Genomic DNA, 229,104 nt, shown 5'->3' with positions numbered 1-229,104 from the left:
AGGCGCCCAACGGGCCCGAGGCCCGACCGGTTTCGCGCCGGCCGCGTCCGCGTCGACCGGCGCGGAGCCGAGCCGACGCGGAGCCGGTCGGCCGGGCGCATGACTAGGAAGCGCCGTCCGCCCCTGCGGGCGGGTCATCGCGGCAGCCGCCACCGCGGCTGCCGGACCGCACGATCCCTGAACCGCACGATCCCTGAACCGCACGATCCCTGAACCGCACGATCCCTGAGAGGCACCGCGTGATCATCGGCGTCGGTATCGACGTGGCGGAGGTCGACCGCTTCGAGGAGTCGCTCAAGCGCACCCCCGGCATGGCCGCCAGGCTCTTCACCCGTTCCGAGCTCTACCTCCCCAGCGGTGAGCGCCGCGGCGTCGCCTCTCTGGCGGCCCGTTTCGCGGCCAAGGAAGCGTTGGCCAAGGCTTTGGGGGCGCCCGTCGGCCTGCGCTGGACCGACGCCGAGGTCGTCACCGAGAACTCCGGCCGCCCCCGGCTGGAGGTCACCGGCACGGTGGCCGACGCCGCCGCCGAACTCGGCGTCCAGGGCTGGCATGTGTCGCTCAGTCACGACGCGGGCGTCGCTTCCGCCGTCGTGATCGCGGAGGGCTGAGGCGCGCCCTACGCTTGAGGGCATGCGCAGAGCCCACGCCGTCGAGGATGTCAGGGCCGCCGAGGCCGAGCTCATGGCCCGGCTGCCGGAAGGCGCGCTGATGCAGCGGGCGGCCGCCGGGCTCGCCGCCACCTGCGCCGACCTGCTCGGCCATGTCTACGGATCGCGCGTCGTCCTGCTCGTCGGCAGCGGCGACAACGGCGGTGACGCCCTGTACGCCGGGGCGCGGCTCGCCCGGCGCGGCGCCGGGGTCACCGCCGTCCTGCTCTCTCCCGAACGGGTCCATGGGCCGGGCCTGGTCGCGCTGCGTGCCGCCGGCGGCCGCGCCACCGGCGACCGGGCCAGCGGGGAGCGCCTGATCCAGCAGGCCGACCTCGTCCTGGACGGCATCGTGGGCATCGGCGGCAAGGGCGGCCTGCGGGAGAACGCCGCCGCTCTAACCCGCGCGGCGCGGGCATGCGGTGTCCTCACGGTCGCCGTCGACCTGCCCAGCGGTATCGACCCCGACACCGGCGAGGTGCGCGGCGCCGCAGTCCGCGCGGACGTCACCGTGACCTTCGGCACCCACAAGCCCGGTCTCCTCATCGATCCCGGTGCGCACCACGCCGGCACGGTCAGGCTCGTCGAGATCGGCATCGGCCCCGGCCCTCCCGCCGTCGAGGCCCTCCAGCACGCCGATGTGGCCGCCCTGCTGCCGGTGCCCGCGCCGGAGAGCGACAAGTACCGGCGAGGAGTCGTCGGCGTCGTGGCCGGCTCCGCCCGCTACCCGGGGGCGGCCGTCCTGGCAGTGGCGGGCGCCCTGCGCGGGGGAGCGGGCGCCGTCCGGTATGTCGGCCCCGCCGCCGACGACGTCGTACGGCGCTTCCCCGAGACGCTCGTGCACACCGGCCCGCCCTCGAAGGCCGGCCGGGTGCAGGCCTGGGTGGTCGGCCCAGGACTCGGCGACACCCCCGAGGCGCACCAGGCGGTTCAGGACGTGCTGCGCTCGGGCGTCCCGGTCCTGGTCGACGCCGACGGCCTCGCCCTGCTCAAGAGCCTGCTCGCCTCCGGCTCCGCCGAGCCCGCCGGGCCCCTCCTGCTGACTCCGCACGCCGGGGAGGCGGCGGTCCTGCTCGACACCTCCCGCGAACTGGTCGAGGCGTCGCGGCTGGAGCATGTGCGGCGCCTGGCCGAGCGGTACCGGGCGACCGCCCTGCTCAAGGGCTCGACGACCCTGGTGGCGCACACCGGTGCCCCCGTGCGGGTCAACTCCACCGGCACCGGCTGGCTGGGCACGGCGGGCAGCGGTGATGTGCTGTCGGGGCTCGCCGGGTCGCTGCTGGCGGGCGGTCTGGAGCCGCGCGACGCCGGTTCCGTCGCCGCCTACCTGCATGGTCTGGCCGGGCGGCTGGCCGCGGGGCCCACGGGCTCGCCGATCACCGCGCCGGACATCGCCGAGGCCCTTCCCGCGGTGTGGATCGACGTCCGGTCGTGAGTCGTCTCCCACCCCGGTCGGCGCTCTTGAGACACTGGCCGGGATGGAAACTGCGATGCGAGTGCAAGCGACGGTCGACCTGGCCGCGGTCCGGGCCAATGTGCGGGCCCTGAGAGCCCGTGCCCGGGGCGCCGCCGTCATGGCCGTGGTCAAGGCCGACGGCTACGGACACGGCGCGCTCGCCTGCGCCCGCGCGGCCAAGCGGGCGGGCGCCGCATGGCTGGCCGCGGCCACCCCGCACGAGGCGCTGGCCCTGCGCGCCGCCGGGCTTCCCGGCCCGGTGCTGTGCTGGCTGTGGACGCCCGGCGACCCCTGGGCCGAGGCGGTCTCGGCGGACATCGACATCTCGGTCAGCGGTGAATGGGCGCTGCGCGAGGCGGTCGCGGCGGCGAGGACGACCGGCCGCACCGCCAGGATCCAGCTCAAGGCCGACACCGGGCTCGGCCGCAACGGCTGCCAGCCCGCCGACTGGGCGGCGCTGGTGTCCGCGGCGCGGGCCGCCGAGGCCGAGGGCCTGGCCGACGTCACCGGTCTGTGGTCGCATTTCGCCTGTGCCGACGAGCCGGGCCACCCGTCGATCGCGACGCAGCTGTCGGCCTTCCACGAGGCGCTGAAGATCGCCGAGGTCGCCGGGATCCGGCCCGAGGTGCGTCACATGGCCAACTCGCCGGCCACCCTGACCCTGCCCGAGTCCCATTTCGACCTCGTCCGCCCTGGGCTGGCGGTCTACGGGCTCTCCCCGGTGCCGCAGGTCGGCGGCCCCGCGGACTTCGGGCTGCGCCCGGCGATGACGCTGTCCGCGCGGCTGGCGGGCGTCAAGCGGGTTCCGGCCGGGCACGGCGTCTCGTACGGCCACACCTACACCACGCCCGGCGAGACCACCCTGGCGCTCGTTCCGGCCGGTTACGGAGACGGCATCCCCCGGCATGCGTCGGGGACCGGCCCGGTGCTCGTCGCGGGCAAGTGGCGCACGGTGGCCGGGCGGGTGGCCATGGACCAGTTCGTGGTGGACCTCGGGGGCGATGCGGCGCACGCCGGTGACGAGGCCGTGCTGTTCGGCCCCGGCGACCGCGGGGAGCCGACCGCCGAGGACTGGGCGGCGGCCTGCGGGAGCATCGTCTACGAGATCGTCACCCGCGTCGGCGCCCGAGTTCCGCGCGTCCACGTCAATGCGGTCGATGAAGTCGATGCGGTCAACGCGGTCGACGAAGTCGATGCTGTCGATGAAGTCGAGGGGGCCGGAGGTGTCGGCGGTGCCTGACGGGGAAGCCGCCCGAACGGCGGAGGCGCTGGTGGAGGCCGCGAAAGCCGCCACGTCGGACGCCGGGCGCTGGGGCCGGGCCGGGAAGAACGCGGGGGTGCTCGGGTTGGCCGTCGGGGTCGTCGCCGCGGGCGCGGCAGCGGGTGTGGCCGTCGAACGGCTGACGGTCGGCCGCACCATCCGCCGCAACGCACAGCTCGCGCTGGACGCCGCGGACCCGTTCGGCGCCCTGCGCGGTGAACCGGGAACGGCCGTGGCCGAGGACGGCACCGAGCTGTACTACGAGATCGACGACGTGGAGCCGGCCGACCCGAAGGTGCCCCAGCAGCGCCGCGGCTGGCGGGTGCGGCGCCGTTCCAAGGGCTCGGCCGCTCGGCCCCCGCTGACCGTGGTGTTCTGCCACGGCTACACGCTCAACCAGGACGCCTTCCACTTCCAGCGCGAACTCCTGCGCGGGCGGGTCAGGGCCGTCTACTGGGACCAGCGCAGCCATGGCCGGTCCGAGCGCGGCAAGGCGCAGTTGGAGGGGGTGCCCGCCACGATCGACCAGCTCGGCCGGGACCTGAAGGCCGTCGTGGACGCCGCCGCGCCGCAGGGACCGCTGGTCCTGGTGGGGCACTCGATGGGCGGGATGACCGTGATGGCGTTCGCCGACCAGTTCCCCGAGACCGTGCGCGAACGGGTGGCGGGGGTCGCCTTCATCGGCACCACCGCGGGCAGTTGGGGCACGGTCACGTTCGGCCTGCCGTCGGTCGGCGCCAAGGCGCTGCACAAGGTGGCACCGGGTGTGCTTCGGGTGCTGGGCCGCCAGGTGGACCTGGTGGAGCGGGGGCGGCGGACGGTCGCCGATGTCCTGGCGGGGCTGATCAAGCGCTACTCGTTCGGCGGACCGGACGTGGACCCGGCGGTGGCGCGTTTCGCCGAGCGGATGATCGAGGCCACACCGATCGACGTGGTCGCGGAGCTCTACCCGGCGATCACCGCCCATGAGAAGACCGAGGCGCTCGACCACATCCGCGGGGTGCCCGCGCTCGTTCTCGCCGGAACCAAGGACCTGCTGACCCCGGCCGAGCACAGCTCCGCCATCGCCGCGAAACTGCCGCTGGCCGACCTGGTCGTCCTGCCCGACACCGGGCACCTGGTCATGCTGGAGCGCCCCGAGGTGGTCAACGCCCACCTGTGCGGCCTGCTCGCCCGGGCGGCGGACGCGGTGGGGGCCTGCCTCCCGGACACCGTGCGCGCCCTCGGCGAGGCCGCCGCGCGAACCGAACCCGCGGTGGGGCTCTAGCATCGGTAGGCATGGAAGACACCGCATTGGAGCCCTGCGCGGGGCCCGTCCCGATGGTCACGGCCACCGTGGCCACCGCCGAGCGGATGCGTGAGCTCGGAAGGGGGCTCGCCGCACTGCTGCGCCCCGGGGACCTGGTGCTGCTCTCGGGCGAGCTGGGCGCGGGCAAGACCACGCTGACCAGGGGGCTCGGCGAGGGCCTGGGGGTGCGGGGGGCGGTCACGTCCCCCACGTTCGTCATCGCGCGGGTGCACCCGTCGACGGTGGGCGGGCCTCCTCTGGTGCACGTCGACGCCTACCGGCTGGGGGGCGGCCTGGACGAGATGGAGGACCTGGACCTCGATGTCTCGCTGCCGGAGTCGGTGGTCGTCGTGGAGTGGGGCGAGGGCAAGGTCGAGGACCTGTCGGAGGAGCGCCTCCAGGTCGTGATCGAGCGGGCCGTCGGGGTGACGGAGCCGGCGGACGGCGACGACGATGTGCGCCGGGTGACGCTGACCGGCGTGGGGCGGCGGTGGGTGGAGCAGGACTTCTCGGGGCTGCTCGAAGGGCACTAGGGACACGTTCCGACGCGGTGTCGGCAAGATGTTGCGCGCGGCACCCCCGGCATGGTCAGATGGAAGTCCTGGTTAGGGGTGCCTAACCATGTCTGCGTCTGCCAGGAGGCGTCATGTCCGCCGAGAGCACACCGGACGCGTCCGGCGCCGAGGCGACCCCGTCGGTGCGAGCACTACTGGCCGCCCGAGCCGCCGCCGAAGCGGTCTCCACCCCACCTCCCGCCCCGGAGGCCCCCGCCGAAGCACCCGCCCAAGCCGCCGACGAAACCGCCGACGAAGCCGCCCACGGCGAAAGCCGGGACGCCGCCTAACCCGTTCGGGGGAATTCCCGCCCGGGCGGACAGGCGGGTGCCAACGCGTCCCCGCCGCGCCCGGCACGCCGAATCCGCCGCCTTGGGCCGCCGCCCCTACGGCACCACCACGACCTTGACGCCGATGCCCGCGAAGCGCCACATCGCTTCGCCGTCCGGCCTGGCCTGTCTGATGCCGCCCGTGCGGCGGGCCTCGGTCCTGGGCGGCTTCGGGTCGCCCACCGCCGCGCTGAAGCCGATCACCGTTTCACCCAGGACGGCGAAGCGCACCACGTGTTCCACCGGGACGCCGTCCGAGCCCACCGCGGTGTTCGAGCGGGTGCGCACCGCGTACTCGCCGGGGATCGGGTCCACCGTGCCCGGCTTCACCCGGAAGGTGCGGGCGACCTCGGCGCCCTCCCTGACCAGCCAGACCCGCCGGGCGGAGATGCCGTACACCACGCGGGGGCCCGTGCCCGAGGCGTCGGGGAGGGCGGGGTGGCTCTCGGCGGGGCGGCCGGGCCGCTTCATGGCCTCCGCGGGCGGAGCGCTCACCGATCCCGGCAGGGCCCCCGCGGACGGCCCCGCCGCGCTGTCCGACGCCTGCGCGGCCAGCACCCACAGGAGGCCGAGCGCCCCCGCCGTGATCCAGCCCACCGCGGCCCCGGAACTCATCCTTGCCACCCCGGGCCTCCCGTTGACCGCCGCCGGATGTTCGGTGCGACAGATGTCGCCTTTGTTCTCAATGCTCCTTATCGTGCCACTCGTCACGCGCCACAGCGGTGAGCGCCGCCATCGGAGAGCCGTAGGCTTGTCGGCGTGCTGCTGCTCGCTTTCGACACCTCCACCCCCGCCGTCACCGCCGCCCTGCACGACGGGGAGGACGTCGTCGCGGAATCGACCGAGGTGGACGCGCGCCGCCACGGCGAGCTGCTCCTGCCCGCCGTCGACCGGGTGCTGGCCGAGGCGGGAACCCGGCTCGACCGGGTGACCGACCTCGTCGTCGGGGTCGGACCCGGCCCCTACACGGGGCTGCGCGTGGGACTGGTGACCGCCCTGTCGTTCGGCGACGCGCTCGGCCTGCCCGTCCACGGCCTGTGCAGCCTCGACGGGATCGCCCATGCCACCGGCCGCGAGGGCCCGTTCACCGTGGCCACCGACGCCCGCCGCAAAGAGGTCTACTGGGCGCGCTACGACAACGCGACGACACGGGTCGGCGAGCCCTGCGTGGACCGGCCGGACGACATCGCCGACCAGGTCGCCGGACTGCCCGCCGCCGGCGCAGGAGCCCTGCTCTACCCCGAGACGTTCCCCGAGGTGATCGAGGGTGCCCCCGAGCACCCGTCGGCCGCCGCCCTCGCCCGCCTGGCCGCCGTGCGGCTGGCGGCGGGTGGGGAGTTGCTGCCCCCGCGCCCGCTCTACCTGCGCCGGCCCGACGCCAAGGTCCCGGCCGGCTACAAGGCGGTCCTGCCGCGGTGACCGCCCCGTCCGCCTCCTCCGCCCCGGCCCAGCCGTCCGGCGCGATCCTGCGTGAGATGCGCTGGTGGGACATAGCGCCCGTGCTGGACCTCGAACACGAGCTGTTCCCCGCGGACGCCTGGTCCAAGGGCATGTTCTGGTCCGAGCTCGCCGAGACCCGGCACCCCCGCGCCACCCGCTACTACGTCGTCGCCGAGCTCGACGGAAGGCTCGTCGGCTACGCGGGCCTGATGGCCGTGGCCGGGGAGGGGGATGTGCAGACCATCGCCGTCGCCCGCGACCAGTGGGGCAGCGGGCTCGGCGCCCGGCTGCTGTCCGACCTGCTCCGCCAGGCCACCGCGTTCGAGTGCGCGGACGTGCTCCTCGAGGTGCGCGTCGACAACACCCGGGCCCAGCGGCTCTACGAGCGGTTCGGCTTCGAGCCCGTCGGCATCCGGCGCGGCTACTACCAGCCCGGTAACGTCGACGCCCTCGTCATGCGCCTGACCGACCCCTCCGCGAGCCCCCCGCACGGCCCCATCGACGGCCCCGCAGAAGGCCCCGTACAAGGCCCCGTACAAGGAACCACTCATGGCTGACGAACCCCTGGTCCTCGGCATCGAGACCTCCTGCGACGAGACCGGCGTGGGCATCGTGCGCGGCCACACCCTGCTCGCGGACGCCATCGCCTCCAGCGTGGACGAGCACGCCCGTTTCGGCGGGGTCGTGCCGGAGGTCGCCAGCCGGGCCCACCTCGAAGCGATGGTGCCCACCATCCAGCGGGCGCTGAAGGACGCCGGGATCAAGGCGTCGGACCTCGACGGGGTGGCGGTCACCGCCGGTCCCGGGCTCGCCGGAGCGCTGCTCGTGGGCGTCGCCGCCGCCAAGGCGTACGCCTACGCGCTGGGCAAGCCGCTCTACGGCGTGAACCACCTCGCCTCCCACATCTGCGTGGACCAGCTCGAGCACGGCGCGCTGCCCGAACCGACGATGGCGCTGCTCGTCTCCGGCGGCCACTCCTCCCTGCTCCTCGCGCCCGACATCACCTCGGACGTGCGCCCGCTGGGGGCCACGATCGACGACGCGGCGGGCGAGGCGTTCGACAAGGTGGCCCGCGTGCTGGGCCTCGGCTTCCCCGGCGGCCCGGCCATCGACCGGCAGGCCCGCGACGGCGACCCCGCCGCCATCGCGTTCCCCCGCGGCCTGACCGGCGGACGGGATCCCCTCTACGACTTCTCGTTCTCGGGGCTGAAGACCGCGGTGGCCCGCTGGGTCGAGGCCAGGCAGCGCGCGGGGGAGGATGTGCCGGTGGCGGATGTCGCCGCGTCGTTCCAGGAGGCCGTGGTCGATGTGCTGACCCGCAAGGCCGTCCGCGCCTGCAAGGACAACGGCGTCGACCATCTGATGATCGGCGGAGGGGTGGCGGCCAACTCCCGCCTGCGGGCCCTCGCCGCACAGCGGTGCGAGGACAGGGGCATCACCCTGCGGGTGCCCCGGCCCAAGCTCTGCACGGACAACGGGGCCATGGTGGCCGCCCTCGGCGCGGAGATGGTCGCCCGCGGCCGTGCCCCCTCGGCGCTCGACCTGCCCGCCGACTCCTCCCTCCCGGTGACGGAGATCTCGGTGCCGGACCCCGCGCACGCGCACGGTGGAAGCGGCCCAAGCGGCCCCGGTCACGTGCCCGGCCACGGGGGCCGCGCCCATGGCACGGGCGGCCACAGCCACGACCATGCGCACGAGCTCAGCGGCGAGAACCTCTACTCATGACCGTCGCCCTGATGTGGGAGGCCCGTGCCGCCGACGGCCGAGGCGCGGACCTCCTGGAGTGGGCGGGGGCCCAGGAACTGCCCGAGCGGCCCCTGCGCTCGGAGCTGTTCACCGCCCCCGGGGACCGCGTGCTCGCCATTACCTGGTGGGACGCGGACTTCGACGCGCCGCTGCCCGAACTCCCCGAGCCCCCGGCCGATCTGCTGGCCCGTCCCCCGCACCGCTGGCGCTTCGCATCGGTCCGCACCGACTGAGGCGAGTCCCCAGCCTCGCTGCCGCACTGGCCCTCGAGCGGGTACTACTACCCGATCACCAGTGGCAGCCATGAGGGGACGGCTGTCTCCCTCGCCAGGTTCTGGTGGGGGGCGCCCCCGGCGCGGCGGCGCCGGCCGGCACCCGCAGCCGGCGCGCAGGCGTCTCGGCCTCCTCGGCCACGGCCACCTACGGCCCGCTGCTGTGGACCGGCGCCACGTCCCTGTCCGGCGCCGACAGGACCTTCCCGCGCCGTGAGGCGGCGGGTCTGAACTTCGTGGCGGCGTTCGGAGGCAACGGCGCGGTCCCGCCCGGCGCGCTCAACGACGCCGGTACGGCCATCAGCGCCAACAGCCGGATGTTCACCTACGTCCCGTACCACAACGGCGACCTGCCCGCTCAGGCCCACTCCGCCGCCCAGCCGGCCCGCGAGCGCCGGGCTCCGAGCCCGGACCCGTCCTCGCAGAGGACGGCCAGCCGCTGACACCGGCTCCCACCCGGTCGGCACCGGCTCCGATGCCGGTGGCGGCTCTCGGGCCCGGTACCGGCCCTCACGTCGCCGGGTGCCCAAGCAGCATGCTCGGGGCCCCGGCGACGCGGGTGAGGAAGACCGTCACCGAGTTGGGCCCCTCCGGCTTCAGCCGTCTGCGCAACTCCTCCGGCTCCACGGCCGAGCCGCGCTTCTTGATCACCACGGTGCCCACCGCCCGCTGCCGCAGCAGGGCCTTGAGCCGCTTGAGGTTGAACGGGAGCACATCGGTGATCTCGTACGCCTGGGCATACGGCGTCGCCACCCGTTCGGGCGCCGTCACATACGCGATGGTGGGGTCGATCAGCGTTCCGCGGACCCGTTGGGCGACCTCCGCCACCAGGTGGGCGCGGATGACCGCGCCGTCCGGCTCGTACAGGTAGCGGTCCACCGGACCCACCGGCGGGTCGGGAAGGCCCGCCCCGGCGAGCGTGTGGCCGTCCGGCAGGAGCGTGGCCCGTACCCCGTCGCCCGCGCCGAACCACAGCACGGCCTCCTTCACATCCCCCCGGTCCGAGACCCACTCCGCCTCGGCGCCCTCGGGGACCGCCTCGTGGGGGATGCCCGGGGCGACCTTCAGCGCGGCGACCCGGGCCTCGCGGGCCGCCTCGACCGCCCAGGACAGCGGCGGCGAGTACGCCTCCGGGTCGAAGACGCGGCCCCTGGCGCCGCGCCGGGCCGGGTCGACGAACACGGCGTCGAATCCCGAGACGTCCACATCGGCGACGTCGGCGCACCGCACCTCGATCCGGTCGGCGAGGCCGAGCGCCCCGGCGTTCGCCCGCGCCACCGCGCAGGTCACCGGGGAGCGGTCCACGGCCAGCACCTCGACACCCGCCCGCGCCAGCCCGATCGCGTCGCCGCCGATTCCGCAGCACAGGTCGGCCAGCCGCCGGACCCCGAGCCCGGCGAAGCGGCCCGCCCGGTACACCGCGACCGACGCCCTGGTGGCCTGCTCGACGCCGTCGGGGGTGAAGTACATCCGCTCGGCCTCCTCGCCGAACTTCGCCTTCGCCCGCTGCCGCAGCCGGGCCTGCGCCAGCGCCGCCGAGACCAGCTCCGGCGGATGGTCGCGCCGCAGCCTCGTGGCCAGCGCCAGCTCCCGCCCCTGCTCGTAGTCGCGCAGCTCGGAGAGAAGCCGCTGGCCTTCGTCCGCCAGCAGCGCGCTGATCGTCGCTTCTTCCACCGCGCCATTGTGCCGAAGGCGCCCCGATGGCCCTGCCGACGGCCGTGCGGTCGCCTCCTGAAGGGGCCCGGTCGCCCCGCCGGGGCGGCCCGCCCGCCCTGGGCCCGCCCCGCCCCGGGGGCGCCTTAGCCCTAGCGGTGGACACATCGGGGCGCCGTCCGGGGAGGGCAAGGGGGAGCAGGCAGCATCCCGTTATGGATCTAATCCGACAATCGGGACGTAGTGCTTGGCGGACAACTCGGAGATCACTCGCCGTCGCCGTCGCGCTCGCCGCGACGTGCGCCTCGCTGCAACTGGCCGGTGTCCAGCGCTCCCGCGACTCCCGGACGGCCGCCTCCGCCGCGTCCGTGCCGGAGGGGATGATCCGGCTGTCGGCGGCGGCCCCTCCGCCCGCCCCGCCCGACGACGGCGCCGCGCCCGCGCGGCCCCCGGTGCCGGCCGGCCCGCACCTGGCCACACCGGCGTTCCTCACCTCGGGCCACTCGGACGTCTCGGCGCCCTCCGCCCCGCTCGGCCCGAACGCGGCGGCCGCTCCCCAGGCGGCGCCCCACGGCCCCCCGCCGTCCGCGGCGTCGAGGGAGCGCACGCTCACCCTGTCGGCCTACGCCCGGCGCCTCACCGCGTTCCGCCACTGGGGCCTGGACAGGCCCGTCCGGCTCGCCCCCTTCCCGCCCGCCGTGAAGCCCGCCGTCGAGAACATCGCGGGCAAGGCCGGCGGCCCGGGGCTGCCCCCGGTGGTCGGGCGCGTCGGGACCAAGGACAGAGTCGTCTTCCTGACCATCGACGACGGGACCGAGAAGGACCGGAAGTTCCTGTCCCTGCTGCGCGACCTCCAGGTGCCGGTCAGTGCCTTCCTCACCCACGACGAGGCCAAGAACGACTACGGCTACTTCCGCCGCCTTCAGCGACTCGGTGACGGAGTCCACAACCACACCATCACGCACCCCGACCTGGAGGAGCTCTCCTACCGCAGGCAGCGCCAGGAGATCTGCCGCCAGCAGGAGAACCTCCGGCGCGAACTCGGAGTCACCCCGCGCCTGTTCCGCCCGCCCTACGGCAACTTCGACCGCAAGACGCTGCGCGCCGCCAAGGCCTGCGGCATCGAGGTCGTCGTGATGTGGGGGCTGGAGGCGTGGGCGGACCGCATCGACTGGCAGGAGGAGAACCGACGGCTGCGTCCGGGTGACATCATCCTCACCCATTTCCGGGGCCCGGCCGAGTGGGACGGGACGATGAACGACATGGCCCGCGTGGTCCTGGGCGCCATCGCCGAGCAGGGATTCGCCGTCGGCAGGCTCGAGGACTACCTGTAGCACCGCTGTACGACTAGCTGCAATTGGCTCGTGATCGCCACGACATTGGCACTCTAGTTGACTGAGTGCTAACGACCGGCCTAGTGTCAGCATTGGCACTCTCACCCCGAGGGTGCCAGCACCAACAAGCGACGGGGCAGGTCCGGCACCCGCGACGACGGGCCTACCAGGTCGCCACCACAGACACACTCCCGTGAGATCTCCGAAGGGGGAGGTCGGATCGTGACGACCGCCAGCACCAAGGTTGCCATCAAGCCGCTCGAGGACCGCATCGTGGTCCAGCCGCTCGACGCCGAGCAGACCACGGCCTCGGGCCTGGTCATTCCGGACACGGCCAAGGAGAAGCCCCAGGAGGGCGTCGTCCTGGCTGTCGGTCCGGGCCGGTTCGAGGACGGCAACCGCCTGCCGCTCGACGTTTCCGTCGGCGACGTTGTCCTGTACAGCAAGTACGGCGGCACCGAGGTGAAGTACCACGGCGAGGAGTACCTCGTCCTCTCGGCTCGCGACGTCCTCGCGATCGTCGAGAAGTAGTCAACCCGCAGCCTGTTGCAACAGCCTGCCGCAACCGCCCCGGAGCCCGAGTCAGCCTGACGGGGCCCGGGGCGGACGCACGCGGGCGACAGTTAGCGCCCGAGAGGACGAAGAAGACCAGTCATGGCGAAGATCCTGAAGTTCGACGAGGACGCCCGTCGCGCGCTTGAGCGCGGCGTCAACAAGCTTGCCGACACCGTGAAGGTGACGATCGGCCCCAAGGGCCGCAATGTCGTCATCGACAAGAAGTTCGGCGCGCCGACCATCACCAACGACGGTGTCACCATCGCCCGTGAGGTGGAGGTCGAGGACCCGTACGAGAACCTGGGTGCCCAGCTCGTCAAGGAGGTGGCCACCAAGACCAACGACATCGCCGGTGACGGAACCACCACCGCCACGGTGCTCGCCCAGGCGCTGGTCCGCGAGGGCCTGCGCAACGTGGCCGCCGGTGCCTCCCCGGCCGCCCTGAAGAAGGGCATCGACGCCGCCGTCGCTGCCGTCTCCTCGGCACTGCTCGAGAGCGCCCGCCCGCTCGAGGGCAAGGAGGACATCGCCGCCGTCGCCGCCCTGTCCGCCCAGGACAAGCAGGTCGGCGAACTCATCGCCGAGGCGATGGACAAGGTCGGCAAGGACGGTGTCATCACCGTCGAGGAGTCCAACACCTTCGGCCTCGAGCTCGAGTTCACCGAGGGCATGTCCTTCGACAAGGGCTACCTGTCGCCCTACTTCGTCACCGACCAGGAGCGTATGGAGGCCGTCCTCGACGACCCGTACATCCTGGTCCACCAGGGCAAGATCTCCTCGATCCAGGACCTGCTGCCGCTGCTGGAGAAGATCATCCAGGCCGGTGGCAGCAAGCCGCTGCTGATCATCGCGGAGGACGTCGAGGGCGAGGCCCTGTCCACGCTGGTCGTCAACAAGATCCGCGGCACCTTCAACGCCGTCGCGGTGAAGGCCCCCGGCTTCGGCGACCGCCGCAAGGCCATGCTCGGCGACATCGCCACCCTCACCGGTGCGACCGTCATCGCCGAGGAGGTCGGCCTCAAGCTCGACCAGTCCGGTCTGGACGTGCTGGGCTCCGCGCGCCGCGTCACGGTCACCAAGGACGACACCACCATCGTCGACGGTGCCGGTGACAAGGCCGAGCTCGCGGGCCGGATCAACCAGATCAAGGCCGAGATCGCCGGCACGGACTCCGACTGGGACCGCGAGAAGCTCCAGGAGCGCCTCGCCAAGCTCGCCGGCGGCGTGTGCGTCATCCGTGTGGGTGCGGCCACCGAGGTGGAGCTCAAGGAGAAGAAGCACCGTCTGGAGGACGCCATCTCCGCGACCCGCGCCGCGGTCGAGGAGGGCATCGTCGCCGGTGGTGGGTCCTCTCTGGTCCACGCCTCCAAGATCCTGGCCGACGGCCTGGGCAAGGAGGGCGACGAGGCCACCGGTGTCGCGGTCGTGCGCCGCGCCGCGGTCGAGCCCCTGCGCTGGATCGCCGAGAACGCGGGCCTCGAGGGCTACGTCATCACCTCCAAGGTGGCCGAGCTCGAGCCGGGCCAGGGCTTCAACGCGGCCACCGGTGAGTACGGCGACCTGATCAAGGCCGGCGTCATCGACCCCGTCAAGGTCACCCGCTCCGCGCTGGAGAACGCCGCGTCCATCGCGTCGCTGCTCCTGACCACCGAGACCCTGGTGGTCGAGAAGCCGGCCGAGGACGAGGGCGACGCCGGTCACGGTCACGGCCACGGCCACTCGCACTGACCCCCGGCGGCCGTCCAGGTCGCCCCGGGTCGTCGCGGCCGTACAGCCGCAGGAGGCCCGGCTCCCCTCGCCGCAGGGGAGCCGGGCCTCTCGCGTGTGTCCAGGCGTCGTGTGTCCGGGGCCTCCCGGGCGCCGCTCGGCGGCGTCGGCCGGGATCGGCCGGGCGGGATCGGCGCCGCCCTTTCGGGGCCTCAGCCCAGCTTCCGTCTGATCCCCGCCTTGGTTCCCTCGGGGAGTGCGTCCGCCTTCAGCAGCTCCGGGAGGAGGTCCCGCTCGCCCATCAGCGCGCGGAATGTCAGCGCGATGGTCACGCCGTGGTCCGGCCGCTCCACCACGGTGATCTCGTCGCCGGCCGCGATCTCACCCGGTTCGACGACCCGCAGATAGGCGCCGGGCAGAGCGCGGTCGGTGAAGCGCTTGGCCCAGCCGGTCTCGTCCATCCAGCCGCGGAACGTCCCGCAGGGGATCCGCGGGGCCGACACCTCCAGCAGCACATCCGCGCCGATCCGCCAGCGCTCGCCCACCAGAGCGCCGTTGACGTCGAGGCCCGTCGTCGTGAGGTTCTCGCCGAACACGCCGCCCGGCAGCGCCCGGTCCAGCTCGCGGGCCCAGTCGTCGAGGTCCTCGCGCGCGTACGCGTAGACCGCCTGGTCGTCGCCGCCGTGGTGCTCCACGTCGTGGACGCGGTCGCCGGCGAGCCCCACCGCGCCCGTACCTCTGGGCCCGGGGGCGCCCACCGCCACCGGGCCCTCGACCGGGCGTTTGTCGATGCCCGTGGTCAGGGTCTTCTTCCACGGGTTCGGACGGGGGTGGCCGATGTTCACGGAGAGAAGAAGCGCCATGGTCGAACGGTAGGCCGAACGGGTGACTGCGGCCATTCGATTTCCATCCGGTGGCCCCTGCACCCAGTGGCCTCTCCACCCGGTGGTCTTCCACCCACCGGCCCTTGCGCCCAGTGGTTCGCACGCCAGAAGAAACGTTTCCGTCGAGACTCCCCGCCTCCTCCTACTGCCTCGTGCTGATCAGCCGGTGCCGGGCCCTGCCCTGAAGCTCCTCGCGCTCGTCCTCCGTGAGCCCGCCCCACACACCGTAGGGCTCTCGGACGGCCAGCGCGTGCGCCGCGCACTGCGCTCGGACCGGGCACCGCATGCAGACCTCCTTGGCCGCCGCCTCACGGGCACTGCGCGCGGCGCCGCGCTCGCCCTCGGGGTGGAAGAAGAGCGCGCTGTCCACACCGCGGCACGCGGCCAGAAGCTGCCAGTCCCACAGGTCCGCGTTGGGACCGGGAAGACGGGAGAAATCTGCCATTGCTCATCCCCTTGGGAGGCGAGTGACCGGTCATTGCAGGGGAGTCGTTATGACTACTGTCAAAGTAGCTGGAAATATGACTCTTCGCGGATGTACCCACCAAGCCCTGCGTTAGCCCAAAAATGGGTCCAAACAGTGCAAAATATGACATCCATCCCGGGTGTCCGCGACATGAGGGTCCAGGGCGTGTCCTGCAAGCGGGTGTACTCGTTGGGTCAGCGGCGAGCCGGTCGACCCCTCCCGGATCAGCCCCGGGCGCGGCGCGCAGGTTCGATCGGCGCGGTGCTACTGATCCGTAGCTGGTCGATCACGTAGAGTATTGGCGACGGCTGCCAAACTCCGTAACTCTTTCGAGTGACCGTCGTTAGGAGTGCGGAGGCGGTTATCGGGCGCCGGGCATCCATCGGGTGCCGGACGCCACCGACCGCATCGATCACGATTCGTACCAGCCTGGAGGCCCAACGTGACGCGGATCTGCGGAGGACGGCCATGACATCCGTCCTCGTCTGCGACGACTCCCCGCTTGCCCGAGAAGCACTCCGCCGCGCGGTCGCCACCGTGCCCGGCGTCGAGAGGGTGACGACTGCCACCAACGGCGAGGAAGTCCTCCGCCGCTGGGGAGCCGACCGCTCCGATCTGATTCTGATGGACGTCCGAATGCCCGGACTCGGCGGAGTCGAGACGGTCCGCCGCCTTCTCTCGGCCGACCCCGGTGCCCGCATCATCATGCTGACCGTCGCCGAGGACCTGGACGGGGTCGCGCTGGCGGTGGCCGCCGGTGCCCGCGGTTACCTGCACAAGGACGCCTCGCGCGCCGAGCTGCGGGCCACCGTGACCCAGGCGCTCGCCGATCCGACCTGGCGGCTCGCTCCCAGGAGACTGCGCTCGGCCGAGATGGGCGCGGCGCCCACGCTGACCGCCCGCGAGATCCAGGTTCTCGAAGGAATGAGCCATGGCCGAAGCAACGCCGAGATCGGCCGCGAGCTCTTCCTCTCCGAGGACACGGTGAAGACGCACGCACGGCGGCTGTTCAAGAAGCTGGGCGCCTCGGACCGCGCGCACGCGGTGGCGCTCGGCTTCCGTTGGGGCCTGGTCCGCTAGGCCGTGTCCGGTCCCCCTGGGGCCCTCCGACCCGGTTCCGGGTGCGGAGGGAAGGTCGCCGCCGCCGCCTCGGGCGGCGGCGATGTCCCGCCGATGCTCACGGTTTCCGCTCGGAGGACGCATGCTTGAGGCATGGGCGTGGACGGGGACCGGATTTCGGGGCGTGAGATGACCGCGGCACAGGCAGCTCAGTCTCATAACGCTTCGGTGCACAAGTACGGACGCGGTGCCGCGGATCGCGGAGCCGCCAGGCACCATGGACCGATGCGCGACGACGAGACCCCGGCTCAGGCCATTGGTGCCCTCGTGCGTCTCGCGGCCGAGGGCGACGAGCGGGCCACGCACGACCTGCTCGCCCATGTGCACCCGTTGGCTCTGCGCTACTGCCGGACGCGGCTGTCCCGGTTGCCGGGCGACGCACGCCACTTCGTGGACGATCTGGCGCAGGAAGTGTGCCTGGCGGTGCTGTGCGCCCTCCCGCGCTACCGCGACCAGGGAAGGCCCTTCGAGGCGTTCGTCTTCGCCATCGCGTCGCACAAGGTCGCCGATCTGCAGCGGGCCGCGATGCGCGGCCCGGGCAGCACGGCGGTCCCGGCGGACGACCTGCCGGAGAAGCCGGACGAGGCCCTCGGTCCCGAGGAGCGCGCGCTGCTCAGCAGTGAGGCGGCCTGGGCCAAGGAACTCCTGGCCTGCCTGCCGGAGCACCAGCGCGAGCTGATCCTGCTGAGGGTGGCGGTCGGGCTGACGGCGGAGGAGACCGGCCAGGTGCTGGGGATGTCCCCCGGCGCCGTACGGGTGGCCCAGCACCGCGCGCTCAGCCGACTGCGGGCGCTCGCCGAGGAGACGGATCAGGCGCAGCACCTCAGCGCGTGAAGCGCCGGCCGTGACTCCTGGGGCGAGACCACTGCCCGACCCTCGACCTCCGACCTCCGACCTCCGACCTCCGTGCTCCTGCGCCGGATTCCGGGCTTTTGTTCGCTTTTGCCGGGGCGGCCCGGGAGGGTGCCGAGCCCCGTTAGCATTAAGGCTCGGGCCGGGCAAGAGTGGTTTCAGAGCTGGGGTAGGTGTCATGACTGTCAACGCCGACGGCGTACCGGAGAAGTTCGCGATGCTGGGGCTCACCTACGACGATGTGCTGCTGCTTCCCGGCGCCTCCGACGTGGTGCCCAACGAGGTCGACACCGCATCCCGGATCTCGCGGAACATCAGGGTGAACATCCCCCTGCTCTCCTCGGCCATGGACACCGTCACCGAGGGCCGGATGGCCATCGCCATGGCCCGCCAGGGCGGCGTCGGCGTGCTCCACCGCAATCTGTCGATCGAGGCCCAGGCCGGGCAGGTCGACATGGTCAAGCGGTCCGAGGCCGGCATGGTCACCAACCCCATCACGATCGGCCCGGACGAGACGCTCGCCGAGGCGGACGCGCTCTGTGCCCGCTTCCGGATCAGCGGAGTGCCGGTGACCGACCCCTCCGGGCGTCTGCTGGGTATCGTCACCAACCGCGACATGGCGTTCGAGGCGGACCGCCGCCGCAAGGTGCGCGAGGTCATGACGCCGATGCCGCTGGTGACCGGGACGGTCGGCATCTCCGGCGCCGAGGCGATGGACCTGCTGCACAAGCACAAGATCGAGAAGCTTCCGCTGGTGGACGGCGAGAGCAAGCTGCGCGGCCTGATCACCGTCAAGGACTTCGTCAAGACCGAGCAGTACCCGAACGCCACGAAGGACGCCGACGGGCGGCTCGTGGTCGGCGCCGCGGTCGGTGTCGGCGACGAGGCCTACACCCGCGCGCAGGCCCTGGTCGAGGCGGGCGCCGACTTCCTGGTCGTGGACAGCGCCCACGGCCACAGCCGGGGCATCCTGGAGATGATCTCCAAGCTCAAGGCCAATCTGAAGGTCGACGTCATCGGCGGCAACGTGGCCACCCGTGACGGCGCCCAGGCGCTGATCGACGCGGGCGCCGACGGCATCAAGGTCGGTGTCGGCCCCGGCTCCATCTGCACCACCCGGGTGGTGGCCGGTGTCGGAGCCCCCCAGGTCACGGCGATCTACGAGGCCTCGCGGGCGGCGGGCCCGGCCGGTGTCCCGCTCATCGGCGACGGCGGCCTGCAGTACTCCGGCGACATCGCCAAGGCCATCGCGGCCGGCGCGGACACCGTGATGCTGGGCAGCCTGCTCGCCGGCTGCGCCGAGAGCCCCGGCGACCTGATCTTCATCAACGGCAAGCAGTTCAAGTCCTACCGCGGCATGGGCTCGCTCGGGGCCATGCAGTCGCGCGGCCAGGCGCGGTCGTTCTCCAAGGACCGCTACTTCCAGGACGACGTCCTGTCCGAGGACAAGCTCGTGCCCGAGGGCATCGAGGGCCAGGTGCCCTACCGCGGCCCGCTGGCCTCCGTCGCCCACCAGCTCATCGGCGGCCTGCGTGCCTCCATGGGCTACGTCGGCTCGGCGACCGTTCCGGAGCTGAAGGAGAAGGGCCGCTTCGTGCGGATCACCGCCGCCGGCCTCAAGGAGAGCCACCCCCACGACATCCAGATGACGGTCGAGGCGCCGAACTACCACGGACGCTGAGGGCTGAGCGGCGAGCTGAGATGCAGCGGAGGCTGGGGGTGTGCCCGAGGGACGAGGGTGTGGGCCCGGCCGCAGTGGAGTCGAGGCGGAGCGCGAGTGTTGGGGCTGAGCGGCGAGCCGAGATGCAGCGGAGGCTGGGGGTGCGCCCGAGGGACGAGGGTGTGGGCCCGGCCGCAGTGGAGTCGAGGCGGAGCGCGAGTGTTGGGGCTGAGCGGCGAGCTGAGATGCAGCGGAGGCTGGGGGTGCGCCCGAGGGACGAGGGTGTGGGCCCGGCCGCAGTGGAGTCGAGGCGGAGCGCGAGTGTTGGGGCTGAGCGGCGAGCTGAGATGCAGCGGAGGCTGGGGGTGCGCCCGAGGGACGAGGGTGTGGGCCCGGCCGCAGTGGAGTCGAGGCGGAGCGCGAGCAGATAGGCGCGGGCCGGTCCCGCAGGGGCCGGGGTGAGACGGGGCGGCTCCTTCGGGGGCGTCTCGGCGATACTGGCACGGGCTCACGTTGTGGTCCCGCGCCAGGCAGAACACGAGAAGGGCAGCAACACGTGACCGAGATCGAGATCGGGCGGGGCAAGCGCGGACGCCGGGCGTACGCGTTCGACGACATCGCCGTGGTGCCGAGCCGCCGGACCCGGGACCCGAAGGACGTCTCCATCGCCTGGCAGATCGACGCCTACCGCTTCGAGCTGCCCTTCCTCGCCGCCCCCATGGACTCCGTGGTCTCGCCCGCGACCGCCATCGCGATCGGCAACCTCGGCGGCCTCGGCGTGCTGAACCTCGAGGGCCTGTGGACCCGCTACGAGGACCCGCAGCCGCTGCTGGACGAGATCGCCGAGCTGGCCGACGAGGCCGAGGCGACCCGCCGCCTCCAGGAGATCTACGCTGCCCCGATCAAGGAGGAGCTGATCGGGCAGCGGATCAAGGAGGTGCGCCAGGCCGGCGTGGTCACCGCCGCGGCCCTCTCCCCGCAGCACACCGCCCAGTTCTCCAAGGCGGTCGTGGACGCGGGCGTGGACATCTTCGTCATCCGCGGCACCACCGTCTCCGCCGAGCACGTCTCGGGCCGTGCCGAACCGCTGAACCTCAAGCAGTTCATCTACGAGCTCGACGTTCCCGTGATCGTCGGCGGCTGCGCCACCTACACCGCCGCCCTGCATCTGATGCGCACCGGTGCCGCGGGTGTCCTCGTGGGCTTCGGCGGCGGTGCCGCCCACACCACCCGCAATGTTCTCGGCATCCAGGTCCCGATGGCCACCGCCGTCGCCGACGTCGCGGCGGCCCGCCGGGACTACATGGACGAGTCCGGCGGCCGCTACGTGCACGTCATCGCCGACGGCGGTGTCGGCTTCAGCGGCGACCTGCCGAAGGCCGTCGCGTGCGGCGCCGACGCCGTCATGATGGGCTCCCCGCTGGCCCGTGCCACGGACTCGCCCGGCCGCGGCCACCACTGGGGCATGGAGGCCGTCCACGAGGAGCTGCCACGCGGCAAGCGGGTGAACCTCGGCCTGGTCGGCACCACCGAGGAGGTCCTGCTCGGCCCGTCGCACACCCCGGACGGCTCCATGAACTTCTTCGGCGCCCTGCGCCGGGCCATGGCCACGACGGGCTACTCGGAGCTGAAGGAGTTCCAGCGCGTCGAGGTGACCGTCGCGCCGGTCCTGAAGGTCTGAGCCGCCTCAAGGCCTGAGCCGCACAGCCGCGCCCGTTCGACGGCTCGCGCCCCCGTCCCCCAGGGCCCCTGGGAACGGGGGCACGGCCGTCTGCGCAACCAGGCCGTCTGCGCAGCCGGACCCTCTGCGCAGCCGGTCCGTCTCTCATCGGTCCGTCGCTCGGCCGGTCCCTCTGTCGGTCGGTTCGTCTCCCGGCCCGTCCGTGTCTACAGCCGGTCCGCCGCCCCCGCCGGGGTGGCGCCCTGGGTGTCGAGCAGCCGCTGTGCCTTCACCGCGAGCCCCTGGAGGTCGTATGTGCGGTGCGGTTGCAGCAGGAGGGTGAGGTCGGCGTCCGCGGCGGCCTCGTAGAGTGAGCAGGCGCGCGGCACCGGGCGGTCCAGGACGTTCCACTGCTGGACGTAGGGGTCGTGGAAGCACAGCTGGGCGCCGAGTTCGAGCAGGCGGGCGGCGACGGCCCGGGCGGGGGAGCGGCGGGTGTCGGCGACGTCCGCCTTGTAGGTCACCCCGAGCAGGAGGATGCGGGCGCCGCGTACGGCCTTGCCGTCCTCGTTGAGGAGGGCCGAGGCGCGGTGGACCACGTAGCGGGGCATCCGGTCGTTGATCTCCCCGGCCAGCTCGGCCATGCGGAAGGGGTAGCCGATGGTGCGGCCCTGGTGCGGCAGGTAGTTGGGGTCCAGCGGGGTGGAGTAGCCGCCGACGCCGGGGCCGGGGCGGAACGCCTGGAAGCCGAAGGGCTTGGTCTCGGCGCAGCGGATGACGTCCCACAGGTCGATGCCGAAGTCGTGGCAGAAGACGGCCATCTCATTGGCGAGGGCGACATTCACATGCCGGTAGTTGCTCTCCAGCAGCTTCACGGTCTCGGCCTCGCGGCAGCCGCGGGCGCGTACGACGCGGTCGGTGAGGCGGTTGTAGAACGCCGCCGCGGCGTCGGTGCACGCTGGGGTGGTGCCGCCGACGACCTTGGGGGTGTTGGCGATGCCGAATTCGCGGTTTCCGGGGTCGACGCGGGTGGGGGAGGCGGCGAGGTGGAAGTCGCGTCCGCAGGTGAGTCCGGAGGTCTCCAGGATGGGCCGGAGGATTTCCTCCGTGGTGCCGGGATATGCGGTCGATTCCAGGATCACCGTGGTGCGCGGGCGCATCTGGGAGGCGATTGCGTGGGCGGCGGCGCGCACGGCGGTCAGGTCGGGAGTGCGGTCCTCGGCGAGCGGTGTGGGCTCGCAGATGACCACGGTCCGTGCGCGGCCGAGTGCGGCGGGATCGCCGGTGGCGCGGAATCCGGAGGCGAGCATGCGGCGGATGTCGGCGGCGGCGAGGTCGTCGACGGGGCTGCGGCCCGAGTTCAGTCCGGCGACGACGAGCTCGTCGGTGTCGTAGCCGATGACGTCGAGTCCGGCGGCGGTGGCGGCCTGGGCGAGCGGGAGTCCGGCGAAATTGAGTCCGATGACCACGAGGTCTGCAGGCATGGGGCGCGTCCTTCCTGCGGAGGGGTGCCGGATAGATAGAATAAGCATCAATACAACTGATATTCCGCATTGAGGGTAATTCGGGCATAAGTGTTCGTCGGATCCGTCATCGCCAGGGAATCAGGGCAGTATCGAATCGGTGCGGCTGTGAACCGAAGCGGCAGTGTCGGAAAGCGTCATGAGACCGGGAGGCCGAGTTGAGGACCGCGAACCTAGGGCCGGCCGAGCGCGGCAGCGCGCTCGCCGCGATGGTGGAGCACGAACTGGACGTACTGGTCGTGGGCGGAGGCATCGTCGGAGCCGGTACCGCGCTCGACGCGGCCACGCGCGGCCTGAGCACCGCGCTGGTGGAGGCACGTGACTGGGCGGCGGGGACGTCGAGCCGATCCAGCAAGCTCATCCACGGCGGACTGCGCTACCTGGAGATGCTCGACTTCGCCCTCGTGAGGGAGGCGCTCAAGGAACGCGGGCTGCTGCTGGAGCGGCTCGCCCCGCACCTCGTCAAGCCGGTGCCCTTCCTGTACCCGCTCCAGCACCACGGCTGGGAGCGTGTCTACGCCGGATCCGGTGTCGCGCTGTACGACGCCATGAGCGTCTCCTCCGGCCACGGCCGGGGCCTGCCGCACCACCGCCATCTGACGCGGACCCAGGCCCTGCAGGTCGCCCCCGCCCTGAGGAAGGACGCCCTCGTCGGCGCCATCCAGTACTACGACGCCCAGGTGGACGACGCCCGCTACGTCACCACCCTGATCAGGACCGCGACCGCCTACGGGGCGCATGTGGCCAACCGGGCTCGGGTCGTCGGCTTCCTGCGCGAGGGAGAGCGTGTCGTCGGTGCCCGGGTGCACGATCTGGAGCAGGGGGGCGAGTTCGAGGTCCGCGCCCGCCAGGTGGTCAACGCCACCGGGGTGTGGACGGACGACACACAGGCCCTTGTGGGCGAGCGCGGCCAGTTCCACGTCCGCGCGTCCAAGGGCATCCACCTCGTCGTGCCGAAGGACCGGATCCACTCCAGCACGGGGCTGATCCTGCGCACCGAGAAGAGCGTGCTGTTCGTGATCCCCTGGGGCCGCCACTGGGTCGTCGGCACGACCGACACCGACTGGGACCTGGACAAGGCGCACCCGGCCGCATCCAGCGCCGACATCGACTACCTCCTCCAGCATGTGAACTCGGTGCTGAACGTGCCCCTGACCCGCGACGACGTGGAGGGCGTCTACGCGGGGCTGCGCCCGCTGCTGGCCGGCGAGTCCGACGCGACGAGCAAGCTGTCGCGCGAGCACACGGTCGCCCACCCCGTCCCCGGCCTGGTGGTCGTGGCGGGCGGCAAGTACACGACCTACCGGGTGATGGCCAAGGACGCGGTCGACGCGGCCGTGCACGGCCTCGACAGCCGTGTGGGCCCCTGCGTCACCGAGACCACCCAACTGGTCGGCGCGGAGGGCTACCCGGCGCTGTGGAACGCCCGCGCCAGGATCGCCGCCGAGTCCGGGCTGCATGTCGCCCGGGTGGAGCACCTGCTCAACCGGTACGGGGCGCTCACCGAGGAAGTGCTGGCCCTCATCTCCGAGGACCCGTCCCTCGGCCGTGCCCTCACCGGCGCCGACGACTACCTGCGCGCCGAGGCCGTCTACGCCGCCGCCTACGAGGGGGCGCGGCATCTGGACGACGTGCTCACCCGGCGGATGCGGATCTCGATCGAGACATTCGACCGCGGGACCCGGTGCGCCAGGGAGGTCGCCGAGCTCATGGCGCCCGTCCTGGGCTGGGACACGGCGCAGATCGAACGCGAGGTCGCGCACTACGAGAAGCGCGTCGAGGCCGAAAGGGAGTCGCAGCGCCAGCCCGACGACCAGACCGCGGACGCCGCGCGGCTCGGTGCCCCGGATATCGTTCCCCTGTAACAGACGGCGGCGCGCGAGGTAAGTGCTCGGGGAAAACAGGGGTCCAGGTGTCCGATCATGAGCGGGTCGTGGCCGGAAGGTACCGGCTGGTCGAACGCATAGGCCGCGGTGGCATGGGCACGGTGTGGCGGGCCGAGGACGAACTCCTCGGCCGCCACGTCGCCGTGAAGAAGCTCCATGTCCCGCCCCACCTGTCGGACGAGGAACGCGGCACCCTGTACGAGCGCACCCGCCGGGAGGCCCGCAGCGCGGCCAGGATCACCCACCCCAACGTCGTCGTGGTCCATGACGTCGTGGAGGACGACGGCCTGCCGTGCATCGTCATGGAGTACGTGCCCTCGCGCACCCTCGGCGACGTGCTCAAGAAGGACGGCCCCATCTCGCAGCGCGAGGCGGCGAGGATCGGCCGGGGCATGGCCGCCGCCCTGCGCGCCGCCCACCGGGCCGGGGTCCTGCACCGGGACGTCAAGCCCGCCAATGTGCTGCTGGGCACCGACAGCTCCCACGGCGGCTCCGGTGAGGACGAACAGGGCCGACCGGACGGCAGGGTCGTGCTCACCGACTTCGGCATCGCCGTGGCCTCGGGGTCGTCGACGCTGACCAGGACCGGGGAGCTGGTCGGTTCCTTCGACTACCTCTCACCGGAGCGCATCAGGGGCGCGGGCCCGGGGACCGCCTCGGACCTGTGGGCCCTGGGTGCGACGCTGTACCAGGCACTGGAGGGCGAGGCGCCGTTCCACCGGGACACCCCGATCGAGACGGCGTACGCCATCGCCGCCGAGCCCTTCCCGCCGCCGCGGCGGGCGGGTGTGCTGACCCCGCTCATCAAGGCGCTCCTGGAGAAGGATCCGGAGCGGCGGATGACGGTCGAGCAGTTGGAGCGGCAGCTCGCAGGCTCGGTCGACACGGTCCTCGTGGGCCACCTGTCCGACACTCCGGCCGCCCCGGTGCCCTTGCCCCACCCGCAAGAACCCCAGCGGCCCCACGCCACCCAGCTCTCCCAGCACACCGGTTCTCCCCCGGACGACTCCGCCGCCACGAGCCGCCACCTCGATCCCCCGCAGGGCCCGCCCTCGCACGGTGAGGGCGACACCGGTTCCCAGACGGTCCTCGCCGGCCGGCTTCGCCGTGGCAGGACCCGGGGCCGGTCGCCCGCCGTGACGGTGGCGGCCGTGCTCCTGGTCACGGTGCTCGCGGGCGGCGGTGCCGCGCTGTGGTCCCAGCGCCACGACTCGGCGAACCAGGCCTCCGGCGGACACTCGTCGAACACGCCCGAGGCGAGTCCCTCCCTGCCTCCCGTGCCGGCTGTCCCCGAGGGTTTCCGGCGCGTCCACGACCGGCTCGGCTTCTCCGTCACCGTTCCGCAATCCTGGCACCGGGTGGAGAGGACGTCCGGCCAGGAGGTGAACTACCTCTCCCCCGACGAGCTGATGGGGCTGAAGTTCAACGTCCTGGACTTCGCGGGCGACAGCAGCATCGAGCACTGGCGCGCCATCGAGCCGGACGTCCAGAAGAAGTCTCCCGGCTACGAGAACCTGCGCATGAACGAGACCAGGTACCAGGGGCGGCCCGCCGCCATCTGGGAGTTCACCTGGCAGGGCGCGCGGCGCAAGTGGCACGCCCAGGACCTCGGATTCACCGCCGAGGGCCAGCGGGGCTACGCGATCTACCTGTCCGCCCCCGACGCGCGGTGGAGGGAGTGCGTGAAGTACTTCCGCACGGCCGCGGACAGCTTCCGGCTGGACGGCTGAGTCGGCCCGTTGCGTGGGTGGGCGACGCTTTTGGGTACAGATGCAAGGGAGTTGAGGCGTCGGGCGCCGCCGCCCGCTCGAAGGCAGGGAAACGGACCGCGGGTTCGTATCGGACAATCGGTGCGACCGTCGGTCGGGATCCAGGGCCGCGCGCAAATGTGTCCGACGGTCAGGGGATGATAGGGGCGGCCACGACCGTGCGGGAGTCTGGCCCACGCAGCATCACATCGATCGATAAGAGAAGGACGTCGATGACCCAGGCGCAGGGCACCACCGGTCGTCTCCTGGCGGACCGCTACCGGCTGGGCGAGGTTCTCGGCCGCGGCGGCATGGGCACCGTGTGGCGGGCATCCGACGAGACGCTCGGCCGGACGGTGGCCGTCAAGGAGCTCCGCTTCCCCGGCAATGTGGACGACGACGAGAAGCGCCGCCTCATCACGCGGACGCTGCGCGAGGCGAAGGCGACCGCCCGCATCCGCAGCACCGGCGCCGTCGTGGTCTTCGACGTGGTCGAGGAGGACGACCGGCCGTGGATCGTCATGGAGCTGGTCGAGAGCCGGTCGCTGTCCGACGTCATCCGTGAGGACGGGCCGCTGACGCCCCGTCGGGCCGCCGAGGTCGGTCTCGCGGTCCTCGATGTGCTGCGCGCCGCCCACCGCGAGGGCATCCTGCACCGCGATGTGAAGCCGTCCAATGTGCTGATCGCCGAGGACGGCAGGGTCGTGCTCACCGACTTCGGCATCGCCCAGATCGACGGCGACCCCTCGGTGACGTCCACCGGCATGCTCGTGGGCGCCCCCTCGTACATCTCGCCGGAGCGGGCCAGGGGCCACAAGCCGGGCCCGGCCAGCGACCTGTGGTCCCTGGGCGCGCTGCTCTACGCTGCCGTCGAGGGCCACCCGCCGTACGACAAGGGCTCGGCGATCGCCACGCTGACCGCGGTCATGACCGAGCCGATCGACACCCCGGTCAACGCGGGCCCGCTCTCCGAGGCGATCTACGGCCTGCTGCGCAAGGACCCCCAGCAGCGGCTGGAGGAGCCCGAGGTGCGCGGGATGCTGCGCCGCGTCGTGCATTCCCCGGAGCCCAAGCCCGAGCCCGCGCCCAAGCCGGCCGTCCCCGACGCCACGGCCGCCCTTCCCCTGCCCAAGCCACGCACCGAGGACTCGGGCGTCCCGGGCGCCGCAGCCCGGCCGGCCGAATCCCGCTCGCCCGAATCCCGCTCGCCCGAATCGCGTGCGGCCGCGCAGCCGACCACCCCTTCGCAGGCCCCGCCCACCGCCTCGTCGACCCCTGCGGCCGCCCAGGTGCGCAGGCCCCTGCTGGAGACCGTGCCGCGCAAGCGGCTCCTGATCCTCATCGCCGCCGCCGTCCTGGCCGTGGCGGCCGTCATCACGGTCGTCGCGCTGGCCTGGGGCGGCGGCGACAAGGGCAGCAAGGGCAAGGGCGGCACGTCCTCCTCCGCGGGCGCCGGTGGCGCCAAGTCGCAGAGCCCCTCCGCCGACCCGAAGAAGAAGGCGGCGGACAAGGACAGCGGCAAGGACACCCGGGCCTCGAAGGACTCCACCACGTCCGACGGCAAGGGCAAGGGGTCCAAGGACGACTCCGGAACGGCGGACGGCAAGGGCAAGGGCGGCACGTCCTCCTCGGGCCAGAACCAGTCCGGCGGCGCACCGGGCGGCTTCCACGTCTACAAGGACGGCGAGGGCTTCTCCATCGCCCTGCCGAACGGCTGGAGCCGCGTCGGCGACAACGGCCACGGCAACGGCTCGAAGTTCCGCGGCAAGGACGGGCGCGAGCTCCTCGTCGACTTCACCCACACCCCCGGCTCCAGCGCCCTGGGCGACTGGCAGCGGGCCTCGCGCGACCCCGCCATCCCCGGCTACCGCGAGATCGCCGTCCACGCCGTGAAGTACCGCGACTACGACGCCGCCGACTGGGAGTTCAACCGCACCACCAACGGCAGGAGGATGCACGTCCTCAACCGCGGGTTCGTGGTCGACAGCGGCCACGCCTACGCCATCATGTTCACCGCTCCCGAGGCCGAGTGGGGCAGCGCGAAGAACAAGAAAACCCTCAAAACGTTCTTCGAATCCTTCGAACCGGCCAAGTAGCTCCCCCCAACCTGCACAGAGCGTACCGATCGCAAAGCGTTCGGTGGCAAGCTGTACCGGGCAGTCGGGGAGGTGCTGTGGACGAATATGCCGGGCGAGTGCTCGTCGAGCGGTACCGGCTGCCCGCCATGCCCGTCGGCGAAGAGCCTTCGCAGCTCCCCGCGTTCGACACCTACAGCGGCCAGGAGGTCCTGGTCCACCAGGTGCCGCTGCCCGAAGTGGTCAGCGCCGAGGTGGCGTTCGCCCCGCCCGGCGAGGAACCGCCGGATGTGCTCGGCCCCGAGGACGACCCGGGGCAGCGGGCGCTGCGGGCCGCCCTGGCCGCCGCCCGAATACCGGACCACCCCGCCCTGGTCCAGGTGTACGACGTCTTCCTCGACGGCGGGAGCCTGTGGGTCGTCACCGAATGGGTGATGGCGCAGCCGCTGTCCGCGATCCTGGCCGAGGAACGCCTCTCGCCCTACCGCGCGGCCGAGATCGGCGCCGATGTCCTCGGGGCGCTGCGGGCCGTGCACACGAGCGCGTGGACCCACCGCAATGTCACCGCCGACACCGTCCTGCTGTGCGACGACGGCCGGGCCATGCTCACGGGGATGGCCGTCGCCGCCGCCGAGGAGGCGCTGGTCGGCAATGACCCCGTGCCCCCGCCGGCCGTCGGGCCGCAGGAGGACGGCTCGCTGCCGCCCCAGGACATGCCGCCCCGCGTCCGCCAGGGCCCGGCCGCCGAAAGGGCGCGCCTGGCGCGGATGGGGGTGATCGGCGCGCGCTCCGAGCGGTGGGCGCCCGAGCAGGCGGGCCCGCTGCCGGGGGTCAACGGCTATGCCCCCGAAGTGGTCGCCGACGGGCCGCCCAGCGACATGTGGGCACTGGGCGTTCTGCTGTTCCGGGCCATTCAGGGGCACCCTCCCTTTCCGGAGGACAGCCCCGTGGATCTGGCCGAGATCGTCCGGACCGAGCCGCCCGCGTTCGCCGAGGAGTGCGGGCCGCTGCGCCCCATCGTCGAGTCGCTGCTGCGCAAGAACCCGCAGGAGCGCCCCGACCCCGAGGACGTGCGCGGCTGGCTGCGCTCACTGATCCGTACCGCGCCCGAGCCCGACCTCGGCCGGGAGACCGTCTCCGTCCCGGCCGACGCGCACAAGATCGTGGAGGTGCGGCGCCGCGGCGAGGTCGCCAAACGCCACCGCAACAGCAAGGCGCTGGTGGCCCACGGCAAGCACGCCCGGGGCAAGCGCAAGCGCTCCGGCCCCCGGCGGCTCGGCCTTCTCCTCGTGGGCCTCGTGGTCCTGCTGGTGGTGGCCGTGCTGGTGATCGCCGCGCTCGTGCTGCCCGGCAGGAACGGGGCGGCCGAGGACGGCTCGAGCGGCCAGGGGGGCACGGGCCCGGCCGGCTCGGCCAGCAGCGCGCCCGCCGCGCCCCCGCCCGACCTGAGCACGGACTTCGGCATCCACAAGGACCCCTCGGGCTTCCAGCTCGCGCTCCACCGGGACATGGAGGTCAAGGGGGCGACGGGCAATGGGCAGGTGTGGTTCGACGACGGCGACGACGTCGAGATGATCGTCGTCCCCGGCCGGGACACCGCCGAGCGCTACGGCAACGACGTGGCGGACTACCAGGTGGGCAGCGAGCCGGAGTTGCGGGTCTACCGCAAGGCGGACTGGTCGGCGGCGGCCGGGCTCACCAGGCTGACGCTCAACGGGAACCCGGCGGTCGAGGGCGAGTTCAGCTGGCGCAAGGGCAACCGCGACTACTACGGCCGCAATCTGGCGATGCTCCAGGACGGCAAGTACCACGTGGTCTTCGTCTACGGCCCCGACCGGGACCGCTCCGACATCTCCCGGTACTTCGAGAAGGCGGCGGAGACCTACAAGTACGGCGAGTGAGCGCCCGCCGGTGGCTCCCGCCGGTCCGTCGCCCGCGCTGCCGCCTCCAGGGCTCCCCGGTGGGTCCCCCGGCGATGGATCCTCGGCCGCCGCCTCACCTGCTGGGCGCTGCCCGTGGGGGCGAAGTGCTCGTCACCGCCATCGCCGTGACGCGGTACACCGCCGCGCTGTGGTTCCTCTCCACCATTCAGGCCCCAGGTCTGTGATCCGGCCGTGTCCCGCCTGCGGCATCATGGGCGCGTGAGCATCGATGGGGGAGAGCTGATCGCCGGCCGTTACCGGCTCACGGCCCGGCTCGGGCGCGGCGGCATGGGCACCGTCTGGCGGGCGCACGACGAGCTGCTCGGCCGGGACGTCGCCGTCAAGGAGGTCGACCTGCCCGACGGCCTGCCCGAGCAGGAACGCCTCCGGTACCGCGAACGCACGCTGCGTGAGGCCCGTTCGGCCGCCAAGGTCAAGCACCCCGGCGTCATCGTCCCCCACGACGTCATCGAGCAGGACGACCGCCCCTGGATCGTCATGGAACTGGTCGACGGGGACTCCCTCGCCGGGCACCTCGCCGGCCGCGGACCGCTGACTCCCGGTGAGACGGCCAGGATCGCCCTGGCGCTGCTCGAAGCCCTCGGCGCGGCCCATGCGATGGGCGTGCTCCACCGTGACGTCAAGCCCGCCAACGTCCTCGTGGAGAACGGGCCCGAGCGGCGCGTGGTGCTCACCGACTTCGGCATCGCCCAGCTCCACGGAAGCTCCACGCTCACCACCGAGGGGGAGTTCGTCGGCTCGCCGGAGTACGCGGCCCCCGAACGGGTGGAGGGCCGCCGGGCGGGACCGGAGTCCGACCTGTGGTCGCTGGGTGTGCTGATGACCGCGGTGCTGGCGGGCAAGTCGCTGTTCCACCGCACCTCGATGAGCGCGGTGCTGCACGCGGTGATGTACGAGGAGCCGGTGCTGCCTCCCGAGGCCGAGCCCCTGGCGCCCGTCATCCGCGGGCTTCTACGGCGTGATCCCACCGACCGGCTGTCCCCGGCGCGGGCGCAGGGGCTCCTGCGGGACTACCTGGCCACGGGCCGTATGGACGCACCCGGGGGCGCCTCGAGGCCGGCGGACGTCCCCGCCGCCGCGACCCCGGCGGCCCCCGCGGACGCCGGGCCGACCGTGCCCACCACCACCCCCGCTCCCACCACCCCCGCTCCCACCACCGAGCGCCGGCCGCGCCGCCGGGCCCTCATCGCCCTGACCGCGGCGGCGGTGGCGGCCACGGGGACGGCGGCCGTGGTCGCGTTCACCTCCGGCGCCGAGCCCGACGTCTCCGCCCACACCCCGAGGACCACTCCGGACCGGGTGGCCAGCGGGCTTCCCGCTCTGCCGGGACCGAGGTCCCCGTCCGGCTCCGCGGCCCGCCCCGGGCGGCTTCCGGCGGACTTCGCGCGGGCCGAGGACCCGGCCGGCTTCTCCCTGGCCGTCCCCCGCGGCTGGCGGCGCAGCGCCGAGGGCGACCGGGTCTTCTACTACTCGGCGGCGAAGACGTTCCGCCTCGGCATCCGCCCCCAGCAGGACCCCGGTCCCGGAGGCGCCCTCGGCGTCATGCAGCGGCAGATCGACAAGGCCCCCGCCGCCTACCCCGGCTACCGCGACGGCACCCTGACGGAGACCGTCCACCACGGCCATCCCGCCGTGCTGTGGGAGTTCCGCTGGAAGGGCTTCGGCGAGGGCGAGCGGCACACCCTGGACATGAGCTGGATCGAGAACGGGCGGATGTACGACCTGTGGGTCTCGTCGCCCGTGGCCGACGAGGCCGAGGGGCGCCGGTACTTCGAGACCACGGAGAAGTCCTTCCAACCGCGTTGACGGCACGGGTGGTGGCCCCCTTGCCCTGGTGACCCGCGTGCCGCACTGGTCGCATGATGGGGGCATGACGACCGATGCGGGGTCCGGGCGGTTGATCGGCGGCCGGTACCGGTTGTGCGAGCGGCTGGGGCACGGCGGGATGGGCACCGTGTGGCTGGCGCACGACGAGGCCACGGGGCGCGACGTCGCCGTCAAGGAGCCCAGGGTGACCGACACGCTCACCCAACGGGAGCGCGAGACGGCCTACTTGCGGATGCGGCGGGAGGCGAGAGCGGCTTCCCGTATCCGGCATCCCGCCGTGGTCGCCATCCAGGAGGTGGTCGTCGAGCTCGGGCGGCCCTGGATCGTCATGGAGTACGTGCACGGGCGCTCCCTGGCCGATCTGCTGGAGATCGAGGGGACGATCCCCCCGCAGGAGGCCGCCCGGATCGCGATGCCGGTGGTCGGGGCGCTCGACGCCGCGCACCGGGCGGGGGTGCTGCACCGGGACGTCAAACCGGGGAACGTCCTGCTGGGCACGGACGGAAGGGTCGTCCTCAGCGACTTCGGGATGGCGATGGTGGAGGGGGAGCGTCCCCTGACCGAGTCCGGCACGATCCTCGGCTCACCCGAGTACCTCGCCCCCGAGCGCGCCTTATGGCGGCCGGCCGGGCCCGAGTCGGACCTGTGGTCGCTGGGGGTGCTGCTCTTCGAAGCGGTCGAGGGCCGCTCGCCGTTCCGCCGCCGCACCACTTTGTCCACGCTCCAGGCGGTGGTCTCCGACTTCCCCCAGATCCCCCGGCGGGCGGGGCCGCTCATCCCGCTCATCATGCGGCTGCTGAGCAAGGAGCCCGCCGAGCGGCCCTCGGTGCGGCACATCGAGCAGGCGCTGCGCGCGGTCGCCGCGGCCGGTCCCATGCCCGCCGAGCCGCCGTCCGTGCCCCCGCCGGCGCGGCCGAACCGGCGTCGTCCCTGGTGGCGTTCGACCCCGCCGTGACCGGAGTGCGGGTGATCGGCCGATCGGCCACCTGCGCCGACCTGCGCACGAGTACCGTGGGAGGGAGGACCCCTGCCCGCCGGTGGAGGGAGCATCTCCATGTCTGTGCACGTGGACGCGGTCGTCATCGGGCTCGGTCCCGGGGGCGAGGAGGTGGCGGGAAGGCTCGCGGACGCGGGGCTCGACGTCGTGGGTGTCGATCACCGGCTCGTCGGCGGGGAGTGTCCCTACTGGGGGTGCATCCCCTCGAAGACCGTGGTGCGCGGCGCCGATCTGGTCGCCGAGGGCCACCGGATCCCGGGCATGGCGGGGACGGCCATGGTCTGCGCCGACTGGCGGCCGGTCGCCCGCAACATCCGGGAGGTCACCGGCGACTGGAACGACAAGGCCGCCGTCGACCGCCTCGTGTCGCGGGGCGGCCGCTTTCTGCGCGGCACGGGCCGGCTGACGGCGCCGGACGAGGTCACCGTCGAGGACCCCGACGGCGGGGAGACGATCCTTCGGGCGAGTCGCGCCATCGTCATCGCCACGGGTACGGAACCGGCCGCCCCGCCGATACCGGGCCTGGCCGGGACGCCGTACTGGACCAACCGCGAGGCGCTGGAGACCGAGGGGGCGCCCACGTCCCTGATCGTTCTCGGCGGGGGAGCGGTGGGCCTCGAACTCGGGCAGGGATTCAGCCGTTTCGGCACAGCCGTGACCGTGGTCGAGGCCGCGCCGAGGCTGGTGCCGATGGAGGAGCCGGAGGCGGACGAACTGCTGATGCGGATCCTGACGGCCGACGGTCTCGCCGTGCACACGGGCGCCAAGGTGGTCGCGGTCCGCCATGACGACGGCGGGTTCACCGCGGAGTGCGAGCGCGGCGAGCGGTTCACCGCCGAGCGCCTGCTCGTCGCCACCGGCCGCCGCTCCAACCTCGGGCGCGTCGGTGTGGGTGTGCTCGGCATCGACCCGGACGCGCGGGTCATGCCCGTCGACGAGCGGATGCGGGTGGTGTCCGCCTCGGGCAGCACCCCGGGCGTCTGGGCACTGGGCGACATCACGGGCAAGGGGGCGTTCACGCATGTCTCGCTGTACCAGGCGGACCTCGTGATCAACGGGGTGCTGGGCCGGGGAGGCCCACCCGCCCGGTACCACGCCCTGCCGAGGGTGACCTTCACCGACCCGGAGATCGGCGCGGTGGGCCTGACCGAGGCGCAGGCCCGCGAGCGGGGCTTGGAGGTACGCGCGGCCCTCACGGACATCGCCCGCAGCACCCGCGGCCGCATCCACCGCACGGGCAACCAGGGCTTCGTCAAACTCGTCGCCGACACCCGTGAAGGAGTGCTGGTCGGCGCCACCTCGGCCGGCCCGACGGGCGGCGAAGTCCTGGGCGCTCTGGCCGTGGCGGTCCACGCGAGAGTCCCCCTGTCCGACCTGACCCAGATGATCTGGGCCTACCCCACCTTCCACCGAGCCATAGGCGAGGCGATCCGGCAGCTGAGCGCCTGACGCCCTGCGGGCCGGGCGCGGCTCCTCATGTCCTTCCACCGGCGCGGAAAATTGTTACCGCTGGGTACACACGGCGGGTCCGCGGGCCTACGCTTCGACGCATGACGGACTCTGTGGACACGGCAAGGACGGCGGCGTCGGCAACCGCGGCGGCTCCCTCGGACGGGAATCCGGTCGCACCCGCGGGCACGCGTACCGCTGCCGACGTGCTCACCCCAGCGGTACTGGCCGAGCTGACCTCCGGGCTCAGCGGCAGTGGCACGGCGACCAACCACTGCCCGTTCACGGGCGAGGTGCTCGCCGAATTGCCGACGTCCTCCGAGGACGACGTCGCGGCGGCCTTCGAGCGGGCGCGGGCGGCCCAGAGCGCGTGGGCGGCCAAGCCCGTACGCGACCGCGCCGCCGTACTGCTGCGCTTCCACGACCTCGTGCTCGGCCGCCAGAGCGAGATCCTCGACCTCATCCAGCTCGAGACCGGCAAGACCCGGATGCACGCCCAGGAGGAGGTGCAGTCGGTCGCCATCGCCGCCCGGCACTACGGCCGCAAGGCCGCCTCCTACCTCAGGCCGCGCCGCCTGACCGGCGCCATTCCGGCACTCACCCAGGCGCTGGTGCTGCGCCGCCCCAAGGGCGTCGTCGGCCAGGTCTCGCCGTGGAACTACCCGTTCGAGCTCTCCGTCGGCGACGCCCTGCCCGCCTTCGCGGCCGGCAACGCCGTCGTCATGAAACCCGACACCCAGACCGCCCTCACCGCCCTGTGGGCCCGGCGCCTGCTGATCGAGGCGGGGCTGCCGGAGGCCGTGTGGCAGATCGTCATCGGCGACGGCCCGGTAGTCGGGCCCGCCGTCGTCGACCGCGGTGACTTCGTCTCGTTCACCGGGTCCACCCGCACCGGCCGCGACGTCGCCCAGCGCGCCGCCGCCCGCCTCGTCGGGGCCTCCCTCGAACTCGGCGGCAAGAACGCCATGCTGGTCCTGCACGACGCCGACCTCGACCGCGCCGCCGAGGGCGCCGTCCGCGCCTGCTTCTCCTCCGCCGGGCAGCTGTGCATCTCCATCGAGCGGCTGTACGTCCACGAGTCCGTCGCCGACGACTTCCTCGACAGGTTCGTCGCCCGCACCCGGGCGCTCAAGCTGGGGACCGCGCTCGCCTACGGCGCCGGGATCGGCTCCCTGGTGTCCGAGCGTCAGCTGGAGACCGTCTCCCGCCATGTGGACGAGGCCCGCTCCAAGGGCGCCACCGTCCTCGCCGGAGGCCGGGCGCGCCCCGACGTCGGCCCGCTGTTCTACGAGCCCACCATCCTCGACGGGGTCCAGCCGCCCATGTCGGTGTGCACGGAGGAGACCTTCGGACCCGTCGTCTCCGTCTACCGGTTCAAGGACGAGAGCGAGGCGGTCGAGCGCGCCAACGGCACGCCGTACGGCCTCAACTCCAGCGTCTGGACGAAGAACGCCCGGCGCGGCCGGGAGATCGCCGCCCGACTGAACACCGGAACGGTCAACGTCAACGAGGGCTACGCGGCCGCCTATGGGAGTGCCGCCGCCCCCATGGGAGGCATGGGCCAGTCCGGGCTCGGCCGCCGCCACGGCTCCGAGGGGATCCTCAAGTACACCGAGGCCCAGACCGTGGCCACGCAGCGCCTGCTGCCCATGGCCCCCTCGTTCGGCATGACCGACGAGAGCTACGCCGCCCTCATGACGAAGGGCCTGCGTGTCATGAAGGCCTTCCGGCTCCGGTAATCCCAGGGGGATCGTTGAGCGGCAGCGGTTACGACTACGACGTCATCGTCATCGGGTCCGGCTTCGGCGGCTGCGTCTCGGCTCTGCGCCTGTCCGAGAAGGGCTACCGGGTCGGCGTGCTCGAGGCGGGGCGGCGGTTCACTGCGCAGACCCTGCCCAAGAACTCCTGGGACGTCCGCAACTACCTGTGGGCACCGGCCCTCGGGCTCTTCGGCATCCAGCGGATCCACCTGCTGCGCGACGTCCTCGTCCTCGCGGGCGCGGGCGTCGGCGGCGGGTCGCTCAACTACGCCAACACCCTCTACGAGCCCCTGGACCCCTTCTTCGACGACCCCCAGTGGGCGGGCATCACCGACTGGAAGGACGAGCTCTCCCCGTACTACGCGCAGGCCAAGCGCATGCTCGGGGTCCGGCTCAACCCGACCGTCACCCCCGCCGATGTGCACCTCAGACGCGCCGCCGAGCGGATGGGCGTCGGCGAGACCTTCCACCTGGCACCGGTCGGGGTCTTCTTCGGAGACGGCAAGGACGCCGACGGCACGGCCGGGGCCGAGCCCGGCGGTGAGGTCGAGGACCCGTACTTCGGCGGCGCGGGCCCCAAGCGGCGGGCCTGCACCGAGTGCGGCGAGTGCATGACCGGCTGCCGCTGGGGCGCGAAGAACACCCTGAACGAGAACTACCTCCACCTCGCGGAGAAGGCGGGGGCCGAGGTCCACCCCATGACCACCGTGACGGGCCTGGCCGAGCACGTGGACGGCGGCTACGCCGTGCGCACGGTCCCGACCGACAAGCCCAGGTCGAAGGCGCGGACCCTGCGTGCCCCGCAGGTCGTCGTGGCCGCGGGGACCTACGGCACGCAGACCCTCCTGCACGCCATGCGCGACTCGGGCCGCCTGCCCCGCCTGTCGGCGCGCCTCGGCGAGCTGACCCGCACCAACTCCGAGGCGCTGGTCGGCTCCCAGACCACCGGCCGCCGCTACAAGCAGCGCCCGGACTTCACCCGCGGTGTCGCCATCACCTCGTCGATCCACCCCAACGCCACCACCCACATCGAGCCGGTCCGCTACGGCAAGGGCTCGAACGCCATGGGCTTCATGTCCACCATCCAGGTGCCGGGCGACGGACGAGGCCCGCGCTGGCTGCGCTTCCTGGCGCTGGCCGCCGCGCACCCCGGTGTCTTCGTCCGCTCGATGTCCAAGCGCCGCTGGTCGGAGCGGACCATCATCGGCCTGGTCATGCAGACACACGACAACTCGCTGACCACGTACCTGAGCCGCAAGGGACTCGGCAAGGGAAGGCTCAGCTCACGGCAGGGCCACGGCACGCCCAACCCGAACTGGATCCCCGAGGCGCAGCAGGCGGCCTCGCTGATCGCCGAGGACATCAACGGCTTCCCCGGCGGCACGGTCGGCGACATCTTCAACATCCCCATGACCGCGCACTTCCTGGGCGGCTGCCCGATCGGCGCGGACGCCGAGCACGGGGTCGTCGACCCCTACCACCGCGTGCACGGGTACCCCGGCATCCATGTGGTGGACGGCTCGGCGGTCTCGGCGAACCTCGGGGTCAACCCCTCGCTGACGATCACGGCGCAGGCCGAGCGCGCGATGTCCTTCTGGCCCAACAACGGCGAGGAGGACCCGCGTCCGCGGCAGGGCGAGGGCTACCGGCGGCTGACCCCGGTGGCCCCGAAGAACCCGGCCGTGCCGCAGGGCGCCTTCGCCGCCCTGCGCTACGACTACGACGCCGACCACAGCGAGAAGTAGCCGACGACAGCGCGAAGCCGCCGACCACGGCGCGAAGCCGCCGACCACGGCGCGAAGCCGCCGTCGGCAGCGCGAAGCCGCCGTCGGCAGCGCCAAGCCGCCGTCGGCGGCCGGACGCAGCCGACTACAGCGCGACGTAGATGTCGAGGCCGCCGCTCTCCACGAAGCCGAGTCCGGCGTAGAGGCGGGCAGCGGCCCGGGTGTCGGGGTTGAGCACGGAGAGCCTGGCCCCGTCGTGGAAGGCCTCGGCCACGAGCACGGAGGTGAGCGCGCTGCCGATCCCGCGGCGGCGCGCCTCCTCGAGCACCCCGACACCGAAGACCGCCACGCTCTCGCCGGTCCGCACCGCCGTGGCGACCCCGATCGGATCGCCGTCGATCTCGGCCAGGACAAGGTGGAAGCGGGGATCGCCGCTGGTCAGCTGGGGCTCGCACCAGGAGCGGGTGCGCTGCGGCGGGTCGCCGAAGGCGGTGGCGTCGACATGGGCGAAGGCCTCCACGTCCTCGGGCCCCGCACGGCGAATCGTTACTGCATCGGTGCGCGGCGCCGGGCGGAACGCCTCGGGAAACAGGCCCATGCAGCGCTGGCGAGTCAGCTTGGTCCCGCCGTGCCGCCACTCCATCCCGGCGGGCACGCGCAGGCCCCACTCGTCGGCGCGCCCCTCGTACCAGGCGCGGACCGCGTCAAGGTCGAAATCCGGCCGCTCGACATCCCCGTTGTTCCACCACCGGGCATCGGGCAGGCCCGAGGCCATGACCCGCACTCCGGGCAGGGTGGCGGCGCCACCGCCGTAGGGCTCACGCAGGGTGCCCTCGGCCTGCCAGGCCGCGGCGAGAGCGGCGTGCACGCCGACAGCGGGGACGCGGCTTGACAACGCGGTATTCGGCATCCCCGCATGATTGCGGGGACGACCACGCAGGGCAATCCTTTTGCCAAGGCTGATACCTGGCCGATGCCGTGCCGATGTCTCTTCGATCCCGAAACAGAAGATGACATTCCGCCAGAGAAAGCGAAGGCCCCGCGCCGGGAATTGAATTCCGGGCGCAGGGCCTCGGCTGTCAGCACACGGCGTCAGGGCAGCGCCGGTGCTGGCGTGCGGCGCCGGGGGGAGCGCCGCTGGCCTGCGGGTCCACGGTCCTCGGGGAACCGCCGCGACGCGGAAAAGCGCGCGGAATTCATCGTCCGACAACCGTATTCGATTACGTTGGGCGGTGGTGCGCTCACGCGAGTGCGGCGCACCAATTGGCCTGTACCAATTGAGGAGTTGGGACTACTGCGGTTATCGTGCTCGACCTCGTTCGGTTGGCGCAACCGTTTCCGCCCAGTCCATAGTGCGCCGCTGCACGTCATCCGTGTTGATCATGAGTACTCTGAGGCATCGCCCACCGCGGAGCGGTCGGTTCCAGGCGTCCCCGGAACCGACCGCCTTCCTCAGTCGTGACCGGGCTGCTGTCCCCTGCTGACCGGTCACATCACCGGAACGAGGTCCCACGACGGGCCGTGAGGCCCGTCTCATCGTTCCGGTGGACTGGCGGTGTCCACGCGTGGTTGCTGTCCCGTCCCCGACGGGATGGCCGCCCCTGGCTGGCACGGACAACGGGTCCAACGACATGGCTCGAAACCGGTCACGCGCCGTACGGGTGAACGTCCCGGCCCCGCAAGGGCGGCCCGGCCCTTCCGCGCCGCCGGTCCCCGCCCCGCGCCGCCGCCGCTCATACCTTTCCGCGGCACAGCTCCAGCAGTGTCATCGCCAGCGTGGTGCCCGGCCTGCCGAGAGCGTCGCTGTAGCGCTGGAGGATCTCCATCTCGCGGTTGAGCGAGAGCCTGCGCCCGCCCGAGGCCAAGCGTGCCCGCTGCACCTCGGCCGAGACGCCGATCCGTGCTTTGATCAACTCGAGGATCTGCCCGTCGAGCCCGTCGATGCGCTCGCGCGCGCCGGCGATGATCGCGGCGGCGGCCTTCTCGTCCATGACCTCGGTGCTGGTTCCGGTGCTCATGCTGCCGTCTCCTGGATGTGTGGTCCCGGCCGGTCCGGAAACGTCAGGCGCCCCGGGCCGAGTGGCCCGGGGCGCCTGATGGGAAGTCTGCGTATCTCCGCTTCACGCACGCTCGCCATGGCAGCCGGACCAGCCGGTGCCATAGGTAAAGTCGAATGTGTCGCGGAACATGCGCTCAGTATGGACCGCCGCTCCGGCCGCTGGCCACTCACCGCCCGGATGCTGAGACGTCTGGCACGTTCACCGGTGGTACCCGGCCGACGGTAGAATTGGCCGCGACCCCCTTGAACATCGCCGGAAGGCCGCCCGTGGCATCAGCGTCCCCGTCAGCCCCCGACACGGTCCTCGTAGTGGACTTCGGGGCCCAGTACGCGCAGCTCATCGCCCGCCGCGTACGCGAAGCCCGGGTGTACAGCGAGATCGTCCCGCACACCATGCCCGTCGAGGAGATCCTGGCCAAGCGGCCCAAGGCGATCATCCTCTCCGGCGGCCCCTCCTCCGTCTACGCCGAGGGCGCCCCGCAGCTCGGGCGGGAGATCTTCGACGCCGGGATCCCGGTCTTCGGCATCTGCTACGGCTTCCAGGCCATGGCGCTCGCCCTGGGCGGCACCGTCGCCAACACCGGCCTGCGCGAGTACGGCCGCACCCCGCTCACCGTGACCAAGCAGGGCTCCACGCTCTTCGAGGGCACCCCGGACGAGCAGTCGGTGTGGATGTCGCACGGCGACGCCTGCTCCGCCGCCCCCGAGGGCTTCACGGTCACCGCGACCACCGAGCGCGCCCCCGTCGCCGCGTTCGAGAACAACGAGGCCAGGCTGTACGGCGTCCAGTACCACCCCGAGGTGCTGCACTCCACGCACGGCCAGCAGCTGCTGGAGCACTTCCTCTACCGCGGAGCCGGGCTCGGTCCCTCCTGGACCACGCACAACGTCGTCGAGGAGTCCGTCGAGGCCATCCGCGCCCAGGTCGGCAGCAAGAGGGTCGTCTGCGGCCTTTCCGGCGGTGTGGACTCCGCCGTCGCCGCCGCCCTCGTGCAGAAGGCCGTCGGCGACCAGCTGACCTGTGTCTTCGTCGACCACGGCCTGCTGCGCAAGGGCGAGGCCGAGCAGGTCGAGAAGGACTTCGTGGCCGCGACCGGCGTCCAGCTGAAGGTCGTGGACGCGCAGGAGCGCTTCCTCGACGCGCTCGCCGGGGCCACCGACCCCGAGGAGAAGCGCAAGATCATCGGCCGTGAGTTCATCCGCGTCTTCGAGCGGGCGGCCGCCGAGGTCGTCGCCGAGGCGGGTGCCCACGGCGAGCAGGTGGAGTTCCTGGTCCAGGGCACGCTCTACCCGGACGTCGTCGAGTCCGGCGGCGGCACCGGCACCGCCAACATCAAGTCCCACCACAATGTGGGCGGCCTCCCCGAGGACCTCCAGTTCCAGCTCGTGGAGCCCCTGCGGCGCCTGTTCAAGGACGAGGTCCGCAAGGTCGGCGAGGAGCTCGGCCTGCCGTCGGAGATCGTCTGGCGTCAGCCGTTCCCCGGCCCCGGCCTCGGCATCCGCATCATCGGCGAGGTCACCGGGGAGCGCCTGGACCTGCTCCGCGAGGCCGACGCCATTGCCCGCGAGGAGCTGACCACCGCGGGCCTGGACCGCGAGATCTGGCAGTGCCCGGTCGTCCTGCTCGCGGATGTGCGCAGCGTGGGTGTCCAGGGCGACGGCCGCACCTACGGCCACCCGGTCGTCCTGCGCCCGGTCTCCTCCGAGGACGCGATGACGGCGGACTGGTCGCGCCTGCCCTACGACGTGCTGGCGAAGATCTCCACCCGCATCACCAACGAGGTGCCGGACGTCAACCGGGTCGTCCTCGACGTGACCAGCAAGCCGCCGGGCACCATCGAGTGGGAGTAGCGGCTCCCCGTCACCTGCGCTCCGCCGTCCGAGAATCGCCGCGCCGCCCCTCCCGCGGGAGGGGCGGCGCGGCGCTGTGCGCACCCGTGACGCCTCTCGCGCACGCGGACCCGGCTATTCGATCTCCACACGGAAGACCGGGAAGCCCGGGGCGATCCGCGCGAGCTGGGCGTCGGAGGCGTCCTTCTTCACGCCCTCGAAGAACTGGCCCACCTCCCAGCCCCACTTGTCCAGATAGGCGCGCAGAACCGGGGTCTTGTCTGCGTCGGGGAGCTCGCTGGCGGTGAACGCCTCGGTGCGGCGGCCCACTCGCAGCTCACCGCTGCCGGCCGCACGCAGATTGCGCACCCACTGGGCCTGCCCTCGGGGGGCCACCAGGTAGTGGGCGCCGCCGTGGGCGAGCAGGTTGACCGGGGTGGTGCGCCATTCGCCGCTCTTGCGGCCCTTCACCGCGAGCACCCTGGAGCCCATGAGGCTGATGCCGAGCTTGGTCAGCCCCGCGACCAGGGGGTTCATGACGTTCCTGGTGAACCGGTCGGGCTCGATGTAACGCATGGCGGGGCTCCTTCGGCACTTTGGAGAGCGGTGCTCTCTCTTGAGATCAGTGTGCTTGTGTGCGCTGTTCACTGTCAAGAGCGGTGCTCTCTATACTCGTGCCATGAATGCGAGCCGCACGGCACGGGAACGGGCGCGGGCCGAACTCACCCGCGAGATCAAGGAGGAGGCGCGACGGCAGCTGGCCGAGCAGGGGGCGCAGAAGCTCTCGCTGCGGGCCGTCGCCCGGGAGCTGGGGATGGTGTCCTCCGCGCTGTACCGGTACTACCCCAGCCGGGACGACCTGCTCACCGCGCTGATCATCGACGCCTACGACGCCCTCGGGGAGACCGCGGAGGCCGCCGCCGCGGCGGCCGAGGAGCCGCGTGCGCGGTGGCGGGCGCTGTGTCACGCCGTACGGGGGTGGGCCGTGGCTCACCCTCATGAATATGCCCTGATCTACGGCTCACCGGTACCGGGCTACCAGGCCCCTCGGGCCACGATCGAGCCCGCCGGCAGGGTCGCTCTGGCACTCGCGGGGGTGGTCCGGGACGCCTCGCCGCCCGACACCGGTGACGAGCTGCCCGAAGGGCTGGCCGCTCAGGCCGGACAGGTCGCGGCGGCCGCCGGGCTGGACATGCCCCTGACCGTGCTCGTCCGTGCTCTGGTGGCCTGGACCCAGCTGTTCGGGATGATCGGTTTCGAGCTGTTCGGCCATCTGGTGGGCTCGGCCGATCCCGCCGACGAGTTCTTCGGCTTCACCGTCGAGCGGATGGCGGACTTCATCGGGCTTCCGGCCCTTCCGGCCTCGCGTACCGTTCGGTAGCTTGCGCGCCATGACCGACACGGACGCCGCCGAGCACCTGACCCCGATACCCACCGAGCAGCTTCGGTTCGAGCTGCCGCCGTCGTTCGACACGGTCGGGGGCGAGCGGCGGCACCGGAAGGAACGGCTGGCCGCGGCGCTGCGGCTGTTCGCCCGGCTGGGGTTCGACGAGGGGGTGGCCGGACACATCACCGTCCGGGACCCGCAGCACCCGGACCACTTCTGGGTCAATCCGTTCGGTGTGCCGTTCCCGCGGGTCAAGGTGAGCGATCTGATCCTCGCCGACTCCGCGGGGCATGTCGTGGAGGGCCGCTACCACGTCAACCAGGCCGCGTTCGTCGTGCACGCCCAGGTCCACGCCGAGCGGCCGGACGTCGTGGCCGTCGCGCACAGCCACACCGTCCACGGCCGGGCGCTGGCCGCGCTGGGTGAGCCCTTGGAGCCGATCACCCAGGACGCCTGCGCGTTCTTCGAGGACCACGAGGTCTACACCGAGTACACCGACGCCATCGTGGACGAGGCGGGGAGTCGGCTGATCGCGAGGGCGCTGGGCCCGGCCAAGGCGATCGTCCTGCGCAACCACGGACTTCTGACCGTCGGGACTTCCGTGGACGCCGCGGCCTGGTGGTTCATCGCGATGGAGCGGGCCTGCCAGGTGCAACTGGCCGCCAAGGCGGCGGGGCGCCCGGTGAGGATCGCCCGCGAGGACGCGCTGCGGACCCGGGAACAGCTCGGCGGGGACCTCGTGGCCTGGATCAACTACCAGCCGATGTTTCTGTCTGTCGCCGCCGCTGAACCAGACCTCTTTCAATAACGTATGACTCTTCAGATTGCCCGGTAGTGCCGGGCTGGGTGTACTGGTCGCGATGCGAACGACCAACGAGCGCGGAGAGGCGGGGACGCCATGTCCCATGCGGCAGCGGAAGACGGCGGCGGCCCGTGGCGGGAGACCGCGTCGCGATACGCGCTCCTGCCCCTGCGGATCTTCCTGGGGATCACCTTCATCTACGCGGGGATGGACAAGCTCACCGACCCCGACTTCCTCGCCGCCTCCGGCGCGGGCTCGATGGCCGATCAGCTCAACGGCATCGACAAGGCGGGTTCGGCCGCGATCCCGGCGATGATCGACCTGGCGCTCAAGGCCCCGGAGGCCTTCGGCACCGCCATCGCGTTCGGTGAACTCGCCGTCGGCCTCGGCGTCCTCTGCGGCCTCCTCACGCGGCTCGCGGCCGTCGGCGGTGCGCTGATCAGCCTCAGCCTGTGGCTGACCGTCAGCTGGCAGGTCGAGCCCTACTACTACGGCAATGACCTCGTCTACCTCATGGCCTGGCTGCCGTTCGTGCTGGCCGGGGCGCCCGTGCTCTCGCTCGACGCCCGGCTGGCCGCCCGCCGCGATCAGGCCGCACGGGGGGTGCTCGCCGGGGCGGGGCGCAGCCGCCGCTCCGTGCTCGACGCGGGCGCCGCGGTGCTCGGGCTCGGCGCCGTCGGGGGCGTCATGGGCGGTGTCGGGCTCTGGCGCGGGCGCAGCGGCGACAGCGGGGCTTCGGCCGCGCCGACCCCGAGCACCAGTCCGAGCGGGAATCCGAGTGGCGCCCCCAGCTCACCCGGGAGAGCGCGTGGCGGCGCCTCCGTCGCGGTCAAGGCGGTGCCTGTGGGCGGCGGGGCGAAGGTCATGGAGTCGTCGGGCTCCGCGGCCTACGTCGTCCAGCCCAAGCAGGGCGAGTTCGCGGCGTTCTCGGCGATCTGCACGCACTCCGGCTGCCCGGTCGACCCGCCCAAGGAGGGCCGGTTCAACTGCCCCTGCCATGGTTCGGTGTTCGACGCGGCCACCGGCGAGGTGCTGAACGGGCCCGCGACCAAGCCGCTGCGCAGGATCGACGTCCGAGAGCAGGGGGGCCGGGTCGAGCTCCAGTAGCGCCGCTCGCGGCGCCGGCGCCCGCTCGCGCCTCCGTGTCTGTCTCCGTCTGTCGTCGGCTCGTGTGTCTCCGGCTCGTGTGCCGTCGGCCCATGTGCCGCGGGCTCATGCGTCGCCGGCGCGTTTGTCTGCGCACCTGCGCCTGCGCGAGCGGGCCGACTCCGTCACACCCGCGGTGATCCCGACCGTCACCAGCCCCACCCCGGTCGTCACCGCGCCGACGACGGAGGGGATGTCCGCCGCGCCCGAGGCATCGAGCAGGTAGAGGACGGCGAGGCCCAGGAAGAGCAGTCCGGCCACCAGCACCGCCGGATCGAACTCATGCCGCTTCATCGATGACCTCCACATGTCCCGCGCCGACCTTCAGGTCGAGCATGAAGGTGCCCGCGATCCGTTCCCTCCGGGGAGCGGTCGGTTCCACGACCGCCCGGCGGCGGCTGTCGACCTCGACGTCGATGTCTCCGCTCTCCCCGCCCGGCAGTTCGATGACGCCCGCGCCGATCTCGGCGGTCACCTCGACCTTCACCGTGTCCGGCACACGGACGACCAGCCGTCCCACTCCCGCCTCCCCGTGTACACGGATGGTGGCGCCCTTCGGGTCGACCCGGCGCAGGTCCAGCGTCGCCTGGCCCGCGCCGATCTCGTAGGAGGAGCGCACGTCTGCGGCGCTCGCGGGCGCCCACCGCACGGTCCGCCAGTCGTGCCCGATGTTCTTCGGCAGCGCCGCCGATACGCCGAGCAGGAACGTGGTGAGGACCGCCAGGAAGATCGTTCCGCCTCGGGCCCTGCCGAACCAGGCGCCCACGAGCAGGCCCAGGGCCAGCACCGCAAGCGCGCAGGCGAAGCCGGTCTCCAGCGCCGTGCCCAGGGGGCGCGACCAGGTCGCCCCCGTCCCGATCACCGCGGCGCACACGGCGAGGCAGAGGACGGTGAACGCCAGGAACGAGCGGGGCTCGCGCGGCTGCGGGGGCGGCATCGGAGCGCGTGGCCCGGCGGTCTCGTCGAAGCTTCCGTCGTCCGGCCCCCACAGGTATCCGGTGTGCCCGGAGCCCGCGCCCTTCCACCACGAGGGGGCGCCCGGCGTCGGCGGCGGCTGGGCGGCCGGGGGCGCGTCCGACACCCCCGTGGCCGACGCGCCCCCCGGCACGGCCGCCGACTCCGCCCCGCGCCTGCGCCGCTGGGACAGGAAGACCGCGCCGAACACCGCGGCGATCACCAGCAGCGGGAACGGGTTGCCGCCGTCGGAGCCGATCGTGGACAGGAAGTAGCCGCTGCCGACCAGCGCGGTCAGCACCGCCGCCATGCCCTGGCCCTCGACCCGGCCGGAGAGCATCCGCTGGGCCTCGTTGCGATGCTCGCCGTGCGCCGGTATGAACAGCCACGCCGCCCCGTACAGCAGCAGCCCGATGCCGCCGGTGACCGCCAGCACGCCGAGCACGATCCGGAAGATCACCGGGTCCAGGTCGAAATAGCGGCCGAGCCCGCCGCACACGCCGCCGACCACGCGGTGCCGCCGGCTGCGGGACAGCGGCACACCGGCCACCGCCGACCCCGCGTCGGGGCGTGCGTCGGCCGGTCCCTCGGGTGCGTCGTGAGGAGCACCGTTCGGGGCGCTGTCTTCCGTCATGCCCTCCATGGTGGCGGTAGTCGTCCCCGGAACCCATCCGCCCTCCCCCTGATCACACCCTGAATCCCGCCCTAGGGTCCCGACCCGGACCGGGCCCCGGGCGCGCGGCCGCGAGCGCGGCCACGGGCGCGGCCGAGGGCTCCGTGGCACGGCGGAGGGGCGGGCACGGCGGTCCCCGCGGTCCTGCAAGCACGGCAAGCGCGGCGGGACACCGCCGCGGGACCGGTTCTCGGGGCAGAGATCCGGGGCGCCCCTGATGCCCCCGGGCGGTCCTTCGTGTGACCATCGGCGGTATGCCCGCCACCAGTCCGCCCTCCACCGCGACCGGCGCGACCGCGTACTCCTCGCACCTCGCCGCGGAAGAACCCCCCGTGCGCAAGCTCTACCGCAGCGCCGAGGGCCGCATGCTCGGCGGTGTCGCCCGCGGGCTGGCCGGGCATCTCGGGCTGCCGGTGGCATGGGTGCGGATCGCGTTCGCCGCCCTGGTGGTGGCCCAGGGGATGGGCGTCGCGCTGTATGCCGCGTTCTGGTTCTTCGTCCCGCTCGGGGTCGGCGGGGTGGAGCTGAAGGACCCCGCGGTCGGGCACGGCAACTGGCGGCTGAGCGGGCGCGGCCACGAACGCAAGAAGCTCCTGGGCCTGCTCGCGTTCGCCCTCGGTGTCGTCGCGGTCATCGACAATATGCGGCTGGGCTCCGTGGGCCGCTATGTGTGGCCGTTCGTGCTCGTCAGCGCGGGAGTCGCCCTGGTGTGGCGGCAGGCCGACAACGCCCGCCGCGCCCGCTGGGTCGAGATGGGCAGGAGCAAGCGCCTGCTGCCCATCGCGCGGGGCGCCGCCGGAGTGGTGCTGGTGAGCGCGGGCGTGACCGGCTTCATCGTCGTCCAGGGCTCGGTGCGGCACATCGGGGCCGTCCTCCAGGCGGCATTGGCGATCATCGTCGGCCTCGCCCTGCTCGCCGGGCCCTACATGGTGCGCATGGCCCAGGACCTGTCCGCCGAGCGCCGCGAACGCATACGCGCCCAGGAGCGCGCCGAGGTGGCCGCCCACGTCCACGACTCCGTCCTGCACACCCTCACCCTGATCCAGCGCAACGCCGACGACCCCCGCGAGGTGACCAGGCTCGCCCGCGCCCAGGAACGCGAGCTTCGGGTGTGGCTGTACCGGCCCGAGGGCGAGAAGGAGGACGAGCCCAGCACGCTCGCCGAGGCGGTGCGCCGCGTGGCCGGCGAGGTCGAGGACGCGCACGGAGTGCCCGTCGAGGTCGTGTGCGTGGGCGACTGCCCGCTCGACGACAGGCTGAACGCCCTGACGCAGGCGGCACGCGAGGCGATGGTGAACGCGGCCAAGTACGGTGGCGGTGCGCCCGTGCAGGTGTACGCGGAGGTCGAGGAGGGCAAGGTCTTCGTCTTCGTGCGCGACCGCGGCCCCGGCTTCGACCTCGACCAGGTACCCGCCGACCGGCTCGGCGTGCGAGGCTCGATCATCGGCAGGATGGAGCGCCACGGCGGCCGGGCGGTGCTGCGCGGCGTGCCGGGCGGGGGTACCGAGGTGGAACTGGAAATGGAGCGTTCGTCATGACGGAAGCGGCAGAGCAGGCCCGGCGGGCAAGGGTCGTCCTCGTCGACGACCACCGGATGTTCCGCACGGGTGTGCAGGCCGAGATCGGTGACGTCGAGCGCACCGGAGTGGACGTCGTCGGTGAGGCGGCCGACGTCGAACAGGCCGTCACCGTCGTGACCGCGACCCGGCCGGACGTCGTCCTGCTCGACGTGCATCTGCCCGGCGGCGGCGGGGTCGAGGTGCTGCGCCGCTGCGCGCCCTTGATGAACGACGCCGAGCAGCCGGTCCGCTTCCTGGCGCTGTCGGTCTCCGACGCTGCCGAGGACGTCATCGGCGTCATCCGCGGCGGCGCCCGCGGCTATGTCACCAAGACCATCACCGGCCCCGACCTCGTGGCCGCGGTCTTCCGGGTCGCCGACGGCGACGCCGTCTTCTCGCCCCGCCTGGCGGGGTTCGTGCTGGACGCCTTCGCGGCCACCGACACCCCGCCCGTGGACGAGGACCTGGACCGGCTCACCCAGCGCGAGCGCGAGGTGCTGCGGCTGATCGCGCGCGGCTACGCGTACAAGGAGATCGCCAAGCAGCTGTTCATCTCCGTGAAGACCGTGGAGAGCCATGTGTCGGCCGTGCTGCGTAAGCTCCAGCTGAGCAATCGCCACGAACTGACCCGATGGGCCACCGCCCGCCGACTCGTCTGAACCACCACCCCCGCTCACCACTTCACGTCGTTCTTCAGCCGCTGAGGATGCCCCCACACCATGCTGTGCCAGCGATGCCACGCTGCCCAGGTAGCCCCCGGCGGCTACTGCCCCTCCTGCGGAGCGCTCTCCGCCTGGGCGCCGCCCCCCGCCCCCTACGCCCCGTACCTGCCGCCCGCGCCCGCTCCGGTGCGCATACCCAGCGGCCTGGCCAACGCCCTCACGGTCCTGCTGGGCCTGAACGCTCTGGCGCAGGCGCTGGCGCTGGGCGCGGCGGCGATCGAGTTCGTGCTCTTCGGGCAGCTCGAGACCGACCCCGGCGGGGTGGACGCCCAGGACGCGCGGGCCGCCGACTCCTTCTACGCCGTCACCGGCGTCGGCGGCCTGCTGCTCCTGCTGGCGACCGGTGTGGTGTTCATCGTCTGGTTCCACCGGGTGCGCAGGAACGCCGCCGCCTTCGTCCCGGTGGGGTGGCACCGCCTCGGACCGGGCTGGACGATAGGGGCCTGGTTCACCCCGGTGGTGAACCTGTGGTTCCCCAAGCAGATCGCCGACGACGTCTGGAGCGCCGGCGACCCCGCCACGGGGGCGGGGCCCTACCGGATGAAGCCGACCAGCGGGCCGCCGCTGGTGCTGTGGTGGTGGCTGGCCTGGGTGGCGGGCAATCTGCTCTCCTGGGTCGCCGTGGCGATCCGCAGCGGCACGTCGGTCACCGACTTCTCCGCCATGCGCTGGTCCTACGGCATCGATATGGCCGGGGCGCTGGTCTCGGTCGCGGCGGCCGTCCTCGCGATCGTCATGGTCCGAAGGATCACCACGATGCAGGGCGTGCGGCACGCGATGCTCAACCAGCCCCCCGCGTACCGCTACTGACGCCGGTCCGCGCCACCGCTCGGCGCGGGGGGCACGGTGCCGGGCGGACGATCGGGCCGGGCTGGCTGGGCCGGGCTGGACGGGCCGGGCCGGGCTGGACGGGGCGGGTCAGACGGGGCGGGCCGCGCCCGCGAACGGCATCTGGTCGATGGGCGCCACCCGGACCGGTGCCCCCGGGTGCGGGGCGTGGATCATCCGCCCGTCGCCGATGTAGAGGCCCACATGGCTGATGCCGGAGTAGAAGAAGACCAGGTCACCGGGGCGCAGGCCCGAGCGGGGGATGCGGTGCCCGGTGTTGATCTGCGTATACGTCGTACGCGGCAGGGAGACCCCGGCGGCGCGCCACGCGGACTGGGTGAGCCCCGAGCAGTCGAAGGCGTTGGGGCCGGTCGCACCCCATACATAGGGCTTGCCGAGCGCGGCGCGGGCGAACGCCACGGCGGCCGCGGCCCGTGACGACGGAGCGGGCAGGTCCATGGCCCGGAACACCGCGTCGCGCGACTGCTCGCCCCGGTCCGTCCGCGCCCTCCGCGGAGCCGTCATGCCGTCGGCTGCCGCGAGCTCGGCGCGCTGAGAGGGGTCGAGGCCGTCCAGCAGCCGCTGCGCCTCGTGGAGCTTCGCGCCGACCGCCCGCCGGTGCTCGGCGACCCTGTCCCGGGCGCCGTCGAGCTCGTCCAGCAGGTCCGCCGCCTCGGCCCGGTCCCGCTCCAGCGCCCGGCGGGCGTGGACGTAGCCGCGCAGGGTCCTCGCCTGCGCCCGTGTGATCCGGTCCACCAGCCCGGCGCGCTCCAGGTACTGGCCGGGATCGGAGGAGAGCGCCAGACGCGCCGACGGGTCGAGCGTCCCTCCCTCGCGGTACTGGGCCGCGGCGATGGCGCCGAGGTGGCGGCGCACGTCGCCCATCCGGTCCGTCCGGCGGGCGATCTCGTCCTGGAGGTCGTTCACCCGGCGCTGGGCGCGGTCGCGCTTCTCCTTGGCCCCGTTGTACTTCTCCGTCATCCGCTCGGCCTGCCGGTACAGGTCCGTGACGCGCTTTCCGGCCTGCTCGGCGGAGGGCCGAGGTGCCGCGCTTCCCGGCTGGCTCAGCACGGTGGCCGTCGCCGCTCCCGCGAGGGCCAGCGTGGCCGCGGTGGTGCGGGAGCCGGAGGCCGTGAGCGGACGTTTGGGCTTCCTGTGGGACGCCACGGGGCCGACAACTCCTTCCTGTCCGGGGGCCGGCGCGGCTCGTACGGGGGAGCGAGCCACGCCGGTTCCACGGGAGCGGCCGGTGCCGTCGTGATCGACGGGCGGGATCGGCCACCTGGGGAGCGACGTTAAACCTGGAGGGATGTGCACTGATGGGGGACGAGCGAAGGTGATCGGATTGGCCCGAAGTATTATGGATTGGGTTGAGATGTCGATCGGCTGATGCGGCGGGGCCGTTCGGCGGCTGACCGAAGCGCCCGATGAGGTGGCCGGGACCCCTGGTGAGTGCTACGGGGGCCGTGATTAAGCTCGCGGCCATGGACACCACGATCAACGTCTTCGTCGCACTCCACATCATCGGCATCGCCGCTCTGCTCGGCGGATTCCTCACCCAGCTCGAGCCGATGGCCGCGGGCGAGGCGCGCATGGTGCCGGCGATGCTGCACGGAGCGCTGACCATGCTGGTGACCGGTGTGATCCTCGTCGGCCTCAACCAGGCCGACGACCAGCACCTGAACAACATCAAGATCGGCATCAAACTGGCCGTGCTGGTGGTCGTCCTGGGGCTGGTCTACGTCAAGCGTGACGACGAGAAGGTGGAGAAGGGGCTGTTCGCGGCCGTGGGCCTGCTGACGACGGCCAACATCTTCATCGCCGTCCTGTGGACGTGACGGAGTCTCAGTTCGGCGTTCCCGCGCAACGGCGTCCCCGCGCAAGCGCCCCCACGCAATGGCGTCTCGCACAAGGGCGTCCCGCACGGCGTCCTACTCGGGGCGGACGGCACCGTAGATCGGCATCTGCGTGATCGGGGCCACCTTCACGAAGTCACCGGGCTTGGGCGCGTGAATCATGCGCCCGGCGCCGATGTAGAGGCCCACGTGGCTGATGTCGTCGAAGAAGAACACCAGATCCCCGGGCCGCAGATCCTGCACCGCGATACGCCGTCCGGCCTTGATCTGCTCCCAGGTGGTGCGCGGCAGCCGTACCCCGGCGGCGCGCCACGCGCCCTGTGTCAGCCCCGAGCAGTCGTACGCCCTGGGCCCGGTCGCGCCCCACACATAGGGCTTGTCGAGCTGCGCCCTGGCGAACGCCACCGCCTTGCGCGCCGCCACAGAGGTGTAGCCGCCCCAGGGGAGGCCGTCGTCGCCGTCGCCCCTCTCCCTTTCCCGCCGGGCGAGTTCGTCGGCCTGCCTGCCCGCTTCCCTGTCGCGCCCGGCCCGCAGGGCCGCCAGCCGCTCGCGCTCCTTCTCGGTGAGGTCGGCGAGCAGGTCGCGTGCCTGCTCCAGCTTGTGCCGGACCGCCTTCCTCTCCTTCTCCAGGTCGTGCTGGGCGTCCGTGAGTTCGGCGAGTCCCTTCGACGCGCGCCTGCGCTGCTCGGCCGAGCGCTTCTGCTTGGCCCGGAAGTCGACGACGGCGTGCTGCTGATTCCTGGTCAGCCGCCCGAGCAGATGGCTCTGGTCGAAGTAGCTCTGCGGACTCAGCGTCAGCAGAAGCGTGCCGGTGTCGGAGAGCCCGCCCGTGCGGTACTGCTCGGAGGCGTACTGCCCGAGCCTGCGGCGTGCCTCGGCCAACGCCTCGGTGTCCCGGTCCACCTGGGCGAGCAGCCGGGCCACGGTGCGGCGCTGTGCGGCGGTCCTCTCCTTGGCGGCGTCGTACCGCTGCGTCGCCGAACCCGCCTGCCGGTACAGCGAGTCCACGCGGGCCATCACCTCCTCGATGGAGGGGGCGTCGGAGGGAGCGGCCTTCGGAGGACGGGGAGTCGGTGCGGCGACCGCCGTCCCGCTCATCAACGCGCAAGCTGTCAACGCGGTGGTGGTGGCACCGGCGACGACGCGGATACCGGGGGAGAGGACCATGCGAGCCCAGGACGCGCGGGGCTTGCGATGTGACACCAAGACCGTCGACTCCTCGAGCGCAGGGGCAATTGGGCCTGTCTGCGGTACTTGGCCCGGTGCTGAAGCGCACGTTACTCAACAGTCACTACGGCTGGGAAGGCTTCCGGTTTACTGTCTGTTCGATATCGCTCTGATGGAGGACACGGGGTGGAGGATGGTTCTGACGAGACGTGCGGCGGGGATCGCGGGCGTGATGGCGCTCATGGCCGTCGTGGTGGTGCAGGCGGATGCCGGGGCGCGGGAGCCCGTTCCACCGCAGCGGCGGGCGAGCCACCCGACGTGGTTCAGCGGGTTCGACGCAGGACCCGAACCGGTGCGCAAGGGCCGTACCATCACCATCGGCGGCACCCTCATGGCGCGTGAGGCCCACACGGTGGTCCTGAAGGGCAAGAAGGTGAAGCTGTACTTCCAGCCCAAGGGCAGTAGCTCCTGGTACTACCTGGGCAACGACGTCACGCACTCCGACGGCCGTTTCTCCGTCGGCGTCCGCGCCACTCGTGACGGAAGCTTCCGCGCCGTCTACGGCGGCTCCTCGGCCTACAGGAAGACCACCAGCCGGGGCGACTACGTAGACGTCCGCTGAGCCGTCCGCCGAGCCGATCCGCCGAGCCGATCCGCCGAGGCGTTCCGCCGAGCCGTTGCGCCGACGGGCGGCGTGCCGGCCTCCCGGACCCTACGGCGAGCCGCCGGCCACCGCGCTCCCGGACTCGGCGCCGACCCGCTCGCCGCGGGCGGGGGTCCGAGCTTTTGCGCGTGCGGTGAACGCGGAGCGCTCTGTCGGTGGGGCCGCCTAGACTCGGGGGCGATGAGCAGCCTCTTCGACGACATCCCGCTCCCCGGCTTCGGACCGCACCCCGCCGAGGAACCCCCGCCGCCCCCGGACGACGACTACGAGCCCCGTGAGGAGCTCCCCGCGGACTTCTTCGGGGACCCCGTGGAGGGCACCGCGGCCGCCCGTGACGCCCACTACCGCAACGGCGCGGCGCGGCCCGTCGTCGACCCCGTGCAGCTGCTCGAGGGGCTGAATCCTCAGCAGCGCGAGGCCGTCGTGCACTCGGGATCGCCTCTCCTGATCGTCGCCGGGGCCGGGTCGGGCAAGACCAGGGTGCTCACCCACCGCGTCGCCCACCTGCTGGCCGCCCGCCATGTCCACCCCGGCCAGATCCTCGCGATCACATTCACGAACAAGGCCGCGGGCGAGATGAAGGAGCGCGTCGAGCAGCTCGTCGGGCCGCGCGCCAAGGCGATGTGGGTCATGACGTTCCACAGCGCCTGCGTGCGGATACTGCGGCGCGAGAGCAAGAAGCTCGGCTTCAGCTCCAGCTTCTCGATCTACGACGCCGCCGACTCCCAGCGGCTGATGGGCCTGGTCTGCCGGGATCTGGACCTCGACCCCAAGCAGTTCCCCCCGAAGTCGTTCACGGCGAAGGTCTCCAACCTCAAGAACGAGCTCATCGACGAGGAGACCTACGCGGCCCAGGCCACCAACCCCACGGAGAAGAAGCTCGCCGAGGCGTACTTCCTCTACCAGCGGCGGCTGCGCGAGGCCAACGCGCTCGACTTCGACGACATCATCATGACCACGGTCAATCTCCTCCAGGCCTTCCCGGATGTGGCCGAGCACTACCGCCGCCGCTTCCGGCACGTCCTGGTCGACGAGTACCAGGACACCAACCACGCTCAGTACACGCTCGTGCGCGAACTGGTGGGCGGAGCCGTGGGGCAGCAGCCCAAGGTCACCGTGGACGGAGAGCCGGTCAACCCCGCCGAGGCGGGCCTCGCCGACGTCCCGCCCGCCGAGCTGTGCGTCGTCGGTGACGCCGACCAGTCGATCTACGCCTTCCGCGGGGCCACGATCCGCAACATCCTCCAGTTCGAGGAGGACTACCCGGACGCCACCACGATCCTTCTGGAGCAGAACTACCGCTCCACCCAGACCATCCTCACCGCGGCCAACGCGGTGATCGAGAAGAACACCAGCCGGCGCCCCAAGAACCTGTGGACCGACGCCGGCGCGGGCTCGGTGATCACCGGCTACGTCGCCGACACCGAGCACGACGAGGCGCAGTTCGTCGCCGAGGAGATCGACCGGCTCACCGACGCGGGAGACTCCCGCCCGGGAGACGTGGCCGTCTTCTACCGCACCAACGCGCAGTCCCGTGTCTTCGAGGAGATCTTCATCCGCGTCGGCCTGCCCTACAAGGTCGTCGGCGGCGTCCGCTTCTACGAGCGCAAGGAGGTCCGGGACGTCCTGGCCTACCTGCGGCTGCTCGCCAACCCCGAGGACACCGTCCCGCTGCGCCGGATCCTCAATGTGCCCAAGCGCGGCATCGGCGACCGCGCCGAGGCGATGATCGACGCGCTCGCGCAGCGGGAGCGGATCACCTTCGCCCAGGCGCTGCGGCGCGTGGACGAGGCCTACGGGATGGCCTCCCGCTCGCTCAACGCGGTCAAGAGGTTCAACGATCTGCTGGAGAGCCTGCGGACCGTCGCCGAGTCGGGGGCCGGTCCCGCGACCGTGCTGGAGGCGGTGCTGGAGCAGACCGGGTATCTCGCGGAACTTCAGGCGTCCACCGACCCGCAGGACGAGACCCGGATCGAGAACCTCCAGGAGCTGGCCGCGGTAGCCCTGGAGTTCGAGCAGGAGCAGCCCGAGGGCACCCTCGCCGACTTCCTCGAGCAGGTGGCCCTGGTCGCCGACTCCGACCAGATCCCGGACGACGAGGAGGGCGGCGGCGTCATAACGCTGATGACGCTCCACACCGCCAAGGGCCTGGAGTTCCCCGTCGTCTTCCTGACCGGCATGGAGGACGGGGTCTTCCCGCACATGCGCGCGCTCGGGCAGACGAAGGAGCTGGAGGAGGAGCGGCGCCTGGCATATGTGGGGATCACCCGTGCCCGTGAGCGGCTCTACCTGTCGAGGGCCACGATGCGCAGTGCCTGGGGCCAGCCGTCGTACAACCCCGCCTCGCGCTTCCTGGAGGAGATCCCCGACAAGCTCATCGAGTGGAAGCGGACCGGTGGCCTGCCCTCGGTGACCCCGGCGGGCTCGTTCCCGGCGTCGGCAGCGAGGGCCAAGGCGGGACCGTCCGGGTTCGCCACGCGCCGGGCGAAGGAGCGCGAGGTCGTGGCGCTCGTCGTCGGGGACCGGGTCACACACGACTCGTTCGGGCTCGGCACCGTCATGGCCGTCAAGGGCAGCGGGGACAACGCCGAGGCGACGGTCGACTTCGGGGACGACAAGCCCAAGCGGCTCCTGCTGCGGTACGCGCCGGTGCAGAAGCTGTGAGCCGTGCGGGAGCTGCCCGCCGGGAAGCAGTTGCGGAGGCAGCCGCGGGGGACTGTTGAGCGGGGCTGCTCAGCGGGGGTCGAGGCCCTTGTTGAGCAGCCACTGCAGGGGGTCGACGGCGGCGCCGCCACCCGGGTGCACCTCGAAATGCAGATGCGGCCCGGTGGAGTTGCCGGAGCTGCCCGAGTAGGCGATGACATCGCCCGCCTTGACCGAACCACCGCGGATCCGGGTGCTGCTGAGGTGGCAGTACCACGTCTCTGTGCCGTCGGGGGCGGTCACTATCGCCATATTGCCGTAGGCGCTGTTCCACTGCGTGCGCACGGTGCCGTCGGTCGCGGCCATCACCGGGGTGCCCATGCTCACCGGGAAGTCGATTCCGGTGTGCAGGGCCATCCAGTTCACACCGGACTGGCCGAACATCGCGCTGAGGCCGTGCCGGGTGACCGGGATGAAGACCTTCGGCCGCATGGCTTCCTTGCGGGCGGCTTCCAGCTCCTTGCGCTTCTTCTCCTGCGCCTGCCGCTCCTTGAGGTCGATGCGCTCCTGGGTGCGGCTGGCCCGGTCGGCGAAGTCGCCCGCGTCCGCGGCCATATTGGTGAGCTGCTGGTCGAGCTTGGTGTTCGTGGTCTTCGTGCTCACCGAAGGGCTGTCGGCCTGCGTCCTGCTGCCCGAGTCCTTGCTGTCCGAGTCGGGGACGACGACGGTCGCGGCGGCCACCGCGGCGACACCCATCACACACGCGGAGGGGACGGCCACGGTGAGCAGGGCGGAGCGCTTGGCGGCCCGGCGGCGGCGGTTGCGGACCGGGGTGTGCGACGAGGACGCGGAGGAGGACGCGGAGGCGGGTGCCGGCTCGTCGTGCTCAGTTCCGTCGCCGCTGTCGTCGAACTCGCTGTCGCCGAACTCGCTACCGCTGAAGCCTCCGCCGTCCGACGCTTCGGGATCCGCCGTGCCGTAGTCGGACGTGCCGTAGTCGGACGTCTCGTAGTCGGACGTCTCGGCGTTCTCGGCGTCGGCCGGGTCCGGGGCGAAGACGAAGTCGAAGTCCGCGTCGTGCCCGTGGGCCTGCTCCTGCTCGGCGTGGTGGGGCTCGGAGTGGTGCTGGGCGTGCGGCTCGAATGAGGCGTGCTGGTGCTGTTCCTGGGCGTACCCCGTGGTGCCGTACTCGGGGTACGGGGTGTACTCGCCCTGCTGGGCGTAGGTGTACTCCGCGGTGCCGTACGTCGTCTCGTAGCCGGTGGCGTAACCCGTGTCGTAGGCGCCGGTGGTGTCGTACCCCAGGGGGACGCCGTAGGCCGAGGTGTCGGTGGCCTCCGTCGGCCAGGTCTGCGCCGTGTAGCCCTCGTACCCCGCCGAATGCCCCTGCTGCGCCCCGTAATCGGCGTGCATGCCGGGCTCGTGGCCGGGCATGCTCTGGTAGGACGGGTCCTCGGTGCCCGGCAGCGCCCCGAAGAGCGGGTCGTCGAGCGCGGTGAAGCCGGTCCGGCCACCCCAGGTGGCGTCGGCGGCACCCTGCTGGCCGTAGGGGGCGTAGTACCCGTACGAGGCATCGGTGGAGGGATCGGTCAGGGCTGACATCCCTGACGGGTGACGGTCGTTCACCACCACTTCTCTTTCGCCTCGACAGCAGGAGAATTAGCGGCGACTGTATCCCTCCGTCGACGGCCGGGACAATCTCCTGCGGACTTCACGCCATCCGGACGTGGGTATTTGGGCGTCTTTCGTGGGACTGATTCCTACCGGACATACACATCCGTTCGAATTAGGTTCGAATTCAAGCGGATTTCATGACCGCTCGATCTATGCCGCGTCGACCGCCCCGTGCGGCGCCTCCTCGCCCAGCAGCGCCTGCCGCACGCCCGCCGCCACCGCCCCGTGCACCGAGAGGGTGAGATGGCCGACGCCGTGCACCAGCACATTGCGGGCGGCCAGGTCCGGGTGCTCGATCTTCGCGGTGTCCACGGGGCTCATCAGCTGGTCCGCGTCGCTCCAGTACGCCACGAAGCGGGTGCGGCAGCCCGGTGCGGGCTCGGCCAGCTCTGCCAGGAGCGCCGAGCCGGGCCGCAGCTGGCGCACCAGTGGGTGCGGATCGAACAGCGGGACCGCCAGCGTTCCGGCGTGCGGAGTGCCGAGGGTGACCAGCGTGCGCACCCGGGCGTCACCGCCGAGCCGCTGGACGTAGTAGCGCGCTATGAGCCCGCCGAGGCTGTGGCCGACGATGTCGACCTCGCTTTCCCCGGTCCGTTCGCACAGCTCCTCCACATGCCGGGCGAGCAGCCGCGCCGCCTTGCGGATGTCGAAGGTGAACGGGGAGTAGTTCAAAGCGTGCACATGCCGCCACCCGTACCGGGCGAGGGAGCGGCGCAGCAGGGCGAAGACCGAGCGGTTGTCGATGAAGCCGTGCAGGAGCAGTACCGGTGCGTGCGGTGGGGCGCCGGCCGCGATGGCGCGGATCCGCTCATGGGCGTGCCGCTGATGGCGCTGCTCGGCGCGCTCCTGCTCCTGCGCGATCCCGGTGGGGTAGAGGAGCAGATGCCCGGCGAGGATCGCGAGCTCGATCGCCAGGATGCGGGCGCGGGCCGCCCGCTGGAGAAGAGGGGTGGGCATGGGGATGGCCATGGAGCACCTCCCGAGGGCACGCCGAGGGACGTCCCTGACCCCCGAGTGCGGCTCCTAGGTACGCGAAGGCCCACGCGCCCCTCGTGGGGGTGTGTGGGCCCAACGCGCTGTGCGAATGTGTCCCAGTGTGTGATTTCCCCCTCCCCGCGCGCCGTGAAACGGCCGCGTGCGGGATGCTGTAGATAACGTTCGTTCACGCCGTGGTGGCGAGTGGCGACCTTGTTCCTTGCATGGAGGCAGCGATGGGAGTGTCCGGTCCGATCCGGGTAGTGGTGGCCAAGCCAGGCTTGGACGGCCACGACCGCGGGGCGAAGGTCATCGCGCGGGCCCTGCGCGACGGCGGCATGGAGGTCATCTACACCGGCCTGCACCAGACCCCCGAGCAGATCGTCGACACGGCGATCCAGGAGGACGCCGACGCGATCGGCCTGTCCGTGCTCTCCGGCGCCCATATGACCCTGTTCGCCAAGGTCGTGGAGCTGCTGCGCGAGCGGGATGCCGAGGACATCAAGGTGTTCGGCGGCGGGATCATCCCGGACGCCGACATCCCCCGGCTCAAGGAGCTCGGCGTCGCCGAGATCTTCACCCCGGGCACGACCACCAACGAAGCCGTCCAATGGGTGCGTGACAACGTGGGCGAGCGGGCCGAGGCCTGAGTTCCCCCGTTCCGGCGCATGCATGCCCTGCCGTCAGCGTTCCCCCGGGCCGGCCTCCAGTTCGGCGAGCATCGCGGCGCGTATGCGCAGGGTGCTCGCCAGCCGCTGGAACACCTCGGACCAGTAGTTCCCGGCGCCGGGGGCGCCGTCCGTCTCCGGTATCGCGGTGAGGGCGTCCACCCGGTCCGCCTGCGCGGGGTCCAGGCACCGCTCGGCGAGCCCCATCACCCCGCTGAAGCTCCAGGGGTAGTTGCCCGCTTCCCTGGCGATGTCCAGGGCGTCCACCACGGCCCGGCCCAGCGGCTCGGACCAGGGCACGGCGCACACACCGAGCAGCTGGAACGCCTCGGACAGCCCATGGGCGCCGATGAACCTGGCGACCCACAGCGCCCGTTCCCCGTGGGGAAGCACCGACAGCAGCTTCGCGGGGTCACCCGCCGTCCCCACCGGGCCGACGACGAAGGCCCCCACCCCGGACGCCGCCTCCGTGGCCGGTCCCTTGCCCTGCGGGTCATGGCCCCTCGGCGGTGCCCCCAGCAGGGCCCTGGCCCACAGGGCGTCGCGCTGCCGGACCGCGGCCCGGCTCCAGGCGGCGTGCAGGTCCCCGCGCCAGTCGTCGGTGACGGCCAGCGCCACGATCTCCTCCGGGGACCGCGAGAATCGCTCCGTCCACAGCGACAGCGGGCTCGCCTCCACCAACTGGCCCAGCCACCAAGCCCGTTCCCCCCGGCCGGTGGGCGGCTTGGGGGCTATGCCGTCGCGCTGCATCTCCGCGTCGCACTCGTAGGGCGCCTCCACGACGATCCGGTGGCCACCGCCCACGGGCTCCAGCGCCACACAGGCACGGGCCCGCGCCGCCATCCGCGCGGCCAGCGCGGAGCCGGGCAGGCAGGACAGCAGCTCCGCGGCGGTCGCCCGCACATTCTTGCTCCGGTCGGCGAGCGCCTCCTCCAGGAACGGCTCGTCGTCCGGGTCGAGTCCCTCGCGCAGCGAGTCCAGGAAGAGCAGCCGGTCCTCGGCCCGCTCGTCCGCCCATGTCGAACGCAGCAGATTCAGCGCGGCCCGCGCGTCACGCGCCCTGAGCCGGGCGATCAGGCCCACCCTCTCGGCGAACAGCCCCTCTTCCCACAGCCTGCGCTCGGCGTCCCCGCTGTTCTCCCCGCCGCCGCCCTCCGGGGAGGCCACCGCGGCCGGTCCCGCCCGCAGGGCGAACTTCCAGTCCGGATTGAGCCCGGCCAGCCACAGCCCGCGCGGTCCGGCCAGCGCGAGCGCGTCACGGCGCAGATCGCTGCGGCCCCGAGCCGCGTCCAGCAGGGCGGGCAGCAACGCCGCCGGTGCCCGGTAGCCGTGGCCGCGGGCGGCGTGCAGCCACTGCGGGAGCAGCTCGCCCAGATTCGGCGCGGAGCCCCGTGAACCTCCCGAGCCCGCCCCCGTGCGGTCCGACAGCAGGAGTGCGAGCCGTCGCCGCGCGGCGGTCGGCAGCGGGGGACGTGGATCCCGCGGCGCCTGCTCGGGAAGGGCCTGCGCCTCGGCGGGCCGCAGCCCGGCACGCCGCCGCACGGTGCCCACCGCGGCCAGGTCGAGCAGGGCGGCGGCCTGGTCGTCCGCGCCCGCCGCGGCCGGCGCGGCGCGCCGCTCGGTGCCCAGCAGGGCGGTGGTGACCAGCTCCTCCCAGGGAGCCTCCAGCCCGTTCACAGCGCCACCCCTTCCATGTCCCCCGTGTCGCCGTCCCCCGTGTCGCCGCCCCACACCGTGCGGGGAGCGAACCCCCGGTGCCCGCACTCACCGAACACGGTGACCGGGCCGCCCCCCGAGACCGCGGCGAGCCGCCACAGCCCCGGTCTCGCGGCGCCGCGCGGATCGACGGGCAGAGCCTCCCGCCCCTGCGCGTCCGCCATCTGCCAGCCGTACGGCCCGGGCACCGGCACGACCCCTTCCAGCACCACCGGCCAGGCGTCGAGCCACGGGTCGTCGCGCAGCGCCTCGCAGTAGGTGTCCAGGGCCTGCCCGACCGATATCCCCGAGGGCGCGGCGGCGGGAGCGGGCCCCTCGTACCGCTCGCCGATCACGGCCCGCAGCGGGCGCGCCGAGGGATGGAAGGCAAGGTCCGCCTCCACGGAGAGCCCGGTGGGCAGCACCAGCTCCGGGGCCCGCCCGGCAGCGCCGAACGAGAGCACCAGCGCGGTCCGCCCCGTCCGCTCCCCGCGCAGCCACACCCTCCGCGTGGTCAGCCGGTCGTCCGTGCTGTCCTCCTGGCCCAGCACCTGCCACAGATCCCGCACCGCGGCCGTGCGCAGCAGCTCCGCGCCGTCCCGGGTGAACCCCACCCGGGACCTGACCGTCGCCGCCAGGGGCTCGGGCAGCCGGTCCAGCCCCAGATACCCCTTGCTCAGCAGATGGAGCAGCCCGTACTCCTCCAGCAGCCGCGACGGCCAGCCCCCTCCCGACGCGGGTATCGCCCCCAGCTCCCTGACCCGCCCCGCCAGGCCGGGCGCCTGCGCGTCGACCATCCGGGCGGCGACCTCGTCCCACCCCTGGTACCCCGCCTGCTCGGCCCCGGCGAGCCCGGCCCGCAACTGGTCCGCGAGCCGCCGCTCGAGCTCGCCCGCCCCCTCGGCGACCCGCTGGGCCCGCCGCTGCGCCCGCCGACGGGCCGCGGCCTCGTCCACCGGCCCCTGGGCCCTGGCGGTCCCCTTCTCGGCCCGGATCCTGCGCGAGTCGGCCCACTGGGTCACCCATTCGGGGGCCTGCTCGCCGGGCACCCCCGCCTCTGCCCCCGCCGACCAGAGGAGGAGCAGTCCGAGAGCGTGCTTGCACGGGAACTTCCGGCTCGGACAGGAGCACTTGTAGGCGGGCGCCGCTATGTCGACGACCGTCTGATACGGCTTGCTCCCGCTGCCCTTGCACAATCCCCAAACGGCCGTCCCCCCGTCGTCGGGCAGGACAGCCGTCCCGGTGCCCGACCATGGCCCTGGCGCCGAGAGCCTGCTCCCGGCCTTCCGTGATGCGGCGTCAGGCGCGAGCGCCAGCACCTGCTCCGCCGTCCAGCGTTCCTCCATGCCACCGACGTTACGGCGGGGGTCCGACAACGCGTCGGGAGCGAGGGGGCGGAATGTGGTCGAGGGCCCGGCTCGTGGAGCGGCGCCGCGCCTCCGCGACCGTGGCGCGCGTGCCGCAGGGCAAGGGCCGGCGGGTTCCCGGGAACCCGCCGGCCCTTGCCCTGCTTGGCTACGGCAGCCCGTGGACGTGCGGGCCGACGTTGTTGGAGAAGCTGTTGCCGTTGCTCTGGTCCCAGTTGGTGGACCAGGTCATCGCACCGCGCAGGGCCGGGTAGGTCCTGCTGGGCTTGAACGACCCGCAGCCGGTGCCCTTGGCGAGGCAGTCGAGGGCGTTGTTCACCACGGTCGGCGAGACGTATCCGCTGCCCGCGGCGCTGGTGGAGGCGGGGACGCCGAGACCGACCTGCGAGGGGTCGAGGCCGCCTTCGAGCTGGATGCAGGCCAGGGCGGTCAGGAAGTCCACGGTGCCCTGCGAGTACACCTTGCCGTCGCAGCCGTTCATCGAACCCGAGTTGTAGAACTGGGTGTTCACCACGGTCAGGATGTCCTTGGTCTTCAGCGCCAGCTGGAAGTACCCGGCCGAGGTGGACTGCATGTCGATGGTCTGCGGCGCCATCGTCAGGACGAAGCCGCTGCCCACCTTGGTCTGGAGCGAGTGCAGCGCCTGGCTCATGTAGGTGGCGTTGATGCCGTTCTCGAGGTCGATGTCGATGCCGTCGAATCCGTACTCCTGGACGGCGGCGTAGGCGCTGTTGGCGAAATTGCCGGCCGACGTCGAGTCGTTGACCGAGACCGTGCCGTTCTGTCCGCCGACGGAGAGGATGACCTTCTTGCCCGCCGCCTGCTTGGCCTTGATGTCGGCGATGAAGTCGGCCTTGGAGTAGCCCAGCCTGCTGGACAGCGTCGGGTCGAGGGTGAACGAGATCCCGCCGGGCTGGCCGGTGGCGTCCGCGAACGAGACGGCGATGATGTCGTACTGGCTCTGGACGTCACGGATGCGCTGGAGAGCGGCGCCGTTGTCGAAGTTCTGCCAGTAGCCGGTCAGGGCGTGCTTCGGGACGCTCCCGCCGCCACCGCCGCCGGAGGCCTTCGTCGTGGCGGAGACCGAGCCGGACTTGGGGGACTCGCCCGCGGCGTTGGTGGCGGTGACCTGGAAGGTGTAGGTCGTCGAGGCGGCCAGGCCCGAGGCGGTGGCCGAGTTGGTGGTGACCGTGTCGACCTTGGAACCGTTGCGGTAGACGTTGTACGCCGTCGCGTTGGAGACGGAGTTCCAGGTCAGGGGCACCGTGGAGGAGGTCGGTGTGCCCGCCGCGAGGCCGGTGGGGGCGGCCGGGACGGTCGGCGGCGTCGGGTCGGATCCGGGACCGGCCAGGACCACGTCGTCGGCGAAGTAGGCGGCCTGGCCGTACCAGCCGTGCAGGTGGACCGTGACGCTCGTGGTGCTCGCGCCGCTGGTGAACGTGGTGGAGAGCTGGTTCCACGAGGAGCTGTTGCTCCAGGTGCTCGGGTCGGCGCCGCCCGTGCCGGTCGCGCCCAGGTAGACGTACGGGCCCTGCACCCACGCGGTCAGCGTGTACTTGGAGTTGGGCTGGACGGTGACCTTCTGCGAGCACTGGGCGTAGTCCTGCCCGGCGGGAGCCCCGGTGAGGGCGAAGCTGCCGCTGTGCTTGGTGGCCGTCTGGGCGCCGGTGCCGCCCGTACATGTCCAGTTGCCGGTGCTGCCGCTTTCGAACCCCGGGTTGAGCAGCAGGTTCTCCGCCGCCGACGCGGTCGCGGTGGGCAGCAGGGTGAGGCCGAGGACGGACAGCGCCATGGCCAGGGCCGATACGAGGAGTTGGGCGAGCCGGTGCCGTCTTCGGGCAGGCGGACATGCCATGTCGACCTCCGAGGGGGGAAAGGTGATTGGTCCAGACCTATCAGAATGTGGACTAGACCAATGGGCATGTCAATACGTCAGGCGTCGCAAATCCGTGGGGCGTCGGGAAGAACACGGATTGTCAGTGCCGTCGTGCAGGGTTGGTTCAGCAGGCGGCCCGAGGGGGTCGGGCCGCCTGACTCAACGACGCTTCCTGGGGGTTCCCATGACAACGACCGGCACGGTCAACGGATCGAACGAGGCGCTGCGCCCGCATGCCGAGGACGCGTTCGCCGAGGAGCTCAAGGCCCTCGCGGCGGCCGACGACCGGCCGCGCCCCACACGCTGGAATCTCTCCCCCTGGGCCGTCGCCACCTACCTGCTCGGCGGCGCACTGCCCGACGGCACGGTCATCACACCCAAGTACGTCGGGCCCCGGCGGATCATCGAGGTCGCCGTCACCACGCTCGCGACGGACCGCGCGCTCCTGCTGCTCGGTGTGCCGGGCACCGCCAAGACCTGGGTCTCCGAGCATCTGGCGGCAGCGGTCAGCGGGGATTCGACCCTGCTGGTGCAGGGCACCGCCGGCACACCGGAGGAGGCCATCCGCTACGGGTGGAACTACGCACAGCTGCTCGCCCACGGGCCCAGCCGCGACGCCCTGGTGCCCAGCCCGGTCATGCGGGCGATGTCCGAGGGGCGGATCGCCCGCGTCGAGGAGCTGACCCGTATCCCGGCCGACGTGCAGGACTCGTTCATCACGATCCTGTCCGAAAAGACGCTCCCGATACCTGAGTTGGGCGAGGAGACCCAGGCGGTGCGCGGGTTCAATGTGATCGCCACCGCCAACGACCGCGACCGCGGGGTCAATGACCTGTCCAGCGCGCTGCGCCGCCGGTTCAACACGGTCGTCCTGCCGCTGCCCGCCACCGTCGAGGAGGAGGTGGACATCGTCTCGCGGCGCGTGGACCAGATCGGGCGCTCGCTGGAACTGCCGGAGGTGCCCGCGGGCGCCGACGAGATCCGCCGGGTCGTCACGGTCTTCCGGGAGTTGCGCGACGGCGTGACCGGGGACGGGCGGACCAAGGTGAAGTCCCCCTCGGGCACCCTCTCGACGGCCGAGGCGATCTCGGTGGTGACCAACGGGCTGGCGCTGGCCGCCCACTTCGGCGACGGAGTGCTGCGGCCGGGCGATGTGGCCTCCGGGATCCTCGGCGCCGTCGTGCGGGACCCCGCCGCCGACAAGGTCGTGTGGCAGGAGTACCTGGAGACCGTCGTGCGCGAGCGCGACGGCTGGAAGGACTTCTACCGCGCCTGCCGCGAGACGACGGCGGGCCGATGAGCGGCGACGATGCGGCCCTGCTCGGCATCCGGCACCACGGGCCCGGCTCCGCCCGGGCGGTGAGGGCCGCGCTCGAGCAGCTCAAGCCCGATGTGGTGCTCGTCGAGGGGCCACCGGAGGCCGACGCGGTGGTGGAGCTCGCGGCCGACGAGCAGATGCGGCCGCCGGTGGCGCTCCTGGCCCATGCCGTGGACGACACCTCCAAGGCGGCCTTCTGGCCGGTGGCGGAGTTCTCTCCCGAGTGGGTCGCGATCCGGCACGCGCTGGAGCGCTCAGTGCCCGTCAGATTCATCGATCTGCCCGCCGCCCACACCTTCGCACTGGCGGCGGCCGAGGAGCACGAGCGCGAATCCGGCGGCGATGCGGGGGGCGAGGCGGCGGGCGCCGAGGGGGAGGGCGCCGAGGGGGAGGGCGGTCAGGAGCACGAGGACGGTACCGCCGATGTGCGCGTGGACCCGATAGGGGTCCTCGCCGAGACCGCCGGCTACGACGACGCCGAGCGGTGGTGGGAGGACGCCGTCGAACACCGCGTGGCCGACGAAGGCGGTGACGCCCTCGCTCCGTTCACCGCGCTGGCGGATGCCATGGGGGCGCTGCGCGAGCGGTACGGCGACGGCGGCCACCGGAACGACCCGCTGCGCGAGGCGCATATGCGGCTGCGGATCCGGGAGGCCAAGCGGGAGTTCGAGCGCGTGGCCGTCGTCTGCGGGGCCTGGCATGTGCCGGCGCTCGCGCGCAGGACCACCGTGACCGCCGACCGCCAGATGCTCAAGGGCCTGCCCAGGACCAAGGTGGAGATCACCTGGGTCCCCTGGACCCATCGGCGCCTGGGCATGCAGAGCGGCTACGGCGCGGGCATCGCCTCGCCCGGCTGGTACCACCACCTGTTCACCGCGCCCGACCGTCCGGTGGCCCGCTGGATGACCAAGGTCGCCGGGCTGCTGAGGGAGGAGGACCACCCGGTCTCCTCCGCCCATGTCATCGAGTCGGTCAGGCTCGCCGAGACGCTCGCGGTCATGCGCGGACGCCCGCTCGCCGGTCTCACCGAGGCCACCGACGCGGTCCGTTCGGTGATGTGCGACGGCTCGGACGTGCCGCTCGCCCTCGTCCGGGACCGGCTGGTCGTCGGCGACGACCTCGGCGAAGTGCCCGACAGCGCGCCCGCCGTCCCCTTGCAGCGCGACCTCGCCCGTACCCAGCGCGCCCTGCGGCTCAAGCCGGAGGCACTGGAGCGGGATCTCGACCTCGATCTGCGCAAGGAGACCGACGCCGCCCGCAGCCGTCTCCTGCACCGGCTCCGGCTCCTGGGCATCGACTGGGGCGAGCAGACCCGCGGCCGCAACAGCACCGGCACCTTCCGCGAGACCTGGCGGCTGCGCTGGGAGCCCGAGTTGGCGGTGCGCGTCGCGGAGGCCGGGGTCTGGGGCACCACCGTGGCCTCCGCCGCCACCGCGAAGGCGCAGGACCGGGCGGTCGAGGCACCCACCCTCGCTGAGGTCACCGCACTGGCCGAGCGCTGCCTGCTCGCCGAGCTCCCCGACGCCCTGCCGGCCGTGATGCGGGTGCTCGCCGACCGCGCCGCCCTCGACGCGGACGTGGGACATCTCGCCCAGGCGCTCCCGGCGCTCGTCCGGTCGGTGCGCTACGGCGATGTGCGCGGCACCGACTCGGTGGCCCTGCGCGAGGTGGCCGAGGGGCTCGCGGTCCGCGTCCGCGTCGGACTGCCGCCCGCCTGCCTGGGGTTGGACGCCGACGGGGCGCGAGAGATGCGGCGGCATCTCGACGCAGCACACCAGGCGACCGGACTGCTGGAGGACCAGCCGATCAAGGACCAGTGGGCGGCCATGCTCACGGGCCTGGCCAACCGCGAGGGCGGCGGTGACTCCAGCCCCGGGGTCTCGGGGCTGCTGCGCGGCCGGGCGGCGCGTCTGCTCCTCGACGACAACCGCCTCGACACCGACGAGGCCGCCCGACTCATGGGACTCGCGTTCTCACCCGGCACCGCGCCCGCCGAGGCGGCGGCATGGATCGAGGGGTTCCTCGCCGGGGGCGGCATGCTCCTCGTTCACGACGAGCGGCTGCTCGGACTGGTCGACGCGTGGCTGACCGGTGTCCCGCCGGAGGCGTTCAACGACGTACTGCCGCTGCTGCGCCGTACCTTCTCCGAGTTCGAGTCGGGGGTCAGGCGCACCGTCGGCGAGCTCGTCCGCCGAGGCGATGCCCCGGCCCCCGCAGTCGGCGCCGGTGCCGCGCCCAGCGGCTTCGCGGCCGTTCCCGACGCGGCCCGGGCCGACGCCGTCCTGCCGGTGCTGAGGCTCCTGCTGGGCCTCGATACGGGCGCTGATCCGGGCCGCGACCCTGGCGGTGCGACTGGCGGTGACATTGGCGGCGGCCCTGGCGGTGACATTGGCGATGACCTTGATGACGACCCGGGCCCTCCGCACCTGCGCGGCCGGTCCCAGCAAGCCCATCGGCCGGAGCAGTCCGAGACCCACGTCCCCGAGGGAGAGCGGCGATGACCACCAGCACGGAAGCTGTCGACGAGCGGCTGCGCCGCTGGCGCATGGTGCTCGGCGGAGGAGAGGGCGACGGCACCGGCTGCTCGCTCGCCGGGCGGGACGCCGCCATGGACCGCACCCTGGCCGCGCTCTACTCGGGAGGCGGACCGGGCGGCCGCAAGGAGCGCGGGGCGGGGCTCGGCGGCTCGGCCCCGCAGGTGGCCCGCTGGCTCGGTGACATCCGTGAGTACTTCCCGAGCAGTGTCGTCCAGCTCATGCAGCGCGACGCCATCGACCGGCTCGGCCTGTCCTCCCTCCTGCTGGAGCCGGAGATGCTGGAGGCGGTCGAGGCGGACGTCCACCTGGTCGGCACGCTCCTGTCCCTGAACAAGGCGATGCCGGAGACGACCAAGGAGACCGCCCGGATGGTGGTCCGCAAGGTCGTCGAGGACCTGGAGAGGCGCCTGGCCACCCGGACGAAGGCCACCGTGACCGGGGCGCTGGACCGCTCGGCGCGGATCAGCCGCCCCCGCCACCGCGACATCGACTGGGACCGCACGATCCGGGCGAATCTGAAGAACTACCTGCCCGAGTACAACACCGTCGTCCCCGAGCGGCTCGTCGGCTACGGCCGGGCCTCGCAGGCGGTGAAGAAGGACGTGGTCCTGTGCATCGACCAGTCCGGTTCGATGGCGGCCTCCGTCGTCTACGCCTCGGTCTTCGGCGCGGTGCTGGCCTCCATGCGCAGCATCGACACCAAGCTCGTGGTCTTCGACACGGCGGTCGTCGACCTCACCGATCAGCTCGACGACCCGGTGGACGTGCTCTTCGGCACCCAGCTCGGCGGCGGCACCGACATCAACCGGGCGCTGGCCTACTGCCAGTCGCTGATCACCCGCCCCGCCGAGACCGTCGTCGTGCTGATCAGCGATCTGTACGAGGGCGGGATACGCAACGAGATGCTGAAGCGGGTCGCCGCGATGAAGGCCGCCGGGGTGCGGTTCGTGGCCCTGCTCGCCCTGTCCGACGAGGGCGCTCCGGCCTACGACCGGGACCATGCGGCAGCCCTCGCGGCGCTGGGCGCTCCGGCCTTCGCCTGCACGCCCGACCTGTTCCCCGACGTCATGGCGGCGGCCATAGAGAAGCGGCCCATACCCGTCCCGGAGGGCTAGCAGCCCTGTGACTGTTCTCACCGCGCCGGTGTGACCTGGAATTTAGGAACCCTCGAGCTGCGGGGATAATCTGCAAGACGGACATGCCGCGTGCTCGGCCTACGTGTGCGCCCTCAGACGTCTCGATCTCGTCACGTACGACCGTGGCGGCACGCCCACGCAACCAACGAACCGCGATCACCACAAAGGGGACGGACGCGCGTGGACCTGTTCGAGTACCAGGCGAGGGATCTCTTCGCCAAGCATGACGTACCGGTGCTGGCCGGTGAAGTCATCGACACGCCCGCGGCGGCGCGCGAGGTCGCGGAGCGGCTCGGCGGCAAGGCCGTCGTCAAGGCCCAGGTGAAGGTCGGCGGCCGCGGCAAGGCCGGCGGTGTGAAGCTGGCCTCCGACCCCGACGACGCCGTGGCCAAGGCCGAGCAGATCCTCGGCATGGACATCAAGGGCCACACGGTCCACAAGGTGATGCTGGCGGAGACCGCGCCGGAGATCGCCGCGGAGTACTACGTCTCCTACCTGCTCGACCGTGCGAACCGCACCTTCCTGGCCATGGCGTCCGTCGAGGGCGGCATGGACATCGAGGAGGTCGCGGCCACCAAGCCCGAGGCCCTCGCCAAGATCCCGGTCGACGCCAACGAGGGCGTCACCCCGGAGAAGGCCCGCGAGATCGTCGAGGCCGCGAAGTTCCCGGCCGACGTGGCCGACCAGATCGCCGACATCCTGGTCACGCTGTGGAAGACCTTCGTCGCCGAGGACGCGCTCCTCGTCGAGGTCAACCCGCTGGCCAAGGTCGCCGACGGCCGGGTCCTGGCGCTGGACGGCAAGGTGTCGCTGGACGCCAACGCCGAGTTCCGCCAGCCGGAGCACGAGGCGCTCGAGGACAAGGACGCGGCCGACCCGCTGGAGGCCGCGGCCAAGGCCAAGGGCCTCAACTACGTCAAGCTCGACGGCGAGGTAGGCATCATCGGCAACGGCGCGGGTCTCGTCATGAGCACCCTCGACGTCGTCGCCTACGCCGGTGAGAAGCACGGCGAGGTCAAGCCCGCCAACTTCCTCGACATCGGCGGCGGAGCCTCCGCCGAGGTGATGGCGAACGGTCTCGAGATCATCCTCGGCGACCCGGCCGTCAAGTCGGTCTTCGTCAACGTCTTCGGCGGCATCACCGCGTGCGACGCGGTCGCCAACGGCATCGTCCAGGCCCTCGAGCTGCTGCACTCGCGCGGCGAGGACGTCACCAAGCCGCTGGTGGTGCGCCTGGACGGCAACAACGCCGAGGAGGGTCGCCGGATCCTCACCGAGGCGAACCACCCGCTGATCCAGCAGGTGGACACGATGGACGGCGCGGCCGAGCGTGCCGCCGAGCTCGCGGCTGCGAAGTAAGGGACGGACCTCAAGACATGGCTATCTTCCTGACCAAGGAGAGCAAGGTCGTCGTCCAGGGGATGACCGGCTCGGAGGGCACGAAGCACACCCGCCGGATGCTGGCCTCCGGGACCAACATCGTCGGTGGCGTGAACCCGCGCAAGGCCGGCACCGCGGTCGACTTCGACGGCACCGAGGTTCCGGTGTTCGGCTCCGTGAAGGAGGCCATCGAGGCCACCGGCGCCGACGTGACCGTGATCTTCGTTCCGCCGAAGTTCGCCAAGGACGCGGTGGTCGAGGCCATCGACGCCGAGATCCCCCTCGCGGTCGTCATCACCGAGGGCATCGCCGTTCACGACACGGCGGCGTTCTGGGCGTACGCGGGCTCCAAGGGCAACAAGACCCGCATCATCGGCCCCAACTGCCCCGGCCTGATCAGCCCCGGCGGCTCCAACGCGGGCATCATCCCGGCGGACATCACCACCTCGGGCCGCATCGGCCTGGTGTCGAAGTCCGGCACGCTGACGTACCAGATGATGTACGAGCTGAGCGACCTCGGCTTCTCGACCGCCATCGGCATCGGCGGCGACCCGATCATCGGCACCACGCACATCGACGCCCTCAAGGCGTTCCAGGAGGACCCGGACACCGACCTCATCGTCATGATCGGTGAGATCGGCGGCGACGCCGAGGAACGGGCCGCGGCCTTCATCAAGGAGAACGTGACCAAGCCGGTCGTCGGCTACGTCGCGGGCTTCACCGCGCCCGAGGGCAAGACCATGGGCCACGCGGGCGCCATCGTCTCCGGCTCGTCCGGCACCGCCCAGGCGAAGAAGGAGGCCCTCGAGGCCGCGGGCGTGAAGGTCGGCAAGACCCCGTCCGAGACCGCGCGCCTGGCGCGTGCGGCCCTCGAAGGCTGAGCGAGTAATAGCCACGCCGAAGGGGCGCCGCGCCGACGGGCACGGCGCCCCTTCGCGTTCCCCGGGCCGCTACCGCAGAAGGGGGCGGGGCGCCGCAGGGTGCCGCGGGTGACCGGTCCGGAGGACGGGGACCCGCACGGTGATGTGGTCCGCGAGCGGGGCGGGTGCCATCACGGGATCGTCGGAGCGGCCGTTGCCGGGCACGGTGCCGTCGAGGAGGGTGCCGGTGGTGCGGCTGGCAGTGGGCAAGGGGCGCTGGACCCGTTCGCGAGGGGTGGAGCCCGGCGAGCCCGGGGTCAAGCTCGGGGTCGGGGTCGAGAGCATGCCCGTGAGGAGGGCGACGATGAGCGAGGCGACGCCGATCGTCCATCGGCGCGCTCTGCGCTCGCCGCGCAAACGCATCCGTTCGGGTGAAACAAGTGGGACCTCCAGGCCCTCGGCGGCCTGTCTCAGGAGGCCGGTGAGCCCGGCTCCGAACTCGGGGTGGTCGGGGTCGCCGCCGACCAGTCCCGGGACGGAGCGGGCGAGCGCGGCGTGGGCGGCGCTCACCCGTCCGGCCATGGCGGGAGTGGTTGCCTGCGCCTCGGCGGCGGCATCCGGCAGGTCGAGTCCGAGGCCGTCGTAGAGCAGGAGCGCCATCCGGTGGTGGGCGGGCAGCCGCCGCACGGCGTCGAGGAAGGGGGTGCGCGGCCGCCGCCGTCGGCCGTGACGCAGCGACGGTGGCCTCCACCAGGGCGAGAGGGCGTACTCGCAGGCAGCGGTGCGCAGCCAGCCCTCGGGCTGGGGGTCCCCGGCCACCTCGGGCCAGCGCTGCCAGGCGAGGCGGAAGGCGTGGTCGACTGCGCGGAGGGCGAGGCGGCGTTCACACGTCAGCAGAAACAGCTGCTGGGTGAGGGCGTGGGCCGTGCGGGCGCAGAGGCGGTCGAACGCCGCGGCATCCGGGTCGGCGGCATCGGGGGCCATGGCCGAGGGCGCAGGGCGCGGTGGAGCGGCTTTGACGAGGTTCACCGGGGGCATGGCGGGGTCCCGGATATTCGTATGAAAAGACGCATGGTGTCATCTTCGGCGACACGACGAACATTCGCTCGCTACCGGGGTGAAACGGATGTTCTTGGCAGCATGGGGCGGCGTGAGCCAACTGATCGGTCGCAGCCCGGTACTGCCCCAGCAGGCACCTCCTCGCCCCGGACCGGCCGGGCGCCGCCTCCCCGCGATCACGGCCGCGCTGTTCGGGGGCGCGCTCGCGGCGGGACTCGGCCTCGGTGTGTTCGCCGTCGTGGTGCTGTTCCTGTGGATCACTTCGCCGTACTCCGACAGCGGCCCGAGCGGCGCCCTGCACATCGCCGCGGACCTGTGGCTGCTGGCACACGGCGGCGACCTGCTGCGCATGGACACCCGCAGCGGCGTCCCGGCCCCGGTGGGCGTCACGCCGCTGTTGCTGGCCGTCCTTCCGCTGTGGCTCCTCAATCGCTCGGGCGCGAACGCGGTGGAGAGCCCGGAGACGGAGGCGCCGGAGAAGGAGCGCCCGGGAACGGACGGCCCGGAGGAGGACGGCCCGGAGGAGGAACGCCCGGAGACGGACAGCGTCGGAACAGACAGCGTCGGAATGGACAGCGGCGGGGCGGACGGCACCGGAACGGACAGCACCGGGGCAGACGGCGCCGGGGTGGACGGCGGCGGGGTAGACGGCGGCGGGGTAGACGGCGTCGGGACGGACAGCGTGGGGACGCACGGTGGCGGGACGGACGGTGGCGGGACAGGCAGCATGAGGACGCACGCCGGCGGGACGGACGGCGTGGGGACGCACGGTGGCGGGACGGACAGCGTGGGGACGCACGGTGGCGGGACGGACAGCGTGGGGACGCACGGTGGCGGGACGGACGGCGGCGGGACGGACAGCGTGGGGACCGACGGCGACCGGGCTCCGGCACCCCGCCCGATCAGTGGGGTGGCGACGATCTTGCTGATGTGCTGCGGATACTGCCTGGTCGCGTTGGCGGCGCTGTTCTACACATCCTCGGGGCCGATCCGCAGCCGTCCCTCGGCCGCGCTCGCGCTGATCCCGCTGCTCGCCCTTCTCGCGGCCGGGTCCGGGGCGTGGACGGCCCTGGGCCGTCCACGCTGGTCCCCTCCTGCGACCCTGTCCCGCGCCATGGGGAAGATCCCGTTGCGCCCGCGGGAGCTTCTGCCGTGGGAGAACGCCGTCCTGGCGCTGCGGGCGACCGCGGTGGGGGCGCTGACGCTCGTCGGCGGCGGAGCGGTGATCACGGCGGCGGCGCTCATCTGGCACACGCCGATGGCCAATGGCTCGTTCGAGACGCTCACCGACGCGCCATCGGGTCGGCTTGCGGTCCTGCTGCTGTCCGCCGCCCTGCTGCCCAATGCCGCGGTGTGGAGCGCCTCGTACGCACTGGGACCGGGCTTCGCGGTGGGAGCGGGCACCGCGGTGGGCGCGGCGGGTGCCCACTACGCGGGGGTGCCGAACTTCCCCCTGCTCGCCGCCCTGCCGGGGCGGGGCAACGAGGACGCGGGGGAGTGGCTGGCGTTCGCCGTGCCATTGGCCGCCGCCGTGGCCGTGGCCGTTGTGGTGGTGAAGGCGACCCGCGACCTGCGCGAGACGGCCGTCGTCACGGCGCTGGCGTCCGTGGGCGTGGGGTTGGTGATGGTCCTGGCCACCCTGCTGGCCTCGGGCCCGATGGGAACCAACCGCCTGAGCGACTTCGGCCCCGCCTGGTGGTCAACGGGCGTTGCCGCCCTCGCGTGGACGGCGTGCCTGGCCATCCCCGCAGCCCTGACCACCCGCTGCTACCACCTCCGCACCACCCCGCCCTCACCCCGGAGCGTCCTGCCATCCCTGCACTCGTTCCTGTCCCGGACGTCCTTGCCCAAGGTCCCGTCCCTGCCGAAGGCGGCGGCCTTGCCGGCTGCCCCACGGAAGACGCTCACTGAGAGCGCACAAGGGCACGAGAGGACGGAGTCCAGCGCGCCGACACCACCGAGCGAGAGCGCGCCGCCGAGCGAGGGGAGGCAGTCGGGCGGCGAGAGCGCGCCGCCGAGCGGGAGCGCGCTGCCCCGTGCGGGGACGCTGCCGGTTGGCGAGAAGTCGCCGCGAAAGAGCGGACTGCCCCGCGCGGGGACGCCGCCAGGCGAGAACGCGCCGCCGAGCGGGAGCGTGCTGCCTCATGTGGGGACGATGGCGGGCGGTGAGAACGCGCCGCTGAGCGAGGGCGCGTTGCCCCGCGAGGGGGCGCAGGCGGGCGGGGAGAAGTCGCCGCTGGGGAAGAGCGGACTGCCCCGTGCGGGGGCGCCGCCAGGCGAGAACGCGCCGCCGAGCGGGAGCGTGCTGCCTCATGTGGGGACGCTGGCGGGCGGGGAGAAGTCGCCGCTGAGCGAGGGCGCGTTGCCCCGCGAGGGGGCGCAGGCGGGCGGCGAGCGTGCGGAGAGGCAGTCGGGCGGTGAGAGCGCGCCGCCGAGTGGGAGCGTGCTGCCTCGTGCGGGGACGCCGGCGGGCGGGGAGGCGCCGTTGGGCCGGACGGTGCCTTCCGGTGAGAAGGCACCGTCCTTGCCGGGCGCTGCCGCGCAGCCGGAGGGTCCGTCCGAGCCCGAGCCGCCCCGGTGCGCTGGCGCTCCCCTCCCTGGAGGCGCGGCCTCCGTGAGAGCTGCCGCAGCGTGGCGGACGCGGCCCTTTGGCGTGCAGCCGCTCGCCGTGCAGCCGCTCGCCGTACACCCGCTTGGCGTGCAGCCGTCGGCTTTGCCGACGGCCGATGGACCGGCCGAGTCCACGACACCCCTGGCCGCAGATGCTGCCGCTCAGGGAAGTGCCACCTCAGCGGGCTGGGCCCGCTCCCTGCTTTCCTCGCTCCGGCGCCGCCGGGACGGCGCGCGGACCGCCGAGGCGCGGCGGGAGGAGAGGTGGGGGGAGCTCAGGGCGGCTTCCGGGGGGCTCATGGCGTCGTTCAGCCCCGTGCCCGAGGACCCGCCCACCCAGCGGCCCGACGTCAGTTCTTGACGCCGACCGTCCGTTCGAGCCAGCTCGGGATCTCCTTGCTGCACGACTGCCGCGCCGCCGAGGTCAGGGAGTCGGACACGCAGGTGAAGTAGTCCCGGTACACCAGCTGCAACGAGAACATGCCGAGCACCAGCAGCACCGAAAGACCGCCCGCCACCAGGCCGCTCATGGCCGTGGCGAACTGCGGTTTGGTCGCCGGAGCCCCGGACCCTCCCGGCTGACCCGGTTGCGCCGACTGGCCCAGTGCTCCCTGCCCTGCCGTCGCTCCCGCGCCCGGCTGACCGGCCGGGTTCGCGGGCTTGGGCTTCGCGCGGAGCGAGCTGATGCCCCAGTACAGCGCCAGCGCCCCGAGCAGCAGCGACAACTGCGGCACGCTGAACACGATGAAGAAGAACGCCCACATGCCGCTCAGCAGGGCGTACCGGGCCCGGCGCTGCGCCGGGTCGGTCACGTCGAAGCGCGGCCCCTGGGTCTGCTGCGGCCCCCGGTCCCCGCCGCCCGGACGGGCGGGCCAGTCACCCTGGTGGTCGGGCCGCCGCGGCGGCCCCCACGGGCCCGGCGGACGGCCCTGATGCCCGCCGCCCTGCTCCCCGCCGCCCTGCTCCCCGCCGTCCTGGCCCTCCTCGGGCCCCTGCCCCGGTCCCTGCCCCGAGTCCGGGCCCGTCTGCGACGGCGGCGGAGTGCGGGGCTGCCAGGGCCGGTCGGGGGTCCCCTCGGGCGGCGGCGCGAAGGGGTTGTCCTGCTGGTCCTGGTTGCGGCCGCTGCTCATGGTGCTTGCGCCAACCCCTTGTCGCTTCGCTGCATCGTTCGGTACTCCGGTCCTTTTCCTGACGCTATCGCGAGAGGCTGGCCACCGCCGGTTCGGGGGCGGCACGGTGTGCCAGTATCGTTGCTGACGGCCGCGTGGCGCCTCAGGTTCCCCAGCGCGCGTCGCTTCCGGCCTTGAAACTCCCGGATCCGCGAGAGAAGAGCCCAGCTGTGGGTGCTTTCCCCCCGTCCACTTCGCCCCCCGCCCGTCTGGTCGTCCTCGTCTCGGGCTCGGGTACCAATCTTCAGGCGCTGCTCGACGCGGCGGAAGACCCCGCGTACGGGGCCGCTGTCGTCGCCGTGGGCGCGGACCGGCCCGGGATCACCGGCCTCGAGCGGGCCGAGCGCGCCGGTGTGCCGACGTTCGTCCGCCGGGTCCAGGACTTCGCGGACCGGGTGGAGTGGGACCGCTCCCTCACCGGGGCCGTCGCCGAGCACCGGCCGGACCTCGTGGTCTCGGCGGGTTTCATGAAGATCGTCGGCAAGGAGTTCCTGGCCCGCTTCGGGGGCCGCGTCGTCAACACCCACCCGGCCCTGCTGCCGAGCTTCCCCGGTGCGCACGGCGTCCGGGACGCGCTGGCCTACGGCGCCAAGGTCACCGGCTGCACCGTCCACTTCGTGGACGACGGGGTCGACACCGGCCCGATCATCGCCCAGCACGTGGTGGACATCCACGAGGACGACACGGAGGAAGCGCTCCACGAGCGCATCAAGACGGTCGAGCGCGAGGCGCTCGTCCACGTCGTGGGCCGCCTGGCCCGCGAGGGTTACCGCATCGAAGGAAGAAGGGTCCTGGTCCCGTGAGTACCGGTACGACGAAGCGGCGGATCCGCCGCGCGCTGGTCAGTGTCTACGACAAGACCGGCCTCGAAGAGCTGGCTCGCGGCTTGCACGAGGCCGGGGTCGAGCTGGTCTCGACGGGCTCCACCGCCGCGAGGATCGCCGCGGCCGGGGTCCCGGTGACCAAGGTCGAGGAGCTCACCGGCTTCCCCGAGTGCCTCGACGGCCGGGTGAAGACCCTGCACCCGAAGGTGCACGCGGGCGTCCTGGCGGACCTGCGCCTGGACTCGCACCGCGAGCAGCTGGTGGAGCTCGGCGTCGAGCCGTTCGAGCTGGTGGTCGTGAACCTCTACCCCTTCCGTGAGACCGTCGCCTCCGGCGCGGCCCCGGACGAGTGCGTGGAGCAGATCGACATCGGCGGCCCGTCCATGGTCCGCGCCGCCGCCAAGAACCACCCCTCGGTCGCCGTCGTCGTCAACCCCGACCGGTACGCGGATGTGCTCGCCGCGCTCCCGCGGGGCGGATTCGATCTGGACGCGCGCAAGCGGCTCGCCGCCGAGGCGTTCCAGCACACCGCGGCCTACGACGTGGCCGTGGCCTCGTGGTTCACCAACGCCTACGCCCCCGAGCCCGGCGACAAGCCCCTGCCTGAGTTCCTGGCCGGTGCCTGGGAGCGGACGAGCGTGCTGCGCTACGGAGAGAACCCGCACCAGGCCGCCGCCCTCTACACCGACGGCACCGGGCAGGGCCTTGCCGGAGCCGAGCAGCTGCACGGCAAGGAGATGTCGTTCAACAACTACGTGGACACCGAGGCCGCGCGCCGCGCCGCCCATGACCACGACGAGCCGTGCGTCGCGATCATCAAGCACGCCAACCCCTGCGGCATCGCCATCGGCGCGGATGTGGCGCAGGCCCACCGCAAGGCGCACGCGTGCGACCCGCTGTCCGCGTTCGGCGGCGTCATCGCCGTCAATCGCCCCGTCTCGGTCGCGATGGCCGAGCAGGTCGCGGAGATCTTCACCGAGGTGATCGCCGCGCCGGCCTACGAGGACGGCGCCGTGGAGGTCCTCTCGCGCAAGAAGAACATCCGGGTGCTGCGCGTGGAGGGCAGCCCGGCCCGCCCGGGCGACATCAAGCCGATCACCGGGGGTGTGCTGCTCCAGGAGACCGACCTGTTCCAGGCCGAGGGCGACAATCCCGCCAACTGGACGCTGGCCACGGGTGAGGCGCTGGACGAGGCCGGACTGCGGGAACTCGCCTTCGCCTGGCGGGCCTGCCGCGCGGTGAAGTCCAACGCCATCCTGCTCGCCTCGGACGGGGCGACGGTCGGTGTGGGCATGGGCCAGGTCAACCGGGTCGACTCGGCGCGGCTCGCGGTACAGCGCGCCGGGGAGCGGGCGAGCGGTTCGTTCGCGGCCTCCGACGCCTTCTTCCCGTTCGCCGACGGACTCCAGGTGCTGCTCGAGGCGGGCGTCAAGGCCGTGGTGCAGCCGGGTGGTTCGGTGCGCGACGAGGAGGTCGTCGCGGCGGCCAAGGCGGCGGGCGCGACGATGTACCTCACCGGAACCCGCCACTTCTTCCACTGAGCGCACAGCGGACGGACGAGGGGTCGGGAACGCGATCCGCGTTCCCGACCCCTCGGCCTGCGTCCTTGACGGCTGCGTCCTTGACGGCTGCGCCGTCATGCCGCTTGCCGCCGCCTCACTGGCTCTTGACGACGACCGTGCCCATGATCTTGTCGGCGAAGGTCTGCTTCTTCGCGTCCCACAGCGGCCACAGGTACCCGATGTAGCAGGGGATGCCGTCGACGATGTGGCACAGGTAGCGGACGAAGGCCATGCCGAAGCCCATCGGACGCCCGTCGACCTCGCGCAGCAGCTGGATGTTGACGGTCTTCATGCCGATCGACTGACCGGTGGTGCCCTTCTGGTGCAGCAGCCACAGCATGACGCCGAAGGAGGCCACGTAGCCGAGCACCGCGAGGGTGGCTCCGGCGCCGCCCTTCACGGCGAGCCCGATGATGATCAGGAGCATCGCCGGAATGCCGCTTATGAGGCCGTCCACGAGCAGGGCGATGAAACGCGAACCCCAGCTCGCGTAGAACTGCTGCACCTGGCCCGCGTGCGGGTAGCCGGGCTGCCCCTGGGGGTAGCCGTACCCGGGCTGCTGCTGCGGGTATCCGTAGGCGGCATTGGGGTCGTAGCCGGGCTGGCCCTGCGGGTAGCCGTACCCCTGCTGGGGCTGTTGCTGCGGGTAGCCGTACCCGGGCTGGCCCTGCGGCTGGCCGTACGGGTCGTTGGGGCCGGGCGGGTAACTCACGTGATTCCTCCGTGCTGGGGTGGGGACAGTTGATGGCGGGCTCGGCCGCCGGACAGAAGCCGGGGCAGTGGTGCGTGATCCCCTGGCGCCGTCGTTCTCGTCGTCGGCGTCATGGCGTCACGGCGCCACGTGCTTTTTGTAGACGACGATCAGAACGATGAAGGACGCCAGGATCGCGGTGCCCAACGCGCCCAGGGCGATTCCGCCGATGCTCTGGTTGCGCCCGGTCCCGGTCCGCTTGGACCTGGCCAGACCCGCGACGCCGAGGCCGATGCTGACCGGACCGAGCACACCGCCGTAGCAGAAGAGGGCGCCGACGATGGAGATGAAACCGAGCACGACGGAGGCGAGGGCGAGCTGATTCGGCTCGCCGGCCGTCGGATGGGGCCCTCCGGGGCCGCCCGGATACCCGTAGCCGGGGCCCGGCCCGTATCCGGACTGCGGGTGGCCGTACTGCGGGGGCTGCTGCGGATACCCGTAGCCGGGCTGCCCGTTCGCATACGGATTCTGCCGGCCGTCGTACGGATCCGGCGTATGGTACGGACTGCTCACGGTCTCCCCCGGGTCGGTCCCGCCACCCCTGCTGCGAGGGGTCCCTTTCGGCGGCTTGTGCGGCCCCATCGTGGTAGTTGTCCCCATCCGCTGTCCAGCGAGCTTCCAGGGCTGTACCGAATCTGCAATGGGAGCCGGACTCTGGGTCAACACGCGGGGACGCTTCACGGTAAATGTCCCGATTGCGCGGTGGCCCCCCGGAATCGGCGCCCGAGTGCTGGGACTGATTGGAACGTTCGCCGCTTCGTCCGGGAGGATGGCCCCATGACCGCCCAGATTCTCGATGGCAAGGCCACCGCCGCAGCGATCAAGTCCGAGCTCGCCTCCCGCGTCGAGGCGCTCAAGGCCAAGGGCATCGCCCCCGGCCTCGGCACCGTCCTGGTGGGCGACGACCCGGGCAGCCGCTCCTACGTCGCGGGCAAGCACCGCGACTGCGCCCAGGTCGGCATCGCCAGCATCCAGCGTGAACTGCCCGCCACGGCCACCCAGGCCGATGTCGAGGCCGTCGTGCGGGAATTGAACGACGACCCCGCCTGCACCGGCTACATCGTGCAGCTGCCCCTGCCGAAGGGGCTCGACACGAACCGTGTCCTGGAGGCCATCGACCCGGCCAAGGACGCGGACGGCCTGCATCCGATGAACCTCGGTCGCCTGGTGCTCAACCAGGAGGCTCCGCTGCCGTGCACCCCGCGCGGCATCATCGACCTGCTGCGCCGCCACGACGTGCAGATCCACGGGGCCCACGTCGTCGTCGTCGGCCGCGGGATCACCGTCGGCCGCTCGATCGGCCTGCTGCTCACCCGCCGCAGCGAGAACGCCACCGTCACCCTGTGCCACACCGGCACCCTCGACCTGTCGGCGCAGCTGCGCCAGGCGGACATCGTCGTCGCGGCGGCCGGCTCCCCGCACCTGATCAGGGCCGAGGACGTCAAGCCCGGCGCGGCGGTGCTGGACGTGGGCGTCAGCCGTGACGCGGAGGGCAAGCTGGTGGGCGACGTCGACCCGGCGGTGCGCGAGGTGGCGGCCTGGATCGCCCCGAACCCCGGTGGTGTCGGGCCGATGACCCGAGCCCTGCTGCTGAGCAACGTCGTCGAGGCGGCCGAGCGGGCGGCCAAGGAGCGCTGAGGTCGGCTGATGGAGGTCGCGGTGGAGAACGGGAAGTCCCGCAGGCGCCCGGTGAAGACCGAGGGCACGCTGCGACCCGAGGGCGGACGCCGGGCGGCGGGCGGCGACGCTCCCGCGCCGGCCCGCCAGTGGCCGGTGCTTCTCGTGCTCGGCGGGATGGCGATCGGCCTGCTTGTCATGATGGCGAGCTTCCGACCCGGTCTGTTGCTCGTGGGCGCGTTCGTGCTGGTCGGCGCCGTGCTGCGGGTGACCCTGCCCAATGTGGGCATGCTCGCCGTCCGCAGCCGCTTCACCGATGTGATCACGCTCGGGGTGCTGGGAACGGGCATCGTGTTCATGACCCTGGTGGCCATGCCGAACCCGGTCCTGGAAGTGCCCTGGCTCTCCGAGGCCCTGCGCTTCGCCGTGCGGTGAGCGGGTCCGTTCGCGAGGCGCGGCGCCGCCGCGCTCCTGCCGCCCGTACGGGCGCCGGTCGGTGACCGGGGCCACACGGGCCGTGCGCATGGCGCCACCGGCCGTCGGATAGCCTGACGGCGTATCTCTCGACACCAAGATATCTACGTTCCGGGGCAAGGGACGCCACCGGGGCGCGGCAAGGGAAGCAACAGGAGAAGGCAATGACTCGCACTCCCGTGAACGTGACCGTCACCGGTGCGGCAGGCCAGATCGGCTACGCGCTGCTGTTCCGCATCGCCTCGGGTCAGCTGCTCGGTCCGGACACCCCGGTCAAGCTGCGCCTGCTGGAGATCCCCCAGGGTCTGAAGGCCGCCGAGGGCACGGCGATGGAGCTCGACGACTGCGCGTTCCCGCTGCTGCGCGGCATCGACATCAGCGACGACCCGAACGTCGGATTCGACGGCGCCAACGTGGCCCTTCTCGTCGGTGCGCGCCCGCGTACCGCGGGGATGGAGCGCGGTGACCTGCTCGAGGCCAACGGCGGCATCTTCGGCCCGCAGGGCAAGGCGATCAACGACCACGCGGCGGACGACATCAAGGTCCTCGTCGTCGGCAACCCGGCGAACACCAACGCCCTCATCGCCCAGAAGCACGCCCCGGACGTCCCGGCCGAGCGCTTCACCGCGATGACCCGCCTCGACCACAACCGCGCCCTGTCGCAGCTGTCGAAGAGGACCGGCGTCCCGGTGTCCGAGATCAGGAAGCTCACGATCTGGGGCAACCACTCCGCGACGCAGTACCCGGACATCTTCCACGCCGAGGTCGCGGGCAAGAACGCCGCCGAGACCGTCAACGACGAGAAGTGGCTGGCCGAGGAGTTCATCCCGACCGTGGCCAAGCGCGGCGCCGCCATCATCGCCGCCCGCGGTGCCTCCTCCGCCGCGTCGGCCGCCAACGCCGCCATCGACCACGTGCACACCTGGGTCAATGGCACCCCCGAGGGCGACTGGACCTCCGCCGGTGTCGTCTCCGACGGCTCCTACGGTGTGCCCGAGGGACTGATCTCCTCGTTTCCGGTGACCGCCGTGGACGGCCGGTTCGAGGTCGTCCAGGGCCTGGAGATCAACGACTTCTCCCGCTCCCGCATCGACGCCTCGGTCAACGAGCTTGTCGAGGAGCGCGACGCGGTCGGCCAGCTCGGCCTCATCTGAGCCGTCCGGCGCGGCCGGAACGACTGAGCCCGCGTCACCGCGGAACACGGTGACACGACGCGGCGCCCGGCGGGGATGAACCCGCCGGGCGCCGCGTACGTATTCAAGGGTGAGGGCGGTTACCGCGAGTCCCCGCGCTCGTCCCCCCGGCGAGCTGTCGCGTGAGCGCCCGCACCGCGGCGGCGGCCTCCCCGTGCGGGCCGCCGCCGAAGGTGATCCTGGACGCGCCCAGCTCCCCCAGGTGTGCGGGGGCCGGGCCGTCCGGGATGCACAGGGCGTTGAGGGGGAACGCCGCCGGGCTCGCCCCGCAGGGGCTGGACTGGTTCCGCCACGAGCCCGCTCCGCAGGGGCTGCCCGCCCTCGTCGTCGGCTGCGGCACCCCCGCCCGACCACGCCTTCTCAGGCGCTGTGGACCTGCTGTGCCCGATCCTGTGACGACTCGTCGGGCGCGGCCGGTTCACCGAAGCGGGCCAGCGCCAGCGCCCCCGCCACGGCGAGGCCGAACCCCGCCACGGCCACGGGCACCATCCCGTCACGGGTGCGGTCACCGAGCGCGATCACCCCGACCAGCGCGGGCCCGACGGTCTCCCCGATGACGAGTCCGGCGGTGGCGGTCGTGACCGAGCCGCGGTGCAGCGCGGAGGTGAGGAAGAGGAACCCGGCCAGCCCGCCGAGCAGGAGCGCGTACAGCGCCGGGTTCGCCAGGACGCCCGGCAGACCGGCGTCGGGGATCAGGCGCACCGAGACGGCCACCACGCCGAAGCCGAGCCCGGCGGCAAGGCCGAGCACCGCCGCCCTGGCCCGGCCCGGAAGCCTGCCGGCCGCGAAACCCAGGCCCAGGATCACCACGGCCGCGCCCAGCACCGCCAGGCGCAGCCCCCTGGTGCCCTCCTTGCCGCCCTCGGGCCCGGAGGCGAGCGCCAGCAGGGCCAGCCCGCCGCACACGGTGGCCACGGCGGCCCACTCCCTGCCCGACAGCCGCACCCGCAGGACTCGGGCCGCGACGACGGCGGTCACCGCCAGGCTCGAGGCGAGGGCGGCGCCCACCACGTACAGCGGGAGCGTGCGCAGGGCGACGAGTTCGGCGCAGAAGCCGAGCCCGTCCAGACCGATCCCGGCGAGGAACGGCCACTGGCGCAGCACCCGCATCAGCAGCCGCGGGTCGACGCCCTCCCCGGACTCGGTCCTGCGGGCGGCGACCGCCTGGAAGACGGAGGCCGCTCCGAAGAAGACCGCCGCGGCGAGCGCGCAGACCAGACCGAGTCCCATGCCGGGACCCTACGCGCTCGTGCCCCGGGACCCCGCGCGGGCCCGGGCGCCGGACCTAGGCGGAGCGCGCCCCCAGCACCTCCCGCAGGTGGCCGAGCCCCCAGTCCAGGTCGTCCTTGCTGATGACCAGCGGCGGGGCGATGCGGATCGTCTGCCCGTGGGTGTCCTTCACCAGCACCCCGCGTTCCATGAGCGCCTGCGAGACCTGGCGGCCCGTGCCGTGGTCGAAGGCGATGTCCACACCCGCCCACAGGCCCCGTCCGCGGATAGCGGTGACCGCGCCCGCGCTCTCGAAGCGGCGCAGCTCCTGGTGCAGGTGGTCGCCGAGCTCGGTGGCGCGGGCCTGGAACTCGCCCGTGCGCAGCATCGCGACGACCTCCAGCGCCACCGCGCAGGCAAGCGGGTTGCCGCCGAACGTCGACCCGTGCTCGCCGGGCTGGAACACCCCGAGCACGGCGGCCGAGGAGACCACCGCGGAGACCGGTACGACCCCGCCGCCCAGCGCCTTGCCGAGGATGTACATGTCGGGCACGACGTCCTCGTGCTCGCAGGCGAACGTCCTGCCCGTCCGGCCCAGTCCCGACTGGATCTCGTCGGCGATGAACAGGGTGTCGCGCTCGGCGGTGATCCGCCGGACCTCCGCGAGGTAGCCCGGCGGCGGCACCAGCACCCCGGCCTCGCCCTGGATCGGCTCCAGCAGGACCGCCACGGTGTCGGCGTCCACGGCCGCGTCCAGGGCCTCGATGTCGCCGTAGGGGACGACCTGGAAGCCCGGGGTGTAGGGGCCGAAGTCGGCCCGGGCCTCGGGGTCGGTGGAGAAGCTGATGATGGTGGTGGTGCGGCCGTGGAAGTTGTCGGCGGCCACGACGATCTTGGCCCGGCCCTCGGGGACGCCCTTGACCTTGTAGCCCCATTTGCGGGCGGTCTTCACGGCCGTCTCCACGGCCTCGGCGCCGGTGTTCATCGGCAGGACCATCTCCATGCCGCACAGTTCGGCGAGCTCCGTGCAGAAGGCCGCGAACCGGTCGTGGTGGAAGGCGCGGGAGGTGAGCGTGACCCGCTCCAGCTGGGCCTTGGCGGCGTCGATCAGGCGGCGGTTGCCGTGCCCGAAGTTCAGCGCCGAGTACCCGGCGAGCATGTCGAGGTAGCGCTTGCCCTCCACATCGGTCATCCAGGCGCCCTCGGCGGTGGCGACCACGACGGGCAGGGGGTGGTAATTGTGCGCGCTGTGCGCTTCCGCGGCGCTGATCAGCTCGGAAGACGTGTTCGCTGCTGCGGTCGTCATTGGGCGCTCCCTTGCGATTCTGCGCTGCTTATGCGCACTCGAAGCCATTTCTATCGCTCGAAGGCAGGTTTGCCTACCGTTCTTCTTGCGTGCTGGAGCGACGCGGCAAACCGGCTAGGGTGAAGGTGCCGCAACTGGCGAGCCGATGGTCCGTTCGGCAAGCGTGGAAGCGACCACGAGGGAGCGGCACGACGGGGAAGTCCCGTGACCACTTCCGTGGTGCCGTCCGCCTGGGCACCCGGGTTCGTGACGCCGGCGCTCGCCGATGGGCGCCGACCGACCCGGGAGGAACTCGTGCAGCATCCCGCCATCACCAGGATCGATCCCGAGCTCGCCCGCCTGATCAAGGCGGAGGAGCAGCTCCAGGCCGACACGCTGCGGCTCATCCCCAGTGAGAACTACGTGTCCACGGCCGTGCTCGAGGCCACCGGCACCGTCCTTCAGAACAAGTACAGCGAGGGCTACCCCGGCAAGCGCTACTACGAGGGCCAGCAGAACATCGACCCCGTCGAGACGCTGGCGATCGAGCGGGCCAAGGCCGTCTTCGGCGCCGACCACGCCAATGTCCAGCCGTACTCGGGCTCGCCGGCCAACCTCGCCGTCTATCTGGCCTTCGCCGAGCCCGGCGACACGGTGCTCGGCATGTCCCTGCCGATGGGCGGGCACCTCACGCACGGCTGGGGCGTCTCCGCGACCGGCAAGTGGTTCCGCGGTGTCCAGTACGGCGTCACCCGCGAGACCGGCCTCGTCGACTTCGACGAGGTCCGCGACCTCGCCCGCAAGGAGCGGCCGAAGCTGATCTTCTGCGGTGGCACGGCGGTGCCGCGCACCATCGACTTCGCGGCGTTCGCGGAGATCGCCCGCGAGGTGGAGGCGGTCCTGGTCGCCGACATCGCGCACATCGCGGGCCTGGTCGCGGGCGGCGCCCACCCGTCGCCGTTCCCGCACGCCGACGTCGTCACCACCACGACCCACAAGACGCTGCGCGGCCCGCGCGGCGCGATGATCCTGAGCGACGAGTCGCACGCCAAGGCCGTCGACAAGGCCGTCTTCCCGGGCCTTCAGGGCGGGCCGCACAACCACACCACGGCCGCGATCGCCGTGGCGCTGCACGAGGCGTCGCAGCTGGAGTTCCGGGCGTACGCCCACCAGATCGTCGCCAACGCCAAGGCGCTCGCCGACGAACTGCTCGGCCGAGGCTTCGACCTCGTCTCGGGCGGCACCGACAACCATCTGGTGCTGATCGACCTGACCGACAAGGACGTCCCCGGCAAGGTCGCCGCCAAGGCACTGGACCGCGCCGGGATCGTCGTGAACTACAACACGGTCCCGTACGACCCTCGCAAGCCGTTCGACCCCTCCGGCATCCGGATCGGCACCCCGTCGCTGACCTCCCGCGGCCTGACCGAGCAGCACATGCCGACCGTGGCGGAATGGATCGACCGGGGGGTCAAGGCCGCCCGCGCGGGCGACGAGGACGCGCTGCACCGCATCCGCACCGAGGTCCGCGACCTGATGTCGGCGTATCCGGCCCCCGGCCTGCCCGTCTGAGCCGTCCGAACCGTCTGCGGTGGGCGGGTCGGGTACCTGAGACAATGGGGCACATGGCCATCGTCGATCGTCCCCGTGTGCTGTCAGGCATCCAGCCCACCGCAGGCTCGTTCCATCTCGGGAACTACCTGGGTGCGGTGCGCCAGTGGGTCGCGCTTCAGCAGACCCATGACGCCTTCTACATGGTTGTCGACCTGCATGCGATCACCGTTCCGCAGGACCCGAAGGAACTGCGGGCCAACACCAGGCTCGCCGCGGCGCAGTTGCTGGCGGCCGGGCTCGACCCCGACCGCTGCACGCTGTTCGTGCAGAGCCACGTTCCCGAGCACGCCCAGCTCGGGTGGGTGATGAACTGCCTGACGGGGTTCGGCGAGGCCTCCCGGATGACCCAGTTCAAGGACAAGTCCTCCAAGCAGGGGACGGACAGCACCACGGTCGGGCTGTTCACCTACCCGATCCTCCAGGTCGCGGACATCCTGCTCTACCAGGCGAACGCGGTGCCGGTCGGCGAGGACCAGCGCCAGCACCTCGAGCTGACCCGGGATCTGGCCAACCGCTTCAACACCCGGTACGCGCCCACCTTCACCGTGCCCGACCCCTACATCGTCAAGGAGACGGCGAAGATCGTCGACCTCCAGGAGCCGACGATCAAGATGAGCAAGTCGGCGTCGTCGCCGAAGGGCATCGTCAACCTGCTGGATGAGCCCAAGGCCTCCGCGAAGAAGATCAAGAGCGCGGTCACCGACGCCGACACCGTGATCCGCTTCGACGAGAAGGAGAAGCCGGGGGTGAGCAACCTGCTCACCATCTACTGCGCGCTCACGGGGACCGGAATCACGGAACTCGAGCAGGCATACGAGGGCAAGGGCTACGGTGCGCTGAAGACGGATCTCGCCGAGAGGTTCGTGGAATGGGTGACCCCCTTCCGTGAGCGGACGCACGAGTACCTCGGCGATCCCGAGACGTTGGACGCGGTTCTGGCGAAGGGGGCGCAGAAGGCTCGGGCGGTCGCCGCGGAGACGCTCGCCGCCGCTTACGAGAACATCGGCCTCCTTCCCGCGAAGCACTGAGAGCCGAAGCGGTGGCCGCCCGCCGGGACGAAAGTCCCGGCGGGCGGCGACTGTGGACCGTATCGGGGCCGATGCCCGGCAAAGACAATGGACGGAATGGAGAGCCGCGTGGGGACCAGCACGATCGGAGTGTCGATCGCGGTCCCGGAGCCTTTCGGCAGCTTGCTGCAGCAGCGCCGAGCGGGTTTCGGTGACCCGCAGGCCCTTGGCATTCCCACGCACGTGACGCTCCTTCCGCCCACCGAGGTCGACCCCGAGGCGCTTCCCGCCATCGAGGACCACCTCGCCGAGGTCGCCGCGAGCGGCCGCCCCTTCGAGCTTCGCCTCGACGGCACCGACACCTTCCGCCCGCTGTCCCCGGTGGTCTACGTCCGTCTGGTGCGCGGCGCCGAGGAGTGCCGCACGCTCCAGGAGCGGGTCCGCTCGGGCCCGTTGGAGCGCGAGCTCCAGTTCCCGTACCACCCGCATGTGACCATCGCCCACGGCATCGCCGAAGAGGCGCTCGACCGTGCCTTCGAGGCACTGGCCGACTTCCGCGCGAGCTGGGTCGCGACCGGCTTCGCCCTCTACGAGCAGGGGGACGACGGGGTGTGGCGGCTGGAGCGCGAGTTCGGCTTCCCGGCCGACCACACGGCCACCGTGCCGCACCAGTCCTCCCACGCGGACCTGCCCACCGGCGCCGCGGACGCCGCTGCCTCCGGCCGCTGAACGGCGCTGCCTGCTGAATGGCGCTGCCTGCTGAACGGTGCCACCACCGGGGGTGAGCAGGGCGTGGAGCGGCCCGGCCGTTCCTCCGTTCGGCGCAGTGCCGCCGCCCGCACGGGCGGGGCAAGGCGTTCTCCCCGGATCGCGGGGTAGACGGGGGCCATGGATTGGTTGACCAGGATTCCATGGGTGGGCCCCGGGATCGCCCGGCTGACGAAGACCCATGCCTGGCGGGCGTGGGACCACTACAGCGAGGCCAGGGGCGACCGGCTGGCGGCTGCCGCGACCTACGCGGGGTTCCTCGCCCTCTTCCCGCTCATCGCCGTCTCCGCGGCGGTCGCCGCGGCCTTTCTCACCAACAGCCAGGTCCACAGGATCGAGAAGAAGGTCGGCGAGCAGTTCGCGTTCCTGTCCGACCAGCTCGATCTCGAGTCCCTGGTGCGCAACGCGGGCACCGTCGGAGTCATCGGTGCGGTGCTCCTGCTGTTCTCCGGACTGGGCTGGGTGGATACCATGCGCGGCTCCATCCGGGGCGTCTGGCGTGTGGAGGACGCCGAGGAGAACGTGTTCGCCAGGAAGGGCAAGGACCTCGCGGTCCTGCTCGGCCTCGGCGCGGTCCTGTGCGTCTCCGTCGGCGCCTCGGCCCTGACCACGGCGCTGATCGGCCATCTCGCCGACTGGCTGGGCCTGAACCACCATGGCGCCGGTGTCGTCCTCCTGCGTGTCCTGGGCACCTGTGTCGCCATCGCGGCGGACTTCCTGCTGGTCGTCTACCTGCTGCGCTGGCTGCCCGGGCTCCACCCCGGCCGCCGCTCCCTCGTGCAGGCCGGGCTGATCGGCGCCGTCGGCTTCGAACTGCTCAAGCTGCTGCTGTCCGGCTACCTCGGGAGCGTGGCGGGCAAGAGCATGTACGGCGCCTTCGGCACGCCCGTGGCCGTGCTGCTGTGGATGAACTTCATGATGCGCCTGCTCCTGCTGTGCGCCGCCTGGACCGCCACCGCGAAGGAGCGGCGGCGGCACGACGAGCGCGAGGTCGAGTGCGTCAGCCCCGATGAGCTCGAGGGACGCACCGAGCGCGACGGGAGCCCCGGCCGGGGCGAAGGGGCTCGGGCGGCCCGCGAGGCCCACGGGACTGAAGCGGCTTCAGGCACTCACGGGGACCATGTGAACGCCGAGAAGGTCAACGGGAGTCGGGGCCGGGTCCGCGGCCACCGGGCCGCTCGCGCTTCCTGACCCCGCCCACCAGGTCCGGCAGCGGCCACCTGCGATGCACCACCAGCACCGCCCCGCCGAGCAGGGCAAGCGTTCCGCCGGCCAGTCCCAGTGCCGTCCACATGCCCGCCGAACCCTGGTTCGACGAGGCGAGGCCCGCCTCAGGACCGCCCGCCGGGGAGCCCTTCTGGTGGGCGCCATGGGGGGCGTTGCCCTTGTCCCCGGGGTTGGCGGGGGACTTGTGGACGGTCTTCGGTGCCACCAGGACGCCGACCGGATCCACCTTGCCCGCCGCCTTGAAGCCCCAGTCGAGAAGGTCGGAGGCCTCCTCGTAGACGTTGTTGCCGCCGGACTCCGGGTGCATCACGGTGACGAGGAGGGTGCGGCCACCGCGTTGCGCGGCGCCGGTGAAGGTGTTTCCGGCGTGCGAGGTGTAGCCGTTCTTGACGCCGATGAGGCCCCTGTACGGGGTCATGCCCCAGGCGCCGGTGAGCAGGCGATTGGTGTTCTGGATGGCGTACATCTCCCGCTTGCGCGCCTTGCCCTTCGCCCCGCCCTTGCCGTTCTTGGCGCGGCTGCCGCCCGGCTTGTCGTCCCCCTTGCCGCCCTTGCCGTCGTCCTTGCCCTTCTTGGTCTTCACCCAGCCGCCGGGGAACTTCGCGGTGGCGGTGCCGCAGTACTCGCGGAAGTCGGGGTTCTGGAGTCCGGCGCGGGCGAAGAGCGTGAGGTCGTAGGCGGAGGAGACCTGGCCGGGGGCGTCGAAGCCGTCCGGGGAGACGACATGGGTGTCGTGGGCCCGCAGGTTCTCGGCCTCGGCCTGCATCTCCTCGACGGTCTTCCTCACGCCGCCGTTCATCGCCGCCAGGACATGCACCGCGTCGTTTCCGGAGGCGAGGAAGACTCCGAGCCACATGTCGTGGACCGTGTAGCTGAAGTCCTCCTTGACGCCGACGAGGCTGCTGCCCGCCTGGACGTCGGCCAGGTCGGCGAGGGTCACCTTGTGCTCGGCGTCGCGGGGGAACTTCGGCAGCACGGTGTCGGCGAACAGCATCTTCAGGGTGCTCGCCGGGGCCAGCCTCCAGTGCGCGTTGTGCGAGGCGAGCACCTCGCCGCTCTCCGCGTCGGCGACGATCCACGACAGCCCCGTCAGGCCCTTGGGGATACGGGGGGCTCCCGGCGCCAGGTGGACCTGGGTGCCCCGCTTGCCCAGCAGGTCGCCGCCGAGGGCGGACATGCGCTTGGGCGGGTTGGGGTGGTCGGACTCGTCATGAGCCGCGGCGGCGCGGCCCGCGGGCGCGAGGAGGGCGGCAGCGGTCAGTGCCGCTGCGGCAGCAGTGTTGGAGAGACGCACGCGGAGACCGTACCTGCCCGAAATGGCAATTCCGGGCTGATAATCGGCGGCATTCGAGTGATGTCTCTCATCGCAACGTAGTGAAACCCAACCGGCCCTGACGCCGTCGCGGACCTGCACCCCGAACGGGGGTCAGGCGGGGTCGGCGGTGGCGTCGCGGCGGGACGCGCGCAGTCCGCGGACGCCGAGGACGCCGATGGCGGTGCCGAGGAGGAACGAGACGATCGCGAGCGTGAGGTGCACCCAGAAGTAACCGGTCGGGTCGCCGTTGTCGAAGGCGAGCCCGCCGGCGTCCTTCCAGAGGTTCTTCACAAAGGTGGTCCAGACGATCCAGCTCCACACGCCGAAGGCGACGAGGAACCAGGACACGGGGCGGCTGAGCTTCATGCCCACCAGTATGCGGGGGCTGCCGGGCGGGTCCGCCTCGGGCCGTCCCGGCGGGACGGGGGCAGGGCCCTGCGGATAGGGTCTGCGCGTGGCGCTCTTGTTGCTGTTCCTGGTCCTCGCGCTCGGGCTCCTCTTCGGGGTCCACTTCTACCTGTGGTGGCGGCTCGTCCGCGACACCACGGCGCGCGGGGGCGTCGCGCGGAAGGCGGGAACCGCGGCCGTGGCCCTCCTCGGCCTCACCACGGTCGCCGCGATCGTGGGCGGCCGAGAGATCCCCCTGGCCGCCGAGCGCTTCCTCGCCTGGCCCGGCTACCTGTGGCTGGCCATGATCCTCTACCTCACCCTCCCCCTCCTCGTGGGAGAGGCGGCCCGCCCCCTCCTGCTACGGGCCCTGCGCCACAGGGCGACACGCGAACGGGGCGCGGGCACGGCCCAGGACGGTCGTCCCCGGCTCTGCGCGGCCGAAGCCGCACACCACCGCGACACCGAAGCCCCTGGGGACGGTCTGGAGGGCGCGGCGGTGGCCGATGCCGCTTCCGCGGCCGAAGCCGCCCGTGCGCGGGGCGGTCAGGTCGGGGCCGCCACGGGCCAGGGCCGTCGGCCCGGTGCCCGCGCGGCGCAAGCCGCCGGGCGTGGCAGCGCGGAAGCCCTCGGGGGCGATCCCGCCACCCAGGACCGGTCGGCCGCGCCGGCCGCCGGTGCCCGCGCGGCCGAACCCGCGCACCACCGCGGTCCCGAAGCCGTCCCGGGCGGCCCGGCGGTGGCGGACGCCTTCGCGGCCCGCCCCTCCACGAGCCCGGCGGGCAGCGCCGGGGAAGCCTCTCGGCGGTTGTTCGTCAGCCGGGGCGTCGCGATTGCCGCGGGGGTCGTGGCCACCGGCACCGTGGGGTACGGGATGCGGACCGCGCTCGGGCCGCCGCGGGTGAAGAGGGTCACCGTGCCGCTTGCCAAGCTCGGGCCGCAGGGGCACGGGTTCCGGATCGCCGTTGTCAGTGACATCCATCTCGGGCCGATCCTCGGCCGGGCGCACACCCAGCGGATCGTGGACACCGTCAACCGCACCCGGCCCGACCTCGTCGCCGTCGTCGGGGACCTCGTGGACGGCAGCGTCCACGACCTCGGCCGGGCCGCCGAACCCCTCGCACGGCTGCGGTCCCGCCATGGAAGCTTCTTCGTCACCGGCAACCACGAATACTTCTCCGGCGCCGCCGAGTGGGTCGACCACGTGCGCTCCCTCGGGGTGCACCCCCTGGAGAACGCCCGCGTCGAGGTCCCCGGCTTCGACCTCGCCGGCGTCAATGACCTCGGCGGCGAGAGCGAAGGCCAGGGACCCGACTTCGGCAAGGCCCTCGGCGACCGCGACCCGGCGCGGGCCTGTGTGCTCCTCGCCCACCAGCCCGTCCAGATCCACGAGGCCGTCCGGCACCACGTCGACCTCCAGCTGTCCGGGCACACCCACGGCGGCCAGATGTGGCCGGGCGACCTGATCGCAGCCCTGCCCAACCCCACCGTCGCGGGCCTGGAGCGCTACGGCGACACCCAGCTCTACGTCACGCGCGGAGCCGGGTTCTGGGGACCGCCGGTGCGCGTCGCCGCGCCCCCGGACATCACCGTCGTCGAGCTCGCCTCGCCGCGCGCCTGAGCCTCCCCGCGCGCCTGAACCTCCCCGCGCGCGGGGGACGGCGACGGCAGCCGCACCTCCACGGCCAGCCCCTCCCCGGGCGCGGTGGACAGCGTCACCCGCCCGCCGTGCGTCTCGACCACCGCCTGCACGATGGACATGCCCAGGCCGCTGCCGCCCGTGAGCCTGGCCCGGTCCGCGTTCGCCCGGAAGAACCGGTCGAAGACCCGTGCCGCGTCCTGCGCCCGCATCCCCGGTCCGGAGTCGGCGATCCTCAGCACCGCCTCGCCCCCGCCGTCGCGGACCTCCACCACCACGGGGCACGTCGCGGGCGTGTGAGTGCGTACGTTCCCCAGCAGATTGGCGACGACCTTGCGCAGTTGCGCCTCCTCGCCCAGCACGTGCACCGCCTCCGGGACCCGCACCTCCACGGGCCGCTCCGGCTGCTGCGCCCGCAGGTCCGCCACCCCGTCGGCGACCAGCGCCGCCAGGTCCACCGGCGCCCTGCGCAGCGCGGGCCGCTGGTCGAGGCGGGCGAGCACGAGCAACTCGTCGACCAGGTGGCCCATGCGCTCGGCCTCGGCGCTCACCCGCCCCAGCGCCCGCTTCTGCTCGTCCTGGTCGAGCATCCCCTTCTCGTACAGCTGGAGGTAGCCCCGGATGGACGCCAGCGGGGTCCGCAACTCGTGGGAGGCGTCGCCGACGAACTGCCGCAGCTGGGCGGTGGCGTGCTCGCGGGTCTGGAAGGCGCCCTCTATCTGATGGAGCATCGTGTTGAGCGCGGTGCTGAGCTGGGCCACCTCCGCGGTCCCGTCGTCCACGCCGACCCGGCGCGACAGATCGCCCTCGGCGATGGCGGAGGCGGTGCGGACCATGTCCTCCAGCGGACGCAGCTTGCGCCGCGAGCCCGCCATGGACAGCGCGGCGAGCAGCCCCAGCAGGGCGGCGCCGGCGGCGACCTCGAGGACGAGCAGCTTGTGGACGGCGTCACGCACGCCGTTGATGCGGATCCCGGACAGGACGACACTGCCGTCGTCGAGCCGGGCCGCCGTCACCCGTACATACCCCTCGGGAAGGCGCACGGTCTCCCCGTCGCCGGAGGCGGCCAGCGCCCCCGGGTCGCGGACCGCCTCGGCGAGATGCCTGCACTCGACGGCGGCCTCGCCCGAGCCCGTCCCGCAGACCGGCGCGACACGCCCGTCCGGATCGAGCACGGCGAGCGGTTCCTGCCCGAACACCGCCCGTGTGGACTTCCCCGAGGAGGCCTTGTCGAGGATCCCGGCGACGGCGCACATGGCCCGGATCGACTCCAGCGTCAGCGGGGTGTGCTGCACCGCGTGGGTCTTGGCCTTCAGCGTGTCGTCGATCTCGCCGAGCAGGAGGCTGTACATCCCCCACAGGCTGCCCGCGCCGGCCAGCACCAGCGCCGCCCCGAGCAGGGCCACATTGGTCAGGGTGAGCCTGCCGCGCAGGGTGTGCGGGCGCGGCAGCTTGAAGCGGGAGGGCCGCGACGGCGCGAAGGGCAGCATCAGCACACGTCGTCCTCGAGCGCCCTCAGCCCGTACCCCACCCCGCGCCGGGTGACGATCAGTGGCGGCCCGAGCCGGTCGAGCTTGCGCCGCAGGTAGCTGATGTAGGTCTCCACCACGGTGGACTCCACTTCGAAGTCGAAGCTCCAGACGTGCTGGAGCAGTTGCTCCTTGGTGACGACACGCTCGGAGTTGAGCATCAGATGGCGCAGCAGGTTGTACTCGGTCGGCGTCAGCTCCACCGGATGCCCGGCCCTGCGCACCGTGTACGTGGCCTCGTCCAGCTCCAGGTCGCCGTGGCGCAGGACCCGCTGAACCGGCGCCGCCCGGCGGGTGCGGCGCAGCACCGAGTGGACCCGGGCGACCACCTCGTCCACATTGAACGGCTTGGTGATGTAGTCGTCGCCGCCGAGGCCGAGCCCCGCCACGATGTCGGCGGGCGCGTCCCGCGCGGTGAGGAAGACCACGGCGAGGTCGTCCCGTTCGGCCCGCAGCCGTCGGCACACCTGCCATCCATTGCCGTCCGGCAGCATCACATCAAGGAGCAGCAGATCCGGACGGTGCTCGCGCGCGAGCTCGACCGCCCGGCTTCCCGTGGCCGCGCACAGCACGGTGAAGCCGTGGAAGCGCAGGGTGATCCCGAGGATGTCGGTGATGCTCGGCTCGTCCTCGACGACGAGCACGGTGGCCGGTCGCGTGCTGCTGTCCATGCGCTCAAGTATCCGTGCGGCCGGGCCCGCGCAACTTGAGAGTTCCCTGTGAGATCCAATAATGGCTTGTCCGCCCGGCCACTCGACATGAAGGCTTGGGGGCCATAACGGGTGGACATCGACAGGAGTTGTGACCGTGGCCTCTTTGGCACGCTGGTGCTACCGGCGCAAATGGGTGGTGATCCTGCTCTGGCTCCTCGCCTTCGTGCTCCTGGGGGCCTCCAGCGGGGCCCTGGGTGACAAGTACGCCAACGTCTTCGATCTGAAGGACACCGACTCCTCCAAGGCGCTCAGGCTCATGGAGGACGCGTTCCCGGACGCCTCGGGCGAGCAGGACACGGTGGTCTGGCGGGTCGACAAGGGCAGCGTGCGCGACACCGCCGTCCAGCAGAAGATGACCGCGACGCTGAAGAACGTCGAGAAGGTCGCCGACGTCGGCGAGATCGCGAGCCCCTACACCAAGGCGGGCGCGCCGCAGATCAGCAAGGACGGCCGGACCGCTTACGCCAGGGTCACCTTCACGAAGATGGGCAACGAGCTCGAGAAGGAGCAGATGCAGGACCTGGTGGACACCGCCAGGGCCGCCGCGGGCGACGGACTGAAGGTCGAGGTCGGGGGCAACGCGGTGCAGCTCGCCGAGGAGCCGCCGCAGCACCTGAGCGAGATGGTCGGCATAGCCGCCGCCGCGATCGTGCTCTTCCTCGCGTTCGGCTCGCTGTTCGGCATGCTCCTGCCGATCGTCACCGCGATCTTCGGCGTCGGTATGGGTGTCTCCTCGATCGTGCTCCTCAGCCACGCCATGGACGTCGCCGATGTCTCCCCGCTGCTGGCCTCGCTGGTCGGCCTCGGTGTCGGCATCGACTACGCCCTGTTCATCGTGACCCGGCACCGCAAGGGCATCCTGCGCGGCCGCACCCCGGAGGACTCCGCCGTGCAGGCGGTCAACACCTCCGGCCGCGCGGTCCTGTTCGCGGGTGGAACGGTCTGCATAGCCCTGCTCGGCATGTTCGCCATGGATCTGACCTTCCTCAACGGAGTCGCGATCGCCGCCGCGCTGACCGTGGTCCTCACCGTGGCCGCCTCGGTCACCCTGCTGCCGGCGATGCTCGGCGTCCTCGGCGTCCGGGTGCTCAGCCGCCGCCAGCGGCGCAAGCTCGCCGCGAACGGTCCGGAGTCCGAGGAGGCGACCGGCGCCGCCGCGCGCTGGTCCACCTTCGTGCAGCGCCACCCGCGGGTGCTGGCGGCCGCGGCGGTCGTGGTCATGCTGGCGCTCGCCGTACCCACGCTCTCGCTGCGCCTCGGCTCCTCGGACCAGGGCAACAACCCCTCGTCCACGACGACCCGCAAGGCCTACGACCTGCTGGGGTCCGGTTTCGGCCCCGGCTTCAACGGGCCCCTCCAGGTGGTCGCCGAGGTCCCGAACGCCGACGCCCGGGCCGCGCTGGACAAGCTGGTCACCGAGGTGACGAAGACCGAGGGCGTCGCCCAGGTCGTGCCCGTCCCGCTCCCGCCGGGCGCGAAGACGGCGATCGTGAACGTGGTGCCCACCACCGACCCGCAGTCCGAGAAGACCTCGAAGCTGGTCGATCGGCTGCGTGACGACGTCATCCCGGCCGCGCAGAAGGGCACCTCGCTCCAGGCGCACGTGGGCGGCCAGACGGCGATCTTCAAGGACTTCGCCACCACCCTCATGGGCAAGCTGCCGCTGTTCATCGGCATCATCGTCGCCCTGGGCTTCGTGCTCCTGCTGATCGCCTTCCGCAGCCTGCTGGTGCCGCTGACCGCGGCGGCCATGAACCTGATCGCGGCCGCGGCCTCGTTCGGTGTGCTGGTGGCGATCTTCCAGTGGGGCTGGGGCGCGGAACTGCTCGGCGCCGGACGGGAGGGCCCCATCGAGGCCTTCCTGCCCGTGATCATGCTGTCCCTTCTGTTCGGCCTGTCGATGGACTACCAGGTGTTCCTGGTCAGCCGGATGCACGAGGAGTGGGTCCACACCCGCGACAACGTCCGCGCCGTGCGGGTGGGCCTGGCCGAGACCACCCGCGTCATCAACTGCGCCGCCGTCATCATGATCTGCGTCTTCGGGGCGTTCCTGCTCAGCGGGCAGCGGGTCATGGCGATGTTCGGCGTGGGCCTGGCCGGCGCGGTCGCGCTGGACGCGTTCATCCTGCGTACGGTCCTCGTCCCCTCGCTCATGCACATGTTCGGCAAGTCCAACTGGTGGCTGCCGACGTGGCTGGACAAGCGCCTGCCGCACTTCGCGGTCGAGCCCGCCGAGGACTCCGCCGCCGACGTGCCCCTGCCCGCGTCCGCCGGGCCGGTGATCAGCGGCACGGTCCGTGACTCCGAGGGCGCCCCGGTCGCGGGAGCGGCCCTGACCCTGGTGTCCTCCGGTGGCCGGCAGCTGGGCAAGGTCGTGGCCGACAAGGCGGGCGGCTATGTGCTGCCCGCCCCGGCCCCGGGCTCGTACGTCCTGGTCGCCACCTCGCCGTCGCTCGGTGCGAAGAGCACCAATGTGTCGGTGGCCGACGGTCCGACCCGCCTGGATCTGGACCTGGACCTGGAGTCCGTCTGATCCGGCGACGCGTCTCGGCCCGGAGGCCTTCGCGATCCGGAGGCATGTGTGATCCGGAAGCCGTTCCGATCGGGCTCCGCCCCGCGTGAAGCGTTCCGGGGGCGGCGCGGTTCGAGTGAACCGCGCCGCCCCCGGCGTCGTTTCCGGTCATGCCCGAGTCGAGTGCGCCATGCTGCCCCCGCGACGCGGAAGCGACCGGCCGGCACGGCAACGGGCAGCACAGAGCGGATAGGGGAACACGATGATCCTGGTGACCGGGGCGACCGGAAACGTCGGCCGTCATGTCGTCCGAGAACTCCTCGAACGCGGCACGCGGGTACGTGTGGTGGCCGAGCACACCGGCGCACTCGAGGGAGTGGACGGGGTCGAGGCCGTCCAGGGCGACCTGACGGACCCGGACACCCAGGCCGCGGTGGTCGAGGGGGCCGAAGCCCTCTTCCTCATGGCGATCCCCGGCACCGCTGAAGGGGTGAGCGCCGCGGCGAAGAGCGCCGGGGTCGAGCGGATCGTCGTCCTCTCCTCCCTCACCGCCGACGAGGACGCCGTCGGGCAGTCCAGCGCGATCGGCGCCTTCCACCGCGGCATCGAGAAGGCGGTGGAGGACTCGGGTGTGCACTGGACGCATCTGCGCCCCAACCTGCTGGCCTCCAACGCCCTGCTGTGGGCGCCCGCGATCCGCGCCGACCGCATGGTGCACTGGCCCTTCGCCCGGGCGGCGACCTCGCCGGTCCACGAGAAGGACATCGCGGCCGTCGCCGTCGAGGCGCTTGTCACCGGCGACCACCTCGACACGGTGTACCCGCTGACCGGTCCGCAGTCGCTGACCCAGGCCGAGCAGGCCCGCCTGATCGGCGAGGCGATCGGCGCGGAGGTCGGCTTCGACGAGCTGCCCGAGGACGTCGCCCGCACGGTGATGACCCGGATGATCCCCGCCGACGCCGTGGACGCGGTGCTGCGCTTCCTCGCCCGGTCGGTCGGGAAGGAGGCCGTGGTCCTGCCCACGGTGGAACAGGTGACGGGCCGCCCCGGCCGTGCCTTCGCGCAGTGGGCGGCCGAGAACGCCGACGCCTTCCGCTGACGAACGGCCCCGGCCCGGGACTTTTCAAGGTCGGCGGGACCGGCGCCTAGAAGGCGTCGGCCGGCACGTAGGACCCCCACACCTCTCGCAGCGCGTCGCACACCTCGCCGACGGTGGCGCGCGCCGCGAGGGCGGCCTTCATCGGGTACAGGACGTTGTCCGTGCCCGCGGCGGCCTTCCTCAGATCCTCGAGCGCCGAGTCCACCGCCCGCTGGTCGCGCTCCGCGCGCAGCTTCGCCAGCCGTTCGGCCTGCCGCGCCTCGATCGACGGATCGACGCGCAGCGGCTCGTACGGCTCCTCCTCGTCGAGGGCGAAGCGGTTGACACCGACGACGACCCGCTCGCCGGAGTCGGTCTCCTGGGCGATGCGGTAGGCGCTGCGCTCGATCTCGTTCTTCTGGTAGCCGTGCTCGATGGCGTTGACCGCGCCACCGAGGTCCTCCACCTTCGCCATCAGCCCGACGGCCGCCGCCTCGACGTCGTCGGTCATCGTCTCGACGACGTACGAGCCCGCGAACGGGTCGGCGGTGGCGGTGACATCGGTCTCGTGGGCCAGCACCTGCTGGGTGCGCAGGGCCAGCCGCGCCGACTTGTCGGTGGGCAGGGCGATGGCCTCGTCGAAGGAGTTGGTGTGCAGGGACTGCGTGCCGCCGAGCACGGCGGCGAGGCCCTGGACGGCGACGCGGACGAGGTTGACCTCGGGCTGCTGGGCGGTCAGCTGCACCCCCGCGGTCTGCGTGTGGAAGCGCAGCATCAGCGACCTGGGGTTCTTCGCGCCGAACTCCTCCTTCATCACCCGCGCCCAGATCCGGCGAGCGGCACGGAACTTGGCGACCTCCTCGAGGATCGTGGTGCGCGAGACGAAGAAGAACGACAGGCGGGGCGCGAAGTCGTCCACGTCCATGCCCGCCGCCACGGCGGTGCGCACGTACTCGATCCCGTTGGCGAGGGTGAACGCGATCTCCTGCGCGGGCGAGGCCCCGGCCTCGGCCATGTGGTAGCCGGAGATCGAGATGGTGTTCCACTTGGGGATCTCGGCCCGGCAGTACTGGAATATGTCCGCGATCAGCCGAAGGCTGGGCCTGGGCGGGAAGATGTACGTGCCGCGGGCGATGTACTCCTTGAGCACGTCGTTCTGGATGGTGCCGGTGAGCCTGTCGGCGGGGACGCCCTGCTCCTGCGCGACGAGCTGGTAGAGCAGCAGGAGGAGCGCCGCCGGGGCGTTGATCGTCATCGATGTGGAGACCCGGTCCAGCGGGATGCCGCCGAAAAGGATCCGCATGTCGTCGACGGAGTCGATGGCGACCCCCACCTTGCCGACCTCGCCGTGGGCGATGGGCGCGTCCGAGTCGTGCCCCATCTGGGTCGGCAGGTCGAAGGCGACCGACAGGCCCATGGTGCCGTCGGCGATCAGCTGCTTGTACCGGGCGTTGGACTCCACCGCCGTGCCGAAGCCCGCGTACTGGCGCATGGTCCAGGGGCGGCCGGTGTACATCGACGGGTGGACGCCCCGCGTGAAGGGGTACTGCCCGGGCTCGCCCAGCTTCTCGTCCGGGTCCCAGCCGGCGAGCGCGTCGGGTCCGTAGACCGGCTCGATGGGCAGTCCTGACTCCGACCGGCGTGTCATGGCTGAGAGGCCTCCGCTCGTCGTGCCGTGCCTGCCTGCGGGTACGGCTGCCTGTCCTGCGCCTGTGGTCGGCCACGGCCCGCGGTGGCGCTCGCGGGGCGTGCGGACCGGGAGGCCGGGACCTTCCTCACAGTGTGACGCGGGTCGGCGAGGCCGTGCTCGACCGGAGGCGATCGACACGCGGCCGTACCGGTCGCGCCCCCTTGGCGCAAGCTCGGGTCTACTGCCCGACCCGGTCGGCGAGCCGGGTGAACGAGGCCCAGGACTGCGTCGGCTTCCCGGGGTCCCACAGGCGCTGGGCGAGCGCGGCCAGCGGCAGGCGGATACCGCGGGCGACCTGGTCCTGGGTCTGCGCCTGCGCCCGGTCGCACCAGACGGCGAGGCGGGCGCCGAGGACCTTGCCGGGCCCCTCGGGGACCGGGCGGGTGCCGCGCAGCACGGTGGGCGACCACTCCCGGTAGATGCGCTCGCCGGTCGGGTAGCGGAAGTCGTTGGGCTGGCCGAGCACGTAGTAGAGGTACTCGTCGTTGAGGTTGACCAGGTCCCGGCCCTCGCGCAGGAAGGCGCCCGGATCGCGCCGGCCCGCCTCCCGGCCGGTCCAGTACTCGATCTGGCGGTCGTCGCGGGCGGAGACCCGGGGGCCGGCGCGGACCCCGTCGTTCCATGCCTTGGGGGTCTTGCCGAGCCTCCTGACGGTGTCCGCGCGGTCGTTGAGCCAGCCGGTGGCGGCGTCCGAGACGGTGGCGCCGGGGCCGAAGCGCGCGCGGGCATGGGCGGCGAGGCCCGGATACCGCAGTTCGGGGTTGCTGCTCATCAGCGCCGCGTACTCGTCGCCGCCGATGTGGAAGTAGCCGCCGGGGAACAGCTTCGCGTACTCGCGGTAGAGGTCGTCGACGATCCTGGCGGCCTCGGGCCTGGAGATGTCCACGGCTCCGCGCACGGGGGTGCCGGAGGCGGTGCGGAGCTGGATCCCGGGGTGGGCCGCGAGCACGGCGCCGAGGTGGCCGGGGCTGTCGATCTCGGGGATGACGGTGACATGGCGGGACGCGGCCAGGGCGACGATCTCGCGGACGTCGGCCTTGCTGAGGTGGTCGCGGGAGACGACCTCGGGGTGGCCGGTGCTCTCGACCCGGAACCCCTGGTCGTCGGAGATGTGCAGATGGAGCTCGTTGAGCTTGAGGTCGCCCAGCTCGCGGACGCGGGCCTCGATCCAGTCCTTGGTGAAGTGCTTGCGCGCGATGTCCAGGGTCAGGCCGCGCTGCGGCCGGTCCGGACGGTCGTCGGCGACCCCGGAAGGGACGTAGCCGCGGGCGCGCACGGACTGGAGCGCGGTCCTGGTGCCGTAGAAGACGCCGGTGTCGGTGCTCGCGGCGATGGCCAGGCGGGTGCCGCGGCTGTCGAGCCGGTAGCCCTCCGGGGCGGGGCCCTTGCCGAGGGCCAGCAGGACATCGCCGGAGTGGGCGTCGTGTGCGGTGCCACGCACTGCGGGAACGTTTCTGTGCAGCTTGCCGCCGAGTTCCTTCGCGAACAGCCGCGCCTCGTCCACGAGTGAGGCGTCCGTCGCGACGACCCGGGTGCCCGAGCGCGGCCACCAGCCCTCGCCCGAGGCGGGGTGGAACGAGCGCACGGCCGGGATCGAGGGCAGCGCGGCCGTGCCCGGAGGCAGGGCAGGAGTGGTCGGGCGCGGCTGCGGGTCCCCGGCGGACGCCGTCGAATGCGTCGGCGAGGAAGCCGCGCCCGTGGAGGCCTTCGGCGAGGACGGCTCCGGCGAGGCGCCGTGCGAGGCGTCGCAGGCGGTGCCGCCCACAGCGAGGACCCCGCACAGCACGACGGCATGCACAGCTTTTCGTCCCATAACTCCGACTTTATGGTAATCAGATAAAGCTACTCGATAGTATGAATGAGGCATCACGGTGATCCGGAAGGGGGCGCTCTGTCAATGCGTTTGCGCCACGCCCACCTGCGGGTGACCCTGGCCCAGCGACGCCCTCACCGGCGCGAAGCGCCGACTACAGTGGCCCCGCCAGAGGCGACAACGCCGCCAACTCACCATCCGGCCCCGGAGGTTCCGCTGCTCAGCGAGTCACCGCAGGCTCCGGCCCCCGCATCCGGGCTCACACGCTTCAACGCCGCTCTGCCGAGCTCCGTCGAGGGCGCCCTGATCGCCTGCTGCGGCAGCAGGCGATGGGCCGCACGGATCGCGCTCCACCGCCCCTACCCCGACGTGGCCTCCCTGCTCGCCGCCGCGAGCGAGGCCTCCTACGACCTGTCGCCCACCGACCTCGCCGAAGCGCTCGCGGACGAGAGCGGTGTGCGGCAGCCGCTGCCCGGCCTTCGCGCTCCCGGCAGCACGGCCGCGCACACCGCGTTGCAGGCGGCGCACGCGGCCTATGAGCGCAAGTTCGGGCATGTCTTCGTCGTCTGCCTGGACGGATGCCGCCCCGAGGAGATGCTCGACCGGGTCCTCAGCGCGGTGCGGACCCGCCTGGACAACGACCCGGAGGAGGAGCGCCTGGTCGCGGCCGAGGAACTGCGCAGGACCGCGCTCGCCCGGCTGGAGCACCTGGTGGCCGACCACACGGAGACGGGCGGCGGCGCGGGGATCCGTCCGGCGCTGCGCGGCTGATCGAGCCGGAATCCCTGGGCCGTCCGGGTACTCTCCGCGTCATGCACGACGCAGAGGACGACGACGTTGAGCGCATCATGGCGCAGTGGCGCCGGGAGCGCCCCGACCTCGACCCCTCGGGCATGGGTGTCTTCGGGCGGATCAGCAGGATCGCCAAGAAGAACGATGATGTGAAGACGGCCGTCTTCGCCGAGTTCGGCATCCAGCGCGGAGAGTTCGACGTCCTTGCCACGCTGCGCCGGGCGGGGGAGCCGTACCGGCTCAACCCCCGGCAGATCTCCGGCTCCCTCATGGTGACCAGCGGTGGCCTGACGCCGCGGCTGACCCGTCTCGAGCAGGCGGGGCTGGTCATGCGTGAGGCCGACCCGGACGACCGGCGCGGCCTGCTGGTGCGGCTCACCCCCGAGGGCCTGGACCTGGTCAACCGGGCGGTGGAGGCCAGCGTCTCCATCGAGCACGAGATGCTGAAGCCCTTCTCCGCCGAGCAGCGCGAGCGCATCGCTGAACTGCTCGGGCTGCTGGACCGCTCGATCTAGTCCTCGATCCCCACAGCGCCGCGATCCACAGCGCGCGATCCACGGCGCCGCGATCCACCGCGCCTCGACCCCCGGCCGTGAGCCTGCGGGCCGCATCGTTCGGCACCCCGGATTCCGCCGCCGAGGGGTGGACGGAGCCGACGCGGCAAGATAGCTTTGAGAAAAGATACTTTTAGCAAAGCTATTGCCATGCAAAGAGCCACCGCCGGGGGACCACCATGCGCACGACCGTCGCGGCCACCGCCGCCGCCCCGCTGATGTGGGGGAGCACCTACGCCGTCACCACCGAGCTCCTCCCCGCCGACCGCCCCTTCCTCCACGGCCTGCTGCGCGCCCTGCCCGCGGGACTGGTCCTGCTCGCCCTCACCCGCGCACTTCCCAGCGGCCGCTGGTGGTGGCGGGCCGCCGTCCTCGGCACCCTCAACATCGGCGCCTTCTTCCCACTGCTGTTCATCGCCGCCACCCGCCTGCCGGGCGGTATCGCCGCGGTGCTCGGCTCCATCGGGCCGCTGCTCGCGATCGGCTTCTCCCGCCTCCTGCTCGGCGAGCGGATCCGCCTGCTCCCCGTGGCCTCCGGGGCCGTCGGAGTGGCGGGCGTCACCCTCATCGTCAGCGGGAGCACCGGCCGGCTCGACCCGGTCGGCGTCGCCGCGGGACTGGCCGCCCCCGGCTCGATGGTCCTGGGCACGGTGATGGCCAAGCGCTGGGGCCGCCCGGAGGGCCTTGCCCCCGGAGCGCTCGGCGGCCTCGCCTTCACCGGCTGGCAGCTCACCGTCGGCGGGCTGATCCTGCTCCCGGTGGCGTTCGCGGCCGAGGGCGTGCCCCCCGCGTTCACCGGCGTGAACGTGATGGGCTACGTCTACCTCGGGGGCTTCGGTACCGCATTGGCCTATTTCCTGTGGTTCCGCGGGATAGAACGGCTGGCCGCCGCGCCAGTGACGTTTCTCTCCCTGCTGAGCCCCGTCTCGGCCATGGCCATCGGCTGGGCGGCGCTCGGCCAGAGCCTGTCCCCGGTGCAGGTCGCCGGAGCGGTGCTGGCTCTCGGCGGCACGGTCGCCGGTCAGCTGATTCCGGGGAGAGCCCGCAACGGCAAGGGAGCCAAGGGAGACAAGGGCTCCGCCGGCGCCCCGACCGGTCCCCTCACCGCCGAGCCCGCCGCTGCCTGCGGCGAGACCCGGGCGGCGTGAGCGGGCCTCGGGGCACGTTAGGCCAGCAGTGCGGGTTTGATCACAGCAGGCCCACCCCGGGACCATGCACCGACACGGCGTCGCTACGATGGCCAGGGCCGGTGGACCGTAACCCGGCCGGGCCCGACCGACAGTGAAGCCGGCAGGCCCTTGTCCCCGCATTCGGAGGGTGTTTCCGTGCCGGCTGGAACGCTGTACCGCGGCCGGGAAGGAATGTGGTCATGGGTGGCTCATCGAGTCACCGGCGTCACCATCTTCTTCTTCCTGTTCGTGCACGTCCTCGACACCGCGCTCGTCCGGGTCTCCCCGGAGGCCTACGACGACGTCGTCGCGACCTACAAAGCCCCGATCGTCTCCCTTCTGGAGTACGGGCTCGTCGCCGCCGTCCTGTTCCACGCGCTCAACGGCCTCCGTGTGATCGCTGTCGACTTCTGGGCCAAGGGCCCCAAGTACCAGCGTCAGATGCTCTGGACCGTCGTCGGCGTCTGGGTCGTCCTGATGGCCGGTGCCGCCTACCCGGTCCTCAACCACGCCGCGCGCGTCCTGTTCGGGAGCTGACGAACATGTCCACCGAGACCTCCCCCACCTCGTCGGTCGAGATGACCTCCTCCAGCGCGGCCCACAGCCCGGACAACCCGGCTCCGGTCATTCAGCCGCCCCGGGCCCGCACCGGGCGCGCCCCGCGCAGCACCCGCACGAACTTCGAGATGTACGGCTGGCTGTTCATGCGCCTGTCCGGCATCGTCCTGGTGGTGCTGGTCCTGGGCCACCTGGTGATCCAGCTCGTCCTCGACGGAGGAGTCTCCCGCATCGGCTTCGCCTTCGTGGCCGGCCGGTGGGCATCCCCGTTCTGGCAGTTCTGGGACCTGCTGATGCTGTGGCTCGCCATGCTCCACGGCGCCAACGGCATGCGCACGATCATCAACGACTACTCGGAGCGGGACAACACCCGGTTCTGGCTCAAGATGGTGCTCTACACCGCCACGGTGTTCACCGTCTTGCTGGGCACGCTGGTGATCTTCACCTTCGACCCGAACATCCGCTAGACCGGGGCCGGACAGGGACGAGACTCATGCAGATTCACAAGTACGACACCGTCATCGTCGGCGCCGGCGGCGCCGGTATGCGCGCGGCCATCGAGTCGACCAAGCGCAGCCGCACCGCCGTACTGACGAAGCTCTACCCCACCCGCTCCCACACCGGCGCCGCCCAGGGCGGCATGGCCGCGGCCCTGGCGAACGTCGAGGAGGACAACTGGGAGTGGCACACCTTCGACACGGTCAAGGGCGGTGACTACCTGGTCGACCAGGACGCCGCCGAGATCCTGGCGAAGGAGGCCATCGACTCGGTCCTCGACCTGGAGAAGATGGGCCTGCCGTTCAACCGCACGCCCGAGGGCCGCATCGACCAGCGCCGCTTCGGCGGGCACACCCGCAACCACGGCGAGGCCGCCGTGCGCCGGTCCTGCTACGCCTCGGACCGCACCGGCCACATGATCCTCCAGACGCTGTACCAGGCCTGCGTCAAGGAGGGTGTGGAGTTCTTCAACGAGTTCTACGTCCTCGACCTGCTCCTCAACGAGGTCGACGGGGTCAAGCGCGCCTCTGGCGTCGTGGCGTACGAACTGGCCACCGGCGAGATCCACGTCTTCCAGGCCAAGGCGATCGTCTTCGCCTCCGGCGGCACCGGCAAGTTCTTCAAGGTGTCCTCGAACGCGCACACCCTCACCGGTGACGGCCAGGCGCTGGTCTACCGGCGCGGCCTGCCGCTGGAGGACATGGAGTTCTTCCAGTTCCACCCGACCGGCATCTGGCGCATGGGCATCCTGCTCACCGAGGGCGCCCGCGGCGAGGGCGGGATCCTGCGCAACAAGGACGGCGAGCGCTTCATGGAGCGCTACGCCCCCACCATCAAGGACCTGGCCCCGCGCGACATGGTCTCCCGCGCGATCTACACCGAGATCCGCGAGGGCCGCGGCTGCGGCCCCGACGGCGACCATGTGATGCTGGACCTGACCCACCTGCCCCCGGAGCAGCTGGACGCCAAGCTCCCGGACATCACCGAGTTCGCGCGCACCTACCTCGGCATCGAGCCCTACACCGACCCGATCCCGATCCAGCCGACCGCGCACTACGCCATGGGCGGCATCCCGACCAACGTCAAGGGCGAGGTGCTGCTGGACAACACCACCGTCATCCCCGGCCTGTACGCGGCCGGCGAGGTCGCGTGCGTGTCCGTCCACGGCGCCAACCGCCTCGGCACCAACTCCCTGCTCGACATCAACGTCTTCGGTCGGCGCGCGGGCATCGCCGCCGCCGAGTACGCCGCCAAGCACGACTACGTCGAGCTGCCGGAGCGGCCGGAGTCCCTGGTCGTGGAGCTGATCGAGGGCCTTCGCGAGGGCGCGGGCACCGAGCGGGCGTCCGACATCCGCGGCGCGCTTCAGCTGACCATGGACACCAACGCCATGGTCTACCGCACCGAGCAGACCCTCAAGCAGGCCGTCGAGGACATCGCCGAGCTCAAGCGCCGCTACAAGAACGTGTCGGTGCAGGACAAGGGCAGGCGGTACAACACCGACCTGCTCGAGGCCGTGGAGCTGGGCAACCTGCTGGACCTCGCCGAGGTCCTGGCCGTGTCCGCGCTGGCGCGCAAGGAGTCCCGCGGCGGTCACTACCGCGAGGACTACCCGACGCGCGACGACGTCAACTTCATGCGGCACACCATGGCGTACCGCGAGGTGGGCGACGACGGCACCGAGTCCATCCGCCTCGACTACAAGCCGGTCGTGCAGACCCGCTACCAGCCGATGGAGCGTAAGTACTGATGAGCACCGCAACGGTCGAGACGCCGCCGCAGGACGCCGTCCCCGCAGCCTCGCACCTGATCACCGTCACCTTCCGCCTGCGCCGGTTCAACCCGGAGGTCTCCGCGGAGGCCGCCTGGGTGGACTATCCGCTGGAGATCGACCCGAAGGAGCGCGTCCTCGACGCCCTCCACAAGATCAAGTGGGAGATCGACGGAACCCTGACGTTCCGCCGGTCCTGCGCCCACGGCATCTGCGGGTCGGACGCGATGCGCATCAACGGCCGCAACCGGCTGGCGTGCAAGACGCTGATCAAGGACATCAACCCCGAGAAGCCGATCACCGTCGAGCCCATAAAGGGCCTCGCGGTGCTCAAGGACCTCGTGGTCGACATGGAGCCGTTCTTCCAGGCGTACCGGGACGTCATGCCGTTCCTGATCACCACGGGCAACGAGCCCACGCGCGAGCGCCTTCAGTCCCCCGAGGACCGCGAGCGCTTCGACGACACCACCAAGTGCATCCTGTGCGCGGCGTGCACCACGTCGTGCCCGGTGTTCTGGAACGACGGGCAGTACTTCGGCCCGGCGGCGATCGTCAACGCGCACCGCTTCATCTTCGACTCGCGTGACGAGGGCGGGGAGCAGCGGCTGGAGATCCTCAACGAGAAGGACGGTGTGTGGCGCTGCCGCACCACGTTCAACTGCACCGACGCGTGCCCGCGCGGCATCGAGGTGACCAAGGCGATCCAGGAGGTCAAGCGGGCGCTGATCACGCGCCGCTTCTGACCCCCCGCGCGCATCTCGGGCACCGAAGCACCGCGCACCGCCGGCGGCCCCGGACCGACGTCTTCCGACTCGGTCCGGGGCCGCGGGCCTCGCTGTTGTGAGGGCGACGCGTTCAGGGTGCCGCAGGGGTGTCCGCGGGCGAGCCCGGGGCGAGGATGTCGAGCTCCTTCATCGCACCCGCCACGATCTCGCGCATCTCGCGCTCGGCGGCCTCGGCGTCGCGGGCGCGGACGGCGTCGGCGACGCGGATGTGCGGGGTGACCGCGGCGGGATCGGGCTCGGTGAACATCACCTGGTGCTCGGTGCGGCCGGTGAGGACCTCGGCCACCACATCGCCGAGGCGCGCGAACATCTCATTGCCCGAGGAATCCAGGACGAGCCGGTGGAAGGCGATGTCGGGCATGAGGTAGTCCCGCGGGGTGCCACCGCGGGCGGCCGAGGCCATCTCCAGGGCCAGGCCGGTCAGCCGGGCGCACTGGTCGGCCGTGGCGGCGGTGGCGGCCAGGCCGGCCGCGACGGGCTCGACGGCCGAGCGCAGCACGGTCAGGGACCGCAGCTGGCGCGGCCGGTCGGGGCCCGCGAGACGCCAGCGGATGACATAGGGGTCGAAGACGTTCCACTGCTCCGGTGGCCGAACGGTCACGCCCACCCGCCGCTTGGACTCCACCAGGCCGATCGACTCGAGCACCCGAACGGCCTCGCGGACGACGGTCCGTGACACCCTGAAGCGCGCTTCCAGCTCGTCGATCCGCAGCACGGTGCCCGTCGGGCTCTCGCCCGAGGTGATGGATGGCCCGAGGCTCGCCAGGACCCGGGCATGCAGTCCGCGGCCGTGGGTATCCATGGCTGTCCCCGTTCTTCCGATCGTCCGGACCAGCCTATGCGGTGCGCCCCCTGCCAAAGTCATATGACTTTTGTTTGCAGTTCTGGAGTAAGTAGTACCTTTCGCGTTCAGTGGTCCCATCGTCAACGAGACAGGACAGCGAAGTGCACACGATCGTCGTCATGGGCGTGTCCGGCACGGGCAAGACAACCGTCGGCCGGCTCCTCGCCGACAGGCTCGGCGTCCCCTACGCCGAGGCGGACGACTTCCACCCCCCGGCCAACATCGCCAAGATGGCCGCCGGCATGCCCCTCGACGACGCCGACCGCGAACCCTGGCTGCGGGCCATAGGGGAGTGGGCGGCGGGCCACCGGGACCGGGGCGGAGTCGTGAGCTGCTCGGCCCTCAAGCGGCGCTACCGCGACCGGCTCAGGGCGGACGACCCGGACCTGTTCTTCCTCCATCTGAGCGGTGAACCCGCGCTGGTCGCCCGGCGACTCGACGAGCGCAAGGGGCACTTCATGCCGAAGGCCATGCTCGACTCCCAGCTCGCGGCTCTCGAGCCGCTGGGCGAGGACGAGGCGGGCATGGCGACGGATGTCACCGCCTCCCCGCAGGACATCACCGAGCGGGCCGTCGCAGCCCTGCGGCGCCGCACTGGACCCGGGCAGTGACGGAGAACGAGATGGGGAACGGCCCGGGCGGGGCCTCCTGTGTCAAGTGTCGTTGGACACCCCTTACGGCGTGGAACGCGTCTGTGCTGGTCACAGCCTTGTCGGAGGTAGCCGGACGTACGTCAGCCCCGGCGTGATGTCCATGCCGGGGCTGTCCGCGGTGCTCGTGCGCCTACGCTGCTGCGATTCGGCGGTCAAGCCATAAGTGCGGCGGGAGTGACGAGCCGGGCGCGCTCGTGGAGCTCCCGCACGGCACGGTTCTTGAGATGCGGCCGGATCAGTTTGAACAGGGCGCGCATGCGCTCATCGGCGCGTCCGGACTGGATGAGCGGATAATCGTCCAACGCCTTGTGCCATGTGGCGCATGCCGCGTCCAAGAGCCCGATATTCAGTTGACGCTCGGCAAGAATGGCGCGCTCCTTGACCCGGGTGCGCCTATAGACGTCATAACGCAGCCTGTCCGACTGCTGCATTGCTTCAACGGCGCCGCGCGTGTCGCCCATTTCAAAGCGTACTTGACTGGTGTGGTAATGCAAGGCTGCCGGGTCATAGGAGCCGAATGCCTTCTCTCGGGACTCCGCCTTTTCCATAGCCACTTCGGCTTCCCGCAAGTATGTAAGTGCCTGGTTCCGGTTACCTGTCTGAGCGGCGGCGTGCGCCTGCTGCCCGGCAAGGAATGCCCGCATGCGCGGCCCGGCTTGCGGAGACGCAGCGGCAGCGGCATCGGCAAGACGCAGAGCCTCACGGCTGTGCCGCAAATCCACAGCCTGAACGCTCATCCCTCGCAGCGTCGTGCAGTACGTCAGGTGATCGTCGGCCGCTCCGGCGAGTTGCAGCGCCTTGAGGTAGTACAGCTGCGCCAAACCGTGCACGCCTTCATCTACGGCCATGTATCCGGTGAGGTAACAGAGGTCAGAGGCGGCCGACATCATCGCTTTGCGTGCCGGTTCGGAGGCTTCGGCTCGCAGGTACGGGGCGACGGTGTTCACCAGGAACGCTGCCGCCATCGGGCGTGCGTGGCGTCCCCCGAATTGGTCGTCAAGTTCCGAGATGCGTTCGGTCATCGCAATGACCATATCGACCTCGGGCATTCCTATGCGCTGCACCTGCCCCGATTGGACGGCTTCCATTCGGCCAACAACGCCTTGCCAACCTGGAATCGTCAGTGCGACAGAGAAAAGGGTGGCGCCTACCACGCTGCGGCGTGAAGGGTCCATATCCTGCCTGCCGAGATCAATTAAACCTTCAACGGTGCCGGGCGTGGCAGCCGAGCCGTCGGCGGGTGATGCGAACCAAGCCTCGGCGTGCGTGATCGGGCGGCCCAGCCTGCGCGCCAGGGCCTCGACGATCAGCGGGCGCACTGCTTCTTTCGGCACGTGCCCCTTGAGCCACTGATGCGCGGACGGCTCGCGGTACGTCAGCGGCGTTCCATGTTCGGTACCGATGCGGTTCACGGCCTGAACGAACTGCCGCAGCGTCCAACCAGTTTCGCGGTACAGCCGCTCAAGGCCCTGGTTCGGCTCCCTGCCCACTGCTCCTCAACTCCCCGCCATGTACGCGCGTTTAAAGCTTTTAAAGACTGCTGCCCTCACAACGGTACCGCCGTCCGTAGTGACGCGGTTGCCTTGAGTGAAGACCTCAGTCTCACGCGGCACAGACACCGCGAGGCTGACGCGGGCAACTCAAGACCCCGGCGACCGTGCGACCGGTCCCGGGGCGTGGCCACCAGCACAAGGAGCTGATGACGGATGGACTGTATCCGGCGAGTCCTCGAGTGGGTCAAGGCGGTGTTAGGCCGACGTTCCCCGGGTCGGCACCGTTGCTGTCCGGCGACTCGGACGGCCCCCGCGACGCCGATGACGTTGCCCCTGGCGTTGCGGGCGCCCGTAGCCGGGCGACCTCCGCGTGTGGTCGGCTCGCCGTTGGACGGTGATGCGCACGCGATGGTGCGTCCGTACCTGCTCGAGCATGAGCGGCGCGAGGAGCAGCGGCGGCGGCGTTGCCGCCGCACGCTGTTGGTCGCGGCCACGTTGGACATGGCGGCTGTGCGGTGACCGGTCCCGACACGGGCCGGTCCCGGGGCGGGGCGTCGAGTATGACGATGCGGGTGTACACCGTGGACCGGTACGGGTTCGTCAGCGGGCCGGTGACGGTCACCGTTGAGCCCCGTGGGCCGCTCTCCCTTCCGCTGCCGAGCACGCACGCCTGGCCTCCGTGCGGGTGTGTGCGGTGTGCCGACCGGCTCAGCCGGGGCGGGCGCCGCAACGACCTCGGCGTGGTGGTGACCGAGCCGTGAGGCAGCGCTTGTTCATCGCATCCCTGATCGCGTTCTGGGTCGCCGTGCCTGGCGTGCTGGTGGCGCCGGCGGTCCGGAACACCCTCGTTCAGCTCCCGCTCCGGCCGTCGATGGAGGGACAGCGGAGGGCCGGAGCGGGTCACCACCGCACAGCACGTACCGTGGGAGGAATCGTGATCGATGAGGGCCGGATGCAGCCCTCCGAAGCGCTGAGGTACTTCGGACAGGTGGCCCGTCATTTCCGCGACCGCGCGCGACTCACGCACGCGGAGTTGGGGGCGAAGGTGGGCTACGTGGGTGCGCTGGTCGGCCATGTGGAGACCGCCAGACGCATTGCCACGGACGACTACGTGCTGCGGCTGGAGGAGGTGCTGGACGCGGGCGGGCTCCTGGCGGCGGCGCTGCCGATGCTCGAGGAGGAACGGCGCAGAGCTGAGTCGAGGCCGGTGTACGTCTTCGTCGTTGAGGCGTCGGCGCAGAGGTTGCCGGGGGCGATGGCGGCGAAGCTGCTCAGGCGGCTGGCGAGGGGCGCGAGCGCGGCCCAGGACGACCGCCGGGCAGACGAGTAGCCCCCCGACGCCGTCCCCGTGCGCTGCCACACTACGCGGGATCCGCGGTGAGCGGCCTGCTCCCCGTCGCCGAACAGGGCTGGATCAGCGCCTCCGGCCGTACTCGTCCCGCCGTCGAGGACCCCGGTCCCGGCTTCCACGCACTGCGCTGAAAATGGGAGTGACGGAGCTCACGGCCTTGATCGTTCCACGTGCTGAGACAACACCGTGATGCCATGACGCCTGTGGCGGGGGGACGTTGTAGGGAATGTGAGTGCGACCCAGGGCACCCAGGGCGCCGAGAAGCGGCCGCCCGTCCCGACACCTCCTCCGGAACAGCGCTTCAGCTGCCTGCCCGGACTGCTTCTCGCCTACTTCATCCTCGCCGTCATCGCGGTCGGCTGCGTTTCCCAGCAGGTACCGCGATGACGGCGCGAGAGCGCCATGCCCCGGGCAGTCACGCCGGGCCTCACCCGAAGGCGGTCCGCTTGATCGCGCGGGCCCGGCGGGCGACCCGCCGGACCGTTGCGTTGCGCGGGATCATCGCCAATTGCGCGGGCACCGCGCCCGGCAGGGCCAGCGCGGTCAGCCGGCGACGCTTGAAGTAGGGCCAGGTCCGTTCCGTCAGGCTGGACTTGAGGTACTCCACCGCGTCGTCGCGCAGGTGCGGGTACGACTGGGACTGCATGCAGTAGCCCACGGCGGTCAGCAGGTCCGGCAGGTCGCCGACGACCGGCTCGGCCGGGTTCTCCAGGTTGCGCAGGAGGGCGTCGACGACCGTCACCGGCACCCGGTTGCTGTTCTGATAGGGCGCCAGGCGCTCCAGAAGCAGATCGGTGCCGACCCTGGCGACGGGCAGCTCGAAGAAGGTGGACGCGGTCAGCAGCGCCGTGGAGAAGCAGCCGACGACCAGGGCGGGCCGCATCCGCTGGTAGAGCACCTCGGCCAGGACCGGGGTGTCGAGCACGGTCAGCTCGACGTCGAGCTCGGCCGCCTCCTTCTCCAGCGCGCGCGAGTAGCGCACGGGAGCGGTGGGGTGGGGCTTGAAGACGACCCGGCGGTGCCCCTCGCCCGCGGCGCCGCGCAGCATCCGCAGGTGCAGATCCTCCTCCTCGTCCGCGGTGAGGATGCCGAGCGCGGACAGGTACTGGCCGAGCAGGAGAGCCGGGGACTCGATCGCAGCAAGCTCCTCGGCGGCCTCGGACAGCTCGTGCAGGACCTTCAGAAACGGTTCGGCGGGCACGATCTGCGGCTCCACCCCGTACTCGGACAGCAGCAGCGGCCGCAGACCCTCGACCAGGTCGAGGTGGAGCAGGCGGCGGATGCGGGTGTGCACGAGGATGTCGAGCTTGTTGCGGGTCGGCCCGTAGCTCATCAGGCCGTCGGCGTAGACCTCGACCGGACTTTCCGCGAAGCACCGCACGAGCGCGAGGGCCGGCTCGACCTGGATGGACTCCACGATCAGCTCGACCGGGCGGTCGCCCAGGCCCCACAGCAGGCGCAGATGACGTTCCCACAGGGGCACGTCGTCGCCGCGCGGCGACCAGTCGCCGGGGTGGAACGGGTCGATGGCCTCGTTCCAGCTCACCACGTCGTCGAACCGGCCGCGCACCACCGCGAAACCGGGCATGTCGGTCAGCGATGGGGTGGTCTCGGGAATGGCCGCGTTGTTGCTCACCACCAGCAGGCGGCGGTCGGCTGGGGTGAAGCGGTCGGCGTCGACGGCGGCGGCGAGCGTGGCCGCGCCGTAGAGCGTCGAGGCGAGGAAGATCTGCGTCTTCTCGGTGGTCCCGGAGGCGTTGTCGGCGGTCATGGTCACGCGGCCGCCTTCACGGGACGGCGGCGCAGGCGGCGCAGGCGGATGCTGCGTTGATGGTCCATGGAGTCCAGGGCTTCGGTGAGGACCTCTTGCGGCATGCGGCGCAGCGCCTGCGCGCTCATCGACTTCAGCCGCCGGGCGACGGCGGGCTCGAAGCGGTCGATGTTGCTGAGGTGGTGGTTGATGATCGCGCAGTAGGTGCGCACGGCCTTGGGCATCAGCCGGTCGGCCTCCGGGTCCTTGGCCACGTCGTCGAGGACCTGGTCGAATGAGCGGATGAACGCCAGCTGCCGCTCGTCGCCGATCTGCGTCAGCGAGGTGGCGACGGCACGCCGGTAGAAGATGCCGAACAGGCCGACGACGGCGAACGACTCGGCCTCGCGGTGCAGCCGCCAGATCCACGGGCGGTCCTCGGCGGTGCGCAGCTCGGCGTGGAAGTCGAGCTTTCCGGCCTCGTGCAGGCGCCGGTGGTAGATCCCGGCCCAGGCGTAGGCGTAGTCGACCGAGGTGGTGCGGTCGGCGGGCAGGATCGCCTCGCGCGGGGACAGCTTCTCGTTGCGCCGGCCGTGCGGAACGCGGTGCAGGGTGCGCTTGCGGCCGGTGCACTGCACATGGTCGGTGCGCACGAAGTCGCAGTCGAGCGTCTCGATGGCGTCGACCAGGTCGGAGAGGTAGCCGGGCCGCAGCCAGTCGTCTCCGTCGAGGAAGGTGATGTAGCGGCCCTGCGCGCTGGCGAGCCCGGTGTTGCGGGCGGCCGCGAGGCCGGCGTTTCGCGGGTGCCGGACGAGGACACTCCCGGGCAGGGTGCGGTGCGCGCGCTCCAGCAGCTCCGGTGTCTCGTCGGCCGAGCAGTCGTCCACAAGGATGAACTCGAAGTCCTTGCGCGCGTTGTCGGCGAGGCTGCGCAGAGTGTCCGGCGCGTACGCCTGGACATTGTAGAAAGGCACGATGACGGAGAGCTTTACCACGGGACTCCTCTTGGTCCGGTCGGACTGGAGGGACGTTAAACGGCCAGCCGTTCTTTTTTCTGGCGGGGTGGGTACATCCCGGTGAACTCCATATGGCGGCGGCGTGAATCCGCCACCAGTTCGATCTTCAAATCACACCGGATAAGGTCGAATGGAAGGCCTCCGACGAGGCACTTCCGCTTATCGCGGTGTGCTGTTCACCGTTTGTACAGATGGCGTTGGGCGTGCCATCGGAATCCATTCCTACAGTCCCCAACGTGCCTGTAAGCCCGGTCAATTCTCAACAACGCAACGAAGTCGTCGTACTTGCCGATTCGGACACCCGATGGAAGTGGGGCTCGCTGATCGCCCAGCAGATCGCCCCTGGAGCAACCCTCCACGGCCGACTGCTGCGTGGACGCGCCACGCCCACCGCGCGCCAGCTCCAGGAAGTGGGTGTCGAACCGGACTCGCTGTACGAGGTGACGGCGGCTCAGTTCTTGAACGAGCAGGTACTGAACGGGCAGGGCACGGGCGAGTCGGTCGTCGGCCGCGGCGTCATCGTCCTCGCGCTCGTCGGCGGAGCCGCGCAGGCCATGCTGCACGGGCTCGCTCACACATGGAACGGCGCCACCCGGCGCCCCGTCGTCGTGACCGGGTACGTCGGCGTCGTCTACGAGAAGCTGACCGACGGCCTCCTGCTGCGCGCGGGAGCCGATGTCGTGCTCGCCAACAGCGCCCATGACGCGGACCGCTTCCGCACCGTGTACGCCGGTGTGGGGGCCGACCCCGACAGCGTCGTCGAGACCGCGCTCCCGTTCCTCGGCGGGGAGCCCTACCGGCCCAGCGACGAACGCCGGTTCACGGTCACCTTCGCCGCCCAGCCCAGCGCCCCCGCCGACCGCCGCGACCGCCTCTACCTGCTGCGCCGGGCCGCCGACCACGCCCGCCGGCACCCCGAGCGCGATGTCCTGGTGAAGCTGCGCAGCAGGCCCGGCGAGCACACCACGCACATCGAGGAGCACCCCTACCAGAAGCTCGTGCGTCGCCTGCCCGAGCAGCCGGACAACCTCCAGCTGGTCTACGGGAACATGGGCGAGGTCCTGGACCGCACCGACCTGTCCGTGACGGTCAGCTCGACCGCCGCCCTGGAGTCGATGCACCGGGGCATCCCCACCGCGATCCTCACCGACCTCGGGGTGCGCGAGGCGCTCGGCAACCACCACTTCATCGGCTCCGGCTGCCTGGCCTCCTGGGACCAGCTCGACGACGGGCACTCGCCGACCGCCGACCCCGGGTGGCTCAGCCGCCAGGGAGTCGCCGTCGAGGGCGACCCCTTCGCCGCCGCCCGTGAGCGTGTGCGCGAGCTGGCCGAGCGGCCCGTCAGCCCACCGCTGCGCACCTGCTACACCCCCGCCACCGCCTCCGGCTACCTGCCCGGGATCCTCGCCCGCCACGGCCTCGACCCCAAGGGCGAACCCCTGCCCGGCGCCGCCGCGGCGGCGGGCCCCGACCGCGACCGCCCCCTGCGCAAGGCGGTACGCGGCAGCGCCCGTTGGGCCTACCGATCCGGCGTCCAGCGCGTGGCGCCGCTGATCAGGCGCCTGGGGGAGCTGTGAGTGGGCGGACCGCGGCTTCGCCGAGTGGGCGGAGAAGCGAACAAAAGGGGAGCTGTGAGCGACGCGCGCAAGGCTGCCCGGCCGCGGGTTTCGGTGCTTGCCGCGGCTTCGCCGAGTGGGCGGAGAAGCGAACAAAAGGGGAGCTGTGACCGCGAATGAAGGAGCAACAATGACCAGGGTCCTGGCCGTCGTCCCCGCCCGCGGCGGGTCCAAGGGCGTCCCCGGCAAGAACGTCCTCCCGGTCGGCGGCACCCCGCTCGTCGTCCGCGCGGTCCGTGAGTGCCTCGCCGCCCGCCGCGCCACCCACGTGGTGGTCTCCACCGACGACGAGGCCATCGCCGAGGCGGGCCTGCGCGCCGGGGCCGAGGTCGTCATGCGGCCCGCCGAGATCGCCGGTGACGGCGCCACCAGCGAGTCCGCGCTCGTGCACGCGATGGACGTGTTCGCGGCCGACCACGGCGCCGACCCGGACGTGGTGCTGCTCGTGCAGTGCACCAGCCCGTTCATCACCGCCGACGACGTGGACGGCGTCATCGCCGCCGTGGTCGACGACGGCGCCGACACCGCCCTGACCGTGGCCCCGTTCCACGGCTTCATCTGGCGCGACGGCGCCGCGGGCGTCAACGGCGTCAACCATGACAAGGCCAGCCGCCCGCGCCGCCAGGACCGTCCGCTGGACCTTCTGGAGACCGGCGCCGCCTACGCGATGCGGGGCGACGGCCTGCGCGAGCACCAGCACCGCTTCTTCGGCCGCACCGCCCTGGTGCACACCGACCCCGCCCGCGTGCTGGAGATCGACGAGCCCGGCGACCTCGCCAGGGCCCGCGCGCTGGCCCCGCTGCTCGACGCCGCCCGCCCCGGCTCCCTGCCGGCGCGCGACGACATCGACGCGGTCGTACTCGACTTCGACGGCACCCAGACCGACGACAGGGTGCTGATCGACTCCGAAGGACGGGAAATGGTCGCGGTCCACCGCGGCGACGGCCTCGGCATCGCGGCCCTGCGCCGCGCGGGACTGCCGGTGCTGATCCTGTCCACGGAGACCAACCCGGTCGTCGCCGCCCGGGCCCGCAAGCTCAAGCTTCCGGTGATCCACGGCGTCGACCGCAAGGACCTCGCGCTCAAGCAGTGGTGCGGGGAAGAGGGCGTAGCCCCGGAACGCGTGCTCTACGTCGGCAACGACGTGAACGACCTTCCGTGCTTCGACCTCGTCGGCTGGCCGGTCGCGGTCGCCAATGCCCACGACGTCGTCCGTGCGGCTGCCCGCTCGGTCACCTCCGCCTCCGGCGGAAACGGCGCGATCCGCGAGATCGCGGCGTGGATTCTCGGAAAGGAACTCTCCTGATGACTTCTTCGAACAACCGCTTGCGCAACATCGGCAACCGTGTGGTGGGTGCGGGACAGCCCGTCTACGTCACCGGTGAGATCGGCATCAACCACAACGGCGACCTGGAGAACGCTTTCGCGCTCATCGACGCCGCCGCCGATGCCGGATGCGACGGGGTCAAGTTCCAGAAGCGCACGCCGGAGATCTGCACCCCGCGCGACCAGTGGGAGATCGAGCGCGACACCCCCTGGGGCCGGATGACCTACATCGACTACCGCCACCGCGTCGAGTTCGACGAAGAGCAGTACGCGGCTATCGACGCCTACTCCAAGAAGCGCGGTATCGACTGGTTCGCCTCCCCGTGGGACGTGCAGAGCGTCGAGTTCCTCGAGGAGTTCGACGTCCCCGCCTACAAGGTCGCCTCGGCCTCGCTGACCGACGACGAGCTGCTGCGCGCCATGCGTGCCACCGGCCGTACCGTCATCCTCTCCACCGGTATGTCGACCCCGCGGCAGATCCGCCACGCGGTCGAGGTCCTGGGCAGCGAGAACATCCTGCTCTGCCACGCCACGAGCACCTACCCGGCCAAGGCCGAGGAGCTCAACCTGCGGATGATCCACACCCTCCAGGCCGAGTACCCGAATGTCCCGATCGGCTACTCCGGCCACGAGACCGGTCTGCAGACCACGCTCGCCGCGGTCGCCCTCGGCGCCACCTTCATCGAGCGCCACATCACCCTCGACCGCGCGATGTGGGGCTCCGACCAGGCCGCGTCCGTCGAGCCCGGCGGCCTGCAGCGCCTCGTCCGCGACATCCGCGTCGTGGAGGAGTCGCTCGGCGACGGTGTGAAGAAGGTCTACGACAGCGAGCTCGGCCCCATGAAGAAGCTGCGCCGCGTCGCCGGTGTGGTGGCCGAGGAGCAGGCACGCGAAAGCGAGAGCGTCCCGGCATGACCGAGACCCTGGCGCTCGTGGAGAGCCCGGTCCAGTTGCTGAACCTCCTGGAGTGGGCGCACAGCCGCCGCGGCATCACGGCCGCGGCGGCGGAGGGCGCGGCCGGTCCCGCGGGGGTGATTCCCGCCCCCCGCAGGCCCGGCGGCGAGCAGGCCCCCGCGGGTCCTCCCCTCGACATCGCGGTGCTCCCGCCCAAGGACACCGTGGGCCACGGCCAGCTGAAGCTGATGGCCGCCCTGGCGAAGAGCGAGGGCCACCACGTGCGCTGGTACGAGGCGCGCACCTCCAGGGCGGCACTCGCGCGCAGCGCGGCGCTGCTCGCCCCCCGGGTCGCCACGGCCAGGAGGCTCGTCCTCGGAGACCCGTTCTCGCGGTTGGTGCAGGCCATACTGCCGCTCGCCCGCTCGGCCCGCGAGGTCACCGTCGTCGACGACGGAACGGCCACCATGGAGTTCGTCTCGCTCCTGTCCGAGGGCCGCCCGCTGGTGCGCTGGCACCGCAGCGGCGGAGCCGCGCTGGGCGCCGCCCAGGCCTCGCGCCGCCTCACCCCGAGCGCCCGCCGGCGCATCGAGCTGTTCAGCTCGATGCCCGTCACCCCGCCGCCCGGTGTGCACTTCTCGGTCAACCGCTTCGAGTGGATCCGCGCCAACTACGGGCCGCCCCGCATCACCGGGGGAGTGGACCTCGTGGGCACCTCGCTGGTCGAGACCGGTGTCGTCGACGAGGAGCGCTATCTCACCGGGGTCGCCGAGCTCGCCCGCTCCCAGCGCGCGACCCGCTACCTGGCGCACCGCAGGGAGAAGGACACGAAGCTGGCCGGGCTCGCCGGGCTGACCGGTCTGGAGATCGTCCGCCCCGAGCTGCCGCTGGAGATCGAGGCCAGGCGCGGCCCCATCGGCTCGACCATCGTCAGCTTCCCGTCGACCGTCGTGCACACCCTGCCGGTCGTGCTCGCCGGCACCGGCATCAACGTGGTCGCCTGCGACGTGGACCCCCGGTGGCTGACCGGAACCGCCTCGCAGCGCGCGCAGGGCTTCCTGCGCAATGTGACCAGCACCGCCCGCGACCTCCACCGGGTCGCCTCCGTGCCCGTTCCGGTGGCGCAGTTGTGACGACCGCTCCCACCACGGCGGCGGGGACGAGCAGGCAAGCCTGCGACGCCCCCGAGGCCACCTCGGCCCAGCTCGCGGCCAGATACGGGCTCACACCGAGCAGCGTGCGCCCGACGCGAAGCGAGTACCTGCGTCTGCTGTGGCAGCGGCGCGACTTCATCACCGCGTACGCCCACGCCCGCATCACCTCGATGTACTCGGGAGCGCGGCTCGGCCAGGTCTGGCACATCCTCACGCCCCTGCTGAGCGTCGGCGTGTACTACCTCGTCTTCGGGATGCTGCTGAAGGCGAAGGGAGGCACCGGGGACAACTACATCGCCTTCCTCAGCGTCGGGATGTTCGTCTTCACGTACACCCGGGAGTCGGTGTCCATGGGCACCAAGTCGATAGCGGACCGGCTCCCGCTCATCCGGGCCCTGCACTTCCCGCGGGCCTCGCTCCCCATCGCGGCGACCATCGTGCAGCTCGAGCAGCTGCTGTTCTCCCTCGCCGTCGTCTTCGCGCTCGTCCTGGGCACGGGGGAGCCGGTCACCCTGCGCTGGCTCTGCCTCGTGCCCGCGCTGGCGCTGCAGACGGTCTTCAACCTGGGCCTGGCGATGTTCATGTCCCGGATCGGGGCCCGGCTGCACGACATGGGCGAGCTGGTGCCGTTCATCCTGCGCACCTGGATGTACAGCTGCGGTGTCTTCTACAGCGTCGAGCACGTCACCCAGCATGCTCCGGCCGTGATACGTCTGATGCTGGAGTGGAACCCGGGGGCCGTGTACATCGAACTGGCCCGATTCGCCCTCATCGACGGCTACCAGCAGATCCCCGCGAACACATGGTTCGCGGCGGGGATCTGGGCGGTCGTCGCCGTCGTCGGCGGCTTCCTGTTCTGCTGGCAGGCCGAGGACCGGTACGGGCGCGGCTGAGCGTGATCAGGCCGTTCTCCAGGCGGTTTCCACCAGTGGGGCGAATGGTGACCCTGCGCAGCGGCGTGGCCTTTGCGGTCACGCCGTCCGTGCGGGCACAGTGGAAGAGGCGCCAGACCTGCGGGAAGTGACGGTCAGCGAAGCCCCACCCCAAGCAGCGAGCCGCAGACACGGCCCCGGGGAAGACGCCGACTCCCAGGATTGGGACCAAGTACCCTTAAGGTCGCCCCATACCCGTCTGTAGGGTTGGATACGCGGCCGCGGGGAACTTTTTCCAGTCCCTACGGTGGAAATTTTTGTCGATCACCCAACTGGAGCGGTCATGCGGCCTAACCTGTCGGGGGTGAGCCAGTCACTTCCCGGTGCGGCCGATCGTCCAGCAGCAAGTGACGACGAGGCCGAAAATTTCCGGGCGCAACTCGAAGCGCCGCCCATGCCCGACGCCGTCCCCGCCGGTGAGCTCCCGGCGGGCCTGAACGCCGAGCTCATCGCGTTCCGCCGGGACCTCCACATGCATCCGGAACTCGGCCGTGAGGAGTTCCGCACGACCGCCGCGGTGAAGACGCGGCTCGAACAGGAGGGGCTCAAGCCCGTCGTCCTGTCCGGCGGAACAGGCTTGCTGTGCGACATCGGCCCGTCCGACGGCGCGCTCTCGCGCATCGCGCTGCGCGCCGACCTCGACGGCCTGCCCATCCCGGACACCAAGACCGTCGATTACCGGTCCACGGTGCCCGGCCGCGCCCACGCCTGCGGCCACGATGTCCACACCGCCGTCGTCCTCGGCACCGGGATCGTCCTCGCCCGCCTCGCCTGCCAGGGCAAGCTCACCCGGCCGGTACGGCTGATCTTCCAGCCCGCCGAGGAGCAGATGCCCGGCGGCGCGCTCGATGTGATCAAGGCGGGCGGCCTCGACGGCGTCGGCCGGATCCTGGCCCTGCACTGCGACCCCAAGGTCGAGGTGGGCCGGATCGGTCTGCGCCAGGGCGCCATCACCTCCGCCTGCGACCGCCTGGTGCTGTCCCTCGACGGCCCCGGCGGGCACACCGCGCGCCCGCATCTGACCACCGACCTGGTCATGGCCGCGGCGAAGGTGGCCACCGAACTTCCCGCCGCGCTGGCCCGACGGGTGGACCCCCGTTCCGGGCTGAGCGTGGTGTGGGGCCGGATCCAGTCCGGCCACGCCTGCAATGTCATCCCCCAGCACGCCGAGCTCGAGGGCACCGTCCGCTGCCTGGAGCTGCCCGCCTGGCGCGAGGCGCCGGACCTCATTCACGAGGTGATCGACCAGATCGCGGCGATGTACCGTGCGAAGTGGGAACTGACCTACCACCGCGGTGTGCCTCCTGTCGTCAACGAGGCCGACTCGGTCGAACTGCTGCGGGACGCCATGACCGCCCGGTTCGGCGCGCACACGGTGGAGGACACCGAGCAGAGCCTCGGCGGCGAGGACTTCTCCTGGTATCTGGAGCAGGTGCCCGGCGCCATGGCCAGGCTCGGGGTCCGCCCCCCCGGTGACACCTCCCGACGGGATCTGCACCAGGGCTCGTTCGACGTGGACGAGGGCGTGATCGCTGTGGGTGTCGACCTGTTCACAGCGGCGGTACTCCTGGGCTGAGGTTCCCTCCCGATCGGGCGATCCTCGATCGGTGGAGAGCGAACATCAGGTTGACGACGATCCGATAACAGCACTGATGTTTGCGGCTACTGGCCCTTTCACTGACATCTACGCGCGTTAAGCTGCGGCACGATCCAGCGCCGGACGGCGCGCTTTGCGAAGGGAACTCCTCTTGCGCCAGGTAACGAAGCTCGCCGCGGTGACCCTCGTAGGGGCTCTCGCCCTCACCGCCACCGCCTGCGGCGGCAGCAGCAGCTCCAGCAAGTCCTCCGGGGACAAGGGCGTCGGCCTCGCCTTCGACGTGGGCGGCCGTGGCGACAACTCGTTCAACGATGCCTCCTACGCCGGCATGCAGAAGGCGATGGACGAGTTCCACATCAAGGGCAAGTCGCTCACCCCGCGTGAGGGCGAGTCCGAGGACGACAAGGTCCAGCGCCTCGTCCAGCTGGCCAAGGAGGGCTACAACCCGGTCGTCGGCGTCGGTGTTGTCTACTCCGGCGCCGTGAAGAAGGTCTCGCAGCAGTTCCCGAAGACCAGCTTCGCCGTCATCGACGCCGCGGACAACAAGGGCCCGAACATCGCCAACCTGGTGTTCACCGAGGAGCAGAGCTCCTACCTGGTCGGTGTCGCCGCAGCTCTGCAGACCAAGACCAACACGGTCGGCTTCATCGGCGGTGTGAAGTTCCCGCTGATCCAGAAGTTCGAGGCCGGGTTCGTGCAGGGTGTCCACGACACCAACCCGAAGGTCAAGGTGCTCGTGAAGTACCTGGCCAGCCCGCCCAACTTCAGCAAGGGCTTCGGCGACCCGACCGAGGGTGCCAACGCCGCCAAGGGCCAGCTCGACTCCAAGGCCGACGTGATCTACTCGGCCGCCGGCGCCTCCGGTGACGGTGCCATCAAGGTCATCTCCCAGTCCGGCAAGACCGCCTGGGCCATCGGTGTCGACAAGGACCAGTACAAGCAGCCGTCCCTGGCGCCGTACAAGAAGATCATCCTGACCTCCGCCATGAAGGACGCCGAGGGCGCGGTCTACAACTTCGTGAAGTCCGTGGTGAAGGACAAGAAGCCGCAGGTCGGCGTGGTTCCGCACAGCCTGTCCGACGGCGGTGTCGACTACGCGAAGTCGAACCCGACGCTCACCGACAACAAGGCCGCCGTCGACAAGATCGAGGCCGCCAAGAAGAAGATCATCAACGGTGAGATCAAGGTGCGGACCACCCCGTAACGCAGGGTCGCTCTCACCTCACGCAAGGGGCCCGGAGAAAGTGGCTTCGGCTCTTCTCCGGGCCTTCTGCGTGCCTGCCGAGGACTGTTAATCTCAGGTCGCTACGCGCGTAGCATCTTCTGTGTCGCGGTAACGTCTCTGGACCCGCACGCCCCCCGCCACCTCCCACTTCCCACCTCCTGGAGAGTGCGCCATCAAAGCCTCCAGCGCCCAGGCCGGCGAACCCCCTGTCGACACCTCTCAGGTAGCCGTCGAGCTGCACGGGATCACCAAGCGCTTCCCCGGCGTCGTCGCCAACCACGACATCGACATCACCGTCCACCGCGGCACGGTGCACGCCATCGTGGGTGAGAACGGTGCCGGCAAGTCGACCCTGATGAAGATCCTCTACGGCATGCAGAAGCCGGACGAGGGCACCATCGTGGTCGACGGCGAGAAGGTCTCGTTCCACACGCCGGGCGACGCCATCGCCCGCGGCATCGGCATGGTGCACCAGCACTTCATGCTCGCCGACAACCTCACCGTTCTCGAGAACACCGTTCTCGGCAGCGAGAAGCTGTACGGCATCGGTGACGCCGCCCGGAAGAAGATCAAGGAGATCTCCGACGCCTACGGGCTCGGCATCCGCCCCGACGTCCTCGTCGAGGACCTCGGAGTCGCCGACCGCCAGCGCGTGGAGATCCTCAAGGTCCTCTTCCGCGGCGCCCGCACGCTCATCCTCGACGAGCCCACCGCGGTCCTGGTCCCGCAGGAGGTGGACGCGCTCTTCGCGAACCTGCGCGAGCTCAAGTCCGAGGGCCTGACCGTCATCTTCATCTCGCACAAGCTGGACGAGGTGCTCTCCGTCGCCGACGAGATCACCGTCATCCGCCGCGGCACCACCGTCACCTCGGTCAAGCCCGCGGACGTCAACGCCCGCCGGCTCGCCGAGTTGATGGTCGGCAGCGAACTGCCCTCGCCGCAGACCCGGGAGTCCACCGTCACGGACGTGCCGATGCTCACGGTGACCGGCCTCAACCTCGCGGCCTTCAGCGGCGAGGAGGAGGGCCGCAAGGTCCTCGACGACATCTCGTTCACCATCCACAAGGGCGAGATCCTCGGTATCGCCGGTGTCGAGGGCAATGGCCAGACCGAGCTCATCGAGGCGCTCATCGGCACCCGCGAGCTCGACTCCGGCACCGTCGTCCTCGGCGACGACGACATCACCGCCTGGGCCACCCGCCGCCGTCGCGAGGGCGGCGTCGGCTACATCCCCGAGGACCGCCACCGCCACGGCCTGCTGCTCGAGGCCCCGCTGTGGGAGAACCGGATCCTCGGCCACGTCGGCGAGCGCCCCAACAGCAAGGGCCCCTGGCTCGACCCCAAGGCCGCCCGCGCCGACACCGAGCGGATCGTCAAGGAGTACGACGTCCGCACGCCCGGTATCGAGGTCACCGCGGCCTCCCTGTCCGGCGGCAACCAGCAGAAGCTGATCGTCGGCCGCGAGATGAGCCACGAACCCCGGCTCCTCATCGCCGCCCACCCCACCCGCGGTGTGGACGTCGGCGCCCAGGCGCAGATCTGGGACCAGATCCGCGAGGCCCGCCACGAGGGCCTGGCGGTCCTGCTGATCTCCGCCGACCTCGACGAGCTGATCGGTCTGTCCGACACCATCCGTGTGATGTACCGCGGCCGCCTGGTCGCGGACGCCGACCCGGCGACCGTCACCTCCGAGGAGCTCGGCAGCGCCATGACCGGCGCCGCCAGGGGCCACCTCGAGCACACAGAGTCCGCCGACGACGCGAGCGGTGAAGAGCCCGACGCGAGCGGCGAAGGGGCGGAAGAGGAACGATGAAGAAGTTCGACAAGGACAGGGTGATCCTGGGGATCGCCGCTCCGGTGCTCGCCGTCGTCTTCGCGATGGTGCTCAGCTCGCTGATCGTGCTGATCTCCGGCAAGAACCCGTTCGACGCCTTCCGGCTGATGTTCGAGTACGCGCAGGGCGCCGACGTCCAGGTGCTCATCCTCAACCGCGCGACGGTGTACTACATCGCCGCCATCGCGGTCGCCATCGGCTTCCGGATGAACCTGTTCAACATCGGTGTGGACGGCCAGTACCGCCTCGCCGCGATGCTCGCCGCGGCGGCCGGTGGCGCGATGCACCTGCCGGGTCCGCTGCACATCCTGATGATCATCATCACCGCGATCGCCGTCGGTGGTGCCTGGGCCGGTGTCGCCGCCCTGCTGAAGGTCAGGCGCGGGGTCAGCGAGGTCGTCTCCACGATCATGCTGAACGCCATCGCGACCAGCCTGATCGCCTACCTGATGCACACCGACATCCTCGGCAGGCAGCCTCCGGGCAGCAACAACGTCACCACCACCCCGCTGGACGACACCGCGTGGTTCCCCGGCATCGGGGTCGACGTCGACGGCCAGCGCATGGAGGTCTACGGCTTCATCTTCGTGGCCGCCGCCCTCGGCGTCGGCTTCCACTACATGCTCAGCCGCACCAAGTTCGGCTTCGACCTGCGGGCCGCCGGTGCCTCCGACTCCGCGGCCGTGGCCAGCGGCGTCAACACCAAGCGCATGGTGCTCATCAGCATGCTGCTCTCCGGGGGCCTCGCGGGTCTGATCGGCCTGCCGCAACTGCTCGGCGAGACGCACTCCTACGGCCTGGTGGACTTCCCGGCCGGTATCGGCTTCACCGGTATCGCGATCGCCCTGCTCGGCCGCAACAGCCCGGTGGGCATCGCCTTCGGCGCCCTGCTGTGGGCGTTCCTCGACCGCTCCGCGCCGAATCTCGACTTCAACGGCTACGAGAAGGAGATCGCGACGATCATGCAGGGCCTGATCGTCATCTCCGTCGTCGTCGCCTACGAACTGGTGCGCCGCTACGGCCTGCGCCGCCAGCAGCAGCAGGTGGGCGAGCAGCTCGCCCAGGCCGCCAGGAAGAACCCCGAAGAGGTGGCAGCGTGAGCGTCCCGTCCACGACATCCAAGCCGGCGGCGTCGCAGCCGAAGAAGACCGCGCCGTCCCGCAGGCTCTCCCCGTCCATGATGATGGTCGTCGCGGCCGCGGGGCTCGCTCTGTACTCGATCGTCCGGATCGCCACCGGCGCCAACGACATCTCCTCCGTCGGCCAGATCGCGGCCGCGCTGTCCCTGGCCGTCCCCATCGGCCTCGCCGGACTCGGCGGCCTGTGGTCCGAGCGCGCGGGCGTGGTCAACATCGGCCTCGAGGGCATGATGATCCTGGGCACCTGGTTCGGTGCCTGGGCCGGCTACCAGTGGGGCCCGTGGACCGGTGTGGTCATGGGCGTCCTCGGCGGCGCCCTCGGCGGCCTGCTGCACGCGATCGTCACCGTGACCTTCGGTGTGAACCACATCGTCTCCGGTGTGGCCGTCAACATCCTGGCCGCCGGTGCCACCCAGTACGCGTCCGCGATCGCCTTCGACGGGGTCAAGGGCGGTACCCCCGTCCAGTCGCCCAACATCGATCCGCTGCCCAGCTGGACCGTTCCGGGGCTGGCGCACTGGCTCGCCGACATCAATGACAGGCACTGGTTCTTCGTCTCGGACCTGGCCGGCGTCCTCGGCGGTCTCGTCACCGACATCTCGGTGCTCACCATCGTGGCCGTCCTGCTCGTTCCGCTGACCTACTGGGTGCTGTGGCGCACACCGTTCGGCCTGCGGCTGCGCTCCTGCGGTGAGGCGCCCATCGCCGCCGAGACGCTCGGTGTGAACGTCTACAAGTACAAGTACATCGCGGTGATCATCTCCGGCGGGCTCGCCGGACTCGGCGGTGTCTTCCTCTCCGAGGTGGCGGGCAACTTCTACCGCGAGGGCCAGACCGGCGGCCGAGGCTACATCGGCCTCGCCGCGATGATCTTCGGCAACTGGCGGCCCGGTGGCCTGGCCGCGGGCGCGGGCCTGTTCGGCTTCACCGACAGCCTCCGGCTGCGCAGCAACGACAACATCCACTCGATGCTCCTCCTGCTCGCGGTGGTGCTGGCGCTGGCCGCGGGCTGGCAGCTGTACCGCAAGCGCTTCATCCACAGCGGTACCGCGCTGGTCGTCGCGGGCCTGTCGGCCCTTTGGTACTACTCCGTCGACGACGTGCCGTCGGAGTTCATCAGCGCGGCGCCGTACCTGACCACCCTGCTGGTGCTGGCGCTGTCCTCGCAGAGGCTGCGCATGCCCAAGGCGGACGGAATTCCCTACAGGCGGGGCGAGGGCAAGTGAACAACCGGTCCATCGACTGGGAGAGTCTGCGGGAGCTGGCGCGGGAGCTCATGTCCCGCGCCTACGCCCCCTACTCCACGTACCCCGTGGGCGCGGCGGCGCTCGTGGACGACGGCCGCACGGTCGCCGGATGCAACGTCGAGAACGCCGCCTACGGTGTGGCCCTGTGCGCCGAGTGCGGCCTGATCTCCTCGCTGTACGCCACCGGCGGCGGGCGCCTGGTCGCGTTCACGTGCGTCGACCACCGCGGGCGCACGATCGTGCCCTGCGGGCGCTGCCGCCAGCTGCTGTGGGAGCACGGCGGCCCCGAGCTGCTGGTCGACACCCCGCACGGCATCCGGGCGTTGAGGGAGATACTCCCCGACGCCTTCAGCGCCGAATATCTTGAGACGTAAGGAACGGTAGCCATGGACGCCATCTCCGTCATCCGCACCAAGCGGGACCGGGGCACGCTGAGCGACGAGCAGATCGACTGGGTGATCGACGCCTACACCCGGGGCGAGGTGGCCGACGAGCAGATGTCCGCGCTCGCCATGGCGATCCTGCTCAACGGCATGAACCGGGACGAGATCGCCCGGTGGACGGCGGCCATGATCGCCTCCGGCGAGCGCATGGACTTCTCCTCGCTGCCGCTGCCGACCGCCGACAAGCACTCGACGGGCGGCGTCGGCGACAAGATCACGCTGCCGCTGGCCCCGCTCGTCGCCGCGTGCGGCGCGGCCGTGCCGCAGCTGTCCGGCCGCGGCCTCGGCCACACCGGAGGCACCCTGGACAAGCTGGAGGCCATCCCCGGCTGGCGGGCGCTGCTGTCCAACCACGAGATGCTGGGGGTTCTGCGGGACGTCGGCGCGGTCATCTGCGCGGCCGGTGACGGCCTCGCCCCGGCCGACAAGAAGCTGTACGCGCTGCGCGATGTCACGGGCACGGTGGAGGCGATCCCGCTGATCGCCAGCTCCATCATGTCGAAGAAGATCGCCGAGGGGACGGGGGCGCTCGTCCTCGACGTCAAGGTCGGCTCGGGCGCGTTCATGAAGAACCTCGACGACGCCCGCGAACTCGCCCGCACTATGGTGGGCCTGGGCACCGACCACGGGGTGAACACCGTGGCCCTCCTGACCGACATGTCCACCCCGCTGGGCCTGACGGCGGGCAACGCGCTCGAGGTCAGGGAATCGGTGGAGGTCCTGGCAGGCGGCGGCCCGGCCGACGTGGTCGAGCTGACCCTGGCCCTGGCCCGCGAGATGCTCGCCGCGGCGGGCGTGCACGGCAAGGACCCGGCCGATGCCCTGCGCGACGGCTCGGCGATGGACCACTGGCGCCGCATGATCGCCGCCCAGGGCGGCGACCCCGACGCGACCCTTCCGGTGGCCCGGGAGACCCACGTGGTCACGGCGGAGGCGGACGGCGTCCTCACGGCCCTGGACGCCTACGCGGTGGGCATCGCGGCCTGGCGCCTGGGCGCGGGCCGCGCCCGCAAGGAGGACCCGGTGCAGGAGGGGGCAGGCGTGGAGATCCACGCGAAGCCCGGCACCGAGATACAGCGGGGCCAGTCCCTGCTGACCCTGCACACGAACACGCCGGAGAAGTTCGACTACGCGCTGCGCGCCCTGGAGGGCGGCGTGGAGATCTCCCCGGCGGGCACGGAGTTCAAGCCCACCCCCATCGTGCTGGAACGCATCGCCTGATCAGGCGCTCCCCCCGAACGAGCGAACGGGACCGGTGGACTCCCACCCGGTCCCGTTCGTCATGCGGGGATCGGTCACCCACCGACCGAGGAGAACACCATCGCACTCGCGGCGGAGCCCGGTCAGGAAGATCTCGGCTGGGACACCTGGGCCGGTTCCGCGCGGGCCGCAGGCCCGTGTCCGAGCGCTGTCGCGCGAAAGACAAGAGCGGCGGCATCGGAGGGAGCCACGCGCGTTACCCCGGTTGCGCCGTCGAGCGCCGGGGGGCGCGGGGGGCGCGTCCACCAGCCGACCGGTGGCGCGGAGGCTACTCAAAAGGCTGGGAGAACGTCCACGCTGCCAGGGCGGCGACACGGCGGCGGACCTCGTCATCCGGTCTCAAGGGCCGCCGCCGCGCGACGCGTTCGGCCTCCATGCGCTGCCACATCAGGTCCGCTGACGGGCTGTTGCGAGGGGGCCTGCGGCGACAGCGTGGCGATTTGCCGCTGTCGGAGGGCAAGCTCTCCCCGGGAGCGCCGCTCGACGGCTCCGCCCGACGGCTCCGCTCGACGGCTCCGCTCGACGGCTCCGCTCGACGGCTCCGCTCGACGGCTCCGCTCGACGGCTCCGCTCGACGGCTCCGCTCGACGGCTCCGCCCGACGGCTCCGCCCGACGGCTCCGCCCGACGGCTCCGCTCGGCGGCGGAGCCGTCACAACGGCGTCGTCGGCCCGCACCTCTTTGCGCGGAGCGGCGGGCATGGCCGCCGCCCGGCGTCCCGGTGGGACCGGTCGCCAAAGCCCCTGCCGTTGCGCCGTTTCGGACTTTCGCGCGGGGGCGCGCGGGTCGGCCGCCGCCCGGCGGCGCAGTCGGCGAGGGACCGTCACGACAGCGGCGCCGGGCCGTCTCGCTACGCCGCTACGCCGCTGCGGCCTCGCGGCGAGCGGAGATCGCCTTCCGGGTCGCGTACAGCGTGATGCCGCCCGCGCCCGTCAGCGCCGCCAGGCCCACCACCACGGTGCCGTTCCAGCCCGCCGCGTGGTAGGCGCTCGCGCCCAGCGTGCCGCCCAGGCTGTTGCCCACGTAGTACGCCGCCAAGTACAGCGCCGAGGCCTGGGCCCGGCCCTTCTTCGCGGTGCGGCTCACCGACGACGACGCCACCGCGTGCCCCGCGAAGAAGCCCGCCGTCACCAGCACCAATCCCAGCAGGATCGCCACCAGGTTGTCCGCGATGCTCAGCAGCAGGCCCGCCACCGCGGTCAGGATGCCCACGTACAGGGCCCCGCGGCGCCCGAGCCGCCCCGCCAGACGCCCGGCCGCCGCCGAGCTGCACGTTCCCACCAGGTACACCAGGAAGATCATCCCGACAACGCTCTCCGGCAGCCCGAAGGGCGCCTCCAGCAGCCGGTACCCCAGCACCGTGTAGACCGCGCCGAAGACCGTCATCAACAGCAGCCCGATCCCGTACAGCCGCCGCAGCAGCGGATCACCGAGGTGCCCACCGACCGTGCGCAGGAGCGCCCCCGGGTTCACCGGCCCCGGCCGGAACTGCGTCGCGGGCGGCACCAGCAGCCGGAACACCACCGCGCACAGCAGCGCCACCACACCGATGGCGGCCAGCGCCGTCCTCCACCCGAACGCCTGCGACAGCGCCCCGGTGGCCACTCGGGAGCTCATCCCGCCGATGCTGTTGCCCGCGACATACAGCCCCATCGCCGACGTCACCGCCTTGGGGTGCATCTCCTCACCCAAGTACGCCATGGCCGTCGCCGGCAGACCCGCCAGCGCCACCCCCTGCACCGCCCTCAGCACGACCAGCGTCGTCAGATCAGGCGCGAACGGCACCGCGAGCGCGATGAGCGACGCCGCGAACACCGACACCGTCATCACCTGGACGCGGCCCCATTTCTCGGACAGCGCGCTGACCGGCAGCACGGCGACGGCCAGGCCGATCGTCGTGGCCGACACGGTCAGGCTCGCCTGGGCAGGGGTGAGGTTCAGCTCGGACGAGATCGCGGGCAGCAGCGCCTGCGTCGCGTAGAGCAGGGCGAACGTCGCCGCCCCCGCCGCGAACAGCGCCAGCATCGCCCGGCGGTAGCCGCCGGTGCCGGGCCGGTGCCGGATGTCGTCGGGATCGGAGAACGCCGAGGAGAGGGCACCCGCGATTCCCGCAGGCGCCCCGGTATCTGCAGTGGGCATGTATCCAAGCTAAGGTGGCGCTCTCATGCGGTCCAATGCGCAAGCACTCCTTCATCGATGCGCCAGCGCATGAGTGCAGCTCACAGCCGCCGCCGCGGCGGCTGAGCAACGGAGAAAGAAATGCATCCTTCGCTTGCCGACCTCGAACCCGACTCCCTCGCGGCCCTGCTCGCCCCGCGCCTGGCCCAGTTCGCCGCCGTGGCACGCAACGAGCACATCTCCCGCGCCGCGGCAATGCTCGGTATGCCGCAGCCCACCCTCAGCCGCTCCATCGCCCGCCTCGAAGCCGACCTCGGCCTCACCCTGCTGGCCCGCCACGGCCGCACCGTCACCCTCACCCGCGCGGGACGCGAACTGCTGGCCTCGGTCGAGCGCGCCCTCGCCGAGCTCGAACGGGGAGCCCAGGCGCTGCGCGCCGACGCCGACCCGGCCACCGGCCTGGTCTCGTTCGGCTTCCTGCACACCCTCGGCCCCGAGACCGTCCCCGGCCTGCTGCACGACTTCCGCGAGGAGAACCCCCGTATCCGCTTCCAGCTCGTCCAGGACCACGGCGCCTCCATGCTCGCCCGGATGCGCGCGGGCGGCCTCGACCTGTGCCTGATCGCCCCGCTCCCGGACGACCCCGACGTGGCCGTGCGCAGACTCGACGAGCAGCGGATGCGGCTCGTCGTCCCCGCCGGCCACCGCCTCGCCGGGCGCAAGAGGGTCCGCCTGGCCGAGGCCGCCGATGATCCGTTCGTCGTGCTGGAGCCGGGCTACGGGCTGCGGCGGATCACCGACGAGCTGTGCGCGCAGGCGGGGTTCGCCCCGAAGATCGCGTTCGAGGGCGAGGAGGCGGAGACGCTGCGCGGTCTCGTCGCCGTGGGGCTCGGGGTGTCGCTGCTGCCGCCGCCGGTCTGGCCGCGCCCCGGTGTGGTGGAGCTCGCCGTCACCGCCCCGCGCGCCGTGCGGGAGATCGGACTGGCCTGGCGTGAGGGGCAGGAGGACACCCCGCCCGTGGCCGCGTTCAAGAAGTTCGTCCTCTCCCGACGCTGCCGACTCCTGCCGAAGGACCCCACCCTCCCGCCGGCGCCCGCGGCCGACACGGACTCGGCGGACGCCGGCCGGACGGACAGGAGCACCCTCACACCCTGATGCTGCGTCCGAATCCCGACGCCAGCGGCATCCGCAGTCCCAGCGGCGGAGGCGCCGCCAGCGCGTCCGTGATCGGCCGCGCGAAGCCGCGGTCGAACAGCGTGCCCATCACGAAGTCCGTGGTGAGCGCGAAGACTTCGGCCCAGTGGTGGTAGAGCGTGTGGCCGTCGGAGTGGACCTCGAACCGGCAGATGTCCGGATTCACCTTCTTCACGCGCTGCGCGAAGCGGTACGACAACTCCGGATCCGCCTCGGCGTCCCTCGTGCCGTGCGCCATGAGCACCCGTCGGCCCACGAGTTGCTTGACCGGCTCCGGCTCCGGCACGACCGGCAGCCAGGAGGACAGCGCCACAACGGAGTTGACCGCGGCGTGCCCGCCGACGCGCAGCGCCGCCCGCGCCCCCATCGACATCCCGACCAGGCACACGGGCACGTCCCCGTAGCGGCGGACCACCTCGTCGGCGGCCCAGGTGGTGTCCTGCACCGGGTGGGCGCTGTCACCGTTCCAGCCGCCGTACCGGTAGCGCACGGTGTGGGTCGTCAGCCCCTCCTCCTTGCCCGCTCTGGCCAGATGCCGGGCGAGCGGCCACAGCGCCGCCGCATGCACACCTGTCGGTCGGCGGGTGCCCCGTACCTCGCCGCCGGGCAGGAGCAGGGCCACCGCTCTCACCGTGCGCCCGTGCCCCGTACCCATCGCCCGGCTCAGACGGGCGCCGCGCGTGCGCGCCCCGGAAACTGCAACCACACGCGATCCCATGGCAGAACTCTCGCAGACATCCACATGGCCTCCGCCAGACCCCGACGGGAAATCGTCCGTCCAAAGCTGACTTCTACGCGCGTAGGCGCTACATTTCTGAGATGCAGAGCCCGAACCCCTTCACGACATCCGCCTCGGCGGCCACGAGCGAGCCCGGCGTGCCCTCTCCGGAGCAGATCCGCCGGGCCCCCAAGGCGCTGCTCCACGACCACCTCGACGGCGGGCTGCGGCCCGCCACCGTCGTCGACCTCGCCCGCGCCGTCGGCTACGAGTCGCTGCCCGAGACCGACCCCGACCGTCTGGGCGTCTGGTTCCGGGAGGCGGCCGACTCCGGCTCCCTCGAGCGCTACCTCGAGACCTTCGCACACACCTGCGCGGTGATGCAGACCCGCGAGGCGCTGGTGCGGGTCGCCGCCGAGTGCGCCGAGGACCTCGCCGCCGACGGGGTCGTGTACGCGGAGGTGCGCTACGCCCCCGAGCAGCACCTCGAGGCCGGGCTCACCCTCGAAGAGGTCGTCGAGGCGGTCAACGAGGGCTTCCGCGAGGGCGAGCGCCGTGCGCTCGCGGGCGGCGACCGCATCAGGGTCGGCGCCCTGCTCACCGCGATGCGCCACGCCGCCCGCTCGCTGGAGATCGCCGAGCTCGCCAACCGCTACCGCGACACCGGCGTGGTCGGCTTCGACATCGCCGGGGCCGAGGCCGGCTTCCCGCCCACCCGCCACCTCGACGCCTTCGAGTACCTCAAGCGGGAGAACAACCACTTCACGATCCACGCGGGCGAGGCCTTCGGCCTGCCGTCGATCTGGCAGGCCCTCCAGTGGTGCGGCGCCGACCGCCTCGGGCACGGTGTGCGCATCATCGACGACATCCAGGTCGCCGAGGACGGCTCCGTGCGCCTGGGCCGCCTGGCCTCCTACGTGCGCGACAAGCGCGTTCCCCTGGAGCTGTGCCCGACCTCGAACCTCCAGACCGGGGCCGCGTCCTCCTACGCCGAGCATCCGATCGGGCTTCTGCGCAGGCTGCACTTCCGGGCCACGGTGAACACCGACAACCGGCTCATGAGCGGCACGAGCATGAGCGCGGAGTTCGAGCACCTGGTCAAGACGTTCCACTACACCCTCGACGACATGCAGTGGTTCACCGTCAATGCGATGAAATCAGCTTTCATTCCTTTCGATGAACGACTCGCCATGATCAATGACGTGATCAAGCCCGGTTACGCGGAGCTGAAGGCCGAGTGGCTGTTCCGGCAGCCGGGCCCAACGCCCGGTCCCGCCAGCGGTTCCGGCGTGCACGAGGGCTGATCCGCGGCCCTCGGCACGCGGCCGGAACCCGTCCGTTCCGGCCGCGTGTCGCCGGTTGCACGCTGAGTGTCCACATGGCTACGTTGCGGTACTCCGCGACCATCCGCGGCTCGGCCGCGGTGGCCCGCGCGCCGCACACCCATGCCAACGATCATGAGGACACAACGCCTATGAACACGCGCACGCTCAAGACCGCCGGGGCCGCCGCGCTCGGGATCGCCTTCGCCGTCGCCGCGGCGGGCACGGCCTCCGCCTCCCCGGTGGACAACCCCGTGGGCGCGCTTCCGGTCGGCACCGCCGCCAAGACCCTCCCCGGCGCGTCGCAGAGCGTCGACGCCACGAAGACGACTCTCGGCACCGCCACCACCATGATCCCGGCCACCACGGCCCGCACCCTCCCGGCGGGTACGCACGGCCTGCCCGGCGGCGGTCTGATCCCGGTGACCGGCAAGGGCAACGCCCTGCCGACCGACGCTGTCACCGGCGCCCTGCCCGGCGGCGGACTCGGCGCCCTCCCCCTGGGCTGAGCCATAGCGCGCGCAACGGAACGGGCCGCACCCCCGTGGTGAGGGTGCGGCCCGATTTCCGTGCGCCGGGGCAACCGGCTCGTCGGTGGCTTGCCAGTGGCTCGTCGAGCCGACCGCTCGTCGAGCCGACCGCTTATCGAGCCGGACGCTCGATCGAGGCCGGTCAGAAGGCGACCTTGCGCTCGCTCCCCTCGCCCGGGAGGAAGACCCACAGCGCCAGGTAGACCAGGAACTGCGGGCCGGGCAGAAGGCAGGAGACGAGGAACAGCACACGCATCGTCGTCGCGGTGGTGCCGAAGCGGTCCGCGAGCGCGGCGCAGACTCCAGCGATCATCCGGCCATGACGGGGGCGGACCAGGGCGGACATGGCTTCTCCTCGGGTTGTCGATGGCCGGTGCGGTGTGCCCGGCTCATGCCTCAACCGTAGGAGCGCGCCGGCGGCGAATCGTCAGCCGTGGAGCGGATTGTCTCCTGCTACCTGCGGGTGGGCGCCGGGTCCGGGGCTCAGGGTCTTCCCTGAACCGCGCCCCCGAGAAACGCCCCCGAGAAACGCCCCCGAGAAACGCCCCCGAGAAGCGCCGCAGAGAAGCGCCGCAGAGAAGCGCCGCAGAGAAACGTCCCCGAGAAGCGCCCCCCCGTTTGAACATCCCCGAGAGGCGTTCCGGGGCGCCCGCGGCCGGGCCGCAGCCGAAACGGCTTCCCTCAGCGGTGCAGATGCGCCGCGACCTCGTACGACACCGTGCCCTGGGCGCTCTGCGCCCGGCGGGCCGCCGTCTGCTGCCGTGGCACGTGGACCCTTCCCCGACGCCGAAGCCTGGCCCGTACCGTCGGAACGACGGCGAGGTGCGCGATCGCCACCCCGGTGGTGTTCAGCAGGATCGAGTCCACGTCGAAGACGCGGCCGGGAACGCCCGACTGCAGGCACTCGAGGACGAACGAGACCGCCGCGCCCAGGAAGACCGTGCGGATCAGCGAAACCAGCGTCGAGACGGCCACCTTCCCCGAGACCATGGGGAGGAGCACCCCGAGCGGTGCCAGCACGATGAGCCCCGAGCCGATCGTGCGCACACCCGCCACGGGGTCGGTGAGCAGGATGCGGTCGATGGTCGCGAACAGTTGCACATTGTTGCCGTACACCCAGGGCACGTACAGCGGGCGCAGGGTGAACCAGGCGACGAACGCGAGATGGGCCACCACCAGCAGGGCGCCGGTCATCCGGACCGCCAGGACGGCTCTTCCGCCGTCCGACGCCGTTTCGTCACTTCCGGTACGTATCCCGGAGCCTGCGCGTTGCACGCCGGGAAGGACGCGGGGCGCGGGGCTGCGGTTCCCTGTGGGCACGGACGGCAACGCTACGGGACAAGGACCCGCACGTCACGTCAAAGCGGAACGCCCGTGTCCGGCTCCGCCCCCGCCTGTGTCAGCAGCGTGCTGGTGCAGGTGAAACGGCGTGGCGGGGCGTCCTCCTTGCCGCCGAGCACCACCGGGCCGCCCGCCAGGAGGTTGGACGAGAAGGTGCACACCAGCTGACCGAGCGCGTAGTCCGGGAGCTGGGCCAGGCGCACACTCAGGCGCAGGGTCCGCTTCGGGTCGTCGTCGCGGCCCTCGGTGAGCGAGAGGGTGTCGGGAACGGCTGTCTGGTAGCCGTCCTCCTTCTCGTCCTTCAGCGGGGCCGACTTCAGCCGGTCCAGCAGCGCGCGCGCCACCGTCGGGTAGTCCCCGCTCAGCCTGTCCTCGCGCACCACCTGGGTGACCTGGGAGTTGCACACCAGGAAGAGCACCGCCCCGTCCATGAGGTAGTCGTGCGCCGGCGACCCCAGGGGGCTCCTGGACGGCGACGGGGACATGGAGGGCTCGGGGCCCGCGCACTTGGACCGCGCCGGAGCCGCCCCCGCGTCCACGGGCACGGTGGTGGCCCGGATGCCGCAGCCGGACAGCAGCAGTGCCGCCACCGCCGCCGCCGTGATCCCCGTGCGCTTCACCGCTGGTCGTTCCTCTCGCCGTTGCCGTGCGCGGTCCCGTTCCCCCGCCCGTGCCCGCTCTCCTGTTCCCGTCCCATGATCGGCAGGCGCAGGGTGAACACGGCGCCGCCCTTCGGGCAGTTGGCGGCGCTGATGACACCGCCGTGGATGTGCGCGTTCTCCATCGCGATCGACAGGCCGAGCCCGCTGCCCTCGGACCGCGCCCGGGAGGCGTCCGCCTTGAAGAAGCGGTCGAACACGTGCGGCAGGACGTCCTCGGGGATGCCGGGGCCGCTGTCGGCCACCTGAACCACCAGGATGCCCTGGGCGCGCCGGAACGCCTCGGAGGTCTCCTCCGGATTGACCCGCTCGGTGCGCACGGTGACCTTGACCGGGGAGCCGCCGTGCTTGAGGGCGTTGCCGATCAGATTCGCCAGGATCACGTCCAGCCTGCGCGGATCGAGGAGGACGACGATGCCGCGGGGTGCGTCGAGGTCCACCGCGTCCAGCCAGGCACGGGCGTCGATGCAGGCGGTGACCATGTCGGCCACGTCCACGTCGTCCAGGACCAGCTTGGCGGTGCCCGCGTCGAAGCGGGTGACCTCCATGAGGTTCTCCACCAGGTCGTTGAGCCGCCGGGTCTCGTTGACCACCAGCCGCACCGCGGGGGCGATCATCGGGTCGAGCGTGTCCGCCTCCTCCTCGAGCACCTCGGTCACGGCGGTCATGGCGGTCAGCGGCGTGCGCAGCTCGTGGGACATGTCGGCGACGAAGCGGCGGCTCGCCGACTCCCGGGCGCTCAGCTCCTCCACGCGTTCCTGGAGGGAGGCCGCGGTGCGGTTGAACGTGCGGGAGAGCTCGGCAAGCTCGTCCGCCCCCGACACCCGCAGCCGGGTGTCCAGCTCTCCCTCGCCGAGCCGCCGGGCGGCCTCGGCGAGCCGCTGCACCGGCCGCAGGACCGTCGAGGAGGCCGCCTGGGCCAGCAGGGCCGCGCCGACCAGCGCGAGGGCGGTGGCGATGCCGAGGGACCAGGCGAGCGAGTCCAGGTCGTCGCGCTCGGCGTTGAGCGACTTGAGCATGTAGGCGGTGGGGCCGCCGCCGATCACGCGGGTGCCGCCGATGAGGTAGGGGCGGCCGTTGCGGATGGTCCGCTGCCAGTAGAGGTGGTAGCGGTACTTGTTGCCCCCCGACAGGGCCCGGGGCTTGCCCACGGCGGCGGCGAGCCGGGCGGGCACCCAGCCCTCGACATTGAACTCGTCGGGGTTGGAGCTCTGGGCGCACTGCTTGCCGTCGGGATCGGTGTCTATCAGGACGATCTCGTAGCCCTGGCTGCTGGAGTGCGCGATCTGCTCGGCGGTCTTCGTCAGCGTCTCGCACGGCGGGTGCAGGGGTATGGAGGCCACATTGCGCTGGAGCGAGTCCCGGAAGTCGTTGAGCGCGGAGACCTGGGCACGCCCGAGCACGGCGTCGCGGTTGAGCCAGTACGCGATGCCGGAGGCGGAGACGGCGGCGGTCAGCGCCACGGCGCCGAAGACCGCGACGAGGCGGATCCGCAGGCTGGTCAGGCGCAGCAGGCGGCTCGGAACGCGGCCGAACCTGCCCTCCCGCTCCTTGCAGGTGTCCGCTCCCGAGCCCTTGTCGCGGGTGTCGGCAACGGTCACTGGGGCGGATCCAGCCGGTACCCGACGCCGCGCACCGTACGGATCAGCGCGGGGGAGGAGGGAATGTCCTCGATCTTGGCGCGCAGGCGCTGAACGCACGCGTCCACCAGCCGGGAGTCGCCGAGGTAGTCGTGCTCCCACACCAACCGCAGCAGCTGCTGGCGGGAGAGTGCCTGGCCGGGTCGGCGGCTCAGCTCGAGCAGCAGGCGCAGCTCCGTCGGCGTGAGCTGGAGGTCCTCTCCGTTCTTCGTCACGGTCATGGCGGAGCGGTCGATGACCACGCTGCCGAACGCGGCCGAGTCGGAGCTGTCCCGCTCCCCGCGCCTGAGCACGGCGCGGATACGCGCGTCGAGCACGCGGGGCTGGACCGGTTTGACGACGTAGTCGTCCGCGCCGGACTCGAGACCGACGACGACGTCGATGTCGTCGTTGCGCGCGGTGAGCAGGATGATCGGGAGCTGGTCGGTGCGGCGGATGCGTCGGCACACCTCGAAGCCGTCGATCCCGGGCAGCATGACGTCGAGCACGATCAGGTCGGGGCGCTGCTCGCGCAGCCGCTCCAGGCCGTCCTCGCCCGTCGCCGCGGCCACCACACGGTGGCCCTGGCGACTCAGGGCGAGTTCGAGGGCAGTGCGGATCGCGTCGTCGTCCTCGATGAGCAACAGGAATGGCACGAGGTCATTCTGTCCCACAGGGGACTGCCGCTTCGACAGTTGGGCACGAGCGGGCCGCGAGGTGGCCCTCACAGCCCGGCAAGTCATGCCAAAGAGGGACGGAATTCCCCGAATTCGGTAGGCGCCACCCCCTGTGACAGTGCTGTGACAGTCGCCGGACAGCGTCATGACCCTGATCCACGAGTCTTATGTGCACGGCGATCGGCAACACAGAGCGAACGCCGGGGCAAGGCTCGTCAGAAAGATCGGCTACGGCTCAACCGAACGGGGGCGCGTCATGAACGCACTGCAGACAGCGGGCACCACGGCAGTCCGTACGACGCACACCGCCCCTCGCGGGAGGGTCGAAGAGGTGTCCGGTGCTGCGGGCGGGCGGGGGTGCGCACGCGGCACCGGACGTGGTCTCACCCACGCACATGTTGTTCCGGGTGGGCAGGCCGCGGGGGCCGGCAGCCGTCGGGGGAGTGCTGCCGGCACCATCGGACGCCCTCGCCACATGGTCGCCATCGGTGGCGAGGTCAGCACCTTCGGTTCCGTGCCAGGGGCCGACGGGGGAGGCAACGGGGGACCCGCGGTCCACGGGGGAAACGAGGACCGCGGTGCCGACGGGGGATCGGCGGCCGCGTACAGGAAGCCCGACGGGGAGCGCTCCAGCACCGCGGAGGCGGACTTCACCGCCTACGTGACGGAGCGCAGGGCGGCCCTGTACGCGACCGCGTACCACCTCACGGGGGACCGCTTCGAGGCCGAGGACCTGCTCCAGAGCGCGCTGTTCAGCACCTACCGCGCCTGGGACCGGATCAGTGACAAGGCGGCCGTCGGCGGCTACCTGCGCCGCACGATGACCAATCTGCACATCTCGGCCTGGCGGCGGCGCAAGCTGAACGAGTACCCGACGGAGGAACTGCCGGAGACGGTGGGCGAAAACGACGCGATGCGCGGCACCGAGCTGCGTGCCGTCCTGTGGCAGGCGCTGGCCAAGCTGCCCGAGCCGCAGCGCACGATGCTCGTCCTGCGGTACTACGAGGGGCGCACCGACCCGGAGATCGCCGACATCCTCGACATCAGCGTCGGCACGGTGAAGAGCAGTATCTGGCGCTCGCTGCGCCGCTTGCGCGAGGACGAGTCGCTGACCTTCGGGGCGGACGAGGCCGAGGCGTTCGGGCAGCTCGTGGCGTAGCCGCCGGGAGTACCCGAGAAGTAGGACGCGCAGGACATCGGACATACGAGACATCGGACATACGAGACATCGGGCACGCAGGACATCGGACACACAGGACAACACAGAGCGCCGCAGAGTGGGAAACGGTTCGGGGGAGCCGCTCCCGGAGGGGCTGCGGTGGAGGCGAGGCCGGGCAGCCGGGGGGTCTGCCCGGCCTCCTTCATGCCCTCGTCCGGTGGTCCTGGCCCCGAGGGCAGGTCCGTTCAGCCGCTGACGGTCTCGGCCGCCGGGCGGGCGGGTACGGACTCCGGCCGCGCGGGCACGGACTCCGGTTGGGCGAGTACGGACTCCGGCCGCGCGGGCACGGACTCCGGTTGGGCGAGTACGGACTCCGGCCGCGGGGGCACGGACTCCGGCCGGGCGGGCACGGACTCCGGGCGGTACAGCGACCACTGCCGCAGTGCCGAGTCGACGCGGCGCAGGGCCTCCTCCTTGCCGCAGGCGTGGGCGCCCAGCGCCACCTGACGGTCCACGATCCGGCCCTCGGCACGCATCAGCATCCAGCCGCGGCGCACGAGGAAGGACGGCGCCTTCCGGCCTTCGCGCAGGTCACGCAGGAGACGCCGCCGGAACGTGGTGGAGGGGCGGCCGCGCAGGCACAGCGCGTCGGCGAGCAGGCCCAACTCCCGGCAGCGGTCGATGATCTCGGCCGCGAAGACGCCCTCGGCGATGAACACCGGCTCCTCGCCCAGTTCGAGGACCGTTCTCCCCGTCACGGCGCTCGAGGAGATGTCGTAGACGGGCACCTCGACCCGGCCCTCGCGGGCCAGCGCGCTCACGGCGGCGACGGCGGCCGCGGCGTTCCACGACCGCGGTGAGTCCCAGTCGGTCCCGCTGCCGTCCGGCATCAGCGGCAGGGTGGGATCGGTGCCCTCTTTGTAGAAGTCGTCCAGCCGCAGCACACGAAGGCCGGTCCGCTCGGCGAGGGAGGACTTCCCACCACCGGAAGGTCCGGTCAACAAAATCACGCGGGCGACTGGGTCAAGGCTCACGGAACACCAGTGTGGGGCATGATCGGCGCTGATCGTCAGCCCCCGGTCAAAAGCGGCCGGGATCACGCGGGTTGAGCCGTTCGAGTGAACACGGACAGTCGCGACTTGGAGCGCTGGGTGACCGGTCACTACGGTTCGTCCGTATACGCTCGCGCACTGCACCGACAGGCAGGTTGATATGCCCTCGCAGCATCGCCGTTCCCGTTCGCCCCTCTCCTCGCGCCCGGTGCTCCGTCTCGCCGTCGCCGTCTCCTCGGCGGGCGCGGCGCTCGCCGCCGGAGTCGGAGCGGCGTCGGCCGCGCCCGCCTCCTCCGCGGGACTTCCGGGACTTCCCGACCCGGGCGGTGTCACCCGGCCCGACGTCGGCGCGGCGCTGACCGGACTTCAGCAGGGCGCTCCCGCGGCCCTGAAGCCGGTCAAGTCGATGAACATCAACCCCCTCGCGCAGACCGGCGTGGACCCGCTGGACAACTCGGTGGGCACCCAGGCAGCCGACTTCGCGCCGGTGAGCACGGCCGCCGCCACCAAGCCGCTGGCCACGCGCAACTCCCTGTCCACGCTTCCGATCGCCGGTCCCGTGGCGGGCGTCCTGCCGGGCTGACACCGCCCCCCGGACCGGACGTCAGGCCGCCGGCTGGGGCCGCTCGCCCGGGTTGCCGGAGACCAGACTCAGCACGAAGTCCTCGTCCTCCGGCCCGAAGGACTCCAACGGGCCCAGCGGCCACGCCGGACGCCCATCCAGCCACGGCACGACCGTGCGTCCGTCGTGGAACTCCCCCCGCAGGTCCGCCGTCCCGACGGCCTCGAACGCTCTCCCGGCCGCCGAGGCCTCGGCGGCGGTGGCGGACGTGGTGGCTTCGGCCGAATCGAGGCAGGCGGCGGACGGCGCGGGCGTTCCCGTCCGCACCGGCACGAGATGGCTCGGCCGGTCGCCCTCGCCGCCCAGCACGGGGAAGACCAGCAGCCACCCCCAGCCGTCCACGGGGTCCGTCAGCAGGACATACCGGACGGGCTGGGCCTCGGGTGAACGCGCCGCCCGTACCAGGGCGTTGGCCGTGCGGCCGGCGGCGACTGCACGCCAGACGACCCTCGTCAGGCAGAGCGCGCACAGCGCCGCGCCGGCGGCGACCCCCCAGGGAAGCCCCTCGTTGCCCAGGGCCGAGGCATGCGAGGGGGAGTCGGTCGCGTACTCGACCTTCAGGGTCTCGCCCCGGTGCGGCCTGTTCCCGGCGTGCGCCACGGCCGTGTGGACGGTGCGGCCGCGCGCGGTGCGGAAGGTGACCGCGACGTTGTCGGGCAGTACCCAGGGCAGCACCACCCCGTCGACCTCCCCGACCCTCGCCCTGGCGACGGCGGTGGGGCCCCGGCCGACGGCGACCGCGTCGGCCCACCAGGGGAAGGTGTTGACGGCGACGAAGGCTAATGCCAGCAGCCCGCCCACCGACAGCCCTCCGCGCAGGGTGAGGCGGCGCAGCGTCCGCACCCGCCACCACGGCGAGGTGCGGATGTCCGCCTCCGGCTCGGAAGGGCCGGTCGCGGGCGGTACGGCGAGACGGCGTGCGGCCTCGGCGAGCGCGCGGTACGCCACTCGGCCCCCGGCCCCTTCGGGCATCGTCCCTCTCCTCCCCGTCCCCGACCTGTCCCGACCTATGAAGACACCTCCCGCGGAAGCCTGGTTGCTCCACGGGAGGTGCCTTCTGCGGGAATCTGGGCGGATGCCGCGCAATCGTCCGCGCGGCCGCCGGTTCGGCCGCCGGTTCGGCCGCCGTTCTGCCGGACGCCGAGGACGCCGAGGACGCCGACCGGTCAGACGCCGATCGGGTGCCAGACCGTCTTGGTCTCCAGGAACGCCAGCAGGCGGTCCGTGCCGGGCTCCGCGGTCCAGTCGGTGGCGGACGGCCGCAGGACCCGTTTGAGGTTGTCGGCGGCGGCGACCTGGAGCCGCGCCGACTCCTCGGCGTCCGCCCCGGCGAGGTCGATCGCGTTGACGTCCATGTGCGCCGCGAGGTGCGGGGCGACCTCGGAGACCTTGCCCGACAGGATGTTGACCACTCCGCCGGGAACGTCGGAGGTGGCCAGCACCTCGCCCAGCGACAGCGCCGGGAGCGGGGACTTCTCCGAGGTGAGGACCACCACGGTGTTGCCGGTGACGATCACCGGGGCGATCACCGAGACCAGCCCGAGGAACGAGGACTCCTGCGGCGCCAGCACGGCGACGACACCGGTCGGCTCGGGCACGGAGAGATTGAAGTACGGGCCCGCGACCGGGTTGGCGGAGCCGGCGATCTGGGCGACCTTGTCGGACCAGCCCGCGTACCAGACCCAGCGGTCGACGGCCGCGTCCACCTGGGCGGCGGCCTTCGACTTGGACAGCCCCTCGCCCGCGGCGACCTCGGCGGTGAACTGGTCCCGGCGGCCCTCCAGCATCTCGGCGACGCGGTAGAGGATCTGACCGCGGTTGTACGCCGTGGTGCCCGACCAGCCGCCGAACGCCTTGCGCGCCGCCACGACGGCGTCACGGGCGTCCTTGCGGGAGGACAGGGGTGCGTTGGCGAGCCAGTTGCCCTTGCTGTCGGTCACCTCGTACACCCGTCCGCTCTCGGACCGGGGGAACTTCCCCCCGACGAACAGCTTGTAGGTCTTGTAGACGTTCAAGCGCTCAGCTTGTTTCATCGGTCGCGCTCACCCTCTCGCTCGCTGCGCTCGTTCGACGGCTCGGCCGCTCCGGCTTTCATCGGTCGCGCTCACTCTCTCGCTCGCTGCGCTCGTTCGACGGCTCGGCCGCTGTGGCGAGGTATGCCTCCAGACCGTGGCGGCCCCCCTCGCGGCCGTAGCCCGACTCCTTGTAGCCGCCGAACGGCGAGGAGGGGTCGAACTTGTTGAACGTGTTGGCCCACACCACGCCCGCGCGCAGCTTGTCGGCCGTCCACAGGATGCGGGAGCCCTTCTCGGTCCAGATGCCCGCCGAGAGCCCGTAGGGGGTGTTGTTGGCCTTCTCGACCGCCTCGGCCGGAGTGCGGAAGGTGAGCACGGACAGCACAGGGCCGAAGATCTCCTCACGGGCGATCCGGTGGGCCTGGGTGACCCCGGTGAACACAGTCGGGCGGAACCAGAAGCCGTTCGACGGCAGTTCGCACTCCGGCGACCAGCGGTCGGCGCCCTCGGCTTCTCCGGCCTCGGTGAGCGCGCGGATGCGGCCGAGCTGTTCGGCGGAGTTGATGGCGCCGATGTCGGTGTTCTTGTCCAGCGGGTCGCCCACGCGGAGGGTGGACATGCGCCTCTTGAGCGAGTCCAGCACCTCGTCGGCCACCGACTCCTGGACCAGCAGGCGCGAGCCCGCGCAGCAGACGTGGCCCTGGTTGAAGAAGATGCCGTTGACGATGCCCTCGACGGCCTGGTCGACGGGGGCGTCGTCGAAGACGATGTTGGCCGCCTTGCCGCCCAGCTCCAGGGACAGCTTCTTCCCGGTGCCCGCGACAGCGCGGGCGATGGCCTTGCCGACCTCGGTGGAGCCGGTGAACGCGACCTTGTCCACACCCGGGTGCGAGACGAGCTCGGCGCCGGTCGAGCCGTCACCGGTCAGGATGTTGACGACTCCCTTGGGCAGCCCGGCCTGGCGGCAGATGTCCGCGAAGAACAGGGCCGACAGCGGGGTGGTCTCGGCGGGCTTGAGCACCACCGTGTTGCCCGTGGCCAGCGCCGGGGCGATCTTCCACGCGAGCATCATCAGCGGGAAGTTCCACGGGATGACCTGACCGGCCGCACCGATCGGCCGGGGGGCCGGGCCGAAGCCCGCGTACTGGAGCTTGTCCGCCCAGCCCGCGTAGTAGAAGAAGTGCGCCGCGGCCGTCGGCAGGTCGAAGTCGCGCGACTCCCGGATCGGCTTGCCGTTGTCGAGCGACTCCAGCACCGCCAGCTCACGCGAGCGCTCCTGGAGGATGCGGGCGATACGGAACAGGTACTTGGCGCGCTCGGAACCCGGCAGCGCCGACCACTTCTCGAAGGCCTTGCGCGCGGCCTTCACCGCCCGGTCCACGTCCTCGGGCCCGGCCTGGGCGACCTCGGAGAGCACCTCCTCCGAGGCGGGGCTGATGGTCTTGAAGACCTTGCCGTCGGCGGCGTCGGTGAACTCGCCGTCGATGTAGAGCCCGTAGGCCGGGGCGATGTCCACCACCGCGCGGGACTCGGGTGCGGGTGCGTACTCGAATGTCTGCTTGTCCATGGCCATGGCGTGTCAGTCCACCGTCACGTAGTCGGGACCGGAGTAGCGGCCGGTGCTCAGCTTGTGCCGCTGCATCAGCAGGTCGTTGAGGAGGCTGGAGGCGCCGAAGCGGAACCAGTCGGCCGACAGCCACCGATCCCCAAGGGTCTCGTTCACCATCACCAGGTACTTGATCGCGTCCTTGGTGGTGCGGATGCCGCCCGCGGGCTTCACTCCCACTTGTACTCCGGTCGTCGCGTGGAAGTCACGCACGGCCTCGAGCATGAGGAGGGTGACCGGCGGGGTGGCGTTGACCGCGACCTTGCCGGTGGAGGTCTTGATGAAGTCGGCACCGGCCAGCATCGCCAGCCAGGAGGCGCGGCGCACATTGTCGTAGGTCGACAGCTCACCGGTCTCGAAGATGACCTTCAGATGGGCGGGCCCGCCGGTCCCGTCCGGGCCGGGCTCGCGGTGGCAGGCCGCCTTGACGGCCTTGATCTCCTCGAAGACCTCGAGGTAGCGGCCGGACAGGAAGGCGCCCCGGTCGATCACCATGTCGATCTCGTCGGCGCCGGCGGCGACGGCCTCGGCCGTGTCCGCGAGCTTCACCGGCATCCCGGCGCGGCCGGAGGGGAAGGCGGTGGCGACGGAGGCGACCTTGATCCCGGAGGCGCCCAGGGCCGCCTTCGCGACGGGGACCATGTCCGGGTAGACACAGATCGCGGCGACCTTGGGGGTCGTGGCGTCGGTCGGGTCCGGGCTGATGCCCTTGGCGCACAGCGCCCGGACCTTGCCAGGGGTGTCCGCGCCTTCGAGCGTTGTCAGGTCGATCATGGAGATCGCCAGGTCGATGGCATAGGCCTTCGCCGTGGTCTTGATCGAACGGGTGCCGAGGGTCGCGGCGCGGGCCTCGATACCGACCGCGTCGACGCCTGGCAGCCCGTGGAGGAAGCGGCGCAGCGCGCTGTCGGAGCCGGTCACGTCGGCCATCTCCGCCAGCCGGACCGCGGCGCCGGAGCTGTATGCGGGAACAGTGGGCATGGTCACCAGCTCAGCATATCTACACGCGTAGCTAATGTCTCCCCCCAGAGTCCCCTGGGACCCCCGGGGGGAACCCGGAACCCGCATCCCATGGTGCCCCGGACCGGTGGTGCCCCGGCCGCCGGGGGCCGGAATCGGGGGAGCCGCAGGCGTCGGGGAGGGCCGGGCCGCCGGGGGCCCGGGAACCCCGCCTCCGGAAGGAGAGGCTTATGACTCGACGAGGCGGGGGTGAAGCGGCGATGGTGTGGTGCCGGCCCGCCCGATCGCCGTCCTGGCAGGATTGCGGCATGGAACGTGTGCTTGGAATCGGTGGGTACTTCATGCGGGCCGCCGACCCGGCGGCCCTGAGCGCCTGGTATCGCGACTGCCTGGGCCTGGACTCCGATGAGCACGGCCTGTGGCGTCAGGGAGCCGGGCCGACGGTGTTCGCGGCATTCGAGTCCGAGACCGACTACTTCGGGTCCCGCGCCCAGCAAAGCATGCTCAACTTCCGGGTCCGCGACCTGGATGCGATGCTCGCGCAATTGCGTGCCAAGGGAGCGGACGTGGCCGAGGAAACGCAGGACATGGAGGGTGTCGGTCGATTCGGCTGGGTCACCGATCCCGAGGGCAATCGGGTCGAGTTGTGGCAGCCCGCCTGACGGCGGCTTCACGCAGGCGGTGACGGGCCGGTGGACCACTGGGTTGTCGAGGTGTGAACCTTGGCCGGGCCCGCGCGGCCGTCGCAGGCGGGGCGGCGCCGCTCGGGGGACGGGAGGACAACGGCGGCTGAACGGCGTGAGGACGTTTCCCGAAAGCGTCTTCACCAAAGCTCCGCACCGCTGTCCTGCGGCCCGGCGGCCTCTACATTTCCCCTGCCGGGGAGCGGGTGGCGCTCGCGGTGTGCGCGCACCGCGGGGGTGCGGATCCGCAGGGGTGGGACATGTACATGATCAGCAGTGATGAAGTGCCCAGAACCAGGTACCGGATCGACCGGCTGCCCAACGGCGCGTACCAGTGGCGGCTGACCGCGCAGAACGGCCGGGTGGTTGCCGTCTCCGCGACCTCCTTCGCCGAGTTCGACGCCTGCCGGGACGCGTTCGCGGGCACCCGCGCCGAGGCCGAGCACCTGACCGTGGCGGTGCTCCACTCCACCGTCCGCGGCGGCGGCTGGGTCTGGGGGGCCCGCGGCAGCCAGGGGCAGTTGAGGGCCGTCTCCTCCCGTGCCTATGAACGGCACTCGACCTGCCGGGCGGCCTTCGAGCGGTTCCAGGTGCTGTTGAGCGAGTTCGACCCGGACTCCATCGTCTGACGGCGCGGGGCCCGACCGGCGTTGCCCCGCGGGCGCGACCGAAGTTGCCCCGCGGGCACACGTCGTTCACCTTCCGGTCGGCGTGCGTAGGTCCACCGCCGCGACTCTGCCCAGGACATCACCGGGTGGGAACCCGCCCGGACATCACCGGAGAGCCCGCGCGCACGGCCGCGCCGATCGGCCGCGCCCGCGGACGTTTCGGCGGGTGCCGTGCCCGGTGCTGCCTGCCGGACATGGGGGAGGGATCCGAGCGTGAGCAGTGTCCGCGACCGTCTGCGCGCGACCTTGTCGCGTGCGCCGGGCGGTGGCACGGCGGTGGCCTCCGGCGTCGGTGAGGTGCCCAGGCGGCTTTACGCCGACTCCGGGCCCGCCGACCGGTTGTTCAGGGGAGGGCTCCGGGCGGGCGGCGCGGCCGTGCTGGCGATCATGTCGCTGGTCGGCGGGTTCCTGCTCTACCGGGCGTGGCAGGCGCTGCGCTCGGCCGGGGCCTCGTTCCTGACCACGGCGGCGTGGGAGCCGGACACCGGGAACTTCGGGATCGCCGCGGTGCTCACCGGGACGGTGCTGATCGCCTCCGTGGCCGTCTGCATCGCCGTGCCGCTGGCGATCGGGACCGCCCTGTACATCGTCGAGTACGCCCCGCCGAGGATCCGCCGGACGCTGGTGAGCCTGGTCGACCTGATGGCGGCCGTGCCCTCGGTGGTCTACGGGCTGTGGGGGCTGTTCTTCCTCCAGGGCAAGGTGATCGGGCTGGCCCGGTGGCTGTCGACGTACTTCGGGTGGCTGCCGCCGTTCAAGGTCGATGGCGCCGACCCCAGGGACCCGCTGGCGACCGAGACGGTCTACACGGCGTCCACGTTCATCGCCGGGATCGTGGTGGCCATGATGGTGGCGCCCATCATCTGCTCGGTGGTGCGGGAGGTCTTCTCGCAGACGCCGGTGGGGGAGCGCGAGGGCGCCTACGCGCTCGGCGCCACGCGGTGGGGCATGGTGCGCTCGGTGGTCCTGCCGTTCGGCAAGGGCGGCATGATCGGCGGCACCATGCTCGGCCTGGGGCGGGCACTCGGGGAGACGATCGGCGTCTACCTGGTGATCTCCCCGGTGTTCGTGATCCAGCCGCACATCCTGCAGAGCGGCACGAGCTCGGTGTCCTCGCTGATCGCGCTGCGCTACGGCGAGGCGAGCAAGTTCGGCATGTCGGCCCTGATGGCGGCGGGCCTCGCGCTCTTCCTGATGACGCTGGTCGTGAACTTCGTCGCGTCCTCCATCGTGGCCCGCAGCCGCTCCGGCGCCACCAGCGACTCATGAACGGGGACACGGGCCGCATGCCCCACCTGACGAAGGACGCCGGCGCGACGCCGGGTCCCGACGCCGCATCGCACCTCGAGGCCTCGGCGCATCCGCAGCGGGCGAGCCGGCTCGGAGCCGTGACCGCGAACGAATCCGCGACGGTCCCGGTGACCAGGGCCGGAGCCGATCCCCAGCCGATGCGGCCCACCACCACCGTTGTGGTGCCCCGCATCGCGCAGGCGCAGGCGCACGCCCAGTCCGCCACGGCTCGGCGGGCCACCTCCACCGTGCGGGCCACCGACGCCTACGCCGTCGTCGGGGCGGGCGTCGCCTCCCTGAGCACCACCGCGTTGCTGTTCACCCAGCTCACCGGGTTCTCCGGGGGGCTCGGGTTCGTCGTCGTGGGCTATGTGCTCTTCCTCGCGTTCTACGCGCTCCTGGTCTCCTTCGACGAGGACGGGCCCGCCGTCCGGGACCGGATCGTCTCCGTCGGGGTGCACAGCATGGCCGCTCTGATGCTCACCGCCCTCGTCTTCGTCGTGGTGTACACCCTCTGGGAGGGGCGCACCGCGCTACCGCATCTGAACTTCTTCACCCAGGACATGGCCAAGGCCGGTCCCCTGGACCCGCTGACCGTCGGCGGCATCCGCCACGCCGTCCTCGGGACGCTCGTCCAGATCGGCCTCGCCCTGCTCATCACCGTGCCCACCGGGCTGGTCTGCGCGGTCTTCCTCAACGAGGTGCCCGGCCGCTACGGCCGCTTCGTGCGCACCATCGTCGAGGCCATGACCGCGCTGCCGTCCATCGTCGCCGGTCTGTTCGTCTTCGCCACCGTCATCCTGGCCATCGGCGTGGACAAGTCCGGCCTGGCCGCATCCCTCGCCATCTCGGTGATGATGCTGCCGATCGTCATCCGGGCCGCCGACGTGGTGATCAGGCTGGTGCCCGGCACGCTGAGGGAGGCCTCCTACGCCCTCGGCGCCCCCCGCTGGCGGGCCGTGTGGCACGTCGTGCTGCCCACCGCCCGCTCGGGTCTGACCACGGCCGTGATCCTGGGCACCGCCCGCGGCGTCGGCGAGACCTCCCCGGTGCTGCTGACCGCCGGGTTCACCGCCGTCACCAATCTCGACCCCGGCTCAGGGCCGATGGTCTCCCTGCCGCTGGCCACCTTCGAGTTCGTCAAGTCGCCCGAGCACACCATGATCGTGCGCGGCTTCGGGACCGCGGCGACGCTCATGGCGCTGGTCCTTCTGCTGTTCATCGTCGCCCGCGTCGTCGGCGGCCGCGGACCGGGCCATGTGACCCGGCGCGGCCGGCGCCGCAGGGCGCTGGCCTCCGCCGAAGACCTTCGCCGCATCGAGTCCCGCCCGCGTCCGGCGGCGGCCGGACGCCCCACCGAGGAATCCACGAGGAGTACGCCGTGACATCCGCACCCCTCCCACCGAGCGGCGCCGCGCCCCGGCGCCGGCGCGCCTTCGGCCGACCGGCATGGGCGCGCGTGCCGGCCCTGGCGGCCGCCCTCGTCCTCGTCCTGACCGCCCTGCTCGGCGGCAACCCCCAGACCGCCTCCGCCGCGACGTACGCCCGTATCTCCGGGGCCGGTTCCACGTGGAGCCAGAACGCGCTCGACCAGTGGCGCCGCAATGTCACCCAGTACGGCATGACCGTCAACTACGCGGGCACCGGCTCCTCCGACGGCCGCGAGCAGTTCCGCAGCGGCACCGTGGACTTCGCCGTCTCCGAGGTGCCCTACGGGCTCACCGAGTTCGGCCGCACCGACTACCCGCCCAAGCGCGGCTACGCGTACATGCCGATCGTCGCGGGCGGCACCTCGTTCATGTACAACCTCAAGATCGGCGGACGGCGCGTCACCAACCTCCGCCTGTCCGGCGACGTCCTCACCAAGATCTTCACGGGAAGGATCACCCGCTGGAACGACCCCGCGGTCAAGGCCGACAACCCCGGACTCGACCTGCCGGCCCGCAAGGTCGTGCCCGTCGTCCGCTCCGACGGCTCCGGCACCACCGCGCAGTTCAGCACGTGGATGTCCAAGGAGCACGGCGCCGCGTGGAACGACTACTGCCGCCGCGCCAACAAGCCCACCCCCTGCGGTGTGACCTCCTACTTCCCCGTCGTGCCCGGCTCCGGCTTCATCGCCCAGTCCGGCTCCCTGGGAGTCTCCGGCTACGTGCGCCAGGGCTACGCCGAGGGCGCCATCACCTACGTCGAGTACTCCTACGCGCTGTCCACCGGCTTCCCCGTCGCCAAGGTGCTCAACAAGAGCAACTACTACGTGGAGCCGACCGCGACCTCCGTCGCCGTGGGGCTGCTCAAGGCACGGATCAACACCGACCAGCACTCGCCGGCCTACCTCACCCAGATCCTCGACGGCGTCTACCACAACCCCGACCGGCGCACCTATCCGCTCTCCAGCTACAGCTACATGATCCTGCCGACCAAGCTGGAGCGGCCGCTCACCAAGGACAAGGGCCGCACCCTCGGGGCCTTCTCCTACTACTTCCTGTGCGAGGGACAGCAGCAGGCGCAGTCGCTCGGGTACTCGCCCCTGCCGATCAACCTGGTCAAGGCCGGGCTCAAGCAGGTGCGCAGGGTGCCGGGTGTGGATGTGCGCAACATCGACATCAAGAGCTGCCACAACCCGACCTTCTCCTCGGACGGCAGCAACACCCTGGCCAAGAACGCCCCCTTTCCCAAGGACTGCGACCGCAAGGGCCCCAAGCAGTGCTCCATGGGCACCGCGGGCGCGCACGGCAAGCCGACCCCGGTGAAGCCGGGAGCGCAGACCTCCGGCGGCGGCACCGCCGGGGCGGGCGGCGCGGCGGGAGCCTCGGGGGCGGGCGGCTCGTCGGGCTCCGCGGGGTCCGACGCAGCGCAGGGCGGCGCCTCGGGGAGCGCGGGAGCGGGCGGCGCCGGGGGCATCGACCCCGACACCGGACAGAACGCCACGGCCGCGGGGGCGACCGGCGGCGAGCAGATCGCGGCCACCAACGTGGAGCTGGGACCCGAGTCGACGTGGAGCATGCGCACCCTGCTGATGCTGCTGTCCGCGGCCCTGCTCATCGGTGTGGTCGTGACCCCGCCGCTGCTGGGCCGGGCCCTGGGCGGCCGGGACGGACGTGACGGCCGCGACAGGAGAGGTGGAGACGGTGCGTAGGCCCCGGCTGATCTGCGCGGTGGCCGCCCTGCTGGCGGCCGTCGGCCTGGTGGTCCTGCCCCCGCCCGGTGGCGCGGGGCAGGCCAGTGCGGCGGGCGGCGGCGAGGACTCGGCCGTGACCGTCACCGGCCGCAAGGGCCGCTACGACGACTTCTCCAAGCTGAAGGTGACGGTCCACCAGACCAGGAACCTGCGGGCCCAGGGCATCCGGATCACCTGGACCGGCGGCCGGCCCACCAGCAGCACCAACTTCGAGCACAACTACCTGCAGATCATGCAGTGCTGGGGCGACAAGGCCTCCGGCCCCGAGCGGGAGCAGTGCCAGTTCGGCGGCTCGGAGATCCACGCGGTCGGCGGCCAGTTCTCCGGCAGCAACCTGGTCGGCATGCCTGCCGGCTCCTCCGAGTACGACCCCAAGGAGAAGAAGTACACGTACGACGACGTCCAGGGCGCGGGCTGGGTGCCGTTCCGCCCGGTGCGCGGCAAGCCCACCACGACGCCGACCGACCAGACGTACTTCACCAAGTTCACCACCAACGAGCAGCCGTACGACCGCACGGGCGCGGACGGCACCGGTGACGCCGTCTTCGAGGCACAGACCGGCGTCGAGTCCCCCCATCTCGGGTGCGGCGAGGCCATGAAGGGCAAGGCGGCCCGCCCGAAGGCCAGGGCGTGCTGGCTGGTGATCGTCCCGCGGGGCGAGCACGAGCCGGGAGGCGGCAGGGGAAGCGACGGCCGTCTCCAGACCTCCCCGCTGTCGGCGTCCAACTGGGCGCAGCGCATGACGGTCAAGCTGGAGTTCCTGCCGATCGGCCGCTACTGCCCCATCGGGCAGGCGGAACGCCCCACCCTCGGCTCCGAGATGGTCTCCGACGCGATGACCTCCTGGCAGCCCGCGCTGTGCACCTCGGGGAGGGTGACCTACGGCTACCAGCAGTCCGGTGACGGCTTCGCGCGCGGGCAGGTGGCCAACCCGCTGCCGGGCTCGCCCGGGCTGGCGTTCACCTCCGCGCCCGTCACCGCGCCCGAGGGCGCCAAGCCGGTGGTGCACGCCCCCGTGGCGGTCTCCGGGCTCGGAGTGGCGTTCTTCATCGAGGACCCCGAGGGCGCACTGGTACGGCGGCTGCGGCTCAACCCCCGGCTGATCGCCAAGCTCCTCACCAGCTCGTACCAGCGGGACGTCCCCGACGGGCTCACCCAGCCCCATATGAAGGGGAACCCGGAAAGCCTGGTCACCGACGCGGAATTCGTGAAACTGAATCCGAAATTCAAGAACTGGTCGCCCAGCTCATTTCCCCAGGGGCTCATCATGCCGCAGGGGGACGCCGACTCCTACCGGCTGCTCTGGCAATGGCTCCAGTCGGACCGGGAGGCCCGTGAATTCCTCGGCGGGAAAAAAGACCCATGGGGGACGAAGCTCAACCCGTTCTTCAAGGAACTGCGCCTCGACCACGACTCGGCGGTCAACACCTTCCCGAAGGCCGACCCGTCCAAGGCCAATGCCACCCCGCCCCCGGACCCGGTGACCTACGGCGTGATCGATCTGCGCCCCTACGTCAACTCGCTCCACGACGGCGCCCTGCACGCCCGCAAGGGCGACTCCGGCCAGCGCAATGTCTGGGACGCCAACAGCACCCCGCCGAAGTTCACCGGCTCGCTCCAGCCCCCGGGCAAGCGGTTCCAGCTCGCCCTCGTGGACGCCGCCTCGGCGGCCCGCTACGGCCTGCCCACCGCGCAGCTGAAGAACGGGGCCGGGCAGTGGGTGGCGCCGACCCCCGCCGCACTGCTGAAGGGCGTGGCCGCCATGAAGCCCGGCGCGGTCCGGGACGTGCTCGAACTCGACCCGGCCAGGACCGCCGAGGGCGCCTACCCGCTCACCGAGATCGCCTACGCGGCCGCATCCACGGGGCTGAGCGCCAAGGCGCGCAAGGACTACGCGAATCTCGTCCGGTACGCGGTCGGACACGGCCAGGTGCCCGGAATCGGTCCGGGGCTGCTGCCGCCCGGATACGCTCCGCTGCCGCAGCGGCTGCGGCGCCAGGCGCTGAGCGCGGCCGCCAGGCTCCAGGCCGGAGTGGCCGACGCGGGCAACAGCGGCGGGGCCTCCGGCGGCACGACCGCCGGGGCGAGCGGGGGCAGCGGCTCGACCGGCGGAGGCTCCGGATCGACCGCGGGAGGCAGCGCGGGAGGGGCGTCCCCCAAGGGCGGCCAGTCCGCCCCGCCGCCCAATGGCGGCGGCAAGTCGCCGGGGCCCGACGGTGTCACCAGGGCGGGCGCCTCCACGCCCCAGCAGGCCCTCGGCGCGGTGCGCTGGGTCCTGCTCGCGGTCCTCGTGCTGGGCGGCGCCGGTGCGCTGCTGGGCCCGCTGCTGATGCGCAGGGGCGCCCTGGAAGCGGTGGGAGCGGCCCTTCGCCGGTGGCGATGAAGGAACAGCCGGTGTCGAAGGAACAGCCGGTGTCGAAGGAACAGCCGGTGTCGAAGGAACAGCCGGTGTCGAAGGGACAGCGGCGTCGAAGGGGCAGCGGTGAGCGAACACCAATGCCGCGCCCCCGCGGGGGAAATTCTTGACGCCTGCCGCAAAAGGCGGCGTTAACCATTCCACCTCGCACAGTTCGCTTGCGACAGGGGCGGGCGCCGGGAATATTTCTGGGTGTCCGGTCGACGGGCCAGGGCGGATTCGGAATCGAGCATTCGGAATCTTCGAGCGCGTCGCCACACATTTGATTCGCGAGCACGGAGGAAAGACAGTGAGCGTGAAATACATTCGTCGGGCGACGATCGCCGTCGCGGGCGCGGCGGTGCTCGGCCTTTCGGCCCTGGGCAGCACGGCCGTGGCCGACCCGGCCCCGGGCGAGTACCGGCAGCTCGCCGGCGTCGGCTCCGACACCACCCAGGACGTGGTCAACGCCCTGGGCAAGCTGAGCGTCGACCCCGACGGGAAGCCCGACAACCAGCTCATCGCCTCCTACAACGCCGTGGGCAGCCCCACCATCAAGACCCGCAAGACCGGCTGCGGCAACATCCCGCGGCCCAACGGCTCCTCGGCCGGCATCACCGCGCTGATCAACGACATCGCGGCGAACACCAAGTGCATCGACTTCGCCCGCTCCTCGCGCGGTCCGAACGACACCACGACCACCGACCTGACCTGGATCCCGTTCGCCAAGGACGGTGTGACCTTCGCGGTGCGCGGCAACAGCGCCCTGCCGAAGAAGCTCTCCAAGGCCACGCTGGTCAAGGTCTACAACTGCGTGACCCGCAAGCTCAACGGCGTCACCGTCAACCCGCTGATCCCGCAGGCCGGCTCGGGCACCCGCTCGTTCTGGCTGAAGGAAATGGGGCTGACCGAGGGCTCCCTGCCGAAGTGCGTGAGCGACCGCAACGGAACCGTCCAGGAGCACGACGGCCGCGCCCTCACCAAGGCCGGCGACATCATGCCGTTCTCCATCCCGCAGTACATCACCCAGACGAACTCGGCGAAGACCCACGTCAAGGACCGCCGCGGCAAGGCCGTGCTCGGGACCCTCAACGGCCACACGCCGGTCTGGAAGGGCTCGCTCAACCTGAAGTTCCCCATCACCCGCGACGTCTACAACGTCGTCAAGACCTCGCGCCTCGCGGTCAAGTCCGTCAAGGCCGGTTTCGTCGGCAAGACCTCGCAGGTCTGCAAGAACGTCACCAGCCCGAAGATCACCATCTTCGGCTTCGGCAAGGCCGCGAACTGCGGCGTCACCATCCTCAAGGGCAAGAGCTGACCTTGCCGCGCGACCACGGATGACCGTCCGGCCGGGCCCCCGCGGGGTGCCCGGCCGGACGCCGTGCCCGCCGCCCCACCACCCCCAAGGAGCGAAACGTGACGGTCCTGTCGCCGCCGCCCGGGACGGCCGCCGGTCCCGGTGCGCCCGCGTCCGACGCGGCGCCCCGAGCCCTCCGGCCGGAACCCGCCGCCGACGCCCGGTTCGCCGTGCCCGGCGCCGCGCTGACGATCCTGGCCGCGCTCCTCCTCGGCTTCGCCGCCAATCTCACCGTCGTCGGCCACCTCAAGCACGCCCGCGACCAGCAGACCGGCTTCGCCGAACTGCGCAAGCAACTCGCGCTCGGCACGGCGCCCGTGGGACAGACCGGAAGCGACGGCCACCTGCTGCGCCCCGGCACCCCCGTCGCCGTGCTGCGCATCCCCGCGCTGGGGCTGCGGGAGGTCGTCTTCGAGGGCACCACGTCGGGGGTCCTGGTCTCCGGCCCCGGCCACCGCAGGGACACCCCGCTGCCGGGGCAGGCCGGGACCAGCGTCGTGATGGGCCGCCAGTGGGGGTACGGCAGTCCGTTCAACCACATCGACCGGCTCCAGACCGGCCTGGAGATCCGGGTGGCGACCGGCCAGGGCAAACACGTCTACCGGGTCACCGCCGTGCGGCGTGCCGGTGACCCGGTGCCGGCCCCGCTCACCGCGGGACACGGCCGCCTCACCCTGATCACCGCCACCGGCGCCCCTTACACACCCTCCGGGGTGCTGCGGGTCGACGCCGACCTGGTGACCCCGGCGCAGCCGAGCCCGGCCCGGCCGCTGGCACCGGGGGCGGTCTCCGAGGCGGAACGCCCGCTGGGCGGGGACGGCTCCGCCTGGCTGCCCATGGCGCTGTGGAGCCAGCTCCTGCTCGCCGCCGTCGCCGCGGTCGTCTGGGCCCGCCGCCGCTGGGGCCAGTGGCAGGCGTGGATCGTCGGCTTCCCGGTGCTGTCCGCACTGGGGATCGCCGTCTGCGGCGCCGCCACCAGGCTGCTGCCCAACCTGCTGTGACCCCGCCGCCGCGGCCCCCCGCACTCCTTTCGAGAAGAGACCAGCCGATGACCAGCGTCACCGAGACCGAGACCACCGCCGTCCTGCCCCCGCCTCACCCGGGGGCACCGTCCGGGGCGCGCCCAGCCACGCTGGAGGCCCGCTCCGTCTCCGCCTGGTTCGGCACCCACCAGGTGCTCGCCCAGGTCTGCCTCACGATGCCGGCGCATCGGGTCACCGCCCTGATCGGCCCCTCCGGCTGCGGCAAGTCCACCTTCCTGCGCGTCCTGAACCGGATGCACGAACTGACCGCGTCCGCCGCCATGGCCGGGGCGGTCCTGCTCGACGGCGAGGACATCTACGACCGGGGGCGGCGCATCACCCACGCCCGGCGGCAGATCGGCATGGTCTTCCAGAAGCCCAACCCGTTCCCGTCGATGTCCATCCACGACAACGTCCTGGCGGGACTGAAGATGAACGGGATCCGTACCTCCCGCGGCGAGCGGGACATGCTCGTCGAGGAGTGCCTGACCAAGGCCGGGCTGTGGAAGGAGGTCCGCGACCGGCTGCGCCAGCCCGGCGGGGCGCTGTCCGGCGGACAGCAGCAGCGTCTGTGCATCGCGAGGTCGCTGGCCGTGCGGCCCAGGGTCCTGCTGATGGACGAGCCCTGCTCGGCGCTGGACCCCACCTCGACCCGGCGGATCGAGCAGACGATCGGTGAGCTCTCCTCCGACGTGACCATCGTGATCGTCACGCACAATATGCAGCAGGCGGCCCGCGTCTCCGACAACTGCGCCTTCTTCCTGGCCGAGCAGGGCACCCCCGGCGGGATCGTGGAGCACGGGCCGACCGAGGCGATGTTCGAACGGCCCCAGGACCCGAGGACCGCCGACTACGTCAACGGGCGCTTCGGCTGAGCGCACCCCGCCGTCCCGCCTCCCCCGTCCCCGCCCCCACCCATCCCGTCCCGCCCCGCCGTACGCACCGTCCCCGCCCCGGCGGGACTCGATGCTGATCCGCAACCGGGCGGCGATCGGCCGACAACCCGCCGTCGGGCACAATCTGGTCCATGACCCCCGGCAACTCCACCGAACGTCCCCAGTACGCGCCCCGCGCCTACCGCTCCGCGTCGGCGATCGTCAGCGGCGTCCTGCTGCTCGCGCTCGCCGCGTGGCTCGTGGGGGACGCGGTGTACCGCGGGGAGGGCCGGGCTCCCTGGCTGGCCCTCGCGGGGCTCCTGCTCGGTGCCCCGCTGGTGATCGCCTTCACCTTCCGGCCGGCCGTGTTCGCGGGGGAGGAGCGGCTGGTGGTGCGCAATCCGTTCCGCACCATCACCCTGCCCTGGTCCGCCGTGGTGGCCGTGCGGGCCGGGTACTCGGCGGAGGTGCTCACCGAGGACGCCGGCAAGTTCCAGCTCTGGGCGATCCCCGTCTCGCTGCGTCAGCGCAAGCGCGCTGCCAGGCGGCAGAGCCGGGTCGCGGCCGAGGACCCGTTCAGCCGCTCCACCGCCTCCGCCCACAGCGCGGACGCCGTCCACAAGCCGGTGCGCGCGTGGTCGGACCAGGCCGTGGACGAATTGAGGGAGTTGGCCGAGCGGAACAAGGAGAACGAGACCGCCTCGGGCGAGGTCTCGGTCCGCTGGGCGTTCGAGGTGCTCGGCCCGGCGCTCGCGGGCGCGGCCGTGCTGGCCGTTCTTCTGCTGATCGGCTGAACCGCTCTTTCCTCCGGGCTGACTGCACCTGGACGAGAGGGGGTCACTCCCTGGGGTGGGCAGGCGCGCGGGCGGACGCGGGTGACCCTAGGGTCGCCAGTGTTGACGCATCGTAACGAGTAGTCGTTGCCCGTGCCGCGTTACCGCGTCTCGCCCGATCTGGAGGACCGCCGTGCTGACCACCACGACCCGAGTCGGGACCGCAGCCGCCGCCACCGCCGTGCTCGTAGGCGCCTTCGTCCTCTCCTCCCGCACCGAGAACCTCGGTCAGTCCGTCCGCCCCGGCATCGTCACCGCCACCTACAAATGCGCCGACCAGGTCGGCGATGTGAAGCTGTCGGCGGCGAAGAAGGGCTCCGACGCGACCGTCGAGGTGCGGCTGCCCGACTTCAAATCCCCCGTGCCGCTGTTCAGCGGTGTCCTGCGCACACGGCTCACCCTCGCCCGCACGGACGGCGGCACGGTGACCTTCGAGGGCGCGGACAACCCCACCATCGCCCGCGGTGAGCCCGTGAGGTCCGGCCCCCTGAAGGGGACGATCAAGGCGGGCGATCTGCTCGACTCGCGGGTGGGGAGGCAGTCGCTGAGCGCCAATGTGCTCGGCTACAAGATCAAGTGCGTGGCGAAGTCGAAGCTGGCGCCGGGACCGCTGGCGTTCTGACGAAAAGAGTGGCCGGTGACCCCCGGCGGAACAGGACGCTGTTGGTACCAACAGCGTCGAACGGCGCCGGGGGCCACGGCGGGCTCGGGGGCTGGTCTCGGGAGGTCGCTCTAGAGGCCCATCGCCGAGGAGAGGTCCGCCGTGATCGCCTCCAGGACCTTCGACGCCTCGGCGCGGGAGGGGGCCAGGGTGCGGGCCGTCGAGACGGGGACCACGACCTCCAGGTAGCACTTCAGCTTCGGCTCCGTACCGCTGGGCCGGACCACCACGCGGGCCGACTCGACCTTGGGGCCGCCGTCGCCGGGGGAGAGGGTGTAGCGAAGTCCGTCCGTGGGCGGGAGACCGCCGGAGCCCCGGGTCAGATCCTCGGCGGAGACGACGCGCAGCGCGGCCAGCTCGGTCGGCGGCTGCTCGCGCAGACGGGCCATCGCCTTGCCGATCGTGGACAGGTCGTCCACCCGGACCGAGAGCTGGTCGGTGGCGTGCAGACCGAACTCCAGCGCTATGTCGTCCAGCAGGTCGCTGAGGGTGCGGCCCTGTCCCTTGAGGACCGCGACGAGCTCGGCGACGAGCAGGGCGGCGCTGATGCCGTCCTTGTCGCGCACGCCCTCGGGGTCGACGCAGTAGCCGAGCGCCTCCTCGTAGCCGTACCGCAGGCCGGGGACGCGGGCGATCCATTTGAACCCCGTCAGCGTCTCGGCGTGCCCGAGCCCGGCCGCCTCGGCGATCCGGCCGAGCAGCGACGACGAGACGATGGTGGTGGCGAAGGTGCCCCGCGCGTGCTTGCCCACCAGGTGCACGGCGAGCAGCACACCGACCTCGTCACCTCGCAGCATCCGCCAGCCGTGCTCCGCGCCCGGGTCGGGGACCGCCACGGCGCAGCGGTCGGCGTCCGGGTCATTGGCGATGACCACATCGGGAGCGGCCGAGGCGGCGGTGCGGAACGCGAGGTCCATCGCGCCCGGCTCCTCGGGGTTCGGAAACGCCACCGTGGGGAAATCCGGGTCCGGCTCGGCCTGCTCGGCCACGACCGTGGGTGCGGGGAAGCCCGCTCGCTCGAACGCGGCGGTGAGCACGTCCCGGCCCACCCCGTGCAACGGGGTGTAGACGACCGAGACGTCTCGCGGGGAGGCGGGGTCCACGACCTGGGCGGCCCGGTCCAAGTAGGCGTCGAGAGCCGCATCGTCCAGCGTCTCCCAGCCCTCGTCCGCCAGCGGGACCTCGTGCAGGGAGCCGATCGCCTCGATCTCGGCGGCGATCTCCGCGTCGGCGGGCGGAACGATCTGCGAGCCGTCGCCGAGGTAGACCTTGTAGCCGTTGTCGCGCGGCGGGTTGTGGCTGGCGGTCACGGTCACCCCGGCCGCGGCGCCGAGGTGGTTGACGGCGTAGGCGAGCACGGGCGTCGGCAGGGCGCGGGGCAGCACGGCCGCGCGCAGGCCCGCCCCCACCATGACGGCTGCGGTGGCCAGGGCGAAGTCGGCCGACTTGTGGCGCGCGTCGTAGCCGACGACCACGAGGGCGTTGCCGTGCCCCTGCTTCCTCAGATACGCGGCGAGGCCGGCCGCGGCGCGGATCACGACGGCGCGGTTCATCCGGTTCGGCCCGGCGCCCAGCTCACCGCGAAGGCCCGCGGTGCCGAACTGGAGGAGCCCCGAGAAGCGGTCGGCGAGCTCCGCCGCCGCCCCGTCGTCCGGGGCGTCGCCCGTCGCCGAGTCGAGCAGAGCGCGCAGCTCCTCGCGGGTGTCGGGATCGGGGTCCTCGGCCAGCCAGGCCTGCGCCCGCTGTGCCAGGTCGGTTCCCACGTCAATTCTCCTGTATATGTCGTCTGCGACCGTATGAGTCGTCCACGGCGATTCGGCGCCGGTCGTACCCTCTCTTTGCCCCGCTCGGGGCGGAAGAGTCCCCGGGCGGGATGGGCCCATCCCTGAGTGGTATCCGGCTCACGCCCCGTTACACCGCACCCGCCCGAGATGCGACCTCGATCACGCCCGCGGCGCCGCGGCGGCCCGGCCTCTCGGTCCCGGATCCGGGACGCGACTCGGGGCCTCCCCCGCGTCCGGGCGCAGGTCCAGGATCCGGCAGCGGGCCACGGATCCGCGGATCGGGCCGCCCGGTCCGCCTCCAGGGTCCGGCCCCCCGGTCCGGGCTTCGGTCCGGGCTTGCGCATACGGGCGCCAGGTCCGGTTCCCGGCCGAGTGGCCCGCCCGGGTCCCGGGTGCGGGTCCGGGCCTCGCTTTCGGGGCCGGGTCGCTGGTCGGGATCCGGCTCCGCCCCTGGGCCGAGTCCCGGTTCGGGCCCCGAGGTCCGGGGCGTGGCTGCGGGCCCCGGTCGGGATCCGGTCGGGATCCCGTTTCGGGTCCGGCTCCGCGGCCGGGTCTCAGATCCGGCCCATGACCTGCGCCAGCAGGGCGCCCATCCTCGTTGCCGAGGAGCGGCCGGCCTCGAGGACCTCCTCGTGGTTCAGGGGCTCGCCCGTCATACCCGCCGCCAGGTTGGTGACCAGGGACAGGCCCAGCACCTCGGCGCCCGCCTCGCGGGCGGCGATGGCCTCCAGCGTGGTGGACATGCCGACCAGGTCGCCGCCGATGGCGCGGACCATGGCGATCTCCGCCGGGGTCTCGTACTGCGGGCCGCGGAACTGGACGTAGACGCCCTCCTCCAGCGAAGGGTCGATCTCCTTGCACAGCGCGCGCAGGCGCGGGGAGTACAGGTCGGTGAGATCGACGAAGTTCGCCCCGAGGATCGGCGACGCCGCGGTGAGGTTGATGTGGTCGCTGATCAGGACGGGCTGGCCCGGAGAGAAGGTGCCGCGCAGGCCGCCGCAGCCGTTGGTCAGCACGATCGTCTTGCAGCCCGCGGCCACCGCGGTGCGCACCCCGTGGGCGACCGCGCCCACGCCGCGGCCCTCGTAGAAGTGGGTGCGGCCGAGGAAGACCAGGGCGCGCTTGCCCCCGATCCGCAGGGAGCGGATCTTTCCCGCGTGGCCGACGACGGCGGGCGGCGGGAAACCGGGGAGCTCGGTCACGGGAAGCTCGAACTCCGGGTCGCCGAGCGCGTCGGCGGCGGGCACCCAGCCGGACCCCATGACCAGGGCGACGTCGTGGGATTCGGCCCCGGTCAGCTCGCGCAGCCGCGCCGCGGCGGCGTCGGCGGCGGAGTAGGGGTCGGAGTTGAGGTCCACGTCAGCGGAGGAGGTGTTGGCGTTCACGCGCCGAGCCTATCCGGTCTCGGCCTACGCGCGTAGAAGGGTCCGCGCGCCGAGACGGAACCGCCCGCCCGACGGGCGGCGAAACAGGGGCGGAACAGCCTGAAGCGACCGCTCGGCGGCGACGCCTCGGGCGCCTCAGCAAGGACGCTTGCGCAGTTCCATCACATAGTCGTGCGGCGCTCCCGCCGACTCGGCGGCGTCGGCGATCGAGCCGAGATACCGGGCCGAGGGCAGGCCGCCCTCGTAGTCGTTGAGGACGTACGTCCAGGCGGACACATCCCCGTCGAGCGTGTGCACCCTCACCCGGGTCTGCCGGTACAGCCCCAGTGGAACGCCCTCCCACCGGTCGAGCGAAGGCTCGTCGAAGGGCGCCACGTCGTAGAGGGCGACGAAGACCTGCGAGAGCGGGTCCTCCACCAGCGTCGCGAGCGCGCCCTCCCAGCCGAGCTGCTCGCCGCCGAAGGTGAGCCTCCAACCGTCGAGCCACCCCGTGCTGCGCAGGGGTGAATGGGGGGCGCGGCGGGCCATCTGCCGCGCGTCGAGGTTGCCGGCGTAGGCGGCGTAGAGCGACATAAGAGCCAAGAGTAAGGGAGGCGAATTCCCGCCGGTGAACGGAAGGTGACCTGGACAGCCCCAAGGTCACCCGGACGCCTTCGGGCCGCCCCGGAAACGTTGGGGCACCCGGTAGGTGGCACCTTGGCGCGTGCGGGACAATGGGGCACGTGACTCGGATCGTGATTATCGGTGGCGGACCCGGCGGATACGAGGCGGCCCTGGTCGCCGCGCAGCTCGGTGCGGAGGTGACGGTCGTCGACTGCGACGGGCTCGGCGGCGCCTCGGTGCTCACCGACTGCGTTCCGTCCAAGACTCTCATCGCCACCGCCGAGGTGATGACGACGTTCGACTCCTCGTACGAGGAGCTGGGGATCATCGTCGCGGACGACACCCCCCCGATAGAGCAGGCGGCCCGTGTCGTGGGCGTCGACCTCGGCAAGGTGAACCGCCGCGTCAAGCGCCTCGCGCTCGCCCAGTCCCACGACATCACCCAGTCGGTGACCCGCGCGGGCGGGCGTGTCATGCGCGGCCGCGGCCGGCTGACGGGCGCCCAGCAGACCGACGGTGTCCGCCGGGTGGCCGTGGAGGCGGTCGACGGCTCGACCGAGACCCTCATCGCCGACGCCGTGCTGATCGCCACCGGCGCCCACCCCCGTGAGCTGGCCGACGCCCAGCCGGACGGCGAGCGGATCCTCACCTGGACCCAGGTCTACGACCTCGACGAGCTCCCGGAGGAGCTGATCGTGGTCGGATCGGGTGTGACGGGCGCGGAGTTCGCCGGTGCCTACCAGGCGCTCGGCTCCAAGGTCACCCTGGTCTCCAGCCGCGACCGGGTGCTGCCCGGCGAGGACCCCGACGCCGCGGCCGTCCTGGAGGACGTCTTCCGCCGCCGGGGCATGAACGTGATGGCGCGCTCGCGTGCCGAGTCGGTCAAGCGGATCGGCGACGGCGTGGAGGTGACCCTGTCCGACGGACGCGTGATCACCGGCAGCCACTGCCTCATGGCGGTCGGCTCGATCCCCAACACCGCGGGGATGGGCCTGGAGGAGGCGGGCGTCCGGCTGAAGGACTCCGGCCACGTCTGGACCGACCGGGTCTCGCGGACCACGGCTCCCGGCATCTACGCGGCCGGCGACTGCACCGGTGTGCTGATGCTCGCCTCGGTGGCGGCCATGCAGGGCCGGATCGCGATGTACCACATCCTGGGCGACGCGGTGACGCCGCTGAACCTCAAGACCGTGGCCTCCAACGTCTTCACCGACCCCGAGATCGCCACCGTCGGCTACACGCAGGCGGACGTCGACTCAGGCAAGATCGCCGCCAAGGACGTCAAACTGCCCCTCCTGCGCAACCCGCGCGCCAAGATGCAGGGCATCAGGGACGGCTTCGTGAAGCTGTTCGCCCGCCCCGGCACGGGGATCGTGGTGGGCGGTGTGGTCGTGTCGCCCAGGGCGAGCGAGCTCATCCACCCCATCTCGATCGCGGTCGACAACAATCTGACGGTGGAGCAGATCGCGAGCGCCTTCACCGTGTACCCGTCCCTGTCGGGTTCGATCGCCGAGGTCGCCCGGCAGCTGCACACGCGCAAGGCCGCGGAGGACTACCTCTGATCCGCCGGGTCCGCCCGCCCGTCCGTCCGTCCGCCGGTCCACCGGGTCCGGCCGTCCGCCGACATCCGTCGGCGTCCGCAGAGGTGCGCGTCCGCAGAGGTGCCGGGAGGGACTCCGCTCCCCGGCGGGGCTCACCCGTGACGCGCCCCGAGGCGTCCTCATCGGTACGACCCCGCGTACGCAGCCGACCACCGGCGTCGGCCCCCTCGTGGCCGCCGACGGGGGGCCGGGCGCCGTCCGAGGTGCCCAACCAACGTGCTTAGCACCTTTGGGGCTCCTGTGCGAACAACTTCCGGTAATAGGTGCAAACTGCTGAAAGCAGACGGTCATCCGCGTTACTGTCAGTTTCGTGTTCGCAGCTGAGCGTCGTCAACTGATCCTCGAAATGGTGCGGGCCAATGGAGCGGTGTCGCTCCGGGAGCTCGCCCGCGTCGTCCAGACCTCCGAAGTGACCGTACGGCGGGATGTGCGTGCGCTGGAGGCCGAAGGACTGCTCGATCGCCGCCACGGCGGTGCGGTACTCCCGGGGGGGTTCACCCGGGAGTCCGGCTATCCACAGAAGGCCCATGTGGCCACCGCGGAGAAGACGGCCATCGCCGACCTCGCGGCGGGACTCGTCCAGGAGGGCGAGGCCATCGTCGTCGGGGCCGGCACCACCACCCAGGAGCTGGCCCGCCGGCTCGCGAGGGTGCCGGGGCTGACCGTGGTCACCAACTCCCTGCTCGTCGCCCAGGCCCTGGCGCACGCCAACCGCGTCGAGGTGGTGATGACCGGGGGCACCCTGCGCGGCACCAACTACGCGCTGGTCGGCAGCGGGGCCGAGCAGTCCCTCCAGGGGCTGCGGGTCTCCCGGGCGTTCCTGTCCGGCGCCGGCCTCACGGCGGAGCGGGGGCTGTCGACGTCCAACATGCTCTCCGCGAGCGTGGACCGGGCGCTGGTGCAGGCGGCGGGGGAGGTGGTGGTGCTCGCCGATCACACCAAGCTGGGGGCCGACACGATGTTCCAGACCGTGCCCACGGACCTGATCACGCACCTGGTCACCGACGACCCGTCCGCCGCCGACGACCGGGCGGCGACCGAGCTCCAGGCCCTCGCCGACCGAGGGGTGCAGGTGGCGGTGGCCCCCGCAGGCCCTAGCGGGGTCGAGGCGGGCCCGGGCCGCCGTAGAGACCTCCCCGTCCCGGGACAGCGGCGCCAGGCGCTCCAGCACGGCGCCAGGGTGGCCGACTTCGCCCCGAGGCGCTGAGCCGCGCGGTGAACCGGGGCGCGCGAAGGCCCCGGCGGTGGAACCCGCCGGGGCCTTGTGCCGTTCGAGTGAACGGGTGTCGGTCTCGGATCTCCCGGACCTCGATATCAGGCCGTCAAAGACACGGCCGTGAAGTCTCGGAGGACGGCTCAGTCCTTGATCTCGCAGAGGACGGCGCCGGAGGAGACGGTGGCGCCGACCTCGGCGGCCAGGCCCTTGACCGTGCCGGAGCGGTGGGCGTTCAGGGGCTGCTCCATCTTCATGGCCTCGAGGACCACGATCAGGTCGCCCTCGTTGACCTGCTGGCCCTCCTCGACCGCGACCTTCACGATCGTGCCCTGCATCGGGGAGGCGAGGGAGTCACCGGACGCCGCCGCGCCGGCCTTCTTCGCCGCCTTGCGCTTGGGCTTCTTGCCCGCGGGCGCCGCGGCCGCCGCGGCGGAGGCGCCGAGACCGGCCGGGAGGGTGACCTCCAGGCGCTTGCCGCCGACCTCGACCACCACGGTCTCGCGACCGGTGTCCTCGTCCTCCTCGGCGGGGGCGCCGCCCGCGAACGGGGTGATGGTGTTGTCGAACTCGGTCTCGATCCACCGGGTGTGGACGGTGAACGCGTCGGAGGAGCCGTGCACCTCGGGGGCGTACGCCTGGTCCTCGACGACGGCCTGGTGGAACGGGATGGCGGTGGCCATGCCGTCGACCTCGAACTCCGCCAGCGCGCGGCGGGCCCGCTGGAGGGCCTGCTTGCGGTCGGCGCCGGTCACGATCAGCTTGGCCAGCAGCGAGTCCCAGGCCGGGCCGATGACCGAGCCGGCCTCGACACCCGCGTCCAGGCGCACGCCCGGACCGGTCGGGGGCTTCCAGGCGGTCACGCTGCCGGGGGCGGGCAGGAAGTTGCGGCCCGGGTCCTCGCCGTTGATACGGAACTCGATGGAGTGTCCGCGCAGCGGCGGGTCGTCGTAGCCGAGCTTCTCGCCGTCGGCGACGCGGAACATCTCGCGGACCAGGTCGATGCCGGTGACCTCTTCGGTGACCGGGTGCTCGACCTGGAGGCGGGTGTTGACCTCGAGGAAGGAGATCGTGCCGTCCTGGCCGACCAGGAACTCGCAGGTGCCCGCCCCGACGTATCCGGCCTCCTTGAGGATGGCCTTGGACGCCCGGTAGAGCTGCTCGTTCTGCTCGGGGGTCAGGAACGGGGCCGGGGCCTCCTCCACCAGCTTCTGGTGGCGGCGCTGGAGCGAGCAGTCGCGGGTGGAGACCACCACGACATTGCCGTGCTGGTCGGCCAGGCACTGGGTCTCGACGTGCCGGGGGCGGTCGAGGTAGCGCTCGACGAAGCACTCGCCGCGCCCGAACGCGGCCACGGCCTCGCGGACCGCGGACTCGTAGAGCTCGGGGACCTCTTCGAGGGTGCGGGCGACCTTCAGGCCGCGGCCGCCGCCGCCGAAGGCGGCCTTGATGGCGATCGGCAGGCCGTGCTGCTCGGCGAAGGCGACGACCTCCTCGGCGCCGCTGACCGGGTCGGGGGTGCCCGCCACCAGGGGGGCGCCGGCGCGCTGGGCGATGTGGCGGGCGGCGACCTTGTCGCCGAGGTCGCGGATGGCCTGCGGCGGCGGGCCGATCCAGGTCAGCCCGGCGTCGATGACGGCCTGGGCGAACTCGGCGTTCTCGGAGAGGAATCCGTAGCCCGGGTGGATGGCGTCCGCGCCGGAGTCGGCGGCGGCCTTGAGGACCTTGGCGATGTCGAGATAGCTGCTCGCCGGGGTGTCGCCGCCCAGCGCGAAGGCCTCGTCGGCCGCGCGGACGTGCAGCGCATCCCGGTCCGGATCCGCGTAGACGGCCACGCTGGCGATACCGGCGTCCCGACAGGCGCGGGCGACGCGGACTGCGATCTCTCCGCGGTTGGCGATGAGCACCTTGCGCACGATGGCTCCCTTCTTGAACCTACGTGAGTTTAGGTACTGGCGACATGTGTTGCCGAGCCGCCCCCGTAGGTGACCTTGCACACACGTTCGGTGACACAACTGGTGCGCGAGAGCCCGACTGCCCAGTTTTATCAGGGTACGCCCGGCCCTCGGGCCCACTTCGCAACGGCCCATGCCTGGTTCTTGTCTACCCGGCGAGTCTCGTGCATCTCTCGACCGACGCGGTCTTTGTTGGCTTCCTACTGATGAAGTCCACAAACTTTGCCGATCGGTCCATCCGAACGAGTGGTGTGCGCACGCCTCTTGTGACGTGGATTACCCGTTAGTAGGTTCGGCGTGTCCGGGAAGGATCCAGCGGAGGTGGGCGCGGTGCGCAAGGCGGTGTTGATCTCGGCGGCCGTACTGCTGCTGCTGGAGGCGGTGGCCATAGCTGCCGTCAACTGGGTGATGGGCATCGTCGTCGACCACCAGAACATGTCGCTCGGCGGCGCCGACCCCGATCTGATGTCGCTCGGCACCTGGATCGCCGGAGGGGTGTTCGGCCTCTTCCTCGTGGCCATCTGCGTGCGGCTGTTCCTCGCGGCCTTCCGGGAGCGCGCCCTCGGACGGCTGGGACGGGCGCTGGTCATCACGGGCATCTTCGTCAACGCCGTCGTGGGCATGATCGCGGTCGGGATCATCGGCTGGGAGGTGTTCGCGTTCGCGATGGTGGAACTGGGCCTGCTGGTGCTGAGCCTGATGGTGGCCGGTGAGGACGAGGCCCCCGTGGAACCCCTGGACTCCTCGGCCCCGCCCGGCCCCGCGGCCGACGCCGCCGCGTAGGCCGCCGCGGCCGCGCCCGGCCGCCGTCCCCCGGCGCGAGGCGTCCGACTGCGTCAGCGCCACAGGTCCGTGATCGCCACATCCACCTCCGCGAGCAGGCGGCGCAGCAGCGGCAGCGAGAGGCCGATGACATTGCCGTGGTCGCCGTCGATGCCGTCGATGAACGGGGCGGCCAGGCCGTCGAGGGTGAACGCGCCCGCCACATGGAGGGGTTCACCGCTCGCCACATAGGCGGCGACCTCGGCGTCGCTGGGGGTGCCGAAGCGCACGGTCGTGGAGGCGGTGGCCGAGGCCCGTTTCCCGTTCGCCGTGTCGATCACGCAGTGGCCGGTGCGCAGCACGCCCTGGCGGCCGCGCATGGCCTCCCAGCGGGCCGTGGCGTCGTCGGCGTCACGCGGCTTGCCGAACGCCTGTCCGTCCAGGTCGAGGACGGAGTCGCAGCCGATGACCAGCTGACCGTCCTCCAGGCGCCGTGCCACGGCGTCGGCCTTGGCCTCGGCGAGCACGCGGGCCAGATCGGCGGGGGAGTCCGCGGTGATCGCGTCCTCGTCCACTCCGCTGACGACGACCTCGGGGACGAGTCCCGCCTGCCGCAGCAGGTTCAGCCGGGCGGGGGAGGCGGATGCCAGGACGACGGTGCGCTGATCGGTCATGCCGCTCAGGGTAGGAGAGGAGCGCTAACGGGCGACAACGAGGGCCATCAGGAGTACGGCGGCGATCGCCAGCAGCAGGCCGGCTCGGCGCAGCATCGCCTGGGCGTGCCGCGTCTCCGGCGGCTCCTGGTCTCGTTGGCGGTCGGACCACAGCATGCTGAAGATGGTCCTCCGGCAACGCCGTCGGCGCCTGAGTACGGGTACTCAGGCGCCGACGGCAAGGTGACCGGATCGGTCGGCCGGGTGAACCATGGGCCCGGGCCGGCCGGGTGGCCGTACGGGCCGGGGTTCAAAGCGGCCAGGCGGACGAGCGCCAGGCGCTGGGGCCCGGGTACGGCATCCGGTGGATGTTGCGGGCGCGGTCGGACCAGACCGAGACCGGGCCCTCGGCCGGGGCCGCGGTGCCGCAGGCACGCGAGGCCGCCACCACTGCGACCACCGCGGCCAGTTCCTCGGGGGTGGGGTTGCCCCGTACGACGTTCACGAAAGACACTCCTCGAGCCCTAGAGCGGGATGTTGCCGTGCTTCTTCGGGGGCAGGGACTCACGCTTGTTGCGCAGGGTCCGCAGCGCCTTGACGAGGTTGGAACGGGTCTCCGACGGCATGACCACCGCGTCGACGTACCCGCGCTCGGCCGCCTCGTAGGGGTTGAGGAGGGTGTCCTCGTACTCGGCGATGAGCCGCAGGCGCAGCTCCTCCGCCTCCTCCGGGGTATTGGCCTCGGCGAGGGTGCGGCGGTGCAGGATGTTGACCGCGCCCTGCGCGCCCATGACGGCGATCTGGGCGGTGGGCCAGGCGAGGTTGAGGTCGGCGCCGAGGTGCTTGGACCCCATGACGTCGTAGGCGCCGCCGTAGGCCTTCCGGGTGATGACCGTGATGAGCGGGACGGTGGCCTCGGCGTAGGCGTAGATGAGCTTGGCGCCGCGGCGGATGATGCCGTTCCACTCCTGGTCGGTGCCGGGCAGGAAGCCGGGTACGTCCACGAAGGTCAGCACGGGGACGTTGAACGAGTCGCAGGTGCGCACGAACCGCGCGGCCTTCTCGGACGCGTCGATGTCGAGGGTGCCCGCGAACTGCATCGGCTGGTTGGCCACGATGCCGACCGGGTGGCCCTCGACCCGGCCGAAGCCGGTGATGATGTTCGGCGCGAACAGCTCCTGGGTCTCCAGGAACTCGTTGTCGTCCAGGATGTGCTCCACGACCTTGTGCATGTCGTAGGGCTGGTTGGGCGAGTCCGGGATGAGGGCGTCCAGCTCCAGGTCCTCGGCCGAGACCTCGAGGTCCGCCTCGTCCGGGAAGGCCGGGGGCTCCTCGAGGTTGTTCGACGGGAGGTAGGACAGGAGCGCCTTGACGTACTCCACGGCCTCCTTCTCGTCGGGGGCCATGTGGTGGGCGTTGCCCGCGGTCGCGTTGTGGGTGCGGGCGCCGCCGAGTTCCTCGAAGCCCACGTCCTCGCCCGTGACGGTCTTGATGACGTCGGGGCCGGTGATGAACATGTGCGAGGTCCGGTCGACCATCACGATGAAGTCGGTGATCGCGGGGGAGTACACCGCGCCGCCCGCGCAGGGGCCCATGATCAGGGAGATCTGCGGGATCACACCGGAGGCGTGGGTGTTGCGGCGGAAGATCTCGCCGAACAGGCCGAGGGCGACCACGCCTTCCTGGATACGGGCACCGCCGCCGTCGTTGATGCCGATGATCGGGCGGCCGGTCTTCAGGGCGAAGTCCATGATCTTGACGATCTTCTCGCCGTAGACCTCTCCGAGGGAGCCGCCGAAGACGGTGAAGTCCTGGGAGTACACGCACACCGGGCGGCCGTCGATGGTGCCGTAGCCGGTGACGACGCCGTCGCCGTACGGGCGGTTCTTCTCGATGCCGAAGTTGGTGGAGCGGTGGCGGGCGAATTCGTCCAGCTCGACGAAGGAGCCCTCGTCCAGGAGGAGGTGGACCCGCTCACGCGCGGTCATCTTCCCCTTCGCGTGCTGCTTTTCGACCGCTCGGGCGGACCCGGCGTGGGTGGCCTCCTCGATGCGCCGCCGCAGGTCCGCGAGCTTGCCCGCGGTGGTGTGGATGTCGATTTCCGACTCGGCCATCGAAGCGGTTCTCCTGCCCTAGGAAAGCTTGATCGTCAAGCTTGCGCGGTGATGTTTCCCCGTTCGTAGCGTATCCATCACGTCGCCGCTCGCCACTGCGGCGTCGGCCACAGTGGTGAGCCCGCCGATTTGTGGGGTTCCACCAGATGGGGAATAGGGTGGAACGATGAGTGCCCAGAAGCGCGGAGAAGGCCGTTCACGCTGGTCCGACCTGGACAGACCCCCCTTGAGTGAGGCCGCGCTGCGCCGGGCGCTGCTGACCTCGGACGCGGTCTGGAAGGATCTCGGTGTGGTGGAGGTCACTGGTTCCACCAACAGTGATCTGGCCGCCCGGCTGCGCGAGGGCACCGCGGCCGAGGGGTCCGTCCTGGTCGCCGAGGAGCAGTCGGCGGGGCGGGGCCGCCTCGGGCGCGACTGGAGCGCCCCCGCCCGATCGGGACTGTTTTTCTCGGTCGCCCTTGCTCCAACGGCGGTACCGGTCAGCCGCTGGAGCTGGCTGCCGCTGCTCGCCGGGGTGGCCACGGCCTCGGCGCTGGCCCGCACGGCGGGCGTGGACACCGCGCTGAAGTGGCCCAACGACCTGCTGGTCACCGTGGACGGCGAGGAGCGCAAGACCGGCGGGATCCTGGCGGAACGGATCGGCGACACCGTCGTCGTCGGCATAGGGATCAATGTGTCGCTGAGCGCCGACGAGCTGCCCGTCCCCACGGCCGGGTCACTGGCGCTGGCTGGCTCCCCGGTGAGCGACCGGGACCCCCTGCTGCGGGCGGTGCTGCGCGAGCTCGGCGACTGGTACACCCTGTGGCGGGACGCCGAGGGCGACCCCGCGGCCTCCCGGCTCCAGGAGGCGTACACCGCGGGGTGCTCCACACTCGGGCGGACCGTCCTGGCGCAGCTGCCCGGCGGACGGGAGCTGGTCGGCGAGGCCGTCGCCGTCGATGGGGACGGGCGGCTGGTGCTGGCAACGGACGAGGGCCGGCAGGCGGTGGGGGCCGGGGACGTGGTGCACGTGCGGCCCCGATCCTGAGCCCGGTCCCCGGCTCTTCCCGGGTCCGGCGCGGCGCTGGCTCGAAAGCCGGTTTGGAGCGTGTATGTGAGCGATCGTTCCCCGTCAAGAGTGAGCTGCGGCACATCTGCCGTATCGTTGAGCCGCACATGCGGCGACGCGCGGCGATCCTGCGGGCATCCTTCCGCCATTGGCTGGTGTGAGGAAGGACATGCTCATGGGCTTTCCCGCCAAGCTCCTCGCCGCCGACGAGGAGATCGAGCTGGATGTGCATCCGCACTGGAAGGTCCTGGCCGCCCCGGCCGCCGCGCTCGTCGCGGCATGCGGCGCGGCGGGGTTCTCCATGGCCCTGGTGCCGGAGGGGGAGTCGAAGCCTTGGCTGCGTTGGGCCGTCGCCCTGCTCGCGCTCGCCGCGATCGTCCGGTGGGCGGTACTGCCATGGCTGAACTGGCTGTCCACGCGATACGTAGTCACCAGTCAGAGGCTCATCGTGCGCAGCGGTCTGCTGGCTCGGGACGGCCGGGACATGCCGCTGGTGCGGGTGGACGACGTCTCGTTCCGCCAGTGCTCGCCGCTGGAGCGGCTGCTCGGCTGCGGGACGCTCGTCGTGGAGTCGAGCGAGCAGCGCGGGCGGGTCGTGCTGGTGGGCCTGCCGCAGGTGGAGGCGGCGCAGCGGGACCTGTACCGGCTGGTGGTGGAAAGGGCGGCGGCTCGTCCGGGCGGAAGAGGATGAGCAGCGGGCACTACGGGAACGACGGTGCGGCTGTGCGGCAGCCGACCGCGGGGGGCGTGCGGTGACAGCGGACGACGCGGACTTCGGCCCGGTGCCGGGCGGTGGGTCCGCCCGGGGCGCCGGGCGGGAAGAGCACGCCGTGCGGAACGAACGGGACCGGTGGGACGGGCGGAGTCAGCCGGACCGGGGGGACGGGCAGGACGGGCAGGACCGGCGGGATCAGCCGGACCGGCCCGCGGTGGACAATGGCCGGGCCGATCGCTTCGAGGCCGCGCCCCGACATCGGCAGACGGAGCGGGCCGCCGCCTCCGGCACCGAGACCGGCGCCGACACAGAGGACTACTCCGGGGCCGCCCCCGCCCCCGCCACCGAGGGCGAGGACCCGATCGCGCTGCGCCTCGAGCAGTTGATCATGGGCGCCGACCGCCGCTACACCCCCTTCCAGGCGGCCCGGGCCGCCGGAGTGCCCATGGACATGGCCGCCCGGTTCTGGAGGGCGATGGGCTTCGCCGACATCGGGCAGGCGAGGGCGCTCACCGAGGCCGACGTCATCGCGCTGCGCCGTCTGGCCGGTCTGGTCGAGGCGGGGCTGCTGAGCGAGCCGATGGCGGTGCAGGTGGCCCGCTCCACCGGGCAGACCACCGCCCGGCTGGCGGAGTGGCAGATCGACTCCTTCCTGGAGGGGCTCACCGACCCCGGTGAGCTGGGCATGAGCCGGGCCGAGATGGCCTACCCGCTCGTCGAGCTGCTCCTCCCCGAGCTGGAGGAGTTCCTCAACTACGTCTGGCGGCGCCAGCTCGCCGCCGTCACCGGCCGGGTGGTGCAGGCCGCCGACGACGAGGAGACCGTCAACCGCCGTCTGGCCGTCGGTTTCGCCGATCTCGTGGGCTTCACCCGGCTGTCCAAGCGCCTGGAGGAGGAGGAGCTCGGCGAACTCGTCGAGGCGTTCGAGACGACCTCCGCCGACCTCGTGGCCGCGCACGGCGGCCGGCTGATCAAGACCCTCGGGGACGAGGTGCTCTTCGTCGCCGACGACGCGGGCACCGCCGCCGACATCGGGCTGCGGCTGATAGAGACCATGGGCAACGACGAGACGATGCCCGCCCTGCGCGTCGGGATGGCGTTCGGCGCGGTGACGACGCGGATGGGCGACGTCTTCGGCACGACCGTCAACCTCGCCAGCCGTCTGACCTCGATAGCCCCCAAGGACAATGTCCTCGTGGACGGCGAGATGGTCGCCGCGCTCGGCCGCTCCGGCGACGCCCCCGTCTCGGAGGCCGAGGCGGAGAAGGAGGACGAGAACACCGGCTACCGGTTCGCCGTCCAGCCGATGTGGCGTCGGCCCGTGCGCGGACTGGGCCTGGTGGAGCCCTGGCTGCTGACCCGCAGGAAGCCGCCTCAGCGGCCCGCCCACTGAGGCCCTGAGCCACTGAGGCCCTAAGCTGCGGCCCCGGCGGTGACCGCGACGACGTGGTCACTCAATCGGCGGCTTCACAGGCGAAGGCGGGGCAGCGGCATGGGCGACGAGCAGCGCTACGGCGAGTGGATCGCGGTACGCAGGCAGGGATTCGTGGCGGAACTGGTGCTCGACCGGCCCAAGGCCATGAACGCGATGTCGACGGCGATGGCGAAGGCCCTGGCGCAGGCATGCCACGAGCTGGGGGCGGACCGCGATGTCCGGGCGGTCGTGGTGACCTCCTCGCACGAGCGGGCGTTCTGCGTCGGCGCGGATCTGAAGGAGCGCAACGACTTCACGGACGCCGACCTGTCCCGGCAGCGCCCATTCACCCGTGCGGCCTACACCTCGGTGCTGGAGATCCCCGTGCCGACGGTCGCCGCGGTGCACGGCTTCGCCCTCGGCGGCGGCTTCGAGATCGCGCTGTCCTGCGATGTGATCGTGGCGGACCCGACCGCCGTGGTGGGCCTGCCCGAGGTGTCGGTCGGCGTCATCCCGGGCGGCGGGGGAACGCAGCTGCTGCCCCGCCGGGTGGGCTCGGCGCGCGCCGCCGAGCTCATCTTCACCGCACGGCGGGTGGAGGCGGCCGAGGCCCGAGAGCTGGGCCTGGTGGACTTCCTCGTGGAGGAGGGCAGGGACCGCGAGGAGGCCCTGGCGATGGGCGAGCGGATCGCCGCGAACTCCCCCGTGGGCCTGCGGGCGGCCAAGCGCGCCCTGCGCCTGGGCCACGGCCTGGATCTGCGGACCGGTCTCGAGGTGGAGGACGCCGCCTGGCGGACGGTGGCCTTCTCCGGGGACCGCGCCGAGGGCGTCAGGGCGTTCAACGAGAAGCGCGAGCCGCGGTGGCCGGGACAGTAGCCCCAGCCCGCCCGGGCGGTGCCGACGGGCGCGGCGGACCGTTGCGCCACTTGCGGCCCACCGATGTCTCAGAACTCGGCAAACCTTCCTAGCCTGGGGTGACCCGGGCATGCTTGGGAGGAGCGAGAGGCACCATCTGTGGACGACGCGATAGGACTGGGGCACGGAAACCAGCCACCGCACCAACGGGCCGAGGAACGTGTGCAGGCCGTGGTCGGGCTGGCCCGTGCCCTGGCTTCCGCCCACGAGCCGATGGACGCCGTGCGGGCCGCCGCCGACCTGGCCAGGCGCGCCCTCGGCGGATCGATGGCCGCGATCTCGCGGTGGGAGCGCGAGCGGGGGCAACTGCGGGTGCTCGTCAACAGCGGTGATCTCGCCCCCGGCGAGGAGGAGCTGCCCAAGGACGAGGCCTATGCCGTCGCCGACTTCCCGGAGATCGTCCGGTTCCTCCACGAGCGCTGGACCGAGGGCGGCGAGCCGCGCGCCTGGGTGGAGACCGCCGAAGGGCCCGGTGCGGCGGCCGGTGCCGACCGGCGGGCGGAACAGCCGCCGGGGAGGGTGGGCGCGCTGCGCCGCCGGGGCCGCTCCAGCTGTGTGGTGGCGCCGGTCCTTCTGCACGGGCGGGCCTGGGGCGAGCTGTATGTGGCGCGGGGCCCCGGCGAGCCGCGGTTCGACGCGCACGACGAGGAGTTCGCGACCGTCCTGGCCTCGCTGATCGGGGCGGGGATCGCCCAGACGGAGCAACTGGAGCAGGTGCGCAGGCTCGCGTTCACCGATCCGCTCACGGGACTCGCCAACCGCCGGGCGGTGGACGCCCGCCTGGACGAGGCACTGGAGCACCACCGCCGCGACGGAACGGTGGTGACCCTCGCGATGTGCGACGTCAACGGTCTCAAGCGGGTCAACGACGAGTACGGCCACGACCTCGGCGATCAGCTGCTGACCAGCTTCGCCAATGAGCTGGCCATGTGCGCCGCCACACTGCCCGGGGCCATCGCGGCCCGGCTGGGCGGGGACGAGTTCTGCCTGGTCGTCGAGGGCAGCGGCGCCGACGAGGTCCTGCGCGTCGCCGAGGAGGTGTGCCGCAGGTCGCGGTTGCTGCCCTACGGCGACGGGGTGGCCTGCGGGGTCGCCTCCACCGGGGACCCCATCGGCCCGGTCACCACCCCGGCCACGCTCTTCAGGCTCGCCGACGCCGCCCAGTACCGGGCGAAGGCGGCGGACTCGCTGGGCCCGGTGGCCGCGGGGCGCACCGGCGCCGCGGTGCTGCCGCCCGTCCAGGCCGCCGAGCGCCGCCGCTTCCGCGGTGCACGGGAGGGGTGAGGTGACCCGTCCGCCGGGGCCCGTCGACCGCCCGGCCGCCTACCCCCGGTCCGGTCCCGCACGGCCCGCACGCCCCGGCCTCGCCGTCCGAGATCGCGGCCCCGGTGCGGCCCGGCGCGCCTCAGTCGCCCACCGCGATCCGCTCCGCGCCCGTGTACACATTGGCCGAGCGCCCGCGCAGGAAGCCCACGAGGGTCAGTCCCAGCTCCTCGGCGAGGTCGGCGGCCAGGCTGGAGGGCGCCGAGACCGCGGCCAGCACCGGGATCCCGGCCATCGCCGCCTTCTGCGTCAGCTCGAACGAGGCCCGTCCGCTCACCATCAGCACGCCCCCGCGCATCGGCAGCCGCCCCTCGCGCAGCGCCCAGCCGACGACCTTGTCCACGGCGTTGTGCCGCCCCACGTCCTCGCGCGCGCACAGCAGTTCGCCGTCGGCCGTGAACAGCCCGGCCGCGTGCAGCCCGCCCGTGGAGGAGAAGGTGCGCTGCGCCGCCCGCAGCGTCTCCGGCAGGGTGTAGAGCACCTCGGGGGTCATCCGCACCGGGTCGCCCGCCACCGGCCAGCGGGTGCGGGTGCGCACCGCGTCGATGCTGTCGCGTCCGCAGATGCCGCAGGCGCTGGTGGTGAGCAGGTTGCGGTTCAGCGAGGCCGGCAGTGCCACGCCCGGCACGAGGGCGGCGTCGAGCAGGTTGTAGGTGTTCTCTCCGTCCGCGCAGTAGCGCAGTGCGATGAGCTCGTCCGGCGATCCGATGACGCCCTCGGTGGCCAGGAATCCGGCCACGAGATCGAAGTCGTGGCCCGGGGTGCGCATGGTCACGGTCAGCCGCTCGCCGTTGACCCTGATCTCCAGCGGCTCTTCGCCCGCAAGAGTGTCGGGGCGCGCGCCGACTGTGTCTCCGTTGAGGCGCACGACCCTGCGCCGCGTGGTGACCCGTCCCATGCCATGACCCTACGGGACAGGTGATGACAGAAACCGATTCAGTCCCTAGGCTGCGTGAATATGAATCTGCACACTGTGGTGGTCGGCCCGTCCGACGTGAATGCCGACGACGTGCTGGCCGTCGCAAGGGGTGGGGCGCGGGTAGAGCTCTCCCCGAGCGCGGTGGAAGCCGTCGCCGCCTCCCGTGAAGTCATCGACGCCCTCGCGGCCAAGCCCGAGCCGGTCTACGGCGTCTCCACGGGGTTCGGCGCCCTCGCGGTGCGCCACATCAGCCCGGAGCTGCGTGCCCAGCTCCAGCGCTCCCTGGTCCGCTCCCACGCCGCGGGCATGGGCCCCCGGGTCGAGCGCGAGGTCGTGCGCGCGCTGATGTTCCTGCGGCTGAAGACCCTCGCCTCCGGCCGGACCGGGGTGCGCCCGGTGGTCGTCGAGACCATGGCCGAGCTGCTCAACGCCGGGATCACCCCGGTCGTCCACGAGTACGGGTCCCTCGGCTGCTCCGGCGACCTGGCCCCGCTCGCCCACTGCGCGCAGGTGCTCATGGGCGAGGGCCTTGCGGAAGGCCCGGGCACCGGCGAGGAAGGCTCGGAGGGAACGATTCGCCCCGCCGCCGAGCTGCTCGCCGAGGCCGGGATCACCCCCGTCGAGCTGCGCGAGAAGGAGGGCCTCGCCCTCATCAACGGCACCGACGGCATGCTCGGCATGCTGGTCATGGCCTGCGCCGACCTCGCCCGCCTGTTCACCTCCGCCGACATCACCGCGGCCCTCTCCCTCGAGGCACTGCTCGGCACCGACCGCGTCCTCGCCCCCGAGCTGCACGCCATCCGGCCGCATCCCGGCCAGGCCGCGAGCGCGGAGAACATGCGGCGGGTGCTCGCCGGGTCCGAGCTGACCGGCCACCACCAGGACGACGCCCCCCGTGTCCAGGACGCCTACTCCATCCGCTGCGCCCCGCAGGTCGCGGGCGCCGGACGGGACACCCTCGCCCATGCCCGGCTGGTCGCCGAGCGCGAGCTCGCCGCGGCCGTGGACAACCCCGTCGTCCTGCCCGACGGCCGGGTCGAGTCCAACGGCAACTTCCACGGCGCCCCCGTGGCCTATGTCCTGGACTTCCTCGCCGTCGCCGTCGCCGACCTCGGCTCCATCGCCGAGCGGCGCACCGACCGGCTGCTGGACAAGAACCGTTCCCACGGCCTGCCGCCGTTCCTCGCCGACGACCCCGGCGTGGACTCGGGTCTGATGATCGCCCAGTACACCCAGGCCGCCCTGGTCTCGGAGAACAAGCGGCTGGCCGTCCCCGCCTCGGTGGACTCCATCCCCTCCTCCGCGATGCAGGAGGACCACGTGTCCATGGGCTGGTCGGCGGCGCGCAAACTGCGCACGGCCGTCGACAACCTGGCCCGCATCATCGCCGTCGAGCTGGTGGCCGCCTCCCGCGCCATCGAGATGCGGCAGTGGGGCAACCCCAACGCCTCACCCGCGCAGGCCACTCGGGAGATCCTGAAGGCCACCCGCGAGGCGGGCGTCCAGGGCCCGGGCACGGACCGCTTCCTCGCCCCCGACCTGGCCGAGGCCGAGGCCTTCGTCCGCTCCGGCGGCCTGGTCGACGCCGCCGAGTCGGCCACGGGCCTGCTCGCCTGACGGCGCCGGGCGCCGGCCGCCGCGGACGCGAGAGCGGTGCGGCGGACCGCGCAACTCAGGGGGCCGGGTATCTGCCCGGCCCCTGAAGTCGTCCGCCCCCTCTCCGGGACGCCCTGCGTCCGTCCAGGCCCTGCGTCCGTCCGGCTCAGCGTTCGGCCGTCAGCGCGGCGCCGACCGCACGGCCCGCCGCGTCCGAGACCACCGTCCGGGTCTCGCCCGCCGACCCCTTGTGGGGCTGCCGGCCCGAGGCTGTCGCCGAGGGGACGAACATCAGCGCGATGAGGACCGCGGCGGCCGCGGTGGCGATGAGCAGACGGCGTATGTCCAACGGATCCCCCTGCGGGAGCGGCGTGTTGACGTTGCCCGATGCTACTGACAGGAAGCTCGCGGCGGGAAGTTCGACGTCGGCTTCCTGATGCTTCCGCCCGCTCTTCCCGCCCGCGCGGCGCCCGCGCTCCCGTCGCCTACCTCACCTCGCGGCCGTCCCCCTCGTCACCGTCCCCTTCGTCACCGTCCCCTTCGTCCTCGCCCAGGGCCCAGTCCTCGCTGTCGGGGTCGTAGTCGGCCTTGGAGCACTGCCACGAGGCCTGCGCGAGCTCGATGCCCGGCACCGTGTTGAGCAGGTCGAAGGGGTCGATGAGGTAGGCCAGCGCCTCGGTGTCGTCCTCCTTGATCGCCGACACCGCGTGCCTGCGCTCCTCGTCGGTCATGTACTCGTCGCTCGCCACCTCCGCCAGCGCCGCTGAGGCCAGCTCGTCGGGGTCGGTGATCTCGACGACCAGCTCCACCTGGAGGCGGGCGAACCGGGGGGCGGATTCTTCGCTCATGGAACGGAGGGTACGGACCCCATTGCCCGTGGTCACGGTCGAAACGGGGCGTTGAGTGGGCTTTCCCACATTTCGCCGCGGGCGGCAACCGGAACGGTGTAGCGAGTGTTCCTATGGGAAGTGTTTGTTCCACATGTGGAGCCCCCGAGGCCTCGCCGCCCCAGGGGCTCTGCCGATGGGACCCCGCGAACCGACCCAGCAGAAGTAGTGGAGATGCGAGTGAAGGTCGTTCCGACCAGCGCCAGCCGTACCGGCGACCGGGAGGGCGGGAACCGCCCCGCCCCGGGAACGCGACGTCTGCGCCCCGGCCTGGCGAGCGCCGCCGTCGTGGTCGGCGCTGCCCTGTCGCTGACCGCCTGCACCACCAGCGGCTCCGGTTCCGCCGACTCCGGCAAGGCCGGCTCCGCCCAGGCCAAGGCCGACCAGGCCGCGGCCAGGCAGGCCTCGGACGCGTCCATAACGATCACCCCGAAGAACGGCGCGAACAACGTCAATCGCGAAGGTGATGTCAAGGTGCGTGTCGCGGGCGGCAAGCTCACCGCCGTCTCCATGACCGCCGTCGAGACCGGGAAGCCGGTCACCGGCGCGATCTCGCCCGACGGCACCTCCTGGGAGCCCTCGGTCAGGCTCGACCAGGCCATGAAGTACCGGCTCACGGCCGTCGCCAAGGACCCCAAGGGCCGTCAGGAGACCAAGAACGCCTCGTTCGCGACCCTGTCCGCGGCGAACACCGTCATCGGCTTCTTCACCCCCGAGGACGGCTCCACCGTGGGCGTCGGGATGCCGGTGTCGATCAACTTCAACAAGGCGATCCAGAACCGCGCCCGGATCCAGAAGGCGATCACCGTCACCTCGACCAGCGGCCAGCAGGTCGTCGGGCACTGGTTCAGCGGCACCCGCCTCGACTTCCGCCCGCAGGAGTACTGGAAGAGTGGCTCCAAGGTGACCCTGAAGCTGCGCCTCAAGGGCGTCCAGGGCTCCGCCGGGGTCTACGGCGTCCAGTCCAAGGACGTCACCTTCACCGTCGGCCGCTCCCAGGTCAGCACGGTCGACACCAAGACCCATCGGATGACCGTCACCCGCGACGGCAAGGTGATCAAGACCCTGCCGATCTCCGCGGGCGGCCCGGACAACCCCACGTACAACGGGCAGATGGTGATCGCCGAGAAGTTCAAGCAGACCCGGATGAACGGGGCCACGGTCGGCTTCGTCAAGGACGACGGCAAGGGCGAGTACGACATCCCCGACGTGCCCCACGCGATGCGCCTGACCAACACGGGCACGTTCGTCCACGGCAACTACTGGGGCAAGGGCGTCTTCGGCAAGGTCAACACCAGCCACGGCTGCATCGGCGTGCAGGACGTCAAGGGCGGGGGCGACAGCGCCACCGACGCCGCCTGGTTCTTCGACAACTCCATCACCGGGGACGTCGTCAACGTCGTGCACTCACCCGACCGGACTGTTTCTCCGGACAACGGCCTCAACGGATGGAACCTCTCCTGGGCGCAGTGGAAGGCCGGAAGCGCCGCCTGATCGCGCCCCTCACTCCCACTGCCCCGATCCCCTCGACGGCCATCGCAACCACGGGTGGCCGTCGGATGTCCTAATCGGCGACAGGTACCGTGCGGCGTCACAGCCCACGGGGGGTGTGCCGAGGGGAGACAAAAGAAAATGGGAGCAAGCGCGGCGGTACGCCGCAGACTTGGCGCGGCGCTCGGCGTCGCGGGGATGGTCGTGCCGCTGACGGTCGCGTTCGGCGCGCCCGCCCAGGCGGCGTCCTGTACGACGCGGACCGGCCCGTACCAGAAGGAGGTCGAGAAGTTCCTCGGCCGCCCGGTCGACGGCAGGCAGTCACCGGCCGACTGCAAGGCCATCCAGGCCTTTCAGACCAAGCACGGGATAAGCCCCAACATCGGCTACGCGGGTCCCATCACCTGGGGGGTGATGGACCTGATGCTCCAGCAGAAGGCCGCGGGCAAGAACCCGAACAAGGCCGGCCGATGCCCGACCAACAAGGGGCGGATCGCCTGTGTGGACCTGACCCGGCAATTGAGCTGGATCCAGGACGGCAAGACGCTGAAGTTCGGGCCCGTGCCGGTGCGCACCGGGCGGGACCACTACGAGACCCGTACCGGCGCCAAGAAGATCTACTGGAGGGACAAGGACCACTGGTCCGACCTCTACGACGTGGCGATGCCCTACAGTCAATTCTTCGACGGTGGCCAGGCCTTCCACTCCATCGCCGGTGACGTGTGGTCGCCTCCCGGATCCCACGGCTGCGTGAATATGCGCAAGGGCGACGCCGCCAAATATTGGGACATGCTGAGGAACGGCGACGATGTATTTGTCTACGGTCGCAAGCGGGGCACCTGACCGGCAGGCAATCGCCCCGCTCGCACTGCCGCAGGGCGCGTCCGGCACACCGCCGGGCGCGCCCTCGCGCATTCTCGTCACGCTCTCAACAATGTTTCAGGCTCCACCCGTCCGTGCCGCCTGACGTCCAGCCACATGTTCTTCGGAGCTGCGGCGCGTCCCGGGCGCGGTCCGGCATCGGCATGAGGAACCAGATCTCCACGATCCATGTGAAGGCCACCGGCGGCGGCGCAGGGCGGCCGGGGCGCTTCCGTTCCGTCCGTAATTCGGACACCTCCCAGAATGCCGCCGCTGTTACACAACTGCCAGGAAAACTCCCTTGTTTCGTGAAGCGAGGGAAAGGAAGCATGGGCCCCTCAGGCGGAGCGCGGTGGGCCATAAGGGCTTCCAAGGAATACACCAGCTCTTCTTGCCGCCTGCCGTTCACCCGCATATCGCAAGGCGATTCGAGGTGAAGAGTTGTTGCGATCCAGGAACAGGGCCGGGGCGATCCTGGCCGCCGCACTGGCGACAGCATTGTCGCTGGGAATGGCGTCGGGCGCTCAGGGCGCGCCCACGCTCAAGCACGATCAGTGGCCCGATCAGTGGAAGAGCGGTGAAACGGTGGCCAACAAGGCCGGCCGGACCGTCACGCTCATCACGGGTGACCGGGTCCGTGTCGATGCCAAGGGACGGGTCACGTCGGTCACGCCCGGCAAGGGCCGCAAGGGGACGGCTGTCTCCGTCAGGCGGTTGAAGGGGCACTCGTATGTGATCCCCGTGGACGCCGCGAAGTTGGTCTCGCAGGGCAGGCTCGATCGGCGTCTGTTCGACGTCACCGAGCTGCTGAAGTCGAAGTACGACGACCAGCACCGCGGCACGCTGCCGCTGATCGTCGCCTACACCGCGCACAAGGCGCAGGCCAAGGCCGCGCTGCGCTCCGCCGGGCTGACCGTGAAGCGCGACCTGCCCGTGGTCGGCGGGCAGGCGCTGACCGCCAGGAAGTCCGCCTCCTCGAAGGTGTGGGACGCGCTGACCGACGGCTCCGGTGTCTCCCGCGGCGCGGCCGCCGGGATCGCCAAGGTCTGGCTGGACGGCGTGCGCCGGGCGAGCCTGGACAAGTCCGTCCCGCAGATCGGCGCGCCGGACGCGTGGAAGGCCGGCTACACCGGCAAGGGCGTCAAGGTCGCCGTGCTCGACACCGGCGTCGACGACACCCACCCGGACCTGTCGGACCGGGTCGTGGCGAAGAAGAACTTCTCCGACTCCAAGAACAATGTCGACCACGTCGGCCACGGCACGCACGTCGCCTCCACCATTGCGGGCTCGGGCAAGAAGTCGAAGTTCAAGTACAAGGGTGTCGCCCCCGACGCCAAGCTGCTGTCGGCCAAGGTCCTCGACGACTCGGGCTCGGGCGGCGACTCCGGGATCATCGCGGGCGCGCAGTGGGCCGTCGACCAGGGCGCGAAGGTGGTCAACCTCAGCCTCGGCGGTGACGACACCCCCGAGGTGGACCCGCTCGAGGCCGCGGTCGACAAGCTGTCGACCACCAAGGGCGTGCTGTTCGCCATCGCCGCGGGCAACGCGGGCCCCGGCGACAGGACCGTGGGCTCGCCCGGCAGCGCGGCCGAGGCGCTGACCGTGGGCGCCGTGGACAAGTCGGACAAGCTCGCCGAGTTCTCCAGTGTCGGCCCCACCGCCGACGGCTCGCTCAAGCCCGACATCACCGCCCCCGGGGTGAACATCGTCGCGGCCAAGGCGGCCAAGGGCGTCATCGGCACCCCGGCCGCACCCGGGTACGTCAAGCTGTCGGGCACCTCCATGGCGACTCCGCATGTCGCCGGTGCCGCCGCGCTGATCGCCTCGCAGCACCCGGACTGGAGCGGCCGGCAGATCAAGCGGGCACTGACCGCCTCGGCCAAGCCCGGTGACGGTCTGTCGGCCTTCCAGCAGGGCACCGGCCGGGTGAACCTGACCACGGCCATCAAGCAGTCCGTGGCCACCGACCAGACCTCGGTCGGGTTCGGCACCCAGCAGTGGCCGCACGACGACGACAAGCCGGTGACGAAGAAGATCACCTACCGCAACACCGGTAACGCCGACGTCACCCTCGACCTCGCCGTGCAGACCCTCGGCCCCGACGGCAAGCCCGCTCCCGAGGGACTGTTCAAGGCCGATGTCGACAAGGTCACCGTGCCCGCGGGCAAGACCGCGGACGTGAAGGTGACCGCCGACACCAGGGTGGACGCCAAGGACGGCGCGTACACCGGCGCCCTCGTGGCCAAGGCCGAGGGCCAGACGGTCCGCACCTCGCTCGCCGTCGAGCGCGAGGCCGAGTCCTACAACCTCACGCTCAAGCTCATCGACGCCAAGGGCAAGCCCGCCGAGGCCCACTACGGCCTCGTGAAGGGCCTGGACCGGCCGGTCTACTGGGAACTGTCCGGCAAGGGCACCATCAAGGTGCGTGTGCCCAAGGGCATCTACGCCGTCGACACACCCGTCCTCACCCCGCGCGGGGGCGACGACGCCGACGTCGCGCTCATCCTGCGGCCGAAGCTGTCCGTGACCAAGGACACCTCGCTCACCATCGACGCCCGCAAGACCAAGCCGATCAAGATCACCTTGCCGGACAGCGCCGCGAAGCAGCTCTTCGGCTACGTCAACTGGAACGTCGCCATCGGAGAGGGCGCCGGCAGTTCCTGGCTGTCCCCCGACTTCAAGGGCGTCACCACCGCACACTTCGGTCCGAAGCTGACCGCCAAGCAGTTCACCGGCTCCATCGGAGGCATCTGGGGCAAGGGCAGCACCCGGTGGAACCTGGTGTACCAGCGTCACGGCTCCTTCTACACCGGGTACCGCCACAAGACGACCAAGGACGAACTCGCCCAGGTCGATGTCATCGCCGGATCGGCCGCCAAGGGCAAGAAGGGCCTCGTCGGCGCTCAATGGGCGGGCGGGGACGAGGGCGGCATCGTCGGCGGCGCCGTGGGCACCTCCGCCATCCCCGGAACCGCCAAGCACTACGTCAACATCCTGCCCGGTGTGGCCTGGGCCTTCTTCTTCTCCCAGGAGGACAGCAAGGGCGAGGACGAGACCGCCCAGGAGGGCCCTGCCCGCACCTACGAGGCGGGCAAGGTCTACCGCACCACGTTCAACCAGGGCGTGTTCGGCCCCAGCGTCGGCAAGGCGTCGGACGACAGCGGTGCCTTTCGGACCAAGGACGAACTGCGCCTGTGCATCCCGATGTTCACCGATGGGTCCGGTCACGTCGGTGGCTCGGTGTTCAGCAAGGCCAAGACCGTCGTCACCGGCGACGGCAGGACGATCCTGAACGAGAAGTCCACGCCGTGCCCGCTCACCGCGGAACTGCCGGACGCCAAGACCACGTACAAGATCAGCACCGATGTCAGCCGCGGCAGCGCGGTCTCGGCCGTCAGCACCCGGGTCGTGGCGGACTGGACGTTCTCCTCGTCCCGCCCCGATGGTGACGGCCCCGTCAAGCTCCCGCTGTCCACGGTCCGCTTCACCCCGAAGCTGACCCTGGCCAGCACCGCCAAGGCGGGCAAGAAGCTGACCGTCCCGCTGCGGATCCAGGGCCCGGCTGCGGGCTCCAACCTCAAGACCCTCGACGTGCGGGTCTCCTACGACGCGGGCACCACGTGGAAGAAGGCCCCGGTCACGATGGACCAGGGCAACCGGGTCCTCAAGCTCAGCCACCCCGAGAACGCGACCTCTGTCTCGTTCAAGGTCAAGCTGGACGACAAGGACGGCAATGTCACCAACCAGACGATCTACAAGGCCTACGGCCTCGTGAAGTAACCGTCCGAGAGCACCCGCACGAACGCGGGCCCCGGCACGAGCCGGGGCCCGCCGCTCTTCCTCGACCATTGCGTTCAGCCCTCGCGGCGGCGCGCCTCGTAGGTGAAGCAGCCGAACTCCACGGCCCTCACATGCGCCAGCGCGGTGTCCGGGCTCGCGAACAGCTCGGCGAGCGCCTCCTCGATCGAGCCGGCCGCCTCGGGGTGGCCCGGGTCGACCAGTACGCCTTCCTTGATCCGGCCGTCGGCGGTGTAGGCCCGGCACACCCGACGCTCCCCGCGGATCTGCTCGGGCACCCCGTCCCCGTCGGGCCCCGAGCACGGGCCCGGGTGGATGAACACCGGCCCGACCTCCTCGTACGGCCCAGGGTCGGCGCCCGTGGCCGCCGCCCACCGCCGCAGGGGAGCGTAGGCGACCGGCAGGATCGCCTCACCGGGCAGGCTCCGCTTCAGACAGCAGCGCAACGGGCTGCCGCCCTCGTCGTCCCGCACCGGCCGGGGCACCCGCCCGGCGTCGTCCCGCACCCTCAGTTGCTCGAGCGCCTCGGGCCCGATGGCCCGGATCTCGTACGCGGTCTCCATGCCCCCATCGTCGGGGGCGTCCGCCGTCCATGACCGGCGGGAATCGGACGCCTCGTTGCCCGCCCCGAGGGCCCTTCCCGAGGTGGAGCCGCGGTGGACCCAGCGGGACGGGGCGGAGGGCGCCGTGGATGCGGCCAGGGTGAGGTAGGCGAATCCGAGCACGCCCCGGTATCCACCGAGCCAGCCGTCGCGGTGCTCGTCGGCGACTGCCCGCACCTTCCCGGCCGCGGGGTCCGCGGGATGCTCCAGCAGCCACCGCTCCAGCCCGCCGCACCACCGGGACTCGAAGGAGTCCCACTCGTCGGCGTTGGCCACGGACACCGCCAGCGGCCGGTAGCCGCAGCCGATGGCCAGGTCCACCAGCTCGCTCAGCGACAGGAAGTCCTCCGGCCGCGCCTTCAGCCCCGCCGACGCCCGCGCGGTCGGGGGCCGCTCCCAGAAGCCCTCCCCGAACAGGAACCGCCCGCCCGGCCGCAGCAGGGGACGCACCGCCTCAAGGGTGTGACGGGCGCCGCCCCAGGCGTGGGTGACGCCGATGGCCGTGACCACGTCCACGGGGCCACCGGTCCCGTTCGCCGCCGTGGCGACCGCGTCGGCGGCCTCCAGGCGGACACGGTCGGAGAGCCCTCGTGCGGCCGCGTTGGCCCGCCCCCGCTCCAGCGCGGCCTCATGGGTGTCCACTCCGACGCCCGTCGCGGTCGGCTCCGCCTCGAGCAGCCGCAGCAGCAACTCCGCCCAGCCGCAGCCCAGATCCAGGATCCGGGCACCGGCCAAGGGACGCAGCGAGTGGATGAGTCCCACGGCCCGGACGTCCGAGAGAGGGGAGTTGAAGTCGAGGTCGCGGTGGGCGAGCGCGGTGATGGCGATGTCCGTCATGGGGTCACGCTCGCAGTCGCCACGAGTGATCTCCATACGATTTCCGAGGTCCTGCGGCGCTCGCTCCTGCGGGCGCCGAGCGCCAAATGCGATCTGTGGCTGGCCGTGCGCGCGAATGGACGGGGCAGGCGCTGCACTTTGAAACCCGGGCGGCGGTTGTCTGTGCACAGTGAACCTCGCGGGCGTCGCCCGTCCGCGCGAGGATGTGCTTGCTGCCCCGGCGGCTTGACTCCCGGTCACTCGGGGGAGGGCGCGGCTCCCCCACCCCAGGATCCGCGCCGGCGAGGTCAGGCGCCGGGGTGTTGGCGAGCCGGGATGAGCTCGAAAAGTGGGGCGGAGGAGGGGCGGCACGTTCTGCAGAAACGTTTAAACTGCCGTCAGTTATCCTATGGCCAACGATCTTCGTTCAGATGTAAACTACCTAGACGCTCACGCCCCTGGCCGTCGCTATTCCCCCGTATGTGCCGGTCAGGGGCGGGTGCTCATCCGCCCGCCCGGCCCGGCGAAGCGCGTCAGGCAGGACCCTGGTTCAGCGGGTCGGGGAGCCTGCGGCTGAATGCGCCAACACCTGCGCTCAGTGCGTCAAGAAGCCTCCGGCGACGAGCTGCCCCTCCACCGCCCGCACCGCCTTCTTGTAGCGGCTCCCGGCCCGCACCCGCGCGATCGGCCCCTGCCCGGCCCCGTCCGCCGCGCGCTCCAGTCGCAGCATCGGTATGCCCTCGCCGACGCCGTCCAGCCGCACCGCGATCCTGGCGCCCTCCTCGTCCTCGGCGACGGCTGCCAGGTCCCCGGTGTCCTGCCAGGTCAGCCCGCGCTCGACCAGTGCCCCACGGGCTGCCGCGAACGCCGCCGGGGCGTCGCCAATGATGCGAAACTCGAACTTACGTGCCATGGCAGCACTCCTGTTCGCCGGGAGAGGGACATGGTTAGCCTTGCCCGAACCGCCGCCGCCAATCGCCGCGCTCACCCCGGCCTCGTTGCCGTCCTTCCTTTCGGCCTCCCATCCGGCTTCCCACCCGGCCTCGCGCCCGGCTTGCCGCCCAGCTCCACCGCCGTCCGCAGTGCCTCGTCCACGGCCGACGGAATGTCCATCACGGGGTAGAGCGCCCGCCGCACCACCCGCTCGGAATCGATCACGAGGACCAGCCGCTTCAGCCGGAACCGCTGTCCCGCCCGGAACGTCGGCAGGCGCAGCGCGGCGGCCAGCCGCAGGTGCTCGTCGGACAGCAGGGGGAAGGGAACGCACTCGGCGGCGGCGAACGCGGCCTGCTCGGCGGGCTCCTGGGTGCTAACCCCGACCACGGCCGCGCCCACCCGTTCGAACGTCGGCCAGGCATCTCTGAACAGCCGGTTCTCCAGTGTGCAGCCCGCCGCGCCGGGCACATCGAGGGTGATCCCCGTGGCCGGAAAGGTGAACAGAACGGTCGCGGTGGCGCCTGGGGCGACCACATCCCGTTCCCCGCCCCGCATGTCCGTCAGCCACAGGTCTCCGGGGACCGCCGTGCCGACCAGCGCCCGCACCCGCGCCGCCTCGCCGCTTTCGCCGTCGGCCGTCGCGGTCAGTGTCCCGTCACCGAGCAGCCAGCGGTCGGCCCAGTCCTGCATGGCGACCAGCACGTGCAGGAGCGCCTTGCCCCGTCCGGTCAGCAGATACTCATACCGCGGTGGTCGGTCCAGGTAGCGGCTCCGCCACAGCACCTCCTGCTCGACCAGGTGCCGGAGCCGTTCATTGAGCACCTTGCGGGAGACGGACAGCTCGGAGGCGAGCACATCGAAGCGCACATGGCCTCGGGCGACCTCGCGCAGCACGAGGAGGTTCCACCAGTCGCCGAGCACGGCCGCCGCCTGGGCGATACCGCACTCCTCGTCGACGTTGCGACTCCTGGAACGGGGATGCGTGTCCATGGTGCCCATAGTAAGTTCCCTATGGGAACTCTCCGGCTCCGAGAAGAGGTTCAGGAGGCCGAACGGCGTGAACATCGACAAATGGACCGAGGTCGACGAGTACTTCAATGCCCTGCTGGTGCCGTCGGACCCCGAGCTCGACGCGGCGCTGGAGAGCAGTGACCGGGCCGGGCTCCCGCCCCACGGTGTCGCCCCCAACCAGGGCAAGCTCCTCCACCTCCTGGCCCGTATCCAGGGCGCCGCCACGGTCCTGGAGATCGGCACCCTCGGCGGCTACAGCACCATCTGGCTCGCCCGGGCGCTGCCCGAGGACGGCCGCCTCATCACGCTGGAGGCCGACCAGCGCCGCGCGGAAGTCGCCCGCGGCAACCTCGCCCGCGCGGGGCTCTCCCACCGGGCCGAGGTCCGCGAGGGACCCGCCCTGGACACCCTGCCGCGGCTGGCCGCCGAGGGCCACGGCCCCTTCGACCTGGTCTTCATCGACGCGGACAAGCCCAGCAACCCCGAGTATCTGAAGTGGGCGCTGGAGCTCACCCGCCCCGGCAGCCTCATCATCGGCGACAACGTCGTCCGCGACGGCCGGGTCACCGACGCGGACAGCGCCGACCCCGGGGTCCGGGGCGTGCGCCGCTTCACCGAGCTGCTCGCCGAGGAGCCCCGCGTCACCGCGACCGCGATCCAGACCGTGGGCGCCAAGGGCTGGGACGGCTTCGCGCTCGCCCTCGTCACCGGCTGACCCCCAGCCCCGTCACCGATCAGGAGCCGACGCGCCGCACCCACCCGCCGCACCCACCCGCCCCACCCACCCGCCACACCGACCCACAGGAGCCGGACGACAGCATGGGAAAGCTCTACGACCGCATGGACGGCCGTCTGCGCACCTTCATCGAGGAACAGCCCGTCTTCTTCGTGGCGACCGCGCCCCTCGCCGCCGACGGCCATGTCAACGTCTCTCCGAAGGGCCGCTCCGGCTCGTTCCTGGTCCTCGACGAACTCCAGGTCGGCTACCTCGACTTCGGCGGCAGCGGAGCCGAGACCATCGCCCACCTCAGGGAGAACGGCCGCGTCACACTGATGTGGTGCGCCTTCACCGGCCCGCCGAAGATCGTGCGGGTCCATGGGCGGGGCGAGCCCGTCTTCCGCGACGACCCGCGCTTCCCCGAGCTCGCCGCCCGCTTCGGGGAGGCCGCCGACGCCAGTGACCTGCGCGCGGTCATCGTCGTGTCCGCCCTGCGGATCAGCGACACCTGCGGCTACGCCGTGCCGTTCATGGACTTCCGCGAGGAACGCACCCTGCACCGCGAGCACTTCGCCCGCAAGGGCGAGGAGGGGTTCGCCGACTACTGCGAGCAGAAGCCCCATGTCGGCACCAGCCTCGACGGCCTTCCGGCACTGCCCCTGCCGCTGCCTGCGCGCCCCTCGTAGCCGGGACCGACGGCCTCGGTGGCCGCCGGGGCATCCCTGCCGTGCGCGAGTACTCCTTCTGCGATTCCATGGAGATGTGACCACTTCAGCAGCCAGAAGCACCCTGCATGTGATCATCTGCGGGGCGGGGCCGGCGGTCCACGCGGACCAGCTGGTCGCTGAAGCGCACAAGCGCCAGTGGGACGTCCATGTCATCACCACCCCGGTCGGCAGGGACTTCGTCGACGTCGAGGTGCTGGAGAAGATGACCGGCCACCCGGTCCGCTCGGACTACCACCGGCCCGGTCACGCGGGAGGCCGCTCGCTGCCCGAGGCCGCCGCCATCGTCGTCGCCCCGGCCACGTACAACACGATCAACAAATGGGCTCTGGGCGTCAGCGACAACTACGCCCTCGGCATCCTCGCCGAGGCCCTGGCCCTCGGCACACCGATCGCCGTCCTCCCCTTCATGAACGCCGCCCTGTCCGCGCACCCGGCGTACCTGCGCAATGTGGAGCTGTTGCGCGGCGAGGGCGTCTGCGTCCTCCAGGGCGACGGCCACGGCCCCGAGCCGCATCCCCCGGGTGCGGGTGGGCAGCTGCTGCCGTCCTTCCCCTGGGGCCTGGCCCTGGACGCGGTCGAGACGGCCCACTGACGGCTCGCCCGGGGCCGTACCCGCCCTGGTCCAAGGACGTCACCACGCTGGGGGCGAGGGCGGGACGATCGGACGTCGCCGAGGCGACGGGTCTTCGTCCGACGATGCGTCATATCGCCAACTCGGCGGCGGCGTTCTCCCCGCCGTCCGCCCACCGCGACCTCGCACGCGCCGGAAGCGCCCTGTACGGCCTCACCCGGGGCCGAGGACCGCGCTCCCGCCATGACCGTACGCGCCCGGGTGGCCTTCACCAGCGCTGCCGGGGGCGGCCGCGCCGGGTGCGCGTACAGCGTCTGGGCGGGAGCGTCTGGGCGGGAGCGTCTGGGCCGAGCGCCTTGCTGAGCGCCGTGCCCGAGTGCCTCGCCCGACCGTCGTATGAGTGCCTTACCTGGCGGGTAATCGACGCGGTCCGCGCGGGGCGGAAGTATTCCTGCAGAGGCTGTTCGGCCCTGGCTGCCCTTTCGCGGCCCAGGTCCGGCAATCCCGTATCCGAGGCCCGTATCCGAGGAGAGACCATGCCCGCGTACGCCATCGCCCACCTGCGCACTCCCAACCCCCACCCCGAGGTCCTGGAGTACCTGGAGAGGATCCAGTCGACGCTCGACCCCTTCGACGGCCGTTTCCTCGTCCATGGGGCCGACGTGGACGTCATCGAGGGGGAGTGGCCGGGCACGGTGGTGGTGCTCGAGTTCCCCGGAGCGGAGCAGGCCCACGACTGGTACGCCTCGCCCGCCTATCAGGAGATCCTCCGTCTGCGGACGGACCACATCGAGGGAGAGGCGATCATCGTCCAGGGTGTCGGCCCCGACCACGACTCGGCGGCGCTGGCCGAAGGGTTGCGGGCGGACTCGGCCCCGTAGACGGGGACGGGACGGGCCGGGTGCCGCCGCGCGCCGGACCGGACGGTGTGCCGGCGGGCCCGGCCGGACCGTGTGGCGGCGCCCACGGCCGTGTGCGGGCACCGGAGCATGTTTCGAAGTGGCGCGATTCGTTCCGTTCCGGTGACGTCTCCTGCCTGAATCGGCCCGGCATGAGCGTGGACCCTGATGAGTTTCGGGCATATTCCTTTGGAAATTGCCAGTGTTCACCCACGCGGGTGGCACGTTGCGTAACCTCACGGTCACTGACGCACCGCCGGTGCGCCGGAACGCCGTGCAGGAGGGGAGTTCGCGTGCCCGGAATCGACGAGTGCCTGCTCGAAGCCATGGTCCTGCCGGGCGCCCGCGGCGCCGCCGTCGTCGAATGGACCAGCGGGCTCGCGCTCGGCACAGTCGGCGACTCGCCGAACGGCGACCACGAGGTCACCGCCGCCGAGACCGCCGAACTCGCGCGCATGGCCGCCGAGCACACGGCGTTCGCTCCCCCCGAGACCAACGGCCCCACCGGTCCGACCCAACAGGGCGACGCCGGCAAGGGCATACCCGTCGAGGATGTCATCATCACCACCCGCACCGGCTACCACTTGCTGCGATTCGTAGAGACGACCTTCGACAGCAGCGTCTTCGTCCATCTGTGGCTCGACCGCGAGGAGGGGAATCTCGCCCTCGCCCGAATACGGCTCCAGGACCTGGCCGAGCGTCTGGCGCTCATATGAGCACGACGGTCTCCCCCATGCTCGTCCGCCTGGCCGCCCAGCGTGCCACCGGCGCGCTCCTGCGTGACGCCGGGGCCCTCTACCTCGTCGACGGCGAGGTCGTGCACGCCGAGAGCCCCGCCGCCCCCGGTATCGACATCCTGCTCGCCAAGGGCGGGCGCCTTCCGACCGAGCGGTGGCAGGAGGCAGTCGACCGGGCCGGCGCCCACCACCGCGTGGGACGCTTCCTCGTCGACAGCGGACGTCTGGCCAGCGGCGAGCTGGAGATCTGCCACCTGGGCGCCCTGTTCGACGCCGCCTTCTTCGCACTCGCCCCGGGCGGCGGGCCGACCCGCTTCCGCCGGGGCGCCGCCCACTGGCTGGGCCCCGTCAAGCCCGTCCGGGCCGAGGCCGTCGAGCGCGAGACCCGGCGCCGCAGGGAACTGCTGGACAACCTCTGGCCGCGCCCGGAGGTCGACAGCGCACCCGTGACGCCGCGCACGGCCGCGGGCACCGCGGACATCACCTCACGCCAGCGAGCCGTGCTGGACCTCGCCGACGGGGTGCGCACCCCCGCCGGGATCGCCCGGCTGCTGGGCCGCCCGGGGTTCCACACCCTGATCGACATACGGCGACTCGCCGCCGCCGGGCACATCGAGACGCCCCGCGCGTCGGCACCGCCCGCACCCGCCCCCGTTCCCGCCTGGGTCGCGGATGTCTCCGCGGACCCGGACATCGCCCTGCTGCGCCGACTTCGTGACGCTTTGGAGGCAAGCCTGTGATTCCCCGGTCCGCCCATGAGGCCCCGTACGCGCCGTCATGAGGCGTGCATTGAGACAGCGCGCCGAGAGGAGGCAGCTGATGGCGGCGGAACCCGAAGTCCTTGACGAACTGCGGCGGTTGCGGGCACGCGTCCCGCACCTGACCGGGGCGCTCGCGGCCAGTACCGACGGCCTGGTCCTGGCCCAGGACGCGGCGAGCGTGGAGGCCGAAGGAGTCGCCGCACTCACCGCGGCCGCTCTCGGAGTGGCGCTGCGGATGGCGGACGCCACCGGGCGGGGCGACTTCCGCGAACTGCTCGTGCGAGGCGAGCAGGGCTACATCGCGACATACGCGGCGGGGTCCGCGGCCATCCTCACGGTGCTGGCGGGAGCGCGCACCAATGTGGGCCGGCTGCACATGGAAGCCCGCCGCTCCAGCGCGCGGATAGCGGAACTGGTCGACGAAGCGCTCGACCGGCCCGACATCACCTGATACATCAACGGAAAGGAAGCGACGAACATGGCCAACACCGAAACCGCTCTGAAGGAAGCCGTCACCTCCATAGACGGCGCCCTGGGCGTGGCCCTCGTCGACTACACCAGCGGTATGGCCCTCGGCACCCTCGGCGGCGGCAAGGACCTGGACCTGGCGGTCGCGGCGGCCGGCAACACCGACGTGGTCCGCGCCAAGGTGCGCACCATGGAGATGCTCGGCCTCAAGGACGAGATCGAGGACGTCCTGATCACCCTGGGCAGCCAGTACCACCTGATCCGCCTGCTGAAGGGCCGCGGCCACACCGGCCTCTTCCTCTACCTGGCCCTGGACAAGGGCCGGGCGAACCTGGCGATGGCCCGCCACCAGCTGCGGAAGATCGAAGCCGACCTGGAGCTGTGAGCCCCGCGCCGCGCCCGCGGGGAGCCGCCGGGGAGGCATACCCGTGAGCTTCCCGCGGACGCGGTGGTCGGGGATTCCCGCCCCTGGATACGCTCGAAGGGTATGGATGAGACGCCCGACGCCCTGGGCCGCCGACTGGACTCGATCGCCCGGCACCCGTTCCGCGCGAAGTTCCACCTGCGCGGCCCCGAACGAGCGAAGGCCGAGCTCGGCGGCTCCTCGACGATGCGGTGGCACGCGTACGAGATCATCACCGAACGCCTGGCGCCCGCCGAGCCGTACAAGGACGGCAAGCAGACCCCGTACCGCGGCCACCCGGTCTTCGTGGCCCAGCACGCCACGGCCACGTGCTGCCGCACCTGCCTCCAGCGCTTCCACCAAATCCCGAAGGGCCACCCCCTGACCCGCGAGGAGCGGGCCTACGCCGTGGAAGTGATCACCCGCTGGATCACCCGAGAACTGGACGGCCCGGCCCCGTGAGCCCCGCCCTCACGGGCGGGACACCTCGGCTCAGGGGCTGCCCGATTGGGAGAGCAGGTCACGAGAGAAACGCTGAGGAACATGGGGCGGGCGAGGTAGAAGCCGAGAGTCACATCACCTCCCCATCCCAGACGCTCGGCAGCCGAAGAGATTGGGGCCGTGACACGGGTGAATCCAGTCTCTTTCCTGTTCACGAAGGAGCCTGTCCCGAATACTCTCGACAAAGGCCCGCATTGCGTCACCGTCGTAGGAGGCGCGCACAACGCTCACGAATGACGGTTCGGTCATGCCCGCGACCGTACTTCCGGGGTCTGACAACGCGACCGCGGTGCAACTCCCGGCGCGCCGACGGCACCACGCGTTCGTGCGGGCCTTCCCTGCCGAGCATCCGGCGGTGCCTTCGGATGCGGTGGGGGCCGTTCCCTCGAGCCACCGTTGCGTCAATGTACGACCTGGGTCCGGACGTCGCCGAATCACTGCGCAGGTCGTCCTTCGCCGGAGCACAGGCAATCACCCCTGTGAGCGGCCGCACCCCGGAACATCCACGTCGCCACCGCCCGACTGGCTCTCTGACTCGCGGCTTACGGTGATGGAACAATCATCGACGCATCCACCCAGTTGGGGCCACGCCTTGTGACGCGGCGTCACCGTGTCTGCGGGGCTTTGCTCGCCTCAACGCGAGTCGGCAGGAGCACCCGCATGGGAGCTGCGACACCGGACCCGGTCCTCTATGTCATCGCGTGCGGAGGGCGCCCCGGCGCCGATCTCCCCACGTTCGTCAGGACAGCTCAGGAGGACGGGTGGGACGTCTGTGCCATCACCACCCCCAGCGGGGCCAAGTTCGTCGACACCGAGCAGCTTTCGAGGTTGACCGGCCATCCCGTGCGCAGCGAGTACAAGCGCCCCGAGGATCCGGACGTCCTCCCGCCCGCCGACGCGTTCGTCGTTGCCCCCGCCACCTTCAACACCGTGAACAAGTGGGCTGCCGGAATCAGTGACACCCTCGCGTTGGGGCTGATCAACGAGGCCGTCGGGCTGGGCCTGCCCATTGTCGCCGTACCGTGGCCGAACGTGGCCCTCGCCAGGCACCCCGCTTTTCCGCGCAGCGTGCGAGAGCTGGAGAGCTGCGGCGTTCGGTTCGTCTTGAACGCCGCCGACCTCCCTGCCCCGGACTCGGGTGCCCCCGCAGTGGCGTCATTCCCCTGGGATGATCTGACAGCCGAGGTGCGACGCATGTTCACGCAGGTCAGAGCTGCGTGAGTGCGCCGCTCCACGTGCGACGCGGGCGTTGCCCCGAGTGGGCCCGCGGACCGCGGGGCCCTCGCTCAGCCCCTGTTCAGTCACCCGCAGGAGCCACCCCGATCGGGCAGCTCTGGCCCGTCCCGCCGATGCCGCAGTAGCCGTCGGGGGTCTTCCACAGGTACTGCTGGTGGTACGGCTCGGCCGGGTAGAAGGCCGCGGCCGGGAGGATCTCGGTGGTGATCGCCGGGTAGCCGGCCTTCGTCAGGATGCGCTGGTACGTGTCGCGGGACGTCTCCGCTGCCTTCTGCTGTTCCGGGGAGTGGGTGTGGATCGCCGAGCGGTACTGGGTGCCCGTGTCATTGCCCTGACGGAAGCCCTGGGTGGGGTCGTGGGACTCCCAGAAGACCTTCAGCAACTGCTCGTACGTCACCTCGGCCGGGTCGAAGACGACGCGGACGGCCTCGGTGTGGCCGGTCCGGCCGCTGCAGACCTCTTCGTAGGTCGGGTTCGGGGTGTGGCCGCCCTGGTAGCCGACCAGCGTCGTCCACACGCCGGGCGTCTGCCAGAACTTGCGCTCGGCGCCCCAGAAGCACCCCAGGCCGAAGTCCGCGACCTCGAGGCCCTTCGGGTACGGCCCCAGCAGGGGGTTGCCGAGAACCTCGTGGCGCTCCGGGACCGCGAAGGGGAGCTCGGCGCGGCCGCGCAGGGCCTCGTCGGGGGTGGGGAGGTGGTTCTTGTGGCGATTGAAGAGCACGTCGGGCTCCTTAGCGGTCGGGTTCACGCCGGGCGTTCGGGTTCAGGGTCGGCGTTCGGGTTCAGGGTCGGCGTTCGGGCTCGGTGGTCAAAGATTCGGTGGTCGGCCCACGGGGATCATGGCGGCCTTGGATCGGATCTCTTTGGATTCCAACGCTCGATGGGCCTCGGATGCTTCCTTGAGCGGGAAGGCCGTCGGGAGCGGACCCGCAGCCTGCGGTCCGCCGGGAGAGCGGCGATCGATTCCAGGTCGGCCCGGTCCGGCTCGACCATGAGGCCCGCATCCGTGTCCCGGCCGGGGCGGCCGGGCGCGGGGCGGCGGACGGGACGACCACCAACGGGACGACCACCGAAGTGCCGCCCGGCTCGAGCAGGGGCAGCGAGCGCCGCGCGTAGTCCTCCGTGCCCACGCGGTCGAGCACCGTGTCGAACGACGCCTTCGGCAGTACTTCCTCGAAGCGCTGCGCGGTGTGGTCGACCACTTCGTCGGCCCCGATGGCGCTCAGGAGACGAGTCGGCCGAGCGGGCCGTGCCCGCGGCGTACGCCCCGCCGACTACGTGATCCGGACAGCCTGACCACCGACTCCGCCCGCCGCCGCGCGTCGGGCTACGCTCGGGCACATGAGTCACGAGCACCTCGACAGCTACGCCTTCGACACCCTCGCCATCCACGCGGGGAACACCGCGGATCCGCAGACCGGCGCGGTCGTGCCGCCCATCTACCAGGTCTCCACCTACAAGCAGGACGGCGTCGGCGGCCTGCGCAACGGGTACGAGTACAGCCGGTCGGCGAACCCGACGCGTACGGCGCTGGAGGAGAACCTCGCCGTGGTCGAGGGTGGCCGGCGGGGCCTGGCGTTCGCCTCGGGCCTGGCCGCCGAGGACTGCCTGCTGCGGACGGTGTGCGCGCCCGGCGACCACGTGGTCATCCCCGACGACGCCTACGGCGGCACCTTCCGCCTGTTCGCCAAGGTGGTGCAGCGCTGGGGCGTGGAGTGGAGCGTCGCCGACACCTCGGACCCGGCCGCGGTGCGGGACGCGATCCGCCCCAGCACCAAGATGATCTGGGTGGAGACGCCGTCGAACCCGCTGCTCGGCATCACCGACATCGCCGCCACCGCCCAGATCGCCCGTGAGGCGGGGGTGCGGCTGGTCGTGGACAACACCTTCGCCAGCCCCTACCTCCAGCAGCCGATCGCGCTCGGCGCGGATGTGGTGGTGCACTCGCTCACCAAGTACATGGGCGGCCACTCCGACGTGGTCGGCGGCGCCCTGGTGACCGCCGACGAGACCCTCGGCGAGGAACTGGCCTACCACCAGAACGCGATGGGCGCGGTGGCGGGCCCGTTCGACTCGTGGCTGGTGCTGCGCGGCATCAAGACGCTGGGCGTGCGGATGGACCGCCACAGCGCCAACGCCGCCGAGGTCGCGGAGTTCCTCACCGGTCACGCGAAGGTGGCGCAGGTGTACTACCCGGGGCTGGCCGAGCACCCGGGCCACGAGATCGCGGCCAAGCAGATGCGGGCCTTCGGCGGGATGATCTCGTTCCGGCACGTCGACGGCGAGCAGGCGGCGGTCGAGGTGTGCAACCGCGCCAAGCTGTTCACCCTCGGCGAGTCCCTGGGCGGTGTCGAGTCGCTGATCGAGCACCCGGGGCGGATGACGCACGCGTCGGTCGCGGGCTCCGCGCTCGAGGTCCCGGCGGACCTGGTGCGCCTGTCGGTCGGCATCGAGTCGGCGAACGACCTCATCGGGGACCTGGCGCAGGCTCTCGGCTAGTTGTCGTGTCCTCCCCCCTGCCGGCGGCCGTACGAGCGGCGTTGAGGCAAGTCTTCACGCGGTCGGCCTCCACTCGCTCGGCCTCCACTCGCTCGGCCTCCATTCGCTCGGCCTCCATTCGCTCGGCCTCCATTCGCTCGGCCTCCATTCGCTCGGCCTCCACGCGCTCGGCTTTCGGGCGGGCGGCCATCGCGGCACGGGCACGGTACGACGACGTCACCACGTCACCGGAGGCGCGGTCTCCGGTGGCGTCGCCCCGTTCCACGGCCACGTGAGGATTGCGAGGACGGTGAAGGCGATCAGTGCCGCCACGGCCAGCGCCAGCAGGACACCGTGCAGGACTCGGCGCCGGTGCAGCAGCCGCCGACCGCGCTCCTCGGCGCGGCGGGAGAGGTCGGCGGGAACGGCGGGGTGCGGCCCGCCGAGGGTCCGCCGCACCTCGTCGAGCTTGCGGTCGGGGACGTCCGAGGCCCAGTCGTCGACGGTGCACCGGCTCATCGCGCACCTCCCGCCACGGCCGGAACGGCGACGGGGGCGGCTGCGGCCGGCGGTGTGCTGCGCAGGGTGTTGCAGGCGCGGGCGCACACCGCGCGCACCCGGTCCACCGGCATTCCCAGCAGTGCGGCTACCTGCTCTTCGTCGACGCCCTCGTACAGACGCAGGACGAGCACGAGGCGTTCCTGCGCGGTGAGGCGCGACAGCCTCCCGTCCCTGGGCTCGCGGTGCAGCCAGCGCGCCCCCGCCCGCCGCGCGTAGGCGAGAACGAGTTCCTGGCGGGCGTAGGCGTAGGGGTCCTCGCCGCGCAGCCGGGTCCAGTTCAGATAGGCGCGCGAGAGCGCATGGCACAGGAGTTGGTCGCAGGCCTTGGCGTCCTCGCAGGTCAGGAGCGCGGCGACATGCAGAAGCCGCCCCGCCGCTCCACCCACGAACGCTTCGAACTCGTAGGAGCGGCGGCGCTCCGATTCCTCGTGCCCACTGCGCACGGCGCCTCCCCCGCGGCCCCTGCGGCCAAGGCGGTCACAGACCGCGTGTGTTCATGGGAGTCCATGGGGACCGGCGCGTCAAGGGGTGTGGACGCTCAGTCGGCGGGGCGGTTGATCGTGGCGTGGTAGTCGGACAGTGCGATGTTGAACCGGTCGAGCAGGTCGCAGAAGACCTCCCGCTCGTGCTCGCTCCAGCCGTCGGTGACCAGGGCCATCAGATCGCGGCGCGACTGGCGCACCTCCTCCAGGCGCTCCTTCCCGTCATGGGTGAGCGCGAGGACGACGGCACGGCCGTCCTCGGGGTGCGAGGCACGTTTGACCAGGCCGGATTCCACCAGCGGGGCGACCTGTCGGGTCACCGTGGACGAGTCGATGCCCATGCCCTCGGCGAGGGCCTTGACGCCCATCGGACCTTCGCGGTCGAGCCGGTTGAGCAGCAGGTAGGCGGCGCGGTCCATCGAGTTGCGCGCCTTGCCCACGCCGCCGAGCCGGGTCTGCTCCGCTCGACGGGCGAACAGCGCAACCTGGTGCTGGAGGCGGTCGTAGAGGGTCGGTTCGTCAGCGGAGTCCGCCGCCGCGTCCCGGGTGACCGTGTTCGGAGAGGCCATGGCCTGGATGCTCGCGTTCTGTCGGTCTTTCGGCAGTTGGGAGAAGAGTAGTCGGACCGGTCGGCACCGTGTCCCTGAGCCGGGGAATGGGCCGACGAATGAGCCAGGGGTGACCAGCGGGGCGTCAGGGGCGCGCCGTGGACCGCGTCGGGGGCGGGCTCGGAACGGCCCGGGAGCCCTGGGGAACGGGGTGAGCGCCGGACAACGACGGACGATGTACGGGACGCTGACAGACTTGGCCCATGAACGACCGCTCAGCGATCACTTTGGACGACGTGCGCGGTGCGCACAAAATGCTTTCGGGTGTGGCCCGGGTGACGGCCATGGAGGGCAGCCGCCATCTGTCGGGCCTGGTGGGAGCCCCGGTCCACCTCAAGTGCGAGAACCTCCAGCGGACCGGCTCGTTCAAGGTCCGCGGCGCCTACGTGCGCATCGCCGGGCTCAGCCAGGTGGAGCGGGCGGTCGGTGTGGTCGCGGCGAGCGCCGGCAACCACGCGCAGGGAGTGGCGCTGGCCGCCTCGCTGCTCGGGGTGCACTCCACCGTGTTCATGCCGGTGGGCGCGCCCCTGCCGAAGGTGGCCGCCACCCGTGAGTACGGGGCCGAGGTGCGGCTGCACGGACAGGTCGTGGACGAGGCGCTGGCGGCCGCGCGGCGGTACGCGGAGGAGACGGGCGCGGTCTTCATCCACCCCTTCGACCACCCGGACGTCGTCACCGGGCAGGGCACCGTGGGTCTGGAGATCCTCGAACAGTGCCCCGAGGTGCGCACGATCGTGGTCGGCGTCGGCGGGGGAGGGCTGATCGCCGGGATCGCGATCGCGGTGAAGTCGCTGCGCCCGGATGTGAGGGTGATCGGGGTGCAGGCCGAGGGGGCGGCCGCGTATCCGCCCTCGCTGGCCGTGAGGCGCCCGGTCGAGTTGGAGTCGGTGTCGACCATGGCCGACGGCATCGCGGTCGGCCGTCCCGGAGACGTTCCGTTCAAAATCATTGGCGAACTGGTGGACGAGGTCCGTACGGTTTCCGAGGACGCGCTCTCCAGTGCTCTGCTGCTGTGCCTGGAGCGGGCCAAGCTCGTGGTCGAACCGGCCGGGGCCGCCCCGGTGGCGGCGTTGCAGAGCGATCCGAAGGCGTTCGAAGGCCCGGTCGTGGCGGTGCTCTCCGGGGGCAACGTCGATCCGCTGCTCCTGCAGCGGGTTCTGCGGCACGGCATGGCCGCCGCGGGACGCTATCTGTCGCTGCGGCTTCGGCTGTCCGACCGGCCGGGCGCGCTGGCGAACCTCCTGGCCGTGTTGTCAGAGGTGGATGCGAATGTGTTGGACGTAGGTCATGCGCGCACCGACCCTCGGCTGGGGGTCACCGAGGCGGAGGTGGAACTGCATCTGGAGACCAAGGGCCCGGGCCACTGCGCTTCGGTGGTCAAGGCGCTGCGAGAGGCCGGCTACACGGTGCTCCGGCCGCAGTCCTGAGTGGCTGCGGACGACTTCAGGGGTGCCGTCGGGTGTCCACGCCGTAGGGATCCACTCGTAGCGGTTGACGCGATATATCGCATGGGTTCATACTCGCGACGCGGCGGTAAAGACGCGATACATCGCGTCATGCCTTCCGTACGGGGGCAGTACAAGCGGGGCCCTCCGACCACAACACCAACACCTGACGACAGTGGGAGAAGTCAATGCCGGGTGCCATTTACGCCGAGGGTCTGGTGAAGACCTTCGGTGATGTAAGGGCTCTGGACGGAGTGGACCTCGACGTACCGGAGGGAAGTGTCCTGGGCCTGCTCGGCCCGAACGGGGCGGGGAAGACCACGGCGGTGCGGGTGCTCACCACCCTGCTGCAGCCCGACAGCGGCCGGGCCGTCGTGGCCGGGCACGATGTGCTGAAGGCGCCGGTGCAGGTGCGCCGCTCGATCGGCCTGTCCGGCCAGTTCGCGGCGGTCGACGAGTACCTCACGGGCCGCGAGAACCTCCAGATGGTCGGTGAGCTCTACCAGATGAGCTCACGGAGCGCCAAGGCGCGAGCGGTGGAGCTGCTGGAGCAGTTCAACCTCACCGAGGCGGGCGACCGGTCCGCCAAGACCTATTCCGGCGGTATGCGCCGCCGCCTCGACCTCGCCGCGGCCCTCATCGTGCGGCCGCCCGTGATGTTCATGGACGAGCCCACCACCGGCCTGGACCCGCGCAACCGCATGATGCTGTGGGAGGTCATCGAGTCCCTGGTCGCGGGAGGGACGACCCTTCTGCTGACCACCCAGTACCTCGAAGAGGCCGACCGGCTCGCCCATGACATCGCTGTCGTGGACCACGGCAAGGTCATCGCCCGCGGTACCGCCGACCAGCTCAAGGCGCAGACCGGCGGGGAGCGCGTCGAGGTCGTCGTGCACGACCCCGCCCTGCTCGGCACGGCCACGGAGATCCTCACCGCGTTCAGCAAGGGCGGCTCCACCGTCGACAAGCACACCCGGAGGATCACGGTGCCGGTGGCGGGCGGCGCGAAGCTGCTCGCCGAGGTCATCCGCGAGCTCGACAGCCGCGGCATCGAGATCGACGACATCGGCCTGCGGCGCCCGACGCTGGACGACGTCTTCCTCTCCCTGACCGGCCACGCGGCGGAGGCCGACCAGGCGGTCGAGGGGGAGGCTTCCGAAGCCGCCAAGCCCGGCGCGAGCGCCGGTGCCGGTGTCGGTGTTGTCGGCACCGCTGGAGAGGAGAACAAGTGATGGCGGCGACCAGCGCGGCCCCCAAACTCAGTGACGCCCCGGTCCCCAAGGGCGGGATCGTCCAGTCGGTCCACGACTCGCTCGTCATGGCGCGACGCAATCTGATCCGGATGGCCCGCATCCCCGAGATGGTCATCTTCGGCATGATCCAGCCGGTGATGTTCGTCCTGCTGTTCGCCTACGTCTTCGGCGGGGCGATCGGGGTGCCGGGCGCCGGAGGAGACAAGACGGCGTACCGCGAGTTCATGATGGCGGGCATCTTCGCCCAGACGGTGACGTTCGCGACGGCCGGCGCGGGAGCCGGTATCGCGGACGACATGCACAAGGGTCTGATCGACCGCTTCCGCTCCCTGCCGATGGCCCGTGGGGCGGTGCTGACGGGACGCACCCTCGCCGATCTGGTGCAGACCGCGCTCGTCATGGTCGTGATGATCGTCTGCGCGCTCATCGTGGGATGGCGGATCCACGACGGGCTGATCAAGGCGCTCGCGGGGCTCGGCCTGCTGCTCCTGCTCGGCTACGCCTTCTCCTGGATCGGCGCGCTCATCGGCCTGTCCGTGCGCACCCCGGAGGCGGCCACCTCGGGCGGCCTGATCTGGCTGTTCCCGCTGACATTCCTGTCGAACGCGTTCGTGCCCACCGACTCGCTGCCGACGTTCTTGCAGCACGTGGCGGACTGGAACCCGTTCAGCGCGACCGTCCAGGCCTGCCGGGAGCTGTTCGGGAACCAGCTCGCGCCGGTGCCCTCCGACGCCTGGCCGATGCAGCACCCCGCGTGGGCCTCGCTGCTGTACTCGCTCCTGATCATCGTGATCTTCCGGACGCTCTCGGTGCGCAAGTACCGCTCGGCGGCCTGATCGTCGGGGGCCGACTCCCTGGGGGCCGACTCCCCCGGGGGTCGGACGGCCGCAGACGGAACGGCAGCGGCCCGCTCCCCTTCGCGGGGGCGGGCCGTCGGCGTCGTGCGGCTCGGGTCAGCCGGCGTGCGGCTTGGCCTCCAGGATCTTCACGGCGGCCTTGTTGCCGTTCGGCAGCTCGTAGTCGGCGTCCTCGCCGACCTTCTTGCCGTTCACAGCGGAGCCCAGCGGGGACTGCGGCGAGTAGATCTCCATGCCGGAGGTCACGTACTCGCGGGAGCCCAGCAGGAACGTCACCGTGTCGTCCGGGTCGCCGTCGAAGGCGATGGTGACGACCATGCCGGGGGCGACGATGCCCGTGTCCGCGGGTGCCTCGCCCACCTTGGCGTGCTCGAGCAGCTGCGAGAGCTGGCGGATGCGGGCTTCCTGCTTGCCCTGCTCCTCCTTGGCCGCGTGGTAGCCCGCGTTCTCCTTGAGGTCACCTTCCTGGCGGGCTTCCTCGATCTTCGTGGCGATCGCAATGCGGCCAGGCCCCGACAGGTGGTCCAGCTCGGCCTTGAGCTGGTCGTACGCCTCCTGGGTCAGCCAGGTGACGTTGTCGCTGGTCTGGGTCACAGGTGCTCCTCGAATGAATGGCACTTGAATGGCGCTGATCTTATAAATGAACGCCCATCCAGAAGACTGCGCCTCCAGGGACGGGCGAAACCACGAGCCTAACAATTCCCTGTCCAGGACGGGAGCAGGTAAACCGTCAGGAATCGACGCGCGAGGCGTACGAGAGCGGTGAGACGGAGGTGAGGCCAGGGATACGAGAGGTGGAGGAGAAGGGCGGAAGCGGTCTCGGACGGGTACGGCAGAAGGGTCAGTCCGCTTTCTTGCAGCTCACCAGCTCGGCGTTTGTCGCCCGGCCGGTCGTGTGCAGTTCCACGAGCGTGTTCACCACACCGGAGCGCTGCTCGACACGGACGTCCTTCAGACCCACCTCGTCGCCGTCCGCGCTGCGCGAACGCAGGGTGCACACGCCTGTCACGTCCTTGGGCTTGCGCACCTCGAGGTGCACCTCGACGGTGTCGTCGGAGACGACCTTGTAGCGGATGAGCTCGCCGGAGACGTCCTGCTCGTCGATGTAGGACCAGCCGAGCCAGCCCACCATGCCGAGGAAGGCCACCGCGAGCACCGCTCCCACGGTCCGCAGGCGCCGGGTGGTCGACTCGGGGGTGCGGCGCCCGTACCGCCCCTCGGGCGGGCGGCTGCGCGGCGCACTCATCGTGTTCCCTTCGGATTCCGGGAGCCTGGGACTAATCAGGACTCTCCGTCCGTCACTATAGAAGGCGTTGTCACACGCCCCCGGCCCAGGCCGGTCCGGGCCGCACGGTACCGATTCTTAAGGATCTTGCGTTGACTGAGCAGTTGCGACTGATGGCAGTGCACGCGCACCCCGATGACGAGTCCAGCAAGGGCGCGGCGACGATGGCGAAGTACGTGGCCGAGGGCGTGGACGTGCTCGTTGCCACATGCACGGGCGGTGAGCGGGGCTCCATCCTCAATCCCAAGCTCCAGGGCGACCCGTACATCGAGGAGCACATCCACGAGGTGCGGGCCAAGGAGATGGAGGAGGCCCGGCAGATCCTCGGCGTCAAGCAGGCGTGGCTGGGCTACGTCGACTCCGGACTCCCCGAGGGCGATCCCCTGCCCCCGCTGCCCGAGGGCTGTTTCGCCCTGGCGGACGTCGACGAGGCGGCGGGCACGCTGGTGCGGCTCATCCGTGAGTTCCGTCCGCATGTGATCACCACGTACGACGAGAACGGGGGCTATCCGCACCCGGACCACATCATGACCCACACGATCTCGATGCTGGCCTTCGACGCCGCCGGCGACCCCGACCGGTACCCGGGCACCGGCGAGCCGTGGCAGCCGCAGAAGCTCTACTACAACCAGGGCTTCAACCGCGCGCGCACCGAGGCGATGCACCACGCGCTGCTGGAACGCGGTATGGAGTCGCCGTACGGTGAGTGGCTGAAGCGATGGGACGAGAGCGACCGCCCGGAGCGGGTCCTGACCACGCAGGTGCCGTGCGGTGAGTACTTCGAGGTGCGGGACAAGGCGCTGATCGCGCACGCCACCCAGATCGACCCGGACGGGCCGTGGTTCAGGATCCCGCTGGAGATCCAGCGGGACATCTGGCCGACGGAGGACTTCGAGCTGGCGAAGTCGCTGGTGGACACCACGCTGCCCGAGGACGACCTGTTCGCGGGCATCCGCTGACCCCCCGGACCGGCTGAACCGGCCGGTTCGCGGTACCCGGTCGCCCCGCCGTTCGGTGGCGGGGCGACACTAGTGAGGTGAATGGAACTGTGACTACCTCGACGGCCCACCTCGTTGCCCTGGCCGGCGACCTCGACCAGAACAAGGTGACGCCCGGAGTTCTGGGCTTCATCGTCTTCGCGGTGATCGGCGCCGCGGTGTGGTTCCTGATGAAGAGCATGAACAAGCAGTTCACGAAGGTGAACTTCGAAGAGGAGCCGGAAGCCCCGGCCACCGAGACCCCGCCCACGGGCGTGAGCCCGAAGAAGAACTCAGCGACGGCCTGACGGCCGCGTCGCCGGGCGGGGCACCCGCCTCGGCGGTCACCCAGCGGCCTGCGGTCGGCGGTCAGCCGGCGGCCTGCGGTCACCCGGCGGCCTGCGGCCGTCAAAGCGGGGCGCGGCCCGACGGCCGATGCCGGAGCCTGGACCTACGAGCCCGGGCGGCAACTCCCCGGCGCAGCCTCCTCGGCCACGGCTTCCCCAGCGACGGCTTCCTCGGCCACGGCTTCCTCGGCGACGGCCCGACGGCCGCGTCAGGAGGGTCCTCGGCGTCCCCGGCGGGGGCGCTCACGCCGCTGAGTCGGTTCTGCGGACGGTTACACCCAGGACGTCCCTTGCGGTGCGGGTGGGGGCCAGGCCCTGGCGCCAGACTGGCCAGGGGCCGTCCGGTTGGGTGTCGATCCAGGGGGATTCGAGCCAGCGCAGGGCGTTCTCCCTCGCCAGAGGATGGACGCCCGCCTCCGTGTCGTTCAGGAGGCGGTCCAGGGTCTCCCGGGCCACCCTGCCGCCGTCGTCCGAGGACAGCGGGAGCAGGGTGCAGTACAGGAAGGTCGCCCAGGAGCCGCCGCTGCGGTCGCCCAGGGACCCGAACAGCTCCCGCGCGTCCTCCAGCAGATCCACCGCCCTCGCGATCCGCCCGCAGCCCGCGTCGATCACCGCGAGCTCCACGCACGACCATGCCTCCCCGTGAGGCAGCCCCACCGTCCGGAAGTCCTGCCGCGCCTCGTGCAGCAGCTGCCTCGCGAATCCGCTGTTCTTCAGTGAGCCCGACCGCCCCGCGAGCCGGTCCCTGGCCACCCGCCCGAAGTGGTGCCGCGCGCACGCGTGGCCGTAGCGGTCGCCCATGGTGCTGAACATGTGCCTGGCGCGGCTGAGCGCGTCCTCCGCCCGGTCCAGGCGCCCCGCGTCCTCCAGCGCCTGCCCGAGGTAGTACAGCGTCCAAGCCTCGCCGCGCGCGTCCTCGTGGCGGCGGTGCCGGCCACGGGCCTCGTTCAGCTCCCGCACCGCCGCATCCGCCTCCCCGCGCAGGAGCCGGGTGCGGCCGAGCTGGGTCATCGCCCAGGCCTCACCGCGCCCGTCCTTGGTCTTCCGGTACAGCTCCTGGCTCAGCCACAGTTGCTCCTCGGCCTCGTCGACCTCGCCGAGCCGCAGATGGACCTGGCCGAGCTGAAGGCACGTCCATGCCTGCCCGTGCAGGCTCTCCGTCTCCTCGTGCAGCGCCCGCGCGGTGTGCAGCAACTCCCATGCCTCGTCCAGCTCGCCCTGGTCCCGCAGCACCGCTCCGAGCGCGTGCAACGTCCAGGCGCGGTCGCCGCGCTGTTCGTCCGGCCGCTGCAGATCCAGCGCCTCGCGCAGCTTCGCCGCCGCCTCCGGCAGATTGCCGCGGTGGTGCAGCGTGATGCCGAGGCTGCACAGCGCCCGCGCGGCCCCGGCCTCGTTGTGCCCCTCGCGGTACATGCTGACCAGCGAGCTCAGCGTCGTGCGCGCCCGGTCCAACTGGCCCAGCTGGCGGGCCGCGATGCCCGTGCGCAGCTTCACCGAGCGGATCAGCGAATCCCTGCCGAGGGTCTGCACCAGCTCAGCGATCTCACCCAGCCGGTACAGGTCACCGCGCAGCAGGCAGTAGTCGCACAGCGCCTCGACGAGCCGCTGCACCGCCTGCGGGTCGACGTCGTCGGTGTGCCGCAGCGTCGCGGTGATGAAGCTGCTCTCCTCGTCGAGCCAGCGAAGTGCCGCGTCCAGCGTCTCGAACCCGTGCGGCGACGCCGCTCCGCGCAGCACCGTGCGCACCGAGCGGGAAGACGAGGCGCCCTCCACCCGGTGGATCACCGACTCGGCGAGCTCCGCGTAGTCCTTGATCAGCCGTTCCTGGGCGGCGGCCCGCTCCCTGGCGTCGTCCTCCTCCTCCAGGCACTGCCGGGCGAAGCCGCGCAGCATGTCGTGCAGCCGGTAGCGGCCGCTGTGCACCTGCTCGACCATGTGGGCCCGGTCGAGCACGGCCAGCCGTGCCCCGGCGGTGCTCTCGTCCTCACCCAGCAGCGCGGCCGCCGCGGCGGGGCCGAGGCTCGCCCGGCCGACGAGGACGAGCCTGCGGAACAGGCGGGCGGCGGCGGGGTCCAGCGCGAGGTAGCTGACGCCCATCACCGTCTCGGGGACCGCCTCGCCGTGCAGTCGAGAGCCGATCGAGCCTCGGGCGACGGCCGCGCCCGCCATGCACACCGCCAGCGGCAGTCCCTGGGCGGCCCGCAGCAGCGCTTCGTCACCGGCGGAGTGCGGTCCGGCCCCGGCGATCGCGTCGAACAGGCTGTCGGCGTCCGGAGCGCCGAGGGGCCCGACCGCGACGCTGTGCGTCTCGATGCCGTTGCCGAGGCCCGTGAGCTCCAGTGGCTCACGGCTGGTCACCAGCACCAGGCTCGCGGAGTTCTCGGGGATCAGCGGTCTCACCTGCTTGGCGTCGGCCGCGTCGTCCAGGATGAGGACGGTGCTCAGGGCCGCCACGTGCTCCTGGTACTGCTGGCGCAGCCGCCGCAGATGGGTGTCGCGGGAGGCGGGGTCGCGGAAGAGCAGGTCCTGCTTGGGCGCGCCGAGCCGGTTGAGCAGGTGCAGGAGCGCGTCGCGGGTGGACAGGGCGGTCTCGGGCGGCGATGTCGCCGAATCCGACGGCCTGCCCCGCAGGTTGACCAGGCACGAGACGCGGAACCGCTCGCGCAGCATCTCCGCCGCCCGCACGGCCAGTGCGGTCCGCCCGGCACCGGGAGGGCCGTGCAGGACGACGACGCAGGGGCCGCCGCGCCCGTCGGGGCGGGGCCCGTCGGCCCATCGCGCGATGGCCGAAAGTGCTTGGTCGCGGCCCAGGAACGGGCCGTCCTGGAGCGGAAGTCGGGCCGAGGCTCGTACCAGTGCGCTCTCCACATGAGCGGAGGTCGGCGTCGGGGGATCCGCCGTGACGGGGGTCCGGTCGCCAACGGGGCCGCCGCCGATCGCCACGGGCGCCTCCGCGTTGGGGCTCGCGGGATCGTTTACGGCTCCCGCGCCGGAAACGGCGCCGACGGCGGAACCGGCTCCGGTATCGCCCGCGCCGGCGCCCCCGGCATCGTTCTCGTGCGCGGCGGCGCCCCCGCCCACCTGGGCACCGCCGGGCGCGTGCTCCGCGGACTCGTGGTACTCCTGCGTGACCGCCCGTGCCTCCCGCTCCAGCGCCGCCAGCCACTGCCTCCTGCGCCGCTCCTCCCGCTCGAGCGCCGCTCGTGCCAGCGCCTTGGCCGGAAACGTGACGAACGAGGTGGCCAACGCGGCCACCACCACGAACAGTCCGATGGCCGCGGCCGCGCCGCCGCCCCCAACCGTCACCCGCGCCAGACCGAAACCCGCCGCCCCGAACAAGCCCGCGCACAACCCCGCCCCGCGCACCGGAGGCCCGCCCCGCCCCCGGCGCTCGCGCACTGCCCGCAGATACTCGGCGTACTCCGCGGCGGCCCCTGATCCGATGCGTTCCCCGGCCTCCAGGACGCGGTCCCCGCGCGCCCCGTCCCCGGCCACCCGCCGCACAACTTGTTCGAATTCGACCCGGTCCACGTCCCGCAACTGCGGCGCGCCCGCGCGCGCCCCCTTCTTCGCGTCCACTCGCACCATCCGGCCGGACATCGGCGCCCCCTCCATGCCCGCTGCCGGGCGAGGCCAGTCTCCCAATGGGCTCGTTCCCCCGTCGAGAGGAGCTCGGGCGGCACGCCTTCCGGACCGCCCCACTACCAGGACGCCATCGCGTTGAGTTCCCGTTCCGGTCCCTGCCAGGTGAAGTTCCAGCCCCTCAACTCCGTGCGCCTCAGCGCCTCCCGGCACACTCCGACCGCCGCGCTCTCCGCCGCCTGGGCGCCCGGGGCGTTCATGAACAGGACCGCGTAGACACCGAAGGGGGTGGATTCGGTGTAAATATGCTCGAGCCCGTCATCGGGATCGGCCGTCGATTGCACATGGCGTGCGATGTCGGGCGGTGCTCCCGTACCGTCAAAGGAGTGGAAGCGGGCTGTAAAGGCGTACATTGCGGTCATCCCCCGTGATGTGAGATGGCGGAGTCTTAGGGACTGAATGCGGGCTGGGCAACGGACGAGCGGGGAGCCTACGATGCGGAGACCTCGGAGTCGTCCGGCATGAGGTTGGGGAGGCCAGAGTGCTGCACGTGTTCGGGATAAGTGAACGGGCGGAAGCGGTCTACCGGGTGATGCTGTCCGATCCCAGTCTTGGGGTAGGTGACCTGGCGAAACGTCTGGCGATCGAACACGATGAGGTGAGGTCGGCGTTCGACGAGCTGGCGCGTGCCGCGCTGCTGCGTCCGTCGCTCAAAACCCCTGACCAGTGGCGTCCGGTGAGTCCGGAGGCCGGCCTCGAGGCCGTGTTGTCGCGTCAGCAGGCCGAGCTGGTACAGCAGCAGAACCGCATAGAGGAGGCCCGTGCCGCGGCCGCTGCCCTCATGGCCGAGTACACCAAGCTGCGGCCGGGCTGGCAGTACGCCGAGGTCGAGCAGCTCGTCGGAGTCGCCGCCGTCCGCGAGCGCATCGAGGAACTCACTCCCAAAGTCCACACGGAGGTCCTCCACTTCGCCCCGGACGGAGCCCAGTACCCCGACACCCTGGACGCCAGATCCCCGGTCGACCGGCAGCTGCTGGAGCGCGGGGTGCGGATGCGCAATGTCTACCTCGACAGCATCCGCAACGATGCCCGTACCGTCGCCTACGCCAGATGGCTCACCGAGCTTGGCGGCGAGTGCCGTACCGTGCCCGCACTCCCCATGCGGCTGATCGTCTTCGACCGGGAGCTGGGGATCGTGCCCATCGACCCGGAGGACAGCAGCGCGGGGGCGGTCCTTATCCAGGGCCCCGGGCTGATCGCCGCGCTCACGTCGCTGTTCGACCTGGTGTGGGCGACAGCTTCGCCGCTCGGTGAGGCCAGGAGGCATCGGGCGAAGGGCCGGGAGGACACCCCGACAGCGCAGGAGCGGGAGCTGCTGCGGCTGCTCTTCCAGGGACTGACCGACGAGTTGGTGGCCCGAAGACTGGGGGTGTCGGTGCGGACCATGCGCCGTGTGGCCGCCGACCTCATGGAAAGGCTCGGGGCGCGCAGCCGCTTCCAGGCCGGTGCGCTGGCCATGGCGAGGGGCTGGGTCGAACCGGACTGAGCCGAACCGCGCCGGATCGAACCGGGGCGGATCAAACCGGGCCGGATCAAATCGGGCTGGGACGAACCGGACTGGGTCGAACCGGACTGAGGCGGCACGCACGGAGGTACGAGGTCCGGACGCGGGCGCCGCCATTCAGTCCACCTTCCGCTTCCTCCGGGTTTCGTCGGCCGCGCGCAGCCGTTGAACCTCCCGCTTGGTCACGTCTCCCCGCCGCAGCACGTCAACGGCCTCGACGATCTCCCGCACCGACTCGGCGAGCTGACGGACAATCAGTTCGCGGTCGTCGGTCCAGGGCACGTCCCGCAGGAAGTCGTCGAGATGGCCGCGGGCCCGCCAGGCCTTGTGGCGCGCGTAGTCGACGTAGCGGCAGAACTCCTCCACCTCGGCCTCGGGGTCCTGCTGTTCGTCGCTGGAACTGCGCAGGAAGTACGTGCGGTTGGGGTCCGGATGCCGCAGGTCGCGGGAGTCGTAGCACGTGCCGAGGGTGAAGCGCTCACTCTGCGAGCGCAGCGGCTCGGCGCGGTGGACCACCGCCGAACCCTGCAGAAGGACGGCGTGGCCCGGTCCGGGGAACTCCGGCGAGACGATCCGTTCCTCGGGCAGCGGCCGGCTGCGGGAGAGCAGGGCGTCGGCCTCGTGCCGTGTGCCGTGGAAGTGCTGGAAGCGGCCCCCGTCGCAGTCGTTGGGGTCGTGCACCACCAGCGTCATCACGAAGCCGTTGTCGTCGCGGTGCCAGCCGTCGTTGGACTCCACCGCCTCGGGCTGGTTGTAGTTGATGTGCGCGAGGTTGAACGGGAAGGCGGTCGGCACCAGTTCCGTGCGGGTGATCTCGCTGAAGAAGGCGCTCACGTCGGGCGACAGCGACAGGTCGCGCAGGAAGCGGGAGCGGTAGACCGCGCCGCGCAGCACGGGGGCCACCCGCGGGTCCGGGCTGTGCACCGCGTACGGCCAGAGACGTTTGATCACCGCGCGCACCTTCTCGACCCCGGTGTCGGAGAGCACACGCAGGGGAGAGGTGACGGCCACGGGGGAGGGGAAGTCGGAGCGGAACTCGTCGTCGTAGCCGAGGTCGCTCAGGCTGGTGACGTCCTTGGGCTGTTCGAGCCGCAGATCTTTGTCCGGTTCAAACGTAGGCTCGTCGTCCAGGTAGGAGTAACCTGGCGGCGCCTCACGGGGGAAGATGTGCGGCTCGGTCAGCATCGCGGTGGAAGCTCCTTCTGGCTGAGCAGATGGCAGGAGCGGGGCCGGCGGGTGGCACGCCGGCCCCGCTCCTGGGCGCAGGGTTCTGCCGCGGCTACACGGCTGCTGCCCTGCGGTCCCTCGCGCTCATTTCGCCGCCCACCGCCACGTCGAATGTCGTGTCGTAGGAGCCCCCGTTGCGGAGGATCTCGAGCTGGCGTTGCATCAGGATCTGCAGCACATGCGGGGGAAGCGGCAGGTCGTTGACGCTGAGCGAAGGGAAGCTGCTCGTTGGGGTGTCGGTCGGGACTCGGATCTGGTCATTTCCGACGTCGTAGTGGCTGTCCGGTCTTGAGGAGTCGAACCAGGTCGGTTCGGTGCGCACGGTGATGTTCGTCAGACCCTGGAATCGCATCGCGATTCCCTGGCCCACGTGCAGCGCCCTGCGCGGATCAGGGGTGAATTCGAGCCGAACCGATTGGCGGAGCGAGGGTGAGCCGCGGCGACAGTCCACGAAGTCGCCGACGAGCAGTTGTTCCGGTGCGCCGAGGAAGGTGAAGCGAGTGCTGTGTCCGACATGCACGACGTAGTCGTCGTAGGTGTCCCGCTGGAAGAAGTGGACGTCACTCACCAGAGGACTGGGGTTGGTCACGAGGGTGTAGCTGCCGTCAGCCGTCTCAGCGCAGTAGTTGGCCTCCCAGTGCAACCCGAGAATGCTCCTCTGGCCCATGCCTGGTCCTCATCCTTGTCGAACGCCGCCAGGATTACTGCCAGCCGGTGTCGGGAGCAGCGCTTTGGGAGATCGAGACGTCGTCGGTCTTCTGCCAGCCAGTGGCGTGGGCTGCAGCCGAGAACCCGGTGGACAGAGCAAGCGCCGTGACTATGACGATCGCGAGGCGCTTGAAAGCGCGCTTTGTGGACATGGTGTGGCTCTCCTCGGCTGAAGAGTGTGAACTCTTGTTCTGCTTGCTGCGCTGAGCTCCATCTTTGGCCGAGCGGGGCATCCGTGTCATCCGCTGGCCCTGTCAGCCTCCTGCACGGCAGGAGACTGACAGGATGGTGACTTGGCCAACCGGCTCATCGCCGCCACGTCCCCGTACCTGCTCCAGCACGCCGGCGATCCGGTCGACTGGTGGCCCTGGGGCGAGGAGGCATTCGCGGAGGCCAAGAGGCGGGAGGTGCCGATCCTGCTGGGCGTGGGGTACGCGGCCTGCCATCGGTGCCATGTGATGGCGCACGAGTCGTTCGAGGACGAGCGGATCGCCGCCTACGTCAATGAGCACTTCGTCGCGGTCAAGGTGGACCGCGAGGAGCGACCGGACGTCGACGCCGTCTACATGGAAGCAGTGCAGGCGGCGACCGGGCAAGGCGGTTGGCCGATGACGGTCTTCATGACCCCGGACGGCGCCCCGTTCTACTTCGCGACCCCGACCCGCTGAGCGACGGCGAGCAAGACAGTTCCAGCGGCTCGGCCCCGGCCCCGTTCGTTCGTACGCTGTCCCCGTGGCGCATGGGCGGGCGTCGGCGGGTGCGCAAGGATGGGGGTATGCCCAACCGACTTGCCCAGGCCACGTCCCCGTACCTCCTCCAGCACGCGGACAACCCCGTTGACTGGTGGCCATGGGAGGCCGGTGCGTTCGAAGAAGCCCGGCGGCGCGATGTCCCCGTGTTCTTGAGCGTCGGCTACAGCGCCTGCCACTGGTGTCACGTCATGGCGCACGAGTCCTTCGAGGAGGACGACACCGCTGCGTACATGAACGAGCACTTCGTGTCCGTCAAGGTGGACCGTGAGGAGCGGCCCGACGTGGACGCGGTCTACATGGAGGCGGTGCAAGCCGCCACTGGGCAGGGCGGCTGGCCCATGTCCGTGTTCATGACGCCGGATGGGGAGCCCTTCTACTTCGGCACCTACTTCCCGCCCGAGGCTCGCCATGGCATGCCGTCCTTCCGTCAGGTGCTCGAAGGCGTGCACGACGCCTGGACGAGCCGACGGGACGAGGTGGGGGAAGTCGCGGGGAAGCTCACTCGGGACCTTGCCAAGCGGGAGCTGAGCACCGGGGACGCCGGGACGCCCACCGAGGAGACCCAGGCTCTGGCCCTCCTCCGACTGACCCGGGACATCGACCCCGCGAGTGGCTGGTTCAAAGGAGACACCAAGTTCCCGCCGTCGATGGTGATCGAGTTCCTGTTGCGCCACCATGCGCGGGCCGGTTCCGTGGCCGCGCTGGAGATGGCGGAAGGGCTGTGCGGCGCGATGGCTCGTTCGAGCCTGTACGACCAGGTGGGAGGCGGGTTCCACCGGTACGTGCTCACGCCGAGGGTTGGTGGGCCTTTGGTACCCCACTTCGAGAAGATGCTGTACGACAACGCCCTGCTGCTGAGGGTCTACACCCATCTGTGGCGGGCGACCGGCTCGGAGCTCGCCCGCCGGGTCGCCCTGGAGACCGCGGACTTCATGGTCCGCGAGCTGCGCACCCCGCAGGGCGGGTTCGCCTCGGCGCTCGACGCGGACAGCCCGGACGCCGAGGGGAAGCCGGTGGAGGGCGCGTACTACGTCTGGACGCCGGGGCAGCTCGCCGAGGTGCTGGGACCGGAGCGCGGGGCGGTCGCCGCCGCCCTCCACGGCGTCACCGAGGAGGGCACGTTCGAGCACGGCGCCTCGGTCCTGCGGCTGCCCGAGGCGGAGCCCGACCCCGAGATCCGTGCCGCTCTCCTGGCCGCCCGCGAGCGGCGCCCCCGCCCCGCCCGGGACGACAAGGTGGTCGCTGCCTGGAACGGGCTGGCCGTCGCCGCGCTCGCCGAGGCCGGAGCCCTCCTCGACCGCCCGGACCTCGTCGAGGCGGCCGCGGCCGCCGGCGACCTGCTCGTCTCGGTCCATCTGCGGGGCAGCGGCCTGGTCCGCACCTCGCGGGACGGCCACGCGGGCCCCAGCGCCGGGGTGCTGGAGGACTACGGGGACGTTGCCGAGGGCTTCATCGCGCTGTACTCCGTCACCGGCGACACCTCGTGGCTGACCTTCGCGGAGCTTGTTCTGGACACCGTCCTCGACCGCTTCGCCGGGCAGGACGGGACGCTCTTCGACACCGCGGACGACGCCGAGAAGCTGATCCGCCGCCCCCAGGACCCGACGGACAACGCGGCCCCGTCCGGGTGGACCGCCGCGGCCGGCGCCCTGCTCAGCCATGCGGCGCTGACCGGCTCCGCCCGCCACCGCGAGGAGGCGGGGAAGGCCCTCGGGATCGTGCGCGCCCTCGGCGGCCGTGCCCCGAGGTTCATCGGCTGGGGGCTGGCGGTGGCGGAGGCGTATCTGGACGGTCCTCGGGAGGTCGCGGTCGTCGGCCCGCCCGAGGACCCGGCCACGGCTGAACTCCACCGGACGGCCTTGCTGGGGACGGCTCCCGGCGCCGTGGTGGCCGTGGGCGAGCCGGATGCCGGGGACGCCGCGGACCCCGGGGACGTCGCCCCGGTGCTTCGCGACCGCGTCCTCGTGGACGGGCGGCCCGCGGCCTATGTCTGCCGCCACTTCACCTGCGACGCCCCCACGACGGACCCCCGGACCCTGGCGGAGAAGGTGCGCTGACCCCCGGAACCGTACTTGCGGCGGACCTGCCTCCGGATCTCCCGACGGAATGTCAGTGGTGTGTGTCACTGTGGGTTCTGTGGCGGTCCGCCGGAGTGACCGATGCGGGACGGGGGCAGGAGAGAGGGTGGGCCGCGCCAGGGGACGCGTGCGTGACCGAGGGGGAACGTATGACGGGGAATCTGCGTGTCGGGGGGGCGCTGTGCGTGGCGCTCTTCGCCGGCGGCTATCTGCTGGGGGGAGGACCGGCCGTGCTCGGCCTGGCGCTCGTCGCGGCGGCCGTGGTCGCGGGCTACAGCTGGTCGCCCTCGTGGAGAGCCACGCACCGGCTGGTGGCCGGGGCGCGGCCGCGGACGGGGGTGAGCCTTCCGGTCTGGTCAGGCGTGCGAATAGGCCACGAGCGAGATGCCCACGTAGTGGACCACGAACGCGCCGACGGTCAGGGAATGGAACACCTCGTGGAAGCCGAACCACCGCGGTGACGGGTTCGGGCGCTTTATGCCGTAGATGATGCCTCCGGCGCTGTAGAGCAGCCCACCGACGATCACGAGGACCATCACCGCGATACCGCCGGTGCGCATGAAGTCCGGCAGGAAGAACACCGCCGCCCAGCCGAGGGCGATGTAGCACGGTGTGTAGAGCCAGCGCGGGGCTCCCACCCAGAAGACGCGGAAGGCGATACCGGCCAGAGCCCCGGCCCAGACCAGCCAGAGAAGCAGCGCTCCACGGCCATTTGGCATGAGCAGGATGGTCAGCGGGGTGTACGTGCCGGCGATGATGAGGAAAATGTTGGCATGGTCCAGGCGTCGCAGGATCGCGGTGGCCCTGGGTCCCCAGTTGCCGCGATGATAGAGGGCGCTGACGCCGAAGAGCAGGCAGGCGGTGACCGTGTACACGGCGCAGGCGACGCGTCCGCGCGCGCTGCCGGTGAAGGCGATGAGGGCGACCCCCGCGACGAACGTCGTGGGGAACATGCCTGCGTGCAGCCAGCCGCGCAGCTTCGGCTTGCTCATGTGGAGTGGGGAGGTGCCGATGGCACCCTCGGACATCGCGGTCGAAGCAGACTCCTCGGCTGTCATACCAACCACTGTACCTACGGTCCCGTAAGTTACTTGTTAGTATAGAGTGGTGATGCTCACCTCGGATTCACTGGACAAAAGTCGCCCCCGCCTTAAATGCTGATCTTCATCAGCTACGGCACCGGACGATTGCCATGAAGCGCCCGGGTCGTCGCCCCCAAGGGGCACTGTTCCACCATGCGGACATACGAGGTAGAGTCCGCAAAACCCTCAACCTTGACGCCGATTCGGTGCGGAATCGGCGGAACGGAGCAATCGTGGCGCGCGATATTGCGGCTCCCACCAGTCATAAAGACCTCCTCGAATGGGTCGGCGAGATCGCCGCCCTCACCCAGCCCGACGAGATCGTGTGGTGCGACGGCTCCGAGGAGGAGTACCGCCGCCTGTGCGACCTGCTGGTCGAGAACGGCACCTTCAAGCGGCTCGACCCCGTGCAGCGCCCCAACTCGTACTACGCGGCCTCGGACCCCTCCGACGTGGCCCGTGTCGAGGACCGTACGTTCATCTGCTCCGAGAAGGAGGAGGACGCCGGTCCGACGAACCACTGGAAGCACCCCGACGAGATGCGCGCCGTCTTCGGCGACATCTTCAAGGGCTCCATGCGCGGCCGGACGATGTACGTCGTCCCCTTCTGCATGGGCCCCCTCGGGTCGCCGCTGTCCGCGCTGGGTGTGGAGATCACCGACTCCGCGTACGTCGCGGTCTCCATGCGCACGATGACCCGGATGGGCCAGGCGGTGCTCGACGAGCTCGGCGACGACGGCTTCTTCGTCAAGGCGGTGCACTCCCTCGGCGCCCCGCTCGAGCCCGGCCAGGCCGATGTGCCGTGGCCCTGCAACTCCACCAAGTACATCTCCCACTTCCCCGAGACCCGTGAGATCTGGTCCTTCGGCTCCGGCTACGGCGGCAACGCCCTGCTGGGCAAGAAGTGCTACGCGCTGCGCATCGCGTCCGTGATGGCCCGTGACGAGGGCTGGCTGGCCGAGCACATGCTCATCCTCAAGCTCACCCCGCCGCGCGGCGAGGCCAAGTACGTCGCCGCGGCCTTCCCCTCGGCGTGCGGCAAGACCAACCTGGCGATGCTCGAGCCGACCACCCGCGGCTGGACCGTGGAGACCATCGGCGACGACATCGCCTGGATGCGCTTCGGCGAGGACGGCCGCCTCTACGCGATCAACCCCGAGGCGGGCTTCTTCGGTGTGGCGCCCGGCACCGGCGAGCACACCAACGCCAATGCGATGAAGACCCTTTGGGGCAACTCGGTCTTCACCAACGTCGCGCTGACCGACGACGGCGATGTGTGGTGGGAGGGCATGACGCAGGAGGCTCCGGCCCACCTGACCGACTGGCGGGGCAACGACTGGACGCCGGCGTCGGACACCCCGGCGGCGCACCCCAACGCCCGCTTCACCGTGCCCGCGTCGCAGTGCCCGATCATCGCGCCCGAGTGGGAGGACCCCAAGGGCGTGCCGATCTCGGCGATCCTGTTCGGCGGCCGCCGCGCCAGCGCCGTCCCGCTGGTGACGGAGTCCTTCGACTGGCAGCACGGCGTCTTCCTCGGCGCCAACGTGGCCAGTGAGAAGACCGCCGCCGCAGAGGGCAAGGTCGGCGAGCTGCGCCGCGACCCCTTCGCCATGCTGCCGTTCTGCGGCTACAACATGGGCGACTACTTCGCGCACTGGCTGCGGGTCGGCGAGAAGGCCGACGCGGAGAAGCTGCCGAAGATCTTCTACGTCAACTGGTTCCGCAAGGACACCGACGGCCGCTTCGTGTGGCCGGGCTTCGGCGAGAACAGCCGCGTGCTCAAGTGGATCGTCGAGCGGCTCAGCGGCGAGGCGGACGGCGTCGAGACCCCGATCGGCATCCTGCCGACGAAGGACGCGCTGGACACGGACGGCCTGGACATCCCGGAGGCCGACCTCGATCTGCTGCTGTCCGTGGACGCCGATGTGTGGCGCGAGGAGGCGGCGCTCGTTCCCGAGCACCTGAACACCTTCGGTGACCACACGCCGAAGGCGCTGTGGGACGAGTACCGCAAGCTGGTGGAGCGTCTGGGCTGACGCCCTCGACACCTGGGGTTACGCCGGGGCCGCGCCTTCTTTCAGGCGCGGCCCCGGCGCGTTCTCGGGGGCGGCGCCCGTCAGGCGGGGACCGGGGGGCTGTTGAGAGCCAGGGCGTGCGCGTCCATGCGACGGCAGGCCAGCATCGCGGTGGCGGTGTCCTGGCGGGACGCGGCCACGACGAGCACCCGGCCGGCGATGGTGTGCGCGTGCTGGTGCAGGGCGGCGACCCGGGCGTGCCCGGCGCCGGGGCGGCTGCCCTCCCAGATGCGCACGGGGGCGCCGGTGGGGCTCAGCTCGGTGACCCGCTCGGCGATCTCGCGGGCGGCCTCGTCCAGTTCCTCGGACGGCCCGGCGCCGCGCAACTCGTCGGTGACGGCGAGCAGGGCCGCGAGGTGCCCTGCCAACTGCGCCTGCAGGTGGTCCGTGCGCGACGGCTGCGAGGCGCCGCGCTCGGCGGCCGGCTCGGCGGTGCGGGTCCGCCTGCCCGCGGCCGGGCGCGGGGTACGCACCGGCTGGCGACTCGGCTCGTACACGGTGACCTCCCAAACGCAGGATCGCTTGTTGAAGCCATCCTAACTTGGACAGCGTCTAAAAAGCGAGTGAGGATAGATCTGTGCTCGAGGCGCCGGTGAAACGAGCGATGCGGGGGCCTCGCCGCGGCGGTCGCAGCCCCCGGTCAGGGCTGGCTGTAGCCGTCCAGGAAGCGTCCGATGCGGCCGACCGCGTCCACCAGATCCTCCGCCCACGGCAGCGTGACCAGGCGGAAGTGGTCCGGCTCGGGCCAGTTGAACCCCGTACCGTGCACAATCATGATCTTCTCCGCCCGCAGCAGGTCGAGGACCATCTGCCGGTCGTCCTTGATCTTGTACACATTCGGGTCGAGCCGCGGGAAGAGGTAGAGCGCCCCCTTCGGCTTCACACACGTCACACCGGGGATCTGCGTGAGCAGGTCGAGGGCCGCGTCGCGCTGCGCGAGCAGCCGCCCGCCCGGAAGGACCAGGTCATTGATCGACTGGCGGCCGCCGAGCGCGGTGGCGATGGCGTGCTGCGCCGGCATATTGGCGCAGAGCCGCATATTGGCCAGGATCGTCAGCCCCTCGATGTAGCTCGAGGCATGCGTCTTCGGTCCGCACACGGCCAGCCAGCCCGAGCGGTATCCGGCGACGCGGTAGGCCTTCGACAGCCCGTTGAACGTCAGGGTCAGCAGGTCCGGCGCGAGGGCGGCGGTCGGGGTGTGGGTGGCGCCGTCGTAGAGGATCTTGTCGTAGATCTCGTCCGAGCAGACGATCAGGCTGTGGCGACGGGCGATGTCGGCGATCCCGCGCAGCAGCTCGTCGTCGTAGACCGCGCCCGTGGGGTTGTTCGGGTTGATCACGACGATGGCCTTGGTGCGGTCGGTGACCCTGCGCTCGATGTCGGCGAGGTCCGGCATCCAGTCGGCCTGCTCGTCGCAGCGGTAGTGCACGGCGGTGCCGCCCGACAGGGAGACCGCGGCGGTCCACAGCGGGTAGTCCGGCGCGGGCACCAGGACCTCGTCCCCGTCGTCGAGCAGGGCCTGCATCGACATCTGGATCAGCTCGGAGACCCCGTTGCCGATGTAGACGTCCTCGACGTCCAGCGGGATGCCCTTGGTCTGGTAGTGCTGCATCACCGCCCGCCGTGCGGACAGCAGCCCCTTGGCGTCGCCGTACCCGTGCGCGTTCCCGAGGTTGCGCAGCATGTCCTCGAGGATCTCCGGCGGGCAGTCGAACCCGAACGGCGCCGGGTTGCCGGTGTTGAGCTTGAGGATGCGATGGCCCTCGGCCTCGAGTCGCATCGCCTCCTCGAGTACCGGACCGCGGATCTCGTAGCAGACGTTGGCGAGCTTCGTGGACTGGATCACCTGCATGCCGGTCACCTTACGGGCGCGTTTCCGGGCCCGCCTGGTGTTTTTCGCCACGTCGACCGGCCCGGAGGGCGAAAGCGCACGTCAGCGCGGTGGTGTCCGGCGGATGGACCGCCCCGCCAGTTCATCCGTCCGATGGCCGTCTCGCACAACGAAACGCCCGTCGATCAGCACATGGGGCAGCCCGGTCGGCGCGGTGCGCGGCGCCTCGAACGTCGCTCCCGCCGCCACCGTCCGCGGATCGAAGAGCACCAGGTCCGCCCGGTACCCCTCCCGCACCAGCCCCCGGTCGGGCAGCCGCAGCCGGGCCGCGGGCCGCGAGGTCAGATGGGCCACACACTCCTCGAGCCCGAGCACACCCAGCTCCCGCACGTAGGTCCCCAGGTAGCGGGGGAACGTCCCGTACGCCCGCGGGTGCGGCTTGTCCCCGACGAGCAGACCGTCGCTGCCGCCGGTGTGCACCCGGTGACGCATGATCGTCCGCACGTTCTCCTCGTGCCCGACGTGCTGGAGGACCGTGGTGCCCAGCCGGTCCTCCACCAGCAGGCGCAGCGCGATGTCGAACGGTTCCACGCCCTCCCGCAGGGCGGATCGGCGCACGGTCGCCCCGGAGTACCGGGACAGGCAGGGGTGGGCCACCCCGGAGACCTCGATCGTGTCCCAGTCGATCGCCACCCCGTGGCAGCCGTCGGAGCCCTCGACCTCCATCACCTCGCGGATCCTCGCGCACGTCGCCGGATCCCCCAGCCGCCGCAGCGTCGCCTCCGGCCCGCCCTCCGTGGCCCAGCCGGGCAGCAGGGCGGCGAGCGTGGTGCAGCCGGGCAGGTAGGGATAGGTGTCGAGGGAGATGTCGGCGCCCCGGTCGAGGGCGCGGTCGAGGAGGGCGAGCAGTTCGGGGGCGCGGCCCTCGTTGACGCCGAAGTTCATCGTCGCGTGCGCCAGGTGCAGCGCGCAGCCGGCGGACCTGGTGACCTCCACCATCTGCGCGTACGCCTCCAGCGCCCCCGCCCCGTAGGAGCGGTGGTGCGGGCAGTAGTAGCCGCCGTGGTCGGCCACGACCCGGCACAGCCGGGTCAGCTCCGCGTCGTCGGCGTACATCCCGGGTGAGTAGGTCAGCCCGGACGACATGCCGACCGCGCCCTCCTCCAGTCCCCGCGCGACCAGGCGTTTCATCGCCTCGATCTCGGCCTCCGTCGCCGGCCGGTCCTCCCAGCCGACGACGAGCATGCGCACGGTGCCCTGGGGGACGAGATAGGCGGCGTTGACCGCGATGCCACGGCCGTCGAAGCCCGCGTCGAGCCGGTCCAGGTACTCACCGACGCCGCGCCAGTTCCATTCCAGGTCCGGCGGGTCGCCGTTCCAGCCGGTGATCTGGCGGCGGATCTCGGCCAGCGTCCTGTCGTCCACGGGCGCGTACGACAGGCCGTCCTGTCCGATCACCTCCAGGGTCACGCCCTGCGACGCCTTGGCCTCGTGGAGCGGGTCGGTCAGCAGGGCGAGATCGGAGTGCGCGTGCATGTCGATGAAGCCGGGGCACAGGGCGAGACCGCCCGCGTCGAGGCTCCGGCGCCCGGACGGACGCCGCGATCCCTCCCGCGCGATCGCCGCGATCCGGCCGCCGTCGACGCCGACATCGGCCCGGTACGAGGGGCCGCCCGAGCCGTCGACGACCAGCGCGTCGCGGAAGACCAGGTCCATGGCAGCGCCCCTCAGAAGAAGGTGCGGATCAGGTCGGTGACCGTGCCGTCCGCCCTCACCTGGGGGATCAGCTGCCACTTGTCGAAGACCGTGCACGGGTGCGACAGGCCCAGTGCCACCCAGTCGCCGACCTCGACAGCGGCTCCGTCGGCCACCTCGACGAACGTGTGCTGGTCGGCCAGCGCGGTCACCCGCAGTCCCTCCGCGGCGCGGACCGTCCCGTCCGCGCCGCGCACCAACTGCGCCTGCGGCAGGTCCAGATCGTAGGCGGCGTCGCGCTTGCCCGCGTTGAGGAAGGCGAGTCCGGGCTCGGGACGGGAGACCACCTGTGCCCAGAGCCGGAAGGCGGGCAGGAGCGCCTCCTCGCCCGGGAGCCGGTTGAACGGGGTGAGCCTGCGGTAGTGCCCGTCGTCGTGGGCGACATAGGCGCCGGACCGCAGCAGCTTCAGGACCGGCTTGGAGTACGCGGGGACGGACTCGAAGACCTCCGCCACCGCGTCGAACCACGCGCTGCCGCCCGCGCTGAGCACGATCTCGTCCGCCCCGTCGAACCGCCCCGCGCCGTCGAAGCGCCCGGCCAGCGCCACCAGGCGCTCCAGCCAGGCCCGTACGCTCCGCGGCGTCTTCTCCCGCAACTCGCCCTCGTAGCCCGCCACTCCCACCAGCCGCAGGGTGTCCACCCGGGCCACGGCGTCGGCCACCGCGTCGGCGGCGGCCTCGTCGCGCACCCCCGTCCGCCCGCCGTCGCAGCCGAACTCGACCACCACGTCCACCGGCCGCCGGGCCCCCGCCGCCCGAAGCGCCTCGTCCATCAGCCCGGCACCGCGCACCGAGTCGACACAGGCGGTGAAGACGAAGCCGGGGTCGGCGTCCAGCTCCGCGGCCAGCCAGGCCAGGGCGGCGGGGTCCACCAGCTCATTGGCGAGGAAGATCCGGGGTACACCGAACGCCCGGTACACCCGCACCTGAGTGGGCACGGCGGCCGTGATCCCCCAGGCCCCGCGCTCGAGTTGACGGGCGAACAGCTGAGGCGCCATCGACGTCTTGCCGTGCGGGGCGAAGGCCAGGCCGTGCCGGGCCGACCAGGTCTCCATGAGCGCGAGGTTGTGCTCCAGCGCCTCCTCGGACAGCGCCAGGACGGGGGTGGTGAACCCTCCGGTGAACAGCGAACGCCGCTGCCCCGCCAGTTCGCCGACCCGTCGGCCCTCGGCGTCCGGGGGGAGCCCCTTGAACCGCCAGTCCACACGCTCTTCGGCCAGAGCCTTCAGCGCGTCCGCACCTTCCACACCCATGGACTCTCCTCAGCTCGTTGCAACATGTGCAACATCCATTGCAAGTCCTGCGGCTGCTGTCTAACATCCCGGCAAGCGACCGGTCAACGCCTGTCGCAGCAGTCCCAGATCCGCCCCGGAACACCGACCCGAGGAATCGCCGACGTGACCAGCAGCGCGGCCCGAACCACCACCGCCACCACCGTCGACGCGGTGTGCCTGGGGGAATCGATGGTCACGTTCCACCCCGACCGCCCGGGCCCGCTGGCCGACGTCCCGACGTTCCACCGGGGCATCGGCGGCGCCGAGTCCAATGTCGCCTGCTACCTCGCCCGCCTCGGGCACCGCGTCCGCTGGATCAGCCGCGTCGGCGCCGACGGCTTCGGCGACCGCATCCTCCAGGAGATGGCCGCCGCGGGAGTGGACGTCGGCGAGGTCCAGCGAGACGCGGCCCGGCCCACCGGCGTCTACTTCAAGGAGCGGCTCGACGGGCACACCGCGGTCACCTACTACCGCGGCGGGTCCGCGGCCTCGGCCATGTCCGCCGACCTGGTCGGGCGTGAGAAGGCCTGGTCCGGCCGGGTCCTGCACCTGTCCGGGATCACCGCCGCGCTGTCCGACTCCTGCCGCGATCTGGTCCGCGCGCTCACCGAGCGCGTCCCGGGCCGCCCGCACATCTCGTTCGACCTCAACCACCGCCCGGCGCTGTGGAACGGACGAGACCCCGCCCAGCTCATCGGCATCGCCCGCCGCTGCGACACCGTCCTCGTAGGAGAGGACGAGGCCGAGGCCGCGTGGGGACTGGCCTCGGCGAACGGTGTGCGAGCCGCCCTCCCCGAGCCGGGCACGCTCGTCGTCAAGCAGGGAGCCCGCGGGGCCACCGTCTACTCCCGGCAGCCGGACGGCACCGACACCGCCCACTTCGAACCCGCGCTCACCGTGGACGTCGTGGATCCGGTCGGGGCGGGGGACGCCTTCGCGGCCGGCTTCCTGTCGGCGACGCTGCGCGGACTGCCCCTGCCCGCGCGGCTGCGGTACGGGCATGTCCTGGCCGCCGTCGCCCTCACCGTTCCCGGTGACCTCGGCTGCCCGCCACCGCATGCCCGTGTCGCACACCTCGTGGGCCTGGACGACGCCACATGGGACAGTCTGGTCCTGGGCCAGGGATGGACGGAGAAGGACGAACCGCGATGAGCCAGACCGTCGACCGCGCACTGCGGATCCTGCCCCTCCTGGCCGAGGGCCCGGCCAATCTCGAACAGGTCGCCACCCGCCTGGACGTCCACAAGTCCACCGCGCTGCGCCTGCTGCGCACTCTCCACGAGCACGGCCTGGTCTACCGGCAGGGCGACCAGCGGTACCGGCTCGGCGGCCGACTGTTCGCCCTCGCGCAGGAGGCGATGGAGAACATCGACATCCGTGCCACGGCGCATCCGCATCTGGTCGCCCTGAACGAGAACTGCGGCCACACCGTCCACCTCGCCGTCCACGAGGAGGGCGAGGTGATCTACGTCGACAAGGTCGACAGCCGCTACCCGGTACGGATGTACTCGCGCATCGGCAAGCCGGTCGCCATCACCGTGGCCGCGGTCGCCAAAATCCTCCTGGCCGACCTGCCCGGGGACGAGTTGCGCACGCTCGCCCGGAAGCTCGACTACCCGCGCTACACCGCCCGTTCGATCATCGGCCCCGAGGCGTTCCTCGCCGAACTGGCCAAGGTGCGCGAGCAGGGCTGGGCCACCGACTTCGGCGGGCACGAGGAGTCCATCAACTGCGTCGGCGCCCCGATCCGAGGACACGACGGACGGGTCGTCGCCGCCATGTCGGTCTCGGCGCCCAACGTCGTCGTCACCGCCGAGGAGCTCCTCGCACTCCTTCCGCTGGTGCGCCGCACCGCGCAGACGATCAGCCGCGACTACGCGGGATACACCTCACGTTAAGGAAGCACCATGAGCGACAAGACCGCCGTCGCGACCGACAAGGCACCGCAGCCGCCCGCGAGGTTCTCGCAAGGCGTCCGCAAGGGGAACATCCTCCAGGTCGCCGGACAGGTCGGCTTCGACCCGGCCACCGGCACGCCCGTGGGCCCGGGGCTGGCCGAGCAGACCCTCCAGACCCTGCGCAATGTCCAGACCGTCCTCGAGGAGGGCGGCTCCTCCTGGGCCGACGTGGTGATGATGCGTGTGTACCTCACGGACACCGCCCACTTCGCCGAGCTCAACAAGGTCTACGACGAGTGGTTCTCGGGCATCGAGGGGCCGCTCCCGGCCCGGACGACCATCTACGTGGGCCTGCCCGCGGGCCTGCTGATCGAGATCGACGCCCTGGCCGTCCTGGACTGAGCCCGTAGGACCGTCCCCGGCGGTTCCGAGTCCAACTGACCGTCCTGGACTGAGCCCGTAGGACCGTCC

Annotated in this window: 206 protein-coding genes, 3 pseudogenes and 1 riboswitch (1 of these 210 only partly in view); of the genes and pseudogenes, 133 read left to right on the top strand and 76 right to left on the bottom strand. The window is 71.6% G+C overall.

Annotated features, from left to right (window positions below):
- The 7 genes from glmS to IEY86_RS37515 form a co-directional block, all read left to right on the top strand.
- A protein-coding gene (gene glmS, locus IEY86_RS06450; protein WP_189130540.1) for a glutamine--fructose-6-phosphate transaminase (isomerizing) crosses the window boundary here: on the top strand, positions 1-2 show a 2-nt sliver of it. The gene continues 1,846 nt to the left of window position 1, outside the view; just 2 of its 1,848 coding nucleotides fall inside the window; its start codon lies off the left edge, out of view; its stop codon straddles the left edge of the window (only 2 of its three bases are visible, at positions 1-2).
- 237 nt (positions 3-239) lie between these two features.
- Positions 240-608, top strand: a complete 369-nt coding sequence (locus IEY86_RS06445) for a holo-ACP synthase (protein WP_189130539.1) — start codon at positions 240-242, stop codon at positions 606-608.
- 22 nt (positions 609-630) lie between these two features.
- Complete coding sequence (locus tag IEY86_RS06440; RefSeq protein ID WP_189130538.1) at positions 631-2,082, top strand: NAD(P)H-hydrate dehydratase; 1,452 nt, start codon at positions 631-633, stop codon at positions 2,080-2,082.
- A gap of 55 nt (positions 2,083-2,137) precedes the next feature.
- Positions 2,138-3,343, top strand: coding sequence for an alanine racemase (gene alr, locus IEY86_RS06435; RefSeq protein WP_373286963.1), 1,206 nt, complete (start codon positions 2,138-2,140; stop codon positions 3,341-3,343).
- Positions 3,336-4,631, top strand: a complete 1,296-nt coding sequence (locus IEY86_RS06430) for an alpha/beta fold hydrolase (protein ID WP_229698194.1) — start codon at positions 3,336-3,338, stop codon at positions 4,629-4,631. Before alr ends, IEY86_RS06430 begins: the two co-directional genes overlap by 8 nt.
- An 11-nt stretch (positions 4,632-4,642) precedes the next feature.
- Positions 4,643-5,185 carry a tRNA (adenosine(37)-N6)-threonylcarbamoyltransferase complex ATPase subunit type 1 TsaE gene (tsaE, locus tag IEY86_RS06425; protein ID WP_189130535.1) on the top strand — a complete coding sequence of 181 codons (543 nt, stop codon included), beginning with the start codon at positions 4,643-4,645 and terminating at the stop codon, positions 5,183-5,185.
- Positions 5,186-5,298: 113 nt separating this feature from the next.
- Positions 5,299-5,496 carry a hypothetical protein gene (locus IEY86_RS37515; protein ID WP_189130534.1) on the top strand — a complete coding sequence of 66 codons (198 nt, stop codon included), beginning with the start codon at positions 5,299-5,301 and terminating at the stop codon, positions 5,494-5,496.
- Between the two features lie 96 nt (positions 5,497-5,592).
- Here IEY86_RS37515 and IEY86_RS06415 read toward each other — a convergent pair whose 3' ends face one another.
- Positions 5,593-6,150 carry a hypothetical protein gene (locus tag IEY86_RS06415; RefSeq protein WP_308425103.1) on the bottom strand — a complete coding sequence of 186 codons (558 nt, stop codon included), beginning with the start codon at positions 6,148-6,150 and terminating at the stop codon, positions 5,593-5,595.
- Positions 6,151-6,294: 144 nt separating this feature from the next.
- Between IEY86_RS06415 and tsaB the strand changes: the two genes are divergently transcribed.
- The 5 genes from tsaB to IEY86_RS06390 all read left to right on the top strand — a co-directional run bounded on the left by tsaB (position 6,295) and on the right by IEY86_RS06390 (position 9,436).
- The gene (gene tsaB, locus IEY86_RS06410) at positions 6,295-6,954 is read left to right on the top strand and encodes a tRNA (adenosine(37)-N6)-threonylcarbamoyltransferase complex dimerization subunit type 1 TsaB (protein ID WP_189130532.1); all 660 of its coding nucleotides are present in this window, start codon (positions 6,295-6,297) and stop codon (positions 6,952-6,954) included.
- Between the two features lie 56 nt (positions 6,955-7,010).
- A complete protein-coding gene (gene rimI / locus IEY86_RS06405) occupies positions 7,011-7,532 on the top strand; it encodes a ribosomal protein S18-alanine N-acetyltransferase (RefSeq protein ID WP_189130634.1) in 522 nt (173 codons plus the stop codon).
- The gene (gene tsaD / locus IEY86_RS06400) at positions 7,525-8,700 is read left to right on the top strand and encodes a tRNA (adenosine(37)-N6)-threonylcarbamoyltransferase complex transferase subunit TsaD (RefSeq protein WP_189130531.1); all 1,176 of its coding nucleotides are present in this window, start codon (positions 7,525-7,527) and stop codon (positions 8,698-8,700) included. The genes rimI and tsaD overlap by 8 nt, the downstream gene beginning before the upstream one ends.
- Complete coding sequence (locus IEY86_RS06395; RefSeq protein WP_189130530.1) at positions 8,697-8,954, top strand: hypothetical protein; 258 nt, start codon at positions 8,697-8,699, stop codon at positions 8,952-8,954. The genes tsaD and IEY86_RS06395 overlap by 4 nt, the downstream gene beginning before the upstream one ends.
- A 104-nt stretch (positions 8,955-9,058) precedes the next feature.
- On the top strand, positions 9,059-9,436 hold the full coding sequence (locus IEY86_RS06390; RefSeq protein ID WP_189130529.1) for a hypothetical protein: 378 nt from the start codon (positions 9,059-9,061) through the stop codon (positions 9,434-9,436).
- 67 nt (positions 9,437-9,503) lie between these two features.
- Here IEY86_RS06390 and IEY86_RS06385 read toward each other — a convergent pair whose 3' ends face one another.
- A complete protein-coding gene (locus tag IEY86_RS06385; RefSeq protein ID WP_229698193.1) occupies positions 9,504-10,667 on the bottom strand; it encodes a class I SAM-dependent methyltransferase in 1,164 nt (387 codons plus the stop codon).
- Positions 10,668-10,861: 194 nt separating this feature from the next.
- Between IEY86_RS06385 and IEY86_RS06380 the strand changes: the two genes are divergently transcribed.
- The 3 genes from IEY86_RS06380 (at position 10,862) to groL (ending at position 14,263) form a co-directional block, all read left to right on the top strand.
- Positions 10,862-11,980 carry a polysaccharide deacetylase family protein gene (locus IEY86_RS06380; protein ID WP_229698192.1) on the top strand — a complete coding sequence of 373 codons (1,119 nt, stop codon included), beginning with the start codon at positions 10,862-10,864 and terminating at the stop codon, positions 11,978-11,980.
- 222 nt (positions 11,981-12,202) lie between these two features.
- Entirely contained in the window at positions 12,203-12,511 is a 309-nt protein-coding gene (gene groES / locus IEY86_RS06375; RefSeq protein ID WP_189130527.1) for a co-chaperone GroES, read from the top strand.
- A 123-nt stretch (positions 12,512-12,634) separates the two neighbouring features.
- Complete coding sequence (gene groL / locus IEY86_RS06370; RefSeq protein ID WP_189130526.1) at positions 12,635-14,263, top strand: chaperonin GroEL; 1,629 nt, start codon at positions 12,635-12,637, stop codon at positions 14,261-14,263.
- Between the two features lie 191 nt (positions 14,264-14,454).
- On the opposite strand, the gene IEY86_RS06365 is transcribed toward groL, so the two are convergent.
- Together IEY86_RS06365 and IEY86_RS06360 are read right to left on the bottom strand one after the other, a co-directional pair.
- Positions 14,455-15,105, bottom strand: a complete 651-nt coding sequence (locus IEY86_RS06365; protein ID WP_189130525.1) for an MOSC domain-containing protein — start codon at positions 15,103-15,105, stop codon at positions 14,455-14,457.
- 163 nt (positions 15,106-15,268) lie between these two features.
- Positions 15,269-15,571 (bottom strand): WhiB family transcriptional regulator, encoded by a 303-nt coding sequence (locus IEY86_RS06360; RefSeq protein WP_189130524.1) that lies wholly within the window; start codon positions 15,569-15,571, stop codon positions 15,269-15,271.
- A gap of 489 nt (positions 15,572-16,060) precedes the next feature.
- On the opposite strand from IEY86_RS06360, the gene IEY86_RS06355 reads away from it, so the two are divergent.
- The 4 genes from IEY86_RS06355 to IEY86_RS06340 all read left to right on the top strand — a co-directional run bounded on the left by IEY86_RS06355 (position 16,061) and on the right by IEY86_RS06340 (position 20,904).
- The gene (locus tag IEY86_RS06355; protein ID WP_018382498.1) at positions 16,061-16,672 is read left to right on the top strand and encodes a response regulator transcription factor; all 612 of its coding nucleotides are present in this window, start codon (positions 16,061-16,063) and stop codon (positions 16,670-16,672) included.
- A 264-nt stretch (positions 16,673-16,936) separates the two neighbouring features.
- Positions 16,937-17,545 (top strand): sigma-70 family RNA polymerase sigma factor, encoded by a 609-nt coding sequence (locus tag IEY86_RS06350; protein WP_308425102.1) that lies wholly within the window; start codon positions 16,937-16,939, stop codon positions 17,543-17,545.
- 196 nt (positions 17,546-17,741) lie between these two features.
- Positions 17,742-19,244, top strand: a complete 1,503-nt coding sequence (guaB, locus tag IEY86_RS06345) for an IMP dehydrogenase (RefSeq protein WP_189130523.1) — start codon at positions 17,742-17,744, stop codon at positions 19,242-19,244.
- Between the two features lie 535 nt (positions 19,245-19,779).
- Complete coding sequence (locus tag IEY86_RS06340) at positions 19,780-20,904, top strand: GuaB3 family IMP dehydrogenase-related protein (RefSeq protein WP_189130522.1); 1,125 nt, start codon at positions 19,780-19,782, stop codon at positions 20,902-20,904.
- Positions 20,905-21,110: 206 nt separating this feature from the next.
- On the opposite strand, the gene IEY86_RS06335 is transcribed toward IEY86_RS06340, so the two are convergent.
- The gene (locus IEY86_RS06335) at positions 21,111-22,367 is read right to left on the bottom strand and encodes a nucleotide sugar dehydrogenase (RefSeq protein ID WP_189130521.1); all 1,257 of its coding nucleotides are present in this window, start codon (positions 22,365-22,367) and stop codon (positions 21,111-21,113) included.
- A gap of 197 nt (positions 22,368-22,564) precedes the next feature.
- Here IEY86_RS06335 and IEY86_RS06330 point away from each other — a divergent pair, with 197 nt between their 5' ends.
- The 9 genes from IEY86_RS06330 to IEY86_RS06290 all read left to right on the top strand — a co-directional run bounded on the left by IEY86_RS06330 (position 22,565) and on the right by IEY86_RS06290 (position 37,836).
- Positions 22,565-24,271 (top strand): glycerol-3-phosphate dehydrogenase/oxidase, encoded by a 1,707-nt coding sequence (locus IEY86_RS06330; protein WP_189130520.1) that lies wholly within the window; start codon positions 22,565-22,567, stop codon positions 24,269-24,271.
- A gap of 47 nt (positions 24,272-24,318) precedes the next feature.
- Positions 24,319-26,022: a serine/threonine-protein kinase gene (locus IEY86_RS06325; RefSeq protein WP_189130519.1), complete on the top strand. Its 1,704-nt coding sequence runs from the start codon at positions 24,319-24,321 to the stop codon at positions 26,020-26,022.
- 251 nt (positions 26,023-26,273) lie between these two features.
- Positions 26,274-28,136: a serine/threonine-protein kinase gene (locus IEY86_RS06320; protein ID WP_189130518.1), complete on the top strand. Its 1,863-nt coding sequence runs from the start codon at positions 26,274-26,276 to the stop codon at positions 28,134-28,136.
- 77 nt (positions 28,137-28,213) lie between these two features.
- Positions 28,214-30,016, top strand: coding sequence for a serine/threonine kinase C-terminal domain-containing protein (locus IEY86_RS06315; RefSeq protein ID WP_189130517.1), 1,803 nt, complete (start codon positions 28,214-28,216; stop codon positions 30,014-30,016).
- A gap of 240 nt (positions 30,017-30,256) precedes the next feature.
- Entirely contained in the window at positions 30,257-31,864 is a 1,608-nt protein-coding gene (locus tag IEY86_RS06310) for a serine/threonine-protein kinase (RefSeq protein ID WP_229698190.1), read from the top strand.
- Between the two features lie 64 nt (positions 31,865-31,928).
- Positions 31,929-32,840, top strand: a complete 912-nt coding sequence (locus IEY86_RS06305) for a serine/threonine-protein kinase (RefSeq protein WP_189130516.1) — start codon at positions 31,929-31,931, stop codon at positions 32,838-32,840.
- A 99-nt stretch (positions 32,841-32,939) separates the two neighbouring features.
- Positions 32,940-34,331, top strand: a complete 1,392-nt coding sequence (locus IEY86_RS06300; RefSeq protein WP_189130515.1) for a dihydrolipoyl dehydrogenase family protein — start codon at positions 32,940-32,942, stop codon at positions 34,329-34,331.
- 101 nt (positions 34,332-34,432) lie between these two features.
- Positions 34,433-36,070 carry a succinic semialdehyde dehydrogenase gene (locus IEY86_RS06295; RefSeq protein ID WP_189130514.1) on the top strand — a complete coding sequence of 546 codons (1,638 nt, stop codon included), beginning with the start codon at positions 34,433-34,435 and terminating at the stop codon, positions 36,068-36,070.
- Between the two features lie 14 nt (positions 36,071-36,084).
- Positions 36,085-37,836 carry a GMC oxidoreductase gene (locus IEY86_RS06290; protein ID WP_189130513.1) on the top strand — a complete coding sequence of 584 codons (1,752 nt, stop codon included), beginning with the start codon at positions 36,085-36,087 and terminating at the stop codon, positions 37,834-37,836.
- A gap of 124 nt (positions 37,837-37,960) precedes the next feature.
- Here the strand turns inward: IEY86_RS06290 and IEY86_RS06285 are convergent, their stop codons facing one another.
- Together IEY86_RS06285 and IEY86_RS06280 are read right to left on the bottom strand one after the other, a co-directional pair.
- Positions 37,961-38,725: a GNAT family N-acetyltransferase gene (locus tag IEY86_RS06285; protein ID WP_189130512.1), complete on the bottom strand. Its 765-nt coding sequence runs from the start codon at positions 38,723-38,725 to the stop codon at positions 37,961-37,963.
- A gap of 823 nt (positions 38,726-39,548) precedes the next feature.
- Entirely contained in the window at positions 39,549-39,833 is a 285-nt protein-coding gene (locus tag IEY86_RS06280; RefSeq protein WP_189130511.1) for a chorismate mutase, read from the bottom strand.
- Between the two features lie 308 nt (positions 39,834-40,141).
- On the opposite strand from IEY86_RS06280, the gene guaA reads away from it, so the two are divergent.
- A complete protein-coding gene (gene guaA, locus IEY86_RS06275; protein ID WP_189130510.1) occupies positions 40,142-41,725 on the top strand; it encodes a glutamine-hydrolyzing GMP synthase in 1,584 nt (527 codons plus the stop codon).
- A gap of 114 nt (positions 41,726-41,839) precedes the next feature.
- On the opposite strand, the gene IEY86_RS06270 is transcribed toward guaA, so the two are convergent.
- Positions 41,840-42,280 carry a nitroreductase family deazaflavin-dependent oxidoreductase gene (locus IEY86_RS06270; RefSeq protein ID WP_189130509.1) on the bottom strand — a complete coding sequence of 147 codons (441 nt, stop codon included), beginning with the start codon at positions 42,278-42,280 and terminating at the stop codon, positions 41,840-41,842.
- 103 nt (positions 42,281-42,383) lie between these two features.
- On the opposite strand from IEY86_RS06270, the gene IEY86_RS06265 reads away from it, so the two are divergent.
- The 4 genes and pseudogenes from IEY86_RS06265 to IEY86_RS37510 all read left to right on the top strand — a co-directional run bounded on the left by IEY86_RS06265 (position 42,384) and on the right by IEY86_RS37510 (position 45,000).
- Positions 42,384-43,085 (top strand): TetR/AcrR family transcriptional regulator, encoded by a 702-nt coding sequence (locus IEY86_RS06265; protein WP_189130508.1) that lies wholly within the window; start codon positions 42,384-42,386, stop codon positions 43,083-43,085.
- A gap of 10 nt (positions 43,086-43,095) precedes the next feature.
- Positions 43,096-43,899, top strand: a complete 804-nt coding sequence (locus IEY86_RS06260) for a class II aldolase/adducin family protein (protein WP_189130507.1) — start codon at positions 43,096-43,098, stop codon at positions 43,897-43,899.
- 90 nt (positions 43,900-43,989) lie between these two features.
- Positions 43,990-44,493: pseudogene (locus IEY86_RS36220) on the top strand (DoxX family protein); the annotation flags it as partial.
- Positions 44,494-44,580: 87 nt separating this feature from the next.
- Complete coding sequence (locus IEY86_RS37510) at positions 44,581-45,000, top strand: QcrA and Rieske domain-containing protein (protein WP_265803900.1); 420 nt, start codon at positions 44,581-44,583, stop codon at positions 44,998-45,000.
- Between the two features lie 105 nt (positions 45,001-45,105).
- On the opposite strand, the gene IEY86_RS06250 is transcribed toward IEY86_RS37510, so the two are convergent.
- Together IEY86_RS06250 and IEY86_RS06245 are read right to left on the bottom strand one after the other, a co-directional pair.
- On the bottom strand, positions 45,106-45,333 hold the full coding sequence (locus IEY86_RS06250) for a hypothetical protein (protein ID WP_189130505.1): 228 nt from the start codon (positions 45,331-45,333) through the stop codon (positions 45,106-45,108).
- Complete coding sequence (locus tag IEY86_RS06245; protein WP_189130504.1) at positions 45,320-46,627, bottom strand: PspC domain-containing protein; 1,308 nt, start codon at positions 46,625-46,627, stop codon at positions 45,320-45,322. Before IEY86_RS06245 ends, IEY86_RS06250 begins: the two co-directional genes overlap by 14 nt.
- Before the next feature lie 293 nt (positions 46,628-46,920).
- On the opposite strand from IEY86_RS06245, the gene IEY86_RS06240 reads away from it, so the two are divergent.
- Genes IEY86_RS06240 through IEY86_RS06230 form a run of 3 tightly spaced genes read left to right on the top strand, consistent with a single transcriptional unit; the run spans position 46,921 to position 49,757 of the window.
- Positions 46,921-48,204, top strand: coding sequence for an ATP-binding protein (locus IEY86_RS06240; protein ID WP_189130503.1), 1,284 nt, complete (start codon positions 46,921-46,923; stop codon positions 48,202-48,204).
- Positions 48,201-48,884, top strand: a complete 684-nt coding sequence (locus tag IEY86_RS06235; RefSeq protein WP_189130502.1) for a LuxR C-terminal-related transcriptional regulator — start codon at positions 48,201-48,203, stop codon at positions 48,882-48,884. Before IEY86_RS06240 ends, IEY86_RS06235 begins: the two co-directional genes overlap by 4 nt.
- Before the next feature lie 60 nt (positions 48,885-48,944).
- On the top strand, positions 48,945-49,757 hold the full coding sequence (locus IEY86_RS06230; RefSeq protein ID WP_189130501.1) for a DUF4328 domain-containing protein: 813 nt from the start codon (positions 48,945-48,947) through the stop codon (positions 49,755-49,757).
- A 108-nt stretch (positions 49,758-49,865) separates the two neighbouring features.
- Here IEY86_RS06230 and IEY86_RS06225 read toward each other — a convergent pair whose 3' ends face one another.
- Positions 49,866-50,942 carry a C40 family peptidase gene (locus tag IEY86_RS06225; RefSeq protein WP_189130500.1) on the bottom strand — a complete coding sequence of 359 codons (1,077 nt, stop codon included), beginning with the start codon at positions 50,940-50,942 and terminating at the stop codon, positions 49,866-49,868.
- 317 nt (positions 50,943-51,259) lie between these two features.
- Between IEY86_RS06225 and IEY86_RS06220 the strand changes: the two genes are divergently transcribed.
- Positions 51,260-51,613 (top strand): hypothetical protein, encoded by a 354-nt coding sequence (locus tag IEY86_RS06220; RefSeq protein WP_189130499.1) that lies wholly within the window; start codon positions 51,260-51,262, stop codon positions 51,611-51,613.
- A gap of 93 nt (positions 51,614-51,706) precedes the next feature.
- Here the strand turns inward: IEY86_RS06220 and IEY86_RS06215 are convergent, their stop codons facing one another.
- On the bottom strand, positions 51,707-52,834 hold the full coding sequence (locus tag IEY86_RS06215) for a C40 family peptidase (RefSeq protein ID WP_308425101.1): 1,128 nt from the start codon (positions 52,832-52,834) through the stop codon (positions 51,707-51,709).
- A 157-nt stretch (positions 52,835-52,991) separates the two neighbouring features.
- Here IEY86_RS06215 and IEY86_RS06210 point away from each other — a divergent pair, with 157 nt between their 5' ends.
- Positions 52,992-53,420, top strand: a complete 429-nt coding sequence (locus tag IEY86_RS06210; protein WP_189130497.1) for a hypothetical protein — start codon at positions 52,992-52,994, stop codon at positions 53,418-53,420.
- Between the two features lie 222 nt (positions 53,421-53,642).
- On the top strand, positions 53,643-56,126 hold the full coding sequence (gene pcrA / locus IEY86_RS06205) for a DNA helicase PcrA (RefSeq protein WP_189130496.1): 2,484 nt from the start codon (positions 53,643-53,645) through the stop codon (positions 56,124-56,126).
- Positions 56,127-56,195: 69 nt separating this feature from the next.
- Here the strand turns inward: pcrA and IEY86_RS06200 are convergent, their stop codons facing one another.
- Positions 56,196-57,707 (bottom strand): M23 family metallopeptidase, encoded by a 1,512-nt coding sequence (locus IEY86_RS06200; RefSeq protein WP_189130495.1) that lies wholly within the window; start codon positions 57,705-57,707, stop codon positions 56,196-56,198.
- A gap of 222 nt (positions 57,708-57,929) precedes the next feature.
- Positions 57,930-58,748, bottom strand: a complete 819-nt coding sequence (locus IEY86_RS06195) for a lipase family alpha/beta hydrolase (protein WP_229698189.1) — start codon at positions 58,746-58,748, stop codon at positions 57,930-57,932.
- A 242-nt stretch (positions 58,749-58,990) separates the two neighbouring features.
- Between IEY86_RS06195 and icmB the strand changes: the two genes are divergently transcribed.
- On the top strand, positions 58,991-59,404 hold the full coding sequence (gene icmB, locus IEY86_RS06190; protein WP_189130494.1) for a coenzyme B12-dependent isobutyryl CoA mutase small subunit: 414 nt from the start codon (positions 58,991-58,993) through the stop codon (positions 59,402-59,404).
- A 33-nt stretch (positions 59,405-59,437) separates the two neighbouring features.
- Here the strand turns inward: icmB and IEY86_RS06185 are convergent, their stop codons facing one another.
- The 3 genes from IEY86_RS06185 to IEY86_RS06175 all read right to left on the bottom strand — a co-directional run bounded on the left by IEY86_RS06185 (position 59,438) and on the right by IEY86_RS06175 (position 64,339).
- A complete protein-coding gene (locus IEY86_RS06185) occupies positions 59,438-61,099 on the bottom strand; it encodes a DUF5691 domain-containing protein (RefSeq protein ID WP_189130493.1) in 1,662 nt (553 codons plus the stop codon).
- Complete coding sequence (locus tag IEY86_RS06180) at positions 61,096-62,463, bottom strand: SWIM zinc finger family protein (protein WP_189130492.1); 1,368 nt, start codon at positions 62,461-62,463, stop codon at positions 61,096-61,098. The genes IEY86_RS06185 and IEY86_RS06180 overlap by 4 nt, the downstream gene beginning before the upstream one ends.
- Before the next feature lie 169 nt (positions 62,464-62,632).
- Positions 62,633-64,339 carry a chitinase gene (locus tag IEY86_RS06175; RefSeq protein ID WP_189130491.1) on the bottom strand — a complete coding sequence of 569 codons (1,707 nt, stop codon included), beginning with the start codon at positions 64,337-64,339 and terminating at the stop codon, positions 62,633-62,635.
- Between the two features lie 205 nt (positions 64,340-64,544).
- Here IEY86_RS06175 and IEY86_RS06170 point away from each other — a divergent pair, with 205 nt between their 5' ends.
- From IEY86_RS06170 to sucD, 5 genes are all read left to right on the top strand, one after another.
- Positions 64,545-65,660, top strand: a complete 1,116-nt coding sequence (locus IEY86_RS06170; RefSeq protein WP_189130490.1) for an ATP-binding protein — start codon at positions 64,545-64,547, stop codon at positions 65,658-65,660.
- Positions 65,657-68,179: a DUF5682 family protein gene (locus IEY86_RS06165; RefSeq protein WP_229698188.1), complete on the top strand. Its 2,523-nt coding sequence runs from the start codon at positions 65,657-65,659 to the stop codon at positions 68,177-68,179. The genes IEY86_RS06170 and IEY86_RS06165 overlap by 4 nt, the downstream gene beginning before the upstream one ends.
- On the top strand, positions 68,176-69,330 hold the full coding sequence (locus IEY86_RS06160; protein WP_189130489.1) for a VWA domain-containing protein: 1,155 nt from the start codon (positions 68,176-68,178) through the stop codon (positions 69,328-69,330). Before IEY86_RS06165 ends, IEY86_RS06160 begins: the two co-directional genes overlap by 4 nt.
- 201 nt (positions 69,331-69,531) lie before the next feature.
- Positions 69,532-70,710: an ADP-forming succinate--CoA ligase subunit beta gene (sucC, locus tag IEY86_RS06155; RefSeq protein ID WP_189130488.1), complete on the top strand. Its 1,179-nt coding sequence runs from the start codon at positions 69,532-69,534 to the stop codon at positions 70,708-70,710.
- Positions 70,711-70,727: 17 nt separating this feature from the next.
- Entirely contained in the window at positions 70,728-71,612 is an 885-nt protein-coding gene (gene sucD, locus IEY86_RS06150; RefSeq protein WP_189130487.1) for a succinate--CoA ligase subunit alpha, read from the top strand.
- Between the two features lie 69 nt (positions 71,613-71,681).
- Here sucD and IEY86_RS06145 read toward each other — a convergent pair whose 3' ends face one another.
- On the bottom strand, positions 71,682-72,620 hold the full coding sequence (locus IEY86_RS06145) for a SigE family RNA polymerase sigma factor (protein ID WP_189130486.1): 939 nt from the start codon (positions 72,618-72,620) through the stop codon (positions 71,682-71,684).
- A 121-nt stretch (positions 72,621-72,741) separates the two neighbouring features.
- Here IEY86_RS06145 and IEY86_RS36210 point away from each other — a divergent pair, with 121 nt between their 5' ends.
- Entirely contained in the window at positions 72,742-75,621 is a 2,880-nt protein-coding gene (locus IEY86_RS36210; protein WP_373286962.1) for a cell division protein PerM, read from the top strand.
- On the opposite strand, the gene IEY86_RS06135 is transcribed toward IEY86_RS36210, so the two are convergent.
- Positions 75,611-76,390 carry a hypothetical protein gene (locus IEY86_RS06135; protein ID WP_189130485.1) on the bottom strand — a complete coding sequence of 260 codons (780 nt, stop codon included), beginning with the start codon at positions 76,388-76,390 and terminating at the stop codon, positions 75,611-75,613. The genes IEY86_RS36210 and IEY86_RS06135 overlap by 11 nt on opposite strands.
- 209 nt (positions 76,391-76,599) lie before the next feature.
- Here IEY86_RS06135 and purN point away from each other — a divergent pair, with 209 nt between their 5' ends.
- Both purN and purH read left to right on the top strand, forming a co-directional pair.
- Positions 76,600-77,232 (top strand): phosphoribosylglycinamide formyltransferase, encoded by a 633-nt coding sequence (gene purN, locus IEY86_RS06130; RefSeq protein WP_189130484.1) that lies wholly within the window; start codon positions 76,600-76,602, stop codon positions 77,230-77,232.
- A complete protein-coding gene (gene purH, locus IEY86_RS06125; protein WP_189130483.1) occupies positions 77,229-78,794 on the top strand; it encodes a bifunctional phosphoribosylaminoimidazolecarboxamide formyltransferase/IMP cyclohydrolase in 1,566 nt (521 codons plus the stop codon). Before purN ends, purH begins: the two co-directional genes overlap by 4 nt.
- Positions 78,795-78,909: 115 nt before the next feature.
- Here purH and IEY86_RS06120 read toward each other — a convergent pair whose 3' ends face one another.
- Both IEY86_RS06120 and IEY86_RS06115 read right to left on the bottom strand, forming a co-directional pair.
- Positions 78,910-79,527: an RDD family protein gene (locus tag IEY86_RS06120; RefSeq protein ID WP_189130482.1), complete on the bottom strand. Its 618-nt coding sequence runs from the start codon at positions 79,525-79,527 to the stop codon at positions 78,910-78,912.
- 117 nt (positions 79,528-79,644) lie between these two features.
- Positions 79,645-80,079: a DUF4190 domain-containing protein gene (locus tag IEY86_RS06115; protein ID WP_189130481.1), complete on the bottom strand. Its 435-nt coding sequence runs from the start codon at positions 80,077-80,079 to the stop codon at positions 79,645-79,647.
- 264 nt (positions 80,080-80,343) lie between these two features.
- On the opposite strand from IEY86_RS06115, the gene IEY86_RS06110 reads away from it, so the two are divergent.
- The 3 genes from IEY86_RS06110 (at position 80,344) to IEY86_RS06100 (ending at position 82,811) form a co-directional block, all read left to right on the top strand.
- Positions 80,344-81,204, top strand: a complete 861-nt coding sequence (locus IEY86_RS06110; RefSeq protein ID WP_189130480.1) for a bifunctional methylenetetrahydrofolate dehydrogenase/methenyltetrahydrofolate cyclohydrolase — start codon at positions 80,344-80,346, stop codon at positions 81,202-81,204.
- A 9-nt stretch (positions 81,205-81,213) separates the two neighbouring features.
- On the top strand, positions 81,214-81,618 hold the full coding sequence (locus IEY86_RS06105; RefSeq protein ID WP_189130479.1) for a DUF3017 domain-containing protein: 405 nt from the start codon (positions 81,214-81,216) through the stop codon (positions 81,616-81,618).
- 203 nt (positions 81,619-81,821) lie between these two features.
- Complete coding sequence (locus IEY86_RS06100; RefSeq protein ID WP_189130478.1) at positions 81,822-82,811, top strand: malate dehydrogenase; 990 nt, start codon at positions 81,822-81,824, stop codon at positions 82,809-82,811.
- Positions 82,812-83,210: 399 nt separating this feature from the next.
- Here IEY86_RS06100 and IEY86_RS06095 read toward each other — a convergent pair whose 3' ends face one another.
- Positions 83,211-84,080, bottom strand: a complete 870-nt coding sequence (locus tag IEY86_RS06095) for a DMT family transporter (RefSeq protein ID WP_229698187.1) — start codon at positions 84,078-84,080, stop codon at positions 83,211-83,213.
- 55 nt (positions 84,081-84,135) lie between these two features.
- Positions 84,136-85,365 (bottom strand): ornithine--oxo-acid transaminase, encoded by a 1,230-nt coding sequence (gene rocD / locus IEY86_RS06090; protein WP_189130477.1) that lies wholly within the window; start codon positions 85,363-85,365, stop codon positions 84,136-84,138.
- 120 nt (positions 85,366-85,485) lie between these two features.
- Positions 85,486-85,608, top strand: a riboswitch (ZMP/ZTP riboswitch).
- Positions 85,609-85,611: 3 nt separating this feature from the next.
- On the opposite strand from rocD, the gene glyA reads away from it, so the two are divergent.
- The 4 genes from glyA to IEY86_RS06070 all read left to right on the top strand — a co-directional run bounded on the left by glyA (position 85,612) and on the right by IEY86_RS06070 (position 89,924).
- The gene (gene glyA, locus IEY86_RS06085) at positions 85,612-86,916 is read left to right on the top strand and encodes a serine hydroxymethyltransferase (protein WP_373286967.1); all 1,305 of its coding nucleotides are present in this window, start codon (positions 85,612-85,614) and stop codon (positions 86,914-86,916) included.
- 53 nt (positions 86,917-86,969) lie between these two features.
- On the top strand, positions 86,970-87,986 hold the full coding sequence (trpS, locus tag IEY86_RS06080; RefSeq protein WP_189130476.1) for a tryptophan--tRNA ligase: 1,017 nt from the start codon (positions 86,970-86,972) through the stop codon (positions 87,984-87,986).
- 108 nt (positions 87,987-88,094) lie between these two features.
- Positions 88,095-88,694, top strand: coding sequence for a 2'-5' RNA ligase family protein (locus IEY86_RS06075; protein ID WP_189130475.1), 600 nt, complete (start codon positions 88,095-88,097; stop codon positions 88,692-88,694).
- A 159-nt stretch (positions 88,695-88,853) separates the two neighbouring features.
- Entirely contained in the window at positions 88,854-89,924 is a 1,071-nt protein-coding gene (locus IEY86_RS06070; protein WP_189130474.1) for a YihY/virulence factor BrkB family protein, read from the top strand.
- Here IEY86_RS06070 and IEY86_RS06065 read toward each other — a convergent pair.
- Positions 89,872-91,254: a D-alanyl-D-alanine carboxypeptidase family protein gene (locus tag IEY86_RS06065; protein ID WP_229698186.1), complete on the bottom strand. Its 1,383-nt coding sequence runs from the start codon at positions 91,252-91,254 to the stop codon at positions 89,872-89,874. The genes IEY86_RS06070 and IEY86_RS06065 overlap by 53 nt on opposite strands.
- A gap of 132 nt (positions 91,255-91,386) precedes the next feature.
- Positions 91,387-91,641 (bottom strand): SCO4848 family membrane protein, encoded by a 255-nt coding sequence (locus IEY86_RS36205; protein WP_229698185.1) that lies wholly within the window; start codon positions 91,639-91,641, stop codon positions 91,387-91,389.
- 271 nt (positions 91,642-91,912) lie between these two features.
- Here IEY86_RS36205 and IEY86_RS06055 point away from each other — a divergent pair, with 271 nt between their 5' ends.
- Complete coding sequence (locus IEY86_RS06055; protein WP_373286966.1) at positions 91,913-93,283, top strand: metallophosphoesterase; 1,371 nt, start codon at positions 91,913-91,915, stop codon at positions 93,281-93,283.
- Here IEY86_RS06055 and IEY86_RS06050 read toward each other — a convergent pair.
- Positions 93,187-94,791, bottom strand: coding sequence for a sensor histidine kinase (locus tag IEY86_RS06050; protein ID WP_189130626.1), 1,605 nt, complete (start codon positions 94,789-94,791; stop codon positions 93,187-93,189). The two genes, IEY86_RS06055 and IEY86_RS06050, sit on opposite strands and share 97 nt — an antisense overlap.
- Positions 94,791-95,501, bottom strand: coding sequence for a response regulator transcription factor (locus IEY86_RS06045; protein ID WP_189130472.1), 711 nt, complete (start codon positions 95,499-95,501; stop codon positions 94,791-94,793). The genes IEY86_RS06050 and IEY86_RS06045 overlap by 1 nt, the downstream gene beginning before the upstream one ends.
- A gap of 145 nt (positions 95,502-95,646) precedes the next feature.
- Between IEY86_RS06045 and IEY86_RS06040 the strand changes: the two genes are divergently transcribed.
- Positions 95,647-98,076 (top strand): MMPL family transporter, encoded by a 2,430-nt coding sequence (locus IEY86_RS06040; RefSeq protein ID WP_189130625.1) that lies wholly within the window; start codon positions 95,647-95,649, stop codon positions 98,074-98,076.
- Between the two features lie 241 nt (positions 98,077-98,317).
- The gene (locus IEY86_RS06035) at positions 98,318-99,154 is read left to right on the top strand and encodes an NAD(P)H-binding protein (protein WP_189130471.1); all 837 of its coding nucleotides are present in this window, start codon (positions 98,318-98,320) and stop codon (positions 99,152-99,154) included.
- 46 nt (positions 99,155-99,200) lie between these two features.
- Here the strand turns inward: IEY86_RS06035 and IEY86_RS06030 are convergent, their stop codons facing one another.
- Together IEY86_RS06030 and IEY86_RS06025 are read right to left on the bottom strand one after the other, a co-directional pair.
- The gene (locus tag IEY86_RS06030) at positions 99,201-100,781 is read right to left on the bottom strand and encodes an acyl-CoA mutase large subunit family protein (RefSeq protein ID WP_189130470.1); all 1,581 of its coding nucleotides are present in this window, start codon (positions 100,779-100,781) and stop codon (positions 99,201-99,203) included.
- 220 nt (positions 100,782-101,001) lie between these two features.
- Positions 101,002-102,636 (bottom strand): family 20 glycosylhydrolase, encoded by a 1,635-nt coding sequence (locus IEY86_RS06025; protein WP_189130469.1) that lies wholly within the window; start codon positions 102,634-102,636, stop codon positions 101,002-101,004.
- Between the two features lie 84 nt (positions 102,637-102,720).
- On the opposite strand from IEY86_RS06025, the gene IEY86_RS06020 reads away from it, so the two are divergent.
- The 7 genes from IEY86_RS06020 to IEY86_RS05990 all read left to right on the top strand — a co-directional run bounded on the left by IEY86_RS06020 (position 102,721) and on the right by IEY86_RS05990 (position 108,721).
- A complete protein-coding gene (locus IEY86_RS06020; protein WP_189130468.1) occupies positions 102,721-103,407 on the top strand; it encodes a 2-oxo-4-hydroxy-4-carboxy-5-ureidoimidazoline decarboxylase in 687 nt (228 codons plus the stop codon).
- Between the two features lie 41 nt (positions 103,408-103,448).
- The gene (locus tag IEY86_RS06015; RefSeq protein WP_189130467.1) at positions 103,449-103,943 is read left to right on the top strand and encodes a MarR family winged helix-turn-helix transcriptional regulator; all 495 of its coding nucleotides are present in this window, start codon (positions 103,449-103,451) and stop codon (positions 103,941-103,943) included.
- 218 nt (positions 103,944-104,161) lie between these two features.
- Complete coding sequence (locus IEY86_RS06010; RefSeq protein ID WP_189130466.1) at positions 104,162-105,130, top strand: EamA family transporter; 969 nt, start codon at positions 104,162-104,164, stop codon at positions 105,128-105,130.
- 150 nt (positions 105,131-105,280) lie between these two features.
- The gene (sdhC, locus tag IEY86_RS06005; protein ID WP_189130465.1) at positions 105,281-105,688 is read left to right on the top strand and encodes a succinate dehydrogenase, cytochrome b556 subunit; all 408 of its coding nucleotides are present in this window, start codon (positions 105,281-105,283) and stop codon (positions 105,686-105,688) included.
- A 5-nt stretch (positions 105,689-105,693) separates the two neighbouring features.
- Complete coding sequence (locus IEY86_RS06000; RefSeq protein WP_189130464.1) at positions 105,694-106,176, top strand: succinate dehydrogenase hydrophobic membrane anchor subunit; 483 nt, start codon at positions 105,694-105,696, stop codon at positions 106,174-106,176.
- Between the two features lie 26 nt (positions 106,177-106,202).
- Positions 106,203-107,957, top strand: a complete 1,755-nt coding sequence (gene sdhA, locus IEY86_RS05995) for a succinate dehydrogenase flavoprotein subunit (protein ID WP_189130463.1) — start codon at positions 106,203-106,205, stop codon at positions 107,955-107,957.
- Positions 107,957-108,721 carry a succinate dehydrogenase iron-sulfur subunit gene (locus IEY86_RS05990; protein ID WP_189130462.1) on the top strand — a complete coding sequence of 255 codons (765 nt, stop codon included), beginning with the start codon at positions 107,957-107,959 and terminating at the stop codon, positions 108,719-108,721. Before sdhA ends, IEY86_RS05990 begins: the two co-directional genes overlap by 1 nt.
- 112 nt (positions 108,722-108,833) lie before the next feature.
- Here IEY86_RS05990 and IEY86_RS05985 read toward each other — a convergent pair whose 3' ends face one another.
- Positions 108,834-109,565, bottom strand: a complete 732-nt coding sequence (locus tag IEY86_RS05985) for a FadR/GntR family transcriptional regulator (protein ID WP_189130461.1) — start codon at positions 109,563-109,565, stop codon at positions 108,834-108,836.
- Positions 109,566-109,726: 161 nt separating this feature from the next.
- Here IEY86_RS05985 and IEY86_RS05980 point away from each other — a divergent pair, with 161 nt between their 5' ends.
- Positions 109,727-110,218: a gluconokinase gene (locus IEY86_RS05980; protein ID WP_189130624.1), complete on the top strand. Its 492-nt coding sequence runs from the start codon at positions 109,727-109,729 to the stop codon at positions 110,216-110,218.
- Positions 110,219-110,412: 194 nt separating this feature from the next.
- Here IEY86_RS05980 and IEY86_RS05975 read toward each other — a convergent pair whose 3' ends face one another.
- Entirely contained in the window at positions 110,413-111,750 is a 1,338-nt protein-coding gene (locus IEY86_RS05975; RefSeq protein WP_189130460.1) for an NsdA family TPR-like regulatory protein, read from the bottom strand.
- Positions 111,751-112,313: 563 nt separating this feature from the next.
- Between IEY86_RS05975 and IEY86_RS05970 the strand changes: the two genes are divergently transcribed.
- The 3 genes from IEY86_RS05970 (at position 112,314) to IEY86_RS05960 (ending at position 113,491) form a co-directional block, all read left to right on the top strand.
- Positions 112,314-112,514: a hypothetical protein gene (locus IEY86_RS05970; protein ID WP_189130459.1), complete on the top strand. Its 201-nt coding sequence runs from the start codon at positions 112,314-112,316 to the stop codon at positions 112,512-112,514.
- Between the two features lie 173 nt (positions 112,515-112,687).
- Complete coding sequence (locus IEY86_RS05965; RefSeq protein ID WP_189130458.1) at positions 112,688-113,083, top strand: helix-turn-helix domain-containing protein; 396 nt, start codon at positions 112,688-112,690, stop codon at positions 113,081-113,083.
- Positions 113,084-113,332: 249 nt separating this feature from the next.
- Entirely contained in the window at positions 113,333-113,491 is a 159-nt protein-coding gene (locus IEY86_RS05960; RefSeq protein ID WP_189130457.1) for a hypothetical protein, read from the top strand.
- A gap of 40 nt (positions 113,492-113,531) precedes the next feature.
- Here the strand turns inward: IEY86_RS05960 and IEY86_RS05955 are convergent, their stop codons facing one another.
- Positions 113,532-114,875, bottom strand: coding sequence for a polysialyltransferase family glycosyltransferase (locus tag IEY86_RS05955; RefSeq protein ID WP_189130623.1), 1,344 nt, complete (start codon positions 114,873-114,875; stop codon positions 113,532-113,534).
- Between the two features lie 2 nt (positions 114,876-114,877).
- The gene (locus IEY86_RS05950) at positions 114,878-115,849 is read right to left on the bottom strand and encodes a glycosyltransferase family 2 protein (RefSeq protein ID WP_189130456.1); all 972 of its coding nucleotides are present in this window, start codon (positions 115,847-115,849) and stop codon (positions 114,878-114,880) included.
- A gap of 257 nt (positions 115,850-116,106) precedes the next feature.
- On the opposite strand from IEY86_RS05950, the gene IEY86_RS05945 reads away from it, so the two are divergent.
- From IEY86_RS05945 to IEY86_RS05890, 12 genes are all read left to right on the top strand, one after another.
- Entirely contained in the window at positions 116,107-117,447 is a 1,341-nt protein-coding gene (locus tag IEY86_RS05945) for a DUF6716 putative glycosyltransferase (protein WP_189130455.1), read from the top strand.
- A gap of 169 nt (positions 117,448-117,616) precedes the next feature.
- The gene (locus tag IEY86_RS05940; protein WP_189130454.1) at positions 117,617-118,792 is read left to right on the top strand and encodes an acylneuraminate cytidylyltransferase; all 1,176 of its coding nucleotides are present in this window, start codon (positions 117,617-117,619) and stop codon (positions 118,790-118,792) included.
- Positions 118,792-119,727, top strand: coding sequence for an N-acetylneuraminate synthase family protein (locus IEY86_RS05935; protein ID WP_189130453.1), 936 nt, complete (start codon positions 118,792-118,794; stop codon positions 119,725-119,727). Before IEY86_RS05940 ends, IEY86_RS05935 begins: the two co-directional genes overlap by 1 nt.
- Positions 119,724-120,839 carry a hypothetical protein gene (locus IEY86_RS05930; protein WP_189130452.1) on the top strand — a complete coding sequence of 372 codons (1,116 nt, stop codon included), beginning with the start codon at positions 119,724-119,726 and terminating at the stop codon, positions 120,837-120,839. Before IEY86_RS05935 ends, IEY86_RS05930 begins: the two co-directional genes overlap by 4 nt.
- Positions 120,836-121,753 (top strand): ABC transporter permease, encoded by a 918-nt coding sequence (locus IEY86_RS05925; RefSeq protein WP_189130451.1) that lies wholly within the window; start codon positions 120,836-120,838, stop codon positions 121,751-121,753. Before IEY86_RS05930 ends, IEY86_RS05925 begins: the two co-directional genes overlap by 4 nt.
- 433 nt (positions 121,754-122,186) lie before the next feature.
- Positions 122,187-123,368: an amidohydrolase gene (locus IEY86_RS05920; protein ID WP_189130450.1), complete on the top strand. Its 1,182-nt coding sequence runs from the start codon at positions 122,187-122,189 to the stop codon at positions 123,366-123,368.
- A gap of 172 nt (positions 123,369-123,540) precedes the next feature.
- Positions 123,541-124,593, top strand: coding sequence for a BMP family lipoprotein (locus tag IEY86_RS05915; protein ID WP_189130449.1), 1,053 nt, complete (start codon positions 123,541-123,543; stop codon positions 124,591-124,593).
- A gap of 193 nt (positions 124,594-124,786) precedes the next feature.
- Positions 124,787-126,427 (top strand): ABC transporter ATP-binding protein, encoded by a 1,641-nt coding sequence (locus tag IEY86_RS05910; RefSeq protein ID WP_189130622.1) that lies wholly within the window; start codon positions 124,787-124,789, stop codon positions 126,425-126,427.
- Positions 126,424-127,548 carry an ABC transporter permease gene (locus IEY86_RS05905; RefSeq protein WP_189130448.1) on the top strand — a complete coding sequence of 375 codons (1,125 nt, stop codon included), beginning with the start codon at positions 126,424-126,426 and terminating at the stop codon, positions 127,546-127,548. Before IEY86_RS05910 ends, IEY86_RS05905 begins: the two co-directional genes overlap by 4 nt.
- Complete coding sequence (locus tag IEY86_RS05900) at positions 127,545-128,813, top strand: ABC transporter permease (protein WP_373286961.1); 1,269 nt, start codon at positions 127,545-127,547, stop codon at positions 128,811-128,813. Before IEY86_RS05905 ends, IEY86_RS05900 begins: the two co-directional genes overlap by 4 nt.
- Entirely contained in the window at positions 128,810-129,208 is a 399-nt protein-coding gene (locus IEY86_RS05895) for a cytidine deaminase (RefSeq protein WP_189130447.1), read from the top strand. The genes IEY86_RS05900 and IEY86_RS05895 overlap by 4 nt, the downstream gene beginning before the upstream one ends.
- A 12-nt stretch (positions 129,209-129,220) precedes the next feature.
- Positions 129,221-130,498 (top strand): thymidine phosphorylase, encoded by a 1,278-nt coding sequence (locus IEY86_RS05890; RefSeq protein ID WP_189130446.1) that lies wholly within the window; start codon positions 129,221-129,223, stop codon positions 130,496-130,498.
- An 896-nt stretch (positions 130,499-131,394) separates the two neighbouring features.
- Here IEY86_RS05890 and IEY86_RS05885 read toward each other — a convergent pair.
- Complete coding sequence (locus IEY86_RS05885) at positions 131,395-132,675, bottom strand: MFS transporter (RefSeq protein WP_189130445.1); 1,281 nt, start codon at positions 132,673-132,675, stop codon at positions 131,395-131,397.
- Between the two features lie 120 nt (positions 132,676-132,795).
- Between IEY86_RS05885 and IEY86_RS05880 the strand changes: the two genes are divergently transcribed.
- A complete protein-coding gene (locus IEY86_RS05880) occupies positions 132,796-133,809 on the top strand; it encodes a LysR family transcriptional regulator (protein WP_189130444.1) in 1,014 nt (337 codons plus the stop codon).
- On the opposite strand, the gene IEY86_RS05875 is transcribed toward IEY86_RS05880, so the two are convergent.
- Complete coding sequence (locus IEY86_RS05875; protein WP_189130620.1) at positions 133,799-134,503, bottom strand: alpha/beta hydrolase; 705 nt, start codon at positions 134,501-134,503, stop codon at positions 133,799-133,801. The two genes, IEY86_RS05880 and IEY86_RS05875, sit on opposite strands and share 11 nt — an antisense overlap.
- A 164-nt stretch (positions 134,504-134,667) precedes the next feature.
- Between IEY86_RS05875 and IEY86_RS05870 the strand changes: the two genes are divergently transcribed.
- Both IEY86_RS05870 and IEY86_RS05865 read left to right on the top strand, forming a co-directional pair.
- A complete protein-coding gene (locus IEY86_RS05870; RefSeq protein ID WP_189130443.1) occupies positions 134,668-135,870 on the top strand; it encodes an adenosine deaminase in 1,203 nt (400 codons plus the stop codon).
- 170 nt (positions 135,871-136,040) lie between these two features.
- Positions 136,041-136,397, top strand: coding sequence for an ATP-binding protein (locus IEY86_RS05865; protein ID WP_189130442.1), 357 nt, complete (start codon positions 136,041-136,043; stop codon positions 136,395-136,397).
- Between the two features lie 163 nt (positions 136,398-136,560).
- Here the strand turns inward: IEY86_RS05865 and IEY86_RS05860 are convergent, their stop codons facing one another.
- The 5 genes from IEY86_RS05860 to IEY86_RS05840 all read right to left on the bottom strand — a co-directional run bounded on the left by IEY86_RS05860 (position 136,561) and on the right by IEY86_RS05840 (position 140,693).
- Positions 136,561-136,764: a PspC domain-containing protein gene (locus IEY86_RS05860; protein ID WP_189130441.1), complete on the bottom strand. Its 204-nt coding sequence runs from the start codon at positions 136,762-136,764 to the stop codon at positions 136,561-136,563.
- Positions 136,765-137,099: 335 nt separating this feature from the next.
- A complete protein-coding gene (locus IEY86_RS05855) occupies positions 137,100-137,612 on the bottom strand; it encodes a VanZ family protein (RefSeq protein ID WP_189130440.1) in 513 nt (170 codons plus the stop codon).
- A gap of 164 nt (positions 137,613-137,776) precedes the next feature.
- The gene (locus IEY86_RS05850; RefSeq protein WP_229698183.1) at positions 137,777-138,379 is read right to left on the bottom strand and encodes a hypothetical protein; all 603 of its coding nucleotides are present in this window, start codon (positions 138,377-138,379) and stop codon (positions 137,777-137,779) included.
- The gene (locus tag IEY86_RS05845) at positions 138,376-140,019 is read right to left on the bottom strand and encodes an ATP-binding protein (RefSeq protein WP_373286958.1); all 1,644 of its coding nucleotides are present in this window, start codon (positions 140,017-140,019) and stop codon (positions 138,376-138,378) included. Before IEY86_RS05845 ends, IEY86_RS05850 begins: the two co-directional genes overlap by 4 nt.
- Entirely contained in the window at positions 140,016-140,693 is a 678-nt protein-coding gene (locus IEY86_RS05840; RefSeq protein WP_189130439.1) for a response regulator, read from the bottom strand. Before IEY86_RS05840 ends, IEY86_RS05845 begins: the two co-directional genes overlap by 4 nt.
- Before the next feature lie 277 nt (positions 140,694-140,970).
- On the opposite strand from IEY86_RS05840, the gene IEY86_RS05835 reads away from it, so the two are divergent.
- Positions 140,971-141,873 carry a SigE family RNA polymerase sigma factor gene (locus tag IEY86_RS05835; RefSeq protein ID WP_189130438.1) on the top strand — a complete coding sequence of 301 codons (903 nt, stop codon included), beginning with the start codon at positions 140,971-140,973 and terminating at the stop codon, positions 141,871-141,873.
- A gap of 245 nt (positions 141,874-142,118) precedes the next feature.
- On the opposite strand, the gene IEY86_RS05830 is transcribed toward IEY86_RS05835, so the two are convergent.
- The gene (locus IEY86_RS05830; protein ID WP_373286965.1) at positions 142,119-142,946 is read right to left on the bottom strand and encodes an ATP-binding protein; all 828 of its coding nucleotides are present in this window, start codon (positions 142,944-142,946) and stop codon (positions 142,119-142,121) included.
- Between the two features lie 187 nt (positions 142,947-143,133).
- Here IEY86_RS05830 and IEY86_RS05825 point away from each other — a divergent pair, with 187 nt between their 5' ends.
- Positions 143,134-143,508 carry a hypothetical protein gene (locus IEY86_RS05825; protein WP_229698182.1) on the top strand — a complete coding sequence of 125 codons (375 nt, stop codon included), beginning with the start codon at positions 143,134-143,136 and terminating at the stop codon, positions 143,506-143,508.
- 21 nt (positions 143,509-143,529) lie between these two features.
- Here the strand turns inward: IEY86_RS05825 and IEY86_RS05820 are convergent, their stop codons facing one another.
- The 4 genes from IEY86_RS05820 to deoC all read right to left on the bottom strand — a co-directional run bounded on the left by IEY86_RS05820 (position 143,530) and on the right by deoC (position 148,149).
- Positions 143,530-144,519 carry a hypothetical protein gene (locus tag IEY86_RS05820; protein WP_189130436.1) on the bottom strand — a complete coding sequence of 330 codons (990 nt, stop codon included), beginning with the start codon at positions 144,517-144,519 and terminating at the stop codon, positions 143,530-143,532.
- A gap of 194 nt (positions 144,520-144,713) precedes the next feature.
- Complete coding sequence (locus IEY86_RS05815) at positions 144,714-145,580, bottom strand: aldehyde dehydrogenase family protein (RefSeq protein ID WP_189130435.1); 867 nt, start codon at positions 145,578-145,580, stop codon at positions 144,714-144,716.
- A gap of 58 nt (positions 145,581-145,638) precedes the next feature.
- The gene (locus IEY86_RS05810) at positions 145,639-147,129 is read right to left on the bottom strand and encodes an aldehyde dehydrogenase family protein (RefSeq protein ID WP_189130434.1); all 1,491 of its coding nucleotides are present in this window, start codon (positions 147,127-147,129) and stop codon (positions 145,639-145,641) included.
- Between the two features lie 12 nt (positions 147,130-147,141).
- Positions 147,142-148,149, bottom strand: a complete 1,008-nt coding sequence (gene deoC / locus IEY86_RS05805; RefSeq protein WP_189130617.1) for a deoxyribose-phosphate aldolase — start codon at positions 148,147-148,149, stop codon at positions 147,142-147,144.
- A 287-nt stretch (positions 148,150-148,436) separates the two neighbouring features.
- On the opposite strand from deoC, the gene IEY86_RS05800 reads away from it, so the two are divergent.
- The 11 genes from IEY86_RS05800 to IEY86_RS05750 all read left to right on the top strand — a co-directional run bounded on the left by IEY86_RS05800 (position 148,437) and on the right by IEY86_RS05750 (position 161,051).
- Positions 148,437-148,790, top strand: coding sequence for a VOC family protein (locus IEY86_RS05800; protein ID WP_189130433.1), 354 nt, complete (start codon positions 148,437-148,439; stop codon positions 148,788-148,790).
- Positions 148,791-149,077: 287 nt separating this feature from the next.
- Positions 149,078-149,440, top strand: a complete 363-nt coding sequence (locus IEY86_RS05795; protein ID WP_189130432.1) for a hypothetical protein — start codon at positions 149,078-149,080, stop codon at positions 149,438-149,440.
- Between the two features lie 252 nt (positions 149,441-149,692).
- Positions 149,693-150,748, top strand: coding sequence for a phosphate ABC transporter permease subunit PstC (gene pstC, locus IEY86_RS05790; protein ID WP_229698181.1), 1,056 nt, complete (start codon positions 149,693-149,695; stop codon positions 150,746-150,748).
- Entirely contained in the window at positions 150,745-152,154 is a 1,410-nt protein-coding gene (gene pstA / locus IEY86_RS05785) for a phosphate ABC transporter permease PstA (RefSeq protein ID WP_229698180.1), read from the top strand. Before pstC ends, pstA begins: the two co-directional genes overlap by 4 nt.
- The gene (locus tag IEY86_RS05780; protein ID WP_265803793.1) at positions 152,151-153,905 is read left to right on the top strand and encodes a phosphate ABC transporter substrate-binding protein PstS; all 1,755 of its coding nucleotides are present in this window, start codon (positions 152,151-152,153) and stop codon (positions 153,903-153,905) included. Before pstA ends, IEY86_RS05780 begins: the two co-directional genes overlap by 4 nt.
- Positions 153,898-156,330: a hypothetical protein gene (locus IEY86_RS05775; protein ID WP_189130431.1), complete on the top strand. Its 2,433-nt coding sequence runs from the start codon at positions 153,898-153,900 to the stop codon at positions 156,328-156,330. The genes IEY86_RS05780 and IEY86_RS05775 overlap by 8 nt, the downstream gene beginning before the upstream one ends.
- 328 nt (positions 156,331-156,658) lie before the next feature.
- Complete coding sequence (locus IEY86_RS05770) at positions 156,659-157,660, top strand: substrate-binding domain-containing protein (RefSeq protein WP_189130430.1); 1,002 nt, start codon at positions 156,659-156,661, stop codon at positions 157,658-157,660.
- A gap of 98 nt (positions 157,661-157,758) precedes the next feature.
- Positions 157,759-158,700, top strand: coding sequence for a sortase (locus IEY86_RS05765; RefSeq protein WP_189130429.1), 942 nt, complete (start codon positions 157,759-157,761; stop codon positions 158,698-158,700).
- 47 nt (positions 158,701-158,747) lie between these two features.
- Positions 158,748-159,596: a phosphate ABC transporter ATP-binding protein gene (locus tag IEY86_RS05760; RefSeq protein WP_189130428.1), complete on the top strand. Its 849-nt coding sequence runs from the start codon at positions 158,748-158,750 to the stop codon at positions 159,594-159,596.
- A 152-nt stretch (positions 159,597-159,748) separates the two neighbouring features.
- Complete coding sequence (locus IEY86_RS05755; protein ID WP_189130427.1) at positions 159,749-160,390, top strand: PH domain-containing protein; 642 nt, start codon at positions 159,749-159,751, stop codon at positions 160,388-160,390.
- Between the two features lie 172 nt (positions 160,391-160,562).
- Positions 160,563-161,051, top strand: coding sequence for a hypothetical protein (locus IEY86_RS05750; protein WP_189130426.1), 489 nt, complete (start codon positions 160,563-160,565; stop codon positions 161,049-161,051).
- A 110-nt stretch (positions 161,052-161,161) separates the two neighbouring features.
- Here IEY86_RS05750 and IEY86_RS05745 read toward each other — a convergent pair whose 3' ends face one another.
- The 3 genes from IEY86_RS05745 to IEY86_RS05735 all read right to left on the bottom strand — a co-directional run bounded on the left by IEY86_RS05745 (position 161,162) and on the right by IEY86_RS05735 (position 164,832).
- Complete coding sequence (locus IEY86_RS05745; RefSeq protein WP_189130425.1) at positions 161,162-162,853, bottom strand: phospho-sugar mutase; 1,692 nt, start codon at positions 162,851-162,853, stop codon at positions 161,162-161,164.
- A 575-nt stretch (positions 162,854-163,428) separates the two neighbouring features.
- Positions 163,429-164,259, bottom strand: a complete 831-nt coding sequence (locus IEY86_RS05740; RefSeq protein WP_229698179.1) for a purine-nucleoside phosphorylase — start codon at positions 164,257-164,259, stop codon at positions 163,429-163,431.
- Between the two features lie 135 nt (positions 164,260-164,394).
- Positions 164,395-164,832 carry a gamma-glutamylcyclotransferase family protein gene (locus tag IEY86_RS05735; protein ID WP_189130424.1) on the bottom strand — a complete coding sequence of 146 codons (438 nt, stop codon included), beginning with the start codon at positions 164,830-164,832 and terminating at the stop codon, positions 164,395-164,397.
- A gap of 140 nt (positions 164,833-164,972) precedes the next feature.
- Between IEY86_RS05735 and IEY86_RS05730 the strand changes: the two genes are divergently transcribed.
- Both IEY86_RS05730 and IEY86_RS05725 read left to right on the top strand, forming a co-directional pair.
- Complete coding sequence (locus IEY86_RS05730) at positions 164,973-166,424, top strand: NAD(P)H-quinone dehydrogenase (protein ID WP_189130423.1); 1,452 nt, start codon at positions 164,973-164,975, stop codon at positions 166,422-166,424.
- Positions 166,425-166,773: 349 nt separating this feature from the next.
- On the top strand, positions 166,774-167,670 hold the full coding sequence (locus IEY86_RS05725) for a DeoR/GlpR family DNA-binding transcription regulator (protein ID WP_189130422.1): 897 nt from the start codon (positions 166,774-166,776) through the stop codon (positions 167,668-167,670).
- Positions 167,671-167,819: 149 nt separating this feature from the next.
- On the opposite strand, the gene IEY86_RS05720 is transcribed toward IEY86_RS05725, so the two are convergent.
- Positions 167,820-169,592 (bottom strand): acetyl/propionyl/methylcrotonyl-CoA carboxylase subunit alpha, encoded by a 1,773-nt coding sequence (locus tag IEY86_RS05720; RefSeq protein ID WP_189130421.1) that lies wholly within the window; start codon positions 169,590-169,592, stop codon positions 167,820-167,822.
- Positions 169,593-169,961: 369 nt separating this feature from the next.
- Between IEY86_RS05720 and IEY86_RS05715 the strand changes: the two genes are divergently transcribed.
- Positions 169,962-170,414 carry a hypothetical protein gene (locus IEY86_RS05715; protein WP_189130420.1) on the top strand — a complete coding sequence of 151 codons (453 nt, stop codon included), beginning with the start codon at positions 169,962-169,964 and terminating at the stop codon, positions 170,412-170,414.
- A gap of 53 nt (positions 170,415-170,467) precedes the next feature.
- Here IEY86_RS05715 and IEY86_RS05710 read toward each other — a convergent pair whose 3' ends face one another.
- From IEY86_RS05710 to IEY86_RS05700, 4 genes are all read right to left on the bottom strand, one after another.
- Positions 170,468-171,067 carry a Maf family protein gene (locus IEY86_RS05710; RefSeq protein ID WP_189130419.1) on the bottom strand — a complete coding sequence of 200 codons (600 nt, stop codon included), beginning with the start codon at positions 171,065-171,067 and terminating at the stop codon, positions 170,468-170,470.
- A 24-nt stretch (positions 171,068-171,091) separates the two neighbouring features.
- Positions 171,092-171,223: a morphogenic membrane protein MmpB gene (gene mmpB / locus IEY86_RS37505; RefSeq protein ID WP_265803787.1), complete on the bottom strand. Its 132-nt coding sequence runs from the start codon at positions 171,221-171,223 to the stop codon at positions 171,092-171,094.
- Between the two features lie 133 nt (positions 171,224-171,356).
- Entirely contained in the window at positions 171,357-171,551 is a 195-nt protein-coding gene (locus IEY86_RS05705; RefSeq protein WP_189130418.1) for an acyl-CoA carboxylase subunit epsilon, read from the bottom strand.
- Between the two features lie 19 nt (positions 171,552-171,570).
- Complete coding sequence (locus IEY86_RS05700) at positions 171,571-173,160, bottom strand: acyl-CoA carboxylase subunit beta (protein ID WP_189130417.1); 1,590 nt, start codon at positions 173,158-173,160, stop codon at positions 171,571-171,573.
- A gap of 166 nt (positions 173,161-173,326) precedes the next feature.
- Between IEY86_RS05700 and IEY86_RS05695 the strand changes: the two genes are divergently transcribed.
- The 5 genes from IEY86_RS05695 to IEY86_RS05675 all read left to right on the top strand — a co-directional run bounded on the left by IEY86_RS05695 (position 173,327) and on the right by IEY86_RS05675 (position 178,536).
- The gene (locus tag IEY86_RS05695) at positions 173,327-174,187 is read left to right on the top strand and encodes a biotin--[acetyl-CoA-carboxylase] ligase (RefSeq protein WP_189130416.1); all 861 of its coding nucleotides are present in this window, start codon (positions 173,327-173,329) and stop codon (positions 174,185-174,187) included.
- A gap of 178 nt (positions 174,188-174,365) precedes the next feature.
- Positions 174,366-174,899 (top strand): PH domain-containing protein, encoded by a 534-nt coding sequence (locus IEY86_RS05690; protein WP_229698203.1) that lies wholly within the window; start codon positions 174,366-174,368, stop codon positions 174,897-174,899.
- A 61-nt stretch (positions 174,900-174,960) separates the two neighbouring features.
- Positions 174,961-176,316, top strand: a complete 1,356-nt coding sequence (locus tag IEY86_RS05685; RefSeq protein WP_229698178.1) for an adenylate/guanylate cyclase domain-containing protein — start codon at positions 174,961-174,963, stop codon at positions 176,314-176,316.
- Between the two features lie 99 nt (positions 176,317-176,415).
- Complete coding sequence (locus IEY86_RS05680; RefSeq protein WP_189130414.1) at positions 176,416-177,213, top strand: enoyl-CoA hydratase/isomerase family protein; 798 nt, start codon at positions 176,416-176,418, stop codon at positions 177,211-177,213.
- A gap of 252 nt (positions 177,214-177,465) precedes the next feature.
- Positions 177,466-178,536 carry a GGDEF domain-containing protein gene (locus IEY86_RS05675; RefSeq protein ID WP_189130611.1) on the top strand — a complete coding sequence of 357 codons (1,071 nt, stop codon included), beginning with the start codon at positions 177,466-177,468 and terminating at the stop codon, positions 178,534-178,536.
- 121 nt (positions 178,537-178,657) lie between these two features.
- Here IEY86_RS05675 and fdhD read toward each other — a convergent pair whose 3' ends face one another.
- Positions 178,658-179,473 (bottom strand): formate dehydrogenase accessory sulfurtransferase FdhD, encoded by an 816-nt coding sequence (gene fdhD, locus IEY86_RS05670; RefSeq protein ID WP_189130413.1) that lies wholly within the window; start codon positions 179,471-179,473, stop codon positions 178,658-178,660.
- 66 nt (positions 179,474-179,539) lie between these two features.
- Between fdhD and hutH the strand changes: the two genes are divergently transcribed.
- Positions 179,540-181,111, top strand: a complete 1,572-nt coding sequence (hutH, locus tag IEY86_RS05665; protein WP_189130610.1) for a histidine ammonia-lyase — start codon at positions 179,540-179,542, stop codon at positions 181,109-181,111.
- Between the two features lie 145 nt (positions 181,112-181,256).
- Here the strand turns inward: hutH and IEY86_RS05660 are convergent, their stop codons facing one another.
- Positions 181,257-181,439, bottom strand: coding sequence for a hypothetical protein (locus tag IEY86_RS05660; protein WP_189130412.1), 183 nt, complete (start codon positions 181,437-181,439; stop codon positions 181,257-181,259).
- A 136-nt stretch (positions 181,440-181,575) separates the two neighbouring features.
- Positions 181,576-181,938, bottom strand: coding sequence for a hypothetical protein (locus IEY86_RS05655; protein ID WP_189130411.1), 363 nt, complete (start codon positions 181,936-181,938; stop codon positions 181,576-181,578).
- Positions 181,939-182,235: 297 nt separating this feature from the next.
- Between IEY86_RS05655 and IEY86_RS05650 the strand changes: the two genes are divergently transcribed.
- From IEY86_RS05650 to IEY86_RS05640, 3 genes are all read left to right on the top strand, one after another.
- Complete coding sequence (locus IEY86_RS05650; protein WP_229698202.1) at positions 182,236-183,471, top strand: L,D-transpeptidase; 1,236 nt, start codon at positions 182,236-182,238, stop codon at positions 183,469-183,471.
- Between the two features lie 138 nt (positions 183,472-183,609).
- On the top strand, positions 183,610-184,311 hold the full coding sequence (locus tag IEY86_RS05645) for a L,D-transpeptidase family protein (RefSeq protein WP_189130409.1): 702 nt from the start codon (positions 183,610-183,612) through the stop codon (positions 184,309-184,311).
- 462 nt (positions 184,312-184,773) lie between these two features.
- A complete protein-coding gene (locus IEY86_RS05640; RefSeq protein ID WP_229698176.1) occupies positions 184,774-188,109 on the top strand; it encodes a S8 family peptidase in 3,336 nt (1,111 codons plus the stop codon).
- 74 nt (positions 188,110-188,183) lie between these two features.
- On the opposite strand, the gene IEY86_RS37780 is transcribed toward IEY86_RS05640, so the two are convergent.
- The 3 genes from IEY86_RS37780 to IEY86_RS05620 all read right to left on the bottom strand — a co-directional run bounded on the left by IEY86_RS37780 (position 188,184) and on the right by IEY86_RS05620 (position 191,471).
- The gene (locus IEY86_RS37780) at positions 188,184-189,566 is read right to left on the bottom strand and encodes a DUF1203 domain-containing protein (RefSeq protein WP_308425100.1); all 1,383 of its coding nucleotides are present in this window, start codon (positions 189,564-189,566) and stop codon (positions 188,184-188,186) included.
- A 574-nt stretch (positions 189,567-190,140) separates the two neighbouring features.
- Complete coding sequence (locus IEY86_RS05625; RefSeq protein ID WP_189130408.1) at positions 190,141-190,458, bottom strand: hypothetical protein; 318 nt, start codon at positions 190,456-190,458, stop codon at positions 190,141-190,143.
- 71 nt (positions 190,459-190,529) lie between these two features.
- Entirely contained in the window at positions 190,530-191,471 is a 942-nt protein-coding gene (locus tag IEY86_RS05620; RefSeq protein WP_189130407.1) for a winged helix-turn-helix transcriptional regulator, read from the bottom strand.
- 67 nt (positions 191,472-191,538) lie between these two features.
- Here IEY86_RS05620 and IEY86_RS05615 point away from each other — a divergent pair, with 67 nt between their 5' ends.
- The 11 genes and pseudogenes from IEY86_RS05615 (at position 191,539) to IEY86_RS05570 (ending at position 198,499) form a co-directional block, all read left to right on the top strand.
- The gene (locus IEY86_RS05615; RefSeq protein WP_189130406.1) at positions 191,539-192,207 is read left to right on the top strand and encodes an O-methyltransferase; all 669 of its coding nucleotides are present in this window, start codon (positions 191,539-191,541) and stop codon (positions 192,205-192,207) included.
- Positions 192,208-192,311: 104 nt separating this feature from the next.
- Positions 192,312-192,896, top strand: a complete 585-nt coding sequence (locus tag IEY86_RS05610) for a pyridoxamine 5'-phosphate oxidase family protein (RefSeq protein WP_189130405.1) — start codon at positions 192,312-192,314, stop codon at positions 192,894-192,896.
- Positions 192,897-192,972: 76 nt separating this feature from the next.
- Positions 192,973-193,530: a flavoprotein gene (locus IEY86_RS05605; protein ID WP_229698175.1), complete on the top strand. Its 558-nt coding sequence runs from the start codon at positions 192,973-192,975 to the stop codon at positions 193,528-193,530.
- Positions 193,413-193,715: pseudogene (locus IEY86_RS37985) on the top strand (hypothetical protein); the annotation flags it as partial. The gene IEY86_RS05605 and the pseudogene IEY86_RS37985, both read left to right, overlap by 118 nt.
- A 330-nt stretch (positions 193,716-194,045) precedes the next feature.
- The gene (locus IEY86_RS36195; protein WP_229698174.1) at positions 194,046-194,390 is read left to right on the top strand and encodes a DUF1330 domain-containing protein; all 345 of its coding nucleotides are present in this window, start codon (positions 194,046-194,048) and stop codon (positions 194,388-194,390) included.
- Positions 194,391-194,701: 311 nt separating this feature from the next.
- Entirely contained in the window at positions 194,702-195,124 is a 423-nt protein-coding gene (locus tag IEY86_RS05595) for a hypothetical protein (protein ID WP_189130402.1), read from the top strand.
- Positions 195,121-195,885, top strand: a complete 765-nt coding sequence (locus IEY86_RS05590; RefSeq protein ID WP_189130401.1) for a transcriptional regulator — start codon at positions 195,121-195,123, stop codon at positions 195,883-195,885. The genes IEY86_RS05595 and IEY86_RS05590 overlap by 4 nt, the downstream gene beginning before the upstream one ends.
- Before the next feature lie 37 nt (positions 195,886-195,922).
- Positions 195,923-196,357: a roadblock/LC7 domain-containing protein gene (locus IEY86_RS05585; protein ID WP_189130400.1), complete on the top strand. Its 435-nt coding sequence runs from the start codon at positions 195,923-195,925 to the stop codon at positions 196,355-196,357.
- Positions 196,358-196,384: 27 nt separating this feature from the next.
- The gene (locus IEY86_RS05580) at positions 196,385-196,759 is read left to right on the top strand and encodes a hypothetical protein (protein ID WP_189130399.1); all 375 of its coding nucleotides are present in this window, start codon (positions 196,385-196,387) and stop codon (positions 196,757-196,759) included.
- A gap of 102 nt (positions 196,760-196,861) precedes the next feature.
- The gene (locus IEY86_RS05575) at positions 196,862-197,239 is read left to right on the top strand and encodes a DUF4186 domain-containing protein (RefSeq protein ID WP_189130398.1); all 378 of its coding nucleotides are present in this window, start codon (positions 196,862-196,864) and stop codon (positions 197,237-197,239) included.
- Positions 197,240-197,938: 699 nt separating this feature from the next.
- Positions 197,939-198,499 carry a flavoprotein gene (locus tag IEY86_RS05570; protein ID WP_189130397.1) on the top strand — a complete coding sequence of 187 codons (561 nt, stop codon included), beginning with the start codon at positions 197,939-197,941 and terminating at the stop codon, positions 198,497-198,499.
- A 76-nt stretch (positions 198,500-198,575) separates the two neighbouring features.
- Here IEY86_RS05570 and msrA read toward each other — a convergent pair whose 3' ends face one another.
- Together msrA and IEY86_RS37980 are read right to left on the bottom strand one after the other, a co-directional pair.
- Entirely contained in the window at positions 198,576-199,235 is a 660-nt protein-coding gene (msrA, locus tag IEY86_RS05565; protein WP_189130396.1) for a peptide-methionine (S)-S-oxide reductase MsrA, read from the bottom strand.
- A gap of 61 nt (positions 199,236-199,296) precedes the next feature.
- Positions 199,297-199,731: a zinc-binding dehydrogenase gene (locus IEY86_RS37980; RefSeq protein ID WP_373286964.1), complete on the bottom strand. Its 435-nt coding sequence runs from the start codon at positions 199,729-199,731 to the stop codon at positions 199,297-199,299.
- A 124-nt stretch (positions 199,732-199,855) separates the two neighbouring features.
- Here IEY86_RS37980 and IEY86_RS05555 point away from each other — a divergent pair, with 124 nt between their 5' ends.
- On the top strand, positions 199,856-201,013 hold the full coding sequence (locus tag IEY86_RS05555; protein ID WP_189130394.1) for a cystathionine gamma-synthase: 1,158 nt from the start codon (positions 199,856-199,858) through the stop codon (positions 201,011-201,013).
- A 216-nt stretch (positions 201,014-201,229) separates the two neighbouring features.
- Here IEY86_RS05555 and IEY86_RS05550 read toward each other — a convergent pair whose 3' ends face one another.
- The 3 genes from IEY86_RS05550 to IEY86_RS05540 all read right to left on the bottom strand — a co-directional run bounded on the left by IEY86_RS05550 (position 201,230) and on the right by IEY86_RS05540 (position 202,604).
- A complete protein-coding gene (locus tag IEY86_RS05550) occupies positions 201,230-201,511 on the bottom strand; it encodes a hypothetical protein (protein WP_189130393.1) in 282 nt (93 codons plus the stop codon).
- Entirely contained in the window at positions 201,508-201,996 is a 489-nt protein-coding gene (locus tag IEY86_RS05545) for a sigma factor-like helix-turn-helix DNA-binding protein (RefSeq protein ID WP_189130392.1), read from the bottom strand. The genes IEY86_RS05550 and IEY86_RS05545 overlap by 4 nt, the downstream gene beginning before the upstream one ends.
- Positions 201,997-202,091: 95 nt before the next feature.
- Entirely contained in the window at positions 202,092-202,604 is a 513-nt protein-coding gene (locus tag IEY86_RS05540; protein WP_189130391.1) for a MarR family winged helix-turn-helix transcriptional regulator, read from the bottom strand.
- A 242-nt stretch (positions 202,605-202,846) separates the two neighbouring features.
- Between IEY86_RS05540 and ilvA the strand changes: the two genes are divergently transcribed.
- The 3 genes from ilvA to IEY86_RS05525 all read left to right on the top strand — a co-directional run bounded on the left by ilvA (position 202,847) and on the right by IEY86_RS05525 (position 206,177).
- Entirely contained in the window at positions 202,847-204,070 is a 1,224-nt protein-coding gene (ilvA, locus tag IEY86_RS05535; RefSeq protein WP_189130390.1) for a threonine ammonia-lyase, read from the top strand.
- Positions 204,071-204,276: 206 nt separating this feature from the next.
- Complete coding sequence (locus IEY86_RS05530) at positions 204,277-205,320, top strand: ATP-binding cassette domain-containing protein (protein WP_189130389.1); 1,044 nt, start codon at positions 204,277-204,279, stop codon at positions 205,318-205,320.
- Positions 205,320-206,177 (top strand): ABC transporter permease, encoded by an 858-nt coding sequence (locus IEY86_RS05525; RefSeq protein ID WP_189130388.1) that lies wholly within the window; start codon positions 205,320-205,322, stop codon positions 206,175-206,177. The genes IEY86_RS05530 and IEY86_RS05525 overlap by 1 nt, the downstream gene beginning before the upstream one ends.
- 117 nt (positions 206,178-206,294) lie before the next feature.
- On the opposite strand, the gene greA is transcribed toward IEY86_RS05525, so the two are convergent.
- Complete coding sequence (greA, locus tag IEY86_RS05520) at positions 206,295-206,792, bottom strand: transcription elongation factor GreA (protein ID WP_189130387.1); 498 nt, start codon at positions 206,790-206,792, stop codon at positions 206,295-206,297.
- A gap of 247 nt (positions 206,793-207,039) precedes the next feature.
- Positions 207,040-207,444 carry a DUF4307 domain-containing protein gene (locus tag IEY86_RS05515; protein WP_189130386.1) on the bottom strand — a complete coding sequence of 135 codons (405 nt, stop codon included), beginning with the start codon at positions 207,442-207,444 and terminating at the stop codon, positions 207,040-207,042.
- 131 nt (positions 207,445-207,575) lie between these two features.
- Here IEY86_RS05515 and mca point away from each other — a divergent pair, with 131 nt between their 5' ends.
- Both mca and IEY86_RS05505 read left to right on the top strand, forming a co-directional pair.
- Positions 207,576-208,442, top strand: coding sequence for a mycothiol conjugate amidase Mca (gene mca, locus IEY86_RS05510; protein WP_189130385.1), 867 nt, complete (start codon positions 207,576-207,578; stop codon positions 208,440-208,442).
- A gap of 89 nt (positions 208,443-208,531) precedes the next feature.
- Positions 208,532-208,768: a hypothetical protein gene (locus IEY86_RS05505; protein ID WP_373286957.1), complete on the top strand. Its 237-nt coding sequence runs from the start codon at positions 208,532-208,534 to the stop codon at positions 208,766-208,768.
- Positions 208,769-209,050: 282 nt separating this feature from the next.
- Here the strand turns inward: IEY86_RS05505 and IEY86_RS05500 are convergent, their stop codons facing one another.
- Both IEY86_RS05500 and IEY86_RS05495 read right to left on the bottom strand, forming a co-directional pair.
- Positions 209,051-212,407 (bottom strand): tetratricopeptide repeat protein, encoded by a 3,357-nt coding sequence (locus IEY86_RS05500; RefSeq protein WP_189130383.1) that lies wholly within the window; start codon positions 212,405-212,407, stop codon positions 209,051-209,053.
- A gap of 101 nt (positions 212,408-212,508) precedes the next feature.
- The gene (locus tag IEY86_RS05495; protein WP_189130382.1) at positions 212,509-212,811 is read right to left on the bottom strand and encodes a hypothetical protein; all 303 of its coding nucleotides are present in this window, start codon (positions 212,809-212,811) and stop codon (positions 212,509-212,511) included.
- 119 nt (positions 212,812-212,930) lie between these two features.
- On the opposite strand from IEY86_RS05495, the gene IEY86_RS05490 reads away from it, so the two are divergent.
- Complete coding sequence (locus IEY86_RS05490) at positions 212,931-213,935, top strand: helix-turn-helix domain-containing protein (protein ID WP_189130381.1); 1,005 nt, start codon at positions 212,931-212,933, stop codon at positions 213,933-213,935.
- Positions 213,936-214,070: 135 nt separating this feature from the next.
- On the opposite strand, the gene IEY86_RS05485 is transcribed toward IEY86_RS05490, so the two are convergent.
- The 3 genes from IEY86_RS05485 to IEY86_RS05475 all read right to left on the bottom strand — a co-directional run bounded on the left by IEY86_RS05485 (position 214,071) and on the right by IEY86_RS05475 (position 216,040).
- Positions 214,071-215,138, bottom strand: coding sequence for a HalD/BesD family halogenase (locus IEY86_RS05485; protein ID WP_189130380.1), 1,068 nt, complete (start codon positions 215,136-215,138; stop codon positions 214,071-214,073).
- 94 nt (positions 215,139-215,232) lie between these two features.
- Positions 215,233-215,847 (bottom strand): dTDP-4-dehydrorhamnose 3,5-epimerase, encoded by a 615-nt coding sequence (locus IEY86_RS05480; protein WP_189130379.1) that lies wholly within the window; start codon positions 215,845-215,847, stop codon positions 215,233-215,235.
- Positions 215,848-215,881: 34 nt separating this feature from the next.
- Positions 215,882-216,040: a hypothetical protein gene (locus IEY86_RS05475; RefSeq protein WP_189130378.1), complete on the bottom strand. Its 159-nt coding sequence runs from the start codon at positions 216,038-216,040 to the stop codon at positions 215,882-215,884.
- Positions 216,041-216,181: 141 nt separating this feature from the next.
- On the opposite strand from IEY86_RS05475, the pseudogene IEY86_RS05470 reads away from it, so the two are divergent.
- Together IEY86_RS05470 and IEY86_RS05465 are read left to right on the top strand one after the other, a co-directional pair.
- A pseudogene (locus tag IEY86_RS05470) lies at positions 216,182-216,544 on the top strand (DUF255 domain-containing protein); the annotation flags it as partial.
- A gap of 119 nt (positions 216,545-216,663) precedes the next feature.
- Entirely contained in the window at positions 216,664-218,697 is a 2,034-nt protein-coding gene (locus tag IEY86_RS05465) for a thioredoxin domain-containing protein (protein ID WP_189130377.1), read from the top strand.
- 377 nt (positions 218,698-219,074) lie between these two features.
- Here IEY86_RS05465 and trhA read toward each other — a convergent pair whose 3' ends face one another.
- Positions 219,075-219,746, bottom strand: a complete 672-nt coding sequence (gene trhA / locus IEY86_RS05460; RefSeq protein WP_189130607.1) for a PAQR family membrane homeostasis protein TrhA — start codon at positions 219,744-219,746, stop codon at positions 219,075-219,077.
- Positions 219,747-220,033: 287 nt separating this feature from the next.
- Between trhA and IEY86_RS05455 the strand changes: the two genes are divergently transcribed.
- Complete coding sequence (locus IEY86_RS05455; protein WP_189130376.1) at positions 220,034-221,836, top strand: phosphoenolpyruvate carboxykinase (GTP); 1,803 nt, start codon at positions 220,034-220,036, stop codon at positions 221,834-221,836.
- Between the two features lie 80 nt (positions 221,837-221,916).
- Here IEY86_RS05455 and IEY86_RS05450 read toward each other — a convergent pair whose 3' ends face one another.
- From IEY86_RS05450 to IEY86_RS05435, 4 genes are all read right to left on the bottom strand, one after another.
- Positions 221,917-222,372, bottom strand: coding sequence for an SCO4983 family protein (locus tag IEY86_RS05450; RefSeq protein ID WP_189130375.1), 456 nt, complete (start codon positions 222,370-222,372; stop codon positions 221,917-221,919).
- A 143-nt stretch (positions 222,373-222,515) separates the two neighbouring features.
- Complete coding sequence (locus IEY86_RS05445) at positions 222,516-223,727, bottom strand: pyridoxal phosphate-dependent aminotransferase (RefSeq protein WP_189130374.1); 1,212 nt, start codon at positions 223,725-223,727, stop codon at positions 222,516-222,518.
- A gap of 81 nt (positions 223,728-223,808) precedes the next feature.
- Positions 223,809-225,422: an N-acyl-D-amino-acid deacylase family protein gene (locus IEY86_RS05440; protein WP_189130373.1), complete on the bottom strand. Its 1,614-nt coding sequence runs from the start codon at positions 225,420-225,422 to the stop codon at positions 223,809-223,811.
- 11 nt (positions 225,423-225,433) lie between these two features.
- Positions 225,434-226,714, bottom strand: coding sequence for an alanine racemase (locus IEY86_RS05435; RefSeq protein ID WP_189130372.1), 1,281 nt, complete (start codon positions 226,712-226,714; stop codon positions 225,434-225,436).
- Positions 226,715-226,924: 210 nt separating this feature from the next.
- Between IEY86_RS05435 and IEY86_RS05430 the strand changes: the two genes are divergently transcribed.
- From IEY86_RS05430 to IEY86_RS05420, 3 genes are read left to right on the top strand one after another with little or no spacing between them, the layout of a single operon-like run.
- Positions 226,925-227,887: a sugar kinase gene (locus tag IEY86_RS05430; RefSeq protein WP_229698201.1), complete on the top strand. Its 963-nt coding sequence runs from the start codon at positions 226,925-226,927 to the stop codon at positions 227,885-227,887.
- On the top strand, positions 227,884-228,633 hold the full coding sequence (locus tag IEY86_RS05425; protein ID WP_189130370.1) for an IclR family transcriptional regulator: 750 nt from the start codon (positions 227,884-227,886) through the stop codon (positions 228,631-228,633). Before IEY86_RS05430 ends, IEY86_RS05425 begins: the two co-directional genes overlap by 4 nt.
- Before the next feature lie 9 nt (positions 228,634-228,642).
- Positions 228,643-229,035: a RidA family protein gene (locus tag IEY86_RS05420; RefSeq protein ID WP_189130369.1), complete on the top strand. Its 393-nt coding sequence runs from the start codon at positions 228,643-228,645 to the stop codon at positions 229,033-229,035.
- The last annotated feature ends 69 nt before the right edge of the window (positions 229,036-229,104 follow it).

The organism is Wenjunlia tyrosinilytica (assembly GCF_014646055.1).
GTDB classification, from domain to species: domain Bacteria; phylum Actinomycetota; class Actinomycetes; order Streptomycetales; family Streptomycetaceae; genus Wenjunlia; species Wenjunlia tyrosinilytica.
The sequence above is the reverse complement of the archived record's forward strand: the minus strand, read 5'-3'. Positions and strand labels throughout refer to the sequence as shown.

Coding starts and splice junctions, on each gene's coding strand:
- IEY86_RS06440 (WP_189130538.1), top strand. CDS start 631: ATGCGCAGAGCCCACGCCGTCGAGGATGTCAGGGCCGCCGAGGCCGAG.
- alr (WP_373286963.1), top strand. CDS start 2,138: ATGCGAGTGCAAGCGACGGTCGACCTGGCCGCGGTCCGGGCCAATGTG.
- tsaE (WP_189130535.1), top strand. CDS start 4,643: ATGGAAGACACCGCATTGGAGCCCTGCGCGGGGCCCGTCCCGATGGTC.
- IEY86_RS37515 (WP_189130534.1), top strand. CDS start 5,299: ATGTCCGCCGAGAGCACACCGGACGCGTCCGGCGCCGAGGCGACCCCG.
- IEY86_RS06415 (WP_308425103.1), bottom strand. CDS start 6,150: ATGAGTTCCGGGGCCGCGGTGGGCTGGATCACGGCGGGGGCGCTCGGC.
- rimI (WP_189130634.1), top strand. CDS start 7,011: ATGCGCTGGTGGGACATAGCGCCCGTGCTGGACCTCGAACACGAGCTG.
- tsaD (WP_189130531.1), top strand. CDS start 7,525: ATGGCTGACGAACCCCTGGTCCTCGGCATCGAGACCTCCTGCGACGAG.
- IEY86_RS06395 (WP_189130530.1), top strand. CDS start 8,697: ATGACCGTCGCCCTGATGTGGGAGGCCCGTGCCGCCGACGGCCGAGGC.
- IEY86_RS06380 (WP_229698192.1), top strand. CDS start 10,862: ATGGATCTAATCCGACAATCGGGACGTAGTGCTTGGCGGACAACTCGG.
- groL (WP_189130526.1), top strand. CDS start 12,635: ATGGCGAAGATCCTGAAGTTCGACGAGGACGCCCGTCGCGCGCTTGAG.
- IEY86_RS06365 (WP_189130525.1), bottom strand. CDS start 15,105: ATGGCGCTTCTTCTCTCCGTGAACATCGGCCACCCCCGTCCGAACCCG.
- IEY86_RS06360 (WP_189130524.1), bottom strand. CDS start 15,571: ATGGCAGATTTCTCCCGTCTTCCCGGTCCCAACGCGGACCTGTGGGAC.
- IEY86_RS06355 (WP_018382498.1), top strand. CDS start 16,061: ATGACATCCGTCCTCGTCTGCGACGACTCCCCGCTTGCCCGAGAAGCA.
- IEY86_RS06350 (WP_308425102.1), top strand. CDS start 16,937: ATGCGCGACGACGAGACCCCGGCTCAGGCCATTGGTGCCCTCGTGCGT.
- guaB (WP_189130523.1), top strand. CDS start 17,742: ATGACTGTCAACGCCGACGGCGTACCGGAGAAGTTCGCGATGCTGGGG.
- IEY86_RS06335 (WP_189130521.1), bottom strand. CDS start 22,367: ATGCCTGCAGACCTCGTGGTCATCGGACTCAATTTCGCCGGACTCCCG.
- IEY86_RS06320 (WP_189130518.1), top strand. CDS start 26,274: ATGACCCAGGCGCAGGGCACCACCGGTCGTCTCCTGGCGGACCGCTAC.
- IEY86_RS06305 (WP_189130516.1), top strand. CDS start 31,929: ATGACGACCGATGCGGGGTCCGGGCGGTTGATCGGCGGCCGGTACCGG.
- IEY86_RS06300 (WP_189130515.1), top strand. CDS start 32,940: ATGTCTGTGCACGTGGACGCGGTCGTCATCGGGCTCGGTCCCGGGGGC.
- IEY86_RS06295 (WP_189130514.1), top strand. CDS start 34,433: ATGACGGACTCTGTGGACACGGCAAGGACGGCGGCGTCGGCAACCGCG.
- IEY86_RS06285 (WP_189130512.1), bottom strand. CDS start 38,725: ATGCCGAATACCGCGTTGTCAAGCCGCGTCCCCGCTGTCGGCGTGCAC.
- IEY86_RS06280 (WP_189130511.1), bottom strand. CDS start 39,833: ATGAGCACCGGAACCAGCACCGAGGTCATGGACGAGAAGGCCGCCGCC.
- IEY86_RS06270 (WP_189130509.1), bottom strand. CDS start 42,280: ATGCGTTACATCGAGCCCGACCGGTTCACCAGGAACGTCATGAACCCC.
- IEY86_RS06265 (WP_189130508.1), top strand. CDS start 42,384: ATGAATGCGAGCCGCACGGCACGGGAACGGGCGCGGGCCGAACTCACC.
- IEY86_RS06260 (WP_189130507.1), top strand. CDS start 43,096: ATGACCGACACGGACGCCGCCGAGCACCTGACCCCGATACCCACCGAG.
- IEY86_RS37510 (WP_265803900.1), top strand. CDS start 44,581: ATGGGCGGTGTCGGGCTCTGGCGCGGGCGCAGCGGCGACAGCGGGGCT.
- IEY86_RS06250 (WP_189130505.1), bottom strand. CDS start 45,333: ATGAAGCGGCATGAGTTCGATCCGGCGGTGCTGGTGGCCGGACTGCTC.
- IEY86_RS06245 (WP_189130504.1), bottom strand. CDS start 46,627: ATGACGGAAGACAGCGCCCCGAACGGTGCTCCTCACGACGCACCCGAG.
- IEY86_RS06240 (WP_189130503.1), top strand. CDS start 46,921: ATGCCCGCCACCAGTCCGCCCTCCACCGCGACCGGCGCGACCGCGTAC.
- IEY86_RS06235 (WP_189130502.1), top strand. CDS start 48,201: ATGACGGAAGCGGCAGAGCAGGCCCGGCGGGCAAGGGTCGTCCTCGTC.
- IEY86_RS06230 (WP_189130501.1), top strand. CDS start 48,945: ATGCTGTGCCAGCGATGCCACGCTGCCCAGGTAGCCCCCGGCGGCTAC.
- IEY86_RS06220 (WP_189130499.1), top strand. CDS start 51,260: ATGGACACCACGATCAACGTCTTCGTCGCACTCCACATCATCGGCATC.
- IEY86_RS06210 (WP_189130497.1), top strand. CDS start 52,992: ATGGTTCTGACGAGACGTGCGGCGGGGATCGCGGGCGTGATGGCGCTC.
- pcrA (WP_189130496.1), top strand. CDS start 53,643: ATGAGCAGCCTCTTCGACGACATCCCGCTCCCCGGCTTCGGACCGCAC.
- IEY86_RS06200 (WP_189130495.1), bottom strand. CDS start 57,707: ATGTCAGCCCTGACCGATCCCTCCACCGATGCCTCGTACGGGTACTAC.
- IEY86_RS06195 (WP_229698189.1), bottom strand. CDS start 58,748: ATGGCCATCCCCATGCCCACCCCTCTTCTCCAGCGGGCGGCCCGCGCC.
- icmB (WP_189130494.1), top strand. CDS start 58,991: ATGGGAGTGTCCGGTCCGATCCGGGTAGTGGTGGCCAAGCCAGGCTTG.
- IEY86_RS06180 (WP_189130492.1), bottom strand. CDS start 62,463: ATGGAGGAACGCTGGACGGCGGAGCAGGTGCTGGCGCTCGCGCCTGAC.
- IEY86_RS06175 (WP_189130491.1), bottom strand. CDS start 64,339: ATGGCATGTCCGCCTGCCCGAAGACGGCACCGGCTCGCCCAACTCCTC.
- IEY86_RS06170 (WP_189130490.1), top strand. CDS start 64,545: ATGACAACGACCGGCACGGTCAACGGATCGAACGAGGCGCTGCGCCCG.
- IEY86_RS06165 (WP_229698188.1), top strand. CDS start 65,657: ATGAGCGGCGACGATGCGGCCCTGCTCGGCATCCGGCACCACGGGCCC.
- IEY86_RS06160 (WP_189130489.1), top strand. CDS start 68,176: ATGACCACCAGCACGGAAGCTGTCGACGAGCGGCTGCGCCGCTGGCGC.
- sucD (WP_189130487.1), top strand. CDS start 70,728: ATGGCTATCTTCCTGACCAAGGAGAGCAAGGTCGTCGTCCAGGGGATG.
- IEY86_RS06135 (WP_189130485.1), bottom strand. CDS start 76,390: ATGAGCAGCGGCCGCAACCAGGACCAGCAGGACAACCCCTTCGCGCCG.
- IEY86_RS06110 (WP_189130480.1), top strand. CDS start 80,344: ATGACCGCCCAGATTCTCGATGGCAAGGCCACCGCCGCAGCGATCAAG.
- IEY86_RS06105 (WP_189130479.1), top strand. CDS start 81,214: ATGGAGGTCGCGGTGGAGAACGGGAAGTCCCGCAGGCGCCCGGTGAAG.
- IEY86_RS06100 (WP_189130478.1), top strand. CDS start 81,822: ATGACTCGCACTCCCGTGAACGTGACCGTCACCGGTGCGGCAGGCCAG.
- IEY86_RS06095 (WP_229698187.1), bottom strand. CDS start 84,080: ATGGGACTCGGTCTGGTCTGCGCGCTCGCCGCGGCGGTCTTCTTCGGA.
- rocD (WP_189130477.1), bottom strand. CDS start 85,365: ATGACGACCGCAGCAGCGAACACGTCTTCCGAGCTGATCAGCGCCGCG.
- trpS (WP_189130476.1), top strand. CDS start 86,970: ATGGCCATCGTCGATCGTCCCCGTGTGCTGTCAGGCATCCAGCCCACC.
- IEY86_RS06070 (WP_189130474.1), top strand. CDS start 88,854: ATGGATTGGTTGACCAGGATTCCATGGGTGGGCCCCGGGATCGCCCGG.
- IEY86_RS36205 (WP_229698185.1), bottom strand. CDS start 91,641: ATGAAGCTCAGCCGCCCCGTGTCCTGGTTCCTCGTCGCCTTCGGCGTG.
- IEY86_RS06050 (WP_189130626.1), bottom strand. CDS start 94,791: ATGCTGCCCTTCGCGCCGTCGCGGCCCTCCCGCTTCAAGCTGCCGCGC.
- IEY86_RS06045 (WP_189130472.1), bottom strand. CDS start 95,501: ATGGACAGCAGCACGCGACCGGCCACCGTGCTCGTCGTCGAGGACGAG.
- IEY86_RS06035 (WP_189130471.1), top strand. CDS start 98,318: ATGATCCTGGTGACCGGGGCGACCGGAAACGTCGGCCGTCATGTCGTC.
- IEY86_RS06030 (WP_189130470.1), bottom strand. CDS start 100,781: ATGACACGCCGGTCGGAGTCAGGACTGCCCATCGAGCCGGTCTACGGA.
- IEY86_RS06025 (WP_189130469.1), bottom strand. CDS start 102,636: ATGGGACGAAAAGCTGTGCATGCCGTCGTGCTGTGCGGGGTCCTCGCT.
- IEY86_RS06020 (WP_189130468.1), top strand. CDS start 102,721: ATGCGTTTGCGCCACGCCCACCTGCGGGTGACCCTGGCCCAGCGACGC.
- IEY86_RS06015 (WP_189130467.1), top strand. CDS start 103,449: ATGCACGACGCAGAGGACGACGACGTTGAGCGCATCATGGCGCAGTGG.
- IEY86_RS06010 (WP_189130466.1), top strand. CDS start 104,162: ATGCGCACGACCGTCGCGGCCACCGCCGCCGCCCCGCTGATGTGGGGG.
- IEY86_RS06000 (WP_189130464.1), top strand. CDS start 105,694: ATGTCCACCGAGACCTCCCCCACCTCGTCGGTCGAGATGACCTCCTCC.
- sdhA (WP_189130463.1), top strand. CDS start 106,203: ATGCAGATTCACAAGTACGACACCGTCATCGTCGGCGCCGGCGGCGCC.
- IEY86_RS05990 (WP_189130462.1), top strand. CDS start 107,957: ATGAGCACCGCAACGGTCGAGACGCCGCCGCAGGACGCCGTCCCCGCA.
- IEY86_RS05985 (WP_189130461.1), bottom strand. CDS start 109,565: ATGGATACCCACGGCCGCGGACTGCATGCCCGGGTCCTGGCGAGCCTC.
- IEY86_RS05980 (WP_189130624.1), top strand. CDS start 109,727: ATGGGCGTGTCCGGCACGGGCAAGACAACCGTCGGCCGGCTCCTCGCC.
- IEY86_RS05970 (WP_189130459.1), top strand. CDS start 112,314: ATGACGATGCGGGTGTACACCGTGGACCGGTACGGGTTCGTCAGCGGG.
- IEY86_RS05955 (WP_189130623.1), bottom strand. CDS start 114,875: ATGACCGCCGACAACGCCTCCGGGACCACCGAGAAGACGCAGATCTTC.
- IEY86_RS05940 (WP_189130454.1), top strand. CDS start 117,617: ATGACCAGGGTCCTGGCCGTCGTCCCCGCCCGCGGCGGGTCCAAGGGC.
- IEY86_RS05935 (WP_189130453.1), top strand. CDS start 118,792: ATGACTTCTTCGAACAACCGCTTGCGCAACATCGGCAACCGTGTGGTG.
- IEY86_RS05930 (WP_189130452.1), top strand. CDS start 119,724: ATGACCGAGACCCTGGCGCTCGTGGAGAGCCCGGTCCAGTTGCTGAAC.
- IEY86_RS05920 (WP_189130450.1), top strand. CDS start 122,187: ATGCCCGACGCCGTCCCCGCCGGTGAGCTCCCGGCGGGCCTGAACGCC.
- IEY86_RS05905 (WP_189130448.1), top strand. CDS start 126,424: ATGAAGAAGTTCGACAAGGACAGGGTGATCCTGGGGATCGCCGCTCCG.
- IEY86_RS05890 (WP_189130446.1), top strand. CDS start 129,221: ATGGACGCCATCTCCGTCATCCGCACCAAGCGGGACCGGGGCACGCTG.
- IEY86_RS05885 (WP_189130445.1), bottom strand. CDS start 132,675: ATGCCCACTGCAGATACCGGGGCGCCTGCGGGAATCGCGGGTGCCCTC.
- IEY86_RS05880 (WP_189130444.1), top strand. CDS start 132,796: ATGCATCCTTCGCTTGCCGACCTCGAACCCGACTCCCTCGCGGCCCTG.
- IEY86_RS05875 (WP_189130620.1), bottom strand. CDS start 134,503: ATGGGTACGGGGCACGGGCGCACGGTGAGAGCGGTGGCCCTGCTCCTG.
- IEY86_RS05870 (WP_189130443.1), top strand. CDS start 134,668: ATGCAGAGCCCGAACCCCTTCACGACATCCGCCTCGGCGGCCACGAGC.
- IEY86_RS05865 (WP_189130442.1), top strand. CDS start 136,041: ATGAACACGCGCACGCTCAAGACCGCCGGGGCCGCCGCGCTCGGGATC.
- IEY86_RS05860 (WP_189130441.1), bottom strand. CDS start 136,764: ATGTCCGCCCTGGTCCGCCCCCGTCATGGCCGGATGATCGCTGGAGTC.
- IEY86_RS05855 (WP_189130440.1), bottom strand. CDS start 137,612: ATGACCGGCGCCCTGCTGGTGGTGGCCCATCTCGCGTTCGTCGCCTGG.
- IEY86_RS05835 (WP_189130438.1), top strand. CDS start 140,971: ATGAACGCACTGCAGACAGCGGGCACCACGGCAGTCCGTACGACGCAC.
- IEY86_RS05820 (WP_189130436.1), bottom strand. CDS start 144,519: ATGCCCGAAGGGGCCGGGGGCCGAGTGGCGTACCGCGCGCTCGCCGAG.
- IEY86_RS05815 (WP_189130435.1), bottom strand. CDS start 145,580: ATGAAACAAGCTGAGCGCTTGAACGTCTACAAGACCTACAAGCTGTTC.
- IEY86_RS05810 (WP_189130434.1), bottom strand. CDS start 147,129: ATGGACAAGCAGACATTCGAGTACGCACCCGCACCCGAGTCCCGCGCG.
- deoC (WP_189130617.1), bottom strand. CDS start 148,149: ATGCCCACTGTTCCCGCATACAGCTCCGGCGCCGCGGTCCGGCTGGCG.
- IEY86_RS05800 (WP_189130433.1), top strand. CDS start 148,437: ATGGAACGTGTGCTTGGAATCGGTGGGTACTTCATGCGGGCCGCCGAC.
- IEY86_RS05795 (WP_189130432.1), top strand. CDS start 149,078: ATGATCAGCAGTGATGAAGTGCCCAGAACCAGGTACCGGATCGACCGG.
- pstA (WP_229698180.1), top strand. CDS start 150,745: ATGAACGGGGACACGGGCCGCATGCCCCACCTGACGAAGGACGCCGGC.
- IEY86_RS05760 (WP_189130428.1), top strand. CDS start 158,748: ATGACCAGCGTCACCGAGACCGAGACCACCGCCGTCCTGCCCCCGCCT.
- IEY86_RS05755 (WP_189130427.1), top strand. CDS start 159,749: ATGACCCCCGGCAACTCCACCGAACGTCCCCAGTACGCGCCCCGCGCC.
- IEY86_RS05735 (WP_189130424.1), bottom strand. CDS start 164,832: ATGTCGCTCTACGCCGCCTACGCCGGCAACCTCGACGCGCGGCAGATG.
- IEY86_RS05730 (WP_189130423.1), top strand. CDS start 164,973: ATGGGGCACGTGACTCGGATCGTGATTATCGGTGGCGGACCCGGCGGA.
- IEY86_RS05710 (WP_189130419.1), bottom strand. CDS start 171,067: ATGACCGATCAGCGCACCGTCGTCCTGGCATCCGCCTCCCCCGCCCGG.
- mmpB (WP_265803787.1), bottom strand. CDS start 171,223: ATGCTGTGGTCCGACCGCCAACGAGACCAGGAGCCGCCGGAGACGCGG.
- IEY86_RS05700 (WP_189130417.1), bottom strand. CDS start 173,160: ATGGCCGAGTCGGAAATCGACATCCACACCACCGCGGGCAAGCTCGCG.
- IEY86_RS05695 (WP_189130416.1), top strand. CDS start 173,327: ATGAGTGCCCAGAAGCGCGGAGAAGGCCGTTCACGCTGGTCCGACCTG.
- IEY86_RS05680 (WP_189130414.1), top strand. CDS start 176,416: ATGGGCGACGAGCAGCGCTACGGCGAGTGGATCGCGGTACGCAGGCAG.
- IEY86_RS05675 (WP_189130611.1), top strand. CDS start 177,466: ATGGACGCCGTGCGGGCCGCCGCCGACCTGGCCAGGCGCGCCCTCGGC.
- fdhD (WP_189130413.1), bottom strand. CDS start 179,473: ATGGGACGGGTCACCACGCGGCGCAGGGTCGTGCGCCTCAACGGAGAC.
- IEY86_RS05655 (WP_189130411.1), bottom strand. CDS start 181,938: ATGAGCGAAGAATCCGCCCCCCGGTTCGCCCGCCTCCAGGTGGAGCTG.
- IEY86_RS05645 (WP_189130409.1), top strand. CDS start 183,610: ATGGGAGCAAGCGCGGCGGTACGCCGCAGACTTGGCGCGGCGCTCGGC.
- IEY86_RS37780 (WP_308425100.1), bottom strand. CDS start 189,566: ATGACGGACATCGCCATCACCGCGCTCGCCCACCGCGACCTCGACTTC.
- IEY86_RS05625 (WP_189130408.1), bottom strand. CDS start 190,458: ATGGCACGTAAGTTCGAGTTTCGCATCATTGGCGACGCCCCGGCGGCG.
- IEY86_RS05620 (WP_189130407.1), bottom strand. CDS start 191,471: ATGGACACGCATCCCCGTTCCAGGAGTCGCAACGTCGACGAGGAGTGC.
- IEY86_RS05610 (WP_189130405.1), top strand. CDS start 192,312: ATGGGAAAGCTCTACGACCGCATGGACGGCCGTCTGCGCACCTTCATC.
- IEY86_RS36195 (WP_229698174.1), top strand. CDS start 194,046: ATGCCCGCGTACGCCATCGCCCACCTGCGCACTCCCAACCCCCACCCC.
- IEY86_RS05590 (WP_189130401.1), top strand. CDS start 195,121: ATGAGCACGACGGTCTCCCCCATGCTCGTCCGCCTGGCCGCCCAGCGT.
- IEY86_RS05585 (WP_189130400.1), top strand. CDS start 195,923: ATGAGGCGTGCATTGAGACAGCGCGCCGAGAGGAGGCAGCTGATGGCG.
- IEY86_RS05580 (WP_189130399.1), top strand. CDS start 196,385: ATGGCCAACACCGAAACCGCTCTGAAGGAAGCCGTCACCTCCATAGAC.
- IEY86_RS05575 (WP_189130398.1), top strand. CDS start 196,862: ATGGATGAGACGCCCGACGCCCTGGGCCGCCGACTGGACTCGATCGCC.
- IEY86_RS05570 (WP_189130397.1), top strand. CDS start 197,939: ATGGGAGCTGCGACACCGGACCCGGTCCTCTATGTCATCGCGTGCGGA.
- IEY86_RS05555 (WP_189130394.1), top strand. CDS start 199,856: ATGAGTCACGAGCACCTCGACAGCTACGCCTTCGACACCCTCGCCATC.
- IEY86_RS05550 (WP_189130393.1), bottom strand. CDS start 201,511: ATGAGCCGGTGCACCGTCGACGACTGGGCCTCGGACGTCCCCGACCGC.
- IEY86_RS05540 (WP_189130391.1), bottom strand. CDS start 202,604: ATGGCCTCTCCGAACACGGTCACCCGGGACGCGGCGGCGGACTCCGCT.
- ilvA (WP_189130390.1), top strand. CDS start 202,847: ATGAACGACCGCTCAGCGATCACTTTGGACGACGTGCGCGGTGCGCAC.
- IEY86_RS05530 (WP_189130389.1), top strand. CDS start 204,277: ATGCCGGGTGCCATTTACGCCGAGGGTCTGGTGAAGACCTTCGGTGAT.
- IEY86_RS05525 (WP_189130388.1), top strand. CDS start 205,320: ATGGCGGCGACCAGCGCGGCCCCCAAACTCAGTGACGCCCCGGTCCCC.
- IEY86_RS05515 (WP_189130386.1), bottom strand. CDS start 207,444: ATGAGTGCGCCGCGCAGCCGCCCGCCCGAGGGGCGGTACGGGCGCCGC.
- IEY86_RS05500 (WP_189130383.1), bottom strand. CDS start 212,407: ATGTCCGGCCGGATGGTGCGAGTGGACGCGAAGAAGGGGGCGCGCGCG.
- IEY86_RS05495 (WP_189130382.1), bottom strand. CDS start 212,811: ATGACCGCAATGTACGCCTTTACAGCCCGCTTCCACTCCTTTGACGGT.
- IEY86_RS05485 (WP_189130380.1), bottom strand. CDS start 215,138: ATGCTGACCGAGCCGCACATCTTCCCCCGTGAGGCGCCGCCAGGTTAC.
- IEY86_RS05480 (WP_189130379.1), bottom strand. CDS start 215,847: ATGGGCCAGAGGAGCATTCTCGGGTTGCACTGGGAGGCCAACTACTGC.
- IEY86_RS05475 (WP_189130378.1), bottom strand. CDS start 216,040: ATGTCCACAAAGCGCGCTTTCAAGCGCCTCGCGATCGTCATAGTCACG.
- IEY86_RS05465 (WP_189130377.1), top strand. CDS start 216,664: ATGCCCAACCGACTTGCCCAGGCCACGTCCCCGTACCTCCTCCAGCAC.
- trhA (WP_189130607.1), bottom strand. CDS start 219,746: ATGTCCGAGGGTGCCATCGGCACCTCCCCACTCCACATGAGCAAGCCG.
- IEY86_RS05445 (WP_189130374.1), bottom strand. CDS start 223,727: ATGCAGGTGATCCAGTCCACGAAGCTCGCCAACGTCTGCTACGAGATC.
- IEY86_RS05440 (WP_189130373.1), bottom strand. CDS start 225,422: ATGGACCTGGTCTTCCGCGACGCGCTGGTCGTCGACGGCTCGGGCGGC.
- IEY86_RS05435 (WP_189130372.1), bottom strand. CDS start 226,714: ATGGGTGTGGAAGGTGCGGACGCGCTGAAGGCTCTGGCCGAAGAGCGT.
- IEY86_RS05430 (WP_229698201.1), top strand. CDS start 226,925: ATGGTCACGTTCCACCCCGACCGCCCGGGCCCGCTGGCCGACGTCCCG.
- IEY86_RS05425 (WP_189130370.1), top strand. CDS start 227,884: ATGAGCCAGACCGTCGACCGCGCACTGCGGATCCTGCCCCTCCTGGCC.
- IEY86_RS05420 (WP_189130369.1), top strand. CDS start 228,643: ATGAGCGACAAGACCGCCGTCGCGACCGACAAGGCACCGCAGCCGCCC.